176 protein-coding genes, 5 tRNA genes and 5 pseudogenes (2 of these 186 cut by a window edge) are annotated in these 230,686 nt (G+C 70.7%); 107 read left to right on the forward strand and 79 right to left on the reverse strand.

Annotated features, from left to right (window positions below; all coding sequences use genetic code 11):
* From JEQ17_RS30160 to JEQ17_RS30180, 5 genes are all read right to left on the reverse strand, one after another.
* Positions 1-600, reverse strand: the start of a protein-coding gene (locus tag JEQ17_RS30160) for a lipid II flippase MurJ (RefSeq protein WP_407700095.1). The gene continues 1,446 nt to the left of window position 1, outside the view; only the first 600 of its 2,046 coding nucleotides appear in the window; its start codon is at positions 598-600; the stop codon falls past the left edge of the window.
* Positions 597-1,922 carry an O-antigen ligase family protein gene (locus JEQ17_RS30165; protein ID WP_407700096.1) on the reverse strand — a complete coding sequence of 442 codons (1,326 nt, stop codon included), beginning with the start codon at positions 1,920-1,922 and terminating at the stop codon, positions 597-599. The genes JEQ17_RS30160 and JEQ17_RS30165 overlap by 4 nt, the downstream gene beginning before the upstream one ends.
* 4 nt (positions 1,923-1,926) lie before the next feature.
* Positions 1,927-3,366 (reverse strand): exopolysaccharide biosynthesis polyprenyl glycosylphosphotransferase, encoded by a 1,440-nt coding sequence (locus JEQ17_RS30170; RefSeq protein ID WP_200398083.1) that lies wholly within the window; start codon positions 3,364-3,366, stop codon positions 1,927-1,929.
* Positions 3,363-4,574 (reverse strand): glycosyltransferase, encoded by a 1,212-nt coding sequence (locus tag JEQ17_RS30175; protein ID WP_200398084.1) that lies wholly within the window; start codon positions 4,572-4,574, stop codon positions 3,363-3,365. The genes JEQ17_RS30170 and JEQ17_RS30175 overlap by 4 nt, the downstream gene beginning before the upstream one ends.
* A gap of 116 nt (positions 4,575-4,690) precedes the next feature.
* Complete coding sequence (locus JEQ17_RS30180) at positions 4,691-5,833, reverse strand: DUF3344 domain-containing protein (protein WP_200398085.1); 1,143 nt, start codon at positions 5,831-5,833, stop codon at positions 4,691-4,693.
* A gap of 360 nt (positions 5,834-6,193) precedes the next feature.
* On the opposite strand from JEQ17_RS30180, the gene JEQ17_RS30185 reads away from it, so the two are divergent.
* The 8 genes from JEQ17_RS30185 (at position 6,194) to JEQ17_RS30225 (ending at position 11,452) form a co-directional block, all read left to right on the forward strand.
* Positions 6,194-6,433 carry a chaplin gene (locus tag JEQ17_RS30185; protein ID WP_200398086.1) on the forward strand — a complete coding sequence of 80 codons (240 nt, stop codon included), beginning with the start codon at positions 6,194-6,196 and terminating at the stop codon, positions 6,431-6,433.
* Between the two features lie 241 nt (positions 6,434-6,674).
* Positions 6,675-7,583 (forward strand): hypothetical protein, encoded by a 909-nt coding sequence (locus JEQ17_RS50190; protein WP_234048425.1) that lies wholly within the window; start codon positions 6,675-6,677, stop codon positions 7,581-7,583.
* A 211-nt stretch (positions 7,584-7,794) separates the two neighbouring features.
* Entirely contained in the window at positions 7,795-8,097 is a 303-nt protein-coding gene (locus JEQ17_RS30200; RefSeq protein ID WP_055618007.1) for a hypothetical protein, read from the forward strand.
* 235 nt (positions 8,098-8,332) lie between these two features.
* Entirely contained in the window at positions 8,333-8,830 is a 498-nt protein-coding gene (locus JEQ17_RS30205) for a DUF5949 family protein (RefSeq protein ID WP_200398089.1), read from the forward strand.
* Positions 8,831-8,832: 2 nt separating this feature from the next.
* Positions 8,833-9,414, forward strand: coding sequence for a vitamin K epoxide reductase family protein (locus tag JEQ17_RS30210; RefSeq protein ID WP_200398090.1), 582 nt, complete (start codon positions 8,833-8,835; stop codon positions 9,412-9,414).
* Between the two features lie 98 nt (positions 9,415-9,512).
* Positions 9,513-10,019, forward strand: coding sequence for a hypothetical protein (locus JEQ17_RS30215; RefSeq protein WP_200398091.1), 507 nt, complete (start codon positions 9,513-9,515; stop codon positions 10,017-10,019).
* 61 nt (positions 10,020-10,080) lie between these two features.
* Positions 10,081-10,602 (forward strand): tyrosinase cofactor, encoded by a 522-nt coding sequence (locus JEQ17_RS30220; RefSeq protein WP_234048426.1) that lies wholly within the window; start codon positions 10,081-10,083, stop codon positions 10,600-10,602.
* Complete coding sequence (locus JEQ17_RS30225; protein WP_200398093.1) at positions 10,586-11,452, forward strand: tyrosinase family protein; 867 nt, start codon at positions 10,586-10,588, stop codon at positions 11,450-11,452. Before JEQ17_RS30220 ends, JEQ17_RS30225 begins: the two co-directional genes overlap by 17 nt.
* A 124-nt stretch (positions 11,453-11,576) precedes the next feature.
* Here JEQ17_RS30225 and JEQ17_RS30230 read toward each other — a convergent pair whose 3' ends face one another.
* The 7 genes from JEQ17_RS30230 to JEQ17_RS30260 all read right to left on the reverse strand — a co-directional run bounded on the left by JEQ17_RS30230 (position 11,577) and on the right by JEQ17_RS30260 (position 18,959).
* Entirely contained in the window at positions 11,577-11,876 is a 300-nt protein-coding gene (locus JEQ17_RS30230) for a chaplin (protein WP_200398094.1), read from the reverse strand.
* Positions 11,877-11,995: 119 nt separating this feature from the next.
* A complete protein-coding gene (locus tag JEQ17_RS30235; RefSeq protein WP_200398095.1) occupies positions 11,996-14,137 on the reverse strand; it encodes an MMPL family transporter in 2,142 nt (713 codons plus the stop codon).
* A 223-nt stretch (positions 14,138-14,360) separates the two neighbouring features.
* Complete coding sequence (locus tag JEQ17_RS30240) at positions 14,361-14,675, reverse strand: hypothetical protein (protein ID WP_200398096.1); 315 nt, start codon at positions 14,673-14,675, stop codon at positions 14,361-14,363.
* On the reverse strand, positions 14,672-15,118 hold the full coding sequence (locus tag JEQ17_RS30245) for an ArsR/SmtB family transcription factor (protein ID WP_200398097.1): 447 nt from the start codon (positions 15,116-15,118) through the stop codon (positions 14,672-14,674). Before JEQ17_RS30245 ends, JEQ17_RS30240 begins: the two co-directional genes overlap by 4 nt.
* Positions 15,119-15,314: 196 nt before the next feature.
* The gene (locus JEQ17_RS30250) at positions 15,315-16,961 is read right to left on the reverse strand and encodes a serine/threonine-protein kinase (protein ID WP_200398098.1); all 1,647 of its coding nucleotides are present in this window, start codon (positions 16,959-16,961) and stop codon (positions 15,315-15,317) included.
* A 31-nt stretch (positions 16,962-16,992) separates the two neighbouring features.
* Positions 16,993-18,426: a histidine-type phosphatase gene (locus JEQ17_RS30255; RefSeq protein WP_200398099.1), complete on the reverse strand. Its 1,434-nt coding sequence runs from the start codon at positions 18,424-18,426 to the stop codon at positions 16,993-16,995.
* A gap of 460 nt (positions 18,427-18,886) precedes the next feature.
* Positions 18,887-18,959: transfer RNA gene (locus JEQ17_RS30260), tRNA-Arg, on the reverse strand.
* 311 nt (positions 18,960-19,270) lie between these two features.
* Between JEQ17_RS30260 and JEQ17_RS30265 the strand changes: the two genes are divergently transcribed.
* From JEQ17_RS30265 to JEQ17_RS30295, 7 genes are all read left to right on the forward strand, one after another.
* Positions 19,271-20,878 (forward strand): dynamin family protein, encoded by a 1,608-nt coding sequence (locus JEQ17_RS30265; RefSeq protein WP_200398100.1) that lies wholly within the window; start codon positions 19,271-19,273, stop codon positions 20,876-20,878.
* 5 nt (positions 20,879-20,883) lie between these two features.
* A complete protein-coding gene (locus tag JEQ17_RS30270) occupies positions 20,884-22,968 on the forward strand; it encodes a YfjP family GTPase (protein WP_200401806.1) in 2,085 nt (694 codons plus the stop codon).
* A 349-nt stretch (positions 22,969-23,317) separates the two neighbouring features.
* Positions 23,318-23,788: a single-stranded DNA-binding protein gene (locus JEQ17_RS30275; protein ID WP_200398101.1), complete on the forward strand. Its 471-nt coding sequence runs from the start codon at positions 23,318-23,320 to the stop codon at positions 23,786-23,788.
* A gap of 309 nt (positions 23,789-24,097) precedes the next feature.
* Complete coding sequence (locus JEQ17_RS30280) at positions 24,098-25,504, forward strand: TQXA domain-containing protein (protein ID WP_234048427.1); 1,407 nt, start codon at positions 24,098-24,100, stop codon at positions 25,502-25,504.
* Positions 25,505-25,692: 188 nt separating this feature from the next.
* A complete protein-coding gene (gene ettA, locus JEQ17_RS30285; RefSeq protein WP_200398103.1) occupies positions 25,693-27,357 on the forward strand; it encodes an energy-dependent translational throttle protein EttA in 1,665 nt (554 codons plus the stop codon).
* Positions 27,358-27,361: 4 nt separating this feature from the next.
* The gene (locus JEQ17_RS30290) at positions 27,362-27,781 is read left to right on the forward strand and encodes an acyl-CoA thioesterase (protein ID WP_200398104.1); all 420 of its coding nucleotides are present in this window, start codon (positions 27,362-27,364) and stop codon (positions 27,779-27,781) included.
* Positions 27,778-28,512, forward strand: coding sequence for a hypothetical protein (locus tag JEQ17_RS30295; protein ID WP_200398105.1), 735 nt, complete (start codon positions 27,778-27,780; stop codon positions 28,510-28,512). The genes JEQ17_RS30290 and JEQ17_RS30295 overlap by 4 nt, the downstream gene beginning before the upstream one ends.
* A gap of 99 nt (positions 28,513-28,611) precedes the next feature.
* On the opposite strand, the gene JEQ17_RS30300 is transcribed toward JEQ17_RS30295, so the two are convergent.
* From JEQ17_RS30300 to JEQ17_RS30320, 5 genes are all read right to left on the reverse strand, one after another.
* On the reverse strand, positions 28,612-29,580 hold the full coding sequence (locus JEQ17_RS30300; RefSeq protein ID WP_200398106.1) for an ABC transporter ATP-binding protein: 969 nt from the start codon (positions 29,578-29,580) through the stop codon (positions 28,612-28,614).
* The gene (locus tag JEQ17_RS30305; RefSeq protein WP_200398107.1) at positions 29,577-30,035 is read right to left on the reverse strand and encodes a hypothetical protein; all 459 of its coding nucleotides are present in this window, start codon (positions 30,033-30,035) and stop codon (positions 29,577-29,579) included. Before JEQ17_RS30305 ends, JEQ17_RS30300 begins: the two co-directional genes overlap by 4 nt.
* On the reverse strand, positions 30,032-33,025 hold the full coding sequence (locus JEQ17_RS30310; protein WP_234048428.1) for an FtsX-like permease family protein: 2,994 nt from the start codon (positions 33,023-33,025) through the stop codon (positions 30,032-30,034). The genes JEQ17_RS30305 and JEQ17_RS30310 overlap by 4 nt, the downstream gene beginning before the upstream one ends.
* A gap of 1 nt (position 33,026) precedes the next feature.
* Positions 33,027-36,443 (reverse strand): ABC transporter permease, encoded by a 3,417-nt coding sequence (locus tag JEQ17_RS30315; protein WP_234048429.1) that lies wholly within the window; start codon positions 36,441-36,443, stop codon positions 33,027-33,029.
* A 187-nt stretch (positions 36,444-36,630) separates the two neighbouring features.
* A complete protein-coding gene (locus tag JEQ17_RS30320) occupies positions 36,631-37,035 on the reverse strand; it encodes a globin (protein WP_055611684.1) in 405 nt (134 codons plus the stop codon).
* A 184-nt stretch (positions 37,036-37,219) separates the two neighbouring features.
* Here JEQ17_RS30320 and JEQ17_RS30325 point away from each other — a divergent pair, with 184 nt between their 5' ends.
* Complete coding sequence (locus JEQ17_RS30325) at positions 37,220-38,209, forward strand: methyltransferase domain-containing protein (RefSeq protein WP_200398109.1); 990 nt, start codon at positions 37,220-37,222, stop codon at positions 38,207-38,209.
* Positions 38,210-38,327: 118 nt separating this feature from the next.
* On the opposite strand, the gene JEQ17_RS30330 is transcribed toward JEQ17_RS30325, so the two are convergent.
* From JEQ17_RS30330 to JEQ17_RS30395, 14 genes are all read right to left on the reverse strand, one after another.
* Positions 38,328-39,755, reverse strand: coding sequence for an FHA domain-containing protein (locus JEQ17_RS30330; protein WP_200398110.1), 1,428 nt, complete (start codon positions 39,753-39,755; stop codon positions 38,328-38,330).
* Positions 39,756-39,872: 117 nt separating this feature from the next.
* Positions 39,873-41,219, reverse strand: a complete 1,347-nt coding sequence (locus JEQ17_RS30335) for a vWA domain-containing protein (protein WP_200398111.1) — start codon at positions 41,217-41,219, stop codon at positions 39,873-39,875.
* A 115-nt stretch (positions 41,220-41,334) separates the two neighbouring features.
* Positions 41,335-42,756: a PP2C family serine/threonine-protein phosphatase gene (locus JEQ17_RS30340; RefSeq protein WP_200398112.1), complete on the reverse strand. Its 1,422-nt coding sequence runs from the start codon at positions 42,754-42,756 to the stop codon at positions 41,335-41,337.
* Positions 42,757-45,423, reverse strand: a complete 2,667-nt coding sequence (locus tag JEQ17_RS30345) for a serine/threonine-protein kinase (protein WP_200401808.1) — start codon at positions 45,421-45,423, stop codon at positions 42,757-42,759. It abuts the gene before it with no gap.
* Between the two features lie 86 nt (positions 45,424-45,509).
* Positions 45,510-46,832: a hypothetical protein gene (locus JEQ17_RS30350; RefSeq protein ID WP_200398113.1), complete on the reverse strand. Its 1,323-nt coding sequence runs from the start codon at positions 46,830-46,832 to the stop codon at positions 45,510-45,512.
* 93 nt (positions 46,833-46,925) lie between these two features.
* Positions 46,926-47,933 carry a glutamate ABC transporter substrate-binding protein gene (locus tag JEQ17_RS30355; RefSeq protein ID WP_200398114.1) on the reverse strand — a complete coding sequence of 336 codons (1,008 nt, stop codon included), beginning with the start codon at positions 47,931-47,933 and terminating at the stop codon, positions 46,926-46,928.
* A gap of 14 nt (positions 47,934-47,947) precedes the next feature.
* Positions 47,948-49,405, reverse strand: a complete 1,458-nt coding sequence (locus tag JEQ17_RS30360; RefSeq protein WP_200398115.1) for a hypothetical protein — start codon at positions 49,403-49,405, stop codon at positions 47,948-47,950.
* 227 nt (positions 49,406-49,632) lie between these two features.
* The gene (locus JEQ17_RS30365; protein ID WP_200398116.1) at positions 49,633-50,607 is read right to left on the reverse strand and encodes an N-acetylglucosamine kinase; all 975 of its coding nucleotides are present in this window, start codon (positions 50,605-50,607) and stop codon (positions 49,633-49,635) included.
* Positions 50,598-51,863, reverse strand: coding sequence for a 6-phospho-beta-glucosidase (locus JEQ17_RS30370; protein ID WP_200398117.1), 1,266 nt, complete (start codon positions 51,861-51,863; stop codon positions 50,598-50,600). Before JEQ17_RS30370 ends, JEQ17_RS30365 begins: the two co-directional genes overlap by 10 nt.
* 1 nt (position 51,864) lies before the next feature.
* Positions 51,865-52,761 (reverse strand): carbohydrate ABC transporter permease, encoded by an 897-nt coding sequence (locus tag JEQ17_RS30375; protein WP_200398118.1) that lies wholly within the window; start codon positions 52,759-52,761, stop codon positions 51,865-51,867.
* A 3-nt stretch (positions 52,762-52,764) separates the two neighbouring features.
* Complete coding sequence (locus JEQ17_RS30380; protein ID WP_200398119.1) at positions 52,765-53,706, reverse strand: carbohydrate ABC transporter permease; 942 nt, start codon at positions 53,704-53,706, stop codon at positions 52,765-52,767.
* A gap of 5 nt (positions 53,707-53,711) precedes the next feature.
* A complete protein-coding gene (locus JEQ17_RS30385) occupies positions 53,712-55,040 on the reverse strand; it encodes an ABC transporter substrate-binding protein (protein WP_200398120.1) in 1,329 nt (442 codons plus the stop codon).
* 82 nt (positions 55,041-55,122) lie between these two features.
* Complete coding sequence (locus tag JEQ17_RS30390; protein ID WP_200398121.1) at positions 55,123-56,334, reverse strand: ROK family transcriptional regulator; 1,212 nt, start codon at positions 56,332-56,334, stop codon at positions 55,123-55,125.
* Positions 56,335-56,676: 342 nt separating this feature from the next.
* Positions 56,677-57,756, reverse strand: coding sequence for a mechanosensitive ion channel family protein (locus tag JEQ17_RS30395; RefSeq protein WP_200398122.1), 1,080 nt, complete (start codon positions 57,754-57,756; stop codon positions 56,677-56,679).
* Between the two features lie 275 nt (positions 57,757-58,031).
* Between JEQ17_RS30395 and JEQ17_RS30400 the strand changes: the two genes are divergently transcribed.
* On the forward strand, positions 58,032-58,568 hold the full coding sequence (locus JEQ17_RS30400; protein WP_055611422.1) for an HNH endonuclease: 537 nt from the start codon (positions 58,032-58,034) through the stop codon (positions 58,566-58,568).
* Positions 58,569-58,714: 146 nt separating this feature from the next.
* On the opposite strand, the gene JEQ17_RS30405 is transcribed toward JEQ17_RS30400, so the two are convergent.
* From JEQ17_RS30405 to JEQ17_RS30415, 3 genes are read right to left on the reverse strand one after another with little or no spacing between them, the layout of a single operon-like run.
* Positions 58,715-60,070 carry an FtsX-like permease family protein gene (locus JEQ17_RS30405; RefSeq protein ID WP_200398123.1) on the reverse strand — a complete coding sequence of 452 codons (1,356 nt, stop codon included), beginning with the start codon at positions 60,068-60,070 and terminating at the stop codon, positions 58,715-58,717.
* Entirely contained in the window at positions 60,067-60,792 is a 726-nt protein-coding gene (locus tag JEQ17_RS30410; RefSeq protein ID WP_200398124.1) for an ABC transporter ATP-binding protein, read from the reverse strand. The genes JEQ17_RS30405 and JEQ17_RS30410 overlap by 4 nt, the downstream gene beginning before the upstream one ends.
* A gap of 11 nt (positions 60,793-60,803) precedes the next feature.
* A complete protein-coding gene (locus JEQ17_RS30415; RefSeq protein ID WP_200398125.1) occupies positions 60,804-61,337 on the reverse strand; it encodes a PadR family transcriptional regulator in 534 nt (177 codons plus the stop codon).
* Between the two features lie 293 nt (positions 61,338-61,630).
* On the opposite strand from JEQ17_RS30415, the gene JEQ17_RS30420 reads away from it, so the two are divergent.
* The 3 genes from JEQ17_RS30420 to JEQ17_RS30430 are packed head-to-tail and all read left to right on the forward strand — an operon-like array spanning position 61,631 to position 64,748.
* On the forward strand, positions 61,631-61,882 hold the full coding sequence (locus JEQ17_RS30420) for a hypothetical protein (RefSeq protein WP_200398126.1): 252 nt from the start codon (positions 61,631-61,633) through the stop codon (positions 61,880-61,882).
* Positions 61,882-64,449: a 4-alpha-glucanotransferase gene (malQ, locus tag JEQ17_RS30425; RefSeq protein WP_200398127.1), complete on the forward strand. Its 2,568-nt coding sequence runs from the start codon at positions 61,882-61,884 to the stop codon at positions 64,447-64,449. Before JEQ17_RS30420 ends, malQ begins: the two co-directional genes overlap by 1 nt.
* A 20-nt stretch (positions 64,450-64,469) precedes the next feature.
* A complete protein-coding gene (locus JEQ17_RS30430; protein WP_200398128.1) occupies positions 64,470-64,748 on the forward strand; it encodes a hypothetical protein in 279 nt (92 codons plus the stop codon).
* Positions 64,749-64,928: 180 nt separating this feature from the next.
* Here the strand turns inward: JEQ17_RS30430 and JEQ17_RS30435 are convergent, their stop codons facing one another.
* Positions 64,929-65,531 (reverse strand): TetR/AcrR family transcriptional regulator, encoded by a 603-nt coding sequence (locus JEQ17_RS30435; RefSeq protein WP_200398129.1) that lies wholly within the window; start codon positions 65,529-65,531, stop codon positions 64,929-64,931.
* Positions 65,532-65,694: 163 nt separating this feature from the next.
* Between JEQ17_RS30435 and JEQ17_RS30440 the strand changes: the two genes are divergently transcribed.
* Positions 65,695-67,233, forward strand: a complete 1,539-nt coding sequence (locus JEQ17_RS30440; protein ID WP_200398130.1) for an FAD-dependent monooxygenase — start codon at positions 65,695-65,697, stop codon at positions 67,231-67,233.
* Positions 67,234-67,331: 98 nt separating this feature from the next.
* On the opposite strand, the gene JEQ17_RS30445 is transcribed toward JEQ17_RS30440, so the two are convergent.
* Positions 67,332-67,856: a MarR family winged helix-turn-helix transcriptional regulator gene (locus JEQ17_RS30445; protein ID WP_200398131.1), complete on the reverse strand. Its 525-nt coding sequence runs from the start codon at positions 67,854-67,856 to the stop codon at positions 67,332-67,334.
* A 132-nt stretch (positions 67,857-67,988) separates the two neighbouring features.
* Here JEQ17_RS30445 and JEQ17_RS30450 point away from each other — a divergent pair, with 132 nt between their 5' ends.
* Together JEQ17_RS30450 and JEQ17_RS30455 are read left to right on the forward strand one after the other, a co-directional pair.
* Complete coding sequence (locus JEQ17_RS30450) at positions 67,989-68,927, forward strand: EamA family transporter (protein WP_200398132.1); 939 nt, start codon at positions 67,989-67,991, stop codon at positions 68,925-68,927.
* 323 nt (positions 68,928-69,250) lie between these two features.
* Positions 69,251-69,681 (forward strand): annotated as a pseudogene (locus JEQ17_RS30455) (DUF4262 domain-containing protein).
* Positions 69,682-69,748: 67 nt separating this feature from the next.
* On the opposite strand, the gene JEQ17_RS50545 reads toward JEQ17_RS30455, so the two are convergent.
* On the reverse strand, positions 69,749-70,384 hold the full coding sequence (locus JEQ17_RS50545; protein WP_200398133.1) for a Fic family protein: 636 nt from the start codon (positions 70,382-70,384) through the stop codon (positions 69,749-69,751).
* Entirely contained in the window at positions 70,374-70,784 is a 411-nt protein-coding gene (locus JEQ17_RS50200; protein ID WP_234048431.1) for a hypothetical protein, read from the reverse strand. Before JEQ17_RS50200 ends, JEQ17_RS50545 begins: the two co-directional genes overlap by 11 nt.
* Positions 70,785-71,369: 585 nt before the next feature.
* Between JEQ17_RS50200 and JEQ17_RS30470 the strand changes: the two genes are divergently transcribed.
* Positions 71,370-72,662 (forward strand): M14 family zinc carboxypeptidase, encoded by a 1,293-nt coding sequence (locus tag JEQ17_RS30470; protein ID WP_234048432.1) that lies wholly within the window; start codon positions 71,370-71,372, stop codon positions 72,660-72,662.
* A 46-nt stretch (positions 72,663-72,708) separates the two neighbouring features.
* On the opposite strand, the gene pepN (JEQ17_RS30475) is transcribed toward JEQ17_RS30470, so the two are convergent.
* Complete coding sequence (gene pepN, locus JEQ17_RS30475) at positions 72,709-75,300, reverse strand: aminopeptidase N (protein WP_200398134.1); 2,592 nt, start codon at positions 75,298-75,300, stop codon at positions 72,709-72,711.
* 113 nt (positions 75,301-75,413) lie between these two features.
* Here pepN (JEQ17_RS30475) and JEQ17_RS30480 point away from each other — a divergent pair.
* Positions 75,414-75,910: pseudogene (locus JEQ17_RS30480) on the forward strand (DUF1203 domain-containing protein).
* 199 nt (positions 75,911-76,109) lie between these two features.
* Here the strand turns inward: JEQ17_RS30480 and JEQ17_RS30485 are convergent.
* Both JEQ17_RS30485 and JEQ17_RS30490 read right to left on the reverse strand, forming a co-directional pair.
* Positions 76,110-77,138 carry an aspartate-semialdehyde dehydrogenase gene (locus tag JEQ17_RS30485; protein WP_200398135.1) on the reverse strand — a complete coding sequence of 343 codons (1,029 nt, stop codon included), beginning with the start codon at positions 77,136-77,138 and terminating at the stop codon, positions 76,110-76,112.
* 129 nt (positions 77,139-77,267) lie between these two features.
* A complete protein-coding gene (locus tag JEQ17_RS30490) occupies positions 77,268-79,355 on the reverse strand; it encodes a TerD family protein (protein ID WP_200398136.1) in 2,088 nt (695 codons plus the stop codon).
* Positions 79,356-79,518: 163 nt separating this feature from the next.
* On the opposite strand from JEQ17_RS30490, the gene JEQ17_RS30495 reads away from it, so the two are divergent.
* On the forward strand, positions 79,519-80,079 hold the full coding sequence (locus JEQ17_RS30495) for an RNA polymerase sigma factor (protein WP_383398333.1): 561 nt from the start codon (positions 79,519-79,521) through the stop codon (positions 80,077-80,079).
* Between the two features lies 1 nt (position 80,080).
* Entirely contained in the window at positions 80,081-80,917 is an 837-nt protein-coding gene (locus JEQ17_RS30500; protein ID WP_200398138.1) for a hypothetical protein, read from the forward strand.
* Between the two features lie 92 nt (positions 80,918-81,009).
* On the opposite strand, the gene JEQ17_RS30505 is transcribed toward JEQ17_RS30500, so the two are convergent.
* On the reverse strand, positions 81,010-84,315 hold the full coding sequence (locus tag JEQ17_RS30505) for a S8 family serine peptidase (protein ID WP_200398139.1): 3,306 nt from the start codon (positions 84,313-84,315) through the stop codon (positions 81,010-81,012).
* Positions 84,316-84,517: 202 nt separating this feature from the next.
* Positions 84,518-85,057, reverse strand: a complete 540-nt coding sequence (locus tag JEQ17_RS30510; protein ID WP_200398140.1) for a CGNR zinc finger domain-containing protein — start codon at positions 85,055-85,057, stop codon at positions 84,518-84,520.
* Positions 85,058-85,207: 150 nt separating this feature from the next.
* On the opposite strand from JEQ17_RS30510, the gene JEQ17_RS30515 reads away from it, so the two are divergent.
* From JEQ17_RS30515 to JEQ17_RS30530, 4 genes are all read left to right on the forward strand, one after another.
* Entirely contained in the window at positions 85,208-85,663 is a 456-nt protein-coding gene (locus tag JEQ17_RS30515; protein WP_200398141.1) for a VOC family protein, read from the forward strand.
* Between the two features lie 154 nt (positions 85,664-85,817).
* Positions 85,818-86,699, forward strand: a complete 882-nt coding sequence (locus tag JEQ17_RS30520; protein ID WP_234048795.1) for a pyridoxamine 5'-phosphate oxidase family protein — start codon at positions 85,818-85,820, stop codon at positions 86,697-86,699.
* Between the two features lie 9 nt (positions 86,700-86,708).
* Positions 86,709-87,155 (forward strand): NUDIX hydrolase, encoded by a 447-nt coding sequence (locus JEQ17_RS30525; protein ID WP_200398143.1) that lies wholly within the window; start codon positions 86,709-86,711, stop codon positions 87,153-87,155.
* 324 nt (positions 87,156-87,479) lie between these two features.
* Entirely contained in the window at positions 87,480-89,240 is a 1,761-nt protein-coding gene (locus tag JEQ17_RS30530) for a TIGR03767 family metallophosphoesterase (RefSeq protein WP_200398144.1), read from the forward strand.
* A gap of 100 nt (positions 89,241-89,340) precedes the next feature.
* On the opposite strand, the gene JEQ17_RS30535 is transcribed toward JEQ17_RS30530, so the two are convergent.
* Positions 89,341-89,985, reverse strand: coding sequence for a response regulator transcription factor (locus JEQ17_RS30535; protein ID WP_200398145.1), 645 nt, complete (start codon positions 89,983-89,985; stop codon positions 89,341-89,343).
* Positions 89,973-91,142, reverse strand: coding sequence for a sensor histidine kinase (locus JEQ17_RS30540; RefSeq protein WP_200398146.1), 1,170 nt, complete (start codon positions 91,140-91,142; stop codon positions 89,973-89,975). Before JEQ17_RS30540 ends, JEQ17_RS30535 begins: the two co-directional genes overlap by 13 nt.
* Before the next feature lie 234 nt (positions 91,143-91,376).
* Between JEQ17_RS30540 and JEQ17_RS30545 the strand changes: the two genes are divergently transcribed.
* Positions 91,377-91,571 (forward strand): hypothetical protein, encoded by a 195-nt coding sequence (locus JEQ17_RS30545; RefSeq protein WP_200398147.1) that lies wholly within the window; start codon positions 91,377-91,379, stop codon positions 91,569-91,571.
* A gap of 152 nt (positions 91,572-91,723) precedes the next feature.
* Complete coding sequence (locus JEQ17_RS30550) at positions 91,724-92,893, forward strand: serine hydrolase domain-containing protein (RefSeq protein ID WP_200398148.1); 1,170 nt, start codon at positions 91,724-91,726, stop codon at positions 92,891-92,893.
* 60 nt (positions 92,894-92,953) lie between these two features.
* Here the strand turns inward: JEQ17_RS30550 and JEQ17_RS30555 are convergent, their stop codons facing one another.
* Positions 92,954-93,523 carry a DinB family protein gene (locus JEQ17_RS30555; RefSeq protein ID WP_234048433.1) on the reverse strand — a complete coding sequence of 190 codons (570 nt, stop codon included), beginning with the start codon at positions 93,521-93,523 and terminating at the stop codon, positions 92,954-92,956.
* A gap of 203 nt (positions 93,524-93,726) precedes the next feature.
* On the opposite strand from JEQ17_RS30555, the gene JEQ17_RS30560 reads away from it, so the two are divergent.
* From JEQ17_RS30560 to JEQ17_RS30570, 3 genes are all read left to right on the forward strand, one after another.
* The gene (locus JEQ17_RS30560; RefSeq protein ID WP_234048434.1) at positions 93,727-95,079 is read left to right on the forward strand and encodes an esterase/lipase family protein; all 1,353 of its coding nucleotides are present in this window, start codon (positions 93,727-93,729) and stop codon (positions 95,077-95,079) included.
* Entirely contained in the window at positions 95,072-99,175 is a 4,104-nt protein-coding gene (locus tag JEQ17_RS30565; protein ID WP_200398149.1) for an AAA family ATPase, read from the forward strand. Before JEQ17_RS30560 ends, JEQ17_RS30565 begins: the two co-directional genes overlap by 8 nt.
* Before the next feature lie 132 nt (positions 99,176-99,307).
* Positions 99,308-99,952, forward strand: a complete 645-nt coding sequence (locus JEQ17_RS30570) for a CatB-related O-acetyltransferase (RefSeq protein ID WP_200398150.1) — start codon at positions 99,308-99,310, stop codon at positions 99,950-99,952.
* Between the two features lie 67 nt (positions 99,953-100,019).
* Here the strand turns inward: JEQ17_RS30570 and JEQ17_RS30575 are convergent, their stop codons facing one another.
* The gene (locus JEQ17_RS30575) at positions 100,020-101,066 is read right to left on the reverse strand and encodes a hypothetical protein (RefSeq protein ID WP_200398151.1); all 1,047 of its coding nucleotides are present in this window, start codon (positions 101,064-101,066) and stop codon (positions 100,020-100,022) included.
* Positions 101,067-101,377: 311 nt separating this feature from the next.
* On the reverse strand, positions 101,378-103,954 hold the full coding sequence (gene pepN / locus JEQ17_RS30580) for an aminopeptidase N (RefSeq protein ID WP_200398152.1): 2,577 nt from the start codon (positions 103,952-103,954) through the stop codon (positions 101,378-101,380).
* Between the two features lie 192 nt (positions 103,955-104,146).
* Here pepN (JEQ17_RS30580) and JEQ17_RS30585 point away from each other — a divergent pair, with 192 nt between their 5' ends.
* Positions 104,147-104,806 carry a mycothiol-dependent nitroreductase Rv2466c family protein gene (locus tag JEQ17_RS30585; RefSeq protein WP_200398153.1) on the forward strand — a complete coding sequence of 220 codons (660 nt, stop codon included), beginning with the start codon at positions 104,147-104,149 and terminating at the stop codon, positions 104,804-104,806.
* 24 nt (positions 104,807-104,830) lie between these two features.
* Here the strand turns inward: JEQ17_RS30585 and JEQ17_RS30590 are convergent, their stop codons facing one another.
* From JEQ17_RS30590 to JEQ17_RS30640, 11 genes and pseudogenes are all read right to left on the reverse strand, one after another.
* The gene (locus tag JEQ17_RS30590; RefSeq protein ID WP_200398154.1) at positions 104,831-105,058 is read right to left on the reverse strand and encodes a hypothetical protein; all 228 of its coding nucleotides are present in this window, start codon (positions 105,056-105,058) and stop codon (positions 104,831-104,833) included.
* 10 nt (positions 105,059-105,068) lie between these two features.
* The gene (locus tag JEQ17_RS30595) at positions 105,069-105,728 is read right to left on the reverse strand and encodes a response regulator (RefSeq protein ID WP_200398155.1); all 660 of its coding nucleotides are present in this window, start codon (positions 105,726-105,728) and stop codon (positions 105,069-105,071) included.
* Between the two features lie 233 nt (positions 105,729-105,961).
* Positions 105,962-107,140 (reverse strand): annotated as a pseudogene (locus JEQ17_RS30600) (ATP-binding protein); the annotation flags it as partial.
* A 5-nt stretch (positions 107,141-107,145) separates the two neighbouring features.
* Positions 107,146-109,353, reverse strand: a complete 2,208-nt coding sequence (locus JEQ17_RS30605; protein ID WP_200398156.1) for an MMPL family transporter — start codon at positions 109,351-109,353, stop codon at positions 107,146-107,148.
* 133 nt (positions 109,354-109,486) lie between these two features.
* On the reverse strand, positions 109,487-110,881 hold the full coding sequence (locus JEQ17_RS30610; protein ID WP_200398157.1) for an amino acid permease: 1,395 nt from the start codon (positions 110,879-110,881) through the stop codon (positions 109,487-109,489).
* 120 nt (positions 110,882-111,001) lie between these two features.
* Positions 111,002-111,913 (reverse strand): TauD/TfdA dioxygenase family protein, encoded by a 912-nt coding sequence (locus JEQ17_RS30615; RefSeq protein ID WP_200398158.1) that lies wholly within the window; start codon positions 111,911-111,913, stop codon positions 111,002-111,004.
* A gap of 33 nt (positions 111,914-111,946) precedes the next feature.
* Positions 111,947-113,299, reverse strand: a complete 1,353-nt coding sequence (locus tag JEQ17_RS30620) for an LLM class flavin-dependent oxidoreductase (RefSeq protein WP_200398159.1) — start codon at positions 113,297-113,299, stop codon at positions 111,947-111,949.
* Positions 113,296-114,093, reverse strand: coding sequence for an ABC transporter ATP-binding protein (locus JEQ17_RS30625; RefSeq protein ID WP_234048435.1), 798 nt, complete (start codon positions 114,091-114,093; stop codon positions 113,296-113,298). The genes JEQ17_RS30620 and JEQ17_RS30625 overlap by 4 nt, the downstream gene beginning before the upstream one ends.
* Positions 114,069-114,926 (reverse strand): ABC transporter permease, encoded by an 858-nt coding sequence (locus tag JEQ17_RS30630; protein WP_200398160.1) that lies wholly within the window; start codon positions 114,924-114,926, stop codon positions 114,069-114,071. Before JEQ17_RS30630 ends, JEQ17_RS30625 begins: the two co-directional genes overlap by 25 nt.
* Entirely contained in the window at positions 114,923-115,990 is a 1,068-nt protein-coding gene (locus tag JEQ17_RS30635; RefSeq protein WP_200398161.1) for an ABC transporter substrate-binding protein, read from the reverse strand. Before JEQ17_RS30635 ends, JEQ17_RS30630 begins: the two co-directional genes overlap by 4 nt.
* Positions 115,991-116,302: 312 nt before the next feature.
* Complete coding sequence (locus JEQ17_RS30640) at positions 116,303-117,568, reverse strand: ROK family transcriptional regulator (RefSeq protein WP_234048436.1); 1,266 nt, start codon at positions 117,566-117,568, stop codon at positions 116,303-116,305.
* Positions 117,569-118,241: 673 nt separating this feature from the next.
* Between JEQ17_RS30640 and JEQ17_RS30645 the strand changes: the two genes are divergently transcribed.
* Positions 118,242-118,823 (forward strand): biotin transporter BioY, encoded by a 582-nt coding sequence (locus JEQ17_RS30645; protein WP_200398162.1) that lies wholly within the window; start codon positions 118,242-118,244, stop codon positions 118,821-118,823.
* Between the two features lie 525 nt (positions 118,824-119,348).
* Here the strand turns inward: JEQ17_RS30645 and JEQ17_RS30650 are convergent.
* Positions 119,349-120,101, reverse strand: a complete 753-nt coding sequence (locus JEQ17_RS30650; protein ID WP_200401814.1) for a hypothetical protein — start codon at positions 120,099-120,101, stop codon at positions 119,349-119,351.
* 240 nt (positions 120,102-120,341) lie between these two features.
* On the opposite strand from JEQ17_RS30650, the gene JEQ17_RS50205 reads away from it, so the two are divergent.
* Positions 120,342-122,921, forward strand: a complete 2,580-nt coding sequence (locus JEQ17_RS50205; RefSeq protein ID WP_234048437.1) for a serine/threonine-protein kinase — start codon at positions 120,342-120,344, stop codon at positions 122,919-122,921.
* A 109-nt stretch (positions 122,922-123,030) separates the two neighbouring features.
* Here JEQ17_RS50205 and JEQ17_RS30660 read toward each other — a convergent pair whose 3' ends face one another.
* A complete protein-coding gene (locus JEQ17_RS30660) occupies positions 123,031-124,506 on the reverse strand; it encodes an amino acid permease (RefSeq protein ID WP_200398163.1) in 1,476 nt (491 codons plus the stop codon).
* A gap of 309 nt (positions 124,507-124,815) precedes the next feature.
* Between JEQ17_RS30660 and JEQ17_RS30665 the strand changes: the two genes are divergently transcribed.
* A complete protein-coding gene (locus JEQ17_RS30665) occupies positions 124,816-125,301 on the forward strand; it encodes a ribose-5-phosphate isomerase (protein WP_055618209.1) in 486 nt (161 codons plus the stop codon).
* Between the two features lie 81 nt (positions 125,302-125,382).
* Positions 125,383-126,192, forward strand: a complete 810-nt coding sequence (locus tag JEQ17_RS30670) for an Fpg/Nei family DNA glycosylase (protein WP_200398164.1) — start codon at positions 125,383-125,385, stop codon at positions 126,190-126,192.
* Positions 126,193-126,230: 38 nt separating this feature from the next.
* Here the strand turns inward: JEQ17_RS30670 and JEQ17_RS30675 are convergent, their stop codons facing one another.
* On the reverse strand, positions 126,231-127,466 hold the full coding sequence (locus tag JEQ17_RS30675; protein ID WP_200398165.1) for a GNAT family N-acetyltransferase: 1,236 nt from the start codon (positions 127,464-127,466) through the stop codon (positions 126,231-126,233).
* 186 nt (positions 127,467-127,652) lie between these two features.
* Between JEQ17_RS30675 and JEQ17_RS30680 the strand changes: the two genes are divergently transcribed.
* The gene (locus JEQ17_RS30680) at positions 127,653-128,834 is read left to right on the forward strand and encodes a PP2C family protein-serine/threonine phosphatase (protein ID WP_200398166.1); all 1,182 of its coding nucleotides are present in this window, start codon (positions 127,653-127,655) and stop codon (positions 128,832-128,834) included.
* Positions 128,835-129,361: 527 nt separating this feature from the next.
* Here JEQ17_RS30680 and JEQ17_RS30685 read toward each other — a convergent pair.
* Positions 129,362-130,540 (reverse strand): cation:proton antiporter, encoded by a 1,179-nt coding sequence (locus JEQ17_RS30685; RefSeq protein ID WP_200398167.1) that lies wholly within the window; start codon positions 130,538-130,540, stop codon positions 129,362-129,364.
* Positions 130,541-130,840: 300 nt separating this feature from the next.
* Between JEQ17_RS30685 and JEQ17_RS30690 the strand changes: the two genes are divergently transcribed.
* From JEQ17_RS30690 to JEQ17_RS30700, 3 genes are read left to right on the forward strand one after another with little or no spacing between them, the layout of a single operon-like run.
* The gene (locus tag JEQ17_RS30690) at positions 130,841-131,683 is read left to right on the forward strand and encodes an ABC transporter ATP-binding protein (RefSeq protein WP_200398168.1); all 843 of its coding nucleotides are present in this window, start codon (positions 130,841-130,843) and stop codon (positions 131,681-131,683) included.
* The gene (locus tag JEQ17_RS30695; protein WP_200398169.1) at positions 131,683-134,136 is read left to right on the forward strand and encodes an FtsX-like permease family protein; all 2,454 of its coding nucleotides are present in this window, start codon (positions 131,683-131,685) and stop codon (positions 134,134-134,136) included. Before JEQ17_RS30690 ends, JEQ17_RS30695 begins: the two co-directional genes overlap by 1 nt.
* Complete coding sequence (locus JEQ17_RS30700; protein ID WP_200398170.1) at positions 134,133-134,615, forward strand: HD domain-containing protein; 483 nt, start codon at positions 134,133-134,135, stop codon at positions 134,613-134,615. Before JEQ17_RS30695 ends, JEQ17_RS30700 begins: the two co-directional genes overlap by 4 nt.
* A 10-nt stretch (positions 134,616-134,625) precedes the next feature.
* Here the strand turns inward: JEQ17_RS30700 and JEQ17_RS30705 are convergent, their stop codons facing one another.
* On the reverse strand, positions 134,626-135,810 hold the full coding sequence (locus JEQ17_RS30705) for an acyltransferase family protein (protein WP_200398171.1): 1,185 nt from the start codon (positions 135,808-135,810) through the stop codon (positions 134,626-134,628).
* Between the two features lie 579 nt (positions 135,811-136,389).
* Here JEQ17_RS30705 and JEQ17_RS30710 point away from each other — a divergent pair.
* Together JEQ17_RS30710 and JEQ17_RS30715 are read left to right on the forward strand one after the other, a co-directional pair.
* Positions 136,390-136,584 (forward strand): hypothetical protein, encoded by a 195-nt coding sequence (locus JEQ17_RS30710; protein WP_055611884.1) that lies wholly within the window; start codon positions 136,390-136,392, stop codon positions 136,582-136,584.
* 372 nt (positions 136,585-136,956) lie between these two features.
* Complete coding sequence (locus tag JEQ17_RS30715) at positions 136,957-137,796, forward strand: alpha/beta fold hydrolase (RefSeq protein WP_234048438.1); 840 nt, start codon at positions 136,957-136,959, stop codon at positions 137,794-137,796.
* 125 nt (positions 137,797-137,921) lie between these two features.
* Here the strand turns inward: JEQ17_RS30715 and JEQ17_RS30720 are convergent.
* Positions 137,922-137,992 (reverse strand) — tRNA-Gly (locus JEQ17_RS30720).
* Positions 137,993-138,145: 153 nt separating this feature from the next.
* Here JEQ17_RS30720 and JEQ17_RS30725 point away from each other — a divergent pair.
* The 5 genes from JEQ17_RS30725 (at position 138,146) to clpX (ending at position 143,080) form a co-directional block, all read left to right on the forward strand.
* Positions 138,146-138,222 (forward strand) — tRNA-Pro (locus JEQ17_RS30725).
* Positions 138,223-138,408: 186 nt separating this feature from the next.
* The gene (gene tig, locus JEQ17_RS30730) at positions 138,409-139,830 is read left to right on the forward strand and encodes a trigger factor (protein WP_200398174.1); all 1,422 of its coding nucleotides are present in this window, start codon (positions 138,409-138,411) and stop codon (positions 139,828-139,830) included.
* Between the two features lie 414 nt (positions 139,831-140,244).
* Positions 140,245-140,850: an ATP-dependent Clp protease proteolytic subunit gene (locus JEQ17_RS30735; RefSeq protein ID WP_186001018.1), complete on the forward strand. Its 606-nt coding sequence runs from the start codon at positions 140,245-140,247 to the stop codon at positions 140,848-140,850.
* Between the two features lie 102 nt (positions 140,851-140,952).
* Positions 140,953-141,633 carry an ATP-dependent Clp protease proteolytic subunit gene (locus tag JEQ17_RS30740; RefSeq protein WP_200398175.1) on the forward strand — a complete coding sequence of 227 codons (681 nt, stop codon included), beginning with the start codon at positions 140,953-140,955 and terminating at the stop codon, positions 141,631-141,633.
* 160 nt (positions 141,634-141,793) lie between these two features.
* Positions 141,794-143,080: an ATP-dependent Clp protease ATP-binding subunit ClpX gene (clpX, locus tag JEQ17_RS30745; RefSeq protein ID WP_055611895.1), complete on the forward strand. Its 1,287-nt coding sequence runs from the start codon at positions 141,794-141,796 to the stop codon at positions 143,078-143,080.
* Positions 143,081-143,624: 544 nt separating this feature from the next.
* Here clpX and JEQ17_RS30750 read toward each other — a convergent pair.
* Positions 143,625-144,584, reverse strand: a complete 960-nt coding sequence (locus tag JEQ17_RS30750; RefSeq protein WP_200398176.1) for a hypothetical protein — start codon at positions 144,582-144,584, stop codon at positions 143,625-143,627.
* Between the two features lie 85 nt (positions 144,585-144,669).
* Positions 144,670-145,272 carry an IS200/IS605 family transposase gene (tnpA, locus tag JEQ17_RS30755; RefSeq protein ID WP_200398177.1) on the reverse strand — a complete coding sequence of 201 codons (603 nt, stop codon included), beginning with the start codon at positions 145,270-145,272 and terminating at the stop codon, positions 144,670-144,672.
* 107 nt (positions 145,273-145,379) lie between these two features.
* On the opposite strand from tnpA, the gene JEQ17_RS50210 reads away from it, so the two are divergent.
* From JEQ17_RS50210 to JEQ17_RS30820, 13 genes are all read left to right on the forward strand, one after another.
* Entirely contained in the window at positions 145,380-145,838 is a 459-nt protein-coding gene (locus JEQ17_RS50210; protein WP_234048439.1) for a helix-turn-helix domain-containing protein, read from the forward strand.
* 33 nt (positions 145,839-145,871) lie between these two features.
* Complete coding sequence (locus JEQ17_RS50215; RefSeq protein WP_267924844.1) at positions 145,872-146,705, forward strand: RNA-guided endonuclease InsQ/TnpB family protein; 834 nt, start codon at positions 145,872-145,874, stop codon at positions 146,703-146,705.
* A 141-nt stretch (positions 146,706-146,846) separates the two neighbouring features.
* Positions 146,847-149,504, forward strand: coding sequence for a valine--tRNA ligase (locus JEQ17_RS30770; protein WP_200398179.1), 2,658 nt, complete (start codon positions 146,847-146,849; stop codon positions 149,502-149,504).
* A 170-nt stretch (positions 149,505-149,674) separates the two neighbouring features.
* Positions 149,675-151,189 carry a bifunctional tetrahydrofolate synthase/dihydrofolate synthase gene (gene folC / locus JEQ17_RS30775; RefSeq protein ID WP_200398180.1) on the forward strand — a complete coding sequence of 505 codons (1,515 nt, stop codon included), beginning with the start codon at positions 149,675-149,677 and terminating at the stop codon, positions 151,187-151,189.
* A 3-nt stretch (positions 151,190-151,192) separates the two neighbouring features.
* The gene (locus JEQ17_RS30780; RefSeq protein ID WP_200398181.1) at positions 151,193-151,546 is read left to right on the forward strand and encodes a DUF4233 domain-containing protein; all 354 of its coding nucleotides are present in this window, start codon (positions 151,193-151,195) and stop codon (positions 151,544-151,546) included.
* 220 nt (positions 151,547-151,766) lie between these two features.
* Entirely contained in the window at positions 151,767-152,180 is a 414-nt protein-coding gene (gene ndk / locus JEQ17_RS30785) for a nucleoside-diphosphate kinase (protein WP_200398182.1), read from the forward strand.
* A 1,485-nt stretch (positions 152,181-153,665) separates the two neighbouring features.
* The gene (locus tag JEQ17_RS30790; protein WP_037747701.1) at positions 153,666-154,685 is read left to right on the forward strand and encodes a rod shape-determining protein; all 1,020 of its coding nucleotides are present in this window, start codon (positions 153,666-153,668) and stop codon (positions 154,683-154,685) included.
* A 172-nt stretch (positions 154,686-154,857) separates the two neighbouring features.
* Entirely contained in the window at positions 154,858-155,802 is a 945-nt protein-coding gene (mreC, locus tag JEQ17_RS30795; protein WP_200398183.1) for a rod shape-determining protein MreC, read from the forward strand.
* Between the two features lie 19 nt (positions 155,803-155,821).
* On the forward strand, positions 155,822-156,502 hold the full coding sequence (gene mreD, locus JEQ17_RS30800; protein WP_200398184.1) for a rod shape-determining protein MreD: 681 nt from the start codon (positions 155,822-155,824) through the stop codon (positions 156,500-156,502).
* A 79-nt stretch (positions 156,503-156,581) separates the two neighbouring features.
* The gene (gene mrdA, locus JEQ17_RS30805; protein ID WP_200398185.1) at positions 156,582-158,837 is read left to right on the forward strand and encodes a penicillin-binding protein 2; all 2,256 of its coding nucleotides are present in this window, start codon (positions 156,582-156,584) and stop codon (positions 158,835-158,837) included.
* Positions 158,834-160,033: a rod shape-determining protein RodA gene (gene rodA, locus JEQ17_RS30810; protein WP_200398186.1), complete on the forward strand. Its 1,200-nt coding sequence runs from the start codon at positions 158,834-158,836 to the stop codon at positions 160,031-160,033. The genes mrdA and rodA overlap by 4 nt, the downstream gene beginning before the upstream one ends.
* 50 nt (positions 160,034-160,083) lie before the next feature.
* Complete coding sequence (locus JEQ17_RS30815) at positions 160,084-161,598, forward strand: CYTH and CHAD domain-containing protein (RefSeq protein ID WP_200398187.1); 1,515 nt, start codon at positions 160,084-160,086, stop codon at positions 161,596-161,598.
* Between the two features lie 118 nt (positions 161,599-161,716).
* A complete protein-coding gene (locus JEQ17_RS30820) occupies positions 161,717-163,678 on the forward strand; it encodes a TIGR03960 family B12-binding radical SAM protein (RefSeq protein ID WP_200398188.1) in 1,962 nt (653 codons plus the stop codon).
* Positions 163,679-163,795: 117 nt separating this feature from the next.
* Here JEQ17_RS30820 and JEQ17_RS30825 read toward each other — a convergent pair whose 3' ends face one another.
* The gene (locus JEQ17_RS30825; protein ID WP_200398189.1) at positions 163,796-164,017 is read right to left on the reverse strand and encodes a DUF6243 family protein; all 222 of its coding nucleotides are present in this window, start codon (positions 164,015-164,017) and stop codon (positions 163,796-163,798) included.
* Between the two features lie 407 nt (positions 164,018-164,424).
* On the opposite strand from JEQ17_RS30825, the gene JEQ17_RS30830 reads away from it, so the two are divergent.
* The 10 genes from JEQ17_RS30830 (at position 164,425) to obgE (ending at position 178,479) form a co-directional block, all read left to right on the forward strand.
* Positions 164,425-164,784, forward strand: a complete 360-nt coding sequence (locus JEQ17_RS30830) for a hypothetical protein (RefSeq protein ID WP_200398190.1) — start codon at positions 164,425-164,427, stop codon at positions 164,782-164,784.
* A gap of 142 nt (positions 164,785-164,926) precedes the next feature.
* The gene (locus JEQ17_RS30835) at positions 164,927-167,038 is read left to right on the forward strand and encodes a restriction endonuclease (protein WP_200398191.1); all 2,112 of its coding nucleotides are present in this window, start codon (positions 164,927-164,929) and stop codon (positions 167,036-167,038) included.
* Between the two features lie 128 nt (positions 167,039-167,166).
* Positions 167,167-167,700 carry a GNAT family N-acetyltransferase gene (locus JEQ17_RS30840; RefSeq protein ID WP_200398192.1) on the forward strand — a complete coding sequence of 178 codons (534 nt, stop codon included), beginning with the start codon at positions 167,167-167,169 and terminating at the stop codon, positions 167,698-167,700.
* A gap of 126 nt (positions 167,701-167,826) precedes the next feature.
* A complete protein-coding gene (locus JEQ17_RS30845; RefSeq protein WP_234048440.1) occupies positions 167,827-169,098 on the forward strand; it encodes a hypothetical protein in 1,272 nt (423 codons plus the stop codon).
* A gap of 135 nt (positions 169,099-169,233) precedes the next feature.
* Positions 169,234-170,043, forward strand: a complete 810-nt coding sequence (locus JEQ17_RS30850; protein WP_200398193.1) for a TIGR03936 family radical SAM-associated protein — start codon at positions 169,234-169,236, stop codon at positions 170,041-170,043.
* A 249-nt stretch (positions 170,044-170,292) separates the two neighbouring features.
* A complete protein-coding gene (locus JEQ17_RS30855) occupies positions 170,293-174,462 on the forward strand; it encodes an Rne/Rng family ribonuclease (protein WP_200398194.1) in 4,170 nt (1,389 codons plus the stop codon).
* 280 nt (positions 174,463-174,742) lie between these two features.
* A complete protein-coding gene (locus JEQ17_RS30860; protein WP_200398195.1) occupies positions 174,743-176,095 on the forward strand; it encodes a phospholipase D-like domain-containing protein in 1,353 nt (450 codons plus the stop codon).
* A gap of 209 nt (positions 176,096-176,304) precedes the next feature.
* Positions 176,305-176,625, forward strand: a complete 321-nt coding sequence (gene rplU / locus JEQ17_RS30865; RefSeq protein ID WP_006374708.1) for a 50S ribosomal protein L21 — start codon at positions 176,305-176,307, stop codon at positions 176,623-176,625.
* A gap of 14 nt (positions 176,626-176,639) precedes the next feature.
* On the forward strand, positions 176,640-176,894 hold the full coding sequence (gene rpmA, locus JEQ17_RS30870) for a 50S ribosomal protein L27 (protein WP_006374707.1): 255 nt from the start codon (positions 176,640-176,642) through the stop codon (positions 176,892-176,894).
* Between the two features lie 148 nt (positions 176,895-177,042).
* Positions 177,043-178,479, forward strand: a complete 1,437-nt coding sequence (obgE, locus tag JEQ17_RS30875; RefSeq protein ID WP_200398196.1) for a GTPase ObgE — start codon at positions 177,043-177,045, stop codon at positions 178,477-178,479.
* Positions 178,480-178,760: 281 nt separating this feature from the next.
* Here the strand turns inward: obgE and JEQ17_RS30880 are convergent, their stop codons facing one another.
* A complete protein-coding gene (locus JEQ17_RS30880) occupies positions 178,761-180,845 on the reverse strand; it encodes a hypothetical protein (protein ID WP_200398197.1) in 2,085 nt (694 codons plus the stop codon).
* A gap of 381 nt (positions 180,846-181,226) precedes the next feature.
* Between JEQ17_RS30880 and proB the strand changes: the two genes are divergently transcribed.
* The 5 genes from proB (at position 181,227) to JEQ17_RS30905 (ending at position 186,239) form a co-directional block, all read left to right on the forward strand.
* The gene (gene proB, locus JEQ17_RS30885; protein WP_200401816.1) at positions 181,227-182,333 is read left to right on the forward strand and encodes a glutamate 5-kinase; all 1,107 of its coding nucleotides are present in this window, start codon (positions 181,227-181,229) and stop codon (positions 182,331-182,333) included.
* A 139-nt stretch (positions 182,334-182,472) separates the two neighbouring features.
* Positions 182,473-182,931: a hypothetical protein gene (locus tag JEQ17_RS30890; protein ID WP_055610583.1), complete on the forward strand. Its 459-nt coding sequence runs from the start codon at positions 182,473-182,475 to the stop codon at positions 182,929-182,931.
* 74 nt (positions 182,932-183,005) lie between these two features.
* Positions 183,006-184,292: a glutamate-5-semialdehyde dehydrogenase gene (locus tag JEQ17_RS30895; RefSeq protein ID WP_200398198.1), complete on the forward strand. Its 1,287-nt coding sequence runs from the start codon at positions 183,006-183,008 to the stop codon at positions 184,290-184,292.
* 211 nt (positions 184,293-184,503) lie between these two features.
* Positions 184,504-185,094, forward strand: coding sequence for an SCO2584 family spore wall biosynthesis protein (locus JEQ17_RS30900; RefSeq protein WP_456115139.1), 591 nt, complete (start codon positions 184,504-184,506; stop codon positions 185,092-185,094).
* Between the two features lie 77 nt (positions 185,095-185,171).
* Complete coding sequence (locus JEQ17_RS30905; RefSeq protein ID WP_200398200.1) at positions 185,172-186,239, forward strand: SCO2583 family membrane protein; 1,068 nt, start codon at positions 185,172-185,174, stop codon at positions 186,237-186,239.
* A gap of 511 nt (positions 186,240-186,750) precedes the next feature.
* Here JEQ17_RS30905 and JEQ17_RS30910 read toward each other — a convergent pair.
* On the reverse strand, positions 186,751-187,872 hold the full coding sequence (locus JEQ17_RS30910; RefSeq protein ID WP_200398201.1) for a M48 family metallopeptidase: 1,122 nt from the start codon (positions 187,870-187,872) through the stop codon (positions 186,751-186,753).
* 101 nt (positions 187,873-187,973) lie between these two features.
* Here JEQ17_RS30910 and JEQ17_RS30915 point away from each other — a divergent pair, with 101 nt between their 5' ends.
* The 7 genes from JEQ17_RS30915 to JEQ17_RS30945 all read left to right on the forward strand — a co-directional run bounded on the left by JEQ17_RS30915 (position 187,974) and on the right by JEQ17_RS30945 (position 192,902).
* Entirely contained in the window at positions 187,974-188,129 is a 156-nt protein-coding gene (locus JEQ17_RS30915) for a hypothetical protein (protein WP_186000991.1), read from the forward strand.
* Between the two features lie 232 nt (positions 188,130-188,361).
* The gene (locus JEQ17_RS30920) at positions 188,362-188,526 is read left to right on the forward strand and encodes a hypothetical protein (protein ID WP_198655517.1); all 165 of its coding nucleotides are present in this window, start codon (positions 188,362-188,364) and stop codon (positions 188,524-188,526) included.
* A gap of 47 nt (positions 188,527-188,573) precedes the next feature.
* Complete coding sequence (nadD, locus tag JEQ17_RS30925) at positions 188,574-189,248, forward strand: nicotinate-nucleotide adenylyltransferase (protein WP_200398202.1); 675 nt, start codon at positions 188,574-188,576, stop codon at positions 189,246-189,248.
* Between the two features lie 16 nt (positions 189,249-189,264).
* Positions 189,265-191,091: an LCP family protein gene (locus JEQ17_RS30930; RefSeq protein ID WP_200398203.1), complete on the forward strand. Its 1,827-nt coding sequence runs from the start codon at positions 189,265-189,267 to the stop codon at positions 191,089-191,091.
* Between the two features lie 377 nt (positions 191,092-191,468).
* Positions 191,469-191,915 (forward strand): ribosome silencing factor, encoded by a 447-nt coding sequence (gene rsfS, locus JEQ17_RS30935; RefSeq protein ID WP_143632088.1) that lies wholly within the window; start codon positions 191,469-191,471, stop codon positions 191,913-191,915.
* Between the two features lie 38 nt (positions 191,916-191,953).
* The gene (locus JEQ17_RS30940) at positions 191,954-192,613 is read left to right on the forward strand and encodes a histidine phosphatase family protein (RefSeq protein WP_200401817.1); all 660 of its coding nucleotides are present in this window, start codon (positions 191,954-191,956) and stop codon (positions 192,611-192,613) included.
* 216 nt (positions 192,614-192,829) lie between these two features.
* Positions 192,830-192,902, forward strand: a tRNA-Ala gene (locus tag JEQ17_RS30945).
* Between the two features lie 4 nt (positions 192,903-192,906).
* Here the strand turns inward: JEQ17_RS30945 and JEQ17_RS30950 are convergent.
* Positions 192,907-193,827, reverse strand: a complete 921-nt coding sequence (locus JEQ17_RS30950) for a helix-turn-helix transcriptional regulator (RefSeq protein ID WP_200398204.1) — start codon at positions 193,825-193,827, stop codon at positions 192,907-192,909.
* A 94-nt stretch (positions 193,828-193,921) separates the two neighbouring features.
* Between JEQ17_RS30950 and JEQ17_RS30955 the strand changes: the two genes are divergently transcribed.
* The 4 genes from JEQ17_RS30955 (at position 193,922) to JEQ17_RS30970 (ending at position 196,310) form a co-directional block, all read left to right on the forward strand.
* On the forward strand, positions 193,922-195,403 hold the full coding sequence (locus tag JEQ17_RS30955) for an MFS transporter (protein WP_200398205.1): 1,482 nt from the start codon (positions 193,922-193,924) through the stop codon (positions 195,401-195,403).
* 66 nt (positions 195,404-195,469) lie between these two features.
* A complete protein-coding gene (locus JEQ17_RS30960; protein WP_200398206.1) occupies positions 195,470-195,643 on the forward strand; it encodes a zinc ribbon domain-containing protein in 174 nt (57 codons plus the stop codon).
* A 3-nt stretch (positions 195,644-195,646) separates the two neighbouring features.
* Complete coding sequence (locus JEQ17_RS30965) at positions 195,647-195,880, forward strand: hypothetical protein (protein ID WP_010986886.1); 234 nt, start codon at positions 195,647-195,649, stop codon at positions 195,878-195,880.
* 357 nt (positions 195,881-196,237) lie between these two features.
* A tRNA-Ala gene (locus tag JEQ17_RS30970) sits at positions 196,238-196,310 on the forward strand.
* Between the two features lie 129 nt (positions 196,311-196,439).
* Here JEQ17_RS30970 and JEQ17_RS30975 read toward each other — a convergent pair.
* Both JEQ17_RS30975 and JEQ17_RS30980 read right to left on the reverse strand, forming a co-directional pair.
* On the reverse strand, positions 196,440-198,062 hold the full coding sequence (locus JEQ17_RS30975; protein ID WP_200398207.1) for an NADH-quinone oxidoreductase subunit NuoF family protein: 1,623 nt from the start codon (positions 198,060-198,062) through the stop codon (positions 196,440-196,442).
* Positions 198,062-199,390: a cytochrome b/b6 domain-containing protein gene (locus JEQ17_RS30980; RefSeq protein ID WP_200398208.1), complete on the reverse strand. Its 1,329-nt coding sequence runs from the start codon at positions 199,388-199,390 to the stop codon at positions 198,062-198,064. The genes JEQ17_RS30975 and JEQ17_RS30980 overlap by 1 nt, the downstream gene beginning before the upstream one ends.
* Before the next feature lie 416 nt (positions 199,391-199,806).
* Between JEQ17_RS30980 and leuS the strand changes: the two genes are divergently transcribed.
* From leuS to holA, 9 genes are all read left to right on the forward strand, one after another.
* Positions 199,807-202,683, forward strand: coding sequence for a leucine--tRNA ligase (gene leuS / locus JEQ17_RS30985; protein WP_200398209.1), 2,877 nt, complete (start codon positions 199,807-199,809; stop codon positions 202,681-202,683).
* A gap of 205 nt (positions 202,684-202,888) precedes the next feature.
* Entirely contained in the window at positions 202,889-203,788 is a 900-nt protein-coding gene (locus JEQ17_RS30990) for a hypothetical protein (protein ID WP_200398210.1), read from the forward strand.
* A 72-nt stretch (positions 203,789-203,860) separates the two neighbouring features.
* Positions 203,861-204,706, forward strand: coding sequence for a DegV family protein (locus tag JEQ17_RS30995; RefSeq protein WP_200398211.1), 846 nt, complete (start codon positions 203,861-203,863; stop codon positions 204,704-204,706).
* Positions 204,707-204,881: 175 nt separating this feature from the next.
* Entirely contained in the window at positions 204,882-206,054 is a 1,173-nt protein-coding gene (locus JEQ17_RS31000; protein ID WP_200398212.1) for a ComEA family DNA-binding protein, read from the forward strand.
* Positions 206,051-208,771: a ComEC/Rec2 family competence protein gene (locus JEQ17_RS31005; protein ID WP_200398213.1), complete on the forward strand. Its 2,721-nt coding sequence runs from the start codon at positions 206,051-206,053 to the stop codon at positions 208,769-208,771. The genes JEQ17_RS31000 and JEQ17_RS31005 overlap by 4 nt, the downstream gene beginning before the upstream one ends.
* Positions 208,772-208,775: 4 nt before the next feature.
* A complete protein-coding gene (locus JEQ17_RS31010) occupies positions 208,776-209,597 on the forward strand; it encodes an arylamine N-acetyltransferase family protein (RefSeq protein ID WP_200398214.1) in 822 nt (273 codons plus the stop codon).
* 178 nt (positions 209,598-209,775) lie between these two features.
* The gene (locus JEQ17_RS31015) at positions 209,776-210,666 is read left to right on the forward strand and encodes a YceI family protein (RefSeq protein ID WP_200401818.1); all 891 of its coding nucleotides are present in this window, start codon (positions 209,776-209,778) and stop codon (positions 210,664-210,666) included.
* 146 nt (positions 210,667-210,812) lie between these two features.
* The gene (locus JEQ17_RS31020; protein ID WP_200398215.1) at positions 210,813-211,058 is read left to right on the forward strand and encodes a hypothetical protein; all 246 of its coding nucleotides are present in this window, start codon (positions 210,813-210,815) and stop codon (positions 211,056-211,058) included.
* Positions 211,059-211,225: 167 nt separating this feature from the next.
* A complete protein-coding gene (gene holA / locus JEQ17_RS31025) occupies positions 211,226-212,212 on the forward strand; it encodes a DNA polymerase III subunit delta (RefSeq protein ID WP_200398216.1) in 987 nt (328 codons plus the stop codon).
* A 307-nt stretch (positions 212,213-212,519) separates the two neighbouring features.
* Here the strand turns inward: holA and rpsT are convergent, their stop codons facing one another.
* A complete protein-coding gene (gene rpsT, locus JEQ17_RS31030) occupies positions 212,520-212,786 on the reverse strand; it encodes a 30S ribosomal protein S20 (RefSeq protein ID WP_200398217.1) in 267 nt (88 codons plus the stop codon).
* Positions 212,787-213,022: 236 nt separating this feature from the next.
* Here rpsT and lepA point away from each other — a divergent pair, with 236 nt between their 5' ends.
* Positions 213,023-214,891 (forward strand): translation elongation factor 4, encoded by a 1,869-nt coding sequence (lepA, locus tag JEQ17_RS31035; RefSeq protein WP_200398218.1) that lies wholly within the window; start codon positions 213,023-213,025, stop codon positions 214,889-214,891.
* Positions 214,892-215,199: 308 nt separating this feature from the next.
* On the forward strand, positions 215,200-217,074 hold the full coding sequence (locus tag JEQ17_RS31040) for an AMP-dependent synthetase/ligase (protein WP_200398219.1): 1,875 nt from the start codon (positions 215,200-215,202) through the stop codon (positions 217,072-217,074).
* A gap of 26 nt (positions 217,075-217,100) precedes the next feature.
* Here JEQ17_RS31040 and JEQ17_RS31045 read toward each other — a convergent pair whose 3' ends face one another.
* Together JEQ17_RS31045 and JEQ17_RS31050 are read right to left on the reverse strand one after the other, a co-directional pair.
* Positions 217,101-217,685 (reverse strand): response regulator, encoded by a 585-nt coding sequence (locus JEQ17_RS31045; RefSeq protein ID WP_200398220.1) that lies wholly within the window; start codon positions 217,683-217,685, stop codon positions 217,101-217,103.
* An 18-nt stretch (positions 217,686-217,703) separates the two neighbouring features.
* Complete coding sequence (locus JEQ17_RS31050; RefSeq protein WP_200398221.1) at positions 217,704-221,879, reverse strand: HAMP domain-containing protein; 4,176 nt, start codon at positions 221,877-221,879, stop codon at positions 217,704-217,706.
* Positions 221,880-221,983: 104 nt separating this feature from the next.
* Here JEQ17_RS31050 and JEQ17_RS31055 point away from each other — a divergent pair, with 104 nt between their 5' ends.
* Positions 221,984-224,071: a SpoIIE family protein phosphatase gene (locus JEQ17_RS31055; protein WP_234048442.1), complete on the forward strand. Its 2,088-nt coding sequence runs from the start codon at positions 221,984-221,986 to the stop codon at positions 224,069-224,071.
* A gap of 159 nt (positions 224,072-224,230) precedes the next feature.
* Positions 224,231-225,463, forward strand: a complete 1,233-nt coding sequence (gene hemW, locus JEQ17_RS31060; protein WP_200398222.1) for a radical SAM family heme chaperone HemW — start codon at positions 224,231-224,233, stop codon at positions 225,461-225,463.
* Positions 225,464-225,702: 239 nt separating this feature from the next.
* Here the strand turns inward: hemW and JEQ17_RS31065 are convergent, their stop codons facing one another.
* The 3 genes and pseudogenes from JEQ17_RS31065 to JEQ17_RS31075 all read right to left on the reverse strand — a co-directional run.
* A complete protein-coding gene (locus JEQ17_RS31065) occupies positions 225,703-226,506 on the reverse strand; it encodes a DUF3097 domain-containing protein (RefSeq protein ID WP_200398223.1) in 804 nt (267 codons plus the stop codon).
* Positions 226,507-226,552: 46 nt separating this feature from the next.
* Positions 226,553-226,774: pseudogene (locus JEQ17_RS31070) on the reverse strand (MBL fold metallo-hydrolase); the annotation flags it as partial.
* A 339-nt stretch (positions 226,775-227,113) separates the two neighbouring features.
* A pseudogene (locus tag JEQ17_RS31075) lies at positions 227,114-227,617 on the reverse strand (MBL fold metallo-hydrolase); the annotation flags it as partial.
* 307 nt (positions 227,618-227,924) lie between these two features.
* Between JEQ17_RS31075 and hrcA the strand changes: the two are divergent.
* The 3 genes from hrcA to JEQ17_RS31090 form a co-directional block, all read left to right on the forward strand.
* Positions 227,925-228,941 carry a heat-inducible transcriptional repressor HrcA gene (gene hrcA, locus JEQ17_RS31080; RefSeq protein ID WP_055615606.1) on the forward strand — a complete coding sequence of 339 codons (1,017 nt, stop codon included), beginning with the start codon at positions 227,925-227,927 and terminating at the stop codon, positions 228,939-228,941.
* Positions 228,942-230,078, forward strand: coding sequence for a molecular chaperone DnaJ (dnaJ, locus tag JEQ17_RS31085; protein WP_189837901.1), 1,137 nt, complete (start codon positions 228,942-228,944; stop codon positions 230,076-230,078).
* Between the two features lie 98 nt (positions 230,079-230,176).
* A protein-coding gene (locus JEQ17_RS31090) for a nitronate monooxygenase (RefSeq protein ID WP_200398224.1) crosses the window boundary here: on the forward strand, positions 230,177-230,686 show its beginning. The gene runs 576 nt beyond the window's last position; 510 of the gene's 1,086 nt are visible here — the first part of the coding sequence; its start codon is at positions 230,177-230,179; its stop codon lies beyond the right edge, outside the window.

Below are 230,686 nucleotides of genomic sequence, written 5' to 3' on the forward strand. Positions count from 1 at the left end.
CCGCCTGGCCACCGCCAGGCTGAACGCCGGGACCAGCACGAACGCCATCCCGTCCTCGATCAGCAGCGTCGCCGCGACCTCCGGCACCGTCCACGCCACCAGAAAGGCGTCCGTCTCGGTCCCGGCCCCGAAGAGATGCGCCAGCGCCTGATCCCGGCCGAGACCGAGCAGGGCCCCGGCGATGGAGAGAACAGCGGTGACGAGCGTGGCCTTGGCGAGGAACCCACGGGTGGGCGGGGCGACACCGGTGGCCGACGCGGCGTCGGTGCCCTGCTCGGTCTCGGCGGACGGCTCGGCATCGCCGACGGGCGCGACCCGGGCCGCGGGCAACGCGCCGGTCCTGCCCTCGGGCGCGAGTGCGGGGGTATGCGTGGACAGTGATGCGGGCGCGGGTGTCACACCGTGCTCCGCAGCCCCGGTCCCTGACCCGGAACCAAGCCGGTCCCCGGTCCCTGGCCCCGAACCAAGCCGGTCCCCGGAATCCGGCCCCGAACCGAGCCGATCCCGACCCCCAGCCCCGGCCCCCGGCCTCAACCCACCACGACCCCCGGCCCGGACCACCGCGTCCTCCCCCTCCGCCCGGGAGGGCGTTACCGTCATCGCTGCCCGGCCTCCTCGGAGGCCAGCGCCCACCAGGCGCCGAGGCCGAAGAGGACCGCGGTCAGTGCGGTCGAGGGGCCGCCGATGTCGGCGTACGCGAAGTCGACGAGCTGCCAGGTCAGCAGGCCGCATGCCACGAGGGCGCAGTCGAGGGCGCCCGACGAGTGGCGCCGGGCGCGGAAGAGTCTGCGCAGCCCGCACACCAGCAGCGCCAGCCAGCTCCCGGCCAGCGCGAGCAGACCCAGCAGCCCCTGCTCGCTGAGGATCAGCAGGTACATGTTGTGCGGCGACAGGAGCGGCTGGCGCTTGAAGCCGGCGCCCGCGCCCTCCGTGTCACTGCCCGACGACAGCGCGAGCGAGGCGTGCCCGTCGCGGTGGTCGGGGAATCCCTTCAGCCCGACCCCGGTCAGCGGCTGGTCGCGCCACATGTCGACCGCGGCCGCCCACATCGTGTAACGGTCCGTCACCGACTGGTCCGGCGCGTCCGCGACCTGCGTGATGCTGCTGATCCGCTCCTGGAGCATCGCGGTGCCCACCCCGAGCCCGCCCACGAGAACCACCGACGCGGCCGCCACAACCGCGAACACCTTCACCGCCCGCCGCATCCCGGCGAGCGCCAGCTGGACCCCGCACGTCACGGCCGTCGCGATCCACGCGCCCCGGCTGAACGACAGCGCGAGCGGCAGCAGCAGGACCAGCGAGCACAGCGCCGCCGCGGTCCGCTGCCGGCCCGGCCCCGCGCCGAGCGCCAGCCCGAGCGAGCACACCACGCCGAAGGACACCACGGTCGCCATCCCCATGACGTCCGCCGCCCCGAACGTGCCGACCGCCCGGATCTCCTCGCCCATGTACGAGGCCCCGGTCCCGGTCGCGTACTGATGGACCCCGATCGCCCCCTGCCACAGCGCGAGCCCGATGAGCGACCAGGCGACCAGCCGCGCGTCCCGGCGGTCGCGGATCAGCAGCATGACCGCCACGGGGACGAGCACGAAGATCTGCAGATAGCGCACGAGTCCGGTGATCCCCGCCCCCGGCGAGCCGGCCCCCGCCGCGGCGAGCGCGATCCCGACGACGGGCAGGGCGAGCACGACGGCGGCGGCAGGGGACAGGGGGCGCCGGCGGTCGCGTACGAGGCGGATCGCGCAGTACAGCACGACCAGCCCCGACACGGCGTCCGCGACGGTGCCGCCTCCTGAGTCGCCGCCCCCGGAGACCGGCAGCGCCATCATGGCGACGAGGGCCACCACGGGCAGCACGGGAAGGAAGCGGCGCGGCGCCGAGACGGCGGTCGTGAGAGGAGGAGCGGTCAGCAGCTGGGTCACGCGGTCAGCTCCCCGTCGGGCGCACGAGTGCGGCGGCGGTGCGCAGCAGGATGCACACGTCCTGCCAGAGCGACCAGTTGTCGATGTAGGCGTTGTCGAACCGGCAGCGGTCCTCGATCGAGGTGTCACCGCGCAGCCCGTGGATCTGCGCGAGCCCGGTGATCCCGGTCCGCATCCGGTGGCGGGCCGCGTAACCGGGGTAGGTCTGGCTGAACTGGCCCACGAAATAAGGCCGTTCGGGTCGCGGACCGACCAGGCTCATGTCGCCCCAGAAGACGTTCCACAGCTGGAGCAGCTCGTCCAGCGAGGACCGGCGCAGGAAGCGGCAGAACCAGCTCATCTCGTGCTCGTTCGCCACACTCCACCGTGTCGCCGCCTCGTGCGCGTCGACCGGCCGGTGCGTACGGAACTTCAGCAGTGTGAACGGCCGCCCGTCCTTGCCGATCCGCTCCTGCCGGAACACCACCCCGGGCCCGTCGCCGATCCGCAGCACGACCGCGCACACCAGCAGCACCGGACTGACCATCAGCAGCAGCACCCCGGACACCAGCACATCGAGCAGCCGCTTTCCGGCGCTCCCGTACCGCCGCCCCACCGGCAGCCGCCGACAGGCGAACCCCGCGAGCCGGTCCGTCCTCTCGTACGCCGGGGAGTCCGCGTCCACCTCCCACACCGCGCAGCCCGACTCGCCCAAGGCCCGCAGCAGCGGCCCCTGTTCGGCACGCGCGGCGGGGCCCACGACGAGCACGTCCTGCACGCCGTTCTGGATGAGCGCCCGCTGGACCTCCTCGCCCGTGGTCAGGACGGGCAGCCCCTCACCGCCGGAGCTCTCGTCGGAGACGACACCCACCGGCCGTACCCCGCACGCCTGGTGGCGCAGGAAGGCGGCGGCCACACGCTGAGCGATCGCGGCCCGGCCGACCACCAAGGCCGCGCGCGGCCGACGCAGCAGCGCCCGGCGCCGCCGCCCGTGCACGACACCACGGCCCAGACAGCTCGCCGCCGACTGCACCGCGCAGCCGAGGACCAGGGTGCGGGCGGACAGCGCGTGGTCCGGGGAGTACGCCGCGAGCAGGGCCGCGAGCGCGCACCAGCCCACCGCGATCCGGCCGCAGACGGCGGGCAGTTCGTCCAGCATCGCGGGGACGGGCGCGGCGCGGTACAGCGACCCGTGCGCGTTCAGCCACAGCACCGCGAGCACCAGCGAGGCGAGCGGAAGCGGATGCGTCCAGGGCAGCACCAGGCCGCCGCCGAGCAGTGCCGCGCAGACGTCCACGGCCGGCAGCGGCAGCCGCGAGGGCCGCCGTACGAACGGCCGTCCGCCGCTGGGGAATCTGAAGCCGCCGGCGGCCTCGCGCGGCGGGATGACCGAGACGGGCGAGAATCCGTGGTCCGTCGCCCGCGGCCGGCCACCGGGGGAGGGAACGGTACTTTCCGCAGTCACGTGTGGATGGACTCCCTGCACTCGGTGGCTTCCACGCCCGTGTTCCGTCCTCTCGGCCGCGTCGACCGGGTCGGCCGGGTGCCGATCAGCTCGCGGTACACCTCGGCGACGGCCTTCGCCGTGCGCCCGAAGTCGTGCGTGGTCGTTACGTACCGGCGCCCCTGATGGCCGAGCGACTCGCGCAGCAGCGGGTCGAGCAGCAACTCGGCGACGGCCGCGGCCAGTTCGGCCGGCCGCTCCGACGGCACCAGACAGCGCGGCCCCTGGCCCGGCGGCAGACTCTCGCGCGCCCCGTCCACGTCGGTGATCACGACGGGCCGTCCGCAGGCCATGGCCTCCAGCGGTGCCAGCGCCATGCCCTCCCAACGGGACGGCAGGACCACCAGATCGGCGGCCTGGTACCAGGGCACGGCATCGGTGACGGCCCCGGCGAACAACACCGACTCGGGAGCGGCGGAGCGCAGCGCCTGTGCGTCGGGCCCGTCGCCCACCAGCACGAGCCGCGCCTGGGGCACCCGCCGGGTCACCTCGCGCCAGGCGTCGAGCAGGACGTCCTGCCCCTTCTGCCGGCACAGCCGCCCGACGCAGACCACGAGCGGCGCCGCCGGATCGACCCCGTCGAGCAGCTCGATCCCGGCCCGTACGGTTCCGACCGACGCCGGGTGGAAGCGCTCAGGATCGACGCCGTTGGGGATCACGGTGAACCGCCCGGCGATCCCCGACCGCCGCCCGGTCCGCCGCTCCGCCTCGCTGACGCACACCACCCTGGAGGCCCAACGCGCGCTCAGCCGCTCCCAGTTGAGTGCGAGCAGCCCGGTGACCCCGCCGGCCGCCTCGAACGACCAGGCGTGCGGCTGGAACACGGTCGGCACCCGCCCGCGCACGGCGAGCCGCGCCGCGAGGCCCGCCTTGGCGCTGTGCGCGTGCACCACGTCGGGGTCAACCTCCCGCACGACCTGGCGCAGACTCCGTACCTCCTGCGCGAGCCACGGCCCGGGCGAACGGGTCGCGTGCCAGGTCCGTACGCCGCAGCCCAGTGCCTCGGCCGCCGCGGCGAGTGAGCCGCCCGCCGGACAGGCGACGGTGACCTCGGTCCCGGCGGCCACTTGGGCCCGTACGAGATCCGTGATCACGCGGGCCACCCCGCCGTCGACGGGCTGGGAGACGTGCAGGACCCGCGGCCGAGGGCCGGGCGGTGACAGTTGCATGCGTGCGTTCCTCGCTCACGGGTGGCGCTCGGAGGGGCTCAGGGGGAGGTCACGGGGAACTCACGGGAGAGTTCGTGGAGAGAGAAGAGTTCATGGAGAGAGGAGGGCGGGCGGTGTCAGCGCTTCGCGTCGACGGCGACGAACAGCGCTCCGGCCCACGCCGTGTCGCGCGGCGACACCAGGCGGAAGTCCAGCCGGTCACCGCCGTGCCGCAGCCCCTTGTCGAGCTCGAAGACGTCGGAGTCGTACCCGAGCGTGTTCGGATACGCGGGTGTGCGTCCCGGGGCCGTCCGGCCGGGCTCGCTGATGGTCGAGTTCAGTACGTCGTCACGGGGGTTCACGCCGTTGGCCAGACGGGTCGTCAGGCCGCCTGCCACAAGGGTGAGCGAGCCGCCGGTCCGCCCACGGTCACCGTTGTAGGCGACGAGCCCCGCACGCCCTGTGGCCCCCTCGGGGAACTTCACGCCGGGCAGCCGGACGGTCTGGTCCCTGCCCGCGCCCAGCGGGTCGAACCCGTCCCACATCGCCAGGTGCCGCAGCGGCTCCGACTCCTTCTCGTACGCAACCATCAGCGTCCAGCCGCCCCACGCCCCGGCCGCCGAGTGGCCCATCGCCACATTGACCTGCGCCACGGTGTAGGCGCCCGCGCCGCTGGAGCGCACCAGAGAGGTGACGTCCGCCGAGGCCTGGAAGGCGTCCGCGCCGTGCGCGACCCGGTGCCCGACGACGGTGTCCGCGAGCACCTCCTTGTACTGGCCGCCCGGTTCGGCGATCAGCACCCGCCCGTTGTCCTTGGGCGGCTTCTGCTCACCGACGCGGAGGTTTCCGCCCCAGTACAGCCGCGCGTACGAGACCCGGGCGCCGGCCGGCGGACGGACCTCGGCGCGGCTGGAGTTGTAGGTGTTCGGGTCGTTGTCGACGTCGATGTAGAACATCTCGAAGTCGTCGTTGTCGTCGTTCGCGGCCGCCCGGCCCTCGCGTGCGGCGGGACAGGACGCCGCCGACCGCTCGACGGGCCGCCGGCAGGTGATGGACGAGTTGGCGGCCCGGACGATCCCGCCGTGCTGGAGCGCGCGGTACCGCTGGGTGAAGGCGAGGCTCTCGGCCTCGGCCGCCGGCGCCGTTGACGTCGTCGACGTGGTTGACGTCGTGGGCATGGCAGGCGCGGCCGCCGCCGGTCCTCCCGGTGCCCAGAGCGAGGCGAGGGAAAAGGCACCCACCATCCCACGGCGCAGCAGAGGACCCAGGGAATTGCGCATGACCGGCGTTGCCCTTTCGGGGGAATTCGGGAAGAGGTTCTGACCCTGCGGACGGACAGGCTGTGGACATCACATGGGTGCCGCCATGACTCCCCGTCTGTTTCAAGCGGCCTGAGGAGGAACGCAACTGTAGCTGCTATCCGTATTTATCGGTGAAACCCGTCAAGTGTGTCGTAATCATGCTGCATACACTGGTTGACGCCGCGTCGGGCGGAGGCGCCGTCGTGGGCCCGTCCGCCGCCCGGCACCCGGTCGGGGACTTCACCCATTTGGTGGCACAACCCGCGCCAGTGCCGCGCGTTGATCCAGAGCCGGGCACCCCGCCCGGGTTGTTGTGTCAATCCCAAGGAGCACCTCTCCATGTCGCGTATCGCGAAGGGCCTGGTCCTTACCTCCGTTGCCGCCGCCGCCATGGCGGGCACCGGTGGCGTCGCCGCCGCCGACAGTGACGCGCACGGCTTCGCCGCCCACTCCCCGGGCGTCCTGTCGGGCAACCTGATCCAGGTCCCCGTCCACGTGCCGGTCAACGTCTGCGGCAACACCGTGAACGTCATCGCGCTGCTGAACCCGGCGTTCGGCAACGAGTGCGCCAACGACTGACGTCGCTGCGCAGCCCTCGACCGGCCGTCCTCCCACAGGGAGGGCGGCCGGTCCGCGTTGCCCCGAATGGACGGAGGGGCGCCGAACGCCGGGGAAACACCCGGGCATGGCACCTCACCAGGGACAACGGACGCGGCGGCCCGCCCGGGCCGCTACGGAGCGCGGTCGTTCGGTTGCAGGAGGTGCTCACCGATTCCACGGTGAGCACAAGATCCGTACGCACCACCGAAAGGACCCCTCCATGCGTGCTCTGCCCGCACGGCGTATCGCGGCCCCCGCACTCTGCGCCACGCTTCTGCTCGGGATCGCCGGACCGGCCGCCGTGGCCGCCGACCACGACTCGACCCGCGATGCCCGTTCCATAGCGGCCCAGGCGCCGGTGCCCGGAGCGGACGCTCTGCTGGCGCAGGTCAAGAGCCTCGGCGACGTCGGCGGAGTGCTCAAGCCGGTCACCGACCTGCTCGACGCCGTGCTCAAGGCCGACAACGGCCAGCTCCCCGCCGCCGACGCGGCCAAGCTCGCCGACGCGGTGAAGGCCGCCATCGCCAAGGCCTCCGCGGCCGCCCCGGCCGCAGGCTCGCTGACCCCGCCGGTCAAGGCCGAGCGGGACCAGGCCGTGCCGACCGCACCGCCCACCCCGACGGCACCGGCCGCCCCGGCCACGCCCGCCGTTCCGACCACTCCGGCCAAGCCCGCGACGCCCGACGCCGTGACGTCGCCGGTCGAGCCGGTTGCTCCGGCCACGCCCACGACCCCCGCCAAGCCCGCTGTTCCGGCCACGCCGGTCACCCCCGTCACGCCGGTCGCCCCGCCGGCCGCGCTGCCGGAGGTGCCGAAGCTTCCGGCGGCCCCCGCGCTGCCGCTGCCGAAGGACGCCCAGCGTGCGGCCGCCGAGATCCCGCTCGACCTCAAGGCCGACGCGCTCAAGGCCCTGCAGGCCGCGGTCGACTCCCTGGTCAAGGCCGCCACCAGCGGTGACGTCGCCGGTGTCGCGGCGGCCGCGCTGGCCGTCGTGACCGGCCTCGTCAACGTCGTCGTCGCCACGGTGCTGGGCGGCGGCCTGCCCGCGGCGAACCTGCCGGGTCTGCCCAAGCTGCCCCTGCCCACGGGCGCGCTGCCCCTGCCCACCGGCGGCCTGCTGCCCTCCTGAACGACCCGTCGGGCCGGCCCGTCACCCGGGCCGGCCCGACGGCTGTTTTCATATGAGGGATCCCATTTGACGATTTGACACACCCTTCAATTGGGTGGCTTCCAGAAATTTTCGGTGAACGGAGTTTCCGTCCAGAAGGGGGATCGTTGGGCAGGGTGCAGTTCAGCGAAATTTCCCTCCGGCGACGCGAGTTGCCGACGAAAGGAACACGATGAAGTCCCTGAAGGCCGCCGCTGTCGTCGCCGGGTCCCTGGTCATCGCTGCTGCCGCAGCGCCCGCCTTTGCCGCCGACCTCACGCCCTCCAGTCTCAACGGCGGCCTCGACTCGGCGCTCGGCGCGCTCACCACCGAGCCGGTGGACGCCGCGGACGCCATGCCCCTGCAGTCGCAGTCGAACGCGCTCGACACGTCGAACAAGGACTCCGTGCTGAACACCGTCGACGGCGCGACGAAGGCCCTCAACTCGGCGGAGGGTCCCACGGGGCTCCTGGGCGGACTTCCCCTCCAGAAGTGACTTCGGACGAAACTCCGGACGCGGCATCGGACGCGACTTCCGGAAGTGACGAAGGGCCGGTTCCGCATCACACGGAACCGGCCCTTCGTCGTGTTCTCCGATTGTCCGTGCCGTTCCGATTCTTCTTTCCGGCCGTTCGACACAGTCCCCCGTTCGTGTGGAGACCCGGCCGGAAATCCCCCGGGCGAGTGAGAAACGGAGCGGACGCATTCCGGCGCGTCGATACGGTTCCGCGGTGACCTCAACATCAAGCGAAACGCGTCCTTTCCGTGCCGCCGACCTCGGCACGCTCGTCGTCATGGCGTGGAGCGGCGAACACCCCGACGGCGACATGCCGTTCCTGCTGGCCTACTCGCTCGGTGACGGCGAGGGCGGCCCCGAGGGCTCCACGGCCGCCGTCGAGCAACTGCTGCACCGCAGCGGCCTGCCCATCGGCGACGAGATCGTCGACGGCACCCGGCAGCCCAGCTTCCCCGTCGGTCTCCTCGTCGAGGCCGGGCAGGCCGTCGTCACCATGGCCCACCTCAACGCCCAGTGCACCGTGCCGCCGGAGTGGCTCGCCGCGGTCGGCGAACGCGGCTATGCCTACTTCCTGTTCACCACCCGCCCCTGGCCCGAGGCCGAGCCGGGCAAGCCCGTCGCACCGGAGACGCTGGCCGCCTTCGCCGGCGACGAGAAGACCCTGAACAGCGCGGCGCACGCCCTCCTCCCGGCCCGCAGCCTGCGCGGCTGACGATGCGCACAGCGGGCGCCGGCCGCGCGTTCGCCCTGCTGCTGGTGATCACGGGCGCGGCCGGACTGCTGGCCTCCTGGGTCATCACCATCGACAAGTTCAAGCTGCTGGAGGACCCGGACTTCACCCCGGGCTGCAGCCTGAACCCGGTCGTCTCCTGCGGCAACATCATGAAGAGCGACCAGGCCTCCGCCTTCGGGTTCCCCAACCCGATGCTCGGTCTGGTCGCGTACGGCATCGTGATCTGCGTCGGCGCGGGCCTGCTGGCCGGTGCGGCGTTCCCGCGCTGGTACTGGCTGACGCTCGACGCGGGCACGCTGTTCGGCGTCGGCTTCGTGACATGGCTCCAGTACGAGTCGCTGTACAGCATCAACGCGCTGTGCCTGTGGTGCTGCCTCGCCTGGATCGCGACGATCATCATGTTCTGGTACGTCACGTCGTTCAACGTACGAAATGAATTCCTGCCCGCACCCGGCTGGGCGAAGGGATTCCTCGCCGAATTCACGTGGGTGCTGCCGGTTCTGCATCTGGGGATCATCGGAATGCTCGTGTTGACGCGTTGGTGGGACTTCTGGACGAGCTGACAATTGCATCCACCGGGGGAATTTTGACCTGATGTCGTTCGCCGTGTCGTTACGCGTTTCGGACGCAGCCCCCGAATCCCGAAAGGCCCGTGCCTGAGATGAAGTCGACCACCCGAGGAACTCTTGCCGCCGTCGTCACCTGTGTGGCGGCCGCCGTCGCGACGCCCGCCGTCGCGGCCGACGGGATCCCGGTCGCCGTGCCGCTGGACGGTGTGGAGAACTCGCTGAACATGGAGATGCCCAGGATCGGCGGCACCCTGCCGCTGCCCACGCCGGGCAACCCCGACGGGCCGCGGTACGTCGAGGGCCGGCTGCTGCCGGACCGGGCCGTCCCGCAGCTGCCGGTCACCAGTGACCTGCCGTCCCTCGACCTGCGTACGCCGGTGCCGCGCGTTCTCGGGGACACCTTCGACCACGTCGCCGCCAGCACGCCCACGTCGGACCTGCGTGCCCTGACGCCGGGTGCCTCGTTGGACGCTCCGTTGACCGCGCCTCAGGCGGACAAGCTCGGCCTTCCGGCCCCGAAGCTGCCCGAGGCCGGTCTTCTGGCGCCGGTTCTGCAGGCGGCGCCGGGGGCGAACCTGGGCCTCGCGCCCGGGCTGTAGACACCACGGGCCGGCCCGGCCGACAGGCCGCTCGGGCCGGACAGTTCATGGAGGAGTGCGGGTGGGAGCGGTGAACGGCACGCGGCGGGACGTCCTGAGAGGGCTGCTCGTCGCGGCCGTCGCCGCCGCCCTGGCTCCCCTCGTCGCGGCCTCGCGTCCGTCGCGCCCGTCGCGCGCCGAGCCGCCCGCGTCCGGCGAACCGGGCGAGTCCGAGGCGGAGTTCGGGGCCGAGTTCGACGAGATGTATCGCGGACGGTGGATCCGTGGGTTCAAGGACGCCACAGGCGCTGAAGACGCCGCGGTCGTCGAGGGCACGGCGAGTGGTGTCCGGCGCGCCGGTGCCGCGGGCGCGGCCCCCGCCGGGCAGTGGCGGGTCACCGTGGACGGCCGGCCGCTGCATCTCATGCGGCGGGCCGACGGCGGCTATCTGACCATGGTCGACCATTACCAGTCGTATCCGACGCCGCTCGCCGCCGCCCGCGGGGCCGTCGACGAACTGGGCGGCACACTGCGGCTGCGCGCGGCCGCCGCGGAGGCGGAGGCGGACCCGGGGGAGGGGCACGCGCATGGCGTACACGCGTAAGAACGTGAGCGCGCTGACAGGGGCCGAGCGGCGCAGGCTCGTCGGCGCGTTCCTGGAGATCAAACGCACCGGCGAGTACGACGAGTTCGTCCGTATGCACATCGAGCACTATGTGTCGGACGGCGACGGCGGGCTGCGTACGGCCCATATGGCGCCCTCCTTCCTGCCCTGGCACCGGCGGTTCCTGCTGGAGCTGGAGCGGGCGCTGCGGCGGGTCGACTCCGGGGTGTCCGTGCCGTACTGGGACTGGACGAAGGACCGGACGCCCGCCGCCTCGCTGTGGGGTGAGGACCTGCTCGGAGGCAACGGGCGGCGCTCCGACCGGCAGGTGACGACCGGACCGTTCGCCTACCGGCACAAGAAGTGGGTCGTCAAGGAGTCGATGACCGACGGCGAGTACCTCATGCGCGACCTCGGCCGGCCCCACGATCCACTCGCCCTCCCGACCGCCGACGAGCTCGCGCGGGCCCTCAAGGACCCCGTGTACGACACGGCGCCCTGGGACTCCACCTCCTCCCGCGGCTTCCGGAACAAGCTCGAAGGGTGGGGGACCGGGCAGGGCAACGACGCCTGGCGCAACCACAATCGCGTGCACCGCTGGGTCGGCGGGCACATGCTCGGCGGGGCGTCGGTCAACGACCCCGTCTTCTGGCTGCACCACTCCTTCGTGGACCTGCTCTGGACCCGCTGGCAGAAGCGGCACAAGGGGGCCCGGTATCTGCCCGAGTCGCCGCCGGAACTCGGGGACCGGCAGCGGGGGCGCGTGGTGGCGCGGCACGAGGAGATGCCGCCGTGGGGCGTGACACCGGACGAACTGGAGGACCACAGCCGGATCTACCGGTACGTCTGATCCACCGGTGGATCTGATCCGTCGGTACGTTCGGTCTGCCGGTGGCCGGTGGCCGGTGACGGGTGAACAGGGGAAAGCCCCCGGTGGTGTGTACCGCCGGGGGCCTTCGCGTGGGTGCGGTGACTCAGTGGCCGTAGCCCTTGGGGCCGTGTCCCTTGGGGCCGGGGTGACCCTTCGGGCCCTCGTCGACGTTCGCGCACTCGTTGCCGAACGTCGGGTTCAGCAGGGCGATGACGTTCACGGTGTTGCCGCAGAGGTTGACCGGCACGTTGACCGGGACCTGGATGACGTTGCCCGACAGGACGCCGGGCGAGCCGACGGCCTTGCCCTCGGCGCCCGCGTCCGCCATGGCCAGACCGGCACCACTGATCACAACGGCACCCGTGCCGAGAGCCACACCGGCTGCCTTCGCGATGCGAGACATCACGTTCACTCCTTCGATTTCGGTGAGCGCGGCTGCTCCGACGCGACCGCACTGCCCGTTCAACGCGACGGCCCACAGGGGGTAACGGTGCTCAACGGGGCATCATCCACCAAGCTCCTTCATATGGGGTGATAAAGCATATGAGTCTCCTCCTTGTTCGGTTCCTGGCGGTGGTCCGGCCCCGGTTCGCGGAACAGTCGGCCGGGCCACCAGAACCAGCGGCCCAGGTCGAGGGCGAGGGCCGGCACCAGGACCGTACGGACGAGGAAGGTGTCCAGGAGGACGCCGATGCCGACGATGACGCCCATCTGGGCCATCGTCACCAGTGGCAGCCCGGCGAACACCGCGAACGTGGCGGCCAGGACGATGCCCGCGGAGGTGATCACGCCTCCGGTGCTGGTCAGGCCCTCCAGGACGCCCCGGGAGTGACCGAGGCGGGTGGCCTCCTCCTTCACCCGGTGCATAAGGAAGATGTTGTAGTCGATGCCGAGGGCGACCAGGAAGACGAAGCCCATGAGCGGGATCGACCAGTCGACGCCCGCGAAGTCCAGGACGTGCTCGAAGAGCAGGTTCGAGGCGCCCAGGGCCGCGAAGTACGACAGCACGACGGTGGCCAGGAGCAGCAGCGGGGCGACGAGGGCACGCAGCAGCCAGACGAGTACGGCGAGGACGACCAGCAGCACGATCGGGATGACCGTGGTGAGATCGCGGTCGGCGGCGCGCTGGGTGTCCAGTGCCTCCGCGGTGGTGCCGCCCACCAGGGCGCCCTGCCGGTGCACCGCGTCGCGCAGGGCGTCGACGGTGTCCTTGGCGGCCCGGCTGTCGGGGGCGTCCTTCAGTACGACGTCCAGCGTGGCGAGCCGGCCGTCCGGCGTACGGTCGCCGGTCCCGACGCGGGCGACACCGGGCACCGACCGCGCCGACTCCCGCACCTCGGCGGCCCGGTCGGAGTCGGTGACGATCGTCGCCGGGTCCGAGGCGCCCGACGGGTAGTGGGCGGAGATCCTCTCCTGGGCGACGACCGACTCGGGCTTGTCCTGGAACATCTCGGCCTGGGTCAGGCCCAGGTTGATCCCGGCCGCGCTGAGCGCGAGTACGCCCGTGACGGCGGCGGACATCAGCCAGGACCAGCGGGGGCGTCGGGCGACCGCGTTCCCGATACGGGCCCACACCGTGCGGGGCTTGCGGGCGGGGGTGCCGTGGCGCGGGACGAAGGGCCAGAAGACCCAGCGGCCCGCGACGACCAGCAGGGCCGGGAGCACCGTCACCATCGCCAGGAAGGCGCAGACGACACCGACCGCGCCCACGAGGCCCAGCGAGCGCGAGGAGTTGATGTCGGCGAAGGCCAGACAGGCGAGGCCGGCCGCGATGGTGCCGGCCGAGGCGAGTACGGCCGGGCCCGAGCGCCGCAGGGCGATCCGCATCGCCGTGTGCCGGTCCTCGTGGCGGTGCAACTCCTCGCGGTAGCGGGCGATCAGCAGCAGCGCGTAGTCGGTGCCGACACCGAAGACGAGCACCATGAGGACGCCCGAACTCTGCGGATCGACCGGCAGATCGGCGTACTTGGCGAGCAGATAGGTGGCGGCCTGGGTGAGGACGGCGGCGAAGCCGACCGCGAGGAGCGGGAAGAGCCAGAGGATCGGGCTGCGGTAGGTGATGAGCAGCAGGGCGGCCACGACCAGACCGGTGGCGATCATCAGGGTCGAGTCGAGGGTGTCGAACACCGCGACCGAGTCGGTGAGGGAGGCGGCCGGGCCGCCCACCTCGACGTCCACGCCGGGCGGGGCGTTCGCCGCCGCCACCGCGCGCAATTCCTCGACCTTGTCGGTGACTTCGTCCTCCGAGTCCAGGGGGACGACGGTCATCAGGGCCTTGCCGTCGTCGGAGGGGACCGGCTGCGAGACCTTCTCGCCGGTGGGCACGAACGGGGCGAAGGCGGTGCGGTCGGCGGTGGCCTTGGCGTTCATCGCGCCGTCGTCGCCATCGCCGGTACCGACACCGGTACCGGTGTCGGTGTCGTTCGTGTAGATGACGACCGCCGGCATGATCGGGTCCGTACGGAACCTCTCCAGTTCCGTGTTGACCCGCGCGGACTCGGCGCCGCCCGGCAGGAAGGCGTTGGCGCCGGAGTCCTCGACGTCGCCGAGCTTTCCGGCGAGTGGGCCGAGTGCGACGGCCAGGATCAGCCAGGCTGCGAGGACGAGCCATTTTCCGCGCCGGCCGCCGGGCGCACCGGTGGCGCGCTGGAGCAGCGCACGCATGAGTAGTCTCCTTCGTGTGGAGCGCGCCGCCGGTCCATGACCGGCCCGGGGCGCACGTGGGCCCGCACCACGGCGCAACAGGTGTCACGACCTGCCGTGGCGTTCGGGATGTGTGTCAGGGATGTCGTTCCGCTTGGGTACGGCCGGGAGTTGGCGCTCCCGGCCGTACGCGCGGTGGTTCGGTTCAGCAGTAGTGCGGTGGCAAGGCCTTGGGCGTCGCCCGCTATTCGATCTCGCGCATCATCTTCTCCATCGAGTTGACCGACAGTCGCGTCTGCGTCAGCTCGTCGAGGGTCTGCCGCTGCTCCTCGACCGTACGGCGCTGCAACTCCACGGTGTCCTCGAGGAGTTGGGCGTACTTCGCGGCCAACTCCTTGTACTGCTGCTCGCGGGCGGCCAGCATCCGGGCGCGCCAGGTGGCGGCGACCTGCCAGACGATCACGATCAGCAGGGAGAAGAGCCCGGCCGCGCCGACGGCGCCGACCAGAACCCCCAGGTCGTCGGCGCTCGCGGCGGTCGTCACCAGTTGCTCCTTCACTTGGCTTCCTCTTTCGCGGTCTTCACGGTCTTCGTGGTCCTCGCGGGTTTCGCGGGCGGATCCGCCTTGTCCGCCTCATTCGTCTTGCCTGCCTTGTCCGTCTTGTCTGTCTTTTCTTGCGCCTGCTCGGTGATCGTCGTGGCCGCCCGCGCGATGACGTGCGGCGTCAGGCGGTAGCAGAACGGGGCGACTTCGAAGTACTTCATCGCCTTGCCGTCCTCCGAGAGTTCGAGCGTGCCGACGATCAGTCCGGCTGCCTCCAGCCGCTGCAGGTGCATGTGCAGCAGCGGGCGGCCCATACCGATCTCGCGAGCCAGCGCGCTGACGTAGTTCCGGCGCTCCATGAGGGCCGCGACGATCCGCAGGCGATGCGGATTGCCCAGCGCGGAGAGCACCTTCAGCAGCTCGTCGCCGGTCGGTTCCGGAGGCGGGGCCTCGGGCATCGCGCCCCTTTCCTTCGTACCTGTCAGAAAAGACTGACAGCTGTCTCCTGGACCTGTCAAAGACTTCTGACACATCTCCGGGATGACATCGGGGAGGAATCGGGGTGGGGTCGGGGGTGGGGTGGGGGCGCCTCAGGGTCGCGTCAGGGTTGCGCCGAGGGTCGGGACCCGGCTCACCGGCGCGTCGGGACCCGGCTCACTGGCGTGTGCAGCGGCCCTTCGGGCTGTCGGCCGGGGGGCTGCACTGGAGGCTGTAGTCCGCCGACGCCGTGCTCAGGTATCGGCCGACGCAGGTGGTCGACGTGGTCCTGCCCCGCTCCGCGCAGAAGCTCAGGGCGGCGCGGCCGTCGGTGAACGGGCCCGGGGCGTAGATGACCCAGAAACCCGGGCGGAGCGAGGCGTAGTCGTCGCTGCGGACGTAGACCGCCTCGGGGACGGTCTTGCGGATGGTCGCGAGCCGTTGGTCCCGCGTGGCGGTGCCGGAGCCGACCGGTTCGGAGAACAGTTGGGCGATCCATCGGCCGCCGGTGGCGGGCGGGGTGGTGGCGTCCTTGGACGGCGACGCGGCCGGCTGCGAGGCCTCCTTCGACGGCGCGGGTGTCGACGAGGGCGTGGGCGTCTGCTTCGAGGACGGGGAGGTCGCGGTGCCGGACGCCGAAACGCCGCCGCCCTTGGCCTTGCCGTCGTCGCCGTCCGTCTCGCGCAGGTTGAGCACGAGCGCGGTCGCGGCCGTCGCGAGGGCGGCCACGACGACGGCGACGGTGGCGATGAGAGCCGGGCGCCCCCTGCGCCCCCGCGGAGACAGGTTCTGGACGCGCGTCGGGTGCTCGCCGACCGGCTCGGCGGGCCAGGCACTGCCGGGCCCGGAGCCGCCGGAAACCGTGCTGCCCGGCCCGGAGCCGGGTCCACGGTCTCCGGGTCCGGAGCCGCCGGGAATCGTGCCGCCGGACGCGGGCGGGACGGGCAGGACGTGCGTCGGGGCCGTCGTGGGGCCGGGCGGCAGCGGGGCCGTCGCCGTCGGCAGCGCCCAGTCCGGAGTCGTACCGGACTCGACCTGCGCCAGCATCGCGTCCAGCCGCGCCGCGTCGGGGCGGGCCGCCGGATCCCGTACGAGCAGGGCCTGGAGCACGGGCGAGAGCGGGCCGGAGCGCACCGGCGGCGGCACGGCCTCGTCGAGGACGGCGGCGAGGGTGCCCAGGGTGGTGCCGCGGCGCAACGGGCTGATGCCCTCCACGCAGACGTACAGGACGAGCCCCAGGGACCAGAGGTCGGACGCCGGGTCGTCGTCGTTGCCGCGGATCCGCTCGGGGGCGATGTACTCGGGGGAGCCGATGAGCTCGCCGGTCGCCGTCAGCGCGGTCGAACCCTGGAGGGCCGCGATGCCGAAGTCGGTGAGCACGGCGGAGCCGTCGGCGCGCAGCAGGATGTTGGCGGGTTTGACGTCCCGGTGCTGGATGCCCGCCGCGACCGCGGCGCGCAGGGCGGCGAGCACCTGACGGCCGAGACGGGCGGCCTCCGACGGGCTCAACGGGCCGTCGGCCAGCCGCTCCTGGAGCGAGACGCCGTCCACGAGTTCCATGACGAGCCAGGGGTGCGGGTCGTCGTCGATGATGTGGTGGATCATCACCACGTTCGGGTGGCTGATCCGGGCGAGCGCCCGCGCCTCGCGCAGCACCCGCTCACGGACGGAGGCGGAGGCCGCCGCGTCATGGCGTACGGCCTTGAGGGCGACCTCCCGGTGCAGCACGCTGTCGCGGGCCCGCCACACCGTCCCCATACCGCCGCTGCCGAGCCGCGCGAGCAGCTCGAACCGCCCGTCGACCATGTCCCCCGATGCGTTCATGGCGGACAGATTAGTGGGGCTCGCCCGGTCTTCAGGACGTCGGGTGCGTATGTCCGAAGCAGCGCTCCAGTTCGTTCAGCTCGTAGAACGCGCTGCCCTTGGACACCGGGCGGCAGCCCTGCTTGAACGCGGTCTCCTTCTCGTTGTAGAGCATGCGTACGAGATAGGTGTGGCCCTTGCGGAACACGTCCCACTGGATGTTCGCGGCCATCGGCGCCACGGACGCGCCGCGCCAGGGGTTGTCGGCGTAGGTGTACGGGCGCTTGGCGGTCACCGGCTTCGTACTGCCCGGCAGACCCATCAGCGCGGCCAGCGGAATGATCTCCTCGGCGTGCGTGAAGCGCAGTTCCGCGCCGAGGTCGCTGGTGCCGTCCCGCCTGGCCTCGACCTTCTTGAAGAAGTCGTCGAGCAGGACGCCGGCCATCTTGTACGTGATGTCGCTGTCGGCGAAGCCGGGGCCCTTCTCGTAGAAGTCCTCGGCGTCGCTCAGATATCCGAACCAGGCGGCGTCGCGGGGCGCGATGTACCGCTCCATGTGCCAGCCCGCGCCGCCCGGGCTCTCGGCGCGCATCGCGGGGGCGATGCCGTAGAGGTTGTAGACCGCCTCGGCCGCGTCGACGTCGCTGCCGATGTCCGAGAACTCACCCGCGGAGATCCGTGCGACGAACGCCGGTTTGAAGATCTTCTTCAGTACGTTCACGGCGGCGCGGTGCGTGGCCGGCTGGTCGGTGACGCTCTTGAGGGTGTCCGCGAGCCGCTTGTCGTTGTCGATGTAGTCGCGGTACGCGGCGCCCCCGGCCGCCTTGTGGAAGTACAGCAGGTCCTCGTCCGCGCGGGCGGGCCCGATCAGCGGCTTCAGCGCCGGGTCGGCCTTGGTGAGCGCGGTCGCGAACTCGCCCGCGCTGTCCACCGCGCGCCCCTGCCCGGAGCTGACGACGTCGATCGGCTCGCCGTCCTTCGCGATGTGCGCGAAGAGTCCCGGGAGCCGCTTCTCCATGCGTACGGCGGTGTCCTGGATCTCCTGCCTGCCGCGCCCGCTCAGGTTCCCGTACCCGACCTTGGCCATGGCGTCGAGCAGCGCCCGCACCCGGGGCCCGAACTCCTTGCCCGCCCCGGTCAGCTGACCCTCACTCGCCGCCTGGTCCCACAGCTTGAGGACGAGGTCCCCGTCCTCGCTGTCGGTCGCGGCACGGGACCCGTGCCGGGAGACGTTCTCCGTGAACACCGGCTGGAATCCCCGGGGTGCGGGCTGGTAGGTCCGCGGGTTCTGCCCGGGCTCGTACGACGCCTTCGTTCCGTAGCTGTTGCTGTGCCCGTCGACCGGGTTGCCGGTCGAATGGCCGGTGGAGTGGCTTGCGGCGTGGGCGGGCAGCGCGCCGGAGAGGAGTGCGCACAGGGCGAGGGCGAGGGCGGGAGTGGCGCCGGGGGCAAGACCGGGGGAGAGGCGTCTCACGGGTCGTCTCATGGGTCGTCGCTTCATGGGTGGGCCGTCGTTTCGTCGGATGGGAGAGGCCGTGTCCGCAGTTGCGGCCTCTGGGAGGGGATCGAACGATCCGCCGCATCGTTTCCGCCGTGGGCCAACGCCTGGTGACCGAAGCGTGGCTGGTTTCCGACCGGTGGTCCATGGGGGAACCATGGGCTGGTCAAGGGCGGGTGTGCCGCTTCTCGACGGCGTCGTGACGGGCTGAGCGGTGTCGAGCAGCGCCGAGCGGTGGCGTGACTCCGGGGCCATTTTCGGACAGTTTTCGGATCCCGAACGGTGAATGACGCCCGGTTCAGGCGTCCCTGAGGCGCTCACGGCGCTCAACGCGGGTCGGGAGGGGGTCGGGAGGAGTCGGGGAATGCCGCGCGTGTCCGCTGCGGCCGCCCGCGGAGAGATGCTCCGACCAGCGAAAAGCCCTCCCGGAGGGGAGGGCGGGGAGAGGCGCCCCCGGCAGGACTCGAACCTGCGGCCAAGCGCTTAGAAGGCGCCTGCTCTATCCACTGAGCTACGGGGGCCGGGTGTGGTGGCCTGTGGTGCTGGTGCCCGGGTGTGGGCGGGTCCGTGACCTTGCCGGGGACAAGGATAGAGCGCCCGGGTCCCTGTCCTTGGTGCTTCGCCTCCGTGGCTCGATGTGGAGGTTCAGTGAAGCGGTCCTGATAATCGCAGGCAGGTGCGAATCGTGCATCGCTTTTGGCGTCTCACGCCCCGGGTGTTGTGCACTCGTTATGCCTGCGCCCCATGCGTCCCTTCCGCCTCGTATGTCCGATCGGCGCGCAGACATGCTCATATGCTTCAGAAAGCCTCCAAAATTGGGCATTCTTCGCATGTGGTGACCTTGGACGTACGGCCTCAGCTGCTCGACGCACTTTCCGCCCTGCGCGACCGTGTCGCCGCCGCACGCTTCCCGCTGCCCCTGGCGGGGGCTCCACGCGCGCGTGCCAACCGCGACGAACTGCTCGCGCAACTCGACGACTATCTCGTGCCCCGGTTGAGAGAACCCGAAGCACCCTTGCTCGCCGTGATCGGAGGATCGACCGGGGCGGGCAAGTCCACACTGGTCAACTCCCTTGTGGGACGGCGGGTCAGTGAAGCCGGGGTACTGCGGCCCACGACCCGCACTCCGGTGCTCGTGTGCCACCCGGAGGACCATCACTGGTTCAGCGGTATGCGCGTACTGCCCGACCTCACGCGCGTGTGGGTGCCCCAACAGGACGCCCTGGACGATCCGCTGCTGCCGGGTGAGGACGACGGGCGCGTGCTGCGCATCGAGACCGCCGACACCCTCCCGCGCGGGCTCGCCCTCCTCGACGCGCCCGACATCGACTCCCTCGTGGCCGACAACAGGGTGCTCGCCGCCGAACTGATCTGCGCGGCCGACATCTGGGTGATGGTCACCACGGCCGCCCGGTACGCGGATGCGGTGCCGTGGCATCTGCTCCGTACCGCGAAGGAACACGACGCGACGCTCGTCACGGTCCTCGACCGGGTGCCCCACCAGGTCGTCTCGGAGGTGTCGCGTCAGTACGGCGCGCTCCTCGCCAAGGCCGGACTCGGCGACGTACCCCGCTTCACCGTGCCCGAGTTGCCCGAGTCGGCATGGGGTGGGGGGCTGCTTCCGGCCACCGCGGTGGCGCCCCTGCTCGCCTGGCTCACCGAACAGGTGGAGGATCCCGGCGCCCGGCAGCAGGCGATGGCACGCACGGCGTACGGGGTGCTCGACTCGCTGAAGACGCGGATGCCCGAGCTGGCCGGTGCGGCGGCCGCGCAGTACGCCGCCGCCCTGCGGCTCACCGCGGCCGTCGACGGGGCGTACGACAGCGAGCAGGCGCGCGTACGGGGCCGTTTGCAGGCCGGGGCCGTACTCGCCGGGGACGCGCTCAAGCGGTGGCGCAGCTATCCGCTGGACTGCACCGCCGGCGAACTGCTCGACGCGCTCGCCGAGAGCCTGGCCGCGCTGCTGCTGTGCGCGGTCACCGCCGCCGACGAGCGCATCGACGAGGCCTGGCGCCGCGAACCCGGTGCGGCCGCACCGGGGCTGACGGACCGTGATCCGACGCTGGAGAGCGCCGAGCACCGCATCGGGATGGCCGTACGGCGCTGGCGGCGGATCCTCGAGGAGTACGCCGAGGAGGAGGTGCGTGCCCTCGAGAAGAGCGTCGCGCCGGACCCCGAGGTGGTGGCGGCGCTGGTCGCCACCGCGCTCCTGGGCGGCCGTCGGGCACGGTCCGCGGGCGAAGGACTCGCCGAGCGGATCGGGGCCCACGGCGCCCTGCGGCTGCGCGACAAGGGCGGGCGACTGCTCAGCGACTACCTCGACAAGACCCTGCACACCGAACGGGAGCGGCGGCTCGCGCCGCTCGACGCACTCGACGTACACCCCGAACCCCAGGCCGAACTCATCGCCGCGCTGTCCGTACTGCAGAAGGAGAGGTGATCGTGGTGACCGCCGTCACGGACCACACGGATCACGCCGATCACCCCGGAGACGACGAAGGGCGCGAGGGCAGCGGCAGCGTGCACGCGCGCGTGGAGGACGATTTCGTGACCGACCACAAGGACGCCCTCAAGAAGGACCCCGGCAACAAGGCTTTCGGCAAGAGGGATCCAGGCAGGAAGGACCCCGGAAAGAAGGACGTCGGCAAGAAGGATGCCGTCAAGGGCGGTGTCCGTTCGGAGAGCCGCATGTTCGGGCTCTTGCGCGTGGAGATCGGCGACGAACCCGAGAAGCCCGCCTCCAGGGGCGACACGGACGGCACCGACGCCCTCGCCGGCCTCGACGGCAAGGGACGCGTGGACGGCATGCCGGGCGCGGAAGCCGCGGACTCCGGCGTCGCCTGGGACGACGGGCTGATCGCGCGGCGCGTGTCCGCCACGGCGGAGGGACATGCCAGGCCCGTGAAGGAGGCAGTCGTGGACAGCAGGCCGCCCGTGGTGACCCCTCTCGCGTACGACGGTTCGCTGCGGTCCCGTCTCGACGCGCTGCGTGAACTGGTGGGGCTCTCCCGCACCCGGCTCGACAGCAGGACCCTCGCCGAGGCGGGACAGGTCCTGGACGAGGCCACCGCGCGGCGCAGGCTCTCCGGACAGCACACCGTCGTCGCCATCGCGGGCGCCACCGGGAGCGGCAAGTCGCAGCTCTTCAACGCGCTCGCCGGAGTGGCCATTTCGGAGACCGGGGTGCGCAGGCCGACCACCGCCGCGCCCATCGCGTGCAGCTGGAGCGACGGCGCGGCGAGCCTCATCGACCGGCTAGGCATCCCCGGGCGGCTGCGGCGGCGCCCGCTGCAGAGCGCGGAGGCCGAGGCGCAGTTGCGCGGGCTCGTCCTGGTGGACCTGCCCGACCACGACTCCGCGGCCGTCCAGCACCGCGAACAGGTGGACCGCATCCTCGCGCTCGTCGACGCCGTCATCTGGGTCGTCGACCCGGAGAAGTACGCCGACGCCGTGCTGCACGAGCGCTATCTGCGCCCCATGGCGGGACACGCGGAGGTCACCTTCGTAGTCCTCAACCAGATCGACCGGCTGCCCGGGGAGGCCGCCGACCAGGTCCTCGACGACCTGCGACGGCTGCTCGACGAGGACGGGATCGCGCTCGGCGAGTACGGCGAGCCGGGCGCGACCGTCCTCTCGTTGTCCGCCCTCACCGGGGACGGCGTCGCGGAACTGCGCGAGGTACTCGGTCACTTCGTGGCCGAGCGGGGAGCCGCGGCGCGCCGGATCTCCGCCGATGTGGACGCGGCGGCGGCCCGTCTGTGGCCCGTCTACGCGAACCGGAGGCAGGCCGGGCTCACCGAGGAGGCGCGCGACGAGTTCGCCGACCGGCTGGCGGACGCGGTCGGCGCCACGGCGGCGGGCGAGGCGGCCGAGCGGGCGTGGCGCCGCAACGCCAACCGCGCGTGCGGCACGCCCTGGCTGCGACTGTGGCGCTGGTACGAGGACCGGCGCGAACCACCGACCGGGCGCCTGGCGGTACGGACCCACGCCGACGAGGAGGCCACGGCACGGCAGCGCGTCGAGCAGGCGGTCCGTACGGTCGCCGAGCAGGCGGCCGGCGGACTGCCCACGCCCTGGGCGCAGGCGGTGCGCGAGGCGGCCGTACGAGGGTCACAGGGGTTGTGCGAGGCGCTCGACGAGCTGGCCCTGCGAGCCGGTGCGCCGGTCGGACGGCCGCCGAGGCCCGGCTGGTGGCCGGTCGCGGTACTGGCCCAGGCGGCCATGACGATCCTCCAGGCCGTCGGCGGGCTCTGGCTGCTGGGGCAGGTCGTCGGCTTCATGTCGCCGAATCTCGGGGTGCCGGTGCTGCTGATGGTGATCGGCATCGTGGGCGGCCCGGGCGTCGAGTGGGCCTGCCGGCTGGCGGCGCGCGGGCCGGCCCGGCGGTACGGGCTGGAGGCGGAACGGCGGTTGCGGGAGGCGGCTTCGGGGTGCGGCCGGGCCCGGGTTCTCGATCCGCTGGCGGCGGAGCTGCTGCGGTACCGGGAGGTGCGGGAGCAGTACCTGCGGGTCACGGGGGTCGGCGTCTAGGGCCTGGCCGACAGCTCGCGTCGCGGGGCTGGGGGCACCTTCCAGCCGGAGGCTGGGGGAGGGAGCTGGGAAGCCGGCGAGCTGCCGACAGGGAGCCGGGAAGTCAGGGAGCTGCTGGCACGGAACTGGGGAGTCAGGGAGCTGCCGGACAGGCGCTGGACGGGGTGAAGTTCTCGTTCGGGTGGCGGAGTTGTCCACAACCGGGCGGTGGCCCACAGCGCTCAGCGGGCTCGGGCCGGCGGAGGCAGTCTGGAACCGCGGCGATCACGACGCGATCACATCGCGGTCGCCGCACCGGACGCAGCCGTACGGGACGGGCCCGTCGGCGTGGGCAGGGAGGGATTCCGCGATGAACGAGACGACGGTGTGTGTGGTGGGGAACGTGGCGACGCAGCCGGTGTTCCGGGAGACGGCGACGGGCGCGTCGGCGAGGTTCCGGCTGGCGGTGACGCAGCGGTACTGGGACCGGGAGAAGAACGCCTGGACGGACGGGCACACCAACTTCTTCACGGTGTGGGCCAATCGGGCGCTCGCGACGAATGTGCAGGCGTCCGTGTCTGTGGGCGAGCCGCTCGTGGTGCGGGGCAGGCTGAAGGTCCGCTCCGAGCTGCGCGACGGACAGTCGTGGACGGGCGCGGACATCGAGGCCACGGCCATCGGCCACGATCTGGCGCGTGGCACCGCGGCGTTCCGACGGGCCCACAAGGGCGAGACGCCGTCGGAGACGCCCGCCAGGCCGGAGCCCAACTGGGAGACGGAACCGAGGGCTCAGGAGGCCGAACCTCCTCAACAGCGTCAGGAACCGGCTCTGGTGACGTGACATCAGGCACATACCAGACACGCGGCGGGCAGGCACCAGGCAGACACCTGGTGCTGGAGTCACCGTCCGGCCGAAGTGCGGCTTATCGGCGAATGTGTTCCGAACGGTCCCCATGGATTTGTCGATAAGCCCAGCTCACGCCTCATCCTGGCGATAACGATTCCGAGTCGGATCGCTTGTCCGATGTCATGACCGGGGAGAGAGGTGCGCCCCGTCCTTAGGATGCCGGGCATAGCTCTCGGGGCTTCTGATTCTGCTGGTGGGACCGTAACCCCCCACGTCAACGGGTCCTGCTCGAAGGGGAATTCTGTGCTTTCTTCGTTCTCTGCGTCGTCCGTGCGCGGGCGGGGTGCCGCCCGGCTCGCCGCGGTGGCGCTGGTGTCCGGACTCGCCGCCGTGAGCGCTCTGACGGCCGCGGGCACGGCCGCCGCCGACGAACTCCCCCTGAGCCAGGGCGGCGCGACCGCCACCATAGGTGGGCTGAAGACGTCCGGAACCGCCGTCATCCACGAGAACGGCGAGGACAAGCAGGTGCCCGCGGGGCTGTTCGAGATGTCCGTCGACAACGGCGGCACCCTGCAGACCTACTGCGTCGACCTCCACAACCCGACGCAGATGGACGCCAAGTACCAGGAGACGCCCTGGAGTGGCACGTCACTGAACGGCAACCCCGACGCGGGCCGGATCCGCTGGATCCTGCAGAACTCCTACCCGCAGGTGAACGACCTCGCCGCGCTGGCCGCCAAGGCGGGTGCGAGCGGTCTCACCGAGCAGGACGCGGCGGCCGGCACCCAGGTCGCGATCTGGCGGTACTCGGACGGCGCCGACGTGGACGCCGTCGACCCGCAGGCGGAGAAGCTCGCCGACTATCTGCAGCACAACGCGCGCAACCTCGCGGAGCCCGAGGCCTCGCTGACCCTGGACCCGCCCGCGGTCTCCGGTCACGCCGGTGAGCTGCTCGGCCCCGTCACCGTGCACACCAACGCGGACAGCGTGACGGTCACGCCGCCCGCCGACGCGACCAGCGGGGTGCTGGTCGTCGACAAGGACGGCAACGAGATCACGTCCGCGGCCGACGGCGGCGAACTGTTCTTCGACGTCCCCGAGGACACCGCGGACGGTTCGGCCGCGCTGACGGTGCAGGCCTCGACCACCGTGCCGGTCGGCCGGGCCTTCGCCTCCGAGACCAGGAGCCAGACCCAGATCCTCGCCGGCTCCAGCGAGTCGACGGTCTCCGCGACGGCCACCGCGAACTGGGCGAAGACCGGCGCGATACCCGCGCTGTCGGCCGAGAAGAACTGCGCCGAGGGTGGCGTGGACATCACGGCGGCCAACGAGGGCGACGAGGCGTTCACCTTCGAGCTGATGGGCGCCGAGCACACCATCGCGGCAGGCGCGTCACAGACCGTGACGATCCCGCTGCAGGAGGACCAGGCGTACGACTTCACGATCAAGGGGCCGAACGGCTACGAGAAGCGGTTCAAGGGCGTACTCGACTGCCGGACGCAGAGCAGTACCGCGGGTGAGACGCCCCAGACGCTGAACGCCCCCAGCCCGGCCACGGTCGGCGGCACCTCCGCCACCACGGTCGACCTCGCCGAGACCGGCGCCTCCAGCACCACCCCGGTGATAGCGGGGATCGCGATCGCCCTGGTCGTGATCGGCGGCGCGGCAGTGCTCTTCGTCCGCAAGAAGAAGACTCCCGAGCAGGACTGAAGAAACGAAGGAGACGCCGCCGCCCGTGGCGACGGGCGGCGACGGTAAGTGACAGTGCGGTCACGGGAGTGGCCGGGTGGCGTCCGGTCACCGGCCCCCGGCCAAACGGGTTTCCTTCGAGGGGTGGCGGTACGGCAAGATGGGGTGTATCTGCCCACTGCCGATTTCAAGCGTCCGGACGGTTTCTCTTGGCTGAGTTCATTTACACCATGCGCAAGACGCGCAAGGCGCACGGCGACAAGGTGATTCTTGATGACGTCACCCTGAACTTCCTGCCAGGCGCGAAGATCGGCGTGGTCGGTCCGAACGGTGCCGGTAAGTCCACCGTTCTCAAGATCATGGCGGGCCTTGAGCAGCCGTCCAACGGTGACGCGTTCCTGTCGCCCGGTTTCAGCGTCGGCATCCTCATGCAGGAGCCGAAGCTGGACGAGTCCAAGACGGTCCTGGAGAACGTCCAGGACGGGGCCGCCGAGCTCATGGGCAAGCTCAAGCGCTTCAACGAGGTCGCCGAGCTCATGGCGACCGACTACTCGGACGCGCTGATGGACGAGATGGGCAAGCTCCAGGAGGACCTGGACCACGCCAACGCCTGGGATCTCGACGCGCAGCTGGAGCAGGCCATGGACGCGCTGGGCTGCCCGCCCGGCGACTGGCCGGTCACCAACCTCTCCGGTGGTGAGAAGCGCCGCGTCGCGCTCTGCAAGCTGCTGATCGAGGCTCCCGACCTGCTCCTCCTCGACGAGCCCACCAACCATCTCGACGCCGAGTCGGTGAACTGGCTGGAGCAGCACCTCTCGAAGTACTCGGGCGCCGTCGTCGCCGTCACTCACGACCGGTACTTCCTGAACAACGTCGCCGAGTGGATCCTCGAACTGGACCGCGGCCGCGCGATTCCCTACGAGGGCAACTACTCCACGTACCTCGACAAGAAGTCCACCCGTCTCAAGGTCGAGGGCCGCAAGGACGAGAAGCGTCAGAAGCGGCTCAAGGAAGAGCTGGAGTGGGTCCGGTCCAACGCCAAGGGCCGCCAGACCAAGTCCAAGGCGCGCCTCGCCCGTTACGAGGAGATGGCAGCCGAGGCCGACAAGATGCGGAAGCTGGACTTCGAGGAGATCCAGATCCCGCCGGGCCCGCGGCTGGGGTCCATCGTCGTCGAGGTCCAGAACCTCTCCAAGGCGTTCGGCGACAAGGTCCTCATCGACGACCTGAGCTTCACGCTGCCGCGCAACGGAATCGTCGGGGTCATCGGTCCCAACGGCGCCGGCAAGACCACGCTCTTCAAGATGATCCAGGGCCTTGAGACCCCGGACTCCGGTGCGATCAAGGTCGGCGAGACCGTCAAGATCAGTTACGTCGACCAGAGCCGCGCCAACATCGACCCCAAGAAGACGCTGTGGGCCGTCGTCTCCGACGAGCTCGACTACATCAACGTCGGTCAGGTCGAGATGCCGTCGCGGGCCTATGTGTCCGCCTTCGGCTTCAAGGGCCCGGACCAGCAGAAGCCCGCCGGTGTCCTCTCCGGTGGTGAGCGCAACCGTCTGAACCTGGCGCTCACCCTCAAGGAGGGCGGCAACCTGCTGCTCCTCGACGAGCCCACGAACGACCTCGACGTCGAGACCCTGTCGTCGCTCGAGAACGCGCTCCTGGAGTTCCCGGGCGCGGCCGTGGTCATCTCCCACGACCGCTGGTTCCTGGACCGGGTCGCGACGCACATCCTCGCCTACGAGGGCGAGTCGAAGTGGTACTGGTTCGAGGGCAACTTCGAGTCCTACGAGAAGAACAAGATCGAGCGGCTCGGACCGGACGCCGCGCGTCCGCACCGCGCCACCTACAAGAAGCTGACCCGGGGCTGATCTCTTGCGGCACATCTACCGCTGCCCGCTGCGCTGGGCGGACATGGACGCGTACGGCCACATCAACAACGTGGTCTTCCTCCGCTATCTGGAGGAGGCGCGTATCGACTTCCTGTTCCGCCCGGACAAGGATTTCCAGCAGGGGTCCGTGGTGGCACGCCATGAGATCGACTACAAGCAGCAGTTGGTCCACCGGCACCAGCCGGTGGACATCGAGCTGTGGGTCACGCAGATAAGGGCGGCTTCGTTCACCGTCGCCTACGAGGTCAAGGACCCGGACCAGGTGTACGTCCGGGCCCGGACGGTCATAGTGCCGTTCGACTTCGAGGCGCAGCGGCCGCGTCGTCTCACCGCCGAGGAGCGGGAGTTCCTCGCGGAGTACGCGGACGACGAGGACGAACCTGCGGGGGCCGTCGCCGCATGACGGCCCTGCACCTCGCCGACGAGGGGGAGGCGGCGGACCTCGCCGCCTTCCTGGCCCGCCTGATCCACTACGACCGGGCGGCCGCGGTGCGGCTGCAGGCGGCGGGGACGACGCTCGCGGTGTTCGGCCGGCCACCGTCGTTCGAGGTGCTCGCGATCCGTACGGCACGGCTCGACAAGCCGTACGAGAACGGGCTCGACCTCTCGCTCGACGTGACCGTCTCGGCCGGTGAACTCCTGGAGTCCCTGGACGAGTCGTCGGCCACCGCGACCGTGCCCGCCGCCGTCACCGGCCCGCCCTGGGCCGGGGTGCTGCCGCCCCGCGGGGGCTGGCGGTCCGAGCCCGGGCTGCCCGGGCCCGACGCGGTGCGGACCATGGTGGCCGGGGCGGTCGCCGAATTCCGTTCACGCATCGACGAGTTGGCACCCGAGGGGCGTACGCGGAGCGCGCTCGACCGGATCGGGCGGGAGATCTGGTCCCGGCCGGTCGGCGACACCGAACTCCCTGTGCGGGCCGCGCATGCCGCCCAGTCGCTGGGATTCCTGCGGCCCGCGCGCCCGGCCGCGACGACGAACGCGGCCGCGGCCACGAAGAATTCACCCTCACCCGTGCCCGACCAGACTGTGCTGCGGCTGCTCTCGGCGGGGGCGTGGCTCAGGCTGCGTACGCCGTACGGGTCGATCGCCGTACGCAGGGCGGGACTTGGGGCGTTGGACGTCAGCGTTCGCTGAGCGGAGCTGAGCGGTCCTGAATTTCCAGGACCGTGGCATCCGCAGGACCGGCGGCGGTGAGTGCCGGCCGCGCTCCCGCTTGCCGACCGAGTGTCCCCGTCAGCCGTGCTCGCTGTCGTCCGGCCATATGCCGATGTGGTCCGGTTCCAGTTCCAGGGCGACGCGGTCGCGCATGCCGAGGGCCTCGGTGTACTCGGCGGGGAGTTGCAGCCGGCCCGCGCGGTCGAGCATCGCGTACTCGCGGGCCACCACCGTCTCGTGGCCGGTCGTGGCGTCGACCTCGGTGCGGCGCAGGACCTCCGTGGAGGTGCGGCCGTCGCGGATGGCGACCGTGCGGCGGACCTCGCCGGCGACCGCCTGGTCGTGCGTCACGATGACGACGGTGGTGCCGAGGTGTTCGTTCGCGGTGCGGAAGGCGGCGAAGATCTGCTCGGCGGTGTGCGAGTCGAGTTCACCGGTGGGCTCGTCGGCGAGGAGCACGGCGGGGGCGTTGGCCAGGGCCACGGCGATGGCCACGCGCTGCTGCTGACCGCCGGACATCTGGTACGGGCGGCGGGCCCGGCAGTCGGCGACACCCAGCAACTCCAGCAGTTCCAGGGCACGTTCGGACTGGGCGCGGCGGCTCTTGCGGGTGCCGGTGAGCTGCATCGGCAGGGTGACGTTCTGGGCGGCCGTCAGATAGGGCAGGAGGTTGCGGGCCGTCTGCTGCCAGACGAAGCCGACGGTGTCGCGGCGGTAGCGGAGCCGGTCCTTCGCGTTCATGGTCAGCAGGTCGTGGCCCGAGACCCGGGCGGCGCCCGCGGTGGGGGTGTCCAGGCCGGCCAGGATGTTCATCAGGGTCGATTTGCCGCTGCCCGACGCACCCACCAGCGCCATCAACTCGCCCTCCCGGACGAGGAGGTCGAGGCCCTGGAGCGCCTGGACCTCGACGCCGTCCGCGGAGAAGATCCGGACCAGCCGGTCACAGGTGATCAGGGCGTCATGACCGTAGGCGGGCCGGTCGCGCCGGGCGGCGGCCCGTTCGGCCAGGTCGGCGAAGCTGGGGCCGGTGGGCTCGGTGGTGGTCATCGGGCGACTCCCGTGGTGATCGTCGTGGAGGGCACGTCTCCGCCGGTGCCGGTTGTCGTGGAGGGCACGTTTCTGCCGGGGCTCGTTGTCGTGGTGGGCGTGTCTGCGCCGCTGTCGGCCTTGGTGGCGGGCATGCCTGCGTCGGCCTCGGTTGTCGTGGAGGGCACGTTTCTGCCCAGGCCCGCTGCCGCGGTGGGCAAGTCCGTGCCGCTGTCGGGCTTAGTGGCAGGCAGGTCTGCGCCGCTGCCGGCCTTCCTGGCGGGCACGTCTCCGCCGGTGCCAGGTGTCGTGGAAGGCACGTTTCTGCCCAGGCCGGTTGTCGCGGCGGGCATGCCCGCGCCTGCCTCGGTCGTCGTGGACGACACGTGTCCGCCCCCGCCGGCCGTCCTGATGGCCATGCCTCCGCCCCCGTCGGCCGTCCTGATCGGCACATGCCCGCCCTTGCCGTAAGTCATCGGCTGTCCCCCGCCCTCAGCTCCCGCACCGACCCCCGCCGGCCCGTCCACCACGCCTGGCCCGCCGCGATTGTGGTGGCCAGGAGGAGGACGGTCAGGGCTGGCAGGAACAGGGACGCCGGGTCCGTGTGCAGTGCGGCGGTGCCCGTCGGGGGTGCTCCGCCGGGGGTGGCGAGGGCGATGGAGGTGAGGTCGATGCCCGGGGCCAGGAGTCGGACCGCGGCCCAGCCGGTCAGGACGCCGCCCGCCGCGGCGAGGAGCGCCTGGGGCAGCGCCTCCAGTACGAGCAGTCGGCGCCCCTGGCTCCGGGTGAGGCCCATCGTGCGCAGCCGGGCCAGCAGGGCGGCGCGCTCGGGCGCGGCGCGCACCAGGGCGAGCAGCAGCGCCAGTACGGCGTATCCGGAGCCCGCCGCCACCGCCGCCGCGTAGACGCGTTCCGCGCCGGACTGGAGAGGGGAGTCGACGTACCGCGCGCGCTCCTCCGAACGCAGTCGTACGTCGGCACGGGCGGTGGCATCGGCATCGGCGCCCGTACTGGCGCTGACAGCCTTGCGGAGGGCGGCCCCGCTCACCTCGTCGCCCGTCACCAGGAGCGTGGTCGGGCGCGCGGCGACCGTGCCGAGGCCCGCCCGGTCCACGATCAGGAAGTCCGTGCCCGGCAGGGCCGGGGTCAGGTCGCGTACGAGGGTGATGCGGACGGTGACGTCGCTGCCGTCCGCCAGCCGCAGCGAGAAGGGACGGGTGCCGTAGCGGTCGGCGACGGCGGAGGAGGCGAGGGCGGGAATCGCGGCCTTCGCCGAGCCGCCACCGGCCTTCGCCGAACCGTCGCCGTCGTCGTCGGCCTTCGCCGAACCGCCCTCGCCGGACTTCGCGGAGCCCTCGGCGCCGGACGTCGACGTGGCGCCGGCCGGTGAAGCCTTCAACTCGCCGGCGGGGAACGCCCCGAGACCCGTCCGGTCCGCCAGCCGCGCGTACCCCTCCGGGTCCACCCCGGCCAGGGGCACCGACTCCACGCCGGCTCCCGGCTTGGCCTCGTACGCGATGCTCAGAGGCGTGACCTCCCGTACGCCGGGTGTCGAGCGGACGCGTTCCGGCAGGGTGGCGGGCAGGGCGCCCTCCGCCTCGACGCGGGCGTCCGCGCCGAGGTTGAGCACGGCCGCCCGGTCCCGCGCGTCCGCGACGCCCGCGAGGACCGAACCCCCGAACGCGGCGGTGGTGAGCGCCGTCAGCAGGGCGAGCAGCGGGAGAACCGTGGAGACGGAGGTACGGCCCGCGCGGGCCAGTGACAGATGGCCGATCGCGCCGCGCAGCCGGCCGGCGGGACGGGCCAGCCAGCGCAGCGGCAGCGGATAGAGCCGGACCAGGACGAGCGCGGCGATGACACCGATCAACACCGGTGCCATCGCGACGAGTTGGTCGCCGGAGCCGCCCAGGTCGCCGGAGCCGCCGGAGCCGTGCGCCTCGTCGGAGGTGCCCGACGTCCCCCGGCCGCGCAGCGCGAGCACCGCCGCCGACGCCAGCACGAGCAGCGTGAGTTCGGCGATGGTGCGGCGCCGCGAGGGCCGTACGGACGCGAGGTCCTCGCGGGCGCCGTGCACCCCTACGGCCCGGTGGGCGGCCAGGGCGCGCACCGGCAGCGCGGCGCAGGCGAGGAGGGTGACCGCGAGCGCCGCCCCGACGGCGTAGGACGCGCGGCCGTACGGGACGACGAGCAGCGCGCCCGCGAGGCCGAGCGCGCCCGCGGGCAGCGCGACCACCGCCGTCTCGGTGAGCAGCCGCCGGGTGAGCCCGCGCAGCGAGGCGCCACGGGCGCGCAGGAGGGCGAGTTCGGTGCGGCGCCGGTCGGCGGTGAGGCGGCCCGCCATCAGCAGGACGACGACCGCGACCGCACCGGTGCCGAAGGCGGCGACGGAGACGAGGGGCCGTACGCCGGACCGGAGTTCGGCGTACGAGGCGAGCACCTCGTCGAGGTCGGTGCTCACTCCGGTGTCCGCGTCCGTGGACGCGCGGACCTTCACCAGACCCGGGCCCGATTCCAGCGAGGCGACCGCGCTGCCCAGCCGGGACAGGTCGTGCGCGGTGAGCGCGGCGGGGTCCGGGGTGAGCAGCCAGTAGCGCGCGGGTTCGCCCGGGGTGCCGAGGAGCACCGGGGCCGCGTCCGGGGACAGCAGCAGGGCGCCCAGCCAGTAGGTCTCCGGCTCGCCGCCCTGTGTGGGCGGCCGGATCAGGGACGGGGTGCGCAGGAGGGGCTGCGTGGTCCAGTACGCGCCCTCGGGGTCGCGCGGGACGACGATGCCGGTGATGCGCACGGCGAGCGGGTCACGCTCCACGGCGGGCACGTGGATCACCGAACCCACCTTGATGTCGAGGCGCTCGGCGGTCTCCGTGGTGACCGCGGCCTCCACCTCCCGGGTCGCGGCGGTCACCGTGCTCCCGGCGCGCGGGAGGCGGCCCGCGCTCGGCCTGGAGTGCTCGGCGAGTCCGCTCTGCGCGGCGAGCGACATCTGCGCGGGCAGCCCGCTCGGCATCGGCAGCCAGGTCTCCGCCGCTTCGAGGTTGTTGACGTTGCGGACGCCGTACGTGGACTGCCCGGGGTCGACGGCGAGCGGCCGCTCGATCGTGTTCAGCACCCGCTCGTACGCCTTGCGCATGCTCTCCGGGCGCAGGGCCGTCTCGCGTTCCGGCTGCGGGATGTAGTTGCCGGGCTGCGGGGCGGACACCTGCAGCGAGGTCCTGGGCGCGGTCGCGTCCAGGACGGCCCGGCGCAGGCCCGCGTCCTCGTACCGTTCGACGGCACGGGGGAAGGCCGCGGCCAGACAGGCGGTCGCCATCACCAGGAGCGCGAGGGCGACCGCGGCGCCGGGGGCCGTGCGCAGCCGGGTACGGATCCAGGGGGCGACGGAGTGGTCCCGCCGCCGGAAACCTGGTCGTCCGTCGGAGCCGGGCCGCCGGATGCCCGGACGCCCGCCGGAGCCGGAGTCACGCCCCATCTCACTCACCGTCCTGCCCGTTGAGCGACTTCATCGACCGCAGCGAAGGAGCGGTGTCCTCCCGCCGCAGCGCCAGCAACGCGGTGACGGCCAGTGGCGCGACCACCACGGCTGCCAGCAGGAACACGACCTGACCGAGCGGCAGTTCCACCAGTACCTCCGGGACCGGTCGGCTCGCCCCCGACGTCAGCACGATCAACGGAATCACCGCCCGCGTGAGAACAGCCCCCAGCGCCACCCCCACCACCAACGCCAGTGCCATCAGCACGCCCTGCTCGGCGGCGACCAACCGGGCGAGCTGACGCCGTGGCGCCCCCAGCGCGCGCAACAGCGCGAACTCACCGCTGCGCGCCTGCAACGACCCTGCCGTGCTCACGGCGAAGCCGACCGCCGCCAGCGCCGCCGCGACCACGGACGCCGCCGCGAACGCCGCCTCGGGACCCGCCCCGAAGGGGTCGTCCCGCAACTCCTCGGCGACCTCGTCGCGCACGACCACCTGCGACGGCTCGACATCGGGCCGCTCGCGCAACTCCGCTGCCACCCGCGCCGCGGCCCCCGGCTCGGTACGCAGCCACCACTCGCTGGGCGCGACACTCTCCCCGTACCGCTGCTCCAACACCCGGTTCACGGACCGGAGATCGACCAGCAGTGCCCCGCCGGACGGGTCCCCGCCACCGGCGTCCTGCGTGGTCGGCAGCGCCCGTACGTGCCCGACGATCCGCACCGGTACGGCCGAACCGCCGAAGGTCACGTCCACCCGTTGCCCCGTACGCGCGCCCGCGGCCTTGAGATAGCCGTCCGTGGCGATCGCCGCGACCTCGGGCACGGCGGGCCGGTCCACCCGCAGCCGGATCGTCAACGACGAGACCTCCCAGGCGTAGTCGCTGGGTACGTAGCCGGTGCCGTAGCGGACCGTCAGCGGCTTCTGGGACCTCACGGTCGCCGCCGACGGGCTGGAGTCCGCCTCGGGATCCGCCGTGCTGCTGTTGCTGCGGGACTTCGCCAGCCAGGACGCGGGCTGCTCAAGACGCTGCTCCGAGCCGTCGGCTGCCGTGGCCGTCAACTCCTCGACGGACAGCAGATGGCGCTCGGCGCGGCCCGTCGGCTGGAGCATGTCCAGCTGGATCCCGGTCAGCGCCAGCGGTTCGGCGGCACGGCCGGCCGGGGCCCCGGCCGCCTTCGCCAGATCCAGGGTGAGCCGGTGGGCCCGTCCGTCGGCGGGCAGTTCACCGACCGGAACGCGGTACGGAGTGCCGTACCGGTCCTCCAGCGTCACCGCCACGTCCGCCGACATCTCGGAGCGGAACGCCGCCGGGCCCGAACCCGACCCCTCAGCGGCCGACCCCTTCACCGGCGCGGCCTCCGCCCGGATCCGCAGCGCCAGCCCCAGACGCGTACTCCCCTTCGGCAGCACCGCGCCGGGCGACGCGGTCCCCTTCGGCCCGAGCCCGGCCAGCATCCGCCCCACCGGCTCCTGGGCCAGATCACCGCGCATCAGCAGACCGTCCTCGCCCCCGGAGTCCGCCGTGTCCAGCGCCAGCACCGTCGCCGTCCGGTTCCCGGACAGCGGCAGCGTCGTACGCACCGCGGGAGCCGTTCCGCTCACGCCGTCGACCGCCGAGTAGATCCCGGCCTGCCCCAGTCCGCTCTCGCCCGCGCCCGTCACACGTACGGACGTGCCGGCCCTGAAGTCCGCCTGGTCGTCCTGCGAGCCGTTCCACGACGCGCCCTGGCCGATCGCGAGCATGCCCATGGCGATGGCGAGGACGAGCAGCAGGACGGGCCCGGCGCCGCGCATCGGACGGCGGCTGAACTGCCAGCCCGCGAGCGCCGTCGGCAGCCCCCGGCCGCTCGCCGCGCGCCGCTCCGCGAGGCGGGCGACGGGAGGCAGCAGACGCAGGGTGAGAACCGTTCCGGCGAGCAGGGCGAGCGCGGGCGCGGAGACGAGGAGCGGATCGATGCCGAGCGTGCCCGAACGGTCGTCCGTGACGGCACCGGACTTCTGGCTGCTCAACTGCCAGTACGCGACCGCCGCGATCACCAGCAGACCCACGTCCGCACCGGCCCGTACCGGCGCGGGCAGTGCCCTGGCCCGGCCGCCGCCTCCCGAACCACCGGTCAGCGCGGGCAGGGTCACCGCAAGCGCGCACCCGAGGGCCACCCCGGCCGCCACCACCCACACCCCGCCGGCCGTCACCGAGGTGTCCAGCCGCAGCCCGATCCGCGACAGGGCACCCTGCCCGGCCAGCAGTCGCGTCAACGGGCCGGCGAGCAGCGGGGCGCACAGCGCGGCCGGGATCGCCAGCAGCAGTGCCTCCAGCGCGGCGAGCCACGCCACCCGGCCGCGCGTGGCGCCACGCGCCCGCAACAGCCGTGTCTCACCGGCCCGTTCGACGCTCAGCAGCCGGGCCACGAGCAGCAGCGCGTACCCGGCGAGCAGCGAGAGCTGGAGCGCCACGATCAGCAGGGTCGAACGGGAGACCAGCAACGACCGTTCGACCCGGTCCAGTTCCTCCGGCAACGATGTCGTGACGGCCGTGGTGCCGTGCAGCGAGGGGGACTTGAGCAGCGAACGGGGCCCGGAGTGTGCCGCGTCCCGCAGGGTGCCGATCCGCCCGGTCGTCAGCGTGGAGAAGTCGGCGGACGCCAGCCAGCCGGTCTGCCCGGCGCTCACCGTCACGCCCGCCCGGTCGGCCTGGTCGGTCCCGTCGGTCCGGTCCGTCTGTCCGCTGTCCGTCGCCGCCGCGAGCACCGCCGGATCGGCGAGCAGCGGGCCGTACGTCGTGAAGTCCAGCCTGCTGACGCCGCGTCCGCGCAGGTCCTCCAACTGCCAGTAGGGGGAGGTGACTCGTGCCGGCCGGTAGACCCCGGTCACCTGGACCCGCACCTTGGGTCCGCCGAACCGGTCGACGAGTGTCAGCTGTGCGCCCGCCTTCAGCGCGAGTTCCCGCGCGGCCGCCTCGGGAAGGGCCACCTCGATCTCGCGGCTGTCCCCCGGGGCACCGGGCAGGCGGCCCGAGACCATCCGCACCTGGGTCCGGTCGAGCGCCGCGAAGTGTGTGAGGTCCGGGTCGCCCGAGCGTTCGGCCGCGGGCTGCAGCGACCTCGGCAGCGCGTACGGCCCCGACCGCGTCAGCGTCCGCAGTGTCACCGGCAGGCCGTCGTAGGTGCGCCGCGCGCCCTCCCGTACGGCCTTGTCGGCGGCGGCGCGTTCCTGCGGGGGCACGTCGGCCTTGACGATCAGCGTCGTGGCCGCCGCGCTCTCCTCGCGCCCGGCACCCCGTGAGGTGTCGAGGAGCGAGTGGCGCAGGGCGGCGTCACCGATCGCGCCGGAGTACGCGGTGAGGGTCGCGAGGACCGACGTGGTGAGCACGACGGTCAGCAGCGCGGCGGCCAGCAGCAGCCGGTGTGCTCGCACGCGCGAAAGAACGAACCCCGTCACCCGGCCCCCCGCCGTATCCCGGAATCCCCGTCACTCCGGATCTTCGGCGATGTTGTCAGAGGTGACGGCCCCGGGGTAAGCGCTTGAGAACCGACTTTGACCGGATCGTGACCGGAATCCGGCGACGGCCGACCGGAATGCGCGCGTCAGCCGGGTGCGGTGCTCAGCCCTCCGTGTTCACCATCGACGCCGCCGCGTACGTCAGGTAGTTCCACAGCGTGTGCTCGTGCTCCTCGGAGAGGCCGAGCTCGTCGACGGCCACCCGCATGTGCTTCAGCCAGGCGTCGTGCGCCGCGCGGTCGACGGCGAACGGGGCGTGCCGCATCCGCAGCCGGGGGTGACCGCGGTTCTCGCTGTACGTGGTCGGGCCGCCCCAGTACTGGATCAGGAACAGCGTGAAGCGTTCCTCGGCCGGGCCCAGGTCCTCCTCGGGATACATGGGCCGCAGCAGCGGGTCCTCGGCGACGCCCTCGTAGAACCGGTGCACCAGTCGCCGGAAGGTCTCCTCGCCGCCGACCTGCTCGTAGAAGGTCTGCTCCTGAAGCGTGCCGCGCGGAATCTCTTTCACGCGTCCATGGTCTCAGACCGGGTGACCGAGGACTCAAGGCTTAGGACCACCCGAATCGAAGGGCCGGTTCCGGATCATCGATGGGCCGGTTCCGGATGGTCGGTTCCGGGCCGTCGAAGGGCCGGTTCCGGATCGGTCGGCCCCGGCGCTCGCCTCCCGGCCCGTCCGGCAGCACAGTGGAGGTATGGGCGCGCACGCCATCGACCCCGGTCTCGACGACCTCGCCGCCACGGCGCGGGCGGCGCTGGTGCGCGAGATCGAGGCGAGCGGGGCCTGGGCCACCGACCCCGTCTGGCGGGAGGCCTTCGAGAGCGTCCCGCGCCACCTCTTCGTGCCGTACTACTACGTCGGCGCGCTCGGCGGCGGCTACGAGCGCCGGTGGGGCGAGGATCCCAGCCCGCGCAGGCGCGAGAACTGGGTGCGCGGCGCGTACGCGGACGCCCCGCTGGCCACCCGGGTGCGCGACGGCGAGCTGCTGTCGTCCAGCAGCCAGCCCTCCCTGATGGCGAAGATGCTGGCAGAGCTGGCGGTAAGGGACGGCGACGCGGTCCTGGAGATCGGCGCGGGCACCGGTTACAACGCGGCCCTGCTCTCGCACCGGCTGGGCGACGGGCAGGTCACCACGGTCGATCTGGACCCGGAGATCACCGACTCCGCCCGGCGGCACCTGGCCCTCGCCGGCCACCACCCCACCGTCGTCACCGGCGACGGGGCGCGCGGCTGTCCGGAGCGCGCCCCCTTCGACCGGATCATCGCGACCTGCACGCTCAGCACGATCCCGCGCGTCTGGCTGGCCCAGTGCGCCCCGGGCGCCCGGATCCTCGCGCCGTTCGCCACCGGCCTCATCGCGCTGCGGGTGCGCGACTCCGAGTACGCCGAGGGCCGCTTCCTGCACACGCCCGCCTACTTCGTGCCCCTGCGCGGCGGTGGCCCGCCCGGGCCGGAGCTCCCGGACGTGGACCTGACGGGGCTGCCGCGCCGGACCAGGAGCCACGAGCTGTTCCGCTTCCTGCTGACCCTGACGGCGGACAGCCTCGACCCGCACGAGGCGTACGGGATCTGGGAGCGCGAGGGGCAGCCGCCCAGGCAGCGGTACGGGATCACGGTCGGCGGCGGCCGCGCGTGGGCATGGCTGGACGACCCCGAGGGGCCGTACACCTGGCCGCTGCCGTGAGCTCCGCCGGTCGTGCGGTTCGTCGGCTGCGGATCGTTCGTGGCTGGTCGCGCCCCGCGGCGGAGCCGCCCATGGTCACAGCCCCGCGCCCCGCGCTCCTTACGGGGTCCGGCCTTGCCTAGCCCCGTCGGATCGTGATCGTCGTCCACGCGCCCACGTGCACTCGGTCGCCGTCCTGCAGCGGTACGGGGACGAAGGGCTGGATGGGCTCCTCGGCGCCGTTGACCGTGGTGCCGTTCGTGGAGTTCTGGTCGACGACCGCCCAGCTGCCGTCGGGCTGCTGGACCAGCACCGCGTGCTGGTGCGAGACGCCCGGGTCCTCCGGCGGCACCGCCAGGTCGATGTCAGGGGACTCGCCCGTGGAGTGACGGCGGCGGCCGATGGTGATCTGGTTGCCGGTGAGCGGACGCTGCTGCTCGGGCGAGTACGCGGGCAGGTTGAGCCCCGCGGCCTCCGGTCCCGAGCGCTGCATCATCGCCATGAAGTACTCACGGTCGGGTCCGATCGTGATGCTCCACGACAGCGGCTGCTGCTGGTAGCCGGGGGGCGCCTGCGTCGAGCCGGGCTGCGGGTAGCCGTAGCCACCGCCCGGTCCGCCACCGGGGCCGGGAGGACCGCCGGGGCCGCCAGGACCGCCGGGCGTACCGGTCGACGGGGGCGGAAGCACCCAGTCGTCCTCACCGCCGCCGAAGGACTGCCCGCCGGGACCGCCGGGACCACCAGGACCGCCGGGGCCACCGGGACCCTGAGGGTGCCTGGTCTCCTGCGGGTACGCGGGCGGAGCGGGCGGGCCGGACTGCTGATACCCCTGCGGAGCACCGGGACCGCCGGGACCACCCGGACCGCCCGGCCCGTTCGGTCCGCCAGGACCGCCGAGACCGTTCGGGCCGCCGGGGCCACCAGGTCCGCCCTGTCCACCGGGGCCGCCGGGCCCACCAGGGCCGTTGGGTCCGCCGGGAGGTCCGCCGGGACCGCCGAAGCCACCGGGCATCCCGGGCCCCGTGGCGCCGGGCCCGGGCGGTGGCGGTACCGGTCGTGACGGGTCACCGGGGAAGCCCGAGGGGTTCTCGCCGTACGGCGGGATCGGCTCGGCGGGCCGGTTCATCTGCGAGGGCCGGGAGCCCTGGTAGTCGTACCCGCCGGGCTGTCCGGGCGGCTGCTGCTGGAAGCGCAGCGCCGGGTTCTGGCCGCCGGGACCAGGACCGGGACCGGCGCCGGGCCCCGGAGGGCGCGGCGCGGCCGGGGTGTACGAGGTCGCGGTGTTCGTCAGGAAGTTCCACCGGCACTCCTCGCAGAACGGCGCCCCGCCCTCACGCGGGGTACGGCACTGCGGGCAGAGCTCGGCCGAGGGCGCGTCGGGCACCGCGGAGAGATGCGGGCGGCCGCCCTGGCCGGGCGGCGGGGGCGAACCGGGCGGCGGATAGCCGTAGCCGGCCGCCGGGGGCGGCGGTGGAGGTGGCGGGGGCACGGCACCGGCCATGCGGTGACCGCAGACCTCGCACCAGTCGTCGGAACCCGACTGGTGTCCGTTCGGGCAGGTCGGCATGTCGGCGCTTCCCCCTCTCCTGTTCCGGCCCGAGAGGGCCGCAAATCGTGCAAACCGCTTGCGTACTGCTGGTTACTGCCTGCTTGTTGCCGCGCTCGCTGCCGAGCGCGTACTGCTCTACTTCTTTACACGAACAGTCTTTGTGGACCGTGTCTCGAGAGTCATCTCGTCGGCCTCCGCGACCTTCGCCTTCAATCGCACAGTACCTGCCGCGGCGTCGACCACGTCCACCACCTTCGAAAGCAGTTTCGCCGTATCCGCGTTTCCGGAGGCGCTGGCGAGCTGAACGGCACGTCCCAGCTTGGCCGTTGCTCCGTCGACATCTCCCGCTTTGCGGGCATCCAGGCCCTGTTGGATGACTTGTGCCAGTTCCGCCTGGCCCGTGTAGTGCGCGACCTGCGGATTGATCGACGTGGACGCCGCCATGTCGTCGGTCCACACGGCCCGTACGAGACCCTGGGCGCCCAGGGTCTGGGCGGTGCCGTCGCCCTGCGGGATCACCAGGGAGACGCGGGCGGCCAGCATCTCCTGGCCGAGGTCGGCCTCGGGGACCTCGACGCACACGTGGTAGTCGCGGGACTCGTCACCCCAGGAGCCGGTGGGGTAGTCCCCGGCACGCGGGCCCGCCTCCGTGCGGCGGTCGGTCAGCTCCTCGACCGTGGGCGCGACCTGCTTGACGAACCTGATCGACGTGCCGACCGGGGTCCACAGCCGCAGCGCCACGTCCGCGACCTCCTTGCCCATGGCCGTCTCCATCATCTGCGTGAAGTCGGCGGACAGGCCCGCCGGGTCGGCGACGATGTCGGAGGTGCCGAGCAGCGCGGACGCGATCCCGGTGACCTCCTTGACCTCCCAGTCCGTGCCGACGCCCCGCGCGTCCGCGGTGAACCGGCCCGCGCAGGCCTCCAGCGCGGCCTTGAGGTCCTCGGGCGACTCGTGTTCGTTGCGGCCGTCGGTGAGCACGATGCCGTGCCGGATGGCGACGTCCGCCGAGGACAGCAGCCGGTCCGCCAGCCGCAGCCAGGTGCCGATCGCCGTGCCGCCGCCCGCGCTCAGCTTGCGCAGCGCCTGCTTGGCCTGGTCGCGGGTCTGCGCGTCGGCGACGGCGAGCCGGCCGCCGCCCGGGTAGACCTCCTTGGCCACATGCGTCCCGCCGATGACCGCGAAGTGCACCCCGTCGCGCACCGCGTCGATCGCCGCGGCCGTCGCGTCCCGGGCGCCCCGCATCTTCGTCGGCGGGTAGTCCATGGACCCCGAACAGTCGACCATGATCGCCACGGCCGCGTCCGGGCCCTCACCCGGCGTGTAGAGGTGGGGTGCCGCCACGGCACTGCCCACGGTGCCGCCGCCGGTCGAGGTCACCGTGACGATCGCGTTGACCTCACGGCCGCCCTCCGGCAGGTACTCGTTCTGGTAGACGTCCACCGAGAACTGCGGCACGTTCGACTTCGAGAAATTGGCCATGCCTTCTCTGCTCCCCCTCAGGACTCCCACGAGGTGTGGGTGATGTCGGTGGGCGGACCGGTCCCCTCCGGTCCTGGCCCCTCCGAGGCCGACGCCGTTTCGTACCGCTTCGGCCTCAGGCCGATCCTGCCCCCTGCGGCGGGGCCGGGAACGGCACGACGGCCACTGTTACGTTGTCGTGGCCCCCGCCGTCCAGCGCGTGGCCCACCAGGACCTGGGCGCTGTGCAGCGGCCGGGCCGCGGCGTCGGACGGGATGACCTCGGCCATTTCCTCCGCCGCCTCCGCGTAGTTCCACAGTCCGTCGGTGCACACCACCACTACACCCGGCCGGTCCGGCTTGAAGGAAGCGGTGTGCGGCTCCAGTTCGTACGCGTCCGCCCCGAGCCAGCCCGTGATGGCGTGGGCGCGCTCGTCCGCGTACGCCTCGGCCTCGCTCATCAGGCCCGCGGCGACCATCTGGGCGGCCCAGGAGTCGTCCTCGGTGAGCCGGGCCGGGGGTGACGACCGGTCCACGGGCACCCAGTAGGCGCGGCTGTCGCCGACCCAGCCGACGATCAGCAGGCTGGGGGTGACGACGGAGCCGACGATGGTGCAGGCGGGCGCGTTCACGTGCGGCTGGTGCTCGTGGGCCGGAGCGCTGCGGTCCGCCAGGGAGTTGACGGCCTCCGCGGCCGCGAGGATCGCGTCGTGCATCGCCTGCTGCGGGTGCGTGCCGCGCGGCAGGGCCGCCAGGAGGGACTCGTTGGCCGCGCGGGAGGCGGCCAGGGAGGCCTCGTCGGGGCGGGTCGCCGAGGAGACGCCGTCGCACACGATCGCGACGACCGCGGGCGAACCGTCGGACAGCGCGGTCGAGGACACGGTGAACGCGTCCTCGTTGCGGTGGTGGCGCAGACCCCGGTCGCTGACCGCGGCCACCGCGCCCAGCTCCTGCTCCATGTGATCGCGCTCGCGCGGCTGCGCGTGCCCGCAGTTCTCGCAGTAGCCGTCCCGGTCGACCTGGCCCGCGCGGCAGGCCACACAGACCTTCAGGCCCGCGGGGGGCGTCGGAAGGTCGGCCGTCCGCGGATCGGCGGGCGGCACCTCCGGAGGCAGCGGCGCGGCGAGCGGGTACTCGTCCGGTTCCGCGGACACCTGCGCGGCGGGCTGCGGCGGCTGCGCGGGGGACTGCAACGGCGGCGGTGCGGGGGACGGCGGCGGTGGTGGTGCGGCCGGGGACGACGGCGGCTGCGCCGGCCGGTCGAACCGTACGCCCGGGCTGTCGGAGCCGGCCGACTCGCGGCCGTCGATGTCCGTCGGCAGGACCACGGGCGCGGGTGTGTCCGAGGTGTCCACCTCGGGGGCGACCGGCCAGTCCACGGACGCCGCGGCCGAAGGGGGCCGGGGCGCCGCGCCGTTGACGGCGACCGTGGGGTTGTCGTCCGGTGCTGCGGGTACGGCCGACAGGTCGTACCCGCACGCACCGCAGAAACGGTCCCCCGACTCCAGCGGCTCCTCGCAGCTGGGGCAGGCGGCCAGTTGAGGCATCTGCGACATCAATTACACCCACGTCCGGGGGCGGTAGCGGTTGGCGCGCTCCACCAGATCGATCCTCTCCTCGCCACGCTGGGCGAGCCGGGCCAGTGTCCGGTACGAGCGCTCCAGACCGAAGCGCAGGCCCCGCTCGTCCAGGTCGCTGCCGAGCAGTACGGTCCGCGTCCCAGTGCTCGGCGGGGCGGAACCCTGGCTACCGGAGAGTACCCAGTCCAGGGCGCAACCAAGGACCTCTGTGGACAACTGCTCGCGGCGCACCGCGTCCAGACCGTACCCGTCCAGGGCCTCGACCTGGGCCGCGGCCGAGGTCAGGTCGTCCAGGAACGGGGCGTCGGGAACTCCCGCACCGGACAGCCCGGGACCGGGAACTCCCGTGCCGGGTACGCCAGCGGCGGGCACCGCCGTCCCGGACGTACCCAGGGCCGGTGGGCCCGGTGGCGGCGGCGCCGTCTCGGCCAGCCGCTGGCGCAGCCGTGCCCGGACGGCGGCCACCCGGGCCGCCGTGTAGTGGATCGACGCCTCCGGCACCGACTCCAGCGTCCGTACGGAGCCACGGCGGTCGCCCGCCGCCAGCTGGACGCGGGCCAGGCCGAACGCGGTGCTCACATAGCTGGGGTCGGTGGTCCACACCAGGCGGTAGTACTCGGCGGCGTTGTCCAGCTGTCCGAGGACCTCCGCGCACACGCCGAGGGCCAGCTTGGGCGCGGGCTCGCCGGGGAACGCGTCGTAGATCGCGTCGAAGGACACCGCCGCGATTTCGTGGTCGCCGGTCGCGAGCGCCGCCACGCCCCGGTACCAGACCACCCGCCAGTCGTCGGGATGGTCCGCCTCCAGCGCTTCGAGCGTCCTGGTCGCCTGGTCGAGCTCGCCCATCTCCAGACGAGCCCGCAGCTCGCGCAGCCGCAGCTCCAGGGAGCCGGCGGGCGCCGCCTGCAGAGCGGTGATCAGCTCGGCCGGTGCGGAGGTCATCAGCCCGGCCAGGAACCCGGCGTTCGGGTCGCCCGGGTCCACCCGCGGCACCGGCAGCGCCAGGGCCGCGGCGGCGGTGTTCAGCGGCTTGAGGAGGGATGCCCGAGCGGCTGCGGAGGCCGGCGGCGGGAACGGCGTGCCGATCGCCCCGGCGGTCCCCCTCGTCGCCACTGCCCCGTTCGTGCCGTTCGTTCTGTTCGTTCCGCTCGCCCCGGCCGTCAGCGCCGGCGCGCCCTTCTTTCCCCGTACGGGATCGATCCGCACGCCCAGCCGTGACACATCACCGGCCAGTGAGCTGAACAACTCCGTGTCCGTGACCTTCAGTTCGGGTCCGAACAGGGTGGAAAGCGAGGGCCGGGCGCGTCCCGTCTGCACCGAGACGACCTCGCGCAGCACACCCGTGAGCTGCTCGGCCATCTCCTGCGCGGAGGCGAACCGGCGGGCCGGGTCGGGGTCGGTGGCGCGCACGAGGAGCCGGTAGAAGGACTCGTACGTGCGGAAGACCTCGATGTTGTCGGGGTCGGGCAGGGAGTCCACGAAGACGTTCGTGTAGCCCTGGAAGTCGAAGGACAGGACCGCCAGTGTGCGGGCGACCGTGTAGAGGTCCGAGGCGACCGACGGGCCGACATCGGCGACCTCCGGCGCCTGGTAGCCGACCGTGCCGTAGATGGCCGACTCGTCGTCGTCCATCCTGCGTACCGCGCCCATGTCGATCAGCTTGAGCTGGTCCTCGGTCTGTATCGCGTTGTCGACCTTGAAGTCGCAGTACAGGAGGTTGCGGCTGTGCAGATGACCGAGGGCCTCAAGCGCCTCGATGCCGTACGCGCAGGCCTGCTCCACCGGCAGCGGGTCGCGCTTGCCGGCCGCCGTGCGGCGGCCGTTGGCGATCTCCTTGAGGGACTTGCCGCCCACGTACTCCATGACGATGTACCCGTCCAGCGAACCCGTCCGCTGGTCGAGGTGCTCCACGAAGTTGTAGATCCGCACGATGTTGGAGTGCTCGATCTCGGCGAGGAAGCGGCGCTCGGAGATCGCCGCCGCCATCGCGTCCTGGTCGCCCGTGTCCAGGAGGCCCTTGAGGACCACCCAGCGGTCGGACACCGCACGGTCGACGGCGAGATAGACCCAGCCGAGCCCGCCGTGCGCCAGGCAGCCCACGACCTCGTACTGGCCGTGCACGATGTCGCCGGTCTGCAGCTTCGGCACGAACGAGTACGGGTGGCCGCACTTGGTGCAGAAACCCTCCGTACGGCCGGACCGCTCGCCGCGCGAACGCCCCACCGGCGCACCGCAGTCGGAGCGCGAGCAGAACCGCTTGCGCTCGGGGACCTCGGGATTCTCCTGGATCATCACGCGCGGGTCGGGCCGCGGCACGTCCGGGACCTGCACCAGGCCTACGCCGAGCCGGCCGCGCCCCGAGGACCCGGCGGTCGAGCCGGAGCTGCGCACCGACACCGAGCGGCCCGTCGTCCGGCCCGACACCGAGCGCGAGAGACGGCCCGACACCGAGCGCCGCGACTGGGACGACCGGGACGAGGCCCGTGAGGAGGCGCGGGAGCTGGAGCGCGAACTGGCGCTGCCCGAACTCCGCGAACCGCCCCTGCCGCCGCCGGTGATCCCGGTCGGCGGGGAGCCCACCATGCCGGTCGACGAGACGACCGGGGCCAGCCCGCAGGTGTCGCAGTACAGCTCGCCGCCGCCCATGTCCTCGTACGACCCCGAGCAGCCCGGACGCTGACACGGTTGCTGCGAACTCTGCCCACTCGCTTCGGTGTTGACGTTCTGCTGACTCACGATTCCCCCCTCCGGTCCTGTGGTCCGCCGTGCCCGGGGACCCTGGGCACCAGCACTTCGGCGGCCGCGTGCTGGTAGCGCAGCACCGCCTGTTCCGCCACACGCAGGTCGCAGGGCGCGCTCCACAGCATGCGGCGCGCCGCGTCGTACCGCTCCACCAGCAGCGGGTCCTCGGCGAAGCCGTGCCGGGCGACCTTCGCCTTGTACGCGTCGAGACGGCCGCGCAGCTCCGCGCGGACCGCGAGCGGCGCGGTGACCGCGGTCAACGACTCGCGGGCGCGCAGCAGTTCGTCGTCGGCCTTCGCCTCCAGGGACTCCAGGAGCGGCGAGAGGCGGTGCCACTGGGCGTGCCTGCGGTACTCGGCGGCCGTCGCCAGCTGTTCCTGCAGCGCGGTCGGCGGGCCGCTCACCGCGGGCACCTCGGACGCGGCGATCTTCGCCAGGACCTCCCCGCGGGCACTTCGCGCCTCGGCGAGTGTGCGGTCCGCGCGGCTGAGCACGTCCCGCAGCCGCACCAGCCGCGCCTCCGCGTCCTGCCGCACGGTGAGCACGGCGTCGATCTCGCGGCGCACTTCCTCAAGGGCGCGCGCCTCGCGGTCGTAGCGCGTGGTGTCGGGGCGGCCGCCGCCCGGCGCCGAACTGCCCTGCGCGGGCAGCCAGAAGTCCAGCGGATCGGACACCACCCGCTCGCGCAGCGCGGTCAGGGTGCGGGTGATCCGCTCCAGGTCGTCGCCCGAGGGGTGCTCACCGGGCCGTACGCCCACCGAGTGCGCGAGCTGGCGGGTGCGCTGCAACTCCGCGGCCAGTAAATCGATCCGGGCGGGCAGTGCCGACCACACGGCGTCGGCCGTCACGACCATGTCCAGCGAGGTCGCGTACAACTCGTTCATGCGCTCCACGAGTTCGGCGAGCGAGAAGCGCTCGCTGAGCTTGCCCGTGCCCGCCATTGTGGGCGCGGCGGCCGTCGCGGACGCGCTGCCGGCGACCGTGACGCTCTCGCCGCGCAGCAGCTCCGTCAGCTCCATCAGGTCGTCGCGGTTCGACCAGCGTCTGCGGGAGCGGATCTCCCGCGCGGAGCGCAACGCGTCGGCGTACGCGTCGAAGTACGCCCAGAGCAGGGAGATCGACGCCTCGGCGGCGCCCCAGCGCTCTTTGGTCGTACCAGTGAGCTCGGCGCCTTCGAGGAGTCTGCGGCCCGCGTGGTCCTGCAGGGCGAGGAGCGAGGTCTCGATGGCCTCGTGCTCCGCGCCGAGCCGCGCCAGCGCACGGTCCACCTCGTCCCGGTCCATCACCGGCCCGGAGGGTCCCGTGACGCCCATCGATCACCCCTCGCTTCGTGAAGAACTGCGTGAAGAACTTTTGTGAAGTACCGCATGAAGAACTGTTCGTGAGGAACTACTGGAACATTCCCGCTACTTGTACTGAACCGCGGGCGGCCCGTCGCCCTTGCCGAGCGTCCCGGCGAGCCAGGTGTTGTACGACTTCTGCCAGTCGGCCTTGCGGTAGTCCACCAGGATCTGGTTGACCCGGCGTATCAGATCGGTTGCGTCCTTCTTCATCGCCACGCCGTAGTACTCGTCCGTGAACGGCTTGCCCTTGAGCTGGACCGTGGGGTCCTGTGCGGCCTGGCTCGCGGCGAGCGCGCCGTCGGTCACCACGGCGTCGACCTCACCGAGCTGCAGCCGCACCAGGCAGTCGAGTTGGCTCGGCACGACGGTGCTGATGTCGGCGGACTTGGGGATGACGGTCCCCAGGTCCGCTTTCAGTTTGTCGAGGGCGATCGAGCCCGACGCCGAGCAGATCCGCTTGTTCGCGAGCGTGTCGTCGTATCCCTTGATGTCCGACTTCTTCGGGGCGAGCACCTGCTGGCCGGTCTTGAAGTAGGGCGAGGAGAACGCCACGAGACCCAGCCGCTCGCAGTTGATCGTCATGGTGCGCACCACCATGTCGACATCGCCGCGCTGGATCGCCGGGATGCGCTCGTTGGTCGGGATGGCGCGGAAGACGACCTTGTCCGGGTCGCCGAGAATGTCTTGGGCGATCGCGTGCACGAGATCGATGTCGAAGCCTTCCAACTCGGCTTTCTTCGCCTCGCTGTTCGGGTCGCGGTAGCCCCAGCGGTAGCTGTTCTGGTCGACGCCGACCGTCAGAGAGCCCTTCTCCTTGATCTTCTGGATGGTCGCACCGTCCTGGGGGCCGGAGTCCGGTGCCAGGCTCTGGTCCTCGGGGTCCACGCAGTCCTCCGCCCGGGCCTGGGAGCCCTGGGCCACACCCTGGCCGTCGGCGTCCGTGCCGCCGTCCTCGCGGCTCTGGGCCACCGGCAGCAGCAGCGCGAACACCGCCGCGAGGGCGCAGACGACCGCCATCGCCCCCACCCCGCCCCAGCCCCTCAGACTGGTCCGCAAACGCCGTGCGTTCATCGTCATGCCCCCTCTCACCGGTACTCCGACAGCCTGCGCCCGATGCCGAGCACCGCGCCGGCCGCGGCCAGCACCGCGAGGACCGCGGCGCCCACCACCAGGCCGTTCATCGCGCCCCGGCCGTCTCCGGCGGCCTGCTTGAACTCGGTCTCCTCGTGGTCGATCGCCGCCTTCAGGGCCGCGTCGACGTTCCTGAAGCACTCGCCCGTCGGCTTCTTGTCGTCGGAGCCGATCACCCGGTCCAGCGCGCCCTGGTAGTTGCCCAGGTTGTCCTGCGTGCGGGCTTCGTCATGCCGGTCCTTCCAGACCTCCATGTTCGCCGTCGCGTCCTTGACCGGCTTCATGCCCGCGCTGTCGTCGGCGAGGCCCTCGGCGGCGGCCAGCTTCGCGGTGAGGTCCTTCATCTGCTTCTTGTAGTCCTCGTCGAAGACGTCCAGCGTCCTCTTGTTCGTGCCCGTGCCCTCTGTCCTGGTCTCCGCGCCGCGGGCGACCAGTGTGAGGTTCTCGTTGCCCCGGGCCTTGAGCGAGGCGATCCGGGCGTCGTTCAGCGTGTTCAGCGAGCGGACCGCGTTGTCGTACGAGTCGTTCAGGCCGGCGCGGGCGACGCTGTGACCGACGACCAGCCACAGCAGGACGACCGTGGAGGCGGCCGTGGCGGCGACCAGGCCGTGGTTCAGCACACGGTTCGTACGGCGGTAGTTGCGGTGCTGGGCCCAGGCGAGGCCGCCGATGGCCAGGACGCCGGCGCCGATCGCGATCCACGGGTAGGGCGTCGCGTCGTCGTAGTCGGCGCGCAGGTGCTGGTTCTCCACCGTGTAGAGACGCTCGGCGTCATCGAGCATCACCTGCATCTTCGAGTTCGCGTACCGGAGGTAGGCGCCGCCGAGGGGGAAGCCCTGGCGGTTGTTGGCCCGGGCGCGCTCCACCAGGCCCTTGTACTCGGGCAGCAGCCTGTTCAGCTTGGTGATGGTCTTCTCGGAGGCGGAGCCCGGTTCCGAGTTGGCGGCCGCGGTGACCAGCTTCTCCGCCGCGTTGTTGATGTCCTTCTCGTAGAGGTCGCGGGACGCCTTCGTCTCCTGGCCGCCCGCGAGGAAGCCGCTGGACGCGGCCGTGTTGGCGTCGGCGAGGGAGCGGTAGATGTCCGCCGCGTCGGCGCTCAGCGGCTGGCTGCTGTGCAGCACGTCGTCCGCGGCGGCCGAACGATCCGTCATCTGCCAGGCGGTGACCGCCCCGAACGCGACGACGAGGAGGGCGAGCACCGCGCCGATGATGCGCAGCCGGCCGGGTTCGGTGGTCGCCGCGGCACGCAGCTGGTCGACGCCCTCCGCCCACGCCGTACGGCGGGGAGGCCCGGTGTCGGGCACGGCGGAGCGGACCTGCGGTCCGGGCGGCGGGGCCTGCGGCGGCACCGCGGGCATGGTGGGCGCGGGCGCCCCCGGTGGCGCCGTACTGCCCTTCTGCTGATATGTCACTCGACCTCCCCCATGGTCATAGGCCGGTCACCTCCTCCCGGGCGCCAGGAAGCGCGGGAAGAGGTGCACGGCCGCAAGTATCGCCGCCGGGACTGACATCCGCACAGGCCTTGCGGCGATCTTGTTCGGATTGCAGCAAGGCCTTGCCCGGATCGCAGCACGGCGAAGATCCCGTACCACCCCTGCCCATGAATACGCCAACCCGAACTGTTCGGTTCCCGGCGCGCTCAGACCTTCTCGTAGAACTCCCGCACGCGGGCGTGCGCCAGGGCCGGGGCCCTCTCGTGGTCGAGTCCGAGGAGGGCTGATCCGAGGACCGGCCGGGCGGTGACGACGCGGGGTACGGCCTTGGGGGCGCGCTCGGCCAGCAGTTCCCTTATCCGGTCGTCGAGTTGGGGGTGGCGGGCGGCCAGGACGCCCCCGCCGAGCAGGACCGGGGTCTCCTCGTCGAGCAGGTCGAGCCGGGTCAGGGCGACGACCGACATGGACGTGACCTCGTCCGCGAGCCGGTCGACGAGCGCGCGGGCGACCGGGTCGCCGTCCGCCGCCGTGGCGAACAGGACCGGCGTCAGCTCGTGGCGCCGCGCGTGCTCGATGTGTTCCAGGTGCAGGGCCTCGATCAGCGCGTACATGGAGCCGAGGCCGAAGTGCGCGGGCAGGGTGCGGGCCAGCGCGGTCGGACCGCCCCGTCCGTCCTCGGCCCGCGCCCCGTGCCACAGGGCCTCCTCGGCCAGGCCCCAGCCCCCGCCCCAGTCACCGGAGATACGGCCGAGGGCGGGGAACCGGGCGACCCGGCCGTCGGGCCGCATGCCCACGCAGTTGATGCCCGCGCCGCACACCACGGCCACCCCGCGCGGCTCCTCCACACCGGCCCGCAGGATCGCGAAGGTGTCGTTGCGGACCTCCACGGTCGTGCCCCACGCGCGCGCGTGCAGCGCGGCTGCCAACTGCTCCTCCTCCACGGGCAGATCGGCGTTGGCCAGACACGCGGAGACATGGTTCACGGAGTCGACGCCCGCCGCGGCGAAGGCCCGGCCGACGGCGTCCGCGACCGTGTCGACCGCCTCCCGGACGCCGACGACGGGCGGCCGGAACCCGCCGGCGCGGGCCGTGGCGAGCACGCTCCCGTCGTCCGCCACGACCGCGACGTCGGTCTTGCTGTTCCCCGCGTCGACGGCGAGGACGGTTGCGGTCACGCCCACGCGAGGTGCTCCCGGTTGTGCGCGATCAGCCGGTCGGTGAGGCCCTCGGCGTACGCGTACTGGCCCACGAGGGGGTGTGCGAGCAGCGCCCGGAACACCCGCTCGCGTCCGCCGCGCAGCGCGGCCTCCAGGGCCAGGTCCTCGTAGGCGGTGACGTTCGCCATCAGCCCCGCGTACAGCGGGTCCACCGGGGCCACCGGCAGCGGGGACGCCCCCGCGTGCCCGACCGCCGCCTGCACCTCGATCACGGCGTCGTCCGGCAGGAACGGCAGAGTCCCGCGGTTGTACGTGTTCACCACCTGGTACGTGCTCCCGCCCCCGCCCAGCAGCGACGCGGCGAGGTCCACGGCCGCCTCGGAGTAGTACGCCCCGCCCCTCCTGGCGAGCAGCTCCGGCTTCTCGTCGAGCTCCGGGTCGCCGTACATCTTCAGCAACTCCCGCTCCATCTCCGCCACTTCCGCGGCCCGCGACGGCTTCGTACCCAGTTCTCGTACGACCTCGTCGTGCGCGTAGAAGTAGCGCAGGTAGTAGGACGGGACGACGCCCAGCCGGTCGAGGAGCTCGTGCGGCATGCGCAGGGTGTCGGCGAGGGAGTCGCCGTGCTCGGCGAGCAGCTTGGGCAGGACGTTCTCGCCCTCGGGGCCGCCGAGCCGCACACCGGTCTCCCAGGTGAGGTGGTTGAGGCCCACATGGTCCAGGTGCACATCGCCGGGGGTGACGCCCAGCATTCCGGCGAACCTCCGCTGGAATCCGATCGCCACGTTGCACAGTCCGACCGCCTTGTGACCGGCCTGGAGCAGGGCGCGGGTCACGATGCCGACGGGGTTGGTGAAGTCGATGATCCAGGCGTCCGGGTTGGCACGCCGTACGCGCTCGGCGATGTCGAGCACCACCGGGACCGTGCGCAGCGCCTTGGCGAGGCCGCCGGCGCCGGTCGTCTCCTGGCCGACGCAGCCGCACTCCAGCGGCCAGGTCTCGTCCTCGTTGCGGGCGGCCTGTCCGCCGACGCGGAGCTGGAGCAGCACCGCGTCGGCGCCCTCGACACCCGCGTCGAGATCGTCGGTCGTGATGACACGCCCCGGGTGCCCCTGCTTGGCGAAGATGCGCCGGGCCAGACCGCCGACCAGTTCGAGACGGTCGAGGGCGGGGTCGACGAGCACCAGCTCCTCTATGGGCAGCGTGTCCCTCAGCCTCGCGAATCCGTCGATGAGTTCAGGGGTGTAGGTGGAGCCCCCGCCCACTACTGCGAGTTTCATGTCAGCCCTTCACTCCGGTGAGCGTGACGCCCTCGACGAACGCCTTCTGCGCGAAGAAGAACACGAGGATCACGGGGGCCATGACCAGGACGGTCGCGGCCATCGTCAGATTCCAGTCGGTGTGGTGCGCGCCCTTGAAGGACTCCAGGCCGTAGCTCAGGGTCCAGGCGCCGGGATTCTCGGACGCGTAGATCTGTGGTCCGAAGTAGTCGTTCCAGGCGTAGAAGAACTGGAAGAGCGCGACGGCGGCGATGCCGGGCTTGGCCATCGGCAGGACGACCTTCAGCAGGGTCCTGAAGTCCCCGCAGCCGTCGACCTTCGCCGCGTCGATGTACTCGTTCGGGATCGTCATCAGGAACTGCCGCAGCAGGAAGATCGAGAACGCGTCCCCGAACGCCATCGGGATGATCAGCGGCCACAGGGTGCCCGACAGATCCAGCTGCTTCGCCCAGAACAGGTACATCGGGATGATGATGACCTGCGGCGGCAGCATCATCATGGAGATGACCAGCATCAACGACAGGTTCCGGCCACGGAAGCGGAACTTGGCGAGCGCGTACGCCACCGGAATGCTGGACACGACGGTCAGGACGGTGCCGGCACCCGCGTACAGAAGGGTGTTCTTCCACCAGGTGAGGAAGCCGGGCGTGTCGAAGACCTTCGTGTAGTTGCCCCACTCCCAGGTGTCCGGGATCAGATCCCTGGTGAGGGTCTGGTTGTCGCTCATCAGGGAGGTGAGGACGACGAACACGAAGGGCAGCACGAAGAACAGCGCGGCCGCGACGCCGAGCGCGTGCACGGCGATCCATTCGAGGAGCGCCTTGCGGCGGGCGGTCCGCTCGGCGGGTGTGACCGGCGGTGCCCCCAACTCCACGGGCTTGTCGAGTACTTGGGTCATGGGTCAGTCACCTGCCTGGATGAGACCGCCCCGGCGCCGCATCAGGAACGCGGTGAACACCATGGACAGGGCGAACAGCACCAGCGCCACCACGCACGCGGAGCCGTAGTCGAAGCGCTGGAAGCCGAGGTTGTAGACGAGCTGCGGCAGGGTGAGCGTCGACTTGTCGGGGTATCCCGGTTCGAACTGCTGGCCCGAGCCGCCGATGATCCCGGAGGCGACCTTCCCCGCGACGAGTGGCTGTGTGTAGTACTGCATCGTCTGGATCACGCCGGTGACCACCGCGAACATGACGATGGGCGAGATGTTCGGCAGCGTCACGAACCGGAACCGGTGCCAGGCGGACGCGCCGTCCAGCTCGGCGGCCTCGTACTGCTCCTTCGGTACGTCGAGCAGCGCGGCCATGAAGATGACCATCAGGTCGCCGACGCCCCAGAGGGCCAGCATGGTGAGGGCGGGTTTGGACCACGCGGCGTCCGTGAACCAGCCGGGCGTCGGCAGTCCGAGGTCGCCGAGGACCGAGTTGACCGGCCCGGTGCCCGGGTTGAGCAGGAAGACGAAGGCCAGCGTCGCCGCGACGGGCGGCGCGAGGTAGGGCAGGTAGAAGAGCGTGCGGAACACACCCGTGCCCGTCTTGATCTTCGTGATCAACAGGCCGATGCCCAGGCCGAACGCGACCCGGAGGGTGACCATGACGAGCACCAGCCACAGGGTGTTGCGCAGCGCGGGCCAGAACATGGGGTAGTCGTTGAAGACGTAGTTCCAGTTCTCCAGACCCCTGAACTCGGGGACACCGAAGCCGTCGTACTTCATGAACGAGAAGTACACGGTCGAGATCAGCGGATACGCGAAGAAAACGCTGAAGCCGATCAGCCACGGCGACATGAAGGCGGCCGTGCGAAGCGCCGACCGGCGGCGCTTCGCACGCAGAGTGAGCGTGGACATCGGTGCTACTTCGCCTGCTCGATGTCACGGTCGATCTGGTCGGCCGTCTTCTTCAGACCGGCCTTCAGGTCCTTCGCCTTGCCGGACTCGTACTGGTAGCCGAAGTCCTGGAGGGTCGTCTGGTACGTCGAGCCGTTGACGGACGCCGGCGGGGTGTTGGAGTGCGGGTTCTGCGCGATGTCCAGGAAGGTCTTGAAACCGGGGTCGACCGTCAGGTCGGGCGACTTCAGCGCGGCGAACGTGGACGGCACGTTGTGGATGGCGTTGGCGAAGGCGACGACGGCCGCGGTGTCGGTCGTCATGTACTTCACCAGCTCCCAGGCCGCGTTCTGCTTCTTGCTCTGCGGCGCGATCCCCATGATCGTGCCGGAGAGGAAGCCCTTGCCGTACTCGTCGACCTCGTCGTCGGCGACGGGCATGGGAGCCGTGCCGATGTCGAACTTCACGCCCGCGTCCTTGGCCATCCCGAGCCGCCACTCGCCGTCGAGCTGCATGGCCACCTGGCCGGTCTGGAAGGGGTGCTTGGCGCCCCACTCGTCGCCGAACGTGTTGCGGTACTTCTCCAGCTTCTGGAAGCCGCCGAGGCCCTCGACGAGCTTCTTCTGGTACGTGAACATCTCGGCGAAGGCCGGGTCCTCGGCGATGCTGGACTTGCCGTCCTTGTCGAAGTAGGCGTGGTCCCACTGCGACATGTAGTGGTCCACGACGGTCTCGTAGCCGTGGTAGTTCGGCATGAAGCCGAGCTGCTCGTACGAGTCGCCCTTGGACTTCGTCAGCTTCTTGGCGACCTCGGTGAACTCGGACCACGTCTTCGGCGGCGCCTTGATGCCCGCCTTCTCGAACGCGTCCTTGTTGTAGTAGAGGCCGTACGCGTCGCCCAGCAGCGGCATCGCGCAGCGCGTGCCCTCGAACTGGGTGTACTCCAGCATCGGCTTGGGGATGATCTTGTCGAGGTCGAGCTTCGACTTCTCGATGAACGGCTTGAGGTCGGCGAAGGCGCCGGACGAACAGAACTTGCCGATGTTGGACGTGGTGAACGACGACACCACGTCCGGGCCCTTGGAACCACCCGCGCGCAGCGCCTGGTTGAGCTTGTCGTCGTTGATGTTGCCGACGACCTTCACCTTGATGTTGGGGTGTTCCTTCTCGAACCGGTCGATGTTCGCCTGGATGGCCTTGACCTCGGCGGGAGCGCTCCAGCCGTGCCAGAACGTGATCGTGGTCGACGCGTTCGGGTCGTCCGTGGCGCCGGTGTCCGACTGGCCGGTGCAGGCGGTGGTGAGAAGGGCTATCGAGGCGGCGGCGAGCACCGCTTTCCTGGGCATTCCGGGCATGGCGAAGTCTCCCTGGGGCGGGACGGGGTGGTGTGGGACGGGATGTGTACGGAGATGTGCGGGGAGGCGTGCGGGGTCGGGCTCAGCGCGAGGTGTCGAAGGCCTCGTCGCGGGTGGCCGCGAGCGCGCTCTCCAACGCGCCGCGCAGCACGGGGTGTTCGTCGACGTCGCCGACCACGAGGCGCGGCCGGGATGCGGCCAGCTCCTCCAGCTCGGCCTGCACCAGGGCGCGCAGCAGTTCGCCGCCCCTGGTGAGCGAGGCCCCGCTGAGGACGACGAGTTCGGGGTCGAGGACGGAGACGAGCGAGGCGAGACCGGTGGCGAGCCCCGTCGCGTACGTCTCCAGGAGCTGCCGGTGGGCCCCCGCGTTGATGTCCGCCGCCTGCTCGACGAGCGAGGCGGCGACTTCGGCGTACGGCCCGGTGGGCAGGGGCTGGATGCCGAGTTCGCGGGCCAGTTTCGGGATGGCCTGGGAGCCGGCCAGCTCCTGGTAGCCGCCGCTGTTGGCCTTGGTGACGTGCCGGACGAGCGGCGCGCCGGGTACGGGGAGGAAGCCGACCTCGCCCGCGCCGCCGGTCCAGCCGCGGTGCAGGCGTCCGCCGAGGACGAGCGCGGCACCGAGACCGCCCTCGTTCCACAGCAGGACGAAGTCCTCGTGGCCCCGGGCCGCACCGAGCCGCTGCTCGGCTATGGCGACGAGGTTGACGTCGTTCTCGTACTCGACGGGCATCGGCAGTGCGGCCGCGAGCTCGTCGAGCAGGGCGGGGGAGTGCCACCCGGGAAGGTGGGAGGCGTAGCGCAGCCGTCCCGTGTTGGGGTCGAACGCGCCGGGGGTGCCGATGACGAGCCGCTGGATGTCGGCCCGGACCAGCCCCGCCGCCTTCACCGCGCCGTCGAGGGCGTCGGTGACCTGCCGTACGACGGTCTGGCCGGCGCGACGGCCGGGGGTGAGCAGTTCGTACTCTCCCACCGTCCGCCCCGTCACATCGGCGACGGCGGCGAGGATCCGCTCGGGCGTCACGTCGAGACCGGCGGCGTAGGCGGCGGCCGGGTTCACCGCGTACAGCTGTGCGTTGGGCCCCGGCCGGCCCTCGCTGGTGCCGGTGACGAGGACGAGCCCCGCCGCCTCCAGCCGGGCCAGCAGCTGCGAAGCGGTCGGCTTCGACAGGCCGGTCAGCTTGCCGATCCGGGTCCGGGACAACGGCCCGTGCTCCAGCAGGAGATCGAGTGCGGCACGGTCGTTCATGGCGCGCAGAACGCGAGGGGTGCCCGGCGTACCGGCGGTTCCTGCCATGAGAGTCGACACCTGCCTTTCGGCTGCACAGCTTCCCAGTGGTGCCGCCGTGAAGTCCACCGCGGAATCACTGTTAGGAAACTTTCCTATCGGTGGGAGGAAGGTAGGCCCGGGGTGGGGGACGCGTCAATACCGGCCACTGGCGGGCAATGAAGTCGTTACCCGGCGGACGGTGAGGGGACACGCGCGTGGGGCGACAGCGGGAGCGATGCACGTGTGGGGCGGCGCCCGGAGCGACACGCGTGTGGGCGGCGCCCGGAGCGACATGTGTGTGGGGCGGCACCCGGAGTGATCCGGATGCCGCCCCACGGAGGCCGTGCGCGTATGAGAAAGGTCTCGCCCCTACTTCGTCACATTCGTCGGGACCGCCGCCGGAGCTATGGGGGACGCCGTCTGCGACTGGGGGGACGCGGAGTTGGAGTAGGCCGACGGGGCCGCCATGCCCGCCGTCGGATCGGGGGCCGTGTCCTCGTCCAGCTGGGTGGGGAGGCCGCCGACGATACGGATACCGGCCGCGTCCAGCGCGTGCTTGATGCGCCAGCGCAGTTCGCGCTCCACGCTGAGCGCCTTGCCCGGCATCGTCTTCGCGGAGACGTGGACGACCATCGAGTCGAGCAGGACGCTGTCGAGGCCGAGAACCTCGATGGGGCCCCAGAGGCGTTCGTTCCAGGGCTCGGCCTTGCTCATGTCCTCGCCGACCTGGTTGAGGAGGGTCTTCACCCGGTCCAGGTTCTCCGAGGGGTGGACCGTCACGTCGACACCGGCCGTGGCCCAGCCCTGGGAGAGGTTGCCGATGCGCTTGACCTCGCCGTTTCGGACGTACCAGATCTCGCCGTTGTCGCCGCGGAGCTTGGTGACGCGCAGGCCCACCTCGATGACCTCGCCGGAGGCCACGCCCGCGTCGACCGTGTCGCCGACGCCGTACTGGTCCTCCAGGATCATGAAGACGCCGGAGAGGAAGTCCGTGACCAGGTTGCGGGCGCCGAAACCGATGGCCACGCCCGCCACACCCGCGGAGGCCAGCAGCGGGGCCAGGTTGATCTCGAACGTGCCGAGGATCATCAGCGCGGCCGTACTCATGATCGCGAAGGACGCGACCGAGCGGAGCACCGAACCGATGGCCTGGGAGCGCTGGCGGCGGCGCTCGACATTGACCAGGAGGCCGCCGAGGGCCGTCCCGTCGACCGCCTGGGCCGTACGGTTCATGCGGTCTATGAACTTCGTGATGGTCCGCCGTATGACCACTCTCAGCACGGCCGCTATCACCAGGATCAGCAGCACGCGCAGGCCGATGCTGAGCCATGTGGACCAGTTCTGCTCGACCCAGCTCGCGGCGTTCGTCGCGCCTTCCTGGGCGTCCTGGAGCGTTGGCGACGTCGGTTCCTCGGTGGGATCGGCGGCCGACAGGACGGACAAGAACACGGCAGGTACCTCCAGGCGTAGCGGTCCGCCCGTGGCAGGGACATCGGGATGGGGACACCGACGGGCAGAACCACCACACTAACGGGGCACCATGTGTGGATCGTTGCAATGTTCGAGGGAGAGACTGTGCTCACCTGGGGATGAAGAAGATGTGGTCGAAAACACTCCCAGCCCGTTACCGGGACATGGTGGCGCTTCCACCAGGCATGAGGGGAGACTGACTACAGATCGTCCCGGCGCGAGCCACGCGCCGCCGGCGTACAAGGAGGCCATCCGTGCCGCATGTCCTGGTCCTCAACGCGTCGTACGAGCCCCTCGGCGTCGTACCGCTCCGCCGCGCGCTCGTCCTCGTCCTCGAGAACAAGGCTGTCTGCCTCGAGGAATCCGGCGCCTTTATGCATAGTGCAACCGTTACTGTCCCCGCACCCAGCGTGGTCCGGCTGAAGAGGTTCGTACGGGTCCCTTACCGGGGGCCCGTTCCGCTGACCCGTCGGGCGCTCTTCGCCCGCGACGGCGGCCGGTGCATGTATTGCGGTGGCGTCGCAACCAGCGTCGACCACGTCATCCCGCGCAGCCGCGGGGGTCAGCACGTCTGGGACAACGTGGTGGCGTCCTGCCGCCGCTGCAACCACGTCAAGGCCGACCGTCACCTGGTCGAGATCGGCTGGCGCCTGCGCCATAAACCGGCCCCGCCGACGGGGCTCGCTTGGCGCATCATCGGAACCGGGCATAGGGACCCGCGCTGGCTGCCATACCTGCAGCCGTACGGCGCGGAGGACGCGATGGCCCGGATCGACGGCATTTCCGCCTGACGATCCGGGCCTTCGTCTTGCCCTGTGCGAGCCGGTTCCGCTTCTTTCGCGCGGGCCGGTTCGCCGCCTTTTCCGGCTCTCCGGGAAGTCCCCTCGTGCCTCCCGGAGAACCGGAAATCCGTTCTGCGCCCGGTGGCCCGGGGCGGCTACGCGAAGCGCAGCTCCGCCGGATGCACCGAACGGCGCAGCAGCGGCAGGGAAGTGGCGGCGGCGAGGAGACAGGCCGCGTAGACGGCCGGCGGCACGAGCAGCGGCACCAGAACGGGGATGGCCGGAGCCTCCACGGCGCTTCCGTACGCGATGTACACCGCCGCGCCGCCGAAGCCCGCGAGCAGCATCGCCGGGGCCAGCGGCAGCGCGGTCTCCAGGAGCAGCGCCCGGCCGAGCACCTTCTGCGGCACGCCCGCCGCGGTCTGCGCGGCAAGTCCCCGGCGCCGGGTGGCGAGCGACTCGGCGGTGCCCACGGCGAGACCGCCCAGGCTGATCAGCAGCGCCACCAGGACGGCGACGCCCGCCAGATTGACGCCGGTGGTGTAGAACGCCAGGTCCTCGGCGCTGTGGGGCAGGCCCTGCCGCGGATGACGCACCTCGTCGAGGAACATCTGGCGTACGCCCATGAAGCCCACGCCCACGACGGACACCAGGAGCACCGCCGCGTTGGTGCGCGCGGTGGCCCACGGGTCGGCCTGGAGCCGTTCGGCGGCGATCAGGACCGCGGGGTTCCCGGTCCGGGCGGCGAGCCGTCTGCCGATGGCCCGTGCGGTGAGCCCGGCGACCGCCACCGCGCCCGCACCGGTCAGCGCCACCGCGGAGAACACCAGCAGGGCGAACGCGGTGGCCCCCGGCCCGGTGACCCGCATGACGATCAGCAGGGCGGCCAGGCCCACCAGCACCGCCGGCACCACCAGGGCGAGAGTGGCGACCCGGCCGTGGCCCGGCCGCACCCGGCGCACCCAGCCGAGCGGCGAGGCCACGACCCGGCGCAGCGCGACCACACTCACCAGCACGGCGAGCAGCGGCACGGCGAGCGTCACCAGGGCGAAACCGCCCCAGGCCTCCAGTGAAGGCCGCTGCTCCAACAGGTTCACCATGAGGAGCGCGGAGAACACCGCGGCGACCACCGCCCCCAGCAGACAGGCGAGGCCGGACTCCAGGGCCGCGATGCGCCGCACCTGCCTCGGCGTCGCCCCGGCGAGCCGCAGCCCGGCCAGCCTGCGGTCGCGGTGCACGGCGCCGATACGCGCGCACTGGGCGAGGAAGCCGAGCACCGGCACCCACAGGAGCAACAGCGTGACGACCACCCCGGCGCGCTGCCCCGGCTGGTCCAGAAGACCGTGAAAGTACGAGGTGGACACCTGCCCCTCCACCGAGGCGACCGCCACCGCCGCGAGCCCGAGGCCGGTGGCCAGCGCGGCCCCCACCGCCGTCAGCATCACCCGCCACCACTCCCGCCGGTCCGAGCCCCGCGTCAGCAGCAGCGCGAGCCGCAGGTCGGTCCTCATCGGGGCACCTCCACGACGGCGTCCGCCCCGGCGGCGACGACCCCGGAGGCAACCGCTCCGTCACGCATCTCCACCTCGCGGTCCGCGTAGGCCGCGACCTGCGCGTCGTGCGTGATCAGCAGCACCGCCGTGCCGGACTCCCTGGCCGTGTGCACCAGAGCCGTCATCACCCCCTCGCTCGCTAGGGAGTCGAGCGCGCCGGTGGGCTCGTCCGCGAAGACGACCTTCGGACCGGTCACCAACGCCCGCGCCAGCGACACCCGTTGGGCCTGACCACCGCTCATCTCCCCGGGCCGCAGCTCCTCCTGACCGCGTACGCCGAACCGCTCCAGCCACTCGCCCGCCCGCTCGTGGGAGTCCTTGCGGGAGGCACCCGCGAGCAGCAGCGGCAGCGCGACGTTGTCGAGCGCGGTCAACTCGGGTATCAGCTGCCCGAACTGGAACACCACCCCGAACTCCGTACGCCGCAACTCGCTCAACCGCTGTTCCGGCAGCTCGTCGAGGCGCTGCTCGGCGTAGACGACCGAGCCCTCGTCGGGACGGACGATGCCCGCCAGACAGTGCAGCAGCGTGGACTTGCCGCTGCCGCTCGCGCCGGTGACCGCGAGGATCTCCCCGGCGCGCAGGTCGACCGAGGCACCGCGCAGCGCCCGGGTCCTGCCGTGCGTCTTGCCGAGGCCGCGGGCCGTCAGGACCGGCAGGGCCTCGTGCGTACTGCTCATGGGCGGTCTGCTCATGCTCCGTCGACCTCCGCGGTCAAAGTGGTGAGCCGGGCCGCGGTGGTGGTCATCCAGCGCAGATCGGCGTCGAGGTGGTTGAGGGCGTAGTCGGCCGAGAGGACCGTCGCGAGATCGGCGCCGGGCGCCGTCTTGACCGCCGTGAGCTCCCGCATGCGCGCCATGTGCGCGGCGCGCTGGGTGCTCAGATACTCGGCGGGGTCGGCCGAGGCGAGGATCGCGCACACGACCTTGGCGAAGATCTCGTTCGTCACGAAGGGCGCGGGCGGGGTGATCTCGGCCGTCCACGCGGCGAGTTCCTTCGCCCCCTCGTCGGTGGACCGGTACAGGGTCCGCTCCGGACCGCCGTCCGAACCGGTCCCGTCGATCTCCGCGAGACCGTCGCGGACCAGGCGCTGCAACGTCGTATAGACCTGGCCGTAGGCCAGCGGGCGGGCTTGCGGGAAGCGTTCGTCATGGCGTCGCTTGAGGTCGTAGCCATGGCTCGGCCCTCCGGCGAGCAGCCCCAGCAGGATGTGGCGGGTGCTCATGGCGGCCATTATGTACTGAGTATATGTAGCGAGTGAATAGTGACGCCGGAAAATCCTCGGCCGCGTTCCAGGAGGGGCTCTCAGGCGGCGGGCCCCAGGGGGAGGGGCTTCGCGGGAGGGGGCGGGCTTGATCGCGGACGGTGGTCGTCCAGGCGCTCTTGGTTACCCGGCGCATCCGGGACAGAATGTGAACAAGGGCACGTTGTCCGGGCTGTCACGTCTGCGCGCCCGCCCACTGGGTAGGGCTGCCCTGACCCGCCGTACGACTACCCGCGACGACCAAGGAGGCCCCCATGGCCGCATCAGCACAGCTTCTGCTCTCGGCCCTCTCCAAACGCCCGGCGGACCAGCCCGCCGACCCCGCCCCGTACATCTGTGTCTTCACCGCCGAAGGACCCTGCGCGGAGACGCCGCTCACCAGCGAGCCGCCGCTGCCCGACGCCGCCCCCCTCACCAGCGAACCGCCTCTCGCCGACGCCGCGCCCCTGACGAGCGAGCCCACCTCCACGGGCGCCGCCGCGGGCCTGGACCCATCGGGGGTCTGATGCCGCTCTCCCGGCTCGCCGCGCTGCACGGCGTCGCCACCTCCTTCAGCCCGTCCCCAGGGCGCACGGTCGCGGCCTCGGACGCCGCGGTCGTCGCCGTCCTCGCCGCACTGGGCGTCGCCGCCGGCACGCCGGACGCCGTCCGCACGGCACTCACGGCCCGCGAGACGGAGCTACGGGAACGACTGCTCCCACCGACACTGGTGTGCTGGAGCGGGGCTCCGACGGTAGCCGGGAGTGACCATGACCCCGGGGCGCGCGAATCCGCCCCGGGGGCGCACGAAAGCGAACGCGCGCGGGGCGAGGGCCGACCCGCGCCGGACGCGGACCGACCCGCGCCGGATGAGCACCGGCCCGGGGCGGGCGAGAACCCTCTCGGGGCAGGCGAAAACCCTTCCGGGGCAAGCGACGGCCGACCCGCGCCGGACGCGGATGCGCTCGCGCCGGGCGGACTGCCATCCGTGGTCGAAGCGTCTGTGGTCGAAGCGTCCGTGGCCGATGCGTCCGCGGCCGGTGGTTCCGGCGGCGCCGCTGGTTCCGTGCTCGCGCCGGGCGGCCAGGACCCGATCACCCCGCCCGGGTTTCCCGGAGACTCCTTGCTCGCCTCCGTCCTGGCCGCCTTGCCCGCCGGGACCCGGCTGCGGATCCGTACCGAGCAGGGGGAGTCGCGTGCCTCCGCCGAGCAACTGCCCCTCGGTGTCCATGAGTTGGAGGCCACGGCTCCCGATGGACGGACCGGCCGCGCCCATCTCGTCGTCGCGCCGACGCGGTTGCCCGCGGCGCCGGGGCGTACGTACGGGCTGCTCGTGCAGGTCTACTCGCTGCTGTCGCGGCGCTCCTGGGGCATGGGCGACCTCGGGGACCTCGCCGAGCTGACGGCCTGGGCGGGACGGGCGCTCGGCGCCGGGTTCGTACAGGTCAACCCGATGCACGCGGCCGTGCCCGGCGCACCCACCGACCCCTCCCCGTACCGGCCCTCCTCCCGCCGCTACCCCGACCCCGTGTACCTGCGCGTCGAGGACATCCCCGAGTTCGCGTACGCCGGTGAGCGGGACCGCGACCGCGTCCGTACGCTCCTGGAGCGGGCCGAGCGGCTGCGCGAATCCGTGCTGGACAAAGGCGCGTTGATCGACCGCGACGCCGTGTGGGAACTGAAGCGCGAGGCCCTGGAGCTCGTACGGGACGTGCCGCTCGGGCCCGGACGCCGCGCCGCCTACTGCGACTTCCTCGCCGAGGAGGGCGAGGCGCTGGAGGACCACGCCACCTGGTGCGCGCTCGCCGAGGTGTACGGCTCCGACTGGCAGAAGTGGCCGGCCGCCCTGCGCGACCCCCGCTCGGCCGAAACCGCCCGCGCCCGGGGCGAGTTGATGGACCGCGTCGACTTCCACAGCCGCCTCGCCTGGCTGACGGACGCTCAACTCGCCACCGCCCAGCGCAGCGCGCGCGACGCGGGCATGGGGGTCGGGCTCGTGCACGACCTCGCGGTCGGCGTCCACCCCGGCGGCGCCGACGCCTGGGCGCAACAGGAGTACTTCGCGGCGGGCATGTCGGTCGGCGCGCCCCCGGACGCGTTCAGCGTGCAGGGCCAGGACTGGGGGCTGCCGCCATGGCGCCCGGACCGCCTCGCCGCGTCCGGCTACGCCCCGTACCGCCGCCTTCTGCGCGCCCTCTTCCGGTATGCCGGCGCCCTCCGTATCGACCACGTCATGGGCCTCTTCCGCCTCTGGTGGATCCCGCAGGGCCGCCCGGCCACCGAGGGAACGTATGTCCGGTACGACGCCGAGGCCATGCTCGCGATCCTCGCGCTGGAGGCGTACCGCGCCGGGGCGTTGGTGATCGGCGAGGACCTCGGCACGGTCGAGCCGGGCGTCCGGGAAAAGCTCCACGAACACGGCGTGCTCGGTACGTCCGTGCTGTGGTTCGAACGCGACTGGGACGGTACGGGCCTGCCGTTGTCGCCCGAGAGCTGGCGCGCCGACTGCCTCGCCACCGCCACCACCCACGACCTGCCGCCCACCGCGTCCCGGCTCACCGGCGACCACGTCGAACTCCGCGACCGGCTGGGCCTGTTGACCCGCCCGGTGGAGGAGGAACGGGCCGAGGCGGCCGCCGACGTGGGGGAGTGGCTGGCGCTGCTCGCCCGGCTCGGGCTGCTCCAAGGCGCGGCCGGCGGGCTGTCGGAGGACTCCGAGGAGGCGCAGATCCAGGCCCTGCACCGCTTCCTGCTGCGCACCCCCGCCCGCATGATCGGCGTCTGGCTCCCGGACGCGATCGGCGACCGCCGCCCGCAGAACCTGCCCGGCACCTGGGACCAGTACCCGAACTGGCGCCTGCCCGTCGCCGATGCCGAGGGCCGCCCCGTCACCCTGGAGGAACTCGCCGCCTCACCCCGGCTGCACGCCCTCATCGACGTGGTGCGCGCGGGCCGGGCGGTGGGCGGATGCGGGTCGGACGCGGGAGTTTCCGTCCCGGAACCGGCGGAATCCGGGACGGATCTCGCGGAATCCGGGCCGGGCTCGGGTGGCGTTCCGCCTCGTACGGCACCCCCGGGCGCGCGGCCGGATTAGGTGTTCGCTACGTTTGCACCGTGGACAAGAAGAACGCCCTGCGCGCCGGCGCCCTGGCTGCCGGTACGACGCTGATGATGCTGCTGATGTCGTCCCCCGCGCTCGCGCTGACGCCTGACGACGGTGACGACCCCGGTCCCGGCCTGAGCGTCATCGAGACGCTGGGGCTCTTTGTCGTGGCGCCGATCGGGCTGTTCCTGCTGATCGCCGGCCTGGTCTGGGTTCTCGACGGGTCGACGGACCGTCACCCGAAGGCGAAGGGCAAGGCCAAGACGAAGGCGGCCGTGAAGGCTTCCTGACCTCGGCCCGCTCCGGCCGCTGAGGTTTTCCGCGGCCACTGAGGCTTTCTGTTTCGAGGGCACCGTCCTCGTGTACGTACGGCAGTCGTCGTACGTGCCCGAGGACGGTGCCCTCGACGTGTTTCCGGCCGGTACGGGCACGGCGTTCGGTGGCTGTGGCTGCGGCTGTGACTGTGGTTTTCAGTGGGAGAGGCCCGGGTGCGGGGCCGTCAGGTAGCGCTGGACCGTCGGTGCCAGCCAGGCCACGATCTCCTCGCGGGTCAGGTCCAGGGCGGGCGGCAGGCGCAGGACGTACCGGGTCAGCGCCATGCCCAGCATCTGTGACGCGACGAGCGCGGCGCGGGCCGGGACCTGCTCGGGGTCGGGGCAGACGCGCAGGGCCACCGGCACCAACTGCTCCTTGAAGATGCCCTGCATGCGCTCGGCCCCGGCGGTGTTGGTGACCCCGACCCGCAGCAACGCCGTCAGCACCTCGTCGTTCTCCCAGAGCGCCACGAAGTGCTCGACGAAGATCCGGCCGACCTCCTCCTTCGGCACCTTCTCCGGTACCGGCAGCCGCAGATCAATGTCGACGGCCGCCGCGAACAGGCCCTCCTTGTTGCCGTAGTAGCGCATCACCATCGAGGGGTCGATCTTCGCGTCGCGGGCGATGGCGCGGATGGTCGCGCGCTCGTACCCGTCGGCGGCGAAGCGTTCGCGCGCGGCGGTGAGGATGGTGGCGCGGGTGGCGTCGGAGCGGCGGGCGGGCTGCGCGTGCTGGGTGGGGGAGTCGGTGTCGGTCATGTCAACAAGCGTAGGCCAACAGTTGTTGACGGGCCAGGGGTGTCGCCCTATGGTGGCAAACGGGCGTTGGCCTACAAGCGTTGGCCTACGAGTGTTGGCACCCGGACCGCCCGGGGCTCGCCAACAGCCCTTGACCAACAACCGTTGGCACCAGGAGGCCGCCATGACAGGTACGACCGGCACGACCGACAGCAACGGCACCCCCCGTACCCCCGTCACCCCCTCCCGCGACGTCATCGTCGTCGGCGCGGGCCCCACCGGTCTGCTGCTGGCCGGCGACCTCGCCACGGCCGGCATCCCCGTCACCCTCGTCGAGAAGCGCCCGCACAGGATCAGCAACCTCTCCCGCGCGTTCGTCCTGCACGCCCGCACGCTGGAGCAGCTCGACGCCCGAGGTCTCGCCGACGAGCTGGAGAGCAAGGGCCGGACGCTCGACCGGCTCCGGCTCTTCTCCCGCCTGACCGTCGACCTGACCACCCTCCCCTCCCGCTTCAACCACCTGCTCGTGCTGCCGCAGTACGAGGTGGAGCGCGCGTTGGAGCGGCGGGCGGTGGAGGCCGGGGTGCGGTTCGCGTACGAGACCGAGGTGACCGGGCTGGTCCAGGACGAGGACGGGGTGACCCTCCGCGTGCGCGCGGCAGCCGGGGCCGAGCCGGCCGCGGGGGGAGCGCGGGAACTGGGGCAACCGCGGGAGCTGCGGTCGGCGTACGTCGTCGGGACGGACGGGATGCGCAGTGCCGTGCGGGAGGCGGTGGGACTGCCCTTCCCCGGGCGTTCGGCGATCCGTTCCGTCGTGCTCGCCGACGTCCGGCTCGCCGAGGAGCCGGAGACGCTGCTGACGGTGAACGCGGTCGGGGACGCGTTCGCGTTCCTCGCGCCCTTCGGGGACGGCTACCACCGGGTGATCGGCTGGGACCGCCGGCGCGACGTCGCCGACGACGCGCCCCTCGACCTCGAAGAGGTCAGGGAGATCACCCGCCTCGCCCTCGGCCGTGACTTCGGCATGCACGACGCCCGCTGGATGTCCCGTTTCCACAGCGACGAGCGACAGGCTCCGGCGTACCGGGTGGGCCGGGTCTTCCTGGCCGGGGACGCCGCGCACGTGCACACCCCGGCCGGCGGCCAGGGCATGAACACCGGCCTCCAGGACGCCGCCAACCTGAGCTGGAAGCTGGCGGCGACTCTCAACGGCCACGCCCGCGCCGACCTGTTGGACACCTACCAGTCCGAACGCCACCCCGTCGGAAAGTCCGTCCTCCGCAGCAGCGGCGGACTCGTACGGCTCGCGATGGCCAAGCGGCCCTGGACGCTCGCGGCCCGCACCCTGCTCACCACGTTCGCGAACCACGCCCGCCCGGCCCGCACCCGCATGCTCGGCCAGATCACCGGCATCGGCTACGCCTACCCGGCCCCACGCGGCGCCCACCCCCTCACCGGCAAGCGCGTCCCGGACGTGATCCTTCAGAACGGCCGCCTGTACGAGGCCCTGCGCGGCGGCAGGTTCGTACTCATCACCCCGCCGGACGCACCGTCGGACCTCGACACCGGCACCCGCAAGGACCGCCTGACCGTGGCGAGTTGGACGAGCGACCGCCGCACAACCCTCCTGGTCCGCCCGGACGGCTACACGGCCTGGGCAGCGGAGAACCCGACCACAGGGCAACTCGAAGCGGCACTGACGGCATCAATGGGACAGGCCTGACGGGCCCCGCCCCCGCAAGGGGCGCGGGGAACTGCGCGACAAGCCACATCGGACCCGCGGCCAGACAACGACCAGGAACCCCCCTCCCCGGCGAGTCGCTAGCGACTCGTCCGGCCCGTGCCGGCAAGCAACTGCCGCAACAGATCAGCCAGTTGACCGGCCTGCTCCTCGTCGAGAGACGACAACGCCTCCGTCTGGACGTCAAGACCGGCCCCGACCGCCTCGTCGACAAGCACCAACCCCTTCTCCGTGAGCGTCACTTGGAGGGCGCGACGATCGTGGGGGTCGGGGGACCTGCGGAGCAGACCGGCCCGTTCCAGCTTGTCGAGGCGGCCGGTCATGCCTCCCGTGGTCAGCATCAGCGTCGCCGAGAGCTGACGGGGCGAGAGGGCGTACGGGGCGCCGGACCGCCGCAGCGTGGCGAGCACGTCGAACTCGCCGCGCGAGATGCCGAGCCGCGCGTACGTCTTCTCCATCCGGTCGCCCATCGCCCGCGAGAGCCGGAAGACGCGGCCGAAGACCTCCATCGCGGCCGTGTCCAGGTCGGGCCGGACGGCGGCCCACTGGTCGATGATCGCGTCGACGGGGTCCGCGGGGGTCCTGGCGGCCTTGGAAGTGCTCATGGGGCGAGTATCCGCACCGCGTCACCCGGCTGCAAGAAGGTGGCTTGACGATAAGTAGCTTAGCGCTAAGCTAATTACTGCCAAGTCATCTCGGGGTCGTCTCCCCGGGCCATCTCCCTCATGGAGCCGGTCATGAACCGCAGCACCGTCATCGCGCTCACCGCCCTGGCCCCGGTCTCCTGGGGCAGTACCTACGCCGTCACCACGCAGTTCCTGCCGGCCGACCGGCCCCTGTTCACCGGCCTGATGCGCGCCCTGCCCGCCGGGCTGGTCCTGCTCGCGCTCGCCCGCACGCTGCCCCGCGGGGTCTGGTGGTGGAAGGCGGCGGCCCTGGGCGCGCTGAACATCGGCGCCTTCTTCCCGCTGCTCTTCCTCTCCGCGTACCGGCTGCCGGGCGGTATGGCGGCGGTCGTCGGTTCCGTCGGCCCGCTCTTCGTCGTCGGCCTCGCGGCGGCCCTGCTCGGCGAACGCCCGACTCTCCGTACGCTCCTCACGGGCATCGCGGCGGCCCTCGGCGTGAGCCTGGTCGTACTGAAGGCGGCCGGCGCGCTGGACGCCGTGGGTGTGCTCGCCGCCCTCGCCGCGACCGCGTCGATGTCCGCGGGCACCGTGCTGACGAAGAGGTGGGGGCGTCCCGAGGGAGTCGGCCCGCTGGCCCTCACCGGCTGGCAGTTGACCGCGGGCGGGCTGCTGATAGCCCCGGTCGCGCTGCTCGTGGAGGGCGCGCCGCCCGCGCTCGACGGGCGGGCCGTCGGCGGCTACCTCTATCTGGCGCTGGCCAACACGGCGGTCGCGTACTGGCTCTGGTTCCGCGGCATCGGCCGGCTCACCGCCACCCAGGTCACCTTCCTCGGCCCGCTCTCCCCGCTCACGGCGGCCGTCATCGGCTGGGCGGCGCTCGGCCAGGCGCTGGGCCCCGTGCAGCTGGCGGGCATGGCCCTGGCTTTCGGCGCGACGGTGTTCGGCCAGCTCGGGGCACGCCCGGCGCGCGGAATCCAAACGTTCAGCTCAGCTGAAAGGAATGGTCGAAAAGATTCGATGGACGTGACGGTTCCGGCGCTGCGACGGTAGATCCACATCGACCGAGTTCCCGGTGACGGAAAGACGGGAAGAGAGGCGTGGGACACACCGTGGGAGCCCTGGACCCGACCACTCGTACGCACGGTTCGCGGACCGAGCAAGGCGAACCGGCCCAGGCCCCCGCTGTCGGCCTGAACGGCCTCGTCCTCAAACGCCGGACGGGCCGGGTGGGGCGGGATACCGTCGCGAACATGCCTGACGACCGCCCCGCTTGTCGCTGTGTGATCTGCCATGACTACGGCGACCGTGACGAGGCCGATCGTATGGACCTGTGGACAGTCGAGCAGGTCCGGGAGCACGGGTGGAGCGTCGTCATGGTGCCGGCCGACGAGGAAGGGCCCGGGTTCGCCTACACGATCGGACTCTGGCACACCCACAAGGTGCCCGAGCCGGCCATGTTCGGCCTGGACATCAGGGTGATGCAGGTGCTGCTCAACACGCTCGGGCGCAGGGCCGCGGCGGGAGCCGTGCTGGAGAGCGACCAGGAACACCGTGACGTCGTCGAGGAGTTGCCGGTCGTTCTCAAGGAATCCGACCTTCGCTGGTACCGGGAGTTCTTCGGGAACGCGATCGCCTTCTACCGACGGCCCCCTTCCCGGTCCTCCAGCTGGTGTGGCCCGACGCGGAGGGACGCTTCCCTTGGCAACCTGGGATCGACGAGCACTATCGGCAGTCCCAGCCCCAGTTGTGGCTGAAGCCGGCTCAACATCCTGAAGGCGTCCGGGCCACGCTCGCGAACGGTTGAGCGGCTTCACGGGCACCCGCATTCCCGGCAAGGAGTGCCGAGTCGTACGCGGCGGCGGCGACTTCGGTCACTGCGCGGTTGCCGTTGCGCGACGGTGGGAGGCGCGGATCAGCACGGAGACCAGAGCCGCGAGGTCAAGGGCGCCGGCCGGGTCGTCCGCGTAGCGGGCGGTCTGCAGCGGCCCCACTTCGGACAGGCGTACTCCCTCCGTCTCCAGGACGTGGGCGAGGGCCAGCAGTGCCAGGCGGGCGTTGCCGTCCGGATAGGGGTGGAAGAAGGCGATGTCCAGATATGCCCTGGCCGCCCGGGCGGGCAACGGCACCGACGGGTCCGCGCTCTGGCGCAGGCAGGCGGCGAAGTCCCGCCAGGTGTGCGGCGTCAGCCCGTACCGCTCCCGGCCGCCCTTGGCGAAGGCGTCGCCCTGACGCAGGCACACGTCGGGTGTGCCGAGGACCGACTTCTGCCAGTCGTCGAGCAGGGGCGGGGTGAGCGGTTCTTCCTGCGAAGCAGCGGCACGGGAGAGGGCCATCGCGGTGAGCAGCCGGTCGGCGCGGTCCGGGTCGCGGTGGCGGACCGGACCGTCGAACCAGGCGGCCAGTCCGTCGACGGCCGGTCGCACAGGTGCAGGGCTCGTGGTCGCGACCGAGGACCAGTCGACCTGCTCCCTGACTCGGCACCACACGGACAGCGAGTCATCCCTCACGGTAGAACCCGCGACCGGTGAGGCGGACCGCCAGGTCCTCGCCCACCGCGTCGACCAGGGGCGGGGCGGGCTCGGCCCAGCTCTTGAACCGGCCCCCGATCGCGGCTTCCACCGCCTTCCTTGCCGCCTCCGGTCGCAGGCCGGTGGAGGAGAGGAACCAGGTCAGCGTGGTGTCGCAGAGCCCGTACCAGGCCGACTCCGCGTGGGTGCGGTCCACGACCGTGGTGACCAAGCGGGTCACCGCGCGTTCGAGATGCCAGCTGCGGTCCTCGGCATTCGCGTCGGGCGGCGGAGCGAGCTGCTCGAACCGCTCGGCCATGTCCTCCAGCCAGTCACGCCATTCCAGCAGCGAGGCCACCACGCGCGCGGCGGTCTCCTCCGCCTCTCCGACCGAATGCATGTCGCAGCACCAAGCGCCGACAGGTCCACCTAGGTAGGTCGACCAGCCCCAGCCACAGGCCCAACGGCCGTAGCGCGACGCCAGGAGCACGCTCACCTCGCTCACGAAGCGGAAGCCCTTCATCCGATCGGCATCGGCATCGACGTCGGTTTCGGCAGAAGGTGTCATCCCGGCGACCAGCGCCGAAATCCGGGCCTCCTCGTCGTCGTCCCACTCGAAGGCGTTCCGACGAGGGTCGGCCTCGGACCACGACAGCGACCAGGCTCGAAGATCTTGCTGGATGGACGTGGTGTACCTCCGAAGTCGGACGTGACAGAACAACTGCCCGATGATGCCGACGTAATCGAGGCATGTCACTCGAATTTACGGGCCACCGACCTGCGTCCCCCACGCCCCGGCCCGCCATCGCCGTTCCAACGAAAAACGCACCCGGCATATTCGCACAAGTTGATCTCCGTCGCGGCCGCCCCAAGGGCCCCTTGACACTCTGACCCGGCACATCGAGCCTTGACGGGGCGCGCTCCCCGGACCGCCGGAACCGCCCGTTCGAGACGCTCAACGGCCGTACCGAGGTGAGGAGTTGGCGTGAGGGCAGAGGGCGCTCGCAGCCGGGGAAACCCGTATCCCACCGTCGCCGAGCTGGCGCACCGCGCGCGGGCGATGGTCGCGGAGCGGCCCGGGACGTTGCGTCTGCGCACCGTCGGAACGTCCCGCGCCGGCCGGCCCCTGTGGCTGCTCTCGGCAGGCCACGGCGAGCACCAGATACTCACCGTGGCCGGCGCCCACGCCAACGAACCGGTCGGCGGTGCCTCGTCCCTCACCCTCGCCGAGGACTTCGTACGGGACCCGCGTGTCCTGGACGAACTCGGCTGCACCTGGCACTTCCTGCTCTGTCTGGACCCGGACGGCACGACCCTCGGCGAGCGCCGGTTCGCCGGACACCCGGCCTCCGCGCCGACCCTGGACGGCTACTACCGCGGCTTCTACCGGCCCGCGTTCATCAGTCAGCCCGAGTTTCCGCCCGTGGACACGGACCCGCACACCGCGATGCCCGAATCCCGCGCGCTGACCCGGCTCCTCGACGAGCTGCGGCCCCTGATCCAGTTCTCCCTGCACGGTGTCGAAGTAGGAGGATCGTTCCTGCAGCTGACCCGTCCCGTACCCGGAGCGCCCCGCGCCTTCCGGTCCGTGGCGGCGGAGCTCGGTATCCCGCTGGAGTACCGGCCGTTCGACGGCATGGGCTGGTTCGTCGACAGCCCCGGCGTGCTCGTCCTGCCCGACGGCAGCCCCGCCGACGAACGCGACCCCTCCGGCTACACCTCCCAGGCGACCTGGATGTACGCGATGCGGCACGGGACGGTCTCGGCCGTCGTCGAGGCCCCCTTCTGGAGCGTGGCCGGCGTCAGCGATCCGAGCCCCGTCACCCGGCCCGAGCGGGAGATCTCCCGGGCCGCCGAGATCCTGCTCAGCCGCGCCAAACAGCTGGAGAAGGTGCTCGGCGCGCTCGCCGACCAACCACCCGCAGACGAGCGCCGGCTGCCGTTCCACACCGCCGCGCGCGAACTCATGGACATCGGCCCCGGCGTCGTCGACACCTGGAACACCCACGACGCGCAGGGCCTCGGCGACGCCGAACTCGCCACCACCGTCGGCAACTCGGTCTCCCTCGGCATAGCCGCCCGCCGCATACCCCTGCGCGCGGCCGCGATGATGCGCAGCGCCCTCGACGAACCGCCCGAGGCCCTCGACACCCTCGTACGCGACTGGAGCCAGGAGCTGGAGACCACCTTCGTCGCGCGCTGGGTGCCGGTGCACCGGCAGACCGCGCTGCACATCCGCACGATGCTGCACCTGACCCGGCAACTGGTCGGCACATGACGAAGGGCGCCCGGTGTCACACCGGGCGCCCCCATCCGAGTACCGCCTACCGGGTCGTTGCCGCCGCGTCCGCCGCCTGGGCCCTGAGCGCGCGCTCGATGCCCGCGCGGGACTCCGAGATCAGCCGGCGCAGTGCCGGGCCGGGCTCGGCGGAGGCCAGCCACTCGTCCGTCTTGCGGAGGGTCTCCTCGGAGACCTGGACGGACGGGTAGAGCCCGACCACGATCTGCTGGGCCATCTCGTGCGAGCGCGAGTCCCAGACGTCCTTGACCGCCGCGAAGTACTTGTCCGTGTACGGGGCGAGCAGCTCGCGCTGGCCGGTCTGGACGAAGCCGCCGATCACGGCCTCCTGCACGGCGTTCGGCAGCTTGTCGGACTCGACGACCGACGCCCAGGCCTCCGACTTGGCCTCCTCCGTCGGACGGGCGGCACGGGCGGACGTCGCGTGGCGCTCACCGGCGGCCGTCCTGTCGCGCTCGTACTCGCCCGCGATCTCCGCCTCGTCGAAGCGGCCCACCGCCGCGAGTTGCTGCACGAACGCCCAGCGCAGCTCGGTGTCGACGGCCAGGCCCTCGATGGTCTCCCGGCCGTCTAGCAGGCCCTCCAGGAGGTCGAGCTGCTCCGGCGTACGGGCCGTCGCCGCGAAGGCGCGCGCCCAGGCCAGCTGGTGGTCGCTGCCGGCCGCGGCGGACTTCAGGTGGGCCAGCGTGGCGTCCGTCCAGCGGGTCAGCAGTGCCTCGCGCGCGGTCGGGTCGGCGTACAGCTCGATCGCCAGCTTCACCTGCCGGTGCAGTGACTGCACGACGCCGATGTCCGACTCCTTGCCGATGCCGGACAGCACCAGGGACAGATAGTCGCGGGTCGCCAGCTCGGCGTCGCGCGTCATGTCCCAGGCCGAGGCCCAGCACAGGGCGCGCGGCAGGGAGGACTCGAAGTCGCCGAGGTGCTCGGTGACGAAGGCCAGGGACTGCTCGTCGAGACGGACCTTCGCGTACGAGAGGTCGTCGTCGTTGAGGAGGATCACCGCGGGGCGGCGCCTGCCCACCAGCTCGGGCACGGCGGTCAGTTCGCCGTCGACGTCCAGCTCGATACGGCCGTTCTCGTCGTCCCGCAGCAGCTTGCCGCTGTCGTCGTCGAGGTCGTAGAGGCCGACGGCGATCCGGTGCGGACGCAGCGTCGACTCGCCCTTGGCGCCCGCGGGCAGTGCGGGAGCCTCCTGGCGGATGGCGAAGGCGGTGATGACGCCGTTCGCGTCCGTCTCGATCTCCGGGCGCAGGACGTTGATGCCCGCCGTCTCCAGCCACGCCTTCGACCAGGTCTTCAGGTCCCGGCCCGAGGTCTCCTCCAGGGCGCCCAGCAGGTCGGACAGGCGCGTGTTGCCGAACGCGTGCCGCTTGAAGTAGGCCTGCACGCCCTGGAAGAACTCGTCCTCACCGACATAGGCGACGAGCTGCTTGAGGACGCTCGCGCCCTTGGCGTACGTGATGCCGTCGAAGTTGACGAGCACGTCGTCGAGGTCGTTGATCTCGGCCATGATCGGGTGCGTGGACGGCAGCTGGTCCTGCCGGTACGCCCAGGTCTTCATGGAGTTGGCGAACGTGGTCCAGGAGTGCGGCCAGCGCGACTGGGGGGCGTACGCCTGGCACGCGGCCTCGGCGTAGGTGGCGAACGACTCGTTCAGCCACAGGTCGTTCCACCACTCCATGGTGACCAGGTCGCCGAACCACATGTGCGCCAGCTCGTGCAGGATCGTGGCGGCCCGCACCTCGTACGCGGCGTCCGTGACCTTCGAGCGGAACACGTACTGGTCGCGGATCGTGACCGCGCCCGCGTTCTCCATCGCGCCCGCGTTGAACTCCGGCACGAACAGCTGGTCGTACTTCTTGAACGGGTACGCGTAGTCGAACTTCTCCTGGAACCACTCGAAGCCCTGCCGCGTCACCTCGAAGATCGCGTCCGAGTCGAGGAACTCGGCGAGCGAGGGCCGGCAGTAGATCCCGAGCGGGACCGACTGCCCGTCCTTCTCGTACACGCTGTGCACCGAGTGGTACGGGCCCAGGATGAGCGCCGTGATGTACGTGGAGATGCGGGGCGTCGGCTCGAAGACCCAGATGTCGTCCTTGGGCTCCGGCGTCGGCGAGTTGGAGATGACGGTCCAGCCGGAGGGCGCCTTCACGGTGAACTGGAAGGTGGCCTTCAGGTCCGGCTGCTCGAAGCTCGCGAAGACACGGCGGGCGTCCGGTACCTCGAACTGCGTGTAGAGGTAGGCCTGCTGGTCGACCGGGTCGACGAACCGGTGCAGGCCCTCACCGGTGTTGGTGTACGCGCAGTCGGCGACGACCCGCAGGATGTTGCGGCCCTCAAGGATCCCGGACAGCGCGATCCGCGAGTCCTTGAAGACGTCGGCCGGGTCGAGGGCGTCGCCGTTGAGGGTGACTTCGTGGACGGCCGGGGCCACCAGGTCGATGAACGACTCGGCGCCGGTCTCGGCCGAGTCGAAGCGCACGGTGGTCACGGACCGGTAGGTGCCCCCTTCGCCCTGCGCGCCGGAGAGGTCGAGATCGATCTCGTACGAGTCAACGGTGAGCAGCTTCGCCCGCTGCTGCGCCTCTTCGCGGGTCAGGTTTGTGCCAGGCACGCGGTCATCTCCTCGTTATGTGTGGGTTGCGCCATCCTTCCACGGCTGATGCGGGGAATGCGATGTCCGTTTCCCGCCGGTGGAGGGCGCCCGGGGGCGGGAGTCTGGAACGCATGACGACATATACCGCGAGGCCGATCGAGCCGGGTGTGCTGAAGGAACTCCGTGACGTCGATGACGCGGGGCGGGCGTGCGTTCCGTTCGTGGAGGGGGAGGGTGGGAGTCCGCTGCGGTGCTGTCTGCGGCGGAGTCGGAGTGGGGAGCGGGTCGCTCTTGTCTCGTACGCTCCGTTGCGGCGGTGGGCCGCGGGGGTGGGGGTGGAGCCGGGGGCGTACGACGAGCAGGGGCCCGTCTTCATCCATGCCGAGTCGTGTGCGGGGGTTGTGGGGGTGGGCGGTATCCGTTTGCTCGGCCGGGGGTGTTGCGTGCGGTGCGGCGGTACTCCGGGGAGGGGCGGATCCTTGGCGGGCGGCTCCTCGACCTTCCGTCGACGCCCGACGAATCGCTGGACGCGGCCTTCTCCGAGGCTTTCGCCGATCCTGAGGTGGCTCTGGTGCACGTTCGGGCGGTGGAGTACGGGTGCTTCCTGTACGAGGTGCGGCGGCCGTAGGGCTTTTTCTCGCCCCCGCCGCCCCTACCCATTCCCGTCCCTGACTCAGGGGCTCCGCCCCCGAACCCCCAAAAGACCAAAAGACTGCGCAGTTCCCCGCGCCCCTAGGTACCCAGGGGCGCGGGGAACTGCGCGATCAGCCACGACGAACCCGCAGCCGAAGCCCTTCAGCCCGTCCGGCGTTTGAGGACGAGGTCGTTCAGGCCTTGAGGTCCGCTGCCACCAGCTCTGCGATTTGGACCGCGTTCAACGCGGCACCCTTGCGGAGGTTGTCGTTGGAGATGAAGAGGGCCAGGCCGTGGTCGACGGTCTCGTCGGCGCGGATGCGGCCGACGAAGGACGGGTCCTGGCCGGCGGCCTGGAGGGGGGTCGGGATGTCGGAGAGGGCGACACCCGGGGCGCCCGCCAGGAGCTCCGTCGCGCGCTCCACGGACAGGGGACGCGCGAAACGGGCGTTGACCTGGAGCGAGTGGCCCGAGAAGACCGGGACGCGGACGCACGTGCCGGACACCTTGAGGGCCGGGATCTCCAGGATCTTGCGGGACTCGTTGCGGAGCTTCTGCTCCTCGTCGGTCTCGTTCAGGCCGTCGTCGACGATCGAGCCCGCGAGCGGGAGGACGTTGAAGGCGATGGGGCGCTTGTAGACGCCCGGCTCGGGGAAGTCGACCGCGGAACCGTCGTGCGTCAGCTTGTCCGCGTCCGCCACGACCTTCTGCACCTGACCGTGCAGCTCCGCCACGCCCGCGAGCCCCGACCCGGACACGGCCTGGTACGTCGCGACGACCAGCGCTTCGAGACCCGCCTCCTCGTGGAGCGGCTTGAGCACCGGCATCGCGGCCATCGTCGTGCAGTTCGGGTTGGCGATGATGCCCTTGGGGCGGTCGGTGATCGCGTGCGGGTTCACCTCGGAGACCACGAGGGGGACCTCCGGGTCCCTGCGCCACGCCGACGAGTTGTCGATCACGACGGCACCCTGGGAGGCGACCTTCCCGGCGAGCGCCTTGGAGGTGGCGCCGCCCGCGGAGAACAGGACGATGTCCAGGCCGCTGTAGTCGGCGGTGGAGGCGTCCTCCACGGTCACGGCCGAGCCCTTGTAGTCGATCGTCGAACCGGCCGACCGCGCCGAGGCGAACAGCCGCAGCGTCTCCATCGGGAAGTCCCGCTCAGCGAGGATCTTGAGCATGACCGTGCCGACCTGACCGGTGGCTCCGACGATTCCTACCTTCACGGCGACTCCTTTTGCCTGTGCATAACTGGCCAGTGTTTCCATCATGCGTCTCACCCCGGCCCGCCTGTCCAATCCTTTGACCTCGGGGACCGAGGACTGGGACGGGCCGGGGACCCCGCGAAGGGCCGGTCAGCCGCCGTTCTCGATCGTCCAGTTTCCGCTGGTCCTGATCTGGAGGAAACCCCCGGGCAGCCGCTGCAGCCCGGAGGCCGTGCTGATCCGCCGTACGGGCCGCAGGCGTTCGTCGAGTTCCCAGATCACCAGCAGGTCGAGCATGCCCCGGCCCTCGTGGGTGAGCATCATCTCGGTTTCCGGACCGGTGTGACGTACGACTCCATAGCCCTGTCCCGACACCTGGCGGCCCCCTCCTCCGAAGGCGGGAGCCGTGTCGAGGGGAGCGGGATCCAGCCGCCAGCCCGTCTCGTCACCCGCCTGGACCAGGAGATAGCAGTACCCGGCCTCGGACACCCACAGCGGGCCGGTCACGGGCCGTCGGCGCCCCGCCGTGTCCGCGCAGACCGCGCGCTTGCCCTCGGGCTGCACGGTCCAGCTGTCCAGCCAGCCGTCGTCGCCGGTGGTCCGGCGCAGGCCGACCAGGGCGGGCGGACCGGCGTAGCCGAGCACCGTGCTGCCCGCGCCCTCCACCGAGCCCGTCAGCGGCTGCGCCTGCTCGACCGGCAGCAGCCGGAGACTCCAGTCACCGGCGTCCTCGATCCGCAGCCTGGCCTCGGGCTCGCCCTTGCGGAACAGGAGGGTGCGGCCGCGCCGTCCGTTGCAGTCGCCCCGCAGCAGCCTTTCCTCGTCCTCGTACTCGTCGAGCAGCTTGACCTCGTACCCCATGAACGAGCCCTCGTCCGTGATCGAGTACTCCAGGATCGCGGGGCGGCCGAGGGCCGGGTTGACCAGCGTGATCGTGCTCTTGCCCCGGCCGGTGTAGACGCCGGAGGCCCGGGCAGCGGCCTGGTCGAGCACGGGCAGGGGGCGGGCGGTGAGCTGCCAGGGGCCGTCGGCCTCGATGAGGAGCAGGAGAGGTCCGGCCGGGACGGGCACGGTCTGGCGCAGCGCGTCCGTCTCGTTGACCAGCAGGTCGTACTCGTCCGGGTTCCGCAGGTTCGCGATCTCCTGGCTCTTGAGCGCGAAGTAGCCGCCGCCGTCCTCGTCACCGGCGAACTCGACGTCGATGTCGGCCGCGGTGCCCGTGTACGCCACCACCTCCGGGCCGTACCCCTGGAGCGGGGAGTCCAGCCGGCGGGTCACCGAGAGCGGCTGGACCATGACCGTCCAGTCGTTGTCGGCCTCCACCCGCAGCCGCAGGGGGATGCCCTCCGGCGGGTGGACGAGGGCGCGGCCCCGGAAGTCGCGCAGGGTGCTGTTGTAGAGGAGGTCGTCGTCCTTGTTGCGGTGGTTGAGGGTGTGCATGCCGAAGTAGCCGTCGCCCTGGTGCCAGGCCTCGACGATCACGGGTCCCGGCGGCAGCGGAACGCCGACGGAGACCACCCCGTTGCCACGGCCGCGCTGCACGAAGGGCTGGAAATCGGGCCCGAAGGAGACGGCCGCCGCCGGTGCCTGCGGCGGCGGGCCGGGGCGCGGCGGCACCGCGTCCCGTACGTCGTACCCGGGCGGCCCGGTCGGTACCGGGGGCGGGGTCGGTATGGGCGCCGGTATCGGGGTCGGGGCGGGTGCCGGGGTCGGGTCCTCCACCGCTATGCCGAAGTCGGTCGCGAGGCCCGCGAGTCCGGACGCGTAGCCCTGGCCCACCGCGCGGAACTTCCAGCTGCCGTTCCTGCGGTAGAACTCGCCGAGCACGAAGGCCGTCTCGTCGGACGCGTCGGTCACGTCGTAGTGGGCGACGACGGCGCCGTCGGGGGTGAGCGCCTGCACACTCAGTCCGGGCACGGAGCCGAAGACCCCGCCGTCGCACGACCCGGCGATCACCACCCGCTGCACCTCGGGCTCGACGCTCGGCAGGTCCAGCTCCAGCCACTCGGCGAGCTGCCCGCCGCCGTCGGCCGTGCCCGCGTGGCGTACGGCCCCGGAGGGGTGCGCGGGCTGGTTGTAGAAGACCAGGTCGGCGTCGCCGCGCACCTTGCCCAGGGCGTCGAGAAGCAGCGCCGAGGCATCCACGGACGGAGCCCCCGGAACGTTCCGCCGACAGACCGCCACACGCAACAGAGCTGCGGGAACAGGGGTGTTGGCACCTTTGGTGATGTGCGTCATGCGGCACATGGTGACAGTGGAGGCGGTGTGAAGTCGATAAGTGGGAAATGTGGAGGATGAGGGTCCGTAAAGATCTCCGGAATCGGGCCGAAAAGATCTCCCGGATCGGGCCGAACGTTTCCCGCACCACCGGCGTCCTAGAGAAAACGCGGCGAGGGGAGGGGTGGCTGTGCTGCGCAGAAAAGCCCGCCGCGTCCAGGGGGGCGGGGAGAGCGCCGGGGGGACGCTCGACGACCCCCTGGACGCGGCCCAGGAGCGTCGGGTGCGTGCTGTGCTCGCGCTCGGCGGGGTGCCGCAGGCGGACCTGCCGGACGGGGTACAGCAGGTCCGGCTGCGGCTCCTGGAGCGCGCGGCGAGCGGGGCGGAGGCACCCCGTGACGTGTCGGCCTGGGCGGCGGTCGTCGCCTCGAACCTGGCCATGGACTGGCATCGCGCCAGGCGCCGCCAGGAGCGGATCGGCGAGCGGCTGGCCTCGCTGAGGCCGGCGGAGCACGTCGCGGGGGAGTCGGGCGAGGACACGAAGGTGATGTCGCTCGCCGTGGCCCAGGGCCTCGACGAACTGCCGGACGCCCAGCGGCAGATCCTCGTGCTGCGGTTCTACGCCGACCTGCCCGTCCGTGGCATCGCCGAGGAACTCGGCATCCCGGAGGGCACGGTCAAGAGCAGGCTGCACACGGCGGTCCGCGCACTGCGCGCCCGCCTGCACGAGGACGAGGTGGTGTGACGTGGCCGAGTACGAGGGAATGGACGCGCTGATGGCCGCGCTCACGGACGAACCCCTCCCCGAGGACGCCCGGGACGACGCGGAGTTCCTGGCGGAGCACCGGTCGGCGCTCGCGGACGTCGCCCTGCTCAGGGAACAGCTGCGGATCATGGGCGACACGCTGGCCGCGGGGACACCGGTCACGGAAGGCGACCGGCCCGATCCCGAAGCCGAGCCGTCTCCCGCCTCCGCCCCGCGCAGAACGCCGAAGCCGCTCAGGACACCGAAGCCGTCCAGGAAACCGAAGTCGCTCAGGGCGCCGAAGCCGTCCAGGCCGTCCCAGCCGCCCTGGTACCGGCGCTACGCGGGCGTGGCGCTCGGCACCCTCGTGGTGGGCGCGGGCACGGCGATGCTCGGCGGGATGGTGTGGCTCGGGGTGCAGGGTGGCGTCGGCGACGGGGGCGCCGACTCGTCGGCCGCGAAGCAGGATGACGGCGCGGGCGACGCGTCGCTGTACTCGCCCGAGATGCACCTCGCGTGCTCCAAGGTCCTCGTCGAGGGGACCGTACAGAGCATCACGCCCGCCGCCGACGGGAACGTGAGCGTCGTGCTGAAGGTGAAGCGCTACTACCGGCCCGAGCAGTCCGTGGCGGACCGTCCGACGATCACCGTCACGCTGCTCGGCAGTGCCAAGGAAGACCTGGAGGTCGGGACGTACACGCTGGTCCGCGTGCCGGTGTTCCCGCAGGACCGGCAGGACTGGGAGACCGGCCCGGGCGTCGCCGACGCCCGCAAGGACATCCTGAAGGCGCTGCCGAAGGCGCGGGGGATGGAGTGCGCGGGCCCGAACGGGGGGTAGGGCCGGCGGACAACGGGAAGGGCGGGCGCCCGGTGGAACCGGACGCCCGCCCTTCCCGTACAGAGAGCAAGGCCTTCAGAGCGCTACGAACGCTACGGCGTGACCTTCTCGATCAGCACGCTGCCGGTACCGGCGACCGTGCCGCGGGCGTTCACGAGCTGCGCGCGCCCGAAGAACGTCCGGCCCTCCGGCGGCGCCGCGTTCGCGACGACCTTCGCCTCGACCGAGGCGGTTCCCCCGGTGCCGAGCTTCACGGGCGTCGAGTCGACCTGGACCTCGCCGAGCGAAGGCGCGAAGTACACGTCGAGGTAGTCGTACGCCGTGGAGCCCGCCGGGATCGCATAGCCGACGACCTCGATGGTGTACGTGCCGGCGGCGGGCGACGGGACGGAGACGGACTCCTCGGAGTCGCCGTCCGCGGACTGGCCGACCTGGTTGCCCTGCGCGTCGTAGACGGTCAGGTCGAGGTCCGCCGCGGCGTCCGAGACGTTGCCGATGGTGACGTCGAGCGAACCGGCGCCCGCGGGCACGTCCACCGTGGTGGTGTCCGTGGCGCCGTCGGCGATGGTCGGCCGCGCGTTCTTGGAGGAGCCGAGCGGGCCGCCCTTCAGCGAACCGTCGACCGGGACGAGCTTGTTCGTCACCTTCCAGGAGACCGGGGCCGGCGTGCCGACCTTGGCCTCGGGGACGGTCACGACCGCCGGGTCGAAGTCGGCGCCGAGCACCTCGACGTTCAGCTTGTACGGGTTGTCGAGCACCGGCGACGTACGGCGCGACTCGACCTCGATCTCCCAGACGCCGGGCTGCGGGTCGGCGTACGAACGCACGTCGGGCTTGCAGCCGTTGCCGTCGAGGTAGTTGTTGTAGCAGAACGGCGTGGAGGTGTTGTCGACCGGAACGCCGTACGGGTGGATGGCGATGAACCGGGTCTGGCTCTTGTCCTTCAGCCCGCCGATCGCGACCTCGAGGGTCTTGGCACCCTCGGGGACGGTCACGAAGTACGACTTGCTGGAGTTGCGCTGGACCGTGCCGGACGCCGAGTGGGTGTACTTCAGCGGGGCGGAGACCACGACCGTGGTGAGGACCTGCTTGTCGATGCCCTCGGTCCTCGGGTCGTCGACCTCCAGGATCGCGCTGCTGAGACCGGAGTTCTCGGCCTTGGCCGCGACCTTCACCGTCACCGGCTTGTTCAGCGGCAGGGACACCTCGTCGCTGCCGACGATCCGGAACGTGTCGTCCCGGTTGTTCTCCAGGTGCAGCTCGTGCCGGATCGCACGGTCGGCACCGGTCGTACGGGTGATGGTGACGTCGTACGTCTTCTTCTGGCCGACCTTGAGGCCGCCCTCGCGGTCGTAGAGGCCCGTGCCGAAGCCCGGGGTCTTGAGCGCGAAGTCGATCGCGGTGTCGACCGGGGCCTTCACCGTGTACTCGTGGGCGGTGGCGCCGTCACGGATCGAGTCCCAGGCGTCCGGGATGTTGACGAGGCCCGCGCCCTCCGCGTACGCCTGCGTGCCGCTGATGTGGTCGGCGGTCGAGGTGAGCGCGGTGCGCAGCTTGGCGGGCGTCAGATCGATGTTCTTCTGCTTCGCGGCACTCAGCAGCAGCGCGGACGCGCCCGCGGCCTGCGGGGACGCCATCGAGGTGCCCTGGAGCATCGAGTAGCCGGCCGGCAGGGAGTAGCCCGCCTCGGCGACCGGGCCGCCGGGCAGCCAGGTCTGCGTGGTGTTGATGGAGGCACCGGGCGCGGTCAGCGTCGGAGTGAAGCCGCCGTCCTCACGCGGGCCGCGCGAGGAGAAGGGCAGCATCGCGTACTTCTTCTCCACGGCCGAGCCGTAGTTGGACGCCCAGGTCTCCTTGGAGATGGACGCGCCGACCGAGATGACCTTGTCGGCCAGGCCGGGGTCGCCGATCGTGTTGGCGCCGGGGCCCGAGTTGCCGGCCGAGATGACCAGCTCGACGCCGTAGGTGTCGATCAGGCGGGTGTAGAGCTCGGCGCGCGCGTTGTTGCCGTCGTTCAGCGCCGGGAGGCCGCCGATGGACATGTTGACGATGTCGACGCCACGGTTGGCGACGAGGTCGATCATGCCCTCGGTGAGCGCGACGTTGGTGCAGCTGGGGCCGAAGAGGCAGGCGCGGGAGGAGACGACCTTCGCACCGGGCGCGGCACCGTTCATCTTGCCGCCGAACAGCCCGTTCGCGGCGGTGATGCCGGCGACGTGCGTGCCGTGCTCGCTCGATATCAGGCCGATGTTGACGAAGTCGCGCTTCTGGCCGACCCAGTCGCCGCCCAGCGGGTCCATCGGGACGTCCTTGCGGATCTCCACGACGAACGGCTGGCGCTCGACCACGTCGGTGGCCGGGTTGTCGGTACCGAAGTAGCCGATCTGGTACCCGTCCTTGTACGGCTTCATCGGCGCGTCGTCGGTGAAGTCGCTGTTGCCGTTGGAGTCGACACGGACCGTGCCGGCCGCGGCGTCGTACAGCACGCCCCAGGCGTCGGTGGTGTCGCCGTCGCGGTTCACGTCACCGGCCGCGTCGCCGCCTGCGGTCGCGGACTCGCGGAAGAGGTTCACCTGGTAGCTGCCCGCGGGCGCGGTCCAGGTCTTGCCGCTGAAGGTGAACGTGGGCCCGGAGACCGAGGTCAGCATCGCGCGCCAGGACGCGTCGCCGTCGATGATCGGGTCGGTGGACGTCACCCAGTCGACGATCTTGCGCTCGCCGGTGGTGGTCTTCTGCAGCGCCGGGTGCGCCAGGTCCACACCGGAGTCGAGGACACCGATGGTGATGCCCCGGCCGTCCGCCTTCGGGTTCTTCTTCACGAAGTCGACGGCACCCGTCTCGAAGGACGGGTTGTACGGGTTCTCGGCGGGGGTGTTCTTGCCGGGGGCCGGGTAGGCGCCGGCCGTCGGGGCCTTCTTGGCGCCCTTGGCGGTGTCGGCGGACGGCGTCGGGTCGTCCAGCGCGATCTCCTGGCGCAGGTCGATGCCGTGCACGGAGGAGAGCTTGGAGGCCGCCTTGATGGCCGCGTCGGCCTTGGCGGTCGGGACGGTGGCGCGGACGTAGCCGAGCTTGTCGTGGGTACGGCCCACGGAGCCGCCCTTCACCGCGTCCAGCTGGTCCGCGACCTGCTCGGTCTGCCCCGGCGCGGTGGCGACCATCATCGTGACGTTCTTGTCGCCGCCGGCCTCGGCCTCGGCGAGGAGGTCGGCGTCGTCCGAACCGAGCTTGCCGCTCGCGGACTTGACCGACGTGTCGACGGGCGTGCCCGGGTCGTCCGCGGAGAAGGCCATGGGTATGGGCCCCGCCGCGGAGAGTGCGGCCACGAGACCGGCGGCCACGGCTATGCGCGCCGCGCGTCTCGCGCCGGTGATCGGAGCTCGCTGAGGGTTGGGGGTCATCAGCATCCTTGTAGGTAAAGGAAAGTCCGTTGACGATCGGAACGATCGCCCCAGTCCGGTATGTGAACCCGGATGACCGCTCAGCTTTACCCAAGTGATGGATGTTTGGGGAGGGTTGACCGTGGCGTGAAGTGTCCATGGCGTACTTCCGCCATACGCCACCGCGGGCATAGCGGCGTATGGCCGGACATTCCCGGAGGGCTCAGCCCTCTCGCGTGCGCGCGTAGTGGCGGGACGCCTTCGCGCGGTTGCCGCAGGCGGCCATCGAGCACCAGCGACGGGTGCCGTTCCGCGAGGTGTCGAAGAAGTGCAGGACGCACGCCTCGTGGGCGCAGCGCCGGATGCGGTCGGGGGCGGTGGACAGCAGTTCCAGGTAGTCGCGGGCCGCGAGCCAGGCCGGTCCCCAGGACGGGTCGCGGAACTCGGCCTTCTCGCCAGGCCCCGCGGCCGTCAGGGTCGCCCGGATCCGCCCGTGCGCGAGCACGGCGTCGACGCGGTCCGCGCTCTCCGCGAGGGATCCGTCCACGGCGGCCCGCAGTGCGTCCCGTGCGGTCAGAGCGTGGCGCAGGGTCGCCTCGTCGGCCGTGAAGTCCAGCGTGTTGGCGGCCAGCCACACCGCGAGCCCCTCGGTGTCCGTCAGCAGGTCCCGGGCCACGCCGTCGTGCATCCACCGCGTGTTGAGCAGGTCCAGCGAGAGCGGCTCCCCGGTGAGCGGACGTGGATCCCGGGCGGCGACGGACATCTGGCGGCTCCCTGCTTTCCCGGCCGGCGTGCACCGGCCGGCCCCTGCTAACCGGTCAAGAGTATGTGACCGGTTGACGTTCACCGATTCTAACTCTTAAAGTCGTCTACAACGGTTAGCCCATGCCGGGCTCGACGCAAGAGGAGTGCCATGTCGACGACCACCGCACTGCGCATCGGCCACACCGGCCTGAACGTCACGGATCTCGACCGCTCGCTCGCCTTCTACCGGGACGTCCTCGGCTTCACGGTGATCGCCGAGGGCAAGGAGGAGGACCGGCGGTACGCGTTCCTCGGCGAGGACGGCCGCCCCGTGCTCACGCTGTGGCAGCAGGCCGACCACGGATACACGGCGACCGGCGCGGGGCTGCACCACCTGGCCCTGGAGGTCGACACGGTCGACCAGGTCAGGGCGTACGAGACGGCGCTGCGCGCCCAGGGTGTGGAGTTCGCCCACGAGGGAGTCGTCGCCCATCGCGAGGGCGCCGCGTCCGGGGGCATCTTCTTCCACGACCCGGACGGCACCCGCCTGGAGATCTGCACGGCCCACGGCGCGGAGGGGGCACCGGCCCCGTCGGGCGAGGCGCCGACCTGCGGTTTCTTCTAGCCCGAACGGGCCGGGCCCGGCGGAAGCCGGCCGTGACCCGGCCCGGATGGAGCCGGCCGTGGATCGGCCCGGGCCCAGCCCCGCCCTCAACCCCGCCCCCACCTCTGGCTCCGCCCCAGTAGTGACCCGCCGCTTCGTCGTCGAGGAGGACACCGTGACCTACCACTCCGGCTCGCGTGCCGTGCAGGACCGGGTCGGCGTGCGTGATCTCGCCGACCACGTCGGACGGTCGATCGGGGAGGGGCTGCGACCGGTGGCCGCCGCCTTCCTGGAACTCCAGCCGATGCTGGTGCTGGGCGCCGCCGACCCGGACACCGGCCGGGTGTGGGCCTCCCCGGTCACCGGCGAGCCCGGGTTCGTACGGGCCACCGGACCGCGGCAGATCTCGGTCGAGGGCGGCCCGCGCGCGGGCGACCCGCTCGCCGCGGCGCTCGCCGTCGCCGGGACCCCGGTCGGCACCATCGCGCTCGACCCGCGCACCCGCCGCCGCATGCGGCTCAACGGCCGCTCCCGGCCCACGCCTCGCGGCCTGGCGGTCGAGGCCGACCAGGTCTTCTCCAACTGCCCCAAGTACCTCCAGAAACGGGAGTCGTACGAGACGGTCGCGCGCACCCCGGGCCAGCCGCTGCGTGGCAGTGAACTCGACGCGGCCCAGCGGGAGTTCGTCCGCGCCGCCGACACCTTCTTCCTCGCCAGCGTGCACGGGGGCGGCGCCGACGCCAGCCATCGCGGCGGCAACCCCGGTTTCGTGCACGTCACTTCACCGACCGAGCTGAGCTGGCGCGACTACCCCGGCAACTCGATGTTCCTCACCCTCGGCAACCTCGCCGCCGACCCGCGCGCCGGACTCCTGCTCCTCGATTGGGAGACGGGCGCCGCCCTCCAGCTCTCCGGCACTGCCCGCACCGAGTTCGCCCCCGACGGCACCCGCACCGTCCGCCTCACCGTCGAGGCGGTCGTGGACACGCCCGGGGCGAGCCCGCTGCGCTGGTCGCCGCCCGAATACTCACCGGCGAACCCGCCCCTGCCGTATTAACGTCTGTGCATGCACAAGGAGTTGAGGGTGGCGGCCTACGCCGTATGCGTGCGGGACGATCGGATACTCCTCGCGCGTCTGGTGGAGAAGAACGGCACCAGGCCCTGGACGCTGCCCGGCGGCGGCATGGACCACGGCGAGGACCCGTACGACACCGTGATCCGGGAGGCCCAGGAGGAGACCGGGTACACGGTCGAGCCCCTCTCGCTGCTGGGCGTCGACTCCATCCGGCGCACCTACGCGCGCCGCCTCGGCCCCGCCGCCGACTTCCAGGGCCTGCGGATCGTCTACGAGGTCGGCGTCACCGGCGGCGAACTGCGCCACGAGACCGACGGCTCCACAGACCTGGCAGCCTGGCACCCACTGGACGAGGTACCTGCCCTGGACCGGGTGGGTCTCGTCGACGTGGGCCTCACACTGTGGCGGGACCGGCCAGCGGTGGGGCGTGCCCCGTAAGGGGCGCGGGGCTGAGCCGATATGCGGCTCCGCCGCGTGGGCGCGACCAGCCGAAGCGCACCCGCAGGTTCATAACCACCCCCAGCGGAGCGCCTTCGTACCCAGCCAGGTGAACTTGGAGTGACCGCCTCCCCTCGGTTCAGACAGGGCTCGGTGGACGCGGAGGGTAACCAAGATCCACGTACGGTGATCGGCGCTGCCCGTTGCTGTCGAGTTAACGCGCAGGTCACCCCCGGTGCCAACGATCCAGTATGAGCGGGCTGTTCGCGTCAGCGAACCGCCCGCGACCACTGCTGACGCGTTCGGACCCGGGGAGATCGCGCCATGTCGCGCATACGCTCTGTCGCCACCGCCACTGTTCGTGACCGCCGCGCCTTCCTGGCCGCAACCGGGGCGGTGTCCCTCTCCGCGGGCATCGGCCTCGCGCTGCGGCCCGGTTCCGGCGAGGCCGCCGCGCACACCGCCTCGGCCGAGGGGCAGCCCCTCGCGGTCTCCCGCCCCGCGCCGGCCGCGCCGCTGGCCCCGTACACCCGCGGCACCACCCTCTCGACGGTCGCGGTCCCGCGCGGCGGCTCCGGGTACCGGCGGCTCGGCGACGGGCCCGCCTGGTCGCGTGTCGTCCGCGGCGACCTGGCCGCACCCAAGGCGGGCCGGGGCGAACGGCGCACCGCGCTCGCCGCGTTCGTGCAGTTCACCGACCTGCACCTGGTCGACGTACAGCACCCGCTGCGCTACGAGTACCTGCGCTCCCAGACCGCCAGCGCCTGGCGCCCCCAGGAGGCCCTGTCCGTGCCCGGCGCGGTCTCGCTCGTCGAGCGGGTCAACGCGTTGCGCGGCGCCCCCGTCACCGGCTCGCCGCTGCACTTCGTGATGACCACCGGCGACAACACCGACAACAACGCCAAGACGGAACTGGACTGGTTCCTGAAGGTGATGAGCGGTGGCCGGATCACCCCCAACTCCGGTGACCCGAACCGCTACGAGGGCGTCCAGAACAGCGATCTCAAGCTGTACTGGCAGCCCGACGCGGCCCTGCGCGACGCCGACAAGCAGCTCGGCTTCCCGCGCATCGACGGCTTCCTCGCCGCCGCGATCCGCGAACTGCGCAGCCCCGGCCTCAACCTGCCCTGGTACTCCACGGTCGGCAACCACGACTCGCTGCCCGGCGGCTGCTACGCGCCCGGCGACTCCTTCTTCGCCGACTTCGCGGTCGGCGGCAGGAAGCTGATGACCCTCGACGAGTCGGAGGGCGTCACCATCTGGAACAACGTCAGGAAGGGCGGCGACCCCAAGGGCGCGGCCTTCAAGGCGATGCTCAAGTCCCAGGCGCGGAAGATGCGTTCGGTCACCCCGGACGAGGGCCGCGCCCCCTTCACCCCCGCCGAGTACCTCCAGGCGCACCTCGACCCCGCGCACACCGGAGCGGGCCCCATCGGGCACGGCTACTCGCAGGCGAACCTCGCCGCGAAGACGCAGTACTACACCTTCCGCATCGCCGACGGCCTGATCGGTGTCAGCCTCGACAGCACCGACCCGGGCGGCCACTACGAGGGTTCGCTCGGCACCGCCCAACTGCGGTGGCTGGAGCGCACGCTGAAGACGGCCGAGAAGAACAAGGAACACGTCGTCGTGTTCAGCCACCACACCAGCAAGTCGATGCGCAACCTCCGTGAGGACCCGGCCCACCCGGGCGAGCGGCGGCACGGCGGTGACGAGGTGCTCGTCCTCCTCGGCAAGTACCGCTCGGTGCTGGCCTGGGTGAACGGCCACAGCCACAAGAACAAGATCACGCCGCACTCCGCCCCGGACGGCCGCTCCTTCTGGGAGGTCTCCACCGCCTCCCACATCGACTTCCCGCAGCTCGCCCGGGTGATCGAGATCGTCGACAACCACGACGGCACGGTCTCCCTGTTCACCACGCTCATCGAGTCCGGCGCCCCGCACGGCACGGACTTCGCCGACCTCTCCCAGACGGGCCTCGCCGCCCTCTACCGAGAGCTCTCCTTCAACGCCCCGGGCTCCCGCACGGACCTCAGCGGCGAGCCGGGAGACCGCAACACAGAGCTGGTACTGAAGAAGGGCTGATCCCCTTCGGGAGGGGGCGCCCCTTCAGGGGCGCGGGGAACTGCGCGACCAGCCACGACGCACCTGCAGCTTCAGGACGACACAACTCACCCCGCGCCACTCACGAGTTGTTCAGGTAAGCCAACACCGCAAGCACCCGCCGATGCCCGCTGTCACTGGGCGGCAACCCCAACTTCAAAAACACATTCCCGATGTGCTTGCTGACGGACCGCTCGGTCACCACAAGCACCTTGGCGATCGTCGTGTTGTCATGCCCTTCGGCCATCAGCTGAAGAACCTCCCGCTCACGAGGAGTGAGTGAATCGAGCGGCGAGTCCCGCCGCCGCACCAGTAGCTCCGACACCACCTCGGGGTCCAACGCGGTCCCCCCGGACGCGACCCGGTCGAGCGCGTCCAGGAACTCGTCGACCCGACCCACCCGGTCCTTGAGCAGATAGCCGACCCCGCTCGCCCCACCGCCGAGCAACTCCGCGGCGTACGACTCCTCGACGTACTGCGAGAGCACGAGCACGGGCAGCCCGGGGATCTCCTTGCGGGCCGCGAGCGCCGCGCGCAGCCCCTCGTCGCGGAAGCCGGGCGGCATCCGGACGTCGAGCACGGCGACATCGGGGCGGTGTTCGAGCAGCGCGGGCAGCACCTCGGGCCCGCTGCCCGCGACGGCCACCACCTCGTGCCCGGAGGAGGTGAGCAGCAGGACGAGCCCCTCCCGCAACAGGGCGTTGTCCTCGGCGATCACCACACGCACGGCAGCTCCACTTCGATCACGGTCGGGCCCCCGACGGGGCTGTTCAGCTGAAGGGTCCCGTCGAGCGCGGCGACGCGCCGCTGCATCCCGAGCAGCCCGGAACCACCGGCCTCGTCGGCCCCGCCCCGGCCCTCGTCGCGTACGGTCACCCGCAGCCCTCTGTCCACGCGGACGAGGCGGACCTCGGCCCGCTCCGCACCGCTGTGCTTCGCGGCGTTCGTCAGTGACTCGGCGACGACGAAGTACGCGGCGGCCTCGACCGCCGCCGGGGCCCGCGCCCCGTCCCGCTCGCTGTCGGCGTCCTCCAGGCCGTCCACGGTCACGGCCACGTCCAGGCCGCTGCTCGCGGCGAGCGCCCGGACCGCGCCGGCCAGACCGCGGTCGGTGAGGATCGGCGGGTGGATGCCCCGTACGACGTGCCGCAGTTCGGTCAGGGCCTCCTCGGCCTGGTCCTGGGCGTCGTCGAGGAGCCTGCGCGCGGCCTCTGGATCACGGTCGTACGCCCGCTTGGCCAGCCCGATCCGCATCGACAGGGAGACCAGCCGGGCCTGGGTGCCGTCGTGCAGGTCCCGCTCGATGCGCCGCAGCTCGGCGCCGTGCGCGGCGATCGCGCCGGCCCGGGTCTCGGTCAGCTCCTCGACCCGCACGGCGAGCTGCGCCTTGGGGGAGGGCCTGAGCAGGGCGGTCGACCACTTGGCGTCTAGATCCGCGAGCCGGCCGATCAACGGCAGCACGAAAGCCCTGCGGCGCAGCAGCCCGGACCACACACCGTCGACGAGCAGGCCCAGCGGCCACAGCGGGATCGCCAGATACGGCAGGCAGCCGTACCCGTAGTAGGCGACCATCCAGCGCAGATCGGTGAACGTGCCCGGATCGCGGACGACCGTACGCACCCGCTCGCGCACCGTGCCCTCGACGGGCCGGTAGGCCTCGGGGATCTCCTGGCCCGTCCACGCGGCCACCATGCGCCGCTTGGCCCCGGCGATCCGGCGCACCAGCAGCACCGTCTCGGGCAACAGCCCGATGGCGACCACGCTGACCGCGCCGATGGCCCCGATCAGCAGGACCGTGACGAAGAGGTACGAGCCGAAGGACAGCACGGCGGCAGGCGCGAGCTGACGTGTGGCCCGCGCGGCCTCCCGGACTGTCTTCCGCATGGCGATCAGAGTAGGCGAACGGGCACACGTGCGGACGCGTGCCCGCCTTCCTTTGATCAGCGGACACCTTCCCTTGACCTGCGGTCGCCTCCCGCGACGCACCGCCGGCGTGGTGTAGCCCGCTACACCTCCGGTTCGGGAGGGCACTCCCTCGTGGCGGCGAGCGGATCCCGGGATCGTTGATCTCAGTCGATCGCGGGAGTTCCGAGCTCCCCCACCCGGAAGGAAACTCCCATGAAGGCGCTGCTCTCCTCGAAGCCGGTCCTGTGGTTCCTGTTCCTGTTCAACCTCGTCGTCGCCGCGGCCGCGCCCTTCGTCGTGGACGGCTCGCAGGGCGTGATGACCGCCGTCGGCATGGGCGTCGTCTCCCTCGGGGCGGGCCTGAGCCTCCTCAAGGGCCGCGGGCAGGGACAGGGCCGGCAGGCCTGAGCTGCTGAAGCCTGTCGGCCCGAGCTGTTCCGGAAGGGCCGAAACCCGCTCAACCGCCGCAGTCGCAGGCAACCCGTACCACATGCCACCGGGTCCCTCCCGTCGGTTCACCACGACGAACACGACGGACACGACGGATGGGACTCGACGACATGACTGCATCCCGCACGCTGCGCCTCGGACTGACGAGCGCGGCCGCACTGGTCGCGGCCTCGCTCACGGCTCCGATGGCCATGGCCTCCCCGGCCTCCTCCTCGGCCCCGGCCCCGCTCAGAGACCACCGCGCGACCCAGCGGGCGATGGACGCCGCCGTGCAGGACGGCGTCCCCGGTGTGGCCGGGCAGGCGAAGGACAAGTACGGGACCTGGAAGGGCACTTCGGGCGTCGGCAACCTCAGGACGAAGCAGCCGCGTTCCGCCCACGACCACTTCCGCGTCGGCAGCATCACCAAGACGTTCGTGTCGACGGTGCTGCTCCAACTGGAGGCGGAGGGACGGCTCTCGCTCGACGACAAGGTGGAGAAGTGGCTGCCGGGCGTGGTCCGCGGGAACGGTCACGACGGCAGCCGGATCACCCTCCGCCAGCTTCTCAACCACACCAGCGGCATCTTCAACTACACCGACGACGAGGACTTCGGCCGGACCTATTTCCTCAAGGACGGCTTCTTCGAGCACCGCTTCGACCGCCTTTCGCCCGCGCAGCTCGTGAAGATCGCCACGGCCCACAAGCCGGACTTCGAGCCGGGCACCTCCTGGAACTACTCCAACACCAACTACGTACTGGCCGGGATGGTGATCGAGAAGGCCACGGGCCACGCGTACGGGGACGAGGTCAGGCAGCGCATCGTCGAGCCGCTCGGCCTGCACGCCACGACGGTCCCCGGCACGACCCCGCACCTGCCCCGGCCCAGCAGCCGGGCGTACGGCAAGCTCGCCGAATCCACCACCGGCCCGACCTACGACGTCACGGAGCTCAACCCGTCCCTCGCCTCCGCGGCGGGCGAGATGATCTCCGACTCGGGCGACCTCAACCGCTTCTACTCGGCGCTGCTGCGGGGCAAGCTGCTGCCGAAGAAGCAGCTGAGCGAGATGAAGACCACCATCAAGGTCGACGCGATCCCGAACGCCGGCTACGGCCTCGGTCTCATCGAGCGCAGGCTGAGCTGCGGTGTCGTCGTCTGGGGCCACGGCGGCGGCATCCACGGCTCGAGCTCGGAGGCCGTCACGACGGCGGACGGCCGCCACTCCCTCGCCTTCAACTTCAACGGCGACTGGTCGGGGGACAGCGAGGCGGTGATCGAGGCGGAGTTCTGCGCCGAGTAACCGCCCGGAGGGTGGGCCGGGTGAGCGCGCACAGGGCCGCTCACCCGTTCCTGGCAACCCTCAGGTCCCCATCCCCATCCCCATCCCCGTACTGGACCCGGCCCCGGACGCGGCCCGCAGCAGACGGAGCTGCCCGATCTCGGCGACGTTCTTCATGAGCTCGGCGTTCACCCAGCCGGCCATGTGGGCGACGGTGTACTCCGGATCGTTCTGCCACGGGAACGGGGCGACGGCGTCCAACTCGGCGTCCGTGAACCGCTCCAGCACCGCCAGCCACTCCTCACGCAGTCCGCGCAACCACGCGACGGCGGCCTTCCCGTCCCCCGGCCACACGATCTCGGTCCGCTCCCGCGGCACCCGCCCCTGGGCGTGATCGGCGGCCACACTCCACCACCACCCGATGTGCCAGCTCACCCACCCGATCGTGGGAACCGGAATCGGGTCGGGCTCGGCATCCGCCCAGTCCGCCACCCACCGCCCATCACCATCGCCGTCCGGACGCACCGTCCAGCAGAGCGGCCCGGGCTCCCACAGGAAGTCCTCGTCCTCCAGCCGCTCCAAGTGGTACTCGAACAACGACCACGTCAACTCGAACTGCCGGTGCAGCAGTTCACAACGGGAAACAGTCACCGGGCGACTCTGACATGCCGTCACTCCTGACGGGAAACGGTTATCAAAGGGCGTACACAGACCGGCCCGTACGATCCGGCGCAATCCCGCAGGCCGCGAACTATCCTGCTGCGCACGTGGATTGAGAGCTCGGGGGAAGCGTGGCAGCGAAGTCATCTGCGCAATGGGTGCCGTCTGCGCACCCTGCGCGACCGGCGTCATCCGTGCCGACCGGAGCGGGCCACCGCGACGCGGTCCTCGTCCTGCCCGGGATCATGGGCAGCGAGCTGGTGGAGAGCGCGACCGGCCGCGTCCTGTGGGGCGGTTCGGACCTGCGTTGGTACGGCAGTGCCTGGGCGTCCGGCGGCTCGCTCTCGGCCCTCCACGTGACGGACGAGGAACGCGCGGGCGCGACCGGGCGCATACGCGCGACCCGGCTGCTCCGCTTCCCCGCCTTCGCGCCCGTGCTGCGGGGCTTCGAGCCGTACACCAAGCTCCTGGCGGGCACCCGGCGCGTGGCGGCCCACCCCGACGCGGTAAGGGAGTTCGCGTACGACTGGCGCCTGTCGACCGAGCACGCGGCCGCCGGTCTGGCGGAGACGGCGGACGACCACCTACGGGCCTGGCGTGCCCACCCGCACGGCAGCCGGGACGCCCGGCTCACCCTCGTGGCCCACTCCATGGGCGGCCTGGTCGCCCGCTTCTTCATGACCGCGCTGGGAGGGGCCCGTGACGTCCGCACCCTGATCACCCTGGGCACCCCCTTCCACGGCTCGGTCCAGGCCGCGGGCCTGCTCGGTTCGGGACGCGGTACCCCGCTTCCGCTGCCCCGCCGCCGGCTGCGTGCCCTGGCCCGCACCCTGCCCGGTCTGTACGAGCTGCTGCCCGGCTACCGCTGTGTGGAGGAACCCGCCGGTGACTTCCGCCACCTCACTCCGGCCGACGTCGAATCCCTCGGCGGAGACCGGGAACTGGCCCAGCAGTCGCTCGACCGCAGGGAGAAGCTGAACAAGTCGGACGCCGGCACCCTCCCTCAACTGCGTGCCGTGGTCGGCGTCGGCCAGCGCACCCCACAGAGCCTGACCCTCGCGGACGGCACGGCGGAACTGCGCGAGTACGTCCCGGACGGCGACACCCGCCTCGACCGCCGCGGCGACGGAACGGTGTACCGGGAGGCGGCGACACCGGCCGGGCTGCACCCCTTCTACCTCCCCCAGAGCCATGGTGCCCTCGCCCGCAGCGAGGAGGCGGTCGCGTTCACCGGCTCGGTCCTGACCGAACGCCCACTGGGCCCGCCGCTCGGCGCGACCGAACTGGGCCTGTACGTACCGGACGTGACAACGGCACGCGAACCGTGCCCGGTCGAGGTCGACCTGGTGGACAACCCGATCGCCGTCGAACTCCAGGTCTTCGACGTCTCCGAGAACCTGGAGATCGACCGCCCACGCCTCTCCCGCCGCGACGGCCGCCTGCGCGCCGACGTACGGCTCCCGTGGCCGGGCCTGTACCGCGTCGAGGCGAAATGCGGCGGCTTCTCACCGGTGACCCAACTCGTCCTGGCGGTCGCCGGTGACTGAGTTCAGCTTCGTACCCGTTCCGATCGGCAGATACAGGACGACGGCCTTCCCCGATCTGGACGCGGACGAACAGGCGTCACGGATCGCGGAGTTGGCCGAGGGGATCGGAGGCCTGGAGGAACCCTGGACGGAGCCAGGTCTGCGCGACCGCTCGGCGGTGGACGGCCGGCTGGGCTCCTGGGCGCGTCCACCGTCCCCGCGCAGCTCGCTGCTCTACTGGGCCGGCCACGGCCAGGCACTGGGTCCCAAGGCCTGGCTGGCAACGGCCGACTCACCCGATCCGATGACCGAGGGCGCGGTCAACCCGGAGTCCTTCGCCGAGTACGTGATCTCGGAGTGGCGGCGCCGGTCGGCCGACGAGGAGGCCTGGGCGCTGGTCGTCATCGAGGCGTGCGGCGCCAAGCGTTTCGTGGAGGCGATGTTGTCCTGCCTCTACGCCGAGGGCAGCATGGACCGCCTGGCGGTCATCGGGGTCGCCGGGTACGGGGCGGGGTACCTCGGTGACTTCCAGCGGGTCCTCTCCGATGCCCTCGCCGGCTACTCCGACAACGACGAGGCCATCCAGCTGCGCGACCTGGTCGGCCGTATCCAGGACCGCCTCGGCGACCGCGGCATGGTCGGGGACCTGGGGCTGTACCGGGCGGCGCCCCTGCCCCGCCGCCGCAGACTGACCGGGCCCGTCACGGCGCCGCTCGACGTCTACGGCGAACTCCGCGACTTCGTCGCCACGCTCTCACCGGATGAACGGGGCCACTTCCTGCCCAAGGCACAGGGCGCCGAACAGGGCGAACTGGCCTGGTACTTCGTGGGCCGAAGACAGGAGAGCGCGGAGATCGCCCGCTGGCTGCACACGGCGCGAGAAGGCATGTTCGTCGTCACGGGCCAGGCGGGCTCGGGCAAGTCGGCACTGCTCGGGAACGTCGTCGTCCAGGCGAATCCCGAGCTGAGCGCGCTGCTGGCCCGGGCGGGGATGGGCGACTCGACCGGGTTCGACGACGTACCGCCACCGCATGTCTTCGACGCGGTGCTGCATCTCACGGGGGCGACGACGGGTGAGGTGGTCCAGCAGCTCGCGGCAGCGCTCGGACCGGACACGGCGATCGAGGACGCGGAGCGGCTCGCGGAGGTGCTGAAGGACCGGCAGGCGCCCTTCACGGTCCTGGCCGACGCGCTCGACGAGGCCCAGGACCCGCTGGCTGTGGCACGGGGGACACTCGCCCGGATCGCGGGCATCGACGGGGTACGTGTACTTGTCGGCACCCGGAGTTCCACGAAGGAGGGGCCGGATTCCCCGGCGGAGGGGGACCAGGACATCCTCGACGCACTCGGCGGCACGGGCCGGCGGATCGTTGTGGGCGCGGACAGGGCCGCGGCCGAGGAGTACGTACGACGTCGTCTGCTCGCCGCGTTCCCGGACGCCGCGGAGGCCGAATTCGATTCGGTGTGCGAGGAGATCGGCTCCCGGGAACGGCACTTCCTGTACGCGCGGCTGGCCGTGCATGAGCTGATCGCCCGCCCCGAGCTGATGACGGCGGGCCACCGCGGTCAGCGGCTGGACCTGCTGGCCCAGGACTACCGGGCCATCTTCGCCGCCGCCGTCGCCCGTCTCTCCCGGCGCAACCCGGCCTTCGCGCCCCTCCTTGAGGCCCTGGCCCTGAGCCAGGGCCGCGGGCTTCCGCGCACGGACGGTGTGTGGCCGGTGGCGGCCCGGGCGTTGAGGGACATGCACGACGTCCGCTCAGCCATCGGCGGGCAGTCCATCGACGAGCAGTCCATGGACGAGCTGCTGGCGGACGCGGCGCCCTACGTCATGCTCGACGCCGAGCACGGCCAGAGCGTCTACCGCCTCGCCCACCGGACGTTCCAGGAGCACTACTTCTCGGCCGAGTCCGCCGAGCGGCACCAGCTGGTTGCCGAGGCACTGGGCGAGTCCGCCGAGGCGGCTCTGCCTTCCCTGCCCAATCCGTACCTCGTCCATCACCTCCCCGCGCACCACGCGGAGGCCGACGCCTGGCAGCTCCTGGCCGAGCGGCCACGCCTGCTCGATCACCTGGCACCGGCCGCGATCGCGGCCCAAGCGGGACGCCCGCGTCCGGGGGAAGCACCACTGCCCGGAGCGGTCTCCGCGATCCGCGCCGCGCACCACCGGCTCTCCGCCGTGGCTCCGAGCGAGCGCGGAGCCCTTCGCGCGGTCGCCGAGGCCCAGTTCACCGGCCGAATCCCCGATCCGTCCACCTGGAAGTCCCAGGACGCCGCCTGGCAGCCGCTCTGGGCCGAGTTCAAGCGTCTCCGCAACCCGGCGACAAGGGTCTTCACCGTCGAGTGCGAGAAGCTGACGGCGCTCACGACGATCACCTGGACTGACGGCCGCACCCTGCTGGCGCTCGCGGACGCGGACACTCCCGCTCGGATCCACCTCTGGGACCCCGTGCACCTGGTGCCGGTCGGCGAGCCCTGGACCGATCCGCAACTGGCATCGGTCTCGGCGCTGGCGACCGTTTCCACCGAGCGGCGGCCCGATCAACTGGCCGTCGCCCAGTCGGGACGTTTTGAGGTCTGGGACCTGGCAGGCAGGAAGCCTGTTCTCACCTTCGAGTCCGACCTGGCGGGATTCTTCGCTCACCTCGCGGCGGTACGGACATCCGACGGGCGCACGCTGCTGGCCTACGGCAACAGCACCTCTTCACGGCTCGGTTTTCGAGAACTCGGAATGGGCCGTGAGGAAGTGGTGATTGATCTTGAGGGCAGCATCGGTGCGATTGCCGGTCTGCGACTGGAGGACGGATCGACGGGACTGGTGGTCGCCAAGAGTTCCTCCAGCAGCAAACCGGTACGTCACGGCAGCTCCGGCTCGCCGGCGCCGCTGCCGATCCTCGTCGCTCCTGGAGAGATCGATGCGATGGCAGCGATTCCGGGGGTGCCCGGCGCGATGGTCCTCTCGCCCGCCTCCGTGCACCGACGACCGCTCTTCGCCTGGGACGCCGCGTCCGACGGCTCCCGAACGGAGTTGCCGGGAGCGCTGGATCTCGCTTACCACGGTGACTTCACAATTGTCCGAGGACCTGAGGGTCAACTTCTTGTGTGCTCGATCAACGGTGAGGACCGAACGGTCACTGTCTCCGAGATGCCCGGCATGACATCTCCACAGGACGGGACCCCCTACCAAGGGCGCAATGGTGCGTGTGCTGTACACATCCCGGGAAGCGGTGACGCGTTCGCGGTCCTCATGGCTGGCGAGTTCGGCTTTCGTCATGCGGCGACTGGCAGTCCGGTCGAACCCTCCGAAGGCGGGGTCCGCGAGATCGCCGGTCCGTCGGGTGGGCCGCTGCTGATCCGGGACCTGCCGAGCGGGTGGTCGATCTGGGCGGAGGACGGGAGCCGCAGCCCGCTCGCCGAGCTTTCCGGCCACGTCGCCTGCGCACCGTTCACGGCCCCGGACGGAAGAGTGCTGATCGCCCGGGAGTCGGGTCGGAACAGCCGGTGGATCAGGTGTACCGGCCTGCTGCCCCGCACCGGGCGACGGCGATGGCTGGGCGGGGTACGGAGCCAGGAGCCGAGTTGGCGACTCCACGGGCATCACGGCTACGTGAATCAGATCAAGACTCTGCCGAAGAGGGGAGGCGGTGCGGTGATCGTGGTGAACACACCGCTGCGCAGGTCGGGGAGTGTCGTCGTGCTCGACTCCGACCGTCCGGGACACGTCTGGAGCCTCTCCGAGGACGAAGCCGTGTTCCACGCCGGTGCGGCCCTGCTCCGGTTGGGAACACCACTGCTTGCCACATGCGATCCACGAACGATCATGCTCTGGGACCTCCGGAGTCGAAAGCTGGTCGGCAGACTCGGTGGTGACAATGACATTGTCGGGGATCTGACCGAGGTCCAGGTGGGCCCCGCCGACCGGCCCCGGATCCTGCTTGCCGTGGCGCACTGTGACGGCTCGCTGCGACTGTGGAACCCTCTCAGCCCTGCCGAACCGCTCGCCGTCCTCGACCTCGACATGGCCGCCGAGACCATTGTCTCGTCGGGGACCAAGCTCTGCCTGGTCAACGAAGAGGGCGCACTCTGTATCGACGTCGGCGGCATCGTGTGTCCTTGAGAGACTCACCCACCCCCGCGCCCCGCCTCGCCCCGGCCCGTAATTCGATGCCCTGGCAGCCGCCGCAGCGGGATCATGAAGGCCCGGGCGCGCCCGCCCGCCCGCGCCCCGACACCCGAGGAGCCGTTCGACATGTCAGTGCCCGCCGATCCCACGGTGCTCCATCCGATGCCCGGGCAGCCACGGGTTGTGCTGCTCAGGCCGTTGGTGAAGTCCCCGTTGATAGAGGTGGGGGAGTACTCCTACTACGACGACCCCGACGACCCGACCGCGTTCGAGACGCGCAACGTCCTCTATCACTACGGGCCGGAGAAGCTGGTCATCGGGAAGTTCTGTGCGCTGGGCACGGGGGTGCGGTTCATCATGAACGGCGCCAACCACCGGATGGACGGTCCCTCGACGTTCCCGTTCCCCACCATGGGCGGTTCCTGGGCCGAGCACTTCGACCTGCTCACCGGTCTGCCGAACAGGGGTGACACGGTCGTCGGCAACGACGTCTGGTTCGGTCACGGCACGACGGTGATGCCCGGGGTACGGATCGGACACGGCGCGATCATCGGCGCCGGTGCCGTGGTCACCACGGACGTGCCCGACTACGGCATCGTCGGTGGCAACCCGGCCCGGCTCATCCGCACCCGCTTCAGCGACGACGAGATCGACCGGCTCCTCGCGGTGGCCTGGTGGGACTGGCCCGCGGAGCACATCACCGGGCACGTACGGACGATCATGTCGGGCAACATCGCGGAGCTGGAGGCCGCCGCCCCGGACCGCGCGTGAAGGGGCGGACCCCCGGTCTCCCGGGACCCGCCCCTTCACTCCCCTCCGGGATGCCCCCGGTCCGTCACTACCGGGGCAGCACCACTACATACGCGGCCGGGTCGCGGTCCGCTGAAGCCATCAGGGCCGTACGTACGACCGTTGCCTGCTGTTCCATCGAGTCCCGGAGCTTCTTCGGGGTGATGTGGACGACCGTGATGCCGAGCCGCTCCAGGTGCTCGCGCTTGCGGGCGTACTCGGACCACATGGCGTCCTCGTCCTGGCGGGGCGCGCGCGTGTCGAGTTCGAGGGCGACCGCGTGGTCGGGCCAGTACGCGTCGAGACCGCCGAGGTGCGGGCCGCCGGGCAGACGGAGGTCCACGTTCCAGACCGGGTCCGGCAGACCGTGCTCCTGGACCATGCGGTAGAGGCGGTCCTCCGCGATGGCCCGTCCCTCGGCGAGCAGCGAGTCGACGGCGTCCACGACGTGCGGGCGGCTCAGCAGCCGCGCCTGCGTCAACTCCTTGACCACGGCGGCCGGTTCGCAGTGCCCGCCGCGTACGGCCTCGGTGAGCAGCCGGCGTACGACACCGGCGTCCGCGAGGTCGGCGACCGCGTCGGCCAGGGCGCGCGGGACGGGGGCCACCGGGATGCCGGTGATCTGCTGGGGCTCCGGCATGCCCGGCGTACGGACGATACGGACGCAGCCCGTCGAACGCAGCCGGCGCAGACGCGGGACGAGAACGTCGATGCGGTCCAGTGAGAGAAGCGGGGGCGCCGAGGAGAAGCGGTGCAGGGCCAGCGCCGCCAGGCCGGTGATCATCGCGTCGGTGTACCGCTGCGGGGCGTGCGGCTCACCGGCGCCGGGCTGGGTGGGGACCGCAGGTTCGGTGGCGGGGGAGCGGGCCGCGTACAGCAGGACCGCGTGCAGCCGCTCCTCGCTGGTGGCCGGGCCCGGGCGGAGCAGGTACACGCCCGGCAGAAGCTGCTGCCAGGTGCCGCCCGGCCTGCACTGCGCGTTGATGTCGGCGGTGCTCACGCCCTGCGAGCGCAGCTGGGCGGTGGTCAGGACACGGAGCTGAACGTCGGACAGGTGGCGGAGGGGCCGGGGGGAGAGCGGGGTGTTGTGGTTCATGACCCGAGGATTTCCCGCCCCCGATCCCCCTCCTAACCGCTGTTACACGCCCGTCGACAAAACCGGACAAGCTCGCCCTAAAGTGCAAGCGTTCGACTGCCGAAACCCCCTGGTCCGTACGGGGGTCACGGCACCGATTACCCGCATTCCGTAACTGTTATGGACGGAACGAAAGTCAACAGCGTGAGCGAGAAGCCCCGTTAGGGGCGCGGGGAACCGCGCAGTCTTTTGGCTTTCAGGGGCGCGGGGAACTGCGCGACCAGCCCCCACCCACCCGCACCCGACAACGAACCGCACATCCCAAGCCCCACTCAACCGGCGGCACCCACATCACACGCCTGCCCCCGCAGGGCCCGCGCCAGATCATCCCGAGCCTCCAGAACCAGCCGCCGAAGAGCAGGCGCAGCCGCCCCCCGCGCGGCAAGCCACGCATCGGCCGCCGACAACGTCTCCCGAGAATCCTGCAGCGAAGGGAACAGCCCCCTCACCACATCCATCCCGATCTGGATCGACCGCTCACCCCACACCCGCTCGATCACCTCGAAGTACTTCGACGCGTACGCAGCGGTCAGCTCCCGGTGCGACGACTGGGCGAAGCCCGCGATCGTCGCCTCGACCAGCGCGTTGGACAGCGAGTCCGACTCGACGACGGCCGCCCACGCCTGCGCCTTGACCGCCGCGGACGGCCGCGCGGCCAGACACCGCACCTGATGCCGCTTGCCCGACGCCGTGTCGTCCCGCGCCAGCTCGGCCGCGATGACACCCTCGTCCGCGACCCCGTGCGCGGCGAGCGGCTCCAGGAACGCCCAGCGCAGCTCCTGGTCCACCTCGAGCCCGTCGATCTTCGCCGTGCCCTCCAACAGCCCCTGGAGCAACTGGAGATCGGCCTCGCCCGACGCGACGGCGGCGAAGAACCGCGCCCACGTCAGCTGGTGCTGGCTGCCGGGTTCGGTCAGCCGCAGTTCGCGCAGCGCACCTTCGGCGAGGAGCCGTCCGCCCTCCTCCCGCCACCCGGGCGCCGCGTAGAAGGTGAGCGCGGAGTTCGCCCACGCGTGCAGCATCTGGAGCACGCCGATGTCGGTCTCGCGGCCCGCGAAGCGCAGGACCAGGTCGATGAAGTCCCGGGCGGGCATGAGCGCGTCGCGGGTCAGGTTCCACAGGGCCGACCAGCACAGGGCGCGGGCCAGCGGGTCGGTGATGTCGCCCAGACCGTCCCGCAGGGCGGCCAACGAGCCCTCGTCGAACCGGATCTTGCAGTACGTCAGGTCGTCGTCGTTCACGAGCACCAGGTCGGGGGCCTCCGTGCCCACCAGCTCCCCGACGACCGTACGCGGACCCTCGACGTCGACCTCGGCGCGCGCGTACCGCTCCACCGCCCCGTCGGGCGACCGCCGGTACAGGCCCACCGCCACCCGGTGCGGCCGCAGTTCGGGATGCGACTCGGCGGCTTCCTGGAGGATCGCCAGCTCGGTGACGCGCCCCTCCGCGTTCAGAATCACCTGTGGGGTAAGGGAGTTGACCCCGGCCGTCTGCAGCCAGGACCGCGACCAGGTGGCCATGTCGCGCCCGCTGGTCTCCTCCAGGACCGACAGCAGATCACCGAGCCGCGTGTTCCCGTACGCGTTCCGCTTGAAGTAGCGGCGGGCGCCCTCCAGGAACGCGTCCCGGCCGACGTAGGCGACCAGCTGCTTGAGGACGGAAGCGCCCTTGGCGTACGTGATCCCGTCGAAGTTGAGCTTGGCGTCCTCCAGGTCACGGATGTCGGCCGTGATCGGGTGCGTGGAGGGCAGCTGGTCGGCGCGGTACGCCCAGGACTTGCGGTTGTTGGCGAAGGTGATCCAGCCGTTCGTGAAGCGGGTCGCCTCGACCATCGAGAACGTGCCCATGAAGTCCGCGAAGGACTCCTTCAGCCACAGGTCGTCCCACCACACCATGGTCACCAGGTCGCCGAACCACATGTGGGCCATCTCGTGCAGGATCACGTTCGCCCGGCGCTCGTACGACGCCTGTGTCACCCTGCCGCGGAAGATGAACTCCTCGCGGAAGGTGACGAGCCCCGGGTTCTCCATCGCGCCGAGGTTGTACTCCGGCACGAACGCCTGGTCGTACTTCCCGAACGGGTACGGGTAGTCGAAGTGGTCGTGGAAGAAGTCCAGCCCCTGCTTGGTGACGAGGAAGACGTCGTCTGAGTCGAAGTGCCGGGCCAGGCCCTTGCGGCACATCGCGCCGAGCGGGATCTCCAGGCGCGTACCGTCCTCGAAGACGCGCTCGTAGGAGTCCGTCACATAGTGGTACGGGCCCGCGACGAACGCCGTGATGTACGTCGAGATGGGCTTGGTCTCGGCGAACTTCCAGACCCCGTCGGCGAGTTCACCGACGCCGTTGCTCCACACGACCCAGCCCTCGGGGGCCCGCACCTCGAACCGGAAGGGCGCCTTGAGGTCCGGCTGCTCGAAGTTCGCGAAGACACGGCGGGAGTCGGCCGGCTCGTACTGCGTGTAGAGGTAGACCTCGCCGTCCTCCGGGTCGACGAAGCGGTGCATGCCCTCGCCGGTGCGGCTGTAGGCGCACTGGGCGTCGACGACCAGCTCGTTGTCCTCGGCGAGGTCCTCCAGGAGGATGCGCGAGCCGTCGAAGACCGCGCCCGGGTCGAGGTCCCTGCCGTTCAGCGAGACGGCCGTGACGCTCGGGGCGATCAGGTCCGCGAAGGTCGTGGCACCCGGCTCGGCGCTGCGGAAGCGGATCGTCGTCACCGACCGGAAGGTGCGCGGCCCGGCGTCCGTGTCGCCCACCGCGGAGCGCAGGTCCAGGGACACCTCGTACCCCTCGACGGACAGCAGTGCGGCCCGCTCGCGGGCCTCGTCGCGGGACAGATTCTCACCGGGCACGGGCGGCACTCCCTCGTGGCGTCATGGATACGCGTCGGGTACGCGTCTGGGTACGCGTGAACAGCACCGATCCTGCCATGTGCCCCTGACCCCGGACACCCGGGAATGGCACAGGTGACCGGTTGCGTTGGGGCTGAGGGACACGACCGAGAACCCCCGAGACCCGCACCGGGATCCGTACCGAGGAGAAGCATGTCCGAGCAGACCGCGCAGACCGCCGGCAAGACCCCCGTCGACTTCTGGTTCGACCCGCTCTGCCCCTGGGCGTGGATGACCTCACGGTGGGTCCTGGAGGTGGAGAAGGTCCGGGACATCAAGGTCCGCTGGCACCTGATGAGCCTCGCCGTACTGAACGAGGACAAGCTCGACGACCTGCCCGAGGAGTACCGCGAGTTCCTCGGCACGAAGGCGTGGGGCCCGGTCCGCGTCGTCATCGCGGCCCAGGAGGAGCACGGCCCCGAGGTGCTCGGTGATCTCTACACCGCGCTCGGCACCCGCTTCCACAACCAGGGCGAGGGCCCCGGCAAGGAGATCGTCGCCGCCGCCCTGAAGGACGTCGGCCTGCCCGAGTCCCTCCTGGACCACTGGGACGAGACCCCGTACGAGCCCCAGCTGCGCGCCTCCCACAAGGAGGGCATAGACAAGGTCGGCCAGGAGGTCGGCACCCCCGTCATCGCGGTCCCCGGCTCCGACGGCGAGCAGATCGCCTTCTTCGGCCCGGTCGTCACCCCGGCCCCCAAGGGCGACGAGGCCGGCAAGCTGTGGGACGGCACGCTGATGGTCGCCTCGATACCGGGCTTCTACGAGATCAAGCGCACGCGGACCAAGGGCCCGGACTTCAGCAACCTCTGACCGGGGGAGCCGGCAGCGGCGGGCTCAGGTCGGGTCGGGCAGCCGGAGGGGCTCCTTGAAGGGCTTCTCCCTGAAGTAGTGCCGCAGGTTGCGGCACTGCTTCTCCCCGTCGGCGAGGAGCGCCTCGCACACCATGAATCCGTCCACGTTCTTCCTGCCCGTCTCCTTCTTCAGCCAGTCCGCTTCCGGGGGTTTCAGGAAGCGGTGCTCCTCTTGAAGGCTCTTGCAGGTGGCGCAGCTCTTCTTCGGCACCCCGTAACCATCACCCGGAGCCTCCCGTACCGGAAGCCCTTCGCAGCAGTCCCCGCTCCATCGCCACCACCACCGCCCGCGTCCGGTCGTTCACGTCCAGCTTGGCGAACAGCCGCAGGAGGTGGGTCTTCACGGTGGCCTCGGCGATGACAAGACGGGCGCCGATCTCGGCGTTGGTGAGACCGTCCGCGACGGCGTTCAGGACGTCGGCCTCGCGAGCCGTCAGCGGCGGCTGGGCGGGTCGGCGCATACGGGCGACCAGCTTCTCGGCCACCCGCGGGGCGAGGACCGTCTCGCCCCGCGCCGCCGCGTGGATCGCGTCGACGAGCTGTTCGCGCGTGGTGTCCTTGAGCAGATAGCCGATGGCGCCGGCCTCCACCCCGCGCTCGATCTCGGCGTCGGTGTCGTACGTCGTGAGGATCAGGACCCGGGTGCGGGGGTGGGACGCCACGATCTCGGCCGTCGTTGCCACCCCGTCCAGCACCGGCATCCGCAGATCCACCAGCGCCAGATCGGGTTCGTGCGCGGCGACGAGGTCGAGCGCCGCCCGGCCGTCGCCGGCCTCGCCGACGATCTCGATGCTCGGCTCGGAGGCCAGCAGGGCCACGACACCGGCCCGCATCACCGTGTGATCGTCGACCACGACGATCCGCAGCGTTTTGGGGGTCATGTCGTTGCCCCGCCTTCGGCGGGGCCCGCCATGGAGGTCGCCGTGTCCGGCGGGACGTTTGTGGGTGCGGGTTCGTTGTGGCTGGTCGCGCAGTTCCCCGCGCCCCTAGGGGGCGGGGGTTCGGCCTGGCCTTCAGGGACGCTGGGAACCGCGCGACCAGCCCCCACACACCCGCGGTCGCCGACTGCCGCGTCCCCCGGAATCCCTGGCGCGGGGCCCGGCGGGGCCTCCGTCCCGTCCCCCGGAATCGTCGCCAGTACCCGCGTCCCGTCGCCCACCGAACTCGTCACCGTCAGCTCCCCGCCCAGCTCCGCCAGCCGCTTGCGCATCCCGTCGAGGCCGAACCCCGTCGACTCCCCGACCACGAACCCGGCCCCGTCGTCCGTGACCTCCAGCTCCACCCCGTACGGCTGTCGGGCCAGCACCACACCGACCGTGGACGCCCGCGCGTGCTTGCGCACATTGGCCAGCGACTCCTGGGTGCAGCGCAGCAGCGCGATCCGGGTCGGCTGGTCGCACTCGATGTCCGCCAGGTCCGCGTCGACCGCGAGCCCGGTGTCCTCCGCGAACCGGTCCAGGATCCGCCGCAGCGTCTGCGCCACCGAACCCGCGGCCACCTGCCCCTGCTGCTGCGCCGAACCGACCAGCTCCCGCGCCTCCGCGAGGTTCTCGCGCGCCGTGGACTCGATCGAGCGCAACTGCTGTGCACTGCGCGCCGGTTCGCTGTCGAGCCCGGCGCGCGCCGCCTCCGCCAGCACGATGATCGAGGCGAAGCCCTGTGCGAGCGTGTCATGGATGTCGCGTGCCATCCGCTCCCTCTCGTCGGCCGCCCCCTGACGCTGGTGCGCCTCGGACAGCTCGGCCTGTGTCTGCTCCAACTCGACGATCAGCCGCGCCCGTTCATGGCTCTGGGCGACGACCGAGTGCACCCACAGACCGATCAGCACCCCGACGGCCACCACGATCACCACCGGCACCAGCGTCTCCCCGAAGAACTTCGCCGAGTTCCCCAGCCGCAGCCAACTCCCGGTCAGCGTCGACCCGGTGGCCAGCCCCAGGAACAGGAGCGAGGCCCGGGGCGTACGGCTGAACATCCAGAAGTGCGGCAGCGTCACCATGAACAGCGTCCCGAAGGAGCTGCGCAGATACGCGAACACCCCGAGCCCGGCCACCAGCACCAGCAGATAAGTGTGCGGGCGCAGCACGGGGTTGTCCGGGAGCCGGTCGACCACCGCGTAGCACAGCATCAGGAAGCCCAGCAGCCCGAGCGCCCAGTACTTGCTCCCGCCGGGCCGGTCCATCGCGGCGAGCCCGACCGCCATCGCGGCGAACAGCACCCAGCACACCGCGTTCCAGCGACGGATCGTGGCGGCCCAGAAGGGATCGGTGGCCTGTCCGGCGGAAGTGGTCATACGGATCAACGTACGTCCGCCGCCACCGCGGAGACCTCCCGGTTTTCCCGTACGGGCCGGCGCACCCCGCGCGAGGGCCACCAGCTCGCCTCTCCGAGCAGCAGCATCGCCGCCGGCAGGATCAGCACCCGGATGACGAAGGCGTCGAGCAGCACGGCCGCCGCGAGCACGAACCCGATCTGCTTCATCTCGATGATGTGGAGGAAGACGAAGCTCGTGAAGACGGTCGTCATCACCGCCGCCGCGCTGGTCACCACGCTCGCCGAGCTGCGGATCCCGTCGAGCACGGCCTGCCGCGTCGGTGTACCGCCCAGCACTGCCTCCCTGATCCGGCTCACCACGAACACCTGGTAGTCCATCGAGAGTCCGAAGAGGATCACGAACAGGAACAGGGGGACGCGTGATCCGATCGATCCGGTGGAGTCGAAGTTGAGCAGGCCCTCGGCCCAACTGCCCTGGAAGACCAGGACGAGCAGCCCCAGCGCGGCCGCCGCGGAGAGCAGGTTCAGTACGACACCGAGCAGGGCCAGCACCACCGAGCGGAACGCGTACAGGGTCATCGCGAAGGTCACCAGGAGCAACGCCCCGAGAACCAGGGGCAGTTTGCTGTTCTGGTGGGCCGGATAGTCGCTGTAGCGGGCGACATCGCCGCTCACGCCGTACTCGGCGCCCTCCATCCCGCCGACGGTCGCGGGCACGTACTCGTCCCGCAGGTGGTCCAGGGAGTCGTACGCCTCGTCGGAGTTGCCGAGGTACGGCACCTTCAGTTCGAGGACGCTGACGCGGCGGTCGTCCGAGGTGCGGATCCGCTCCGCGTCGGTGAACAGCGGGTCGCCATGGGCGAGTTCGGCGAGCTTCGACAGGGCGGCCGTCACCTCGCCGGAACGGCCGGCGTCGGCGCGTACGACGATGTCGTGGGTGACCCGGCGCTCGGGAAAGGCCTCGTTGAGCCGGTCGTACACCTGCATGGCCGGGATCTCGCGGGAGTGGGTGTCCCGGCTCATCTCGGTGATCCTCAGTCCGGCCAGCGGCGCGGCGAGGGCGAGCAGGGCGAGGACGGAGACGCACAGCGTGGCCACCGGATGCCGGTTCGCGGGCCGCAGCAGCGCGGCCCACACCCGCCCGCCGCTCTCGCCGCGCGTCCGGCGGCGTACGGGCTTCCCGCGCTCCGCCCGCCGGCGTTCCCTGCGCTCGGCCCGCCTGCCGAGCTTGACCAGCAGCGCGGGCAGCACGGTCAGGGAGCTGAGCACCGCCACCAGGACGACCACGATGGTGCCGGTGGCCAGCGAGGAGAAGATCACGTCGGAGGCCAGGTACAGCGTCGCGGTGGAGACCACGACCGCGAGCCCGGAGACCACGACCGCCCGGCCCGAGGTCGCCGCGGCCAGCTCCACCAGCGCCTCTGAGCTCAACTTCCCCTGGCTGCGGGCCCGTTCCTCGCGTTCGCGCTTGAGGTAGAAGAGCGTGTAGTCGACCCCGACCGCGAGGCCGATCATCAGGATGAGGTTGGTGCCGATGCCGGTGTCCGGGGAAATGTGCGAGACCACCATCGACAGCCCGACGGCCGCCGCGATCGACGACAGCGCCAGCAGCAGCGGCACTCCGGCCATGGTCACCGAGCCGAACACGATCAGCAGGGTGATCAGCGTGACCGGGAGGGTGATCGCCTCGGAGAGCGCCAGGTCGTCGCCGCGCTGCTTGTCGACGCCCTTGCTGATGGAGGGGCTTCCGGTCTCCTCCAGGAGCAGGCCGGGGTTCGCCTTCTGCACGGCGTCGGTCTGCTCGACCAGCGCGTCGACCTTGTCCTTCGCGTCGCGCTCCTCGCCCTTAAGGGCCGCCTCGACCAGCAGGATCCCGCCGTCCCCGGACAGCACCGGCTCGGCCACGCCCTCCACCTCGGGCAGCCGCTCGAACCGGGCGGAGAGCTCCTTCGCGGCTGCCTCGACGGCGGTCTTCGCGGCGGCCCCGTCCAGGGCGCCAGGCCGGGCGGAGATCAGCACCTGTTCGGTGGACCTGCGCTCCAACTGCCCCTCGGCGGCGATGGCTTCGGCCCGGCCTGCCTCGCCGACCCGGTAGTCGGCGGTCTTCGCGCTGTTGACGCCGACGGCGCTGCCGAGGCCCAGGCACAGCACGACGAACACGAGCCAGCCGATGATGGCCCGCCAGGGGTGCAGGGCACTCCAGCGAGCCGCGCGCACAGTGAATGAGTTCATGCCCAAAAGCCTGGCTGAGCAGGGCGGTTGGGCGGCAGAGGTACTCGGTTGAACTTGCCGTCCACCGATCGGTGGACGGCGATGCGGGGGAGAACCCCCGTGAGGGCTGCGCCCGTAGCGGGGCGCGGCCCGCTCAGTTGCCCGTGCGGGCTCGTTGCCAGGTGTAGCCCGCCGCTGCCAGTGCCAGCGTCATCGCGCCCGTCGAGTACAGCTGGACCCGGGTGTCCGGTTCCCGGGCCATCAGGATGAAGATGGCCAGCATGCCCGCGAGGGCCACCCAGGTCAGTACCGGGAACGCCCACATCCGTACGACCAGCTTCTCCGGGGCCTCGCGTTCCAGGCCGCGGCGCAGGCGGAGCTGGGAGACCGCGATGAAGATCCAGACGACCAGGATCACCGCGCCGATCATGTTCAGGAGCCAGGGGAAGACGTCGTCGGGGCGCCAGTGGCTCAGCAGGACGCAGACGAAGCCGAAGACCGAGGAGGCGAGGACCGCGGCCCGCGGGACGCCGCCCGACACCCGGCCGAGAGCCTTCGGTCCCTGCCCCCGCTCCACCAGCGAGTACGCGATGCGCGAGGAGCCGTAGATATTGGCGTTCATCGCCGAGAGCAGGGCGACCAGCACGACCACGTTCATGAGCTGACCCGCGCCCGGAATGCCCAGGTGGTCGAGGGCGGCGACGTACGGGCCCTTCTCGACGACCGCCTTCGAGTCCCACGGGACGAGCGTGACGATGACCGCCATCGAGCCGATGTAGAAGAGCGCGATGCGCCACATCGCGGTGCGCACGGCGCTCGCGACACCCCGTACCGGGTCCTGCGACTCGGCCGCCGCGATGGTGACGGTCTCCAGGCCGCCGTACGCGAAGACGGAGGCGAGCAGACCGATGACGAGCCCCTCGCTGCCGTTGGGCAGGAAGCCTCCCTCGCCGGTGAGGTTGGTGAGGCCGGGGGAGTCCGTGCCCGGCAGGACCCCGGTGATCGCCAGCACGCCGAGCACCAGGAACAGTGTGATCGCGCCCACCTTCAGCGCGGCGAACCAGAACTCGAACTCGCCGAAGTTCTTCACGGCGGCCAGGTTCGCGATACAGAAGACGACCATGAAGAGGGCCACCCAGGCCCACTCCGGTGTACCCGGCAGCCAGCCCGTCACGATCTTCGCCGCGCCGATGCCCTCCAGGCCGACGGCCGTGCAGAGCAGCACCCAGAACGACCAGCCGGCGGTGAATCCCGCCCATGGCCCGATCGCCCGCTCGGCGTGCGCCGAGAAGGAGCCCGACGACGGATACGCGGCCGACATCTCGCCCAGCATGCGCATCACCAGCATGACGAGCAGACCGGAGACGGCGTACGCGACGACGATCGACGGGCCTGCGGCCGCGATGCCGGCGCCGGAGCCGACGAACAGGCCCGCGCCGATCACCCCGCCGAGGGCGATCATCGACAGATGGCGCTGCTTGAGGCCGTGCGAGAGAGAGACGTCCGCGTCGGGAGTGCCGCTTGCGGGGTCGTGGGTGGTACGGGACATGAGTGCGGGTGGTCCCTTGTGTGCGAGGGCAAAAACGCCCACAGTCTGGGCAGCCCCTCCGCCCGCACGGAGAGGCCGCCCATCATGTGGACACACTCGACACGGAGTGCGAGATTCCGATTACGCGGCTGCCGGGTATTTGGCGACCGACGTGTAGTGGGAGGCGTCCCCCGCGATCGAGTAGCTCTCCTTGCCCTCGATGCCGACCGGCACGTCACCGGCGACCGTCACCCGGTTCAGGCGGCGCGGCAGACCGTCGTAGTTGTCGATGGCGTAGTGCTGGGTGATGCGGTTGTCGAAGAGGACGAGCTGGTTCGGGGACCAGCGGTGGCGCAGGACGTTCTCGGGCCGGGTGACGTACGCCTGGAGCAGGTCGAGGACCTTGCGGGACTCGCTCACCGGCAGGCCGACGATCCGCTGAGCGAAGCCGCCGATGAACAGCCCGCGCTCACCGGTCAGCGGGTGGACGCGGACGACGGGGTGGGCGGTGCGGTACTTGATGGACGTGAACTGGGCGCGCTGGGCGGCCTGTTCCTCGTCCACCTCCTCCTCGGGCACCGCGTAGTCGTAGTCGTTGGTGTGCTCGGCCCACAGGGTGTCGGCGAGCTGCCGGAGCGGTTCGGGCAGGTTGCGGTAGGCGGCGGCCGAGCTGGCGATCAGCGTCTCGCCCCCGTACGGCGGGATCGTGATGCTGCGCAGGGTGCTGGCCTGCGGCGGGTTGAGGACGAACGTGACGTCGGTGTGCCAGTTGTTGGCGGCACGGCCGCGCTCGCTGTCCACGGGCAGCACGTTCGGGGCGCCCTCGACGGCGGGCACGGTCGGGTGGGCGGTGGTCAGGTCGCCGAAGTTGCGGGCGAAGGCCTGCTGGCCCGCGTCGTCGAGGTTCACGTCGTCGAAGACCAGGGCCTTGTGGACGTTGAGAGCGTCCCGCAGTGCGGCGACGGTCCCTTCGTCCAGGGGCTCGGAGATGTCCACGCCGGATATCCGGGCGCCGATCCTCGCGGTGACCTTGCGGATCTCGATGTCTGACATGGGGTTCCTTTCGGATCTGGCTCGGGTTCGGGCTCAGACGCGGGCGAGCGCCGGGGCCGGGGCGGTGACGTACTGGTTGGCGGGGCGCGGGAGTCCGTATCTCTCGCGCAGGGTCTGCCGGGGGCCGTACTCCTCGCGGAGCAGACCGCGGGCGCGCAGGAGCGGGACGACCTGGTCGACGAAGGCGTCGAGGCCGGACGGCAGGACCGCGGGCATGATGTTGAAGCCGTCGGCGGCGCCCTGCGTGAACCACCTCTCGATGGCGTCGGCGACCTGCTCGGGCGTCCCGGCGAAGGTGAGGTGCCCGCGCCCGCCGCCCAGGCGCCCGATCAGCTGCCGCACGGTGAGGCGCTCGCGCCGGGCCAGCTCCACCACGAGCGTGTAGCGGCTCTTGGCGCCCTCGATGACGCTCTCCGGAGGCAGGTCGGAGGGGAGCTCGGCATCCAACTCCAGTGACCCCGGCGGCAGTTGCAGCAGGGCTTCTAGACGGCCCACACCGTGCGCGTACACGATGTGGTCCTCCAGGACCTGTTCCGCCGCCAGCGCCTCGGCCTCCGTCGAACCGATGACGGGGACGATGCCGGGCAGCACCTTGATGTGGTCCGGGTCCCGACCGGCCGCCGCCGTACGGGACTTGAGGTCGGCGTAGAAGGCCTGCGCGTCCTCGACGGTCTGCTGGGCGGTGAACACCGCCTCCGCGTACCGGGCCGCGAACCCCTTGCCGTCCTCGGACGAGCCCGCCTGCACCAGCAGCGGGTAACCCTGCGGGGTGCGCGGCACGTTGAGGGCGCCCTCGACGCTGAAGTAGCGGCCCTTGTGCCGGGCGGGGTGGATCCTCGTGTCGTCGCCCCAGACGCCGGCCGCCTTGTCGGCGACGATCGCGTCGTCCTCCCAGCTGTCCCAGAGCTTCAGGGCCACGTCGAGGAACTCGGCGGCACGGGCGTACCGCTCGGCGTGCGCGGGCTCCGCGTCGAGACCGAAGTTGCGGGCGGCCTCCGCGCCCGCCGTGGTGACGATGTTCCAGCCCGCCCGGCCACCGCTGATGATGTCGAGCGAGGCGAACTTGCGGGCCAGGTTGTAGGGCGAGTTGTAGGACGTGGAGGCGGTGGCGATCAGACCGATGTGCTCGGTGGCCGTCGCCAGCGCGGTGAGCAGCGTGAGCGGCTCCAGGGCGCCGGCAGGGCGCTGGGCGAGATTGCCCCACAACTGCGGTCCGTCGGCGAGGAAGAGTGAGTCGAAGGTGCCGCGTTCGGCGATCCGGGCCAGGTGGACGTAGTGGGCCAGCTCCACATGGGCGTACGGATCGCTCTCCGGGAGCCGCCACGACGCCTCGTGGTGGCCGGTGTTCATCAGGAAGGCGTTGAGGTGCAGTCTGCGCTCGGTCACTTGGGGTCCTCCGCGTGCTCGTGGTGCCTGTGGTGGTCGTCGCTCGCGTCGTTCCCGTGGTGGTCGTGGTGCTCCGTGACGCCGAGGGCGGTGAGGAGCCGTTCGCGGTACTCGCCGAGCAGCGGGTCGCGGTAGGAGCGGGGGCGCGGGCGGTCGATGGTCAGGTCGAGGCCGATGCGGCCCTCGTCGAGCACGAGCACCCGGTCGGCCAGCACGATCGCCTCGTCCACGTCGTGGGTGACGAGCAGCACGGAGGGCCGGTGGCGCTCCCACAGTTCGCGCAGCAGGGTGTGCATACGGATCCGGGTGAGCGCGTCCAGTGCGCCGAACGGCTCGTCCGCCAGCAGGAGTTCGGGCTCCCGGACCAGGGAGCGGGCCAGCGCTGCCCGCTGGGCCTCGCCGCCGGACAGCTCGTTGGGCCAGGCCCGTTCGCGGCCCGCGAGACCCACCTCGGCGAGGGCGGCGCGGCCCCTCTGCTCGGCCTCCTTCCCGTCGAGACCGAGCAGGACGTTGTCGAGGACGCGCTGCCAGGGCAGCAGCCGGGAGTCCTGGAAGACCACGGACACCCTTGACGGGGCCGTGAGTCGACCGCTCCCCGCCACCTCGTGGTCGAGTCCGGCGACCGCGCGCAGCAGTGTGCTCTTGCCGGAGCCGCTGTGCCCGAGCAGGGCGGTGAACTGGCCGGCCGGGAGATCGAGGTCGATTCCGTCGAGGACCGTACGTCCGTCGAACGACCTTGTCAGGCCCCGGAGTTGTACGGCGGGACGGGTCAGCTGCTCAGCGTGCGGCGCCATGACAGCACCCTCCGTTCGATCAGACGGACCGCGCTGTCGGAGATCAGACCGAAGATGCCGTAGACGACCAGGCCGACGAGGATGACGTCCGTCTGGCCGTAGTTCTGGGCCTGGAACATCATGTAGCCGAGTCCGCTGGTGGCGTTGATCTGCTCCAGCACGACCAGGCCCAGCCAGGAGCCGGTCACTCCGAGCCGCAGCCCGACGAAGAAGCCGGGCAGCGCGCCCGGGATGACGATCCGCCGGATGAAGGCGTACCTCGACAGGCCCTGGACCTCGGCGAGTTCGACGAATCGGCTGTCGATGCCGGAGAGCGCGGCGTGCGTGTTCAGGTAGATCGGGATGTAGACGACGATCGCGATGATGGCGATCTTGAAGGTCTCGCCGATGCCCAGCCAGAGGATGAACAGCGGGATCAGACCGAGCGTCGGGATGGCCCGGTTGAGCTGTACCGATCCGTCGATCAGCGCCTCGCCGGTCCGGCTGAGCCCGGAGGCCAGCGCGAGGGCGATGCCCGCGGTCAGGCCGATCGCGAAACCGGAGCCGGCGCGTTGCAGCGAGGTCAGGATGTCGGTGGGCAGTGTCCCGTCGGTCCACAGCTGGACGCCGGTCTCCAGTACCGTCCAGGGCGCCGGAATGGCACCCGGGTCGAGCTGCCCGGCGGCGGAGGCCGCGGCCCACAGGGCGAGCAGCAGGGCCGGGCCGAGGAAGCGGGTGGCGGGCAGCCGCTTGCCGGGGGAGAGCCGACGGCGCCTGCGGACCTGGGAGTTCTCCACGGTGGCCGCGAGGGGCACGGCTGTGGTCGCGGTGGTGGTCGTGGTCACGGCGCTCACTTCCGGTACTCCGCCGGTACGGACTTCGCCGCGATGCCCTCGAAGCGCCGGTCGAAGAGCGAGTCGACCTTGAACCCCTTCACGAAGCCGCCCTCGGCCAGCAGATCGGCGGTCTCCTGCTCCCACTTCACCGCCTCGTCCCAACTCGGCGGGAACAGCGGCTTGTTGGCCAGCTCGGTGATCGACCGCGCCTGCGCGAGCGTGAGGTTCTGCGTCTTCACGTAGAACTCCTCGTTCCAGGCGTCGGGGTGCTCGTACGCCCACACCGCGCCCTTCGCCCAGCGCGGGATGTACGCGGCGACGGCGGCGGCCTTCGCGGGGTCGGCGAGCACGGAGGTGGGCGCCCACAGCAGGTTCAGCAGGTCCACGACGTCCGTGGTGATGACATGGGCGCCCTTGGACCCGTACTGCTTGAGGTACGCGGGTGACTGGGCGTTGGCGAGCGGGGCGATGTCCACCTGGCCCGCCTGGAGCGCGGTGAGGAACTGGTTGCTGGTCAGCGGCACCAGATCGACGTCGTCGTAGGCCAGCCCGGCCTGCTTCAACGCCCGCAGCAGGACGACTCCCTGCGCCTGCCCCTGCGAGAAGGCCAGCTTCTTGCCCTTGAAGCCCTGGACGTCCTGGATGTCGCTGCCGGGCTTCGTGGCGAAGAGGTAGTTGGGCTTGCGGGTGACATTGATGGCGACGATCTTCGCGTCGAAGCCCTGGTAGTGCGCCTGGATGGGCGGGATGCCGGCGTTGTTGCCGACGTCCAGGGACTTGGCGCGGAAGGCGTTGATGACATCGGGTCCCGCGCCGAGGTTCGGCCAGTCGGCAACCTTGAAGGGCAGGTCGGACAGTCCCGCGAGCTTGAACTGCAACTGCTGGACGCCCTGGTACGAGGCGATCTTCAGGCTCGTACCGGACGGGACCTTGTCCGCCAGCGGGGCGGACGTGGACCCCTTGACCCCGGTGTCGGCGGCGCTGCTGCCCGCGCAGCCGCTGAGCCCGGCCGCGGCGGCGGCCCCGAGCAGGGACGAGAGGAAGAGACGTCGGTCGACACCGGAGGCGGACGGAGGTGGCATGGGAGGACTCCCTGAATTCATTGGGACAGGCAGATACGCGGGATCCCTGGCGGTTCCGGGCAGGGCGAAGCCGGGAACGAGGAAGGTGCGCAGGGGCGGGCACACGTGGGAAGCACACGCGGAGGGCGTGGTGTGGTGTGGCGGTGGTGGAAGAAGGACGCGGACGGACCGGCGTACAACGCGGACGGATCGGCGAGGAACGCGGACGGGACGTCGTCAGTGCGTCAACGCGTCAGCAACAGAAGGTGCGACAGCTCATGAACACGATGCTCCTGGCCTGGTGGGGGCCTGTCAACATTCGGATTTTCTGAATTAAATCGGCCCCGGTGAGACGGTCCGGGACCTGACCGACGACGCGCTCAGCGGATCCCGGTAGAGCACGTCCAGGGCAACCGAACCGCCGGCCACGGCGAGCACGGAGTCCGGGAAACTGGTCGGCACGACGGCCGCCGCCCGGTCGGGACCGACCTCCTCGCGCAGGGCGGCGAGGCAGTCCTCCCGGTGGACGGCGCCCATCTCCGTGACGACGACCGAGTCCGGGTTGAGCACGTCGAGCAGAAGCCCCGCCGCACGGCCGACCATACGGGCGCGGTGCAGCAGCAGACGTACGGCGACGGGGTCGCCGTCCGCCGCGGCGGCGAGGATGTGCATGGGATCGGCGGTCCGGATGACCCCCGCCTCGCGCGCCCTCCTGCACAGGGTCCGCTCGCTCAACTCGGCCTGCAGGCAGCCGGTCCGGCCGCAGTCGCAGCGTTCCGTGCCGCCCGCGAGCGGCAGATGGGCGATCGCGCCGGACTGGGAGCGGGGCCCGTGGTGGACCTCGTCGTGGGTGGCGAAGGCGGCGTCCACGACGTTCCCGACGAAGAGGTGCAGCACGCTGCGGCTGTCACCGGCGGTCCGTCCGAAGAGCCGCTCTGCGTTGACGAGGGCCCGCGCGTGTCCGTCCACGTGCACGGGCAGGCCGGTGAGCGCGTGGATCACCTCGCGCGCGCGGACGTCCCGCCAGCCCAGGAGGGGATGTTCGACGATGGTCCCGGAGTCCCGGTCGACCCAGCCGCCGGTGGCCAGGCCGACGCCGAGGGGTACGCGATCGGGGGCGGCCGCGAGCAGGGAGCGCAGCCCGGCTGCGGCGTTGGAGAGGACGTCCGCGTCCCTCTCGCCCTCCCCCTCCTCGTGGTCCAGCCGGCGTTCGGCGACGACACGGCCGCGCAGGTCCAGGAGGGCGACGGTGGTGTACGGCACGGCCACGTGCACGCCGCCGACCACGAACCGGGAGTCGTCCAGGTCGACCGGTACGTGCGGGCGGCCGACTCCGTTCGACCGGCGGAGCGTTGCGGCCCCCTGGATCAGGCCGAGTGCGGTGAGGCGGTTGCAGTGGTCGGTGACCGAGGCCGGGGAAAGCCCGGTCAGCCGGGCGATGGTGCTGCGGGCGACGGGGCCGTGCGCCAGCACCGACCGCAGGATCGCGCTGGCACTGGTACGGCGGCGGTCGCTGTCGACGGCGCGGCGGGTGGGGGAGGGGGGACGGGCAAGAACGGGAGTGGGTGCGAGGGAGGAACTGGGCATGGAGAGAGGCATGGAGGACTTCCTCGGGAACTGGGGGGACTGGTCCGACACTGCGCCGACGACTGGTGTCTCGTCTTGTCTCGGCGAGCCGGATGGATCCCCTCCGCGCCCGCCTCAGCGGTGGCGACAGGTGGCCGTGCCCTGGCGTCGCAGGTCGACATAGCGACGCGACGCGAAGTTCCTGGCTTGGGCGACCATGGGTGAAGGGTAGGCGGTGGGCGGGCTGTCCGGCCAGGGGGGCCTTTTTCGCCCCCGCCGCCCCTACCCATTCCCGTCACTACTCGGGGGCCAGCCCCCGAACCCCCGCTCCTCAAACGCCGGAGGGGCTGGATCTTCGTGGCCCGGGCCGACAACTTCAGCCCGTCCGGCGTTTGAGGACGAGCGCGTCAGCGCGATACGGGGGTTCGGGGGCGGAGCCCCTGAGTAAGGGACGGGAATGGGTAGGGGCGGCGGGGGCGAAGAATCCTTTGGCGGGACCCTACAGATGGCGTCAGCCCGAACCTCGTCGGGAACCCCATCCCACCTCAGTGACCAGCATCACGCCCCCACGGGTGTACACCACACTCTTTGTAAGAGGTCCACCACACACCGGATCCCCCCTTTGTGGACCGCTGACGGTGCTGCCCCCAACCCCCCTGGGATAGCGTCACCGTGTCCCGAACTGCCCACACCCGCCGGAGCCCCCATGACCACCGCCGTCGCCCCCACCCGCCCGGGCCAGGTAATAGCCGATCTGCTCCCCGCCTCCCGCGTAAGGGACGCCGCACTCGTGGCCGGCGGCGCCGCGCTCACGGGCCTCGCGGCCCAGATAGCGGTCCCGGTCCCCGGCTCCCCGGTCCCGGTGACGGGCCAGACCTTCGCGGCCCTCCTGGTCGGCACCGCACTCGGCACCGGCCGAGGCCTCGCCTCCCTCGCGATCTACGCCCTGCTCGGCCTCGCCGGCGTCCCGTGGTTCGCCGAGGGCAGCTCCGGCGCCACCGTGTCCTTCGGCTACATCCTCGGCATGCTGCTCGCGGCCACCGTCGTGGGCGCCCTCGCCCGCCGCGGCGCCGACCGCTCGGTCGTACGGATGGCCGGCACGATGCTCCTGGGCGAGGCGATCATCTACGCGATCGGCGTCCCGTACCTGGCGCTCGCCGCCGACATGACGATGACCCAGGCCATCGCGGCCGGCCTCACCCCGTTCCTCCTCGGCGACGCGCTCAAGGCCGCCCTCGCGATGGGCGTGCTGCCCACCGCCTGGAAGTTCGTCAAGCGCGAGAGCTGACGGACACGTCGTAGTTCCTGCGGAAGAGGCTCGTCGGGTCGTACACCGACTTCGGCCCGTACGAGGAAACGCCCCTCGCGATACGGCACGGCGTTCGGCCGCGGCTCGGCCCGCGCTCCGCCGGGGTGGTCGATCCGGACGACGTACATCGAGGGCGCGTCCGGGCCGGTGAGCGCGAGGAGTTCGCCCGTCGCGGCCACGTCCAGCCGGCTCAGCACCGCGCTGTCCCCGTAGTACGCGTGCGGGCAGTCAGGGTCGGAGTGGTTGGCGCGGTGGTCGGCGTACGACATCTCGCGCAGCGAGTCCGCGAGCACCGGGCGGCCGTATGGCTCTACGGCGCCACGCCGGCCGGATTACCTGACGTCCGCCGCCAGCTTTTCCCCGAGTCCTCCCCGCGTCGTGTCCGCGCACTCCCCGGGCACGACGGCGCCCCCGCGGTGGGACCGCGGAGGCGCCGTACGCGTGCGTACCTGCTGTGCCGTGCTGTGCCGTGCTGTGCTGTGCTGTGCCGTGGGGTGTGGGGGCCTACGACTCACTCCGCTGAGGGCGCCGCTGGGTCCACCACAGGCCCGCCGCGCCCGCGGAGATCAGCGCCGCTCCGACCGCGCCGAGCGGCAGGATCCGGTCGGCGGGACCGGTCTTGGGCAGTTCCTCGCCGCCCGACTTGTCACCGCCGGCCTTGTCGCTGCCAGGGGTGACCGGGCTGTTGTCGGTGCCGAGCAGGAGCGGTGTGGCCGGTGCGTTCGGCGACGGGTTGTTCGCGCCGAACGGGACCGGACCCTGCTGCCAGAACGTCTTCGCGCCGTCGGCGTCCTGGACGGGCAGGCAGATCTTGCCCTCCTTCTTCAGATCGAAGGTCGCGTCCACGGCGTACGACTTCGACTTGCCGGCCGCGAGATTGTCGATGGCGCATGCGAAGCCACTGTTCGAACCTTCGGGGAGGTCTTTCTCGGCGATTTCCGCACAGCCCTCGACGCCCTTGACCGAGAGGCCATCAAAACCGACCACAAGCAGTCGGATTGCGCCGCTGTCCTTCGTTCCCCCGTTCTTTACCGTGGCGGTAATCGCCGTTTCCTGTGAGCTGTTGTCGACCTCGATCTTCTCGGGCAGCAGCGTCGTCAACTCGACACCCGCGGGCGCCTTGTCAATGACCTTTCCCCCCTTGCCGCTCATCGGCCCTTCGTCGTCCGCGCCGGCGGAGAAGGAAAAGATCATCACCGCCGAGAAAGATGCAGTGAGCAGCGATCCAGTGGCGATCGTCATACGACGAGAACTCATGTTCGTCCCCCTTGTATCCCCCTGACTGCGCCTGAATTCGCAGTCTTTGAAGTGGTACCACAAGATTTCTCCCCACTATGCTGGTGCGGCACGAAGTTGTGACCATTGTGCTTCTTTGCGGTTCTTGTGTGGCGGGTGTTGAAGGGGGGCATGGGGGTGCCGGAAATAACGAGGGGCGGTATTCCGGGATTGCTGGTGACGGGCCGTTACCGGCTGGCCGAGAGCATTGGTCAGGGTGGAATGGGACGGGTGTGGCGCGCCGTCGACGAAGTCCTCGACCGACCGGTCGCCGTCAAGGAAATGCGTATAGACGGCATGGACCAGGAGGACAGCAGGACCCGCCGCGAACGAACCCTGCGCGAGGCCAGGGCCACGGCCCGGATCGACCACCCCAACGTCGTGCGCGTGTACGACGTGGTGGACCAGGGCGAACGACTGTGGATCGTGATGGAACTGGTCGACGGCCGTTCCCTGGACCGGGTCCTGGCGGAGGACGGACCGCTGAGCCCGCGCGGCACGGCACGGATCGGGCTCGGACTGGTCGCCGCGCTCGGCCAGGTGCACGCGGGGGGCGTGCTTCACCGGGACATCAAGCCGGCCAACGTACTGGTCGAGCGGCGCGCGGGCCGGGTCGTCCTCACCGACTTCGGCATCGCCGCGATCCAGGACGCCGAGGCGCTGACGATGGCGGGCATGCTGGTCGGCTCCCCCGACTACATGGCACCCGAGCGGGTCTCCGGCCGCCCCCAGGGCCCGCCGTCCGACCTCTGGTCCCTCGGCGCCACCCTCTGCGCGGCCCTCGGCGGCCGCTCCCCCTTCTCCCGCGCGACCACCCTCGCCACCCTGCACGCCGTGCTGTACGAGGAGCCGGAGATCCCGTCCGCGGCGGGGGAGTTGCGCGAGGTCCTGTCGGCCCTGCTGCTCAAGGACCCGTCGGTACGGCCGGGCCTGGAGGAACTGGCGGCGATCCTCGGGCCCGTGGCGGACGGGAGTACGGGGGCGCCCGCGCCGCCGGGTGCGACGGCGGGGCTGGGCACGGCGGTTGGCCCGGGGTCGACTGAGCCGGCTCGGCCGGTTGGCCTGGGTGAGGTGGAGAGGACGGCTCCGGGCGTGGTGGCGGAGCCCGGAGAGGGAGAAGGAGAGGAAGCGGGAGCGGGTTCTGAATCCGGTCCGGCGTCGGGGCCCGCTCCAGGACCCGGGTCCGAGTCCGGGTCCGGGTCCGGGCGGGAGTCCGGGTCCGGGTCCGGCCCTGGGTCGGGGTCCGGGTCCGGCTCCGGCTCTGGCCCCGGCCCCGGCCCCGGGTCTGGCTCCGGCCCTGGGTCCGGCTCCGGCCTCGGGTCAGGCTCCGGCCTCGGCCCCAGCTCAGGCGTCAGCTCCGGCTCCAGCTCCGGCCTCGGGTCAGGCTCCGGCTCCGGCCTAGGGTCGGTTTCCGGATCAGGCCTCGGGTCCGGCTCAGGCCCCGGCCCCGGGCACGGTTCCGGGGCGCGATCGGGAACCGCACCGGCGGCTGCCCGTACGGCCGAGTCCGCGCCCGGTGCCGCCGGTCAAGCGCCACCGGAGCCCGGAGCGGAGGCCCCGGCCCCGCCGACCGCGTCTCCGGCGCCGACCGAGCACCCGACCCCTCCGTTGTTCCGGATCCCGGTCCTGGAGCCGCCGCTCGTCACTCCGCCGACGGGCGAGGGCACGCCGAGGCCGGCCGAGCCGGTGGAGGACGCGGTACCGGTACGGCGTACACCGACGCTGTGGAGTGCACCGGAATCCGAGGAGGCGGCCGGTCCCCCCTCTGCCACCGGCCCAAGCTCAGCCCCGACCCCGGCCCACACCCCAACCCCGGTCCCCATCCCGACCCCGGCTCCAGAGGCACCGCCCGCCCCCGAACCGCCCCCCACAGCACCCACAGAGCCCGCAGCGCACACCGGCCACACACACCCCGATCCCACACATCCCGACCCCACACCCCCCGCCCCAGACAACGCGTCCTCCGAGGCCCCGCCCCAGGGAACCCCGGAGATCCCCTCCGCGGGAGTGGCCGCCGGATACGCCCTCCACGCGTCCGGCATCAGGCCGGAAGCGCCGGAGGCACCGCAACCGGCGGCCAACGGGCACAACTCACTGCCCACCAGGCCCAGGGCCGCCCCGATGCCGCCGGGCGAACCGCTCGGTCCCGCCGTGCCGGCCGACCCGCGCAGGGGTCGGCCCTGGAGCCGGAACCGCAAGGCAGTCGTGGCCGCCGCGGGCGTGGTCGTCGCCGGTGTCGTCGCCGCCCTGGTGATCCCGGCGCTCGGCGGATCCCCCGACGACAAGGACAAGGCCGCTCCGTCGTCGTCCTCCTCCGCCACCGGCGGCACCGCGTCCAGCCCGCCCCCCACCGTCGCGGGCACCGCACGGCCGCCCACCCTCCCGGAGGGCTCCCGTACGGAGGCCGGTATGTACGCGTGGGTCCCGCCCGAGGGCTGGGAACGGGTCGTACAGAGCGGCGCCGAGGTCCACTACACCTCCCCGGACCGCAAACAGGAGATCCTCGCCAACGCGGCTCCGGCCCGGGGCGACCTGCTGGACCAGTGGACGGAGACGGAGAAGGACACCAGCAAGGGCCTCGACTACCAGCGGATCCGGCTGGAGGAGACCACGTTCCGTGACGCTCCCGCGGTCGTCTGGGAGTACACGGTCACGGCCAAGGGACTGCCCTGGCACGCCCGGCTGCTCGGCTTCAACGCGGACGGCAAGTACTACGAGATCACCACGTGGTACCGCCCGGAGGCAGAGGACCGCGCACTCCCGGTCTACGAGAAGGTCAAGGACAGCTTCACACCCCTGTGACCCACGAGCCGGAGACCCGACGGCACACCGACACGACGACGCCTCCGTGGAGAGTCCCACGGAGGCGTCGTACAGAAAAACAGAGAACAGAGATGAGGCGGTCGAGCCGTCAGACCGTGGTGGAGTCCTGCTCCTTCTGGAGCTCGGCCCGGGCCTTGCCGCGCCGCACCTTCTCCAGGACCAGCGCGACGCCGACGACGACGGCCGCGACGAGAAGCGACAGCAGTACCGTCTTGCGGCCGTCGTGCTCGGTGTCGGTGAGCATGTAGCCGAGGACGAAGACGATCAGCGCGATCGTCGCGTACGTCAGATACGGGTACAGCCACATCCGCACGACGAGCTTCTCCGGCGTCTCGCGCTCGATGATCTTCCGCATCCGCAGCTGCGAGAGGCAGATGACGAGCCAGACGAACAGGGCGACCGCACCGGAGGAGTTGACCAGGAAGAGGAAGACCGAGTCGGGGAACTCGTAGTTGAAGAACACCGCCACGAAGCCGAAGACGACCGAGGCGATGATCGCCGGCATCGGCACACCGCGGCTGGTGGTACGGGCGAAGGCCTTCGGGGCGTCACCGCGCTGACCCAGCGAGAAGGCCATGCGGGAGGCCGTGTAGAGGCCGGAGTTGAGACAGGACAGTACGGACGTCAGCACGATGAACTTCATGATCTCGCCGGCGTTCGGGATGCCGAGCGAGTTCAGGGCGGCGACGTACGAACCGTCCTTCTGGATGGCGTCCGAGTCCCAGGGCAGCAGCGTGACCACGACGAAGATCGAGCCGAGGTAGAAGACGCCGATCCGCCAGATGATGCTGTTGGTGGACTTCGTCACCGCGCGCTGCGGGTTCTCCGACTCGCCCGCCGCGAGGGTGGCGATCTCGCTGCCCATGAAGGAGAAGACGACGAGCAGGATGCCGGTGAGGATCGCGCCGGGCCCGTTCGGCAGGAATCCGCCGTGGTCGGTGAGGTTCCCGAGCCCTGCCGTGTCGCTGTCGACACCCGGCAGTACGCCGAAGACCGCGAGCCCGCCGATGACGATGAACGCGCCGATCGCGACGACCTTGATCCCGGCGAACCAGAACTCGAACTCGCCGTACGAGCCGACGGAGACCAGGTTCGTCGCGGTCAGGACGACCATGACGATGAGCGCCCAGCCCCACTGCGGTACGGCGGGGATCCAGCTCTCCAGGATCACGGCACCCGCGGTCGCCTCGATGGCGAGCACGACGACCCAGAAGAACCAGTACAGCCAGCCGATCGAGAAGCCGGCCCAGCGGCCGAGCGCCCGGTCCGCGTGCGCGGAGAACGAACCCGAGGTCGGGTTCGCGGCGGACATCTCGCCGAGCATCCGCATCACGAGGACGACCATCGTGCCGACGAGGGCGTACGACAGGAGGATGCCGGGGCCCGCGGTGGCGATACCGGAGCTGGAGCCGACGAACAAGCCGGCGCCGATGACTCCGCCGATGGCGATCATCGAGAGGTGACGGTTCTTGAGCCCGGCCTGGAGTCCGGCGTCGGGCCCTCCGGGTTCTCCGGGTCCTTCGGGGCCGTTTCCGGCCTTCGTCAGGGTCGGCTGCGAGGTCATAGGACGGTGTTCCTTTGCGCAGGGGACTGTGGGGGAGGGGACTGCGTGGGGGACTGCGAGCCACCGCAGATTCTGCGGATTCCTACGGGAAACCCGTACGAGCGGTGTACGGGTGATGCACACGAGGTGCACAAGCCGGTCCAGTGAATCCCAGGCGAATGGATTCGTGAACCTTTGAATCCAGATCGTTACTTGAGGTTTCCTTGAGGTTCTGTAGTGTTGCTCACACTTTTCCGTCATGCGACGCGGCGCATTTCGTGCGCCTGCCCCGACGGGGCCGATCGGAAACAGGCGTGTCACACTCGGACCATGCGCGTGTATCTCGGCTCCGACCATGCCGGTTTCGAACTCAAGAACCACCTCGTCGAGTGGCTCAGGGCGGCCGGGCACGAGCCCGTCGACTGCGGACCCCTCATCTATGACGCCCAGGACGACTACCCGCCGTTCTGCCTCCGCGCGGCGGAGCGCACGGCGGCCGACCCGGGCTCGCTGGGCATCGTGATCGGCGGCTCGGGCAACGGCGAGCAGATCGCGGCGAACAAGGTCGAGGGGGTGCGGGCCGCTCTCGCGTGGAGTGAGCAGACCGCGGCGCTCGGGCGGGAGCACAACGACGCCAACGTGGTGGCCGTCGGTGCGCGGATGCACACCGAGGAGGAGGCGACCAAGTTCGTCGAGATCTTCCTCGGCACCCCGTTCTCCGGTGACGAGCGCCACATCCGCCGCATCGACATGCTGTCGACGTACGAGACGACGGGCACCCTCCCGGAGATCCCGGCCCACCACCCGCAGGGCTAGAACGGCTCTCCCCGCGCCCCTTCAGGGGCGCGGGGAACTGCGTGATCAGCCACAACGAACCCGCACGTACCAGGAGGACGCGTGCCCGAAGGGCACACCATTCATCGGCTGGCCGAGGACTGCATCGGCGGCTTCGGTGGACGCAGGGCGCACGTCACCAGCCCCCAGGGCAAGTTCACAGACGCCGCGGCCCTCCTGAACGGCACGGAATTCACCACGGCGGAGGCCCACGGCAAACACCTCTTCCTCCGCTTCGAGTCCGAGGACTGGATCCACATCCACCTCGGCCTCTTCGGCAAGGTGAACTTCGGCACCACCCCCGCACCCCCGCCCACGGACACGGTCCGCCTGAGACTGGCGAACGACACCACGTACGTGGACCTCCGCGGCCCCACCACCTGCACGCTGATCACGGACGCGGAGAAGCAGGCGATACACGCCCGCCTGGGCCCGGACCCCCTGCGCGAGGACGCGGAACCGGCCCGCGCGTACACCCGCGTCGCCCGCAGCCGTACGACGATCGCAGCCCTCCTCATGGACCAGAAGATCATCGCGGGAGTGGGCAACGTCTACCGCGCCGAGGTCCTCTTCCGGCACGGCATCGACCCGTACAGAGCGGGCAGGGACATCACGACGGCCGAGTGGGACGCGATGTGGGCGGACCTGGTCGCGCTCATGCGCGAGGGCGTCCGCAACAACCGCATCGACACCGTCCGCCCGGAGCACGAACCGGAGGCGATGGGCCGCCCGCCGCGCAAGGACGACCACGGCGGCGAGGTCTACGTGTACCGCAGGGCCAACCTGCCCTGCCTCATCTGTGGCGGCGAGATCCGCACCGCCGATCTCGCCGCCCGCAACCTCTTCTGGTGCCCGACCTGCCAGAAGGCCTGAAGGCCATCGGCTCTGACGGCCGACAGGCCCGACACGGCTCAGAAACCGTGCGGCAGCCAGGGCGCCACGACGGAGGAGAAGCCGAGCGAGGCCTCCGCGAGGGCGCCCTGGCGCAACTCCCGCACCCGCCCCGCCGCGGCGAGCGAGGCGAGGGAGACGCCACCGAGATAGGCCGACCCCAACTCCCGTACGGACAGGGTCAGATCGGGCGCGTCGGCCGTCCGCGCGCAGGACGCCCCCTTCGTGTCACCCGTGAGCCGCCAACGCCCCTCGTTCCAGGGGCAGAAGGCGTCCTCGACCTCGAACACGACGTCCACCGGCGCCTGGTACGTCCGCGCCTCAAGCGCCGCGCCGACATCGACGAGCCGCACGTACAGCGAGTCCCGGAGCGAGATGCCGCACCGCCGGACGTCGGAGACCAGGTGCTGCCAGGCGTCGTCGACGGGACGGCTGTGCGTCTTCACCGTCGACGTCAGGTCGATGCCGAAGAGGTGCTGCCACAGCGCGGCGTACGCGGCCGGGTCGAGCGCCTCCAGATCGCGCAGCTCGATGGCGCCGTTGGGGCCCGCCGAGTCCCAGTCCGGCTTGTTGAAGTACCGGGTGTAGCCGACCACTTCGCCGTCCCGCTCCGCGAGCACGCACTGCAGCGGCGACGTGCCCTTGCGGTCGCTCTCCGGGTCGAGCAGCGGCAGCCGCTCCCAGCCGGGCCTGCGCTCCAGCATCCCGGGCCGGACGGCCACATGACGCGCGTACACGGCCTCGCAGGCGTCGCGTACGGCAGGTGCGTCCGGTGCCACGAGCCGCAGCCGTACGTCGTCCGTGCCCGCCGGCACCGACAGCCGCACCCGGGACGTGTCGATCTCGGCGCGCAGTTGGTGCGTCGCCACGCCGTAGCCGAACCGGCCGTAGATGACGGGCTCGGACGCCGTGAGCACGGCGAGCGGCTCGCCCCAGGACCGTACGTCGTCCAGCTGGCGCCGCATCATCGACCGCAGCACACCACGCCTGCGGTGCGTCGAGGAGACGCTCACCATCGTGACGCCGGCCGCCTGCACGGCGGCGCCGCCCGGGACGGTGACCCGGAACGTGAACGCCCCGGCCGTGCCCACACAGTCGTCGCCGTCCCAGGCGCCGACGAAGCGGTCGTGCTCCGTGAGGTCGCTCCACAGCGACCTCTCCTCGGGGGATTCCGCGACCCCGCCGAACGCGAGCTCCAGGTTCCCGTACCACTTGTCCCAGTCGTCCGGGCGCAGCACGCGCAGTTCTGTCGTCATGTCCTCATGCCTACCAGGGCAATCCGGGATGAGCGACTGTATTTCTCCCAGCTCGGCGATGTCGGACCTGTATCCGGCCGTACGCTCTGCGAGGGCCGGAATTCCCTGTGACTTCCGTCCCCGGACGGGGGACAAGTGGGACCTCCCGTGCCAAGCACCTGGTCCGATGGATAGGGTCCCGAACTAATGGCAGCAGGACGAGAGCGGCGCGCTGAAGCCGATACGTTCACGGCCCGGTTGAAGAAGCAGGTTCACCGGGTCCGCACCGGCCTGCGCAGATCCGCTGTCGACTACTTCCGCGGCGACGGCTCCGACTGGGTCGCGCTCGCCGGTCTGCTGCTGACCATTCCCGTGATCGCCTGCCTCACACTCATGAACTCGGTCTGGTGCTCGCCGGCGCTGCTGGTCCTGCCGATCGTCGCCGGCGGGCTGCTGCTGCGGCCGTCGAGCCTGCTCGGGCTGTACGCGGCGGCCGCCACCGCGCTGATCGTGGAGTCCGTGAAACTCGGGCCGTACACGGAAGGGCCCTCCCGGGTGACGCCCGGGATCGTGCTGGTCGTGGCCGCGTGCGGGTTCTTCGGGCTGCTGATCGCCCAGTTCCGCAGCCGGGTGGGTGTGCCGTGGCGGCGGGGCGGGACCATGCTGTTCGACCTGCGCGAGCGGATCCGGGTGCAGAGCAAGTTGCCGAAGCTGCCGATGGGTTGGCATCGGGAGATGGCCCTGCGGCCGGCCGGTGGGCAGTCGTTCTCCGGCGACTTCGTCGTCGCTGCCCGTACGAACGGGGGCCGCACGCTTGAGGCCGTCCTGACGGACGTCTCCGGCAAGGGGATGGACGCGGGGTCGCGTGCGCTGCTGTTGTCCGGGGCGTTCGGGGGGCTGCTGGGCTCGCTTCCCCCGCACGCGTTCCTGCCCGCGGCGAACGGGTATCTGCTCCGGCAGGACTGGGACGAGGGATTCGCCACGTCGATCCATCTGGTCCTGGACCTGGACTCGGGCGACTACGAGTTGTTCTCCGCCGGGCATCCGCCGGGTCTTCAGCTCAGCGCGGGGAGTGGGCGCTGGGAGGAGAAGGCCGCGGAGGGGCCGTTGCTCGGGGTGTACGACGGGGCCCAGTTCGACCCCGTGAAGGGGTCGTTGCGGCCCGGGGACGTTCTGATGCTCTTCACGGACGGGCTGGTCGAGACGTCCGACCGGGACATCGTCGAGGGCATCGACCGCCTCACCGGCGAGGCCGACCGGTACGTGGCCGGGGGTTTCCACGGCGCCGCGTGGCACCTCATCGAGGCGGTCGCGAAGGACGTGAACGACGATCGGGCGCTGTTGCTGATCTGCCGCGAGGGTGCGACGACTGGGCCGGCGACGGTGTGAGTCGTTGGGGGGTTCGTGTTTGGCTGCGGGTGCGTTGTGGCTGGTCGCGCAGTTCCCCGCGCCCCTGGGTGGGTGGGGGTTTCGGCTCGTGGCCTGGGTGCGGGGCCGTGGCGGGATGTCCGCCCGCAGCCGCTGACGTAAAGCGCAGTTGCGGCACGGTGGCCGCCCACTGGTGTCCTCGTAAGCTGCGGCCACACATCCCGCCACGTCCCCTCCGGCCGACGGACCATCCGGTCCCGGGCAGGGGGGAGAGGGGGACGCCGGGCAGCGCCCCGTCAGGGGCGCGGGGAACGGCGCGAGCAACCAGGACGGACCGTCACATGGCGACGGCGGGTGGTGCCCCTTCAGGGGCGCGGGGAACGGCGCAATCTTTTAGGGGCGCGGGGAACTGCGCGACAAGCCACAGTGCACCCGCACCCACCCACGATCCTGAGCCCACCCACCCGGGGGTCTGGGGGCGGAGCCCACAGTTTCGGGAAGGGGTGGGGTTGGGGAAAGGGGAGCCTTCAAGATGAGCGCGGTCGGCGTCAGCCGACGCGGACCACGTCCCGTTCCACTTCGACGTCGGACCGCCCCCCGGGCAACACCCGAGCCAGCCACCCCGACCGCCCCGCGGCCAACGGCCCAAGAACGGCCAGCAGCAACACATACCCCGCGATGAACGGCGACAGCCGCTCATCGAGCCCCGCCACCGCAGCCATCGTCGCAAGGATCAACGCAAACTCCCCCCGAGCAAGCAGCGTCGTGGAGATGTTGGCGGCGGGCCCGGCCCCGAACCCGTACACACGAGCCGCCCCGAGCCCGGCCAGCACGTTCATGACGAGCGTCAGCGCCACCGCGGCGAGCACGGGCCAGAGCACGGTCGGCAGATCACCGGGATCGATGGACAGCCCGAACGCGAAGAAGAACATCGCGCCGAAGGCGTCCCGCAGCGGATGCACCAGCTTCCGTATCCGCTCCCCGGAGGAGGTGCTGCCGAGCATCAGCCCGACCATGAACGCCCCGATCGCGTCCGCCACCCCGAACCACTCCGAGACGCCCGCCATGAACACGGCCGCCCCGAGGAAGGAGATGACCAGCAGCTCGTCGTCCTTGGTGGCGAAGAGCCGCCCCACCACCCGAGTACCGAACCGCGCCGCGAGGGCGAGCAGCAGCAGGAAGGCGAAGGCCTTGCCGCCGTCGAGGACGGCCGCGCCGAGGGAGTTCGCGCCGGACAGGACCGGCTGGAGGGCCGCCAGATAAAGGGCGAGGAAGATGTCCTCGACGACGATGATGCCGAGGATCGGCTTGGTCTCGGGGTTGCCGAGCCGCCCCGTGTCCACGAGCACCTTCGTCACGATCGCGGACGACGAGATGCCCAGCACCCCGGCGAGGACCAGCGCCTCGGAGGTGCCCCAGCCGAGGGCGAACCCGAAGCCCAGGCCCGCGCCGACGTTCAGCACGAGGTAGGTCCCACCGGCGAGGGCCATCCGGCGCCCGCCCGCCTTGAGGTCGTCCATGTGGAACTCGAGGCCGAGGTAGAAGAGCAGCAGGACCAGGCCGAGTGCGGAGAGCATCTCCATGTCGTGCGGGTCCGAGACGAGCACGATGCCGGGCGTGTGGGGGCCGAGCAGTATTCCGGCCAGGATGAAGAGGGGAATCGTGGGGAGCCCGATACGGGCACCCGCGCGGGCGAGAACGGCGGCGGCCAGAAAGGCACCGCCCATGGCGATCAGAAGCTCTGCGTGTCCGATGGGCCCGTTCCTCCTTGGTCGAGAGAGCGGTAGAGGGGCTGGTCAGGGATCGGTCTGGGGATTGGTCAAGGGAGTGTCAAGGAATCGTCAGTAATTAGTTTACCAAACGATCTGGCGGGCCATCCGGGCCGCGTCGAGTGGTGGGGTTTGCCCCACCTGGACTCGGCGGTCGTCCTCATGGTCCCGAGTGGTCCCGAATCCGTAGTTTCGAGTCATCGGCAGCGAGCGCGCTGCGACGAGCGGGACGACGAGTCAGGGAAGGCGGACCCGGCCATGGGGCTGCGCAGGAAGCGGTACGAGGACGGGGACGCCGTAGGGAGCACGACCGGCCCGGCGGTCGCCAGGCAGGGTCCGACCGGCCCGGTGGGGGACTGTGCCGTCGAACTGAGGGGCGTGCGGCGGCAGTACGGGCGCGGCGCCTCCGCCGTGCACGCCCTGCGCGGCATCGACCTCGCGCTCCCGCGCGGCAGCTTCACCGCCGTGATGGGACCGTCCGGCTCGGGCAAGTCCACGTTCCTGCAGTGCGCGGCCGGCCTCGACCGGCCGAGCGGCGGCACGGTCAGCCTCGGTGGCACGGACATCACGGGCATGAGCGAGAACAAGCTGACGGCGCTGCGGCGTTCGCGCCTCGGGTTCGTCTTCCAGGCGTTCAACCTGCTGCCGTCCCTGACGGTCGAGCAGAACGTGGTGCTGCCGATGCGGCTGGCGGGTCACCGGCCCGACCGGCGCCGGGCGGCAGCCGTCCTCGGTCAGGTGGGCCTCGACGGCCTGGGGCGCCGACGCCCCGGCCAACTCTCCGGCGGACAGCAGCAGCGCGTCGCCATCGCCCGCGCCCTCGTCACCCGGCCCGATGTCGTCTTCGCGGACGAGCCCACCGGCGCCCTCGACACGACCACCGCGGCCGAGGTTCTCGGCCTGCTGAGGCAGGCCGTGGACGGGCTCGGTGCCACGGTCGTCATGGTCACCCACGACCCGGCGGCCGCCGCCTGGTCCGACCGCGTCCTGTTCCTCGCCGACGGCTCGATCATCGACCACCTGGAGCGTGCCCCGGCCGACCGGATCGCCGCCCGCATGGCGTCGCTGGCCGCGCCCTCCTACTCGGGAGCGGCAGCCTGATGTTCGTGCCCAACGGCCTCGCCCGCGCCGCCGTCCGCTTCAAGCCCGCGGCCTTCGTGGGCACGTTCGTCGCGCTCGCCATGGCCGCACTGATCGTCTCGGCCTGCGGGATCCTCCTGGAGACGGGCCTGCGGGCCTCGGTTCCGCCCGTCCGCTACGCCGACGCCCCGGTGGTCGCCGCCGCCGACCAGCGGGCCCACCTCGTCACAGGCCACGGCGACGACCGCGAGGACGACGCCGTACCGGTCCCGGGCAGGGTCTGGCTCCACAACTCCCTGGTGGCGAAGGCCGGTTCGGTGCCCGGGGCGCGGGCTGCGGTCCCGGACGTGACCTTCCCCGTCCAGACGCGTGCGGGTGAGCAGGTCACCGCGCACGGCTGGGGCTCCACCGCCTTCACCGGTGAACGGCTGACGTCCGGACAGGCTCCCGGGGCGGGCGAAGTCGCCCTGACGAAGAGCGTCCTCACGAACGGCAGGGTGGGCGACCGCGTCACCCTCACCACGGCCGACGGCCCTCGCACCTTCCGCGTGTCCGGGGTCGTACAGGCCGAGGCGCCCACCGCCTGGTTCACCGACACCGAAGCCGTAGGCGTCTCGGGGCACCCCGGCCGCGTCGACGCCATCGCCGTCCTCCCGAAGCAGGGTGTGTCGGCCGGGGCCCTCAAGTCCCAGGTGGAGCAGGCTCTCGGCAACCGCGCCGACGTGTACACCGGGCGCGACCGCGGCACCGTCGAGGACTCCTCCCTCGCCGAGGCCAAGGAACTGCTCGTCGCGCTCGGCGGCTCCTTCGGCGGTATCGCCGCGACCGTCGCCGTCTTCACCGGGATGGGCACCGTGGCGCTGTCCGTCGCCCAACGCGCCCGGGAGTTCGCCCTGTTGCGGGCCATCGGTACGACCCCGCGTCAGATCCGCCGCTCCATCGCCACCGAGACCCTGCTCGTCGCACCCCTGGCCGGCCTGGTCGGCCTCCTGCCCGGGATCGCGCTGGCCGGCTGGTGGTTCGGACAGCTCAAGGACAAGGGCGCGATCCCGCAGGCCGTCGACCTGTCCGTCTCGTACATCCCGCTGCTCTCGGCCGTCGGCGCGGTCCTCCTCGCCGCGCTGCTCGCCGGGTACGCGGCCGCCCGTCGCCCGGCGCGGATCAAGCCGGGCCAGGCGCTCACCGAGGCCTCCGTGGAGCGGCTGCGCCCGGGCTGGATCCGTACGCCGCTCGGGATCGCGGCGGCCGCCGGAGGCTGCGTCTGCGCGGGGCTCGCCGCGTCGCTGACCGGTGAGGACGCGGCCAACGCGGCGCTGGGCATCGTCATGCTGTTCATGCTGGCCGTGGCGCTGCTCGGGCCACTGGTCGCCCGTGCCTGCGCCGCCCTGTTCGGACTTCCGCTGCGCGGCGCGGGCGCGTCCGCCTCACTCGCCGCCGCCAACTCCCGTACGAACGCCCGTCGGCTGGCCTCCGCGATCACCCCGATCGTCCTCGCGATGGCCTTCTCGTCCGTCCTCGTCTTCATGCACACCAGTGAGGAGCGGGTCACCCAGGAGCAGCAGCGGGACGGCATCGTTGCCGACCACATCGTGACATCGGACGGGGGATTGGCTCCGGACGCGGTGCGCGCGGCCTCCCGAGCACCCGAAGTCACCGCCGCCGTAGGCCTGTTGAAGACCGAGGTGCTCGTGCGGGCGAACGGGATGCTGGACTCCGCCTCCACCCAGGGCGTCACGGGCTCGGCGCGGGATCTGGCCCGCGTGCAGGACCTGAAGGTCGAGAAGGGCGCCCTGTCCCTGGAGCGCGGCGAGATCGCGGTCGACGCCTCGCTGGCCGAGAACGCCGGCGCCGGGGTGGGCGACCGGATGGAACTGCGCCTGCCCGACGGCACGAAGACGTCCCCGCGCGTCGTGGCGACGTACGAGCGTGGCATGGGGCTGTCCCAGGTCACCATGGGGCAGGCCGACCTGGCGTCCCATGTCGGCTCCGCCTTCCTCACGGAGGTCTGGACGAAGGGCGGGAGCGCGAGCGATCTCGCGAAGGTGGGCACCGTCCTGGACCGCGCGGACTACACGACCGCCCAGTCCCTCGACCGCGAGCTCAACGCCTGGGCGAACACCGTCATGGCGGCCGTCCTCGGCGGATTCGCGGCCGTCGCCGCCGCCAACACCCTGGTGATGACGGTCCTCGACCGCCGGCGCGAGCTGGGAACACTGCGGCTCATCGGTTCCACCCGCCGCCAGGTGATGCGCATGATCCGCTGGGAGGCGCTGCTCGTCGCCCTCGCCGGCATCGCCCTCGGCACGGCCATCGCGCTCGCCACGCTCGTCCCGATGATGAAGGGCCTCACGGGCCAGGCACCGTACATACCCCCGCTGGTGTACGGCTCCTTCGCGGCGGCCATTGTGATCCTCGGCCTGACAGCGGCGACCGTACCGGCGCGGGCCGCGATACGGGGCACACTCGACGCATGACCGAGAACGAGCGCCGAGTGACCGAGAGACCCCTGCTGACCCTCACCGAGGTCGAGGCCCTGGCCCGGAACGCGCACGCCGCCCAGACGGACAAGGCGGGCCGCCCGTACGCCGAGCACCTGCGGGCCGTGGCCGACGGGGTGCGGGAGCGCGGCGGGGACGAGGAGCAGATCGCCGCCGCCTGGCTGCACGACTCCGTCGAGGACGACGCGCTCTCCGAGGACTGGCTCCGCGAGGCCGCCCTGTCCCGGCGCACGAAGGACATCGTGCTGGCCCTCACCAAGCGGCAGGGCGAGCCCCCGGAGTCCTACGCCGACCGCATCCTGGCCACCCCGGGAGCCCTCCTGGTGAAGGAGTCCGACCTGGCCCACAACGCGAACCCGACCCGCCTGGCGGCCCTGGACGAGTTCACCCGAGCCCGCCTGACCCAGAAGTACACAAAAATGCGCAAACTCCTGGGCCTGGCAAAGGCCCCGTAAGGGGCGCGCCCTACGACTTGGCCCGCTCCCGGGCCAACTCGGCGGCGTCCCTCTTGAACGCCCACTCCATCTTCGGCTCCATCGCGAAGCGGAACGCCCGCTGCACAGGCGGAGTGCACAGCACCGTGATGACCGCGGCGGCGGCGACCGTGAGGAAGATCTCGCCGAGCGGCTGGTTCAGCCACGCGTAGTCGTCGTACCAGCCCCAGAAGCGGGAGCCCTTGGCGAGGAAGCCGTGCAGCAGATAGCCGTACAGCGTGCCCGCGCCGAGCACGGTGAACCACATCCTGCGGCGCGGCACCCAGGCGAAGAAGCACGAGGTGAGCACCATCGAGCAGCCGAACATGGCGAGCGTCATCACGACACCGGCCCACCAGGGGGCGCCCAACTCCTGGGCGCTGTCGCGGTGGTAGAACCACGCCGAGTTCATCCGCGGCCCCGCCCAGTAGGCGAAGGCGAGCGCGCCCAGAAGGACCGGAACCGACAGGATCCGCACCTCGCGGCGCCGCATGAGCTGGAAGTGCTCGGGCTTCATGAACAGGCCCACGACGAAGAACGGCAGGAACTGCAGGACGCGTTGGAGGTCCAGGTCGTCGCCGATGTCGGGCGAGACGGAGGCGAGCATCGCGATGGCGAGCGCGAGCGGCACGGGCCAGCGCACGACCTTCCACAGCGGGACCGTCATCCGCCACACGAACAGCGCGACCAGGAACCATGTGAGGTACCAGGGGTCGAGCAGGCTGATCGGGTGGCTCGGGTCGTCGTCCGCCCACTTCTTGAAGAGGGAGTACGCGACCTCGAAGAGGATGTACGGCACGGCGATGCCCGTGACCAGCCGCTGGAGCCGGTCGGTGCGCATGTCGAAACTGCGGGAGAAGTAGCCGGAGATGAGGATGAAGGCCGGCATGTGGAAGGTGTAGACGACCATGTAGAGCGCCTCGGCGGCGCGGCTGTGGTCGGTCAGCGGTTCCCAGGCGTGACCCATCGCGACGAACACGATCGCCAGGTACTTGGCGTTGTCGAAGAACGCGTCGCGCTGCTTGGCGGGCTTGGTGCCCGGCCCGGTGGCGGCGGCACCCGGTTGCGGGGATCCCGGGGTCCGTGGTGGTCGCGGGCTGGGTACACCCGGCGCCGGCGTCTGGGCCGACGGGAGCGGAGCCCTCTGATGGCCGTGCGGACGGAGCGAGTTCGTCACAGACCCTCCCACCAGGAGCTGGGGGAGACGATCCTGGACCTCGCTGCGCGTGCGGGGGACGAGGCAGCGTAGAACATCTGAGGCACCCTAGCGTTGTCTGTGTGATTTCGTAAAACCTCTGAGGCGAATCCTGCTTATCGCTGTACGAGTACCCGGTATTTGGCGAAGTCGTCATGCGGATGCCTGTGTCGATCGTCATACCGCAAGCGGGTGTTACGTCCTGATTCGTCACGACTAAATGGTGCATAACGCCCGCGGGCGACTCTGGTGAAATGTCCGGTTGATTCGTCTTTAGTGACCCGTCCTCAGCCTTGTTGCTGTGCCTGTGGCAACAATTCGAATTGGCTGCGAACAGGTTGTGTGGACGAGTGTGTGGACATGGAAACGATCTTCCTGAATTTCCTGTGAGAGGGATCCGTCGAATTGCCGTGCGACGCGCGGCCGTTCGCGTCTGTGACCGAACGATGGCTCACCCGCCGCATACGCCGGGCTCGTTGGTGGCACGATGGTTCTGGCGGGGGTGCGCGGGGTTGCACCTCCGGGCCGGGAGAGCGGACCGACCGTAGGGTGTGATCAGTTGTGGCCATTTCGCTGTCAGTGGTGCTTCTGTTGGGGATCGTCCTGGTGGTGTTGATACGAGGGGGATCGATCAAGGGCGGGCCGGCGGTGGTCGCCGTGCTCTTCGGTTTCTTCCTCGCCTCCACAGGTATGGCGGACGACATCCAACGGTTCCTCAACTCGGTAGCGGAGACCATCAACTCGATCCAGTTCTGAGCTTCCGGGCGACTCGGGGACGCCCGGAGGGCAAGGGCATCGGGGGAGCGGACGGGTTCCGGCGGCATGCCACGGCCCGACAGTCCGGCGGAACGTTCACCCCTGTACGTGCCGTCGGCCGGCGCCGACGAGGGCCCACAGCTCCCGCGCCCGCCCGGAACCCGAACAGGTCGCGCCTGTACGGAATCCGCTCGGTCCCCGCGGTGGACGCACGACCCCTCCGGCCGACGTACGACTTCTCATCCGGCCATCCGGACATCCATCCGGACATCCATCCGGACATCCATCCGGACATCCATCCGGACATCGATTCGGACATCCGGCCAGCCGTCTTCTTCTCAGCCGTCCTCCCGACCGAAGGAGCCCGAGGAAGTGAGCCCCGAGAACACCTGGCAGCTGCGTGAGAGCTGGGAGAGCCCGATCGGAACCCTCCGGTGGGACCGCCTCGGGCCACAGGACGGTCCGCCGGTGGTGCTGCTGCACGGCACCCCGTTCTCGTCCTACGTGTGGCACGAGATCGCCCCGGCGCTCGCCGCCGACGGCCACCGGGTCCACGTCTGGGACATGCCCGGCTACGGCAGCTCCCAGAAGAGCGACGGCCAGGACGTCTCCCTCAGGGCGCAGGGCGAGGTGTTCGCCGAGCTCCTGGGGGTCTGGGGACTGTCGAACCCGTCGGTGATCGCGCACGACTTCGGCGGCTGCGTCGCGCTCCGCGCGCATCTGCTGCACAAGGCCGAGTACCGGCGCCTCGCCCTGGTCGACCCGGTCGCGCTCGCCCCCTGGGGCTCCCCCTTCTTCCGTCTGGTCGCCGAGCACGCGGCGGTCTTCGGGCAACTGCCCGCACCGCTGCACGAGGCCCTGGTCCGTGAGTACGTGAGCTCCGCGAGCCATCGGGGACTGCTGCCCGGGGTACTGGACGAACTGGTCGCCCCCTGGACGGACACGTCGGGACAGCCCGCGTTCTACCGCCAGATCGCCCAGGCCGACCAGCGCCACACGGACGAGATCCAACCCCTCTATCCCACGCTGAACCTGCCCGTCACCGTCTGCTGGGCCACCGAGGACACCTGGATCCCACCGGCCAAGGGCGAGGAACTCGCCTCCCTGATCCCGGGCGCCCGACTCCGCCCGATCCCGGACGCGGGTCACCTGGTCCCCCTGGACGCCCCGGCCCGCCTCCTGGGCGAACTGATCGCCTTCCTCCGGAACTGAAGCCGGAAAGAAGCCGGAAAAGGAGCCGGAACCGAACCCGAACGGATCCGCGCCCGAACCCGCCCCGGAAACGCGTCAGGGCCAGGTCGGAGAGTGAATCTCCGACCTGGCCCTGAGCCGTACAGAGCGGGCGACGGGAATCGAACCCGCGTAGCTAGTTTGGAAGACTAGGGCTCTACCATTGAGCTACGCCCGCACAGGACGCGCCGCAGGTCAGTGACGCGCGGCACGGAAGCATCGTAGCGGGTCGCACCCCCTCGTCGCACACCCCGTTCCGGAGGCCCCGAGTGCCCCGTGAAATGCGGGAGCCGCGCCGCCTGCGGGCATGTACCCTACGTCTCGCACCAGACGGGGTGTGGCGCAGCTTGGTAGCGCGTCCGCTTTGGGAGCGGAAGGCCGTGGGTTCAAATCCCGCCACCCCGACCACCGTGCCGGACCACCGGCAAGATCACCTTTTGGGGCGTGTCCCGCCTGCGGCTAGTATGCAAACTGCGCGCCCGTGTGTCTGCATTGTTACGTCCCTCAAGGGCCGCCAATCCGCTGAGGCTCCGCCGTATCCGGCAGAGAACGTCAGCAGAACCCAAAGAAGTCAGCCCCCAAGGAGACCGAACCGTGAAGAGCGCCGTGGAGACCCTGAACCCGACCCGGGTTCGGCTCAGCATCGAGGTGCCCTTCGAGGAGCTCAAGGACAGCCTCGACGCGGCGTACAAGAAGATCAACCAGCAGGTCACGGTGAAGGGGTTCCGGAAGGGCAAGATTCCGGCGCGCGTCATCGACCAGCGGTTCGGCCGCGGTGCGGTTCTTGAGGAAGCGGTCAACGACGCGCTTCCGAAGTTCTACACCGACGCGGTCAACGAGGCCGAGCTGAACGTCCTCGGCCAGCCCGAGGTCGACATCACGGAGCTGAAGGACGGCGAGACGCTGAACTTCACCGCCGAGGTCGACGTCCGCCCGACCATCGAGATCCCGGACTACTCCGGCATCGAGGTCGAGGTCGACGCCGTCGAGGTCAGCGAAGAGGACGTCGACAAGGCCGTCGAGGAGCTGCGTGAGCGCTTCGCTTCGACCGCCCCGGTCGAGCGTGCCGCCGAGGACGGCGATGTCGTCACCCTCGACCTTGAGGCCAAGGTCGACGGCGAGGTCCTGGAGGACGGCGTCGCGAGCGGCGTCTCCTACACCATCGGTTCCGGTGAGCTGCTGGATGGCATCGACGACGCCGTGAAGGGCGTGGAGGCCGGTGGCGAGGCCACCTTCGCCTCCGAGCTCAAGGGTGGCTCGGCAGCCGGCAAGGAGGCCGAGGTCACCGTCAAGGTCACCCAGGTCGCCAAGCGCGAACTGCCCGAGCTGGACGACGACTTCGCGCAGCTCGCGTCCGAGTTCGACACCCTCGAGGAGCTGCGCGGCGACAGCCGCAAGCGCCTCGAGAACATGAAGCAGTACGACCAGGCCACGCAGGCCCAGGAGCGCGTCCTGGAGAAGCTGCTCGAGCTCGTCGAGGTGCCCGTCCCCGAGAAGCTGCTCGAGGACGAGATCAACACCCGCAAGCACAACCTGGAGCACCACCAGCTCGGCCAGATGGGCATCGACCTCGAGAAGTACCTCGAGATCCAGGGCAAGACGGCCGAGGAGTTCGACACCGAGACCAAGGAAGCCGCGGTCAAGGGCATCAAGACGCAGTTCGTCCTGGACGAGCTCGTCAACAAGGAGAAGCTGAACGTCAACCAGGAGGAGCTCACCGAGCACCTCATGCGGCGCGCGGCCTCCTCCGGCATGTCCCCCGACCAGTTCGCCCAGGCGGTCGTCGAGGGCGGCCAGGTCCCGATGCTGGTCGGCGAGGTCGCCCGCGGCAAGGCCCTGGCCGTCGTGGTCGAGGCCGCCACGGTGAAGGACACCAACGGCGAGCTGGTCGACCTGGACGACGAGGACGAGGACGAGGTCTCTGCCGAGGGCTCGACCGAGGAAGCGTCCGAGGAGGCCACCGAGGCCCCCAAGGCCGACGCCTCAGAGTCCTCTGAGGAGAAGACCGAGGCCTGATCGCCTCACCAGTACGTACTACGGGCCCCCGGGACATGTCCTGGGGGCCCGTAGGGCCTTCCAGGGGCGCGGGGAACTGCGCGAGCGACCCACCACCGACCCGCACCCGCCGACGCACCATCCGTGGCAGACGCGACCGCGCCCCCGCGGGGGCTGGCCGCGCGGTTCCCCGCGCCCCTTACGGGGCAGGCCGTAACCCCTGCTCACCCAGCGGAGCGCATGCGCTCACAGCGAACAGTCACCTCTGCGGGATTCCCCGGAGGGACCCGCGCGTTAGGGTCCATGAGTACGAGGGCAGGGGAGTCCCCGGAGCCGTCCGACACGGCGCGCACACGGGGTCCCACGCCCCCAGCAGAAGACGTGAGACGGCCCGGCGCCGTCGTAAGACGAGCAGGTGGATACGTGACGAATCTGATGCCCACAGCCGCCGGCGACCCCATCGGTGGTGGCCTCGGCGACCAGGTCTACAACCGGCTGCTCGGCGAGCGGATCATCTTCCTCGGCCAGGCGGTCGACGACGACATCGCCAACAAGATCACGGCGCAGCTGCTGCTCCTTGCCTCCGACCCGGAGAAGGACATCTACCTCTACATCAACAGCCCCGGCGGCTCGATCACCGCTGGCATGGCGATCTACGACACCATGCAGTACATCAAGAACGACGTGGTGACGATCGCGATGGGCATGGCGGCCTCCATGGGCCAGTTCCTGCTGAGCGCGGGTACTCCGGGCAAGCGCTTCGCGCTGCCGAACGCGGAGATCCTGATCCACCAGCCCTCGGCTGGCCTCGCCGGTTCCGCGTCGGACATCAAGATCCACGCCGAGCGACTGCTGCACACCAAGAAGCGGATGGCGGAGCTGACCTCCTTCCACACCGGCCAGACCGTGGAGCAGATCACCCGCGACTCGGACCGGGACCGCTGGTTCGACCCGATCGAGGCCAAGGCGTACGGCCTCATCGACGACATCATGCCCACCGCTGCCGGAATGCCTGGCGGCGGCGGCACCGGAGCGGCCTAGGTCGGCACACAGCCGACCCCGGTGCCGGCGTAGACCGGCACCAAGCCCCTCCGAGCCCCCAGCCGACCGCCTCAGCCCTTATCAGGCTTTCCAGGAGACACAGTGAACGACTTCCCCGGCAGCGGCCTCTACGCCCGCACAGAGGCCGAGTACACCGGCCCTCGCGCGGAGTCCCGCTACGTCATCCCGCGCTTCGTCGAGCGCACCTCGCAGGGCGTCCGTGAGTACGACCCGTACGCGAAGCTCTTCGAGGAGCGCGTGATCTTCCTCGGCGTGCAGATCGACGACGCCTCCGCCAACGACGTCATGGCGCAGCTGCTGTGCCTGGAGTCGATGGACCCCGACCGGGACATCTCGGTCTACATCAACAGCCCCGGTGGCTCCTTCACGGCACTCACTGCGATTTACGACACGATGCAGTTCGTGAAGCCGGACGTTCAGACGGTCTGCATGGGCCAGGCGGCCTCGGCCGCCGCGATCCTGCTGGCCGCCGGTACGCCGGGCAAGCGCATGGCACTTCCCAACGCCCGCGTGCTGATCCACCAGCCGTACAGCGAGACCGGCCGAGGCCAGGTCTCGGACCTCGAAATCGCGGCCAACGAGATCCTTCGTATGCGTGCTCAGCTGGAAGACATGCTGGCCAAGCACTCGACGACGCCGATCGAGAAGATCCGCGAGGACATCGAGCGCGACAAGATCCTCACGGCCGAGGACGCCCTCGCGTACGGCCTGATCGACCAGATCATCTCGACCCGGAAGATGAACAACGCCTCGGTCGCGTGACGCAGCGCTGTATCGTCTGCCGCTCCTTGACGCGGTTCACGACAAAGTGAACCGCGCCAAGGGGGGCCCGAACGGGGGGCTCGGCAAGGTACCGTCGGACATAAGGCAGCACCAGGAGCCGCTGGACCTAGGCGTCTCCCAGGCGAAGGGGAAGCACACCGTGGCACGCATCGGTGACGGCGGCGATCTGCTCAAGTGCTCGTTCTGTGGCAAGAGCCAGAAGCAGGTCAAGAAGCTCATCGCAGGCCCTGGTGTGTACATCTGCGACGAGTGCATCGACCTCTGCAACGAGATCATCGAGGAAGAGCTCGCGGAAACGAGCGAGGTCCGCTGGGAGGAACTCCCCAAACCTCGCGAGATCTACGAGTTCCTCGAGGGGTACGTGGTCGGCCAGGAGTCCGCCAAGAAGGCGCTCTCCGTCGCGGTCTACAACCACTACAAGCGGGTCCAGGCCGGTGAGAACAGCACGGGTCAGAACCGCGAGGACGCAATCGAGTTGGCGAAGTCCAACATCCTGCTCCTCGGCCCGACGGGCTCGGGCAAGACGCTCCTCGCCCAGACCCTGGCCCGCATGCTGAACGTCCCGTTCGCCATCGCCGACGCGACGGCGCTGACGGAGGCCGGCTATGTCGGCGAGGACGTCGAGAACATCCTGCTGAAGCTCATCCAGGCCGCCGACTACGACGTCAAGAAGGCCGAGACGGGCATCATCTACATCGACGAGATCGACAAGGTGGCTCGTAAGAGCGAAAACCCGTCGATCACGCGGGACGTGTCCGGCGAGGGCGTGCAGCAGGCCCTCCTCAAGATCCTCGAAGGCACGACGGCCTCGGTCCCGCCCCAGGGCGGACGCAAGCACCCGCACCAGGAGTTCATCCAGATCGACACGACGAACGTCCTGTTCATCGTGGGCGGCGCCTTCGCGGGCCTGGAGAAGCTGATCGAGTCCCGGGCCGGCGCGAAGGGCATCGGCTTCGGCGCGACGATCCGCTCGAAGCGCGAGATGGAGTCCAAGGACCAGTTCGAGGCCGTCATGCCCGAGGACCTCGTCAAGTTCGGCATGATCCCGGAGTTCATCGGCCGTCTGCCCGTCATCACTTCGGTGCACAACCTCGACCGCGAGGCCCTCCTCCAGATCCTCGTCGAGCCCCGCAACGCGCTGGTGAAGCAGTACCAGCGCCTCTTCGAACTCGACGGCGTGGAGCTGGACTTCGAGCGCGAGGCCATGGAGGCCATCGCCGACCAGGCCATCCTCCGCCAGACCGGCGCCCGAGGCCTGCGCGCCATCATGGAGGAAGTCCTCCAGTCCGTGATGTACGAGGTCCCGTCCCGCAAGGACGTGGCCCGCGTGGTCATCACGGCGGAAGCCGTCCGCTCGAACGTGAACCCGACCCTGATCCCGCGGGACGCGCGGGGGCGGGGGCCGGGCGAGCAGAAGACGGCATAGCATATTTGCGCACGTGAGGAGGAGGGCGCCCGGCGAAACCTGCTGAGCGCCCTCAGTCATTCTCCGTGTGGATCAAGCCAAACGCACCTCATCGATCATGGCATGTGCACCTCACGTGATCTATTTGCTTACTGCAAGGCAGACCATCTTGCAGTAAGTGAAAACGGGAGGAAAGAGCATGAAGATCAAGCGAGCCCTGACGGCGCTGGGTGTGGCTGTTGCGGCTGGGGTTGTGCCCATGGCGATGGCTACCCCTGCCCAGGCCGATCAGGTCGACTGTGTCCTTTACCTGAGATCCGAGGGCTATGCCATCGGTACTGGCGTTCGGGCGGCGTGTAATTTCGACACTTGGGCCGGTAGGCCGTTCTGTCAGGCCAAGCTGGCATCTCTGGGGATCACTAACACGTCGCACATAATTGAGGCGTGCAACAGAGCGAGCATCTGATGACTGCTTAAAGCCGTCAGCAGTTCTGCGCTGAGGGTTGAGTGCAGCGAAGGGGTCCCGGTCAACTGACCGGGACCCCTTCGCCGTTGTATACGATGGTCAGATCTTGACGCGGACTTCCTTGCGGAGCTTGGCCGTCAGCTCGGCGGCCGCCGAGAGGTCGGCGCCCTTGCCCGCCATGGCGTTGGCCATGTCGATGTTGATGATGACGCCGAGCGTGCTGTGGTCACCCCAGATACACACCGGCATGCTGATCGACGAAGGGCCGGCGGCCGCGTCGCCGGACGCCTCGTCGTTCTTGAGCTTGGTTTCCTGGCACTTCAGGACCGCGCCGTCCAGCCCGCTGGGCGTGTAGCTCTTCGGGCTGCCGACGAGCTCGCCGTCATCGGAGTCCTTGGTGGCCTCGTCCTTCAGGTCGGCGAACATGGCGTCGACGACCTTCTCCGGGTCTTCGATTTCACCGTACACGCCCATGAATTGGATCATGTTCTGCGACAGCGGGTTGCTCTCGTCCCCGGCCACGTAGCCCGCGTCGACGTCCTTGGCGTTCTTGACGCCGTGCTTCTCTGCCTTCTTGACGTCGCTCGCGTCGAAGCCGCCGCCACCGGCCTCTTCGCTCTTCTTGTACTCCGTGAGCACCGTCGCCGGAGTGGTCAGCTTGTGCGGGCCGTCGTCCGCGACGTCCGAGGAGCCGCTGCTGCCGCTTCCGACGACGAAGTACGCGCCGACCGCGATCGCCGCCACGACAGCGACCGCGCCGATGATGAGGCCCGTCTTCTTCTTGCCGCCGCCGGGTGCGGGGGGCATCGGCGCGCCGTAGGGGGCGCCGGGGGGCTGCTGACCGTACGGCGGCTGCTGGCCGTAGCCGGGCTGCTGGGGCGGAACCCCGGGAGGGGCCTGCTGGGGGTACCCGTAGCCGGGCTGCTGCTGAGGCGCCTGCTGCGGGTATCCGTAGCCGGGCTGGGGGGCCTGCGGCTGCTGGCCGTAAGGACCCGGCTGACCGTACGGTCCGGGCTGCTGAGGCTGCCCGCCGTACGGGCCCGGCTGGTTGTAGCTCATTCTGGGTTCCCCTCCAGATGCTTATGTGTTCCGAACATCTTGACGGAAGGTGCGAGGGTGCGGGACCGGCGGGGTGGATTGATGCCTAGTTGTTGATGGTCTGTTCCAGACACTCGACGTATCGACTGAGCCTGGCGGCCGAGTGCGCGGCCGCCGATGCGGCGTAGTACGGCTTCGACCACAGATGTCCATCAAGAGTGTGTGATTGCCGGAGAGCCCTGGTTGAAGCCCCTCGCATACGCTGGGCCAGGCTTGCGACGGATGTGTCGACCGGATAGCGCACGACCAGGTGAACGTAGTTGGCCTTGCAGCGAATGTCCTCCACCTCCGACTTCAGGGACCGCGCGGCGTCGCGCATCGTGCGCTCTATGAGTGATCGCAAGTCATCTGTGAGCGCTGGGCTGTCTCGTGCCGTCACGAACGCAAGATGCGTTCGAAGGTCATGAAAGTCGGCGTTGCCACGATCTCGATCCTTTCCTTCTGCCGCATGGCGCTGCCGAGCGGACCGTTTGGGAGGGTGTGCGGCTCGCCAGACATCGAGTTCGGGTTGTGACCAGGTCGGGGTGCGGCCTGTGTAGGACGGGTGTGGGAAGTCGTTCTCCTTCCGGGAATTGAGGACGTAGATCACTTGGACGGTGACGCCGAGATACTCGGCTGCTTGTGCCGGTGTGAGTCGAGAGTCCGCCATATGTTTCACGGTATGACAGACAAGTTGAACTTGTCTGTCATACGGTGAGTGCGCTGGTCGCCTTACAGGTGAGGCCAGTTGAGCCGCACTCGGGGAAGGGGGCGGAAATGGCAGTTGGCAAGGGCAGTCGGACGAGGAAGCCGATCAAGGAACCCGCCGATGCCGGGCGCACCTATCGGCTCTGTCCCACACCTCAGCAGGCCGAGCGGCTTCTGCTGTGGGGCCACACCTGCCGGGCTGTCTGGAACGTAGCTCTGGAGCAGCGGCTCTATGTGTATCGGCAGAGGCGCGTGTACCTCCGGGCCGATGAGCAGTGCCGGTACCTGACCGAGGCTCGACGCGATCTCGAATGGATCGCGGATCTGCCCTCTCAGGCTCCGCAGCAAGTCCTCAGGCACCTCGATCGGGCCTACGACAATTTCTGGAACGAGGAGCATCCAGCTGGCTTCCCGCAGTTCAAGAAGCGCGGTGCGCGGATGGCGATTCCCCTCCCGGGGCAGGCCGTGCGTGTGACCCGGCTCAACCGCAAGTGGCCTTCGTACGTGTCCCCAAGCTGGGCGAGGTGAAGTTCAGGCTGACGCGTCCCCCTCGGAGGACGGATCAAGAGCGCGACGATCCGCACGGACGGCTCGGGGCATTGGTACGTCAGCTTCGGCGTCCACACCGGCAGGACGGTCGCCTCGCCGAACGAGCAGCCCCCCGTGGGTATGGACTTCGGCGTCAAGCAGTCGGCGTACCTGTCGGACGAGACTGCTCCGCGCCTCATGCCGCAGACCTTGACGGAAGGCGAGAAGCGCAGGCTCGCCGGATTGGAGCGCCGCAGGGAGCGGCAGCTCGCACATGCCAGGAAACACCGAGGCGGCAAGTACAGCCACCGCCTGCGCGAGACCCTGCGCGCCATCGCGGAACTGAGGGCGCGCCAAGCTCGTCGCCGTCTGGACTTCACGCACAAACTCACCACCGACCTGGCCAAGAGCCACGGCCTGGTCGCTGTCGAGGATCTTCGGGTGAAGCAGATGACGAAGAATGCCAGGGGCAGCCGTGTCGAACCTGGCATGCGCGTCGCTCAGAAGGCGGCCCTGAACCGGGGTGTGCTCGACAACCTGCCGGGTGAGAGACGCCGACAGCTCGTCTACAAGTGCCCCGTGTTCGGATCCGTTCTCGTTGCGGTGACTCCTGTGGGTACCTCGCAGACCTGCGGTGTCTGCCGGCAGCGGGACCCGGCATCGCGCATCAGCCGGGACGTATTCGTCTGCACGAAGTGCGGACACACTGACGATGCCGACCACAACGCGTCGGTCGTCATCCTTGCCCGCGGCCTTCGGACCGCAGTCGGCAAGGCTTCCGCCGCAGGGCATTGCGGTGAACAGCACGCAGGGGCGGGCCATGCACGGCCCCACCATGTCCTGAGCTCGCCCGGGACGCACGCGTGAACCCCTGAACCCCTCATCCACCGCGGCCCCGGCCGTTGCGGATACCGAGGGCTACAAGGAATCCCTGCGGTGCACCCCAGGGAGGATGCCAACAAGTAATCGAGTTTCGGGACGCCCCGGCGACACCCCTAAACTGACCCCGTGACCGAGAACGCTCAGCAGCAGACGCCAGCCAACGCCCCCGAACTGCCGACCCAGTACGCGCCGGCCGAGGTAGAGGGGAAGCTGTACGAGCGCTGGGTGGAACGGGGTTACTTCGCCGCCGACGCGAAGAGTGAGAAGCCGCCGTACACCATCGTCATTCCGCCGCCGAACGTCACCGGCAGCCTCCACCTGGGCCATGCCTTCCAGCACACGCTCATGGACGCCCTGACCCGCCGCAAGCGCATGCAGGGGTACGAGGCGCTCTGGCTGCCCGGCATGGACCACGCCGGTATCGCCACGCAGAACAAGGTCGAGCAGCAGCTTGCCGAGGAGGGCAAGTCGCGGCACGACCTCGGGCGCGAGGCGTTCGTCGAGCGCGTCTGGCAGTGGAAGGAGGAGTACGGCGGCAGGATCCTCGGGCAGATGCGCCGGCTCGGGGACGGCGTGGACTGGGACCGTGAGCGGTTCACCATGGACGAGGGGCTGTCCAAGGCCGTCCAGACCATCTTCAAGAAGCTGTACGACGACGAGCTGATCTACCGCGCCGAGCGCATCATCAACTGGTGTCCCCGCTGTCTGACGGCCATTTCGGACATCGAGGTCGAGTACCAGGAGGACGACGGCGAGCTCGTCTCCATCAAGTACGGCGAGGGTGACGAGACCCTCGTCGTCGCCACCACGCGTGCCGAGACGATGCTCGGTGACACCGCCGTCGCCGTTCACCCCGACGACGAGCGCTACCGGCACCTCATCGGCAAGCGCATCAAGCTGCCGCTGACCGACCGTTCCATCCCCGTCGTCGCGGACGCGCACGTCGACCCCGAGTTCGGCACGGGTGCCGTCAAGGTCACCCCCGCCCACGACCCGAACGACTTCGCCATCGGCCGGCGCCACGGCCTGGAGTCGATCACGGTCATGGACGAGCGGGCGATCATCACCGTCCACGGCCCCTTCGAGGGACTCGACCGCTACGAGGCGCGTTCCGCCATCGTCGGCGCACTGCGCTCGCAGGGCCGGATCGTCGCCGAGAAGCGTCCGTACGTCCACAGCGTCGGGCACTGCTCGCGCTGCCGGACCACCATCGAGCCGCGGCAGTCCCTGCAGTGGTGGGTCAAGGTCGGCCCGCTCGCGCAGGCCGCCGGTGACGCGGTCCGCGACGGCCGGGTGAAGATCCACCCCGAGGACATGTCGAAGCGGTACTTCGACTGGGTCGACAACCTCAACGACTGGAACATCTCGCGTCAGCTGTGGTGGGGCCACCGCATCCCGATCTGGTACGGCCCGAACGGCGAGACGGTCTGTGTCGGCCCCGACGAGCAGCCGCCGGGCACCGAGGCCGAGGGCTGGCGGCAGGACACCGACGTCCTCGACACCTGGTTCTCGTCCGGCCTGTGGCCGTTCTCCACGCTCGGCTGGCCCGAACAGACCCCGGACCTCAAGAAGTTCTATCCGACCGACGTCCTGCTCACCGGCCACGACATCATCTTCTTCTGGGTCGCCCGGATGATGATGTTCGGTCTGTACGCGATGGACGGCGAGGTCCCCTTCAAGACCATCGCCCTGACCGGTCTGGTCCGTGACGAGCGCGGCAAGAAGATGTCGAAGTCGTTCGGCAACGTCGTCGACCCGCTCGACTGGATGGACGCGTACGGCTCCGACGCCGTCCGCTTCACCCTGGCCCGCGGCGCCAACCCCGGTACGGACGTGCCGATCGGCGAGGACTGGGTCCAGGCGTCCCGTAACTTCGCCAACAAGATCTGGAACGCCACGCGGTTCGCGCTGATGAACGGCGCGACGGTCGAGGGTCCGCTGCCGGACGCGTCCGAGATGTCGGCGACGGACCGGTGGATCCTCTCCCGGCTCAACAAGACCGTCGCCGAAGTCGACGCGTTCTACGAGGACTTCCAGTTCGCGAAGCTCTCCGACGCGCTGTACCACTTCGCGTGGGACGAGGTCTTCGACTGGTACGTCGAGCTGTCGAAGACGACGTTCATGGCGGGCGGCGCGGCCGCCGACGTCAGCAAGCGGGTCCTCGGCGAGGTCCTGGACGTCACGCTGCGGCTGCTGCACCCGGTCGTCCCGTTCGTCACGGAGACGCTCTGGACCACGCTCACCGGTGGCGAGTCCGTCGTGATCGCGGACTGGCCCAAGGCTGTGCTGGTTCCTGGGGCTGACGCCCCGGGCGGCTTCCGTGATGCCGGTGCCGAGCGCGAGATCGAGATGCTTCAGCAGGTCATCACGGAGGTCCGCCGCTTCCGTGCCGACCAGGGGCTGCAGCCCGGCCAGCGGGTTCCGGCCCGGCTGACCCTCGACGGGACGGCTTTCGCCCCGCACGAGGCGGCCATCCGCCAGCTGCTGCGGCTCCAGCCCGAGGGCGACGCCTTCGCGGCCACGGCGACCCTGCCGGTCGCGGGCGCTCAGGTCGCGCTCGACCTCTCCGGCACGATCGATGTGGCGGCCGAGCGGAAGCGGCTTGCCAAGGACCTGGCCGCCGCCGAGAAGGAGAAGGCGCAGGCGAACGCGAAGCTCGGCAACGAGGCGTTCCTCGCGAAGGCGCCGGATCATGTCGTGGACAAGATCCGGGGGCGGCTTGCCAAGGCGGACGAGGACATCGCCCGTATCCAGACCCAGCTGGAGGGGCTGCCGGAGGCGTAGGCGGCGCACGCCTTCGCCCGGGGGCGGGTGCCGTGGCCGGGCCCCCGTCATCGAGCGCTCCCGCCGGTTCGTTGTCGGCCGCGGGACCGTCGTGGCTTGTCGCGCAGTTCCCCGCGCCCCTGAAGGGGGCTGCGCCCTCCCAGGGGCGGGGGGCTCCGTAGACTGGGGGTGTGAGTGAGTTCCCGCACGACAGCAGTGAGTCAGACCCGGCCGACCCGTTCGACGAGATCGTCGAGGCGGAGACCGGGCGTGATCCCGATCTCGCCGTGATCGAGGCCGGCAGCCGTACCCTGCGCACGCAGGGCGGGCCGCCGGAGTCCGACATTCCCACGCGCCCGGCCGACCAGGAGACCGACAAGGCGCTCCGTGAGGTCGAGGCCGAGCTCGCGACGCGCTGGGGCGAGACCAAGCTGGAGCCGTCCGTGAGCCGCATCTCCGCGCTCATGGACGTGCTGGGGGAGCCGCAGCGCGCGTATCCCTCCATCCACATCACGGGGACGAACGGCAAGACGTCGACCGCCCGCATGATCGAGGCCCTCCTCGGCGCCTTCGACCTGCGCACCGGGCGGTACACCTCGCCGCACGTCCAGTCGATCACCGAGCGCATCAGCCTGGACGGCGCCGCGATCTCCGCCGACCGGTTCGTGGAGACGTACCGGGACATCCAGCCGTACGTCGAGATGGTCGACTCCCAGCAGGAGTTCCGCCTCTCCTTCTTCGAGGTCCTCACGGGCATGGCGTACGCGGCCTTCGCGGACGCGCCCGTCGACGTGGCCGTCGTGGAGGTGGGGATGGGCGGCAGCTGGGACGCCACGAACGTGATCGACGGGGACGTCGCCGTCGTGACCCCGATCGATCTGGACCACACCGACCGCCTCGGTACCACCCCCGGGGAGATCGCCAAGGAGAAGGCCGGGATCGTCAAGCAGGACGCGACGGTGATCCTGGCCCAGCAGCCCGTCGACGCCGCCCAGGTGATGCTCAAGAAGGCCGTCGAGGTCGATGCCACAGTCGCCCGCGAGGGGCTCGAGTTCGGCGTCGTGAGCCGCCAGGTCGCCGTCGGCGGGCAGCTGCTGACCCTCCGGGGGCTGGGCGGGGAGTACGACGAGGTGTACATCCCGCTGCACGGGGCGTACCAGGCGCACAACGCGGCGGTGGCGCTCGCCGCGGTGGAGGCGTTCTTCGGGGTCGGGTCCCAGCGGCCCGAGCCGCTCGACATCGACACGGTCCGCAAGGCCTTCGCTGCGGTGTCCTCGCCCGGGCGGCTGGAGATCGTGCGGCGGTCGCCGACGGTCGTGCTGGACGCCGCGCACAATCCGGCGGGGGCACGGGCGACCGCCGAGGGTGTCCGTGAGGTCTTCGACTTCAGCCGGCTGATCGGTGTCGTGGGGTCGAGCGGGGACAAGAACGTACGGGGGCTGCTGGAGGCCTTCGAGCCGATCTTCACCGAGGTCGTCGTCACGCAGAACTCCAGCCACCGGGCCATGGACGTGGACTCGCTCGCCGCGATCGCCGTCGAGGTGTTCGGGGACGACCGGGTGCAGGTCGAGTCCCGGCTGGACGATGCCCTGGAGGCCGCGATCACGCTGGCCGAGGAGGAGGCGGAGTACGCGGGGGCCGGGGTGCTGGTGACCGGTTCCGTGATCACTGTGGGCGAGGCCCGGTTGCTGCTGGGGAGGGGCTGATCCGTGCGTACGCTCTGTGCTTCGACGCTGATCGGTGAGTTCTTCGTCATCGGTTTCGCGGGGCTCGTCGCGATGAAGGATCCCGATCTGTCCATGGCCACGGTCTGGACGGTGAGTGGGGTCGCGATGGTGTTGTGCCTGTTGCTCTGCGGGATGATCACGCGGCCGGGGGGTGTCCAGCTGGGGTGGGCGCTGCAGGTCGTGCTGATCGCCAGCGGGTTCGTCGTGCCGACCATGTTCTTCCTCGGTGCCGTCTTCGCCGCCCTGTGGTGGGCCTCGGTCCACTTCGGCCGCAAGGTGGAGGAGGCGAAGGCGCGGTTCGCCGCGCAGGCCGAGACCGGGGGTAACACGGCGTAGGCGTGATATTCAGCCTCTCCGGCGTCTGAGGAGCGGGGGTTCGGGGGCGGAGCCCCTGAGTCAGGGACGGGAATGGGTAGGGGCGGCGGGGGCGAAAACAGCCGGGTCGGCCGGTATCGGACCGGCCCTCCCCGTAGCAGCTGACGCTGCGTAACACGCACCCGGACACGCCCTGTAGCCTCGGTCATCCGCACATCTGTGACCCGAAGGAGCCACCACCGTGAGCCAGCGCACCCTCGTCCTTCTCAAGCCCGACGCGGTCCGTCGCGGCCTGACCGGCGAGATCATCAGCCGCATCGAGCGCAAGGCCGGCTGGGAGATCACCGCGCTGGAGCTGCGCACGCTGGACCAGGACACGCTGGAGCAGCACTACGGCGAGCACAAGGGCAAGCCCTTCTACGAGCCCCTGGTCGCCTTCATGGCCTCCGGCCCGGTCGTGGCGCTGGTCGTCGAGGGCGAGCGCGTCATCGAGGGCGTACGGGCACTCGCGGGCCCGACCGACCCGATCGCCGCCGCCCCCGGCTCCATCCGTGGCGACTTCGGTGTCATCGTCCGGGAGAACCTGATCCACGCCTCCGACTCCGAGGAGTCCGCCGAGCGAGAGCTGAAGATCTTCTTCCCGGGCCTCGCCTGACCGCTCCCCGACGGACCACCGACCCGCCACACCCCGAGGCCCACACCACTGGCGGGCCGAGGGGTGCGGTGCATGGCACCCGGCGCCGGCACCCGGGAGACTCCCCCAGGCCCCAGGCTGGGACCTGGCTCCATTCCCGGCAGCCCAGGGTCCGGCCTGCCAGGCGTGGGCGCGCCCAGGAGACCGGTTCTGCGCCCGGCAGGCCAGGCTGCCGGGCGCAGTGAACCCGGGCCTGGCAGCCGGGCGGTGGGCGCCCGGGGCACCGGTTCTGTGCCTGGCAAGCCGGCAAACCCGGCAGGCCCAGGCCGCTGGGCGAGCAAGCTTGGGCCCGGGCTCAGCGTCCGGGGTTCAGCGAGCCCAGCCGAGATCCGGGGCTCAGCGAGTCCGGGCCCAGTATCCGGGGCTCAGCGAGCCCAGGCACGGCAAGCCCAGGCCCAGCAAGCCCGGACCCAGAGCCCAAGCCCGGCATCCCGGTGCTCAGCGAGTCCGGGCCCGGCATCCGGGGCCCAGCGAGCCCGGAGCCAGCCCCCGGAGCTCAGCAAGCCCAGACTCAGCACCCGGGCCCGCGAGCCCGGCCCCAGCATCCGGGGCTCTTTGGGCCCAAGCCCGGCATCCCAAGGCTCAGAACCCCGGGCCCAGCAAGCCCGGGCCCAGCAAGCCCGAGCCCGGCAGGCCCAGGCCGCTGGGCCGGCAAGCCCGAGCCCGGACTCAGCCTGCGGGGCTCAGCGAGCCGAGGCGCGACATCCCGGGCCCAGCGCCCGGACCCAGAGCCCAAGCCCGGCATCCCAAGCCCAGCAAGCCCAGACCCAGTACCCGGGCCCCGCGAGCCCAGCCCCAGCCTCCGAGGCTCAGCAAGCCCAGACTCAGCACCCGGGCCCCCGAGGCTCAGTGGGCCCAAGCCCGGCACCCCCAGGCTCAGCAAGCCCAGACTCAGCACCCGGGCCCCCGAGGCTCAGTGGGCCCAAGCCCGGCACCCCCAGGCCCAGCAAGCCCAAGCCCCGCAGCCCAGTCTCAGCAATCTCGGGTCCAAGCAAGCCCAGCCCAGTAGTCCAGGCCCAGCAAGCCCGGGCTAAGCTCCGGCTTCCCAGGTCCAGCAAACCGAAGCCCCGCATCCCAGACCCCGCCGCCCCGCCCCGTCACCCGTTGTTCAGTCCGCACCCACCCGTTCGTCCCGTCGGGAACCCGCTTCACCAGGAATCTTCTGATGTCATGTCAGGCACCTGGGCTTCTGACCTGGGAGCGGCGCACAATGGCTGCTGTCGGTTGGCATATGCGTGGCGATCGAGGGAACGCGTTCCCCCGATGGACCGTCTCCAGAAGCGGGGCGGCACGTCATCTGGTCACAATGGCGAAGACCCTCGCGCGGTGTTCGTGCAGGCGAGACTACGATGGAAGCCTTCACGTCACAGCGCTCACCCTCGCCGACCTAAAAAGCCATCAAAAGCTCCACTTGGGAAGGCCAGACGAATCCTGATGGGGAACTCAATGTCGTTCATCGGCCGTGACATGGCTGTCGACCTCGGGACCGCCAACACGCTGGTGTACGTCAGGGGTCGCGGGATCGTACTCAACGAGCCGTCCGTCGTCGCGATCAACACCAACACCGGTGGCATCCTCGCGGTCGGCGCGGAAGCGAAGAAGATGATCGGGCGGACGCCGGGCAACATCGTTGCCGTGCGCCCGCTGAAGGACGGTGTCATCGCCGACTTCGAGATCACCGAGCGCATGCTCCGCTACTTCATCCTGAAGATCCACAAGCGGCGCTATCTCGCCCGTCCTCGCGTCGTCGTCTGTGTGCCCTCGGGCATCACGGGCGTCGAGCGCCGTGCCGTCATCGAGGCGTCGTCCCAGGCCGGCGCCCGCCAGGTGCACATCATCGAGGAGCCCATGGCCGCGGCCATCGGCTCCGGCCTGCCGGTCCACGAGGCCACGGGCAACATGGTGGTGGACATCGGCGGCGGCACCACGGAGGTCGCGGTCATCTCGCTCGGCGGAATCGTCACGGCACAGTCCATCCGTGTCGCCGGCGACGAGCTGGACAACGCGATCATCCAGCACATCAAGAAGGAGTACTCGCTCCTTCTCGGTGAGCGGACGGCCGAGCAGATCAAGATCACGATCGGTTCCGCGTACGACCTCGACAATGACGAACACACCGAAATCCGCGGCCGGGACCTGGTCTCCGGCCTCCCGAAGACCGTAGTCATCTCGGCCGCCGAAGTCCGCAAGGCGATCGAGGAGCCCGTCAACGCCATCGTGGACGCGGTCAAGACCACCCTCGACAAGTGCCCGCCGGAGCTGTCCGGCGACGTCATGGACCGCGGGATCGTGCTCACCGGTGGTGGCGCCCTGCTGCGCGGTCTCGACGAGCGGCTGCGTCGCGAGACCGGCATGCCGATCCATATCGCGGAGGATCCGCTCGACAGCGTGGCGCTCGGCTCCGGCAAGTGCGTCGAGGAGTTCGAGGCGCTCCAGCAGGTTCTGGACGCCCAGCCGCGCAGATGAAGTAACTCTTCGATTCCGCCGTACGGGATGATCCCTTCTCGTACGGCGGATCGTTGATATTCAGGCATAAGCTCCCCCATAACGCCGCCCCGCGGGTCCGCGCTCCGGGTACTCCGGGGATCTTCCGGGTGAGCCATACACGTATTCGACGAGGAAGGCACGGCCGCCGCACGTGAGGGACACACGAGAGAGCCGGCTGCTCTTGGTGCTGCTGATCGCCATCGCGTTCGCTTTGATCACGGTGGACATCCGCGGTGGCAAGGATTCGCCGGTCGACGGTGCCCGGCAGGCCGCCGCCACGGTCTTCGGCCCGATCGAGGACGGGGTGTCCTCCGCGGTCGACCCCGTCGGCAACGCGATCGAGGCCGTGAAGGGATCCGGCGGCCGCCACGACCGCATCGCCCAACTGGAGCGCGACAACGCCGCGTTGAAGGCGAAGCTGGGCAGCGACGACCGTAACCGCAGCCGCCTCAAACAGCTCGACAAGGTCCTCAAGACGGCCGGCGCCGGGCAGTACGGCATCAAGGGCGCCGAGGTCATCGCCATAGGAGCGGCCCAGGGCTTCTCCTGGACCGTGACCATCGACGTCGGCGCGAACGACGGCATCAAGCGCGACATGACCGTCCTGAACGGAGACGGGCTGGTCGGGCGCGTCACCACCGTGGGGCCCAGCACCGCCACCGTGCTGCTCGCCAACGACCCCGACTTCACGGTCGGCACGCGCATGGAGGCCACCGACGAGCTGGGCTTCGCCTCCGGCCAGGGGGACCGCCCGCTGCGCGTGGAGCTGCTCAACGGCAAGGCCAAGATCAGGAAGGGTGACCGGCTGGTCACCTTCGGATCCCAGGCCGACCGGCCGTTCGTGCCCGGTGTCCCCGTCGGCATCGTGTCCCGCGTCGACCCCTCCGGCGGCGACCTGACCCGCACGCTCTACGTCACGCCGTACGTGTCCTTCACCAAGCTCGACATCGTCGGCGTCGTCGTCCAGGCCCCGCGCAAGGACCCACGTGACGACGTGCTGCCGCCCAAACCGGAGCCAACGCCCACGCCGACCGTGACCGTGACGGTCACGCCCTCGGCGAACGCGCCCGCCGACGGTCTGCAGCAAGAGCAGTAGGAAGTAGGAGCTGAATCCCATGCGCTTCAACCGAATGCTGCTCTCCACCACCCTCGTGGTCGTCGCCCTGGTGATCCAGGTGAGCGTCCTGGCCCGGCTCCACCTGCCGGGCGCCGTCCCCGATCTGCTGCTGCTCACCGTCCTCGGCCTCGCCCTGGTCTACGGCCATGTCGGCGGCGCCCTCATCGGCTTCGGTGCGGGCCTGCTCGCCGACCTGGCCCCGCCCGCCGACCACGCCGCCGGGCGCTACGCCCTCGTGCTGTGTGTCATCGGCTACCTCGCCGGACTCGCCAAGCCCGAGAACGGCCAGCTCAAGTCAGCGACCGGCCCGATGGCCGTGGTCGTCGCCGCCGCGGTCGGATCCACGCTCCTGTACGCGGGAGTGGGCGCCCTCGTCGGCGACACCGCCGCCCGCCATGTGGGCCTGAGCAGCCTGCTGTTCACGGCTGCCCTGTACGACCTGCTGCTCGCCCCGTTCGTCGTACCCGGGATCATGGCCCTGGCCCGGCGCGCCGAGAACGACCCGCTCGCCGAAGCCGGTGGCGGCGGCGGTTCCGGCAAGAAACCCGACGTCACCGCGGGCTGGCTGTCCTCCGGCACGGGTCTGAGCATCGGCAGCCAGCGCGGCGGCCTGAGAGTCAAGGCGGCCAGGGCGCGCGTCGCGCGTGCGGGACGCATCAAGGGGGTCAAGCGGCTGTGAGAGCGGCGCTCACGACAACTGCACACCGTGTGGGCTCTCACGAGGTCGGCACACCGCAAGAGCTGAGGGAGGGGGATCAGTGACCAACATCCCGGAGACCGGCCGGACCCCAAGGGTCCAGATCCGGCTCGTCGTCATCCAGATCCTCGTGCTCTCGCTCCTGGGCACTCTCGGCGGGCGCCTGTGGTACCTCCAGATCCGCAACGGCGACGAGTACGCCAAGGAGGCCTCCGGCAACCACGTCCAGCAGGTCGTCAGCCCCGCCGTGCGCGGCTCGATCCTGGACGCCCGCGGAGTGCCGATCGCCGACAACGAGACGCGGCTCGTGGTCTCCGCGTCCCGCACCGAACTGCTGAAGATGAAGGACGACGGCGACGCCGTCCTCACCAAGCTCGCACGCGTCCTCGGCATGAAGGCCAAGGACGTGATGGACAAGGTCCGGCTGTGCGACTCGAAGACGCCGCAGCCGTGCTGGAACGGCTCGCCCTACCAGCCGATCCCCATCACCGACGAGGCCACGGCCAAGCAGGCGCTGCAGATCCGCGAGCGTGCCGAGGACTTCCCCGGCATCACCGCCGAGCCGCAGGCCGTCCGCCGCTACGCCGCCCCCGGCGAGGCCAACACCGCGCAGGTCCTCGGCTATCTCTCGCCCGTCACCGACGAGGAGATCACCAAGGCCAAGGACACCGACTCGCCGTATCTGCGCTCCGACCAGGTCGGCCGCTCGGGCCTCGAGCGCGAGTACGACAAGGAACTGCGCGGCAAGGCCGGTGTCACCCGCTACGAGGTCGACAATCTCGGCCGCGTCATCGGCCAGGCCAAGAGCGACGAGGCCGAGCCCGGTGCCAACGTCGTCACCAGCATCGACTCCCGCGTCCAGCGCGTCGCCGAGTACGAGCTGAACGAGGCGATGAAGGACGCCCGCGACGAATTCGACGACAACACCGGCGAGAACTACAAGGCCGACTCCGGAGCGGTCGTCGTCATGGAGGCCAAGACCGGCCGTGTCGTCGCGATGGCGTCCAACCCGTCGTACGACCCGAACGCCTGGGTCGGCGGCATCTCCGGCAAGGACTACGCCAAGCTCACCGGCAAGGGCTCCAACTACCCGCTCCTGAACCGCGCGATCCAGGGCCAGTCCGCCCCCGGCTCCGTCTTCAAGGTCATCCCGACGGCCGCCGCGGTCAACGCGGGCTACTCCTTCGACGGCCCCTACGAGTGCTCCAGCTCGTACTCCATCGGCGGCCAGGTCTTCAAGAACTTCGAGTCGAAGGGGTACGGCCCGATCAGCCTCGGCCGCGCCCTTGAGGTCTCCTGCGACACCGTCTTCTACCGGCTCTCCCACGAGGAGTGGAAGCGGGACGGCGGCATCAAGCCGAAGAAGAACGCCAAGGACTGGTTCTACAAGACGGCCCACCAGTTCGGCCTCGGCAAGGTGACCGGCATCGACCTGCCGAACGAGGTCGCCGGCCGCGTCCCCGACCGCCAGTGGAAGCTGGACTACTGGAAGGCGAACAAGGACGCCTGGTGCAAGTACGGCAAGAAGGGCGGCTCGTACGCCCAGCAGATCGCGTACGAGAACTGCCTCGAAGGCAACCGGATGCGTGCCGGTGACTCCGTCAACTACTCCATCGGCCAGGGTGACACGCTCGTCACCCCGATCCAGATGGCGACGATCTACGGGGCGATTTCCAACGGCGGCACCCTCTACGACCCGACCGTCGGCAAGGCGATCATCAGCCCCGACGGCAAGACGGTCCAGGAGATCAAGCCGAAGTCGCACGGCAAGCTGCCGATGACGCGGAAGACGCGCGACGCCATAGACGGTGCCCTCGCGGGAGTCGCGACCCGCGGTTCGGCCGCCTGGCGGTTCGGCGGCTGGCCGCAGGACAAGATCCCGCTGCACGCCAAGACGGGTACGGCCGAGGTCTACGGCAAGCAGACGACCTCGTGGTTCACCACGTACACCAAGGACTACACGGTCGTCATGACCATCTCCCAGGGTGGTACGGGCTCCGGTGCCTCGGCCCCCGCCGTGCGCAAGATCTACAACGCGCTGTACGGCATCTCCGAGGACGGCACGATCGACAAGAAGAAGGCCCTGCTCTACAGCCCGCAGAAGAGCCTCCCGAAGATCGAGGCCGACGGTTCGATCGACTCCCCGAAGGTCGAGAAGTACCCGGCCAAAGAGGAGCAGGCCTCCGAGGAGGGCGGGCAGCAGCCGGTGTCCGGTGACGACCCGGCCGCCACCGTGCCCAACCCCAACACCGGTGACAACCGCGACGCCCGAAGGCGCTCGGCCCGCCCGAGGAAGAGGCGGAGGACGCTCACATGACCGGCGCGAACGGATTCTCCGTCTCCGGATACGGACCCGAACGCTCCAGCTGGTCGCGGCTGTTCGCCCGCGACTCGCTGGCCCGCAGGCTCGACTGGCCGATACTGTTCTCGGCCATCGCGCTCTCCCTGATCGGCGCGGCCCTCGTCTACTCGGCGACCCGCAACCGCACCGAGCTCAACCAGGGCGACCCGTACTACTTCCTGTTCCGGCATCTGCTCAACACGGGCATCGGCTTCGCCCTGATGATCGGCACGGTCTGGCTCGGCCACCGCACCCTGCGCACGGCCGTACCGATCCTGTACGGGATCTCCGTCTTCCTGATCCTGCTTGTGCTGACCCCGCTCGGCGCGACCATCAACGGCGCGCACGCGTGGATCGTCATCGGCGGCGGCTTCTCGCTCCAGCCCTCCGAGTTCGTGAAGATCACGATCATCCTGGGCATGGCGATGCTGCTCGCTGCCCGGGTCGACGCCGGAGACAAGCCCTACCCCGACCACCGCACGGTTCTGCAGTCCCTGGGTCTGGCCGCCGTACCGATACTGATCGTGCTGCTCATGCCCGACCTCGGCTCGGTCATGGTCATGGTGATCGTCGTGCTGGGTGTGCTGCTCGCCTCCGGCGCCTCCAACCGCTGGGTCTTCGGGTTGATCGGCGCCGGCGCCCTCGGCGCGATCGCGGTCTGGCAGCTCAAGATCCTCGACGAGTACCAGATCAACCGCTTCGCGGCCTTCGCCAACCCCGAGCTCGACCCGGCGGGCGTCGGCTACAACACCAACCAGGCGCGTATCGCGATCGGCTCCGGCGGTCTCTTCGGCACCGGCCTCGGCAAGGGTTCGCAGACCACGGGCCAGTTCGTGCCCGAGCAGCAGACGGACTTCGTCTTCACGGTCGCGGGCGAGGAGCTCGGCTTCGTCGGCGCCGGACTGATCCTGGTCCTGCTGGGCATCGTGCTGTGGCGGGCCTGCCGCATCGCCCGCGAGACGACCGAGCTGTACGGCACGATCGTCGCCGCCGGGATCATCGCCTGGTTCGCCTTCCAGTCGTTCGAGAACGTCGGCATGACCCTCGGCATCATGCCGGTGGCGGGTCTACCACTGCCTTTCGTGTCCTACGGAGGCTCTTCGATGTTCGCCGTCTGGGTGGCCGTGGGACTCCTGCAATCGATCCGCGTCCAACGACCGATGTCGGCCTAGTGCACATGTGAGGGCTGCCCATGAGCCGGATTCGCGACTAGATTCGGTTCATGGCGGACACAAAGCGGGAGATCGAGCGTAAATACGAAGCCGATGAGAGCGCCGGACTGTCGGATCTGCCGGACCTGACAAAGGTCTCCGGCGTCTCGGCCGTCATCGACAAGGGCGTCGCCGAACTCGACGCGACCTACTACGACACGCCCGATCAACGGCTCGCCGCCGCGTCGCTCACCCTGCGCCGCCGCACCGGGGGCGACGACGCGGGCTGGCACCTGAAACTGCCGGTCTCCGAAGGCGTACGGGACGAGATCCACGCCCCGCTCTCCGACACCGTGCCCCGGACGCTCGGCGGGCTCGTCCGCTCCCGGGTGCGCGACGCCGAACTGGTCCCCGTCGTGCGGCTGCGGTCGGCCCGTGACATCCGCCACCTCGTCGACGACTCCGGGGGCCTGCTCGCCGAGATCAGTGTCGACCGCGTACACGCCGAGCGGCTCAGCGGCGGCGACGGCACCACCGAATGGACCGAGATCGAGGTCGAGCTGGCCGACGACGGCGACCCCGCCTTCCTCGACAAGGTCGAGAAGAAACTCCGCAAGGCCGGCGTCTCCCGCTCCAAGTCCGCGTCCAAGCTGGCCAGGGCCCTCGGGGAGACGGGCCAGGCGCCCCGCAAGCAGGCCGTCGTGGAAGCGGCACCCGTCACCTCGGGCGACCACGTCCTCGCGTACGTACGGGCCCAGCGCGACGCGATCATCGAGCTCGACCCCGCCGTCCGGCGCGACGTGTACGACTCCGTGCACAGCATGCGCGTCGCCACCCGCCGGATGCGCAGCGCCTTCCGCTCGTACGGGAAGATCCTGGACCGGGCCGTCACAGACCCGATCGGCGACGAGCTGAAGTGGCTGGCCGGGGAACTGGGCGTCGACCGTGACCAGGAGGTCCTGACCGAGCGGCTGACGGCGGCCCTCGCCGCACTCCCGCGTGCCCAGCTCACCGGGCCGGTCCGCACCCGGATCCGCACCTGGTCGCACGCCCGCCGCTCCGGCTCCCGGCGCCGGCTGATCGCGGTCCTCGACGGCAGGCGCTACCTGGACCTGCTCACCGCCCTGGACACGCTCCTCGCCACTCCGCCGCTGCTCAAGGCCGCCTCGGGCGAACCGGAAAAGGTGATCTCCAAGGCCGTGCACAAGGACTTCGACAAGCTGTCCGGACTGATCGCGGAAGCCATCGACTCTCCGCCGGGCCCGGACCGTGACCTCGCGATCCACGAGGCCCGCAAGAAGGCCAAGCGCACCCGGTACTCGGCGGAGGCGGCCACCCCCGCCCTCGGCAAACCCGCGAAGAGCCTGACGAGCGACATGAAGTCCCTGCAGAACCTGCTCGGCGAGCACCAGGACAGCGTCATGGCCCGTGAGGCCCTGCGCGACGTCGCGACCCAGGCGCACGCGGCGGGGGAGAACGCCTTCACGTACGGGGTGCTGTACGGGCGTGAGGAGCGGGCGGCGGAGGGCGTCGAGGCCGGGCTGCCGGGGGCGTGGGAGACGATCCGGAGCGGGACGGTGTTCTGAGGATCTCCGCTCCGGTCGGTGGGGATCTCCGCTCCGGACGGCGGACGGGGGGTGGCTCCCGGCACGTTAGGCTGGATGGTCACCCCTGTCGGATCTCACCCCACCAAAGGTTTGCGAGATGTCTGCCGAAGTCGCTGCATCGGTGTTCCCGCAGCTCGAAGCTCTGCTCCCGCATGTGCAGAAGCCGATCCAGTACGTCGGCGGAGAGCTCAACTCCACGGTCAAGCCCTGGGAGACCACTGACGTCCGCTGGGCGCTCATGTACCCGGACGCGTACGAGGTCGGACTGCCCAACCAGGGTGTCATGATCCTTTACGAGGTCCTGAACGAGCGTGAGGGCGTTCTCGCCGAGCGCACGTACAGCGTGTGGCCGGACCTGGAGGAGCTCATGCGCGAGCACCGGGTCCCGCAGTTCACGGTGGACAGCCACCGCCCGGTGAAGGCCTTCGACGTGTTCGGCCTGTCCTTCTCCACGGAGCTGGGCTACACGAACATGCTGACCGCGCTTGACCTGGCGGGCATCCCGCTGGAGTCCAAGGACCGTACGCTCGACGACCCGATCGTGCTGGCCGGCGGTCACGCGGCCTTCAACCCCGAGCCGATCGCCGACTTCGTCGACGCGGTGATCATCGGCGACGGCGAGCAGGCCGTGCTCGACATGACCGACATCATCCGCGCCTGGAAGTCGGAGGGCATGCCGGGCGGCCGCGAGGAGGTCCTGTTCCGCCTCGCGAAGACGGGATCGGTGTACATCCCGGCGTTCTACGACGTCGAGTACCTCGCCGACGGCCGGATCGCCCGAGTGGTCCCCAACAAGTCGGGTGTCCCGTGGCGGGTGTCGAAGCACACGGTCATGGACCTGGACGAGTGGCCGTACCCGAAGCAGCCCCTCGTCCCGCTGGCCGAGACCGTCCACGAGCGCATGTCGGTGGAGATCTTCCGCGGCTGCACGCGCGGCTGCCGCTTCTGCCAGGCGGGCATGATCACCCGCCCGGTGCGCGAGCGCTCCATCACGGGCATCGGCGACATGGTGGAGAAGGGCCTGAAGGCGACGGGCTTCGAGGAGGTGGGCCTGCTGTCCCTCTCCTCGGCGGACCACTCGGAGATCGGCGACATCGCGAAGGGCCTGGCGGATCGGTACGAGGAGGACAAGATCGGCCTGTCCCTCCCGTCGACCCGCGTGGACGCCTTCAACGTCGACCTGGCCAACGAGCTGACGAGGAACGGCCGGCGCTCGGGCCTCACCTTCGCCCCCGAGGGCGGCTCCGAGCGCATGCGCAAGGTCATCAACAAGATGGTCTCGGAAGAGGACCTGATCCGTACGGTCTCCACGGCGTACGGCAACGGCTGGCGCCAGGTGAAGCTCTACTTCATGTGCGGCCTGCCGACGGAGACCGACGAGGACGTCCTGCAGATCGCGGACATGGCGATGAACGTGATCGCCGAGGGCCGCAAGGTCTCCGGCCAGAACGACATCCGCTGCACGGTGTCGATCGGCGGCTTCGTCCCCAAGCCCCACACTCCCTTCCAGTGGGCCCCGCAGCTGTCGGCGGAGGAGACGGACGTACGCCTCGGAAAGCTCCGCGACAAGATCCGCGGCGACAAGAAGTACGGCCGCTCCATCGGTTTCCGCTACCACGACGGCAAGCCGGGCATCGTCGAGGGCCTGCTCTCCCGCGGTGACCGCCGCATCGGCTCCGTGATCCGCGCGGTCTACGAGGACGGCGGCCGCTTCGACGGCTGGCGCGAGCACTTCTCGTACGACCGCTGGATGCAGTGCGCCGAGAAGACGCTCCCCGCCTTCGGCGTAGACGTCGACTGGTACACGACCCGCGAGCGCACCTACGAAGAGGTCCTCCCCTGGGACCACCTGGACTCCGGCCTCGACAAGGACTGGCTCTGGGAGGACTGGCAGGACTCCCTCGACGAAACAGAGGTCGAGGACTGCCGGTGGACACCCTGCTTCGACTGCGGGGTCTGCCCCCAGATGGACACCTCCATCCAGATCGGCCCCACAGGCAAGAAGCTGCTCCCCCTGACGGTCAAGAAGGACCCTGCGACGAGCGGGCACACGCACTGACGTGAGTGAGGCGCTGCGGCGCGTCGTGGAGGTGCTGGGGGACGGCAGCAGGGCCCGGACCGTGTATAGCGGTCCGGGCCCTGGTCTGTGCGGTGCCGCCCTTGCGGCGGCGGTGTGTCAGCTCTGGGTGGTGTCGTCGTCCGCCTGCGTGGCGCCCTCAGCCTCAGCTGCGCCTGTCTTCTCGCGCATCTTGCGCACCAGCTCGGCCTTTCGGTCGGCTGCGCTCTGGCGGTCGAGGTTGCGGTACGGGCCGTTGTTCTGCCGTTCGGTGCGGGACAGCTTCTTGCGCTTGCCGCCGCCCATGCCCACGGGATTGTTGATGTTCTTGCTCACGGTCACGGGTTCTCCCGGTAATGATGTGAAGTGATCTACGGATTCGTCGGTGGGGGACGGGCGGCGACGTCGAAGGGCGTCAGCGGGGGCCCGTCACGCTCTCACTCGTAAATCGGCGTCTGGAAGAACATGTCAAAGACGTTACCCGGTTCCGTCGGCCCCGCGCACCAACCTTTTCGCTCGGAGTCGCCTGGGTGGGTGCTCTTGGTTCGCGTGGTGGCTTTCGGCTTCCTAGCGTGGCGGTATCCGCTACGGAGGAGGCAAGCATGCCGGCGAGTGGTCCTTCGTGGGGGCGCTCCGGTGACGGCCCTGCCCCTCCTGGTGCCGGGCAGTGGGCGGCGCCGGCCGGGCCTCCGGGGAAGCAGGGGCGGAACCGTTCGTGTCTGTGGGGCTGCGTCGGAGCTCTGGCCGCGGTGGTCGTCGTCATTGTCGTCGTGGTTGTGCTGGTGATCGTGCTGGCGGGTTCGATCGAGAACCCCGGGAATCCCGAGAATCCGCCGTCGGCCGATGTGAGGGTCACGTCCTGTGCCGTCGATGCGGCAACGCGGCTGCCCTCGGCCGGACTTGAGATCCACAACCACAGCTCGAAGACCTCGACGTACGGCGTCACTGTCGAGTTCAGGGCCCCGGACGGGACGCGTGTGTCCGAGGGCGCGGCCCTGTCCCTGACCGTCGCGTCCGGTCAGAAGGTGACGACCACGGCTGCCGGCAAGGACCAGGTCACGCAGAAAGTGACGTGCAAGGTGACGAAGGTGAACCGGATCGCGGGCTGAGCCGCCCCGCACGCACTCCGTGCGCCTCCGCGAAGTGGGGGAGAGGTGCGCGATCGCAGACTAGAGTCGTCTGGTTACGGTCAGTTGTGGGGTCGGGGTTCGGTGGCAGGGCCTCGGAGTTGTGGGGGAGGGCCTGTAGAGCATGAGTCGTCGCTCGAATGGGTTGGTCGGGATCTGGGCCGAGGTCCAGCGGCAGCAGCAGCGCCAGGTGGAGGAACGGGCGCGGCAGCAGCGGGAGTTCGACAGGCAACAGCGGTACCAGCAGAGGGAGTTGGCACGCAGTCGGCGTGAGCATCAGGCCGCGTACCGGCAGCAGCGGGAGGCCGACGCGAGGCGGCGTACCGAGGAGTTGGACGCGCGGGTCGAGTCCTTGCGGGGGTTGCTGGCCGCCGGGTGCCGGGCGCCGGCATTCGGGACCGCGCAGCTCGCCCGCGCCGAGCAGGTGGAGCCCTTCGCGCCCGGGCCGCTGGCGTATCCGCGGCCGATGCCCGATCCGAATCAGTATCAGGCGCAGGGCGGTTGGGGGCTCGGTGCGGGCCGGCGGGCCCAGGCACAGGCCGAGGCGCGCGCCCGGTTCGAGCGCGACTGGCAGGCAGCACAGGCCGCGGAGGGGCAGCGCCTGCAGCAACTGGCCGCCTACCAGCGGCAGTACGAGCAGTGGGCCGACAGCCGGCTGAGCGAAATCCGTCAACACAACGCCGGTGTCGCCGAGATGGCCGCCGGGCTCCGCGACGGTGACCCCGAGGCCGTGGTGGAGTACTTCTCCGCGGCCCTCTACGCCTCCTCCGCCTGGCCCGAGGACCTGCCGCGCCAGGTGACGGCCGCGTACGACTCGCCCGCGCGACAACTGGTGCTCAACTGGGAGCTGCCCGGGTACGACGTCGTACCCGAGGTGAAGCTCGTGCGGTACATGCCCGGCGCCGATCAGGACAAGGAGGCGCCCCGGCCCGCTTCCCAGCGCCGCGCGCTGTACCGGGACGTGCTCGCGCAGTGCGTCCTCCTCGTCCTGCACGATCTCTTCGCGGCGGACGAGTTCGGGGCACTGGAGTCGGTGGCGCTCAACGGGTTCGTCGACGATCACGACCCGGCGACGGGCAGGCAGGCGCGGATCTTCCTGGCCACGGTCATGGCGCCCCGCTCCGTCTTCACGGGACTCCGTCTGGAGCAGGTCAGCGCCGTCGACTGCCTGGTGGACGGCTTACGGGGACAGCTGTCGGCACGGCCCGACCAGCGTGCGGTCGTACGGCCCGGCCGGCGGCCCGAGGACGTCGGCAACGGCGTCGTCACCCACGGGGGCGACGAGGAGCCGGATCTGTACGAGATGGACCCGATCGCCTTCGAGTCGCTGGTCGCGGAGCTGTTCCGGGCCATGGGCATGCAGGCAGTTACGACCCAGCGGTCGAACGACGGCGGCGTGGACGTCGACGCGCTGGACCCGACGCCGATCCGGGGCGGCAAGATCGTCGTGCAGGTGAAGCGCTATCGCAACACCGTGCCGCCGACCGCCGTCCGCGACCTGTTCGGCACGGTCCAGGACGCGGGCGCCAACAAGGGCGTCCTCGTCACCACCTCCGGCTTCGGCCCCGGTTCGCACACCTTCGCCAACGGCAAACCCCTGGAACTCGTCGCGGGCAACGAACTCGTCGACCTCCTGCACCGGCACGGGCTGCGCGGGCGCCTCGGAAACTCCGGCGGCCCGATTCCCGCCCAGCGCACACCGGAAGGACGCACACCGGAAGGACGCACACCGGACGCCGACGACGGGACGGACGACCACAACAGGCTCGGCATGTTCTGGACCGGCCAGGTCGCCCTGGACGTCTGCGCGCTCGTCTGCCACGGCAACCGGGTGCTGAGCGACGAGCACTTCGTCTTCTTCAACAACCCCCGGACACCGGACGGTACGGTCCGCGCGCTCACCGCCGCCGCACCGGACAAGGCGGCGATCCGGGTGTCCTTCGACGCGCTGCCCGAGCGGGCCGACCGGCTCGTCCTCGTCGCCGCCGTCGACCCCGAGATCAATCCCGAGGCGGATCTCTCCGGCTTCACCGAGGCGGGCATCCGGCTGTCGGACGCCTCGGGAACCGAGCTGGGCCGCCTCGACGTGTCCGACGGCCGGGCCGACGAGACCGCGTTGGTCCTGGGCTCCTTCCGCCGACGAGCGGGCGGCGACTGGGACTTCGTACTCGGCGGCAAGGGATATCGGGGCGGTCTGGAGGAACTGATCCGGGAGTACGGGATCGACGTGGACTAGCGTCCTCGCCGCGCCGGGCGAAGGCACCGGGCGAGTCCGTCAGGCGAGGCTCCGGTCCACGCCGGTCCACGACGGCCCCCGGTGGAAAAGCCGTGGCCCGGCCTCGCCCCGCGGACCACAATGAGGCGATGCCGCAGCTCATCAGCCCCGACCCCCGGTTCCGGCTCTCCTTCCTCGACGCCGTCCGCGAAGACGTGGCCGAGGGGGAGTACTTCGGCGACACCCTCAAGCGGGAGCTCGCCGTGCACGGCGACGACTGGCAGGAGCCGGACGGCTTCGCGCGCTATGTCGCGGCCGTCCGTGAGGAGGAGTTGGAGGAGGGTCGGCGGCCCGAGGGCTTCGTACCGGGCAGCTGGTTCTGGTACGTGGACGGGGACGACTATCTGGGCCGGATCCAGATACGGCACCGGCTCACCCCGCAGCTGCGCGACTTCGGCGGTCACATCGGCTACGGCGTACGGCCGACGGCGCGCAGGAAGGGGTACGCGACGGCCATGCTCCGGGACGTCCTGCCGCACGCGCGTGATCTCGGGCTCGACCGGGTCCTCGTCACCTGCGACACCACCAACATCGGCTCCCGCAAGGTGATCGAGGCCAATGGTGGAGAGTTCGAGGACGAACGGGGCGGAAAGCTGCGGTTCTGGATCCGTACGGGCCATTGATGCGTCCTCGTTGATATGGACCTGGAGAAGTCGCCGCAGCCCGCGCCGCGTGAGTCGCCTGTGCCGCGTGGGACGCCCGCGCAGCCCGAGTCGCCTGTGGCGCCCGTGGCGTCCGGTGCGCAAGGCGTGCCCGCGCGGCGGGAGGACACCGCTCCCGAGGGCTGCCTCGCCGTCGCGATCCGTATTCCGGTGCGGATCGTGGTGCTGGTGCTGGTCGTGCCCGTACGGATGGTGTGGGACGCGTTGGTCGTCGGCGGGCGTTTCCTCAAGGACACGCTGTTCCGGCCCCTGGGGCGGGCGGTCATGTGGGTGTTCGCACCTGTGGGGCGGGCCCTCGGGTGGCTGGTGGAGGGGACCGCGACCGTCGTCGCGTGGCTGCTGACCGGCCTCGGGAACGCCCTGGTCTGGCTGGGCAAGCTGCTGTTCGTCTGGCCGTGGGTGGCGCTCTGGCGGTACGTGGCCGTGCCGCTGGGCCGCGCCCTGGCCTGGCTCGGGAACGTGCTGCTCGTCGTCCCCGCCGTCTGGCTGTACGAGCGAGTGCTGACGCCCGTCGGACACGGAGTGGTGTGGGCGCTGCGGGGGATCGGGGCCGGGTGCGCCTGGCTGTGGCGGGTGTCGGTCGTCGCTCCCTCCCGCTGGTTGTACCGGGCGCTGCTCGCACCGACCGGGCGGGGTTTCGCCTGGGCCGCGCTGGGGCTGTGGGGCGCCATCACATGGGTCGGCCGCGGTGTGTGGGCGGGCGTGACATGGGCTTCCCTGGGCCTCTGGGCGGGTGTCGTATGGGTCGCGCGTGGTGTGTGGTCCGGTGTCGTATGGGTCTCCCGTGGTCTGTGGGCCGGCGTGACATGGATCGGCGGAGGGCTGTGGGCCGCCATGACATGGCTGGGGCGTGGGATCTGGACGGGCGTGACCTGGATCGCCATGGTCGTCGGGACGCTCCTGCGGTGGATCTTCGTCGTGCCCGCGGTCGCCCTGTGGCGCTGGGTGCTCGCACCCGTCGGGCGGGGCATCGCCGTCGTCGCGCGGGAGATCGGCGAAGCCCTGGGACACGCGTGGCGCGTCGCCGGGTACATCTCCCTCGCCGTCGGACGCTTCCTCGGGCGACTCTTCCGGTGGATCTTCGTGGAGCCGGTGCGATGGGCGTACAAGAGTGTGCTCACCCCCGTCGGACATCTCGTACGGGACGCCGTCTGGCGGCCCGCCGCGGAGGCCGCCCGGAGCGTGGGCCGTACCACCCGGCAGGCCCTGGCGAGCGCCCGTGAGACGGCACGGCAGACCCGGGCCGACATCCGGCGCATGGTGTTCGGGGCGCCGCGCGAACCTGAGCCGGTCGCCCTGGCCAAGCCCCGGAGCGAGCCCGAGCCGGTGCGCCTGGCCAAGCCCGGCGGTGGCCTGTAGTCCGGGCCGGACCGCTCCCGGGGGGAACCTGCGGGCGCCGAGACACGTACTCTAGGTAGCAGTACGACCGCACTCACGAAGGACTGAACGACACTGGGCAAGCGACAGCCCGAAGGCCCGCCGCCCGCACCCGCGGTGCAGCGCATCCGACTGCGTTACACCAAGCGCGGCCGCCTCCGGTTCACCAGCCACCGCGACTTCCAGCGTGCTTTCGAGCGTGCGCTGCGCCGCGCCGAGGTGCCCATGGCGTACTCGGCGGGGTTCACCCCACACCCGAAGGTGTCGTACGCCAATGCCGCACCCACCGGCACGGGCAGTGAGGCCGAGTACCTGGAGATCGCGCTCACCGACGCGCGCGACCCCGAGAAGCTGCGCCTGCTCCTCGACGAGTCGATGCCTGTCGGGCTCGACATCATCGACGCCGTGGAGGCCCGTACGTCGGGTCTCGCCGACCGGCTCACCGCGTCCGTATGGGAGCTGCGCCTCGACGGCGTGACCCCCGAGGACGCGGAGCGCGCGGTCGACGCCTTCACGTCGGCCGAGGCGGTCGAGGTCCAGCGCAAGACGAAGAACGGCATGCGCACCTTCGACGCCCGCGGCGCGGTCGCGAGCCTGGAGGCGCACACAGCACAATCAGAGGCACACACGGCACAGCCCGGGACGCACAGTCCACAGGCTGATAGGCCGAGCGACCAGGCCTGTGCGATACTGCGGCTGGTTGTTCGGCACGTGACGCCTGCCGTTCGACCTGACGACGTCCTGTCCGGTCTCCGAGCTGTGGCCGACCTGGCGCCGCCGGTCCCCGCAGCGGTGACCAGGCTGGCGCAGGGGCTTTTCGATGAAGAGACCGGCACGGTGACCGACCCGCTCGCGCCCGACCGCGAGGCAGTGGCTGCCGCCCCACCCACGGCCGCGACCGCTGCCGCCGCGAAGGCGCCGGCGTAAGGAAGGTCCCGCGTAAGGACGAACGTCGAAGCGCCGCCCTCGTATCCGGGAGCCACCTGGGTCGGGCAGCGCACCGACCAGAAGACTTTCGCCAGGCCGTACGCACACATGGCGTACGGAACCGGCGAGACAGGACACAGAGAGCTCCCGTGCGGCGCCCGCGCCCCGGACGGCGGCACCGCGCATCGCGCGAGCCGCGGACGTCACCGGATCCGCGGCGCCCGGGAGCCTGACGGGAGATCCACCCGCATGCTCGAACCGACCGAACCCGCTGAGCCCTCCAACGGCTCCGAGAACAGCACTCCCAGCGACACCCTGCCGCCGCGCAGGCGTCGTCGCGCCGCGTCCCGCCCCGCGGGACCGCCCTCCGGGAACCCCGAGGGCGAGAGCGTGGCCGGGACCACCGCGCCGGCCATACCGGCCGTGAGCTCCACCGATCTCGTGACGGAGGAGCCGGAGGAGACCGAAGAGGCGGCTGTGGCCGCTGAAGCGGTGACCGCCGAGAAGGCTGTCACTGAGACGTCTGTCACCGACGAGCCGGCGGCCGAGGCTGCCCCAGCGCCGCGTACGCGCCGTCGGGCCACCCGTCGTGCGTCCGCCCCCGCCGGTGCGCCGCAGGCCGCCGAGACGGCGCAGGCCGCTGGGGCCGGAGCGCCCGGCGCGACCGCCGTGACCGAAGAGGCCGTCGTCGCCGCTCCGGCCGTACAGGCGGAGCCCGAGGCGCCCGTCGCCGAGCCCGTGGCCGAGGAGCCCGCAGCCGAGGCTGCTCCGGCGCCCCGTACACGCCGTCGCGCCACGCGCCGCGCCACCGCACCCGCCGGTGCGCCCACCGAGACCGAGGCCGCCGAGGTCGTAGTGACCGCTGGGGCCGAAGAGGCCGCCGTGGCCTCGACCCCTGCCACGACCACCGCCCCGGCCGAAGCCGAAGCCGAAGCCGAAGAGGCGCCGGCCGTCGAGGCCGAGGACGCCGCACCCAAGGGCCGTACGCGCCGCCGGGCCACCCGTCGGGCCACCGCGCCCACCGGCGCGCCGCAGGCCGAGGCCGAGGTGCCCGTGACGGCGCCCGCCGAGGCCCCCGCCGAGCCCGCCCGCCGCGCCACCCCGCCCGAGGCGGAGCGCGCCGAGACCCCCACCGCGACCGAGCCCGTCGAGGCCGATGTCCGCGACGAGCGCAGGGAGGCCCCCGTGGCCGCTGCCAAGAACGACCGGGCCCCCGAGGCCGACACCACCACCGACGTCGAGGACGGCGCCCCGCGCCGCGCCCGCCGCCGTGCCACGCGCAAGGCCGCCGGAGGCTTCGCCGCGCCCGCGCCCGACAAGAGCGCGGAGACCGAGAAGGACTCCTCGCGGCGCCCCGCGCGTCCCGCGGTCGCCGTGTTCCAGGCGCCCGTGTTCACCGAGCCGATGTTCCAGACGCCGGAGCGCGCCGCGGCCGCCGCCGCTGCCGAGGCCGCCGACGAGCCCGAGGACGTCGTGGAGCCGGTCCAGGAGGCCGCCCCCGTCGCCGAGGAGGAGACCGGCGGATCGCGCAGGCGCCGCCGCAGGAAGGCCGAGGAGCCCGCCGCCCCCGTGGCGGAGGCCCCCGAGCCCGAGGAGGAGCCCGTCGACGAGGAGTCCGCTGAGGACACCGCCGACGACTCCGCCGAGGGTGACGACGGCGAGGAGACCGGTTCGCGCCGTCGGCGCCGTCGTGGCGGCCGTCGCCGCCGCCGGGGCGAGTCCGCCGAGGCGGACGGCGACTCGGCCGACGGTGACGACTACACCGCCGAGCAGTCCGAACAGGCTGCCCAGGACGCCGAGGACACCGCCGAGCAGACGGAAGAGGACGCCGAGGACGAGCGCGAGGAGTCGGGCGGCTCCAGCAGCAGCCGTCGCCGTCGTCGCCGCCGTCGTCGCGCCGGTGACTCGTCCGGCGAGGCCGAGTCGGGCGACAGCGACCCCGAGCGCACGGTCGTCAAGGTCCGTGAGCCGCGCAGCAAGAAGGAAGAGCGGGCCGACGCCTCGGACGAGGTGCAGTCCATCAAGGGCTCGACCCGTCTGGAGGCCAAGAAGCAGCGCCGCCGCGAGGGGCGCGAGCAGGGCCGCCGCCGTGTTCCGATCATCACCGAGGCCGAGTTCCTGGCCCGCCGTGAGGCCGTCGAGCGCGTGATGGTCGTCCGCCAGAGCGGCGAGCGCACCCAGATCGGCGTCCTTGAGGACAACGTGCTCGTCGAGCACTACGTCAACAAGGAGCAGTCGACCTCGTACGTCGGCAACGTCTACCTGGGCAAGGTCCAGAACGTGCTGCCGTCGATGGAGGCCGCCTTCATCGACATCGGCAAGGGCCGCAACGCCGTGCTGTACGCCGGTGAGGTCAACTTCGAGGCGCTGGGCATGGCCAACGGCCCCCGCCGCATCGAGAGCGCGCTGAAGTCCGGCCAGTCGGTCCTCGTGCAGGTCACCAAGGACCCGATCGGCCACAAGGGCGCCCGCCTCACCAGCCAGGTCTCCCTCCCCGGCCGCTACCTGGTCTACGTGCCCGAGGGCTCGATGACCGGCATCAGCCGCAAGCTGCCCGACACCGAGCGCGCGCGTCTGAAGACCATCCTCAAGAAGATCGTCCCCGAGGACGCGGGCGTCATCGTGCGCACCGCCGCCGAGGGCGCGAGCGAGGACGAGCTGCGCCGTGACGTCGAGCGGCTCCAGGCGCAGTGGGAGGACATCCAGAAGAAGGCGAAGGGCGGCAACGCGCCGACGCTGCTCTACGGCGAGCCGGACATGACCGTCCGCGTCGTCCGCGACATCTTCAACGAGGACTTCACCAAGGTCATCGTGAGCGGCGACGAGGCGTGGGAGACCATCCACGGGTACGTGGCCCATGTCGCGCCCGACCTGGCCGACCGCCTGTCGAGGTGGACCTCCGAGGTCGACGTCTTCGCGACGTACCGGATCGACGAGCAGCTCGCCAAGGCGCTGGACCGCAAGGTCTGGCTGCCGAGCGGCGGTTCGCTGGTCATCGACAAGACCGAAGCGATGATCGTCATCGACGTCAACACCGGCAAGTTCACCGGTCAGGGCGGCAACCTCGAAGAGACGGTCACCAGGAACAACCTGGAGGCGGCCGAGGAGATCGTGCGCCAGCTGCGGCTGCGCGACCTCGGCGGCATCGTCGTCATCGACTTCATCGACATGGTCCTGGAGTCCAACCGCGATCTGGTGCTGCGCCGCCTCCTGGAGTGCCTGGGACGCGACCGTACGAAGCACCAGGTCGCCGAGGTGACCTCGCTGGGCCTCGTCCAGATGACCCGTAAGCGGGTCGGCCAGGGCCTGCTGGAGTCGTTCTCCGAGACCTGCGTCCACTGCAACGGCCGTGGCGTGATCGTGCACATGGAGCAGCCCACCTCCGCCGGAGGCGGCGGCAAGCGCAAGAAGCGCGGCCGTGGCGGCGCCGACCAGACCCACGACCACGAGCACACGCACGAGACGGAGACGGCCGAGCCCGAGGAGACGGAAGCCGAGGTCGTCGCGGAGGCCGCCGAGCCGGTCGCGCTGCCCGAGCCCGAGTTCGTACCGGACGAGGACCTCTACAGCAGCGCCGCCGAGGCGGAGGCCGCGGCCACGCGTGGCCGTTCGCGGCGTCGTGCCGGTCGGCGCGCGTCGGCCCCGGCGGGTGCGCCGAGGTCCGAGAGCCGTCGCTCCGAGCGCCGCTCGGAGGCTCCTACGGCCCAGTCCGTGACGTCGGAGGACGAGGTCGGGCGTCCCGTGCAGCCGGAGCAGGCCGCCACCGCGCAGGCCGAGCCCGCCGCTGCCGAGGACCCGGTGGTCGAGGCCCCGGCGGCCGCGGCCCCCGCCGTCGAGGACGCCGCGCCCAAGGGGCGTACGCGCCGTCGGGCGACCCGCAAGGCCACCGCGCCCGCCGGTTCGCCCAAGGCCGCGGAGGAGACCGTGGTGACCGTCACCGAGCCGGTCGCCGCACCCGTCGAGTCCAAGGCGGAGCCGGTCGCCGAGCCCGAGCCGCAGCCGGAGCCCGCCACGGACAGCGCCGCCCCGCCGCGGGCGCGCCGCCGTGCGGTCCGTAAGGCCACCGCTCCGACCGCGCCCGCGGAGACGGCCGTCGTGGTCGTCCCCTCGGCCTCGGCGGAGGCTCCCGCGGAAGCCCGGACGGAGGCCGCCGAGGCCCCTGCCGACGCCCCTGCGGAGGCGTCCGGCGACGGAGAGGCCCCAGCCAAGAAGACGGCCCGCAAGACGGTCAAGAAGGCGACCGCCAAGAAGGCCGCGGCGAAGAAGACGACGACGGCCAAGAAGACGGCCGCCAAGAAGACCGTGGCCAAGAAGACGGCGAAGACCGCCAAGACGGCCGCGAAGTCGACGTCGAAGAAGACCGCGGCGGCGGAGCAGCAGACTCCGTCCACCGTCACGGCCTCCACCGACGAGGGCTGAGCACCCGCGCAATCGAAGACGCCCCCTGGCCTGCGGTCGGACCGCAGGCCAGGGGGCGTCTTCGATTGCGCGGACGACGCTCCGTCAGGGGAAGCGAACTGCCGTGATTTCCGCCCGGTTTGGGAGCTCCTGACATGCTTTCAGGAGCATCACGGTCATCACAATTACCCCCCGCCTCTTGGAAGGCGATCATCTACCTGTAAAACTCATGCAGTCATAGGCGTGAACACACGGGTGCGCGTTGGGGAGACGCTCACACGTGTCAGGGGAGGGGATTGGAATGGCGCGCGTGCGCCTGAAGGGCACTGGGCGACACCGTGCCGTAAAGCCGGTCAAGGGCGGGCGCCAGGCCGTCGCACTGGCGACGGTGCTGTCCGCGGCGGGTGGACAGGCCGTCATGTCGGCGGGTACCGCGCAGGCCGTGGACAACCCGGCGTGGACCGAGGGGCCGATCTTCAACGACCCGCTCGGTACGGCCGACGAGCAGACCGCGATCCGTACGAGGCTCATCGAGCTGACGAACGCCGCGCTGCCCGGCTCCACCATCAAGGTCGCGGTCTACCACGTCTGGGAGGCCTCGGTCGTCAACGCGCTCGTGGCGGCGAAGAACCGCGGCGTAGACGTCCAGGTGCTGCTCGACGAGTCCAGCATCAGCGACCGCCCCACCAACACCGCGTACGGCACGCTGGCCTCGGGGCTCGGCACGGACCGTACGCAGGGTTCGTACGTCGCGACCTGCCCGGAGAACAAGTCGTGCCTCGGCGACCCGAAGTTCGGGCAGTCGATCATGCACAACAAGTTCTGGCTGTTCTCGGCGGTCAAGGGCGCCACGAACGTGGTCGTCGAGACCACCTCGAACTCCACGCCGTCGGCGCACACCAAGTTCTTCAACGACGCGCTGCTGCTGCCGAACAACCCGACGATGTACGACGCCTACGCGGACTACTTCGACACGATGGTCGCGCAGGACTGGGAGTCCTGGAACTACCGCACGGTGAGCAACGGCCTCTACAAGGCGTACTTCTTCCCGCGGGCCGGCAACACCCGGGCCACCGACACGGTGTACTCGATCCTCAACAACGTGACCTGCAAGTACAAGGACACCGCGGGGGTCACGCAGTCGACCAAGGTCCGGGTGGCGATCTTCAAGATCACGCGGCTGGCCATCGCGGAGAAGCTGGTCTCGCTGAAGAAGGCGGGCTGCTCCGTGAGCATCGTCTACGCCGAGTCGGACAGCGCCAAGAGCAGCGGCGGCACCGCGGGCACGTGGGAGAAGATGCACACCACCGGCGGCCCGACCGTGCGCTGCTACAACGACGACCGGGACCCGCTGAACCCCGGCCAGAAGCTGTCGACGCCGTACATCATCCACTCCAAGTACATCCTCATCGACGGCATGTACGACGGCGTGAAGAACAAGGTCAGCTTCACCGGCTCCGGCAACTACACGGGCCCGGCGCTGCGCGAGAACGACGAGTCGATCGTGAAGGTCGACGACGACGCCGTGCACGACATGTACAAGGTCCACTTCGACCGGGTGACCAAGGCGGCCTACCCGGGCACCGCGGACACCACGGACCTGTGCAAGGGCGTGAAGCCGCTGCCCGACGACGGTGAGAAGCCGACCACGTAGGTCCAGGTCAGGTCCTGGCAAGGAGCCGCCCCCGACCCGGTTTGACCCCCAGGTCGGGGCCCCGTAACCTTGACCCTCGGTGTGTTCACTGACGCACCGCATTCCCGTAAACCTCTTCCTCCCGGTGGCTCGCGCCCCGGGAGAGGCCGCCTGCTTTCCTCGGCGGCTGGACTGCGGGGATTCCGATTTCGAGCGAGAGAGAGATCCGCGTGTACGCCATCGTGCGCAGCGGTGGTCGCCAGCACAAGGTTGCTGTCGGCGACATCGTTGAGGTTGACAAGATTTCCACTGCCAAGGTTGGCGACACGGTCGAGCTCTCGACCCTGCTCGTTGTCGACGGCGACGCCGTGACGAGCGACCCGTGGGTCCTCGCCGGCATCAAGGTCCAGGCCGAGATCGTGGATCACCACAAGGGTGTGAAGATCGACATCCTTCGCTACAAGAACAAGACCGGCTACCGCCGTCGTCAGGGCCACCGCCAGCAGTACACGGCGATCAAGGTCACTGAGATCCCCGCGGCTGCGAAGTAAGGGACTGAGGAGAGATGGCACACAAGAAGGGCGCATCGTCCACCCGGAACGGTCGCGACTCCAATGCTCAGCGGCTCGGCGTGAAGCGCTTCGGCGGTCAGGTCGTCAACGCCGGTGAGATCCTGGTCCGCCAGCGCGGCACCCACTTCCACCCCGGCGCCAGCGTCGGCCGCGGCAAGGACGACACGCTGTTCGCCCTCGCCGCCGGTGCGGTGGAGTTCGGTACTCACCGTGGCCGCAAGGTCGTGAACATCGTTCCGGTCGCCTGACCGGATCTTTCGCGAGGCGGACCTCACTTCCCGTACGGGAAGCGGGTCCGCCTTTCGCGTGTTTTAACTGAGTAGTGATCACTGAGCGGCGAATGCCGCCGGGTGATCATCGATGAGAGATTTCCGTACGTAACTGGAGGCACATCCCATGACCACCTTCGTGGACCGCGTCGAGCTGCATGTCGCCGCGGGTAGCGGAGGTCACGGCTGTGCCTCCGTCCACCGTGAGAAGTTCAAGCCGCTCGGCGGCCCGGACGGCGGCAACGGCGGCCGTGGCGGTGACGTGATCCTGGTCGTCGACCAGTCCGTCACCACCCTCCTCGACTACCACCACTCCCCGCACCGCAAGGCCACCAGCGGCAAGCCCGGCGAGGGCGACAACCGCTCCGGCAAGGACGGCCAGGACCTGGTCCTGCCAGTGCCGGACGGCACGGTGATCCAGGACAAGGCGGGGAACGTACTCGCGGACCTGGTGGGCCAGGGCACGACCTACGTCGCCGCACAGGGCGGCCGGGGCGGCCTCGGCAACGCGGCGCTGGCCTCGGCCCGCCGCAAGGCGCCCGGCTTCGCGCTGCTCGGCGTGCCCGGTGACCTCCGGGACATCGTCCTGGAGCTGAAGACCGTCGCGGACGTCGCGCTCGTCGGCTACCCGAGCGCGGGCAAGTCCTCGCTGATCTCGGTCCTGTCGGCCGCCAAGCCGAAGATCGCGGACTACCCGTTCACGACCCTCGTCCCCAACCTCGGTGTGGTGACGGCGGGTTCGACCGTCTACACGATCGCGGACGTGCCGGGACTGATCCCCGGGGCGAGCCAGGGCAAGGGCCTCGGCCTGGAGTTCCTGCGCCATGTGGAGCGCTGCGAGGTGCTCGTCCACGTCCTCGACACGGCGACCCTGGAGTCCGACCGCGACCCGGTCTCCGACCTCGACATCATCGAGGAGGAGCTGAAGCAGTACGGCGGCCTCGGCAACCGGCCGCGTCTCGTCGTCCTCAACAAGATCGACGTAACGGACGGCAAGGACCTGGCCGAGATGGTCCGGCCGGACCTGGAGGCGCGCGGCTACCAGGTCTTCGAAGTCTCGGCGGTGGCCCACACGGGCCTCAAGGAACTCTCCTTCGCCCTCGCCGGCATGGTCGCGACGGCCCGTGCGGCGAAGCCCGAGGAGGAGGCCACCCGTATCGTCATCCGCCCGAAGGCGGTCGACGACGCCGGCTTCACGGTGGTCCAGGAAGAGGACGGGCTCTACCGCGTACGGGGCGAGAAGCCCGAGCGCTGGGTCCGTCAGACCGACTTCAGCAACGACGAGGCCGTCGGGTACCTCGCCGACCGGCTCAACCGCCTCGGTGTGGAGGACGCGCTGATGAAGGCGGGGGCCCGGCACGGTGACGGCGTCGCCATCGGGCCCGAGGACAACGCGGTCGTCTTCGACTGGGAGCCGACGGTCATGGCGGGGGCCGAGATGCTCGGTCGCCGTGGCGAGGACCACCGGTTCGAGGCGCCTCGGCCCGCCGTTACCCGGCGGCGCGAGAAGCAGGCGGAGCGGGACGAGGCGGACCAGGAGTTCGACGACTTCGACCCGTTCTAGAGACGGCAACCGGGGGCTCCGCCCCCAGGCCCCCACCGGCTTGTTCGCACACTGCGGGTGCGGTGGGGGCCGTTCGCGCAGTTCCCCGCGCCCCTAAAAGCGACAGGTGACCGTCGGCGGGAAGCGGCAGGTGACCGCCGGCCCCAGCCATCTTCAGGGGCGCGGGGAACTGCGCGACCAGCCCCCACCGCACCCGCAGCCGAAAACGAAACGCGCACCAAAACAGGAAGAGGGCCCGGAGACACTCCGGGCCCTCTTCCACGTGCTCCCCGCGGCAGCGGCTACGCGTTGACGGAGTCGTCCGCCTCGTTCGGGTCCTGCGCGGCCTCCTCGGCCGCGTCCTCCTTCGCGGAGCGCGGGGAGGGGATCTCCGCGGCGAGGCGGGACTCCATACGCACGCGCCGCTCGTCGGCCAGGGTGCAGAGGTCGTCGATCGCCGCGTCGAAGCGGGCCAGCGACGGCGGGTCGGACGGGCCGAGCAGGTGCTCCTTGAGCTCGGCACGGGCGGCCGTGAACCGGTCCTTCTCCGGGTGGCGGACCGACTCCAGGAGCGCCGGCACACCTCCCGCCTTGGGCGTCAGGATGGCGCCCGCGGACACCGTCGGGAACCCCGCGCGGAACGCCGCCTCGGACATCCCCGAGGTGTTGGCGACCGCGTACGGCTTCTCGCTCGACAGCCAGTCGGAGACGACCGACGAGACATCGCTGATCAGCAGGTCCGCCTGGTTGAAGCAGGCGAAGATGGCCGGCCGCGCGTCCGTGATGATCTCGTGCTCCCACTCCGGGAAGGACGCCCAGTAGGCCTTCTCCCAGGCCAGCGTGGCCTCGACGATGGCCGCCTCGCGGTCGCCCCGCGGCGCGCCCTGGAGCAGCATCCGCTCCATCTCGTCCGCACTCTCACGGAAGTCGGTGGACGTGAGCTTGTCCAACTCGGCCGTGCGGCGCGTCAGTTCGGCGGCGGCACCGGCGTCCGGACGGGCGCCGGACCTCTTGGTGTTGGCCTCGCGGATCATCGCCATGATGCGCTGGTTCGCGGCGCCCGCGCGCGGGTCGACGGAACCGGTCATCGGGTGCGGCTTGTAGAGGAGCCGTACGCCCTCGTCGGCGAGCAGCCGCTTCACGATGTTCTCGCCGGCCAGCACCACCGAGGTGTTGCCGGGGTTGCCGTCCCAGCCCTCCCACGTGGGGGCGTACAGCACGGTCGTGTACGTGCCCGTCGGCGCCCCGGAGTAGGGGCGGATCGGCGCCAGCTGCGGGCGGCCGACCTCCACGATGTCCTTGTCCTCGACGCCGACCTCGGCCAGCGCGTACCGCTCGCGCGCCGCGGGACCGGCCACCCACACCTCGTCGTACGCCTTCGCGTACGGGTTGCAGGAGGACAGCTTGTCGGACTCGCCGTGGTTGATGAAGGCGTGCTTGATCGTGGGGATGCGCAGGACCTGTGAGGTCTTCGCGGCGTTGGCCGGGTGCAGCATCATCTTCAGCGTCGAGTTCTCCAGCGAGAACATCGTCGAGACCTTGGGGAAGCAGATGACCGGGACGTCCGTGGCGTCGATCTTCTGCACCATGAAGCGCTCACGCAGCACGATCAGCGGCTTGGCGTCGACCGAGGAGAGCGTGGAGAGCCACATGTTCGCCTGGTACGCGGAGGTCGTGCCGCCCGAGAAGTACATGGCGACGGTCGGCCGGTAGTCGGCCAGCCACTTGTCCAGCCACTCCATGACCTTCTGCTCGCTCTTGGCGCGCTTCTTGGGCAGCAGCCAGGTGGCGAGGTAGGCGGTGCCGCCGCCGATCAGGACGAGCGCGATGCCGACGCCGATGGCGCCCCAGTACGCGTCCGTGGTGGCCGCGGTGACCATCAGGCCGGCCGTGGTCGGGATCGAGAAGGTGAGCAGGCGGTGACCCGGGCGTCGGGCCAGGACGCGCGGCGGCGCGGCGCTCAGGCGCAGCGCGGACGCGTCGATGTTGCGGGTGACGATCGGCAGCGTACGGGTGCGGCGGACCACGACCGCGGCGGCCTGGCAGGCGAAGTGCAGGGCGTAGAAGAGGCACAGCGCGATCAGCAGCGGAGCCTGCTCGCGCGTCGGGTTGATGCCCTCGATCCGCAGGAGCCCCACCAGGATCAGCATGTCGCGCAGCAACTGCCGGACCGTGACGTCGAAGCGGACCTTGCCCAGGAGCGAGAGCAGACCGGGGTCCCGGTACTGCAGGAACACGTCGAGGGCGAGCCCGGCGGCGCTCGCGGCGATGAACACCGGGACGTTCGGCAGCAGAGCGGAGACGATCTGCGCCGTGAAGAGCGCGAACATCGAGAGCAGCGCCGACAGCTGCACGATGCGGCGGGGGGCGAGTCCGGCGGAGGGCACGGAATGGGCTCCTGCGAGGGATGCGACGGATGGGGGGAAACATGGGGGTCGGCCTCGTCATGCCTCGCGAATCCCCGCGATTTCTCGCGGATCCTCGTGCCAGTGGGAAGCCGATCCCTGACCGTATGACTTCGGCGGGCCCGCTAGCAATCTTGCGTGAGATCATTCACCGTATTTCGGGCTAAAAAGACTGGAACCTGTGAGCTGGTTCTCTCGTCTTCCTCACTCGGGCCTCCGCGGCCCGCATGCCGTCCGCCACTCGAAACGCGGCGGCGCCGGCCACCCTCGGTCACGTAGATTGCACAGACCGGGCTGGTCGGAACATTGGGGTACAGCGTGTCAGCGGCAAGGCAGGCGGCAGTGCAGGCGGCGAGGCCGGGAGTGGCGGAGGCCCGCAGGATCGTCGTCAAGGTGGGTTCCTCGTCCCTGACCACCGCGTCCGGAGGCCTCGACGCCGACCGCGTGGACGCCCTCGTGGACGTCCTGGCCAAGGGGCGCAGCGGCGGTGAGAAGGAGATCGTCCTCGTCTCGTCCGGCGCCATCGCCGCGGGCCTCGCCCCGCTGGGCCTGCGCCGCCGTCCCAGGGACCTGGCCCGTCAGCAGGCCGCCGCCAGCGTCGGCCAGGGCCTCCTGGTCGCCCGCTACACCGCCTCCTGCGCCCGCTACGGCGTCCGTGTCGGCCAGGTGCTGCTCACCTCCGACGACATGAGCCGCCGAGCCCACCACCGCAACGCCTCGCGCACCCTCGACAAGCTCCTCGCGATGGGCGCCCTGCCCGTCGTCAACGAGAACGACACCGTCGCCACGGACGAGATCCGCTTCGGCGACAACGACCGGCTCGCCGCCCTCGTCGCCCACCTCGTCCGCGCCGACCTGCTGGTCCTCCTCTCCGACGTGGACGGGGTGTACGACGGCGACCCCAGCAAGCCCGGCACGTCACGGATAGCGGAAGTGCGCACCCCGGCCGACCTCGCGCACGTGGACATCGGCAGCGCGGGCAAGGCGGGCGTCGGCACCGGCGGAATGGTCACCAAGGTCGAGGCGGCCCGCATCGCGGCCGCGGCCGGTATCCCCGTGGTGCTGACGAGCGCGGTGCACGCCGCGGACGCCCTCGCGGGCCGGGACACCGGCACGTACTTCCACTCCACGGGCCGCCGCTCGGCCGACCGTCTGCTGTGGCTCCAGCACGCGTCAACCCCGCAGGGTGCCCTCACCCTCGACGACGGGGCCGTGCGCGCGGTCGTCGAGCGGCGTACGTCCCTGCTGCCGGCCGGTATCGCGGGCGTCGAGGGCGACTTCGCCGCGGGCGATCCCGTCGAACTGCGCGACAGCGCGGGACGGGCCGTCGCCCGGGGGCTGGTGAACTTCGACGCCAAGGAGATCCCGCAGCTGATCGGCCGCTCCACGCACGAGCTGGCCCGCGAGCTGGGTCCGGCGTACGAACGCGAAGTCGTACACAGGGACGATCTGGTGCTGCTCCACCCGTAAACGGCCGAAAGGAAGGCCCCCGCCGGTGGACGTTCCGTAAAACCGTCACACGGAGGCTTCCCACCTGCTCAACTTTGTTTCAGGGAGACCCCCTCAGTCCGAGCGGACCCATTGCGTAAAGGAGGCCGTCGTGAGACGAGTGCGCCCTGGGGCGGCGGCGTCCCGCGGTGGTGTCGGCTCCCGGGTGGCCGGCGAGGAGCGGGCTCTGACCAGCGTCGCGGCCGGCGACACCTACGAGGTCGAGGAGCCGCAGGACCTGCCGAGGCTCTGGCACGTCACGCTGAGCGTCTCGGGGGCCGAAGCCCCGCTGAAGGAGGTCAGGCGCGGTCTTGAACAGCTCGCCCACGACCACCCCTTTCTGCTGACCAGCCGCTATGCCAACGACCACGCGGAGATCCGCTACTGGGAAGAGGCCCGCGACCTGCACGACGCCGCCGCCGTCGCGCTGCGCCTGTGGGGCGAGCACCGCCAGACCGCGAAACTGCCGCCCTGGGAGATCGTCGGCCTGGAGGTCATCGACCGCGAGACCTACCACCAGCGCATCGCCGAGGGATACGGACCGCTGCCGGCGACACCTGTGGGCGTACACCCTTTCTAGGGGCATTTCAGGACCTGTCTCGCGGTGTGGGACAACGGCTGAACAGCTCTCGCGGGCGCACTACCCTGCGGGATATGACCACGCTCTCGCCGTACGACTCGATGTCCCCGGTCACCCAGGCCGCCTACCGTGCCAAGGGCGCCGCCGCCGACCTCGCCCCGCTCCCGCGGGCCGAGAAGGACGACGCGTTGCTCGCGATCGCGGACGCGCTCGAGGTCCGTACGAGCGAGATCGTCGAGGCCAACGCCAAGGACATCGAGCGCGCCCGTGAGGCAGGCACCAGCGAGTCGATCATCGACCGGCTGACGCTCACCCCCGAGCGGATCCGCGCGATCGCCTCCGACGTGCGTGACGTGGTGGCACTGCCCGACCCGGTCGGCGAGGTCGTCCGTGGCTCGACCCTGCCCAACGGCATCGACCTGCGCCAGGTCCGCGTCCCGCTCGGCGTGGTCGGCATCATCTACGAGGCCCGCCCGAACGTGACCGTCGACGCGGCCGCCCTCTGTCTGAAGTCCGGCAACGCGGTGCTCCTGCGCGGCTCGTCCTCCGCCTACGAGTCCAACACCGCCCTCGTACGGGTCCTGCGCGACGCGGTGGGCGGCTCGGGCCTGCCCGCCGACGCCGTCCAGCTCGTGCCGGGCGAGGGCCGCGAGTCCGTGCGGGAGCTGATGCGCGCCCGCGGTCTCGTCGACGTGCTCATCCCGCGCGGCGGCGCCTCCCTGATCCAGACGGTCGTCCAGGAGTCCATCGTCCCGGTCATCGAGACCGGCACCGGCAACTGCCACGTCTACGTCGACGCGCGGGCCGACCTCGACATGGCGATCGACATCCTGATCAACTCCAAGGCGCAGCGGCCCAGCGTCTGCAACGCCGCCGAGACGCTCCTCGTCCACCAGGACATCGCGCCCGAGTTCCTGCCGCGCGCCCTCGACGCCCTCGCCGAGGCCGGGGTCACCGTGCACGGGGACGAGCGCGTTCTCGGCTACGCCAAGGACTCCAAGGCCACCGTCGTCGAGGCGACGACCGAGGACTGGGAGACCGAGTACCTGTCGTACGACATCGCGGCGGCCGTCGTCGACTCGCTGGAGCGCGCCGTCGAGCACATCCGGCTGTGGACCTCCGGCCACACCGAGGCGATCGTCACCACCTCGCAGCAGGCCGCCCGCCGGTTCACCCAGCTGGTCGACTCCACGACGGTCGCCGTGAACGCGTCCACGCGCTTCACCGACGGCGGCCAGTTCGGCTTCGGCGCCGAGATCGGGATCTCCACGCAGAAGCTGCACGCGCGGGGGCCGATGGGGCTGCCGGAGCTGACGAGCACGAAGTACATCGTCACCGGCGACGGGCACATCCGCCGCTGAGGGGGCCGTGGAGGGCTCCCGGAGGACTCGCGAAGGACTCCGCGAAGGGCTCGCGAAGGGGCTCTCGGGGACGTGGCGAGGGGCGCTCGGAGAACTCGCCGAGAAAACCCCGCACGGAGTGTTTGGGGGCCTCGCCCGGAAAGCGTCTCGTCAGGCGGATGAATTTCCATACCGTCTGCCCAAATTGACCACCCCGGTCTACTCTGGATCCGTGCCGGAGGACGTGGGGGGCACGCCGTTCCCTGACGGCTGGGAGCCCGACGACGACCGCGACCGCGGGGGTGCGGACGAAGAGTTCGCCTCCGTGGTCTTCGACGAGGCCTTTGTGCGGGCGGCCACGGTTCACGAACCGACCGCCGTCGAGCGCCTCCTTGCCGCCGCCCAGGCGAGAGCCGAGGCCTCCGAGGCCGAAGCGCGCCGGACACACCCCCGAGGGGTACGCGGCGACGACGAGTTCCACGACGACGGATTCGGACCCGACGGCCGTGGTGATTTCGGCCACGACCCGGAACTGGACGACCTCGACGACCGTGACGTCCTGCACGGCGGCTACGGCAACCCGGGGACGTACGGGAAACAGGCCCGCTGGCACCGTCCCGTCGCCTGGATGCTCGCCCTCGTGATGGGGATCGGCATGGTCGCGCTCGCTTTCACGGCCGTCTACCGGGGAGCTTCCTCGGGCAGCCGGGACCAGGTCCCGCCGCCCGCCTCCACAGGCCTCGAACAGGGAAGCGGAGTGGGTCCCTCGGCCTCGGCCGACTATTCCCAGCCAGCCGTCTCGGCGGTGCCGCGCACGCCGTAGGGCTTCCGTGAGGTCCTGTCAGAACTTGTCGTGTACCAGGGCGTTTACCTGAGGTCCCTGAGACCTACTCTGAATGTATGGGCGGACCTGGAGACCCACCTGAGGGGACCCCCGAGGGTGCTCCTGGTGGTGGCGAGGAAGAGTATCGATCCGTCGTCTTCGACGAGTCGTTCGTCCGGGCTGCCCGCCTCCAGGAGTTCTCCGCGCAGGAGCGGATCGGCGACCACACCCCGGCCGTCCGCCGCCGCCCGCCGATGCGCAGGGGCCTGTCCCGGCAGGCGCTGATCCTCGTCCTGCTGATCGCCGTGGCCTTCGGCACCGCGATCTACATGGGCGTACGCCATCCGTACCAGACGCCCGCCGCCAAGCATCCCGAGCCGCTGCGGATGACCGTGATACCGCTCGCGCCGCAGAGCGCCGTGCCCGGCTCCACGGACATCGATTCGCTGTACGCGCACAGCCCGGCCGACCAGTTCCGCATCGGAGCCGAGGGCATCACGCTGCCCGCCTCCCGGCGCACCGCCCACTTCTCCGACAGCCAGGTCGTCACCGCCCTGACCACGGCGAAGGACTACCTCGTCGAGTCGTCGCTCGACCCGGACGTCCTCACCGGCGGCGCCACCCGGTCCGTGCGGATACGGCTCGACCCGCAGCAGCTCGACCAGTTCGACCAGAGCTTCGAGCGGCCGACCGCGGACGGACGGCACGCGCCCACCGGCTGGCTGGTCCGTTTCGACCCCAACCAGGCGGAGCTGGCCGACAGCAAGATCCGGGTGCAGGGCACGCTGTCGGCCGCCGAGACCGACTCCGACACCCTTGAGGTCAGCGCCGACCACACCTTCGTCTACGCCCTGCGGCCGACCGGCTCGGACGAGAAGGCCAAGGCCTCGCTGTTCACCGTGCGGCGCGAGCTGCACTTCCGGTTCGACCGCGACGACCTGCGCATGCACCAGACCGAGCTGGTCGTCTCGTACGTCCAGGCCGGGCCGCTGGCCTGCGCCGAGGACGCGACGAACCATCTGCGCCCGCTGCTCGCGGGCGAGACGGCCAGGGCGGGCGGCCCGGCCGGCACCGACCCGTACGCGACGGGCAGCGCCACGTCACTGTGCGGATCACTGGCGGCGAGCGCCCAGCCGAAGCTGTAGATCGGCCTCCTCAGCCCTCTCGGCCCCTCGGCCTTCTGGACCTTCTGGTTGTTTGGGCCGCCGCGTGTGCGGGCTGGCCCCTGGGCCGCCGCGTGCCGACTGGCTGTCTGGGCCGCCGCGTCCGGGCTGGCTGCTTGGGCCGCCGCTTGCCGCTTGTCCGGACTGGCCGCCTGGGCCGCCGTGCCCTGAGCCGTGGTTCGGGGGCTGAGCTGTGGCTCCGGCCCCGGCTTCCGGCTCCAGCCTGACGGTGGCTCCGGCCCGGCTCCTGGCTCCGGCTCAGCTGTGGCTCCGGACCCGACTGGCTCCCCGGGCTGCCGTGCCCCGAGCCGTGCTTCAGGCACTGAGCTGTGGCGCCGGACCCGCCTTCTGGCTTCGGGACCCGGCTTCCGGGTTCGGACCGGCTGTGGCTCAGGGGGCTTCCGAGGGCCGGGATTGCGGCACGCTCCGGGTCGGGCCGGCCCCCGCCTTCGAGGGGCGGCCCGAGCCCGGGCTGAGGGCGGCGCTTCCGCGCTCAGGCCCTGCCGTTGCTTCCGTTGGGGCTTTCGTCGTCCGGGCCGTCGGTGGGCGGCTGGTCCTGCGGGGAGCTGCTGCTTGCGCCTCCGCCGCCGGTCGCGAAGCCGCCGAAGCCGCGCCGGACCCGGCCGCCGAGGTCGCCCGCGCCGCCCGCGATGTCGCTGACCAGCTTCATCAGCGGGTCCTTCGAGTTCTTGACGTCCGTGGCGTAGCTGGCGGCCGACTGACGGAAGGAGTCCGTGACCGAGGTGTCCCCGTCCTCGTCCCGGCGCGGGTAGTGGCCGTCCATGATCCGCTGGTAGTCGCGGGACTCGGCCCACTTCTTCAGCTCGGCCGCGCGGACCGTGGTGAAGGGGTGGGAGCGGGGCATGACGTTGAGGATCTTGAGCACGGAGTCGCGGAGGTCGCCCCCGGCCTCGTACTCCTCGGCCTGGGCGAGGAACGCGTCCACGTTCATCTCGTGGAGGTGGTTGCCGCCCGCGATCTTCATCAGGCCGCGCATCGAGGCCTTCAGGTCCTGGCCGACCAGGAGACCGGCGCGGTCCGCGGACAGCTCGGACTTGCGGAACCACTCGCGCAGGGCGGTCACGATCGCCATGATCGCGAGGTTGCCCAGCGGTATCCACGCCACTCGCAGGGCGAGGCTGGTCAGGAAGAGCAGGATCGTGCGGTAGACGGAGTGGCCGGACAGCGCGTGGCCCACCTCGTGGCCGATGACCGCCCTCATCTCCTCCTCGTCGAGCAGCTCGACGAGGCCGGTGGTGACGACGATGATCGGCTCGTCCAGACCGATGCACATGGCGTTCGGCTGCGGGTCCTGGTTGACGTACATCGGCGGGACCTTCTCCAGGTCCAGGATGTAACAGGCGTCGCGCAGCATGACGTTCAGGTGAGTGAACTGGGCGTCCGAGACGCGCACGGAGTCCGACAGGAACAGCAGCCTCAGACTGCGCTCCGGGAGCAGGCCGCTGAGCGCCTTGAAAACGGTGTCGAAGCCGCTGAGCTTGCGCAGGGCGACCAGGGCCGAGCGGTCCGCCGGGTGTTCGTACGCCCGGGAGGAGATCCCCTCGAAGCGCCGGCGCTGCCTGCTCGGTACGTTCTCGTGGCTTTCTTCTGGCATGTGGTCCCCCATGCGTTTGATTGCCTTCTGTGCCCCCAAGGCGGGGTCCAGCCTAGGCGGATATACCGTGGACGGGCAGTACAGCGAAGGAGTAGTACGTCATGGAGCATCTCCCCGAGCCCTGGCTCACCGAGGCCGCGAGCGCCGCCCAGCAGCAAGGGGCGGGGAATCTCCTCCGTGTCGTGCTGATCGTGATGGTCGTCGGCTGTGTGCTGACTGCCTGGTTCCTTCTGCGCGGCTACAAACGGGACGAGTGAGGCCGGGCGGAAGGTTCCCGACCCCTTAGACCCGCGGAGGGTTCCGGACGGTTGAGACGGCCGGCAGGATCTCTCGGCGGACGCCGGGAGGCACGCTCCGCCGAGGCCGATGGTTCGGGGTGCCGGAGGCCGGGCAGTCCTGACGGCGGAGTCGGAGTGATACCGGCGACAGCCCCCGCTTACGATGTGCGGAAGTCTTTATCCCGCCCACACCGAATAGGTCCTGCCGAAGATGAGCTTCCACAGCACCGCTGCCCAGTTGGTCACACTTGCCGCCGAGGGCGAGGAGCACGGCGGCAACCACGAGAGCCTCAGCCCCTACCTGACCGGCGGCGGGGCCTTCTTCATCCTGATGCTGCTGCTGTGGATCACCACCCGCTTCAACCGGGACCGCTGACGCCCGCGCGACCGGACCCGTCGTCGGGGCCGGTAGGGTCTGCACGCATGGGAGAGCAGGACATGCCTACCGGTCCGGCGGGCGGCACGGCGCGGAGCGCACGGCGCGGCCCGGGAAACGGCCCGTCGAACCCGGGAAAGCGCCGCCTCGGCGTCATGGGCGGAACGTTCGACCCGATCCACCACGGGCACCTCGTGGCGGCCAGTGAGGTCGCCGCGCAGTTCCACCTCGACGAAGTGGTGTTCGTGCCGACCGGACAGCCATGGCAGAAGACCGACCGCAAGGTCTCCCCGGCTGAGGACCGCTATCTGATGACGGTCATCGCGACCGCCGAGAACCCGCAGTTCTCCGTGAGCCGCATCGACATCGACCGCGGCGGCCCGACCTACACCACGGACACCCTGCGCGATCTCCGGGTGCTCAACCCCGACACGGATCTCTTCTTCATCACCGGCGCCGACGCACTTGGTCAGATCCTCACCTGGCGCGACGCCGAAGAACTGTTCTCCCTCGCGCACTTCATCGGGGTCACCCGGCCCGGCCACATACTGACCGACACCGGTCTGCCGGAGGGCGGTGTATCGCTCGTCGAGGTCCCCGCGCTCGCCATCTCGTCCACAGACTGCCGTGTGAGGGTCGCGAAGGGCGACCCGGTCTGGTACCTGGTGCCGGACGGTGTGGTGCGCTACATCGACAAGCGAGAGCTGTACCGCGGCGAGTGAGCCGAGAGGGGCACCGGTGAACGACCGATACGACGCTGGGTACGGGGGCGACCAGTACGAGCTCGTCGGCTACGACGAGTTCGGGCAGCCTGTGTACCGGCAGGTGCCGTCACCTTCCCAGACTCCGCACACTCCGGGGGCCCCGCAGGCCCAGCAGGAGTACGGCTCGTACGACCCCTACGGGGGGCAGGCGCAGGGGTACGGGCAAGGACACCAGGGACAGCAGGCGTACCAGGGGCAGCAGGGGCACCAGGACCACGTGGGCCACCAGGATCACCAGGGGCAGGGATACGGGCAGGGGTACGGGTACGACCCGTACGCGATGGGCCAGCAGGGGCAGCAGGCGTCGCCCGTGGTGTCGTATGACACGGGTCAGCAGCAACCTGTGGCGCCCTATGACACCGGTCAGCAGCAGGCCCACGTCGCGGAGCAGACCGCCTACATCCCGCAGCAGGCGCGCCCCGCCCAGTCCCCGGAGCAGTCGGGGCGGCCGGAGTCTCCGGAGTCCCCGGAGGGCGGGCGGCAGGGCGAAGGGCCGCAGGGTGAACGCGAGTACCGGACCGAGCAGTTCGCCTTCGTGGAGGAGCAGCCGGAGAACTCCGAAGACGTCATCGACTGGCTGAAGTTCACCGAGAACCGCACCGAGCGGCGCGAGGAGGCCAAGCGCCGGGCGCGCGGCCGTGTCGTCGCCCTGGTCGTGGCGCTCGCGCTGGTCGCGGTCGGCGGCGTCGGCTACCTCTGGTACGACGGCAGGCTGCCGGGAACGTCCTCCGAGTCGGCGTCCGGGACGACCACCGCCGGCGGCGCCCAGAACCGTGACGTGATCATCGTCCATCTGCACAACACCAAGGGCGGCGGTACGGCGACGGCGCTGCTCGTCGACAACACCACCACCAAGCAGGGCGCCACCGTCCTGCTGCCCAACTCCCTTGCCCTGACGGACGACAACGGCACCACGACCACGCTCGCCAAGTCGGTCGACGACGACGGGTCCTCCGGGACGCGCGACGAGATCGACACCGTGCTCGGGACCGACGTCGAGGGCACCTGGCGTCTCGACACCCCGTACCTCAACAACCTCGTCGAACTCGTCGGCAACATCGATGTCGACACCAACGCGGACGTGCCGGACCCGGACGCGAAGAAGAAGGGCGAGGCGCCTCTCGTCAAGAAGGGCGAGGAGCAGACGCTGAGCGGCAAGATGGCCGTCGCGTACGCCACGTACCGCGCCTCGGGGGAGTCGCAGAACGCTCAGCTGGAGCGGTTCGGCCAGGTCATGCAGGCAGTGCTGCGCAAGCTGTCGTCGGACCCGCAGGCCGCGACGACCACCGTGCAGACGCTCGCGCAGATCCTCGACCCCTCGCTGAGCGACAAGGACCTGGGCGCGTTCCTGGCCAAGCTCGCCGACCGGGCCAAGGGCGGCGACTACAAGACGGCGCTGCTGCCGGTCCAGACGGACGGCAGGCTCAGCGCGCAGGCCAGCGACAGCGTGGTCAAGGACGTGCTCGGCGGCGCCGCGAAGAGTCCCGAGAAGGGTGCGGCCGTCCAGGTCGGCATCCGCAACTCGACGGGTGACAAGGACGCCACCGAACAGGCCCGGGTGGTCCTGCTGAACGGCGGCTACACCTTCGTCGACGGCGGCGAGACCGATGTCGCCGAGGCCGTGTCCCAGATCACATACACCGACGCCGCGAAGAAGGACGACGCGGTGGAGGTCGCCAAGACGCTGGGCCTGCCGACCAGTTCGGTGAAGAAGGGCAAGACCACGTCGAACGCGGATGTGTCGGTCGTACTGGGCCAGGACTACAAGGTGGGTGGCTCGGCGGGTTCGTCGGGCGGGTGACGGGCGCGTGACCGGCGGTGCCTTCGGGGTGCCCGGGCCGCGTGGCGGTCGGGCACTCGCCGCCGGCCGCCGGTACGGACACCGGGTCCAGGCGCCGGGGCCAGGCCCTCGTAGAGCCCCTCGTCCAGGCGCTGGGCGTGTCCGGGTGCGGGTCCGGAGGCCCCGGGGCGCCCGCGGCATGATCGGTTAATCACGTGGGGTGCTGTCGGCGGTCCGTGAGACCCTTGGGGTAGGGCCTGCCCGGCGGAGCAGGCCGGAGGCGTGCGAAGGCGTCCGGCAAGCGTGGATGCGCGTGCCGGACCCCGCTTCTCCGGCATGATCCGCCGCACAGGCCCCAACCCCTCGGGGACACCTGACCGTCTACGGAAAGCCTTGTAGTGACCGCCACTGACCGCTCTATCGAGCTCATCACCACCGCCGCGCAGGCGGCCGCAGACAAGCTCGCGCACGACATCATCGCGTACGACGTCAGCGACGTGCTGTCGATCACGGACGCCTTCCTGCTGGCCTCCGCGCCCAACGACCGCCAGGTCAAGTCGATCGTCGACGAGATCGAGGAGCGGCTGAACAAGGAGCTCGGCACGAAGCCGGTGCGCCGCGAGGGCGACCGCGACGCCCGCTGGATCCTGCTCGACTACGTGGACATCGTGGTGCACGTCCAGCACAGCGAGGAGCGGGTGTTCTACGCGCTGGAGCGGCTCTGGAAGGACTGCCCCGAGCTCGATCTGCCCGCGGACGCGAAGGCCACGCGCGGCAAGGGCGCCGAGCACGCCGAGCTCCAGGACGCGGAGGACGCCGCCGAACTGCGCGGAGAGCTTCGGTGACCGCCGGGGCGGGGCATCCGGTGCCGGACGGCAGGCCGCTGTCCGAGGCCGGGAAGAAGGCGGGCCGGGGGCGCCGCGTCATCCTGTGGCGCCACGGCCAGACGTTGTGGAACGTGGAGCGCCGCTTCCAGGGCACGACGGACGTCGAGCTCACCGAGACCGGCGTGGGCCAGGCCCGCCGCGCCGCCCGGCTGCTCGCGTCCCTGAAGCCCGACGCGATCGTCGCCTCGGACCTGAAGCGGGCCGCGAACACGGCCGCCGAGCTGTCCGTGCTCACCGACCTCGACATCACCCACGACGAGGGCCTGCGCGAGACCTACGCGGGCGTCTGGCAGGGCCTGACGCACGAGGAGATCATCGAGCGGTACGGCGACCAGTACACGGCGTGGAAGCGCGGCGAGCCGGTGCGCCGGGGCGGCGGCGAACTGGAGACCGAGGTCGCCGACCGCGCGGCCCCGGTGGTCCTCCGGCACGCCGACAAGCTCCCGGACGACGGCACGCTCGTGGTCGTCAGCCACGGCGGCACGATCCGCACCACCATCGGCCGCCTCCTCGGCCTGGAGTCCCAGCACTGGGAGAGCCTCGGCGGCCTCTCCAACTGCTGCTGGTCCGTCCTCGGCGAGGGCGCCCGCGGCTGGCGACTGCTGGAGCACAACGCGGGGACGCTCCCCGAGCCGGTGCTGGGAGACGACGACTAGGCGCTCCGCCGGCAGCCTTTCGGGCTTCCGGCCGGGCCGCTCCTTCGAGGCGCCCGTGGCGTCCGTCGCGAGCCGTCGCGGGGCACTTCCGGGGCACGTCGCCGGGTGTTCCGTCCGGCCCCCGATGCCCCGCGGGACCGGATTTCACTTTCCGGCTGGTCGCAGGCTAAAGTTCTTCTTGTTCCGCCGCCGGGAAGCCGGGTCGGACACCCGCAAGGGGCTGTAGCTCAGTTGGTAGAGCGCCTGCATGGCATGCAGGAGGTCAGGAGTTCAATTCTCCTTAGCTCCACAGATCAGCTCAGCAGATCGATGATCCCGTTCCCATCAGGGGGCGGGATTTTTCGTGCCCTCGGCTGCCGTCGGATTTCCCTCAGCCGCGCGGCCCGCGCACTCGTCTCCTCGTCGGCCGGCCGGTAGACCACGACCCGGCACTCCGGCATCCCGTCGACCGACAACGACACCGACGTCATCCGCAACTCGCCCACCGCCACGTGCCGGAACGTCTTCACGCGCGGTCCCGGCGGCGTCACGTCCCCGTTCCGCCACAGCCGGGCGAAGTGCCCGCTGACCTCCGACAGCCTGCGTATGAAGTCCTCCCACACGGGCTCGCCGACATGTCTTCCGTACGCAGCCCGCAGCGTCGCCACCATGACCGGCAGCTCGCTCTCCCGGAACACCAGCGGACAGTCCTCCTCCGAGGCCGTGAACAGCGTCCACAGCGCGTTGCGGACACCACCGCCGGCCGGGCGTGTCTCCGGCACGAAGAACACGTCCCGGTAAGCCGGGTTGGTCGCGAGGATGTCGTACCGCGCGTTGTAGACCACCGCCGGGCTCGGGTCGAGGGCGTCGACGATCTCCTGGACCTCCGGCCCCAGGGACAGCGTCGTCGACTCGAAGCCGTGGGTGTACGGCACCTCCGCCAGGTCGTACAGATGCTCGCGCTCCGGCTGGTCGAGCCGCAGCGTGCGCGCCACGGCGTCCAGCACCTGGGGCGACGCGTTGATCGGCCGGCCCTGCTCCAGCCACGTGTACCAGGTGACGCCGACCCCCGACAGCTGCGCCACCTCCTCGCGCCGCAGCCCGGGCGTGCGGCGGCGCAGCCCCGGCGGCATCCCCACATCGGCCGGTGTCACCCGCGCCCGCCTGCTCCGCAGGAAGGCGGCCAGCTCCGGCCGACGCCGCTGTGTCGTGGCCATCGTCGTCACATCCCCCATCGTCGACCCCGGACCCCGCCCCTGCCAGGTGCTGTCAGTACCAGCATCGGCGGGCTCTCCACACCCGTACCCGCCCGCCGCCACGCTCGATGCCATGACGACGACAACCCCAGCGGGCCCGGACTCCGCACCCGGATCCGGCCCCGGACCAAGGCCTGCCCCAAGTAAAACTCCCGGCACTGACAATCGCCCCGCCCGACTGCTCGCGATCGTCCTCGCCGCCCAGTTCATGGCGCTCCTCGACGTCTTCATCGTCAATGTCGCGGTCCCCACCATCGGCGCCGAACTCCACGCCTCCGGCGCCGAATTGCAGCTGGTGGTCGCCGGATACGCCATCACGTACTCCGTCCTGCTGATCACCGGCGCCCGCCTGGGCGACCTGCTCGGCCACCGCCGCGTCTATCTGACCGGCCTCGCGCTGTTCACGACGGCCTCGCTCGCCTGCGGACTCGCCCAGGGCACGGGCGAGTTGATCGCCTTCCGGCTGATCCAGGGAGCCGGCTCGGCCGTGATGATCCCGCAGGTCCTCAGCCTCATCCAGCGGAACTTCACCGGTGAGGCCAGGGGCAGGGCCCTCGGCCTGTACGCGGCGGTCCTCGCGACCGGCGCCGCGGCCGGGCAGGTGGCCGGCGGAGTCCTGGTCAGCGCTGACCTGTTCGGCACGGGCTGGCGCCCTGTCTTCCTGGTGAACGTGCCCGTGGGCCTCGTACTGCTGGTGCTCGGGGCGCGCGTCCTGCCGCGCGACGACACACGCGCCCCGGAGCGCGCGCACCGGCTCGATCTGCCGGGCCTGGTGCTCCTGGGCGCGGCCGTGTCGTCGCTCACGGTGCCGCTGGTGCTCGGGCAGGAGGAGGACTGGCCCCTGTGGTCCTGGCTGTCGCTCGCGGCCGCCGCGGTCGCCTTCGCCCTGTTCTGCGCGTACGAGTCCCGGCTCGCCCGGCGCGGCGGCACCCCGCTGATCGCGCCCAGGGTGCTGCGCCACCCCGGCATGGGGCTCGCGGTCTTCCGGATCATGGCCGTGATGGCGGTCAACGGAGGCTTCCTGTTCGTGCTCACCCTGCACATCCAGGGCGGCCTCGGCTTCAGCGCGCTGCGCGCGGGACTCACCTTCGCGCCGACCGCGGTGGTCTTCGGGCTGGTCGGGCTGACCTGGCGTGGATGGCCCGCATCCTGGCAACGCGCCCTGATCCCGGCCGGGTTCGCCCTCGCCGCGGTCTCCGTCGCGGGCGTGGGACTGGCACTGCGGGACGGCCACGGAGCCGGCTTCTGGCTGTACGTGGCGTTCGCCGGCGTCGGCACAGGGCTCGCGCTGGGCTTCAGTCCCACGCTCACGCGGGCCCTCGCCACCGTGCGCCCCGAGGACGCGGCGGACGCCAGCGGCCTCCTCGCCACGGTCACCCAGCTCGGTCAGCTGATCGGAGTCGCGGTGTTCGGCACACTCTTCTTGAATCGGCTTGAGTCACTTGGGGCCTCGGGGGCGTATACCTCTTCGGACGCGCTTCTCGTCTGCATGTTCGCGCTGGCCGCGACCGCCGCGACGGGTGCCGTGTCCGGACTGGTACGAAGGCGTCGCTGACCGTATTGGCCCGGCCGTGGCAGAATCAAACGGCCGGAAGGGGCGGCCCGACGGGAGGGAGTGGCGATGCCTGCGAGCATCCTCGGGGAGGTCGACGACCTTTCCGAATCCGAGGTGATACGGGACCGGATCACCCGCCTCGACTGCCCTTCCTGCGGTTCGGCCCATGTCGCCCTGCTTTTCGGCGACAGTGGCGGAATTTCCTACGTGTGCACGGCCTGCGGCCACAGCTGGAGCTGATCGATGGGTGCACACAGGCGCAAGTGCGATTGGTGCGGCAGTGGTACGCCCATCGTGCGCGACATGGAACCGGTCAACCACGACTACCAGTACTGGTGCGAGGAGTGCGCTCGGGCGCTGATCATAAAAGGCGACCCGATCGAGACGTACCGCGAGCTGGAGGGCGAGCCGATCTACGGCCGGCTGCTCGACGAGCACTGCACGCTCAAGCGGTTCTATTCCTTCGCCACTGCCTGACGCCGACCGGGGTTTCGCCACATGGTGACCCCGGTCATGGCCGGCAATGTGAAAGTGGCCTCTCCGTAGAGGGTCGACAACGTCAACACGACGCCGCTGGAGTGCTCTCCACGCGGTCCCGCGGCCGCGGGACCGCCAGGGCCCCACTGAGACGGTGAGCGTCGCTGAGACGACCGCAGAGGCCCTCTCCAGGGCGTGCAGCGGCGGGGCGGGCACCCGCGCGGCCAGGGGCCGGAAGCCGGCGCTGTCCGTCGTGACCATTCGGCCTGTCCGCGCGTACCGGAAACGATTTGGCGGTGCACGGAGGGACCGGTAATGTTGGCGTCGCCGCCGGGGAGATCCGGTGGAACACCGCGAGGGGCTATAGCTCAGTTGGTAGAGCACCTGCATGGCATGCAGGGGGTCAGGAGTTCAAATCTCCTTAGCTCCACAGCAGATGAAGGCGGGTCATCCGATCAGGATGGCCCGCCTTTTGCGTTGACCCGCTCTTGTCCGTCTCTTGCGCCGGCTCCTGTGCGCGGTTCGGTTCGGCGGCCCGGTCTCCCGGGCCGCCGGTGCGTCAGCGGCCGCGGCCCAGGGCTCGGCGGCCGCCGCCACCGCCCTCGCGTACGGCGGGGAGGTTCTGGCGGGGAGCCGCTCCGCGGGTGTCCTCCTCCAGGCGCAGCGCGAGCGCCGGGCAGCGGCGTACGGCACGCAGCGCCTTCGCCTCCGCGTACCGGGGCACCCCCGCCTGCGCGACGGTCGGGAAACCGTCGGCGCCCAGCTGGAAGACCTCCGGGAGGATGTCCGCGCACAGGCCGTGTCCGCGGCACAGTGTCCAGTCGACGTAGATCTTCTGGCGGCTGGGACCCTGCTCGGGCTCCGCCTGGCCGCCCGGGATGCCGGTGGGCTGCTGGCCGCCCTCGAAGAGCGGCAGAACGCCCTCCACGGGCCGTCCGCAGCCGTTGCCGAGGACATGTGCGGCCAGGTCGTCCGTGAACGCCTTGATGGTCGACTCCAGGAACATCGCGGAGCCGTCCGGGTGCGAGCACGCGCCGCGCCGCTTCACGGCGTTGGCGACCTGCTTGAGGGCCTCCAGGGCGGCCGGGCCGCCGCCGTTGAGGATGTCCTCCATGCCGCGCGCCGCGGCGGGCAGCCCGAGGTAGCAGGGACCGCACTGCCCCGCGCTCTCCTCCGCCAGCCACTGCGCCACCCGCAGCGACTCGCCCAGCGGGCAGGTCGCCGTACTGATCGGCAGGATCGCGCCCGCGCCGAGCGCACCGCCCACCGCGTCAAGGGAGTTGCGCGAGACGATCGTCTCGTTGACCGTCGCGGAGTCGATCCACTTGCCGTGGTACCCGCCGGTCAGGACGCCCTGCGGGACCGGCGGGGCGCCGGCCAGCTGCAGGATGTACCGCAGCGGTACGCCGGTGGGGGCCTCGATCACCATCGGGCGGGCGACCGCTCCGGAGACGGTGAGCATGACCGTGCCGGGCTCGTCGTACAGACCGGTGTTGCCGTAGCGCTCGGCGCCGATGCGCGCGGCGATCGCCAGCTGGGCGAACGTCTCGGCGTTCGACAGCAGGGTGGGCGCGCCACCGACACCGTTCTGCGAGGCGCTGGTCTTGCGGCCCGGCGGGATCGCGGGACCGCCGTCGATGGAGCGGACGAGCGAGGCCGCCGCTCCGGTCACCATGCGCACCGGGTTGCGCTGCACGCGCGCGCGGATGGTCGCTCCGCGCCGGTTGGTCAGCCCGCGCTCGGAGAGCGCCGCCTCCATCGAGCGCTGCGTGGACTCGCGGGTCACACCGACGACCAGGGTGCGTGCGCCCAGCGCCTCGGCGACCAGCAGGGCGCCGTCCAGGATCAGGTGCGGGGCACGGTTGATCATCACCGTGTCCTTGCGGCAGGCGGGTTCGTCCTCGCTTCCGTTGACGACGACCACGGGACGTACACCGCGGCGGATCGCCGCCTCGGCGACCGACCGCAGTTTCTTGTGGAACGGGAAGCCCGCGCCACCGCGGCCCTTCAGATTGATGCGTTCGGAGAGCTGCGCGAGCTGCTCGCCGCCCATCGGCTCGAGCGGCCCGTGCACCTTCAGGTGCATGGGCAGGTCGAGTCTCTCGACGAGATCGAAACCGGAGGTGAGCTGGGGAAGGCCCACCACTCGGACTTCGGGGACGTCGGGAAGGGCCTCGTTCACTAAAAGCCTCCGGAAGGCGCGTTCCAGGGTTCGCCGTTGCTGGGTGCCTCGTAGGGACCGGGCTGCGTTTCAGTGGCGGGACCGCTGTTGTACATGTCGTTCGGGTTGTACGTACCGAGGGGGTCGTTCGTCTCACCGGTGTCGTACACATCACTTGTGCCGTACGTGGGGACGGCACCGGTGTCGTACATGCCGTTCGCGTCGTATGTGGGAATGGTCCCGGTGTCGTACGTCGGCGTACCGGCGGGGCGCGGCGGGGCCTCGTAGAGCGGCGGGGACGGGGTCGGCCAGCGGGCCCCGGAGTTGCCGTCGACGCGCGGCATCGCCTCCGTGGCCTGCATGTCCATCGGTACCTGCATGCGCTGGGTGGGGTCGGGCGTCAGCGGGTCCTGCGCGCGCGGGGTGTTGACGGCCCGGTAGGCGGCCGCGAAGCCGCCGGTGTCCGTGAGGGACCCGGTGTCCGTGAAGGACGCCGAGTCCTGGAGGGCGGAGCGCTGCGGGGACTGGTACGACCCGGACGGGGACGACGTCCGCTGCGAGGGGACCGGCATGTCGGGGAAGCCGGGCCGACCGCCACCGCCGCCGGGCAGCGAGGAGGCACCGGCACGGCGTGCCCCGGGCTCTTCGCGGTAGGGCCGGTTGTCGCTGTCGAGCAGGGACAGGACGCGCCCGGCGACCTTCCGCTTGAACGGCAGGGGGGCCGACCGCAGGAGCAGTGCGCCCATGACGGCGACCAGGGACAGGCTGTACAGGATCACGAAGACCGGCTTCGCCTCGCGCCCGGCGAAGAGGCCGTGGATCAGGGCCGAGCACCAGGCGGGGTAGGCCAGCATGTGCAGCGCGCGCCAGCGACCGGCGACCTGCACGGGGGACGAGAAGGCACTGCGCAGCGCGCCGGTGAGGGCCGTGACGACCATCAGGAGGCCGGCCAGGGTGCCGAAACCGATGAGCCCGTCGGTGCCGGTGACGCCCAGGCCGAAGGGGATCACGACCGCGATGGCCGAGGTGTGGTCGAGGACGAGCTTGACCGAGACGTGCAGCAGCAGGAAGCCCACCGAGGCCACCGCCGTGCTCCGGTGCACGGCCTGGGCTATCAGCCTCTGGCGCGTGTTGAGGAAGACCCGGTCGGTCGCTACGAGCCCCCAGAGCACCGAGAGGGTGAGGGACACGAGCGACAGAACGCCCGCGCCGAAGTTGAGGAAGTCGCGGAATCCGTCACCTCCGACCACTACGACGAGGGGTATCAGCAGCAAAGCGGCAGCCGTCACTCCACCCCGGACCGATCGGCTCGGCTGGGTGAGCGTGCTGTTGTTGCGGCGAGAGTTCATGGGGGCAACTCCGAACAGTTCGGGAAAGCGGTCCCGCTGCCGCACTCTAGGTCGAGCCATACCGAGGGGTACGAGGTTTGAGTTATTGCGCTGTTATCAAAGGGCAGTGAGGGAGTTGTGATGTCCCTTAGAGGCCCTTACGCGAAGTAACTTTTGACTCTTGTTCAACTTCTGTCGACCTGGCGCGGACGTGACACGCAGTGCCGCAGCGTAGCCGAAAGCGCGTCGCGGTCCGCTCGGCCGCTGCGGTACCCTGACGCCATGCGTGCCGTACGCCTTCTGCTTAGCGAGCCGCGCTGATCAATCCCGGTCGCCGGAAAACCGCGACCGGCATCGGCGCGGCGCCCCCTCCTGTGCGAGGGGTTTTTTCATTTCCTGAGCCGCTGGCAGAGACGATCGATGGAGCTTTGAGGATCATGAGCGAGACGAACAACGCTGCCGCCTCCGAGGTGGCCGCGCCGCACCGCTACACGGCCGCCATGGCCGAGCAGATCGAGGCACGCTGGCAGGACTTCTGGGACGCCGACGGCACGTACGAGGCCCCCAACCCGAAGGGTGACCTGGCCGGGGACCCCTCGCTGGTCGCCAAGCCCAAGAAGTTCATCATGGACATGTTCCCGTACCCCTCCGGTGCGGGCCTGCACGTCGGTCACCCCCTGGGCTACATCGCCACCGATGTATTCGCCCGGTACCAGCGCATGACCGGCCACAACGTCCTGCACACCCTGGGCTTCGACGCCTTCGGCCTGCCCGCCGAGCAGTACGCCGTGCAGACCGGCACGCACCCGCGCGTGTCCACCGAGGCCAACATCGAGAACATGAAGATCCAGCTGCGCCGGCTGGGCCTGGGCCACGACAGGCGCCGGTCGTTCGCCACGATCGACCCGGACTACTACAAGTGGACCCAGTGGATCTTCCTGCAGATCTTCAACGCCTGGTACGACGACGAGGCGGGCAAGGCCCGTCCGATCGCCGACCTGGTCGCACAGTTCCAGACCGGTGAGCGCGCCGTACCCGGTGGACGTTCCTGGAGCGGGCTGACCGACGTCGAGCGCGCCGACATCCTGAGCGAGTACCGCCTGGCCTACGCCTCCGACGCGCCCGTCAACTGGTGTCCCGGGCTGGGCACCGTCCTGGCCAACGAGGAGGTCACCGCCGACGGCCGCTCCGAGCGCGGCAACTTCCCCGTCTTCAAGGCCAAGCTGCGCCAGTGGAACATGCGGATCACCGCCTACGCGGACCGCCTGCTGGACGACCTGGACGCGCTGGACTGGCCCGAGGCCATCAAGCTGCAGCAGCGCAACTGGATCGGCCGCTCCGAGGGCGCCCGCGTCGACTTCCCCGTGGACGGCGAGGCCATCACGGTCTTCACCACCCGCCCGGACACCCTGTTCGGCGCCAGCTACATGGTCCTGGCGCCCGAGCACCCGCTGGTCGAGAAGTTCACCCCGGCCACCTGGCCCGAGGGCACCCACGACGTCTGGACGGGCGGGCACGCCACCCCCGCGGAGGCCGTCGCCGCCTACCGCGCGCAGGCCGCCTCCAAGTCCGACGTGGAGCGGCAGGCCGAGGCCAAGGACAAGACCGGCGTCTTCATCGGCGCGTACGCGACCAACCCGGTCAACGGCGAGCAGATCCCCGTCTTCATCGCCGACTACGTCCTGATGGGCTACGGCACCGGCGCGATCATGGCTGTACCGGCGGGCGACCAGCGCGACTTCGAGTTCGCGCGCGCCTTCGAGCTGCCGATCCACTGCATCGTCGAGCCGACCGACGGGCGCGGCACCGACACGTCGACGTGGGAGAACGCCTTCGGGGCGTACGACGCGAAGATCATCAACTCCGCCAACGACGACATCTCGCTGGACGGCATGGCCGTTGCCGACGCAAAGGCGCGCGTCACCGAGTGGATGGAGCGCAAGGGCATCGGCCACGGCACCGTCAACTTCCGGCTGCGCGACTGGCTGTTCAGCCGCCAGCGCTACTGGGGCGAGCCCTTCCCGATCGTCTACGACGAGGACGGCATCGCCCACCCGCTGCCCGAGTCGATGCTGCCCCTGGAACTGCCCGAGGTCGAGGACTACTCGCCGCGCACCTTCGACCCGGACGACGCGAACACCTCCCCGGAGACCCCGCTGTCCCGCAACGAGGACTGGGTCGACGTCACGCTGGACCTGGGCGACGGCCGAGGCCCGCGCAAGTACCGCCGCGAGACCAACACCATGCCCAACTGGGCCGGTTCCTGCTGGTACGAGCTGCGCTACCTGGACCCGCACAACTCCGAGAAGCTGGTCGACCCGGAGATCGAGCAGTACTGGATGGGGCCGCGCGAGGGCCAGCCGCACGGCGGTGTCGACCTGTACGTCGGCGGCGCCGAACACGCCGTGCTGCACCTGCTGTACGCGCGCTTCTGGTCCAAGGTGCTGTTCGACCTGGGGCACGTCTCCTCGGTCGAGCCGTTCCACAAGCTGTTCAACCAGGGCATGATCCAGGCCTACGTGTACCGCGACAGCCGTGGCATCGCCGTACCGGCCGCCGAGGTGGAGGAGCGCGACGGCGCCTACTTCCACGAGGGCGAGAAGGTCTCCCGGCTGCTGGGCAAGATGGGCAAGTCCCTGAAGAACGCGGTCACTCCGGACGAGATCTGCGCCGAGTACGGGGCGGACACGCTGCGTCTGTACGAGATGGCGATGGGCCCCCTGGACGTGTCGCGGCCGTGGGACACGCGCGCGGTGGTGGGCCAGTTCCGGCTGCTGCAGCGGCTGTGGCGCAACGTCGTCGACGAGGCGACCGGTGCGGTCACCGTCGTCGACACCGAGCCGGACGAGCAGACGCTGCGCGCCCTGCACAAGGCCATCGACGGCGTACGCCAGGACCTGGAGGGCATGCGCTTCAACACCGCCATCGCCAAGGTCACCGAGCTGAACAACCACCTGACCAAGGTGGGCGGTCCGGTCTCGCGTACGGTCGCCGAGTCGCTGGTGCTGCTGGTCGCGCCGCTGGCCCCGCACATCGCCGAGGAGCTGTGGCGCAAGCTGGGCCACCCGGACTCCGTCGTGCACCGGGACTTCCCGGTGGCCGACCCGGCGTACGTCGTGGACGAGACCGTGACCTGCGTCGTGCAGATCAAGGGCAAGGTCAAGGCGCGCCTGGAGGTCTCCCCGTCGATCTCGGACGAGGAGCTGGAGAAGGTGGCGCTGAGCGACGAGAAGGTGGTCGCCGCGCTGGACGGGGCGGGGATCCGCAAGGTCATCGTGCGGGCGCCGAAGCTGGTGAACATCGTTCCCGCGTAGCTTCCAGGTAGGTCCCGCGTGGTTTCCGTGCAGGTGGTTCCTGTGCAGACGGAGGGCCCGAGAGGGTCGGGGCAGTTCCCCTGGTCGGGGTAGTCCTCTACGGGCAGGTTGGGGGTTCCGCTGGAACCCTCGGCCTGCCTTTTCCGTTTACCGTGGAAGAGCCGGCCGGCACCGTCGGCACTGGACCGCACGCGAGAGGATCGTCATGGAAGCCGTGGGCGTAGTCGTGGCGCTGATCTTCTTGCTGTTCGTGGCGCTGGGCGCGTATGCCACGGTGAAGGTGGTCGGCGCGGCCAAGCGCGGCGTGGACCGCACCGTCGCGCAGGCCCGCCGCACGGTGGAGGACTCCACGCTCAGGGCGAAGACCTTCGCCCAGCCGGGACCCCAGGGCGAGATCGCCCAACTGCGCCTCTCCTTGCGTACGTCGATGCGTGCCACCCAGGACGCGCTGCACGCGGGCGTGACGGAGGACGAGTCGCTGAAGGAGTCCCTGGCACTCTTCGAGCGGCTCAGCGCTCACGGCCACGAGCTGGACGGCGACCTGAAGCGGCTGGAGCGCGAGCCGGACCGGGCCCGCCTCGCCGAGCGCCTTCCCTCACTGCGGGAGCGCACGGAGCGGATAACGCAGTCGGCGGACGCCCTGCGCTGGGCGGCCCGCGACCGCGCCCAGCGCTTCGGGAACGACGACCTGGACTCGCTGAGCACCCAGATCGACATGGAGGCGGGCGCGCTGCGGCACTGGACGACGGAGCCGTCTTCCACGGGGACATCGGAGCCGTCCTCCGCTGGCTCGCCCGGTCCTTCCGTGGGGTCGCCCGGCTCCTCTGCGGGGATGCCCGGTCCGTCCGCGGGAGCAGGGGTGCCGGATCCGTCCGTAGGGATGCCAGGTCCGTCCTCCGCGCGGACGCCGGAGCCGGCCGCGGCACAGACGCCGCCCCCGGCTCCGTGGCCCGAGGCGCCGCCCGTGCCCGCCGATCAGCAGACCTGGCCGGAGAGCCCCGAGTCGCGCAGGGCCGAGGAGCCCACCCGGGCCGCGATCGACCCGCCCGTGCAGCGACAGGCCTACCCTTGGGAGAAGAAGCCCCGCCCCGAGAGCACGACTTGATCCCCTCTGCCCGACCGCAGGTGGGAGGGGGCGGACTGCCGCCCACGCCCACTGACAGGTAACCTCCAGCTCATGTCCCGCCATGTCGCGATCGTCACCGATTCAACGGCCTACCTGCCGCCACGGACGATGGAGCGTCACGGCATCACCGCGGTACCCCTGACCGTGGTCCTCGGCGACCAGGCACTCGAAGAGGGCACCGAGATCTCGGCCCGCTCACTGGCCCAGGCGCTGCAGAAACGACGGCCCGTCACCACCTCCCGGCCCAGCCCCGAGGCGTTCGCCGAGACCTACCGCAGGGTCGCCGAGTCCGGCGCGACCGGCATCGTCTCGCTGCATCTGTCCGCGGAGTTCTCGGGTACGTACGACGCCGCTGTCCTCGCCGCGCGCGAGGCGCCGGTGCCCGTGCGGGTGGTCGACACCGGGATGGTCGCCATGGCCCTCGGCTTCTGCGCGCTGGCCGCGGCCGAGTCCGCCGAGGCGGGCGGCACGGTTGACGAGGCGGTCACCGCGGCGGAGAAACGGGCCGCGGGCACGTACGCGTACTTCTACGTCGACACCCTCGACTATCTGCGCCGGGGCGGCCGGATCGGGGCGGCGCAGGCGCTGCTCGGGTCGGCGCTGGCCGTGAAACCGCTGCTGCAACTGGACGGCGGGCGCATCGAGCTCCTGGAGAAGGTGCGGACCGCGGGCAAGGCGATCGCCCGCCTTGAGGAGATCGTGGCCGAGCGGGCGGGAAGCGCGCAGGTCGACATCGCGGTCCACCATCTCGCCGCGCCCGAGCGGGCTGCGGCGCTCGCGGAGCGGTTGCGGGTTCGGGTGCCGGGGCTGGCCGATCTGCATGTGAGCGAGGTCGGGGCGGTGATCGGGGCGCACACGGGGCCCGGGTTGCTCGGGGCGGTTGTTTCTCCTCGGTGAGGTTGGATCGATCTCACCGTGAGGGCGGACCGATCTCCTTGTGAGGGCAGGCAGATCACCTTCGGTGAGGTCGGGCCGACTCATGTGGGTGACGGAGTTATCCACAACTGGGCGGTAATCCCCGGGAATTGAGCAAGATCATCGCGGTTCGGCGGTTGTGCCCGATTCTCGTGGCATGGCACTTCGATCACCTTCACGGACAGCGACAGCAACCAGCGGGCCGGGGCGGGGCCCGGTCTCCGACAGTCGTACGCGACACCGCCGGCACCGCCCTCGCGGCAGGTCCCGACGCCGAGAGGCCTCCGCCGAGGCGCTGCGCCTGCGCGCGGAGACACTCTTCGCCGAACGGACGAGAGTGCGCGGGGAGTTGAGGCATGGTCCGCCCGTGGTGTCGGGGCGGGAGGGGTGGAGTCGCGGCGGCAGTGGTGTGGTCGCCGGTGGTGAAACCGATGCTGAAGTCGATGTTGAGACTGCTGTTGAGAGCGGTGCTGAAGTTGGGCCTGGGCCTGGGCCTGGGCCTGGGCCTGGGCCTGGGGCTGCGGTTGCGGCTTCGGCTGGGGCGGGTGCCGGGGTGCGAGCCGGGGCCGCGTGGCGGGAGCGGACCGGGCTTGCCGTCCGGGAGCGGATGCCCTTGTGGCTGCAGTCCAGGTGCGGGCTGGAGCGGAGGAGCGTGGTCGCGCTCACCGTGGTCCTGGTGGTCGCGGCTGTCTTTGCCGCGCAGCACTTCTGGTCTGGGCGGACCCAGCCGGTGCGGGCACCTGAAGTGGTGCGGGCGGTGGGCTCGTACGAGGGGTTGGGTGAGGGCGGGCAGGAGGCGGTGCCGGGGTCGTCTGCGGCCGCACGGGACCCGGTAGGCGTGGCCGGTACGGCTGGTGCTGCCGGTGCCGGTGCCGGTGCAGTGGTTGTGGTGGACGTCAGTGGCAAGGTGCGGGAGCCCGGTATCCAGCGGTTGCCTGCCGGTTCCCGGGTCGCCGATGCCCTCCGGGCGGCCGGCGGGGTGCGTCCCGGCACGGACACCGAGGGACTCAACCGGGCGCGGCTGCTCGTGGACGGTGAGCAGGTGCTGGTCGGGGGACCTTCGGCTGTCGCCAGGCCCGGTGTGGCGGGCGGTCCCGGTGCCGTGGGCTCCGGCGGAGCCGCCGCGGGGGCTGCCGCCGCTCCGGTCGGACTCAACACGGCCACGCTGGAACAGCTGGACACCTTGCCCGGTGTCGGCCCGGTACTGGCCCAGCACATCATCGACTACCGCACCCAGCACGGCGGCTTCCGCTCGGTCGACGAACTCCGTGAGGTGAACGGAATCGGCGACCGCCGTTTCGCCGATCTGCAGAATCTCGTACGGCCATGAGGGGCCCGGAGGCGCGCGGTCCGGCAGGGCCCGGAGCGCGGCAGGCCTCCCCGGCGCCCGGCGTGCCGAACGGCGCTCTGCGGCCCGACGACAGCCGCCCGGGCGTACACCGTCCGGGCGTACACGCCACGTCCGGCAATCCGCTCGGTGCCGCGCATCCTCGCCAAGAGGCGCCGACGGATCTGCGGTTGGTGCCTCCGGCGCTGGCGGCGTGGGCGGCGGCGGCGTTGGCGCTCGACGCGCCGCCGGGGTGGGTCACCGGTGTGGTGATCGTCTGCGTGGTCGTGGCTGGTGGGTTGTTGGCCACCCGCCGAAGTCGCGCGAGCGGTGAGTCACGGCCGCATCATCGGCCGGAGCCGGAGCCGGAGCCGGAGCCGGAGCCGGAGCCGGAGCCGGAGCCGGAGCGAGATGGTGGGCCGCGAGGCGGCATGCGGCGACGTCGATGGCGTTCGTGGCCGAAGGTCTCCGTCGCCGCTGTGTTGCTCTGTGTCGCGGCGGCGGCTGCCTCGGGCGGTCTGCATGGCGCGGATCTGCGGCGTGGCCCCGTCCCGGAGCTGGCGCGGCAGTATGCCCAGGTGACCGCCGAGGCGGAGGTCACCTCGGACCCACGGCTGACGCGCCCGCGGATCAAGGGCAACCATGCGGCTCCGACCGCCATCCTGCTCAACGCCGAGGTCAGACGGGTCGAGAAGCCGAACGGGACGGTGGCGGAAACCCGCACACCGGTGCTGCTGATCGTGGACGCGGGTGCGGGTGTGGGGGCGGACCGTGAGCGACAAGGCTCGCCCTGGCTCTCCCTCCTGCCCTCCACGAGGGTGCGTGTGACGGCACGGGTCGTGCCGCCGCTCGGAGACAGTGACCGGATCGCGGCGGTGTTGCGCGTGCGCGGCAGTGGCCCGCCGCGAGTGGTCGGGCAGCCGTCGGACACGCAGCGGTTCGCCGGAGAGCTGCGAGGCGGGCTGCGGGCGGCGACCGACGGGCTGGAGCCGGACGCACGGGCGCTGTTGCCGGGCCTGGTGGTGGGGGACACCTCACGGATCACGCCGGAGCTGGACGAGGCCTTCAAGGCGACGGATCTCACACACATCCTGGCGGTGAGCGGCGCCAACTTCACGATCCTGCTCGCCCTGCTCATCGGGCCACCCGGTCGTGCACAGCAGGCGGAGCGCCGAGGGCTGGCGCCGCGTCTCGGCATCCCACTGCGGGCGACCGCCCTGGCCGGCGGGGCGCTCACGCTCGGCTTCGTCATCGTGTGCCGGCCGGACCCGAGCGTGCTGCGGGCCGCGGCCTGCGGATCGATCGCGCTGCTGGCCATCGCGACCGGCCGACGCCGATCACTGATCCCGGCGCTGGCCACGGCGGTTCTGCTGCTCGTGCTGTACGACCCCTGGCTGGCCCGGAGCTATGGCTTCCTGCTCTCCGTGCTCGCCACCGGTGCCCTGCTCACGCTGGCCCCGCGATGGAGTTCAGCGCTGCGGAGACGTGGGGTGCCACCGCGGCTGGCCGAGGCGTTGGCGGCCGCGGGAGCCGCGCAGGCGGTGTGTGCGCCGGTGGTCGCCGTGCTCTCGGCCCGGGTGAGCCTCGTGGCGGTGCCGTGCAATCTGCTGGTCGAGTTCGCGGTCGCGCCGGCCACGGTGCTGGGCTTCGCGACCCTGGCCACGGCTCCCTGGGCGATGCCGGTCGCCAAGGCGCTGGCGTGGTGCGCGAGTTGGCCCGCGGGGTGGATCGCGGACATCGCCCGCGCGGGGGCCGCGCTGCCGGGCGGAGGAGTGGACTGGCCTGGCAGTTGGACGGGCGCGCTGCTGCTCGCCCTGGTGATCGCCGTGGTGGTGCTGGTCGGCCGCAGGCTCTTAAGACATCCCTGGCTCAGCGCGGCTTGTGGAGTGCTCCTCCTGCTCGTGATGGTGCAGCCACCTCCTCTCACCCGAGTGATCACGGGGTGGCCGCCGCCCGGCTGGCGGTTCGCTATGTGTGACGTGGGGCAGGGCGACGCGATGGTGCTCGCGGCAGGCGACGGTACCGGTGTCGTGGTCGACGCGGGACCGGACCCGACGCTGGCCGACCGGTGCCTGCGTGCGCTCGGCATCACACGGATCCCGCTCGTCGTGCTGACCCACTTCCACGCGGACCATGTCGCCGGGTTGCCGGGCGTGCTGCGCGGGCGATCGGTGGGCGCGATCGAGACGACGGGCTTCGAAGAGCCGCTGGACCAGGCCGAGTCCGTCCACCGGCAGGCGGCGGCCCGGCGGATCCCGGTGACGCGGGCGGTGGCGGGGGAGCGGCGTCGCACGGGTGGGCTCGACTGGCAGGTCCTGTGGCCGCCACCGGAGCGGGCCGCCCCGGGAGCCGAGGGCCCGAACGACGCGAGCGTCACTCTGCTCGTACGATCGGCGGGGCTGACGCTGCTGATGCTCGGAGACCTCGAACCACCGGCACAACAGGCACTGCTGAGATCACCGGCGGGCGCCGGCCTGGGGAGCGTGGACGTGCTCAAGGTCGCCCACCACGGGTCGGCCTACCAGGACCCCGACCTCATACGCAGGGTGTCGCCGCGCCTCGCCCTGATCTCCTGTGGCGCCGACAATCCGTACGGACACCCGGCGCCGAGCACGGTGGCGGCGCTGCGGGCCGGGGGTGCGCAGGTGCTGCGTACGGACGAGGACGGGGCGGTCGCCGTGGCAGGAGGCGGTGAGCGCCTGCTGGTGGCGGGAGACTGAGGGTATGAAACCCGCACAGGCTGATGCCTACCTCCGCCGTATCGGCGCCGCTCACCCCGCCTGGCCCACCGCCGACGTACTGCGTGAGCTCCAGTTTCGGCACCTGTTGACCGTGCCGTTCGAGAACCTGTCGATCCATCTCGGCGAGGAGATCGTGCTGGAGGAGGAGCGGCTGCTGGACAAATTGGTGGGTTCCCGGAGGGGCGGCTTCTGTTACGAACTGAACGGGGCGTTCGGGATGTTGCTCGGGGCGCTGGGCTTCGATGTGACATTGCTCGCGGCGCGCGTGTACGGGGAGGAGGGGCGACTGGGGGTTCCGTTCGACCATCTCGCGCTGCGGGTGCGGACGGTGGACGGCGGTGACTGGCTCGTCGACGTCGGCTTCGGTGCGAACAGCCACTATCCGCTGGCGTACGGGGAGAGGGGCGAGCAGACGGATCCGGGCGGCGCGTTCCGGGTGATCGTGGCCGGGGCGGATCCGGCGGGGGTGCGAGGGAACGACAGGCGGTTCGGGGACCTGGACGTCGTGCGGGACGGCAAGTCGCAGTACCGGCTGGAGACCCGGCCGCGGGTGCTCGGGGACTGCGTGGCCGGAGCCTGGTGGCACAGCACCTCGCCGGCCTCGCATTTCACACAGTCGCTCGTCTGCTCGCGGCTCACCGAGGACGGCGGGCGCATCACGCTCAGCGGACGCACTCTCACGGTCACGGACCCCGACGGCGGGAAGGAGGGGTCGGATCTGGCCACGGACGAGGAGGTGTTGAAGGCGTATCGGGAGCGGTTCGGGATCGAGCTGGAGCGAGTCCCTGTTGTCAGGAATGGCTAATCCTGAGGGAAAAACATAAACGGAGCTGCCAATTCGGGCTACTCGTGCGTAGTCCCAGCACATGTGCTGGATTCCTGCGATGTAGTCGTCTGTTGCCTCGAAAGTCGCATCAGTGGTCGAATACCTCCTCGGCAACGGTGATTTCACAACGTTCGTGTCGCGCGAGGGTGGGTCGCAGATGGTCGGCAGCTGGCTGGGGAACCGTTCGAATCGTTCGAGCCGAACGCAACGGGCGGATCGTGTCGCCGAGGTGCCGATGCCGGACGGGGCCGGTGTGCTCAGCTGCCGGGTGTTGGATCCGGTCAACCAGCCGGTACCGCATGCCGAGTTCGTGGTCACGGACACGGCGGGGCGAAAAGTGGTCGGCGGGGGGCTGGATCCGTTCGGTTCGTTCACGGTGACGGTGCCGGCGGGTGAGTACCGGCTCGCGGTGTCGGCCGAGGGGTACGCCCCGTTCCGGGCGAACGCCACGGTGGAGGAGAACGCGTTGGCCTCGCTCGGTGAGGTGACGTTGCACGTCGCCCGGCCGCCCGCGCTGCCCCGGCCGGGGGACTGGGAGATCGAGCCGACGCACTCCACGATCGGCTTCACCGCCCGGCACATCGGGCTGGCCAAGGTGCGGGGCAGGTTCAACACGTTCGCGGGGGTGATACGGCTGGCCGAGCGAGCCGAGCAGTCGGCCATGCATGTGGTGATCGACGCGTCGTCCATCGACACCAACGTGAAGATGCGGGACGACCATCTGAGGTCCGCGGACTTTCTGGACGTCGACCGGTTTCCGACGCTGGAGTTCTACAGCGATCGGTTCGCGCACCGGGGCGGCAGCCGGTGGGCGGTCACCGGGGCGCTGTCGCTGCACGGGGTGACGCGGACGGTCACGCTCGACACGGAGTATCTCGGCGTCGGCAACGGCATGGAGGGTGAGGTGCGGGCGGCCTGCCGGGCCAGCACCGAACTGCGCCGCGACGACTTCACGGTGAGCTGGCAGACGATGCTCGCCCGGGGGATCGCCGTGGTCGGCCCGAGCATCAGGGTCGATCTGGACGTACAGATCGTGCCCAAGGGCTGACGCCGGTTGGCGAGTCGACCGGGTCAGCGGGGTTGACCGAACTGCCCAGTTTGGCAGGTCTGCCTCGTCTGGTGGGTCTGACCTGGTGTTCCGCTGATCGCCCGCCCTCGGCCCTGAGCCTCGCCCGCGTATCGGAAAATAGCCGGGTGAGCGATGTGAGACATGTACTGGTCCTGCCCGACCGCGATGCCGCGCACGAGGCGGCGGAGGCGCTCGGGGAGCGGTTCGCACTCAGCGAGGAGCCGCAGCTCGTGCGGGACGCCCTGGCCGGCGAGGACGACGCCGAGGACGCGCAGTGGCTGCTGGTCCTGCGGGACTCTGAGGGGCGGCTCGACGCGGGGGAACTGGACGCGTTCGCGGGGGAGTGGGACGGGTGGCGCGAGGAGCCGTAGGCCGCGGTCGCGGCTGAAGCCCACCTGCATGGCGTGGGCCCACCGCAGGGCGGCCACCCGTGACGGTTGGCCCGTTCCACGGCTGTCGGGGCGCCCCTCGCCCCATGGCGGGCGGTCCGGCTCACGGGCGGAGTTCGTTGTCAGTGGTGCGTGGGATGCTTGGCGTGATGGCCAGGAACTCTGCACAGGACAACCCGCTCGCCCCCGTCACGATCGCCGTCGGGCAGGAGGACCTCCTGCTCGACCGCGCCGTGCGGGAGGTGGTGGTCGCCGCGCGGGCCGCCGACGCGGACACGGATGTACGGGACCTCACGTCGGACCAGTTGCAGCCGGGCACGCTCGACGAGCTGACCAGTCCGTCGCTCTTCGCGGAGCGCAAGGTCGTCGTGGTGCGCAATGCCCAGGATCTGTCGGCCGACACGATCAAGGACGTGAAGGCGTATCTGGGCGCCCCCGCCGAGGAGATCACGCTCGTGCTGTTGCACGCGGGCGCGGCCAAGGGCAAGGGGCTGCTCGATGCCGCGCGCAAGGCGGGTGCGCGGGAGGTCGCCTGCCCCAAGATGACGAAGCCGGCGGATCGGCTGGCCTTCGTGCGGAGCGAGTTCCGGGCGCTGGGGCGGTCCGCCACGCCTGAGGCCTGCCAGGCCCTTGTCGACTCCATCGGGAGCGATTTGCGGGAGCTGGCGTCGGCCGTGACGCAGCTCGTGTCGGACATCGAGGGGACGATCGACGAGGCCGTCGTCGGCCGGTACTACACGGGTCGGGCCGAGGCCTCCAGCTTCACGGTGGCGGATCGGGCGGTCGAGGGGCGGGCGGCGGAGGCGTTGGAGGCTCTGCGGTGGTCTCTGTCCACCGGGGTCGCGCCTGTGATGATCACGAGTGCGTTGGCGCAGGGGGTGCGGGCCATCGGGAAGCTGTCGTCGGCTCGTGGGGGGCGGCCTGCTGATCTTGCTCGGGAGTTGGGGATGCCGCCCTGGAAGATCGATCGGGTGCGGCAGCAGATGCGGGGGTGGACCCCGGACGGGGTTTCTGTTGCGCTTCGGGCGGTCGCGGAGGCCGATGCCGGGGTCAAGGGGGGTGGTGACGATCCTGAGTACGCCCTTGAGAAGGCCGTCGTCGCCATTGCCCGGGCGGCCCGCGCGCGCCGCGGCTAGCTGCCGCCGGGCGTTTCCTCGCCCCCGCCGCCCCTACCCATTCCCGTCCCTTTTCAGGGGCTCCGCCCCCGAACCCCCGCACCGCGCTCCGCGCTCGTCCTCAAACGCCGGACGGGCTGAAAACCCCCACGCACGCCAAAGGCCCCGGCCGCTCACCCTGGGGAAGGGTGAGCAGTGCCGGGGCCTCGGATTGTGCGGGGGACTCGTACCCGCGTGGCGAACGCAGATCGCGTACGAGTCGGGGTGCCGGTCGGGAGCGGATAGAGAGGGCCCGCTCAGGTCCTTCCGGCGGTCAAATCAAGTGAGTTCAGCCCTTGAGGGTAGAGACATTGGAAGCAAGCGCCGACTTCTTGTTGGCGGCCTGGTTCTTGTGGATGACGCCCTTCGAGACAGCCTTGTCCAGCTTGCGCGAAGCCTCGCGCGCGGCCTCCGTGGCCTTCTCGACGTCACCCGCGGCAGCAGCCTCACGGGCCTTGCGGATCGCGGTCTTCAGCGAAGACTTGACGGCCTTGTTGCGCAGCCGAGCCTTCTCGTTGGTCTTGATCCGCTTGATCTGGGACTTGATGTTCGCCACGAATGAGCCTTCTCAGGTTCTGGCACGCGAGAAACGAGAAATGAAAACACGCCCCGCGCACCGTTTGGTTTCTTGAGGATGTGCCTCCTGCAGAGAGGGCATGAGACACAGCTGTTCAGGCTACCAGTCACCGCACGAGTGGCCCAAACCGGTCGCACGCCCCCGCCCGTGGGACCATGGAGCCTACGTATCGATCCGACCCGAGGCGACAGGCGCCTCAAGAGACAGGACCCTGCGTGCCCGCGACCCCTAACAATGTGCCCGAGCCGAGCCGTACCGCCCCGGCGCTGCTCCGCAATTTCTGCATCATCGCGCACATCGACCACGGCAAGTCCACGCTCGCCGACCGCATGCTCCAGCTGACCGGTGTGGTCGATCAGCGGCAGATGCGCGCTCAGTACCTCGACCGCATGGACATCGAGCGCGAGCGCGGCATCACGATCAAGTCCCAGGCGGTCCGACTGCCCTGGGCCCCGACCGAGGATCCGGGCAAGACCCACATCCTCAACATGATCGACACCCCCGGGCACGTGGACTTCACGTATGAGGTGTCCCGGTCGCTCGCCGCCTGCGAGGGGACCGTTCTCCTCGTCGACGCGGCTCAGGGCATCGAGGCGCAGACTCTCGCCAACCTCTACCTGGCGATGGAGAACGACCTCAAGATCATCCCCGTACTGAACAAGATCGACCTGCCGGCCGCCCAGCCGGAGAAGTTCTCCGAGGAGCTCGCCAACCTCATCGGCTGCCAGCCCGAGGACGTGCTCAAGGTCTCGGCGAAGACCGGCATCGGTGTGGACGCGCTCCTGGACCGGGTCGTCCGTGACGTCCCGGCCCCGGTCGGCGTCAAGGATGCGCCCGCCCGCGCGATGATCTTCGACTCGGTCTACGACTCGTACCGGGGCGTGGTCACGTACGTCCGTGTCATCGACGGGCAGCTCAACAAGCGCGAGCGCATCAAGATGATGTCGACCGGTGCCACCCACGAGCTGCTTGAGATCGGCGTCTCGTCCCCCGAGATGACGCCGGCCGACGGCATCGGCGTCGGCGAGGTGGGCTACATCATCACCGGCGTGAAGGACGTCCGTCAGTCCAAGGTCGGTGACACGATCACCAGCAAGGACAAGGGCGCCACCGAGGCCCTCGGCGGGTACAAGGACCCCAAGCCGATGGTCTTCTCCGGTCTGTATCCGCTGGACGGCTCGGACTACCCCGACCTGCGCGAGGCGCTGGACAAGCTCCAGCTCAACGACGCCGCCCTGGTCTACGAGCCGGAGACCTCCGCGGCCCTCGGCTTCGGCTTCCGCGTCGGCTTCCTCGGCCTGCTGCACCTCGATGTCATCCGTGAGCGCCTGGAGCGCGAGTTCAACCTCGAACTCATCGCCACCGCGCCCAACGTGGTCTACCGCGTGATCATGGAGGACGGGAAGGAGCACACGGTCACCAACCCGAGCGAGTTCCCCGAGGGCAAGATCGACAAGGTCTTCGAGCCGGTCGTCCGGGCCACGATCCTCGCTCCCAGCGAGTTCATCGGCTCGATCATGGAGCTCTGCCAGACCCGCCGCGGCACCCTCCTCGGCATGGACTATCTGTCGGAGGACCGGGTCGAGATCCGCTACACGCTTCCCCTCGCCGAGATCGTCTTCGACTTCTTCGACAACCTGAAGTCCAAGACCCGCGGGTACGCCTCCCTGGACTACGAGCCCACGGGCGAGCAGGACGCCTCGCTGGTGAAGGTCGACATCCTGCTGCACGGCGACCGCGTCGACGCCTTCTCCGCCGTCACGCACAAGGACGCGGCGTACGCGTACGGAGTGCGGCTCGTGGCCAAGCTGCGCGAGCTCATCCCGCGCCAGGCCTTCGAGATTCCCATCCAGGCGGCCATCGGGTCCCGGGTCATCGCCCGCGAGACCATCCGCGCCATCCGAAAGGATGTCCTCGCCAAGTGCTACGGCGGTGACATCTCCCGTAAGCGGAAGCTGCTGGAGAAGCAGAAGGAAGGCAAGAAGCGGATGAAGATGGTGGGCTCTGTGGAGGTTCCGCAAGAGGCCTTCATCGCCGTTCTGTCCAGCGACGACGCCGCCGGCTCGGGCAAGGGCAAGAAGTAGCCGCCGGCCCGGTCGTCGTACGGCCGCGCAATGACGGGCCCGTCGCGCATTCGCGCGGCGGGCCCGCCGCGTCAACGGACTGCCGCGTTCCGCCCACGCTCTGTAGGAAGTGACAGCACGCCGCCCCTTACGCACCGGGCGGACGGGCTTTACTCTGATCACCACTCGTTGGTTACTCGTGAGTTAAACAACGAGTGCACCGAGCCAGTAGCCAGTGAGTCACCAGCACCAATCTGCCCCTGAGCCAACTGTCAGAGCCAACCGCAATCAGCCAGCCACACGCACTGTCGCGGGCCCCGGAGGATGTCGTGAGCGACACACAGACCCTGATCGAGAACCGTCCGCCGTCCGTGGCGGCCCTCTTCCTGGAGCGCGTGGCGGCGACGCCGGACGCGGAGGCGTACCGCTACCCGGTGCCGTCGGCCTCGGGCGAGGGCCCGGACGACTGGAAGTCCCTGAGCTGGACGCAGGCGGCCGACCGGGTCTACGCGATCGCGGCCGGTCTGATCGAGCTGGGTGTGCAGCCGGAGCAGCGCGTCGCGCTCGCCTCCTCGACCCGCGTCGAGTGGATCCTCGCCGACCTCGGCATCATGTGCGCGGGCGCGGCGACGACCACCGTGTACCCGCAGACGAACGCCGAGGAGTCGGCCTTCATCCTGGCCGACTCCGAGAGCAGGGTGCTGATCGCGGAGGACGCGGCCCAGCTCGCCAAGGCCCGGGACAAGCGCGGTGACCTGCCCGAGCTTACCCATGTCGTCGTGATCGACCCGGCCGGCGTGGAGTCCGACGAGTGGGTCCTCACGCTCGCCGAGCTGGAGACCCGCGGCACCGCGTACCTGGAGAAGAACCCCGACCTGGTCAAGGAGAAGGTCGGGGCGATCACCAAGGACCAGCTGGCCACCCTCATCTACACCTCCGGCACCACGGGCCGCCCCAAGGGTGTCCGGCTGCCGCACGACAACTGGTCGTACATGGCGAAGGCCATCGCCGCGACCGGTCTGGTCGGCAAGGAGGACGTCCAGTACCTCTGGCTGCCGCTCGCGCACGTCTTCGGCAAGGTCCTCACCTCCGGCCAGATCGAGGTCGGGCACGTCACCGCCGTCGACGGCCGCGTCGACAAGATCATCGAGAACCTGCCGGTCGTGCAGCCGACGTACATGGCTGCCGTGCCCCGCATCTTCGAGAAGGTCTACAACGGGGTCGCGGCCAAGGCGCGGGCCGCCGGCGGCGCCAAGTACAAGATCTTCCAGTGGGCCGCCGGTGTCTCCCGCGAGTACGCGAAGGCCACGCAGGACAACTTCCGCCGTACCGGCACCGCCTCCGCGCCCTTCGGCCTCTCGGCCAAGCACAAGGTCGCCGACGCGCTCGTCTACGCCAAGATCCGCGAGGCCTTCGGCGGCAACCTGCGCGCCTGCGTCTCCGGGTCGGCGGCCCTCGCGCCCGAGATCGGCTTCTTCTTCGCGGGCGCAGGCATCCACATCCTGGAGGGGTACGGACTCACGGAGTCGTCCGCCGCCTCCTTCGTGAACCCCGGCGAGGCGTACCGCACCGGCACGGTCGGCAAGCCGCTGCCCGGCACCGAGGTGCGGATCGCGGACGACGGCGAGATCCTGCTGCGCGGCCCCGGCATCATGGAGGGCTACCACGGGCTGCCCGAGAAGACGGCCGAGGTGCTGGAGTCCGACGGCTGGTTCCACACCGGCGACATCGGCGAGCTGTCCCCCGACGGCTATCTGCGCATCACGGACCGCAAGAAGGACCTCATCAAGACCTCGGGCGGCAAGTACATCGCGCCCGCCGAGGTCGAGGGCCAGTTCAAGGCCGTCTGCCCGTACGTCTCCAACATCCTCGTGCACGGCGCCGACCGGAACTTCTGCACCGCGCTCATCGCCCTCGACGAGCCGTCGATCCTCGGCTGGGCCGCGGACAACGGCCTGTCGGGCAAGTCGTACGCCGATGTCGTCGCCGCCCCCGCGACGGTCGAGCTCATCGACGGCTACGTCAGGACGCTCAACGAGGGCCTCCAGCGCTGGCAGACCATCAAGAAGTTCAAGATCCTCCCGCGCGACCTCGACATCGAGCACGGCGAACTGACACCGAGCCTGAAGCTGAAGCGGCCGGTCGTCGAGCGGGAGTACAAGTACTTGATCGATGAGATGTACGCGGGATCGCGCGAGGCGTAGCCCCGCGCAGCGTCACTGGGGCGGGGTCACAGACCCCGTCCCTGTCGCATTTCGCGAAGCAGGTCCTCCATGTGGCGTATGTGGTGGCGCAGTTCGAGGACGTCCTTGAGGTCGCTGGTCGCCATGTGGGTCTCGATCGCGCGCAGACGGTCGGCGAGTTCGTCGAACTGCGCCTGCTCGCGGGCGAGCATCCGTTCCAACTGCCGGTTCTTGCGGTGCAGATCGAGGAAGACGGTCACCTTGGCACGTAGCACCCAGGGGTCGAACGGCTTGGTCAGATAGTCGGCTGCCCCGGTCGCGTACCCGCGGAACGCGTAGCCCGCGTCGGAGTCCGTGCCGGTCAGGAAGATGATCGGTACGTCCTTGGTCTGGTCGAGCCGCTTGATGTTCGCGGCCGTCTCGAAACCGTCCATGCCCGGCATCCGGATGTCGAGCAGAACGACGGCGAACCGTTGGCGCAGCAGCGCCTTCATCGCCTCCTCGCCCGAACGGGCGCGTACGAGCGGTTCGTTGAGGGACCCCAGGACGGCCTCCAGCGCGATCAGGTTGTCCTCCATGTCGTCCACGAGGAGGATGCTGGCGCGCTCGTCGGTCGAGCCTTCAGTGCTCATGGTGATTGACTGCCTGCCTCATTGGGTCGCCGGCGGGATGGTGGGCTCCTCCGATGCGACGGGTTCGGGCGCGCCGGAACCGAGGGGTTCCGCTGCGCCGGTCGCGACGGAGAGGCCCTGCTCCTCGGCATCCGTGCTCTCGGGGTCCAGGAGCGCACAGACGACGGTCAGCAGCTGATCGACGTTCACCGGCTTGGGTACGTAGTCGTTCGCACCGCGCGCGATGGACTTCTCGCGGTCGCCCGGCATCGCCTTGGCGGTGAGGGCGACGATGGGAAGTCCGGCCCATTGCGGGGTGCGGCGGATGGCGGAGATGGTCTCGTAGCCGTCCATCTCCGGCATCATGATGTCCATCAGTACGAGTTGGACGTCGGGGTTGCGCTCCAGTGTCTCGATGCCCTCGCGCCCGTTCTCCGCGTACAGGACGGGCATCCCGACCCGGCCCAGTACATGGGTGAGCGCGAAGACGTTGCGGATGTCGTCGTCCACGATCAACACCCGTCGTCCCGGCAGGACTTGACCCGCCCGTCCTGTCTTCCACGCCTCCAGTTTGGTGGGTGCCGGCCAGCTGTCGTCCTGGTCGTGAACGGTGTACGGCTCCGAGGACAGCTGCTCGGGCAGGGGCAGGGCCTGCTCCTCGGCGCCCGGCTCGGTCGCCGAGTGTCCGGGGCTGACGACCGGCACGTACAGCGTGAAGGTGGAACCCCTGCCGGGCATGCTCTCGGCGATGATGCGGCCGCCCAGCAGGCCCGCGATCTCCCGGCTGATGGACAGACCGAGGCCCGTGCCGCCGTACTTGCGGTTCGTCGTGCCGTCGGCCTGCTGGAACGCCTCGAAGATCACCGGGAGTTTCTCCGGGGCGATACCGATGCCGGTGTCGGAGACCGCGAAGGCGATCACGTTGTCGCTCTTCTCGCGGGTGTAGAGGTGCTCGGGGTCCTTGACGCGGTTGACGCGCAGCTCGACCCGGCCCGTCGCGGTGAACTTGATCGCGTTCGAGAGCAGATTGCGCAGGATCTGCTGGAGCCGCTGCTCGTCCGAGTACATCTCGCGCGGTACGTCCTCGCCGACCGACACCTCGAAGGCGAGCCCGCGGTCCAGCGTGAGCGGCCGGAACGTGGCGTGGACGTAGTCGAGCAGCTTGATCAGCGGCAGCTTCTTCGGGCGTACGTCCATCCGGCCGGCCTCGATCTTCGACAGGTCGAGGATGTCGTTGATCAGCTGGAGGAGGTCGGAGCCCGAGCGGTGGATCGTCGTCGCGAACTGCACCTCCTGGTCGGAGAGATGACCGTCAGGGTTGTCGGAGAGCAGCCGGGCGAGGATCAGTAACGAGTTGAGCGGGGTGCGCAGCTCGTGCGACATGTTCGCCAGGAACTCCGACTTGTACTGGGAACTGGTCGCCAACAGCGCCGCCTTCTCCTCCAGTTCGGCGTTGGAGCGCTGCAACTCGGCCTGCTGCATCTGGAGTTCGTCGGAGCGTTCCTGGAGCTGCATGGCGAGGCGCTGCGACTCGCCGAGCAGGGACTCCGTACGGGAGTTGGCGATGATGGTGTTGATCGCGACGGCGATGGTGTTCACGAACTGGTCGAAGAACGCCAGGTGCACATCGGAGAAGCGGGAGAAGGAGGCCAGCTCGATCACACCGAGGAGCTTGTCCTCGAAGAGGATCGGGATGATGACCACGCTGGCCGGGGCCGCCTCCCCGAGCCCACTGTTGATCTTGATGTAGTCCGGCGGAGCCTCCTCGACGAGGATCCGCTTCTTCTCGCGGGCCGCCTGCTGGACCAGGCCGTGCACCGGGAGGCCGCCCGTCTCGACCGTGGCACCCTGTGCCGAGCCGTACCCGGCGATGAACGCCAGTCCCTTCGTGGGAACGGTTGTACGCAGAGAGGCGCTCTCCTCGTCCGGGTCGGCCAGGAAGAACGCGCCGTACTGGGCGTTCACCAGCGGGGTCAGCTCGCGCAGGAGCAGGTCGGCGACCTCCATCAGGTCGCGGTGGCCCTGCATCAGCGCGGCCAGACGGGCCAGATTGGACTCCAGCCAGTCCTTCGCGCGGGTCGTCTCGCGGAGGTTGGACACCATCAGGTTGATGTTGTCCTTCAGCTCCGCGACCTCGCCCTGTGTCTCCACGGTGATCGAGCGGGACATGTCGCCCTGGGCCACCGCGGACGCCACCTCGGCGATCGCGCGGACCTGGGTGGTGAGGTTGGACGCCAGCTCGTTCACGTTCGTCGTCAGGCGCTTCCAGGTGCCGTACACACCCTCGACCCTTGCCTGGCCGCCGAGTTGGCCCTCGGATCCGACCTCGCGGGCCACGCGGGTGACCTCGGAGGAGAAGGAGGAGAGCGTGTCGACCATCGTGTTGATGGCCGTCTTCAGCTCCAGGATCTCGCCGCGCGCGTCGACGTCGATCTTCTTGGAGAGGTCTCCGTTGGCCACGGCCGTGGTGACCTGGGCGATGTTGCGGACCTGCGAAGTCAGGTTGTCCGCCATGTAGTTGACGTTGTCGGTCAGGTCCCGCCAGACGCCGGACACACCGAGGACCTGGGCGCGGCCGCCGAGCCGTCCGTCGGTGCCGACCTCGCGGGCCACGCGGGTCACCTCGTCGGCGAAGGCGCGCAGCTGCTCCACCATCGTGTTGACGGTGTCCTTCAGCTCCAGGATCTCGCCGCGCGCGTCGACCGTGATCTTCTTGCCGAGGTTGCCGTTGGCCACGGCCGTGGTGACCTGGGCGATGTTCCGCACCTGTGAAGTCAGGTTCAGGGCCATGAAGTTGACGTTGTCGGTGAGGTCCTTCCAGACCCCGGAGACACCGCGCACTTGAGCCTGGCCGCCGAGGTTTCCCTCGGTGCCGACCTCGCGGGCGACGCGGGTGACCTCGTCGGCGAAGGCGGAGAGCTGGTCGACCATCGTGTTGATGGTGGACTTGAGCTCCAGGATCTCGCCCTTGGCCTCCACCGTGATCTTCTTGCCGAGGTCGCCCTGGGCCACGGCGGTGGAGACGAGCGCGATGTTGCGGACCTGTGAAGTCAGGTTGTCCGCCATGAAGTTGACGTTGTCGGTGAGGTCCTTCCAGACCCCGGACACGCCCCGGACCTGCGCGCGCCCGCCGAGGTTTCCCTCGGTGCCGACCTCGCGGGCGACGCGGGTGACCTCGTCGGCGAAGGCGGAGAGCTGGTCGACCATCGTGTTGATCGTCGACTTCAGCTCCAGGATCTCGCCCTGCGCGTCGACCGTGATCTTCTGGCTCAGGTCGCCGTTGGCCACGGCCGTGGTGACCTGGGCGATGTTGCGGACCTGAGAGGTCAGGTTCGAGGCCATGAAGTTGACGTTGTCGGTGAGGTCCTTCCAGACCCCGGACACACCGCGCACCTGGGCCCGGCCGCCCAACTGGCCCTCCGTGCCCACCTCGCGGGCCACCCGAGTGACCTCGTCGGCGAAGGCGGAGAGCTGGTCGACCATCGTGTTCACGGTCAGCTTCAGTTCGAGCAGCTCACCGGTCGCCTCGACCGTCACCGTGCGGGTCAGGTCGCCGCGCGCCACCGCCGTGGTGACCAGGGCGATGTCACGGACCTGGGCGGTCAGCCGGGACGCCATCGTGTTGACGGCCTCGGTCACGTCCCGCCAGCTGCCCGACAGGCCCGTCACCTTGGCGCGACCGCCCAGCCGTCCCTCCGTGCCCACCTCGCGGGCCACCCGGGTCACCTCACCGGTGAAGAGGGACAGCTGGTCGACCATCCGGTTGACCGTCCGGCCCAACCGGCGCAGGTCGCCCCGCAGTTGACGGTTGCCGTCGTGCAGGTCGACGCGCTGGGTCAGGTCGCCGCCCGCCACCGCGTCGAGCACACGAGTCGCGTTGGCGGCCGGTGCCACCAGTGCGTCCAGCAGTTGGTTCACGTCGTTGACCCGGGTCGTCCAGTGGCCCTGCCCCGGGCTCGCGGAGAGCCGCTCGTCCAGCCGGCCGTGGCGTACGAGCTCCCGGCGGACGCGCTGCACCTCGGAGTTGAAGTGCAGGCTGCGGTCCAGGATCTGGTTGAACACGGTGACCAGCTCGGCCACCAGCCCGTGGCCGGATTCAGGCACTTTGCTGAAGTCGCCGTCCCGGGCGGAGGTCATGGCGGCGAGCAGGGGACGCAGGTCTGATGCCCGAATCTGTCCTTCTTCGAGCACATGCGTAGCACTGTTCTCACTCATGGTGGCCCAACTTCGGTAACTCGGCGCTTATGGGCGTGGCCAGTCTGTCACTCTGTCCGCATCGCCTGAGGCGTATTCGTCCGAACTGCTCCGGGAGCCGCACAGTGGGGCCCATACCGACGCAACGGGAGTCCGTGTCCCGTGCTCCTGAGGCGCCAGAGCGCCCGCGGGCGGTGGCGCGTACGTCTTTGCCGGGCAACCCTCTCGCGCCGGGCGCCGCCCGCCGGTTCGTCCGTACAGCGCTCGCCGAATGGACCGAACTCGCCCTGCCGGGCGCCGAGTTCATCACCGACCTGCTCGTCGCCGATGCCATGGTCGTGGTCAGCGAACTCGTCACGAACGCGGTGGTGCACGCCGGCACGGACGTGGAGCTGCTGTGCCGGCTCGGCCGTTGCTCGGAGGACTGCCCGGCGGCCGCTGCGGCGGACTCCGGGGCGGTACGGGTGGCCGCTTCGAGCGACGGATCGCACGAGAGTTCGAACGGCGGTGGGTGTGACGGTTCGCGCAGCGACAAGCGTGACGGTTCGGGCGACGGTTCGGGTGTCCGCTCGGGCGGTGGCTCCAAGGCAGGACAGCCCGGTCCGGATTCCGGCGTCCTCGTCATAGAGGTGTCCGACCACCACCCCGCGCGGGCGGTGCACGACGACGGGGCCGAGCGGCCGTACGACACCGTCGAGTACGGCCGGGGCCTGCGTCTCGTCTCCGCGCTCTCCGAAGCCTGGGGCATCACCTACCGCACCGGCGTCAAGACCGTGTGGGCACGCCTGCCCGTCGACGGGATCGCGGCCGTCGAGGAGGAGGCGGAGGCGTACGACGGCGAACACGCGCTGCGGCGCGGGCAGCGGGCCGCCGAGATCCTCGCCCCCGCACCGCGGCGCGGAACGCAGGACCAGGACTGGCGCAGCCGGGGCGTCCTCTCCTTCCTCGCCGAGGCCTCCGACCTGCTCGCCGGGCAGCTCGACGAGGACCTGGTCGCCGCGCTCACCGGGCAGCTGCTCGTCCCGCGGCTCGCCGACTGGTGCGCGGTGTGGCTGGAGGACGAGGCCCCGGGCCGCTCCGACGGGGGTGTCGTCGGCGGGCCACGGCTCGCCCGGGTCTGGCACGGCAGCGAGAACCGCATCGAGGAACTGCGCCGGCTCCTGGAGAAGGACCCGCCCGAGCTCCCCGAATCGGACCGCGCGGGCCCGGTGCCCGTGCCGTGGCCCGCCGAGGCGCTGGGAGCGCGGGCGACCGGCGGATCGGCACTCGCGTTCCGGCTGATCGCGGGCGGCAGACCGCTCGGCACACTGGTCATCGGCCGGGCCGGGCAGACCCGCTTCCCCGACGAGATCACGGGGCTCGTCGAGGACCTCAGCCGCCGTGTCGCGCTCGCCATCGGCGCGGCCCGGCAGTACGCACGCCAGGCCACCATCAGCCGCGTACTGCAGCGGGGACTGCTGCCCGGGGCGGTCGCCGAGATCCCGGGCGTACGCAGCGCGCTCGTCTACGAGCCGTGCGACAAGGGCGGACCCAGCGGGGACTTCTACGATCTCTTCCCCGCCGGGGACGGCCGCTGGTGCTTCGCCCTCGGCGACGTACAGGGCAAAGGGCCCGAAGCGGCCGTGGTGATCGGTCTCGCCCGGCCGTGGCTGCGGCTCCTCGCCCGGGAGGGGTACGCGGTGCCCGACGTCCTCGACCGACTCAACCAGCTGCTCCTCGACGACGCGACCGAGGCGTCCGACGCGGCCGCCCGGGCCCTGGTCTCCGCGGGCGGCACCGGGCTCGCGGACGAGGGACCGCAGACCCGCTTCCTCTCCCTCCTCTACGGCGAGCTGGTGCCCTTCGACGGCGGAGTGCACTGCACGGTCGCCTCCGCCGGACACCCGCTGCCGTTGCTTCTGCAACCGTCGGGGGAGGTCGGCGAGGTGGCCCAGCCGCAGACCCTCCTCGGCGTCTTCGAGGACGCCAGCTACCTCTGCGGGACCTTCGAGCTGCGCCCCGGCGACAGCCTCCTGTGCGTCACGGACGGCGTGACCGAGCGCCGCAGCGGGCACCGGCAGTTCGACGACGACGACGGCCTCGCCGCCGCGCTCGCCGGGTGCGCGGGCCTGAGCGCCGAGCTGATCGCCGAGCGGATCCGCCGGCTGGTGCACGAGTTCGGCGGCAAGCCACCGGAGGACGACCTGGCGCTGCTGGTGCTGCAGGCGGAGTAGGGAGGGAGTGGGCGGAGTGGGTGGAGCAGGCGGTCCACGGGCTCCGGGCAGTGCGGCGGCGGGTGGTCCGGGGGTGCGGGAGCAACCGCTGAGGGAGCGAGTGGCCGGGGCGCGGGGCGGCGGGGCCGGCAGTGTCGAAGGTGCTGGACAATGGAGTACATGCCTTCCGCACTTCCCGACGGCGAGCCCGTCCCCGACGACGGGGTGCTGCCCGCGCACGCCCTGGCCGGCGCGGCCGACCGTCCGCTCGGGTTCTATCTCCACGTCCCGTACTGCGCGACGCGCTGCGGCTACTGCGACTTCAACACGTACACGGCGACGGAGCTGCGCGGCTCGGGAGGCGTGCTCGCCTCCCGCGACAACTACGCCTCGACCCTGATCGACGAGATCCGCCTGGCCCGCAAGGTCCTCGGCGACGACCCGCGGCCCGTCCGCACGGTCTTCGTCGGCGGCGGTACGCCCACACTGCTGGCCGCCGACGATCTCGTACGGATGCTGGGGGCGATCCGGGACGAGTTCGGGCTCGCGGCGGACGCGGAGATCACGACGGAGGCGAACCCGGAGTCGGTGGACCCGGCGTATCTGGCCGCGCTCCGGGAGGGCGGGTTCAACCGCGTCTCGTTCGGCATGCAGAGCGCACGGCAGCACGTGCTCAAGGTCCTGGACCGCACCCACACCCCCGGCCGGCCCGAGGCCTGTGTCGCCGAGGCGCGCGCGGCCGGGTTCGACCACGTCAACCTCGACCTCATCTACGGCACGCCCGGCGAGAGCGACGACGACTGGCGGGCCTCGCTCGACGCGGCGATCGGTGCCGGGCCCGACCACGTGTCGGCGTACGCCCTGATCGTCGAGGAGGGGACGCAGCTCGCGCGGCGCATCCGGCGCGGGGAGGTACCCATGACCGACGACGACGTGCACGCGGACCGGTACCTCATCGCGGAGGACCGGCTCTCCGCGGCCGGCTTCTCCTGGTACGAGGTCTCCAACTGGGCCACGTCCGACGCCGGGCGTTGCCTTCACAACGAGTTGTACTGGCGGGGGGCCGACTGGTGGGGGGCGGGGCCCGGGGCGCACTCCCATGTGGGGGGTGTTCGCTGGTGGAACGTAAAACATCCCGGGGCGTATGCGGGGGCCCTTGCGGCGGGGCGGTCGCCCGGGGCGGGGCGGGAGCTCCTGTCCGAGGAGGATCGGCGGGTGGAGCGGATTCTGTTGGAGCTGCGGCTCCTTGAGGGGGTTCCGCTGACGTTGCTCCACGCGGAGGGGCTTGCGGCGTCGCGTCGTGCCCTCGCGGACGGTCTCCTCCAGGCCGGGCCGTACGAGTCCGGGAGCGCGGTGCTCACCCTGCGGGGGCGGCTGCTCGCTGACGCGGTGGTCCGCGACCTGGTGGACTGACGACCTGTTTCTCGCCCCCGCCGCCCCTACCCATTCCCGTCCCCTGGGGCTCCGCCCCAGACCCCGTCCGTAGCGATTTCGGGTGCGGGTGCGGTGGGGGCTTGTCGCGCAGTTCCCCGCGCCCCTTTTAGGGGCGCGGGGAACTGCGCAGTCTTTTGGGGGTTCGGGGGCGGAGCCCCAGGGGACGGGAATGGGTAGGGGCGGCGGGGGCGAAAAAATGCCCTATGGCCGCCGCGCGCTCACTCCGGGGCCGTGACGAAGTCGATCAGTTCTTCCACGCGGCCCAGCAGTTCCGGCTCCAGGTCTCGGTAGGAGTGGACCGAGCCGAGGATGCGCTGCCACGCGGCACCCGTGTTGTCGGGCCAGCCCAGCGCGCGGCACACCCCCGTCTTCCAGTCCTGCCCCCGCGGCACACGCGGCCACCCCGGGATACCGACGGCCGCCGGTTTCACGGCCTCCCAGACGTCGATGTACGGATGCCCCACGACAAGCGCGTACTCACTCGTCACGGCCTCCGCGATCCGCGACTCCTTCGTGCCGGGAACGAGATGGTCGACCAGCACCCCCAGCCGCGCATCCGCCCCGGGACCGAACTCGTCCACGATGGCGGGCAGATCGTCGATGCCCTCCAGGTACTCGACGACGACACCCTCGATCCGGAGGTCGTCGCCCCAGACCCGTTCGACCAGTTCCGCGTCGTGCCGCCCCTCGACGTAGATGCGCCCCGCCCGGGCGACCCGTGCCCGGGCCCCGGGCACGGCAACCGAACCGGACGCCGTACGAGTGGGGCGTACGGGTGCGGACGACGGGCGCACCAGCGTCACCACGCGCCCCTCCAGCAGGAACCCCCGGGGCTCCAGCGGAAACACCCTGTGCTTGCCGAAGCGGTCCTCCAGAGTGACCGTCCCCGCCTCGCAGCGGATCACGGCACCGCAGAACCCGGTCCCGGGCTCCTCGACCACGAGTCCCGGCTCCGCCGCCACCTCGGGCACGGGTTTGGGCTTCTTCCACGGAGGGGTCAGGTCCGCTGAGTACTGGCGCATTCGGACGACGATAGGAGAAGGTCCCCGCCCGGCGCACCGAGCCCCCCTACGACACGCCGAAACGCCGTGCCAGCGCGTCCCGTTGGGCCCGTACGAACGTGGCGTCGACCGCCGCCCCGTGGCCGGGCACGTACACCGCGTCCTCGCCCCCGAGGCCCAGCAGCTGGTCCAGGGCCGCGGGCCAGCGGGAGGGGACGGCGTCGGGGCCCGCCTGGGGTTCACCGGACTCCTCGACGAGGTCCCCACAAAAGACAACCTCCGGCGAGCCGGTCCAAGAGCGTCCGGGGCGGCCGGGACCGCCCGAGCCGCCGAAGCCGTCGGAGTTGCCGAGATTGCCGGGGCCGACGGGACTGCCAAGGCCACCGGAGCTACCGGGACCGCCCGAGCCGCCGAAGCCGTCTAGGCTGCCAGGGCCGCCCGGACCGCCCGGACCGCCGGGACCGCCCGAGCCGCTGGGGCCGACGGGACTGCCAAGGCCGTCGGAGCTACCGGGACCGTCCGAGCCGCCGAAGCCGTTGAGGCTGTCGGAGTCGCCGAGACTGCCAGGGCCGCCGGGGCCGCCGGAGCTACCGGGACCGACCAAGCCGCCGAGGGCTCCTGTGCTTCCCGGGACGAAGATCGCCAGGTCGTGGCCCGTGTGGCCGGGGCCCACGTTTGCCAGCAGGACCTGTACGCCGCCGCCCAGGTCGAGGGTCCACTCGCCGGAGACGAGGTGCCGGGGGCGGACGAGGAGGTCCGCCGCCTCGGCGGCCTCGTCCGGATCGGCGCCGTTGCGCACGGCGTCGGCCCGCAACTCGTCCCGGCCGTCGACGAGCACCCGCTCAAGGCCCACCGCCCCGAAGACCTCGACCCCCGCGAACGCCGCCGCGCCGAAGACATGGTCGAAATGCGGGTGGGTGAGCGCGAGATGGGTGACCCGCCCGCCCCCGAGCAACCGCCGCGCCTCCGTACGCAGCCGCGCGCCCTCCCGCAGCCCCGACCCCGCGTCGATCATGAGCGCCGCGCCCTCGCCCACCACGAGCCCGACCGTGCAGTCCCACCCCGGAAGCCGGCAGCGCCCCACACGCGGCCCCAGTTCCTCCCACCCGGCCTCTTCCCAAGTCACCCTCATACGCCGACGCTAGGCCCTGTCGTCACATCCCCGCCTGTCGGCCCTTCCGGCGGGCGACGGGGATTTGACGACAGGACCTGGCCCTACGCCCCATGAAGTGCGCAGACAGTAGTCGGGACAGAGCAGGACAGCCCCGTACACGTCGTCGTGACATCGCGGAGCCGCCCTTGCCCGGGGCGCACCTACCGGCCGTACACTTGGCGCGGGGATGCTGGCACTCGCGCGGGCTGAGTGCCAGGCAAGACGATCGAGGATGATCGAGGACCGCATCGAAGACCGCGGGGAAGACCAGCTGGAGGTGTGCGCGATGCTCAGTGAACGCAGGCTCGAAGTGCTGCGCGCCATCGTCCAGGACTACGTGGGCACCGAGGAGCCGGTCGGTTCCAAGGCGCTCACGGAGCGCCACCGGCTGGGCGTCTCCCCGGCGACCGTCCGTAACGACATGGCCGTCCTCGAGGACGAGGGCTACATCGCCCAGCCGCACACCAGCGCCGGCCGTATCCCCACGGACAAGGGCTACCGCCTCTTCGTCGACAGACTCGCGGGCGTCAAGCCGATGACCGCGCCGGAGCGGCGGGCGATCCACAGCTTCCTCGACAACGCCGTCGACCTCGACGACGTCGTGGGGCGGACCGTCCGGCTCCTCGCGCAGCTCACCCGGCAGGTCGCCGTCGTGCAGTACCCCTCGCTCACCCGCTCGACCGTGCGTCATGTGGAGCTGCTGTCGCTGGCCCCGGCCCGCGTCATGCTCGTACTGATCACGGACACCGGCCGGGTCGAGCAGCGCATGGTGGACTGCCCGGCGCCCTTCGGGGAGGCCTCCGTGGCGGATCTACGCGCGCGGCTCAACAGCCGGATCGCGGGCCGCCGTTTCGCGGACGTCCCGCAGCTGGTGCAGGATCTCCCCGATGCTTTCGAGTCGGACGACAGGGGTACGGTCGCGACGGTGCTCTCCACCCTCATGGAGACCCTCGTCGAGGAGACCGAGGAGCGGCTGATGATCGGCGGCACCGCCAATCTGACCCGCTTCGGACATGACTTTCCCCTCACCATCCGTCCGGTCCTGGAGGCCCTTGAGGAGCAGGTCGTTCTCCTCAAACTCCTTGGTGAGGTCAATGATTCGGGCATGGCCGTACGGATCGGTCACGAGAACGCCCATGAGGGACTCAACTCCACGTCCGTCGTCTCGGTCGGCTACGGTTCGGGCGTCGAGGCAGTAGCAAAACTTGGCGTCGTCGGACCGACGCGCATGGATTACCCCGGAACGATGGGAGCGGTACGAGCGGTGGCACGGTACGTAGGACAGATCCTGGCGGAGTCGTAAGTGGCCACGGACTACTACGCCGTACTCGGCGTGCGCCGCGACGCGTCCCAGGACGAGATCAAGAAGGCATTCCGGCGGCTCGCACGCGAGCTGCATCCGGACGTCAATCCCGATCCGAAGACGCAAGAGCGCTTCAAGGAGATCAACGCCGCGTACGAGGTGTTGTCGGACCCGCAGAAGAAGCAGGTCTACGACCTCGGCGGTGACCCGCTGTCCCAGGCGGGCGGCCAGGGCGCGGGCGGCTTCGGCGCCGGCGGGTTCGGGAACTTCTCGGACATCATGGACGCCTTCTTCGGCACGGCGTCGCAGCGGGGCCCGCGGTCGCGCACGCGGCGCGGCCAGGACGCGATGATCCGGCTGGAGATCGACCTCGACGAGGCGGCCTTCGGCACGACGAAGGACATCCAGGTCGACACGGCCGTCGTGTGTACGACGTGCAGTGGCGAGGGCGCCGCACCCGGCACCTCCGCGCAGACCTGTGACATGTGCCGCGGGCGCGGTGAGGTGTCCCAGGTCACGCGGTCCTTCCTGGGCCAGGTCATGACGTCCCGGCCGTGTCCGCAGTGCCAGGGGTTCGGCACGGTCGTTCCGACGCCGTGCCCCGAGTGCGCCGGTGACGGGCGGGTCCGCTCGCGGCGGACCCTGACCGTGAAGATTCCCGCCGGTGTCGACAACGGCACGCGGATCCAGCTCGCGGGCGAGGGCGAGGTCGGACCCGGTGGTGGTCCCGCCGGTGACCTGTACGTCGAGATCCACGAGGTCGCGCACTCCACCTTCCAGCGGCGCGGCGACGACCTGCACTGCACGGTCACCATCCCGATGACCGCGGCCTCTCTCGGCACCAAGGTGCCGCTGGAGACGCTCGACGGGATGGAGGAGGTCGACATCCGTCCGGGCACGCAGTCGGGGCAGTCGATTCCGTTGCACGGGCGGGGAATCACCCACCTTCGCGGTGGCGGGCGTGGTGATCTCATCGTGCATGTCGAGGTCATGACGCCGACCAAGCTTGATCCCGAGCAGGAACGGCTGCTGCGCGAGCTCGCGCAGCTTCGGGGGGAGGAGCGGCCCACGGGTCAGTTTCAACCCGGGCAGCAGGGGCTGTTCTCCAGGCTGAAGGACGCGTTCAACGGGCGCTGAGGGTTTTCCTCCTCGGCCCCCGCCGGGTGATTCCCGTGGCTTATGCCCGGGGGAAGGCCGGATTCGGACTTGTACGGAGGACGTGACAACATGCCGTCATGTCCTCCGCGCTGACCGATCTCTTCCCCCTCCCGATCGTGCAGGCCCCCATGGCGGGCGGCGTCTCCGTGCCGCAGCTCGCAGCGGCCGTGTCCGAGGCCGGGGGGCTCGGTTTCCTCGCCGCCGGCTACAAAACGGCCGACGGCATGTACCAGGAGATCAAGCAGTTGCGGGGCGCCACGAGCCGCCCGTTCGGTGTGAACCTGTTCATGCCGCAGCCCGAGTACGCCGACCCGGCCGCGGTCGAGGTCTACGCCCACCAGCTCGCCGGCGAGGCCTCCTGGTACGAGACCGAACTGGGCGACCCCGACAGCGGACGCGACGACGGTTACGACGCCAAGCTCGCCGTACTCCTCGACAACCCGGTGCCGGTCGTCTCCTTCCACTTCGGCTGCCCCACGCGTGACGTCCTGGACTCCCTGAGCCGGGCCGGCACGCTGACCCTGGTCACGGCGACCACCGCCGAGGAGGCGCAGGCCGTGCAGTGGGCGGGCGCCGACGCGGTGATC

Source organism: Streptomyces liliifuscus (genome assembly GCF_016598615.1).
In the GTDB taxonomy this organism is placed as follows: domain Bacteria; phylum Actinomycetota; class Actinomycetes; order Streptomycetales; family Streptomycetaceae; genus Streptomyces; species Streptomyces liliifuscus.

What these genes read in the sequence shown, in the direction of transcription:
- JEQ17_RS30175 (WP_200398084.1), bottom strand. Translation starts at nt 4,574, where the DNA reads ATGCAACTGTCACCGCCCGGCCCTCGGCCGCGGGTCCTGCACGTCTCC.
- JEQ17_RS30180 (WP_200398085.1), bottom strand. Translation starts at nt 5,833, where the DNA reads ATGCGCAATTCCCTGGGTCCTCTGCTGCGCCGTGGGATGGTGGGTGCC.
- JEQ17_RS30185 (WP_200398086.1), top strand. Translation starts at nt 6,194, where the DNA reads ATGTCGCGTATCGCGAAGGGCCTGGTCCTTACCTCCGTTGCCGCCGCC.
- JEQ17_RS50190 (WP_234048425.1), top strand. Translation starts at nt 6,675, where the DNA reads ATGCGTGCTCTGCCCGCACGGCGTATCGCGGCCCCCGCACTCTGCGCC.
- JEQ17_RS30200 (WP_055618007.1), top strand. Translation starts at nt 7,795, where the DNA reads ATGAAGTCCCTGAAGGCCGCCGCTGTCGTCGCCGGGTCCCTGGTCATC.
- JEQ17_RS30210 (WP_200398090.1), top strand. Translation starts at nt 8,833, where the DNA reads ATGCGCACAGCGGGCGCCGGCCGCGCGTTCGCCCTGCTGCTGGTGATC.
- JEQ17_RS30215 (WP_200398091.1), top strand. Translation starts at nt 9,513, where the DNA reads ATGAAGTCGACCACCCGAGGAACTCTTGCCGCCGTCGTCACCTGTGTG.
- JEQ17_RS30225 (WP_200398093.1), top strand. Translation starts at nt 10,586, where the DNA reads ATGGCGTACACGCGTAAGAACGTGAGCGCGCTGACAGGGGCCGAGCGG.
- JEQ17_RS30230 (WP_200398094.1), bottom strand. Translation starts at nt 11,876, where the DNA reads ATGTCTCGCATCGCGAAGGCAGCCGGTGTGGCTCTCGGCACGGGTGCC.
- JEQ17_RS30235 (WP_200398095.1), bottom strand. Translation starts at nt 14,137, where the DNA reads ATGCGTGCGCTGCTCCAGCGCGCCACCGGTGCGCCCGGCGGCCGGCGC.
- JEQ17_RS30245 (WP_200398097.1), bottom strand. Translation starts at nt 15,118, where the DNA reads ATGCCCGAGGCCCCGCCTCCGGAACCGACCGGCGACGAGCTGCTGAAG.
- JEQ17_RS30250 (WP_200398098.1), bottom strand. Translation starts at nt 16,961, where the DNA reads ATGAACGCATCGGGGGACATGGTCGACGGGCGGTTCGAGCTGCTCGCG.
- JEQ17_RS30255 (WP_200398099.1), bottom strand. Translation starts at nt 18,426, where the DNA reads ATGAGACGACCCGTGAGACGCCTCTCCCCCGGTCTTGCCCCCGGCGCC.
- JEQ17_RS30275 (WP_200398101.1), top strand. Translation starts at nt 23,318, where the DNA reads ATGAACGAGACGACGGTGTGTGTGGTGGGGAACGTGGCGACGCAGCCG.
- JEQ17_RS30295 (WP_200398105.1), top strand. Translation starts at nt 27,778, where the DNA reads ATGACGGCCCTGCACCTCGCCGACGAGGGGGAGGCGGCGGACCTCGCC.
- JEQ17_RS30300 (WP_200398106.1), bottom strand. Translation starts at nt 29,580, where the DNA reads ATGACCACCACCGAGCCCACCGGCCCCAGCTTCGCCGACCTGGCCGAA.
- JEQ17_RS30305 (WP_200398107.1), bottom strand. Translation starts at nt 30,035, where the DNA reads ATGACTTACGGCAAGGGCGGGCATGTGCCGATCAGGACGGCCGACGGG.
- JEQ17_RS30310 (WP_234048428.1), bottom strand. Translation starts at nt 33,025, where the DNA reads ATGGGGCGTGACTCCGGCTCCGGCGGGCGTCCGGGCATCCGGCGGCCC.
- JEQ17_RS30325 (WP_200398109.1), top strand. Translation starts at nt 37,220, where the DNA reads ATGGGCGCGCACGCCATCGACCCCGGTCTCGACGACCTCGCCGCCACG.
- JEQ17_RS30330 (WP_200398110.1), bottom strand. Translation starts at nt 39,755, where the DNA reads ATGCCGACCTGCCCGAACGGACACCAGTCGGGTTCCGACGACTGGTGC.
- JEQ17_RS30335 (WP_200398111.1), bottom strand. Translation starts at nt 41,219, where the DNA reads ATGGCCAATTTCTCGAAGTCGAACGTGCCGCAGTTCTCGGTGGACGTC.
- JEQ17_RS30345 (WP_200401808.1), bottom strand. Translation starts at nt 45,423, where the DNA reads ATGGGCGGCGGCGAGCTGTACTGCGACACCTGCGGGCTGGCCCCGGTC.
- JEQ17_RS30350 (WP_200398113.1), bottom strand. Translation starts at nt 46,832, where the DNA reads ATGGGCGTCACGGGACCCTCCGGGCCGGTGATGGACCGGGACGAGGTG.
- JEQ17_RS30355 (WP_200398114.1), bottom strand. Translation starts at nt 47,933, where the DNA reads ATGAACGCACGGCGTTTGCGGACCAGTCTGAGGGGCTGGGGCGGGGTG.
- JEQ17_RS30370 (WP_200398117.1), bottom strand. Translation starts at nt 51,863, where the DNA reads ATGAAACTCGCAGTAGTGGGCGGGGGCTCCACCTACACCCCTGAACTC.
- JEQ17_RS30375 (WP_200398118.1), bottom strand. Translation starts at nt 52,761, where the DNA reads ATGACCCAAGTACTCGACAAGCCCGTGGAGTTGGGGGCACCGCCGGTC.
- JEQ17_RS30380 (WP_200398119.1), bottom strand. Translation starts at nt 53,706, where the DNA reads ATGTCCACGCTCACTCTGCGTGCGAAGCGCCGCCGGTCGGCGCTTCGC.
- JEQ17_RS30385 (WP_200398120.1), bottom strand. Translation starts at nt 55,040, where the DNA reads ATGCCCGGAATGCCCAGGAAAGCGGTGCTCGCCGCCGCCTCGATAGCC.
- JEQ17_RS30390 (WP_200398121.1), bottom strand. Translation starts at nt 56,334, where the DNA reads ATGGCAGGAACCGCCGGTACGCCGGGCACCCCTCGCGTTCTGCGCGCC.
- JEQ17_RS30405 (WP_200398123.1), bottom strand. Translation starts at nt 60,070, where the DNA reads ATGAGGACCGACCTGCGGCTCGCGCTGCTGCTGACGCGGGGCTCGGAC.
- JEQ17_RS30410 (WP_200398124.1), bottom strand. Translation starts at nt 60,792, where the DNA reads ATGAGCAGTACGCACGAGGCCCTGCCGGTCCTGACGGCCCGCGGCCTC.
- JEQ17_RS30415 (WP_200398125.1), bottom strand. Translation starts at nt 61,337, where the DNA reads ATGAGCACCCGCCACATCCTGCTGGGGCTGCTCGCCGGAGGGCCGAGC.
- JEQ17_RS30420 (WP_200398126.1), top strand. Translation starts at nt 61,631, where the DNA reads ATGGCCGCATCAGCACAGCTTCTGCTCTCGGCCCTCTCCAAACGCCCG.
- malQ (WP_200398127.1), top strand. Translation starts at nt 61,882, where the DNA reads ATGCCGCTCTCCCGGCTCGCCGCGCTGCACGGCGTCGCCACCTCCTTC.
- JEQ17_RS30435 (WP_200398129.1), bottom strand. Translation starts at nt 65,531, where the DNA reads ATGACCGACACCGACTCCCCCACCCAGCACGCGCAGCCCGCCCGCCGC.
- JEQ17_RS30440 (WP_200398130.1), top strand. Translation starts at nt 65,695, where the DNA reads ATGACAGGTACGACCGGCACGACCGACAGCAACGGCACCCCCCGTACC.
- JEQ17_RS30445 (WP_200398131.1), bottom strand. Translation starts at nt 67,856, where the DNA reads ATGAGCACTTCCAAGGCCGCCAGGACCCCCGCGGACCCCGTCGACGCG.
- JEQ17_RS30450 (WP_200398132.1), top strand. Translation starts at nt 67,989, where the DNA reads ATGAACCGCAGCACCGTCATCGCGCTCACCGCCCTGGCCCCGGTCTCC.
- JEQ17_RS50200 (WP_234048431.1), bottom strand. Translation starts at nt 70,784, where the DNA reads ATGCATTCGGTCGGAGAGGCGGAGGAGACCGCCGCGCGCGTGGTGGCC.
- JEQ17_RS30490 (WP_200398136.1), bottom strand. Translation starts at nt 79,355, where the DNA reads ATGACGCACATCACCAAAGGTGCCAACACCCCTGTTCCCGCAGCTCTG.
- JEQ17_RS30505 (WP_200398139.1), bottom strand. Translation starts at nt 84,315, where the DNA reads ATGACCCCCAACCCTCAGCGAGCTCCGATCACCGGCGCGAGACGCGCG.
- JEQ17_RS30510 (WP_200398140.1), bottom strand. Translation starts at nt 85,057, where the DNA reads ATGTCCGTCGCCGCCCGGGATCCACGTCCGCTCACCGGGGAGCCGCTC.
- JEQ17_RS30515 (WP_200398141.1), top strand. Translation starts at nt 85,208, where the DNA reads ATGTCGACGACCACCGCACTGCGCATCGGCCACACCGGCCTGAACGTC.
- JEQ17_RS30525 (WP_200398143.1), top strand. Translation starts at nt 86,709, where the DNA reads ATGCACAAGGAGTTGAGGGTGGCGGCCTACGCCGTATGCGTGCGGGAC.
- JEQ17_RS30530 (WP_200398144.1), top strand. Translation starts at nt 87,480, where the DNA reads ATGTCGCGCATACGCTCTGTCGCCACCGCCACTGTTCGTGACCGCCGC.
- JEQ17_RS30540 (WP_200398146.1), bottom strand. Translation starts at nt 91,142, where the DNA reads ATGCGGAAGACAGTCCGGGAGGCCGCGCGGGCCACACGTCAGCTCGCG.
- JEQ17_RS30545 (WP_200398147.1), top strand. Translation starts at nt 91,377, where the DNA reads ATGAAGGCGCTGCTCTCCTCGAAGCCGGTCCTGTGGTTCCTGTTCCTG.
- JEQ17_RS30550 (WP_200398148.1), top strand. Translation starts at nt 91,724, where the DNA reads ATGACTGCATCCCGCACGCTGCGCCTCGGACTGACGAGCGCGGCCGCA.
- JEQ17_RS30570 (WP_200398150.1), top strand. Translation starts at nt 99,308, where the DNA reads ATGTCAGTGCCCGCCGATCCCACGGTGCTCCATCCGATGCCCGGGCAG.
- JEQ17_RS30575 (WP_200398151.1), bottom strand. Translation starts at nt 101,066, where the DNA reads ATGAACCACAACACCCCGCTCTCCCCCCGGCCCCTCCGCCACCTGTCC.
- JEQ17_RS30585 (WP_200398153.1), top strand. Translation starts at nt 104,147, where the DNA reads ATGTCCGAGCAGACCGCGCAGACCGCCGGCAAGACCCCCGTCGACTTC.
- JEQ17_RS30595 (WP_200398155.1), bottom strand. Translation starts at nt 105,728, where the DNA reads ATGACCCCCAAAACGCTGCGGATCGTCGTGGTCGACGATCACACGGTG.
- JEQ17_RS30605 (WP_200398156.1), bottom strand. Translation starts at nt 109,353, where the DNA reads ATGAACTCATTCACTGTGCGCGCGGCTCGCTGGAGTGCCCTGCACCCC.
- JEQ17_RS30610 (WP_200398157.1), bottom strand. Translation starts at nt 110,881, where the DNA reads ATGTCCCGTACCACCCACGACCCCGCAAGCGGCACTCCCGACGCGGAC.
- JEQ17_RS30615 (WP_200398158.1), bottom strand. Translation starts at nt 111,913, where the DNA reads ATGTCAGACATCGAGATCCGCAAGGTCACCGCGAGGATCGGCGCCCGG.
- JEQ17_RS30625 (WP_234048435.1), bottom strand. Translation starts at nt 114,093, where the DNA reads ATGGCGCCGCACGCTGAGCAGCTGACCCGTCCCGCCGTACAACTCCGG.
- JEQ17_RS30635 (WP_200398161.1), bottom strand. Translation starts at nt 115,990, where the DNA reads ATGCCACCTCCGTCCGCCTCCGGTGTCGACCGACGTCTCTTCCTCTCG.
- JEQ17_RS30640 (WP_234048436.1), bottom strand. Translation starts at nt 117,568, where the DNA reads ATGCCTCTCTCCATGCCCAGTTCCTCCCTCGCACCCACTCCCGTTCTT.
- JEQ17_RS30645 (WP_200398162.1), top strand. Translation starts at nt 118,242, where the DNA reads ATGACCACCGCCGTCGCCCCCACCCGCCCGGGCCAGGTAATAGCCGAT.
- JEQ17_RS30650 (WP_200401814.1), bottom strand. Translation starts at nt 120,101, where the DNA reads ATGAGTTCTCGTCGTATGACGATCGCCACTGGATCGCTGCTCACTGCA.
- JEQ17_RS50205 (WP_234048437.1), top strand. Translation starts at nt 120,342, where the DNA reads ATGGGACGGGTGTGGCGCGCCGTCGACGAAGTCCTCGACCGACCGGTC.
- JEQ17_RS30660 (WP_200398163.1), bottom strand. Translation starts at nt 124,506, where the DNA reads ATGACCTCGCAGCCGACCCTGACGAAGGCCGGAAACGGCCCCGAAGGA.
- JEQ17_RS30665 (WP_055618209.1), top strand. Translation starts at nt 124,816, where the DNA reads ATGCGCGTGTATCTCGGCTCCGACCATGCCGGTTTCGAACTCAAGAAC.
- JEQ17_RS30675 (WP_200398165.1), bottom strand. Translation starts at nt 127,466, where the DNA reads ATGACGACAGAACTGCGCGTGCTGCGCCCGGACGACTGGGACAAGTGG.
- JEQ17_RS30680 (WP_200398166.1), top strand. Translation starts at nt 127,653, where the DNA reads ATGGCAGCAGGACGAGAGCGGCGCGCTGAAGCCGATACGTTCACGGCC.
- JEQ17_RS30685 (WP_200398167.1), bottom strand. Translation starts at nt 130,540, where the DNA reads ATGGGCGGTGCCTTTCTGGCCGCCGCCGTTCTCGCCCGCGCGGGTGCC.
- JEQ17_RS30690 (WP_200398168.1), top strand. Translation starts at nt 130,841, where the DNA reads ATGGGGCTGCGCAGGAAGCGGTACGAGGACGGGGACGCCGTAGGGAGC.
- JEQ17_RS30695 (WP_200398169.1), top strand. Translation starts at nt 131,683, where the DNA reads ATGTTCGTGCCCAACGGCCTCGCCCGCGCCGCCGTCCGCTTCAAGCCC.
- JEQ17_RS30700 (WP_200398170.1), top strand. Translation starts at nt 134,133, where the DNA reads ATGACCGAGAACGAGCGCCGAGTGACCGAGAGACCCCTGCTGACCCTC.
- JEQ17_RS30735 (WP_186001018.1), top strand. Translation starts at nt 140,245, where the DNA reads ATGCCCACAGCCGCCGGCGACCCCATCGGTGGTGGCCTCGGCGACCAG.
- JEQ17_RS30750 (WP_200398176.1), bottom strand. Translation starts at nt 144,584, where the DNA reads ATGAGCTACAACCAGCCGGGCCCGTACGGCGGGCAGCCTCAGCAGCCC.
- tnpA (WP_200398177.1), bottom strand. Translation starts at nt 145,272, where the DNA reads ATGGCGGACTCTCGACTCACACCGGCACAAGCAGCCGAGTATCTCGGC.
- JEQ17_RS50210 (WP_234048439.1), top strand. Translation starts at nt 145,380, where the DNA reads ATGGCAGTTGGCAAGGGCAGTCGGACGAGGAAGCCGATCAAGGAACCC.
- JEQ17_RS30790 (WP_037747701.1), top strand. Translation starts at nt 153,666, where the DNA reads ATGTCGTTCATCGGCCGTGACATGGCTGTCGACCTCGGGACCGCCAAC.
- mreD (WP_200398184.1), top strand. Translation starts at nt 155,822, where the DNA reads ATGCGCTTCAACCGAATGCTGCTCTCCACCACCCTCGTGGTCGTCGCC.
- rodA (WP_200398186.1), top strand. Translation starts at nt 158,834, where the DNA reads ATGACCGGCGCGAACGGATTCTCCGTCTCCGGATACGGACCCGAACGC.
- JEQ17_RS30815 (WP_200398187.1), top strand. Translation starts at nt 160,084, where the DNA reads ATGGCGGACACAAAGCGGGAGATCGAGCGTAAATACGAAGCCGATGAG.
- JEQ17_RS30820 (WP_200398188.1), top strand. Translation starts at nt 161,717, where the DNA reads ATGTCTGCCGAAGTCGCTGCATCGGTGTTCCCGCAGCTCGAAGCTCTG.
- JEQ17_RS30835 (WP_200398191.1), top strand. Translation starts at nt 164,927, where the DNA reads ATGAGTCGTCGCTCGAATGGGTTGGTCGGGATCTGGGCCGAGGTCCAG.
- JEQ17_RS30840 (WP_200398192.1), top strand. Translation starts at nt 167,167, where the DNA reads ATGCCGCAGCTCATCAGCCCCGACCCCCGGTTCCGGCTCTCCTTCCTC.
- JEQ17_RS30855 (WP_200398194.1), top strand. Translation starts at nt 170,293, where the DNA reads ATGCTCGAACCGACCGAACCCGCTGAGCCCTCCAACGGCTCCGAGAAC.
- JEQ17_RS30860 (WP_200398195.1), top strand. Translation starts at nt 174,743, where the DNA reads ATGGCGCGCGTGCGCCTGAAGGGCACTGGGCGACACCGTGCCGTAAAG.
- rpmA (WP_006374707.1), top strand. Translation starts at nt 176,640, where the DNA reads ATGGCACACAAGAAGGGCGCATCGTCCACCCGGAACGGTCGCGACTCC.
- obgE (WP_200398196.1), top strand. Translation starts at nt 177,043, where the DNA reads ATGACCACCTTCGTGGACCGCGTCGAGCTGCATGTCGCCGCGGGTAGC.
- JEQ17_RS30895 (WP_200398198.1), top strand. Translation starts at nt 183,006, where the DNA reads ATGACCACGCTCTCGCCGTACGACTCGATGTCCCCGGTCACCCAGGCC.
- JEQ17_RS30905 (WP_200398200.1), top strand. Translation starts at nt 185,172, where the DNA reads ATGGGCGGACCTGGAGACCCACCTGAGGGGACCCCCGAGGGTGCTCCT.
- JEQ17_RS30910 (WP_200398201.1), bottom strand. Translation starts at nt 187,872, where the DNA reads ATGCCAGAAGAAAGCCACGAGAACGTACCGAGCAGGCAGCGCCGGCGC.
- JEQ17_RS30915 (WP_186000991.1), top strand. Translation starts at nt 187,974, where the DNA reads ATGGAGCATCTCCCCGAGCCCTGGCTCACCGAGGCCGCGAGCGCCGCC.
- JEQ17_RS30920 (WP_198655517.1), top strand. Translation starts at nt 188,362, where the DNA reads ATGAGCTTCCACAGCACCGCTGCCCAGTTGGTCACACTTGCCGCCGAG.
- nadD (WP_200398202.1), top strand. Translation starts at nt 188,574, where the DNA reads ATGGGAGAGCAGGACATGCCTACCGGTCCGGCGGGCGGCACGGCGCGG.
- JEQ17_RS30950 (WP_200398204.1), bottom strand. Translation starts at nt 193,827, where the DNA reads ATGGGGGATGTGACGACGATGGCCACGACACAGCGGCGTCGGCCGGAG.
- JEQ17_RS30955 (WP_200398205.1), top strand. Translation starts at nt 193,922, where the DNA reads ATGACGACGACAACCCCAGCGGGCCCGGACTCCGCACCCGGATCCGGC.
- JEQ17_RS30960 (WP_200398206.1), top strand. Translation starts at nt 195,470, where the DNA reads ATGCCTGCGAGCATCCTCGGGGAGGTCGACGACCTTTCCGAATCCGAG.
- JEQ17_RS30965 (WP_010986886.1), top strand. Translation starts at nt 195,647, where the DNA reads ATGGGTGCACACAGGCGCAAGTGCGATTGGTGCGGCAGTGGTACGCCC.
- JEQ17_RS30980 (WP_200398208.1), bottom strand. Translation starts at nt 199,390, where the DNA reads ATGAACTCTCGCCGCAACAACAGCACGCTCACCCAGCCGAGCCGATCG.
- leuS (WP_200398209.1), top strand. Translation starts at nt 199,807, where the DNA reads ATGAGCGAGACGAACAACGCTGCCGCCTCCGAGGTGGCCGCGCCGCAC.
- JEQ17_RS30990 (WP_200398210.1), top strand. Translation starts at nt 202,889, where the DNA reads ATGGAAGCCGTGGGCGTAGTCGTGGCGCTGATCTTCTTGCTGTTCGTG.
- JEQ17_RS30995 (WP_200398211.1), top strand. Translation starts at nt 203,861, where the DNA reads ATGTCCCGCCATGTCGCGATCGTCACCGATTCAACGGCCTACCTGCCG.
- JEQ17_RS31000 (WP_200398212.1), top strand. Translation starts at nt 204,882, where the DNA reads ATGGCACTTCGATCACCTTCACGGACAGCGACAGCAACCAGCGGGCCG.
- JEQ17_RS31005 (WP_200398213.1), top strand. Translation starts at nt 206,051, where the DNA reads ATGAGGGGCCCGGAGGCGCGCGGTCCGGCAGGGCCCGGAGCGCGGCAG.
- JEQ17_RS31010 (WP_200398214.1), top strand. Translation starts at nt 208,776, where the DNA reads ATGAAACCCGCACAGGCTGATGCCTACCTCCGCCGTATCGGCGCCGCT.
- JEQ17_RS31015 (WP_200401818.1), top strand. Translation starts at nt 209,776, where the DNA reads ATGGTCGGCAGCTGGCTGGGGAACCGTTCGAATCGTTCGAGCCGAACG.
- holA (WP_200398216.1), top strand. Translation starts at nt 211,226, where the DNA reads ATGGCCAGGAACTCTGCACAGGACAACCCGCTCGCCCCCGTCACGATC.
- JEQ17_RS31045 (WP_200398220.1), bottom strand. Translation starts at nt 217,685, where the DNA reads ATGAGCACTGAAGGCTCGACCGACGAGCGCGCCAGCATCCTCCTCGTG.
- JEQ17_RS31050 (WP_200398221.1), bottom strand. Translation starts at nt 221,879, where the DNA reads ATGAGTGAGAACAGTGCTACGCATGTGCTCGAAGAAGGACAGATTCGG.
- hemW (WP_200398222.1), top strand. Translation starts at nt 224,231, where the DNA reads ATGCCTTCCGCACTTCCCGACGGCGAGCCCGTCCCCGACGACGGGGTG.
- JEQ17_RS31065 (WP_200398223.1), bottom strand. Translation starts at nt 226,506, where the DNA reads ATGCGCCAGTACTCAGCGGACCTGACCCCTCCGTGGAAGAAGCCCAAA.
- hrcA (WP_055615606.1), top strand. Translation starts at nt 227,925, where the DNA reads ATGCTCAGTGAACGCAGGCTCGAAGTGCTGCGCGCCATCGTCCAGGAC.